This window comes from Natronincola ferrireducens (genome assembly GCF_900100845.1).
GTDB classification, from domain to species: Bacteria; Bacillota; Clostridia; order Peptostreptococcales; family Natronincolaceae; genus Natronincola_B; species Natronincola_B ferrireducens.
Window position 1 is genome coordinate 980,418 of record NZ_FNFP01000001.1, and the last position, 208,812, is coordinate 1,189,229.

Genomic DNA, 208,812 nt, shown 5'->3' on the forward strand with positions numbered 1-208,812 from the left:
ATTGAAAAAAATTGAAGAATTAGGTTCCTTAAGACAAGCGGCAATTTCAATGGAGATGTCCTATAGTAAAGCATGGAAAATTATTAAGAATATAGAAGAAGAACTACAAATCCCGATATTAGAACGGCACATTGGTGGTAAAAAAGGTGGGGGGTCCACCATAACTAAAGAAGCAAGAGATTTTATACATAAATATGAGGTACTTAAAAGCAAGATAGAAACAATGATACAAAAAGAAATACAATCTTTTTTAAAAGATTAATTTTTTTACCTTTCGTTATACTTTTTAAAACATAACGATTTTTCATTACATTAAGGACTAGGATAAGCCTAGAGATCACTTTACATCTACAAGGAGGCATACAGAATGAAAAAAAGAAACTTATTACAAATAATCATCATTTCATTGGTTTTATCTATTACAATTACTGCCTGTTCTTCACCCCAGAACAAGGGGAAGCAATTAACAGAAAAAAATGAATTGCATATAGCTGCAGCTGCCAGCCTAAGATTTGCTTTTGAAGAAATAGGTATGGTTTTTGAAGAGGAGACCAACACAAAGGTAATTTTTCAGTTTGGTTCTTCTGGAAACCTAGCCCAACAAATTATTAATGGTGCTCCTATAGACTTATTTGTAGCGGCTGACACTAAATTTGTTGAAGATTTAATAGAAAATGGGGATATCATAGAGGAAACTAAAAACGTATATGCTATTGGAAGAATTGTATTGGCAGTAAATAGGAACGCCAATATAGAGGCAACAACCTTAGAAGATTTATTATCTAGTGATATAAAACATATAGCTCTAGCAAATCCCAATCATGCTCCTTATGGATTAGCAGGAAAGGAAGCCTTAGAAAACAAGGGACTATGGGACTTGATGGAGGAAAAATTAGTTTATGGAGAAAATGCTTCTCAAACTATGCAATTTGTACAGATGGGTAATGCACCAGTAGGCATAATTCCACTGTCTATTGCTAATGTAGAAGAAATTGACTTTTTTTTAATTGATGAAGAACTCCATAACCCAATAGAACAAATGCTAGGGGTAGTCAGCCATTCTAACAATCAAGAGTTTGCAAAAGACTTTGCTAAATTTGTGAATAGTACTGAGGGAAGAATCATTATGAAAAAATATGGATTTGATTTACCCTAAATAAGGAGGAACAACTATTGAATTGGTCACCAGTATATTTATCTTTAAAAATAGCGTTTTATTCTACAGTTATAACTGCGTTTATTGGAATCCCAATGGGATGGTTATTGGCTAGAGGTAGGTTTATTGGCAAAGATATTCTTTCTTCCATAGTTACTTTACCAATGGTTTTACCACCAACTGTTCTAGGGTATTATCTATTAATATTAATCGGAAGACAAAGCATTATTGGCAGATGGCTGCAAAGTGCTTTCAACATCAACTTGGTTTTCACATGGCAAGGGGCTGTGTTGGCAGCCACGATTGTTTCCCTTCCTTTAATGATTCGAGGGGTACAGGCTAGTATAGAAAGTGTAGATACAAATCTTGAAGATGTTGCAAGAACTTTAGGAAAGTCAGAGTGGACAGTATTTTTCCGTATTACCCTACCATTAGCTTGGCAAGGGATCGTTGCAGGTACAGTACTTGCATTTGCTAGGGCAATGGGAGAGTTTGGTGCGACCTTAATGGTAGCAGGGAATATTCCAGGAAAAACCCAAACCCTATCTATCGCAATTTATGATGCAGTGCAAGGGGGTAATTATCAGCAGGCAAATTTTTTAGTTGTGTTGATTAGCGTTATTACCATCATAAGTCTATTATTACTCAATAAATTTACCTATATTAGAAAGTGGTGAGGATTTTGCTAAAAGTGAAAATACAAAAGAAGCTTGATGACTTTGTATTAGACAAGGAATGGGAAGTTAGAAAAGGAGAGGTCATTAGTCTTTTTGGACCATCAGGGTCAGGAAAAAGTCTAAGCCTTCAAGCTATCGCTGGGCTTGTTACTCCTGATGATGGATATATTGAGATTAATGAACAATTGATATTTCATAAAGAAAGGAAAATATGTGTTCCCTCGAGGGATAGGGGTATAGGTTATGTTCCCCAAAACTATGGGCTTTTTCCTCATATGAAGATTGATGAAAACATTATGTTTGGCATGGTGGAAAAAGATAAAAATATAAAAGAAGAAAAAATGATGAAATTATTAAGTTGTGTAGGGTTAGAAAACAAAAGAAACAAGTATCCTCAGCACCTATCAGGAGGAGAAAAACAAAGGGTGGCTATTGTTAGGGCTTTAGCTACTAATCCTAAAGTACTATTATTAGATGAGCCCTTCTCGGCTGTAGATATTCCTATACGAAAAATTTTGCGTAATGAAATAAAAGAGTTTTTAACACGATGGAATATGCCGGTGGTGTTGGTAACCCATGATCCAGAAGATGTGGAGGTACTAGCAACAGAGGTTGTAGATTACTGTTAAGTGATGTTGTATAGAAAAAGCATTTTAACAAATTATCGACCTAGATACTATAGGAAAAAACATGGAATTGAGGTTAGGTTATGGATTGTGTTATATTGAATTGAGAAGATTAAGTCTAGTATTTTTAAATATTAATATACTGTCCTATGGAGAGATGAACAAATGAGGAATAAAGTAGTATTAGTACATGGATTTAATAAAGATCATAATGATATGATAGTATTAAAGAAAAACCTAGAAAAAATGAATTATCATGGACTGTTAGTAAATTTGCCCTTGACATTTAAAACAATAGATGGCTGTAGGGCTATTTTTGAAAGTAAAATAAAAACTATATTAGATAGATCAAATCAAGATGAAAAGATTTACCTTGTTGGACATAGCACAGGGGGATTAATTATAAGAAACTTTTTATCTACTACAAAATATTTAAATAGAATATCTAGAGTTGTTTTAATAGCAACGCCTAATCAAGGAAGTGTACTTTCAGATTTATTTAACAAAGCTATTCCACGTAGGTTAAATGTATTTAAAACATTAGAATCTTTAAAAACTGACAACGTTAAGAAGCTGCATTTAAAAAATATAATTGACACTGTTGAAGTTGGAGGTATTGCAGGAAATAGAAACAATTTATTATTAGGACATCTAATAAATGAAGAGAATGATGGAAGAGTTGAAGTTAGCTCTGTAAAATATAGAGGTTTAAAAGATTTTATTATTCTTCCTTATGGCCATAAGGAAATACACTATCAATTTGAAACTGCAAAATTAGTAGATAGTTTTTTGCAAAATGGTAAGTTTTGCAGGTAAAATATATAACACTATTTATCCAATCATAAATACAATATAGTCATTGCTTTAACTACAGTTTATCTCTTTGGACATAAAAGATGGGTTAGGCGAAATAGACGGAAGGGATAAGAACTATTTATATAACACAATAGGAGAAGAGAATATAAATATTACTTAAACTCTTGCAATCAATGATTCTCTGCAATATTATGGCATTCAAAGCTTCAAAGGCATACAATAACAATAACCAAAGCGTTCACATTACAGCGTATAAATTCTTATATATCAGGAGGTATTATTATGAAGAGGTGGATAAACGAAATATTTGAGTCTACAAAGCAATATACTATGTGGGATTTTAGTCTTTTGAAAATTTGTCTTGTCTCTATGGGCATACTCTTTGGAGTCTATTTTTCACAATTCTTTTTGTCTTATATATCTATAGTGTGGATTATAGCTATAGTCTCATATGTTTTTATTATGTATAAAACATTTGTAAAATATTTCAGGAGAAAAAGTTCAAGGAAATAATATGGTCATGGCACGTTAGGCATCATACCTATAGAAGTAATAGAACAGATAATGACACAAAAGAAATTTTAGAATGTGATAAAAAAGTGTTGAATTAATGTATGGTAATTTCAAAATGTAAAAAGCAGCTGTATATCAATACTGACATAGAAAATATTATAATTTAGTAAGTTTGAATTTTAAGGGTAAATAGGCTATTAAAATAGATTTTAATAAGGGTTTAGGGGGAGACTATTTGAACAATGAAGAAAATTTCATACTTTTTAAAAAAATGTTTGAGGAAACATTTTATAATCCTAAATTTAAAACCAGAAAATTTCATGAACTGGATCAAGATCTAGAGGGGCTACAAGATACAATTGCAGGTCCATTTTATAGTATATATACAAATAAGAACTGTGATTATGTTTTTGAAGGAGATAGAGAGGTATTTAAAGGTATAAAAAGTTGTGAAGACTATCTAAATTGGTGCTTAGATATCATTAAAGATTATAAAAATATGGTGAATGAAATAAAGGCCTGTAGTGAGGATGAGAAAGAAGATAAAGAGGTATTATTATCTAAAGCAATAGTAATGGAGAAGATGTCTTATTTGGCTTTTAATATACAAAACGATATATTGAATGAGTAATATATCTTAAAATAGTACAATTTTCAAATATTAGGACTGAAATATATGGGATAGTGATAGTTAATAAATCGTCAAGGATCACATCGGACCACATTCACTCTTAGGGTAAAGATTTGGGGCATGGTGAGGGTTAGGAATGGCAAAACGGTATAAAAAACCGTCCGCTATTGAAAAGTATAGCTTATCTAAGACGAAAGATTTATGATGTGTTCAAAGACTGTAATATGCAGGCAGGGCTCCGTGGGGCATACGGATTCGTATAACGGAGGCTTAACAGACATCAGAAGGGGATTTTTAGAGAAAGTCTGACGCTGTTAAGCCCCAGGGCGTTATATGCCATCCCTGCTGCAAAATAGTGGTAATAGCTAAAAGGAAGATGTTAGAGATAATCATATCTGATGAAAAGGGTGAGATAAATGTGGTAGTTGATACAATTCAATACTATTAAAAGGGGGAAGGGCAGATGCCATTAAAAACAAATATGAAATATAAATTAGTTTTACTAGTCTTGTTACCGCTTATAGTAGGTTGTTACGTTGAGGGACTAATGAGATTAGGAATGACAAGAAATAATCAGGTGTATTTTCAACTAGCCAGTCTTTTGCATGTTCCTTGGATATATGGCGGTGGTATGGCAATTTGGTTTTTTGTGGGAAGAGCATTTGGTAATTTAAACATGAATGCAACAAAAAGTTTTATTTTAGGCAATATTGCATGGAGTATTTTAATTAGTCTATACATTTGGCAATTGTTATTAGACATTACTAGTAGAAACGCTTTTTTAGTAAACACAGCTCATTATTATGCTTTAGGCTTTTTAGGATCAGGGATTCGTATTATAACATTATTTACAAATGACATCCAAGTAAGTATAGCTTTGATAATCGCTTATTTTTTAATGCTTGTAGTATTTAGCTTAGGATTTTATTCGGCATTGAAATCTAAATCATCAGAATCTAATTTGTCAAGTTGATTAATAAAAGTAATAGTTGATAAGGCCACATCATCTATTAAATCTACCACACTTAGATACGTTGTTCAAGATACTTAGAATCGCTACTTAATTTTTGCACAACTGAAGAATATAAATAAAATTCAAGTAATAACAGCTATGGGAAATCCTGCCTATGGTGCTGACAGCAAAATTATTACTGATACAAAAGAAATAAGACTATTTGTTGATACTTTCAATAGTGCACTTATTGGTAACAAGATTGATAGTAAAGATATTGGTGTTGCTAGTGCAAGTTATTACTATTTCTATTTTAACGATGAATTATTAGCTGTATTTACCTTCAATTTCAATGGAAATGACACAAATATCATTTGGCATAACAACAATTATTATTGTGTTAATTACGATGAAAATCTAAAAACACCATTTGAATTATATCGAAACTCTAATGCAGAGGTTATTATAGTAGATGAAAGAGGTAATAAAATGGAAAGACCTCAAGAGTAAGTTCGTGAGAAGAATATGTGCTTGTATTCAACTCTTCTCATTTTGATATTGGAGGATGATATTATGTTTTTTAAAATTAGCGTTGTTTTACTAGGTTTACTAGCACTAAGCACAGTTTACCATCAGATACAAAAAAAAATTGAAGTTAACAAGAATCCGGCTCCTGGCGAAATGATCAGAGTTGGAGACGGAAGAATGCATATCTATGGCAAAGGAGAAGGGTCACCTGCAATATTATTTACATGTGGTAATGGTATGGGATTTACCCTAGGCAATTATTATCCTGTCTTTTCCGCATTAGCAAAAAAAACTAGGGTTGTGATTTATGACCGCTTTGGGTACGGGTGGAGTGATTCTACTTCAAGGCCAAGGACTATGAAACAAATTAATGAAGATCTTTATGAATTACTTGATAAATCACCAGAAACTGGTCCCTTTATTTTGGTGGGACATTCTTTAGGAGCCACTGAAGTAGTGGAATTTGCTCAGCGCTACCCAGAATTGGTAGTAGGTGTAGTTACACTGGATGGAACCTCTCCGACATTCTATAGAAATAGAAAAAGTCTTCATGCCCAGAACACTGTTGCGGCTGCTATAGCGAGGTTGTTAAGTGCAACTGGATTATTAAGGATATTAACTAACATTAATCTGTTGTCCACCGCAGGAGCTTCAAGTCCAAAAGAGATAGTAAAAATAACTAACATGATGACATATAACAGAGTCTACAGTCATGAAGCTGTAGAGGAAGTAAAAGCTCTGATAAATAATGACCAGGAGCAAAGCACTCTTGGGGATATCCCTGTTTTGATTTTGACAGCAGATAACCTAAAAATGAAGAAAAAACAGGCAGAAATATATCAGTACTTTGTAAATAGCCAAAAGGAACTGTTAACCTTGTCTTCGAAGAGTAGGCAAAAGATAATCGAAAATGCAGATCACTTCTTTCCAATTAAAAAGCCTGATATTGTTATTGAAGAGCTACTGAATTTTCTTGATACATTGTAGACCGGTGCATCATCTAAGGCTCAGTGATTCTGTATTTCTATCTGAGGACATTTACTCAACCCTCTCACTGGGTGTAAGCACCGCTAAGGGGTATTCCTATCGGGGCCAGTTGGAAGGGGTTGGGAATGGAAGAGACGTTATGTGTAATAGTCGCTATCGGGTATTCAATTTTGGTCTTTCATGATAGAGATTAACAAGTTTTACATAACATTAATAATATAGAGCTAAATAACATTTTTTAAACCATAAAAGCATTAGTGAAAATGAGGTGGTATTCTTGAAAAAAGTAAAAATATTACTATTATTTTTTATCATATTAATAATTACTGGCTGTAATAAATACATTGAAAATCAAAGTATAGAAAATGACGGAACAAAAGTCATAATAATAGGGCATTATACTAAACCTAAATCTATAAATAATGAAAACACAATTATAGTTGATAGACATGGAAGAGAATATTTAGAGTTTATAGTGGAAGGAGTCATATCAGACTTTGAGCTTGTTGGTTTAGAATGGGACGATGCTGAAAATGCTTTAAAAGAAAAGGATGTTTTAACTGAATTAGGCAAGTTAGAGAATAAGACAGTTATCATAAAGACATTCCTACCAGAGGGAATTCCCTTTGAAAAAATAAAATGGAAAAGCACAGCTGGTAATAGTTATGACTATATAATTGCAGAATATTCTTTAGTTGGTGAATGTGAAAATTATTTAGAACTTAATATTGAATAATTAGAGAATAGAGACTATTAAAGATAAATTATTTATGTTATTGAATAGGGTATTCTTTTGGGGCCCAGTTCGAAAGTGTCAGGAATGGCAGAAACGTTAGCTGACACCACAATGTCAGGGCAGGATGTTGGGGTTAATGGTTTGCCTGATGTTACTGAACATCAGATGAAAAATGTGGTGCGACAAGAAGTCGCTAGATGGTAGTGTTTCAATAAGAAGCTATGTTAGTTACTAAACATATCCCTGCTCGAAACTGCACTCCGAGTAATTGGTCTGTAGGTTGCATGAGAGTTAAATACCTAATGTATCTGTTTTACACAGGAGCAATACAGGGTTAAGGGAAGAATGGGAGAGTATAAGCGAAAGCTGAATCTTTGTAATCTTCGTTAACATCAATAAGTGTACTGTGGAGAAATAAGCTTACTATGGATAGGAAAGATTGTATCGCATTCCAATCGTGCAGTAACCCAAATATCCATCGGAGTAAAGAAGGATACTTACTCATTCGAATCTACTACTAGCGGAACTTGGTAAGCCCTTTGTGTTCCTCAATAAACAGAGGTAGGGTAATCGCAAGAAAACTACAATACCAGAGGGTAAAGGATTGTGGAGAAAGCAAATGCCAATAGGATGAAAGTCTAGGGGAATCCATAACCCGTTGGATAGGATTTCATAATCCACTCGAAAGAGGGCAGACTTCCACATGGTCATCAACATGAAAGAAAACGGAAAGAAGTATCTTTAAGGAGAGACATGTTTTGAAAACTATTAAAAAATTTAATACGTCGGCTGTTTCTCCACATATTGAGAGCTTTGAAATGATTAACTGGAAGAAAATAAACAAATATGTGAAGAAACTTCGCCAACGGATTTTTCGTGCCGAACAGTTGGGGCAAAAAAGGAAAGTAAGAAAGCTTCAAAGACTAATGATTAAAAGCAAAGCTAATCTACTACTGTCAATAAAAAAGGTTACACAAATTAATAAAGGTAAAAAGACTGCTGGGGTAGATGGGATTAATGCACTTACATCAAAGGATAGATTAGCACTATACAATCTACTCAAAGAGTATAACGTTAAATATATAAGACCTAGACCAGCAAAAAGGATATATATCCCAAAGAAGAATGGAAAAATGAGACCTCTTGGGATACCAATAATCAAGGACAGAATATTTCAGAATGTTGTAAAAAATGCCCTTGAACCCCAATGGGAAGCAAGGTTTGAATCATCATCCTATGGTTTTAGACCTAAGCGAAGTACCCGAGATGCCATTTGTAATTTATTCAGTAAGCTATCAGCAAGAAGTAGAAAACAATGGGTTTTTGAAGGGGACTTTAAAGGATGTTTTGATAATCTCAACCATCAATATATCATGGATTGCCTAGAAGGATTTCCTGCTAAAGATACCATATATAAATGGCTTAAGGCAGGATATGTTGATAATAACTCTTTTAATGATACAACTACAGGAACCCCTCAAGGCTCAATTGTGTCACCTTTACTAGCAAATATTGCTCTACATGGTATGGAGAAAGAACTCGGTGTTAAGTATTATCGGGATAGAGAATATTACAAAGTATCAAGAAACTCCGTGGGAATAGTAAGGTTTGCTGATGACTTTGTAATTGTTTGCAAAACAAAGGAAGAAGCTGCCACCATGTATGGAAAACTTGAACCATATCTTGAAAAAAGAGGATTAACTCTTGCAGAGGATAAAACAAAAATAACCCATATTAGCGAAGGTTTTGACTTTCTAGGATTCAACCTAAGAAAATATAAAACTAACAGCGGTATGAAGCTATTAATAAAACCATCAAAAGCAAGTGTGAAAAAAGCTAGAGAAACAATAAAGGGTTTATTTAAACAACTGAGGGGAAGACCAGTATCAGATTTAATCACAAAATTAAATCCTATTACAAGAGGAATAGGAAACTATTGGTCAAGTCAAGTGGCAAAGAAAATATATAGTAACATGGATAGATACATTTGGATTAAGGTGCGAAAGCATCTTAAGACTCTACATTCAAATAAATCCTTTAAATGGATTTACAAGAAATATTTCAAACCCGATTACACAGGTGTAAGTAAATCCCAATGGATACTAACAGACCCTCACAATCATAAAACACAACTATTCAAAATGAGCTATATACCAATAAGAAGGCATGTGATGGTGAGATACAAGAACAGTCCTGATGATGCAGGTCTAAAGGAATATTTTGAAGAAAGAGATAGGAAAGAATTTATAAGAGACAATGTTTTAAGTAGAAGGAAATTAGCGAAACGTAGCAATTATAAATGCAGGATATGTAGAGAGTCATTAGTTGGCGAGGAATCATTAAAAATTAATCAAATTGTTACCTTTAAATTGGGTGGAGATGAGCGATATGATAACCTAGAACTGCTACATAAAAGTTGTCATGAGCAACATCAGAAACTACTTGAGAACTATGGTGGAGGTAAGAATTTGCCAAAAGTCATGGAGTTCTTCAAGTGTAAACAAGTAGAACCCAATAGCCAAGAGGGATATAAGTTGATGAAGGAAGCTTTTAAGAAATTTAAATACCAACTAGTTTGAGGTAAAAAGATGGCTTGAGCCGTATGTTTTGAAAGAAACAAGTACGGTTCTTAGGGGGGAAAGGAGTTGAAAGACTCCCGACCTACTCGACCAATAAAAAATCGTAGGGAAGGGTCTTGACCCTTCCGTTATGAATGAATCTATTACAACAACGGAACGGTCAAGACCGTTCCCTACACATGTATCGGATATTGCAATGATGTCTTTTCTATTCAAGGTGCCATAAAATATATCCATTAATCTCCATAAGCGAAATGATATAAAGACAAATAAAGAACCACCTACTCTTATGAATAGGTAGTTCTTGAGGATATTTCTTTATTCAATACTTTCCATAGCTGCCTCTGCAAATTCTGTTACGACAATCTTGTCGTAATCTACCCTTTGGTTAAGCTCTCCAGCCTCTGTCATAACATCCTGCAATCTGTCTAACCCTTCCTCTGTTAATACTGGGTTTGGTGTCCAAGCCTCGATAGAACGATATCTTTCAACAACGTTGATAAGGATATCTAAATCGGCATCTGGAAAGTGGGGCTGTAGAGACTTAGCAACTGTCTCTGCATCATTTTCTGCAACCCATAGCATTCCCTTATAGATGGCATTTGTGAAGCTTTGAATAATTTCAGGGTTCTTTTCTATATAGCTTTTTTTAGCAGAATAAGCGGTATAAGGAATATAGCCACTTTCTGCTCCAACAGAGGCTACTACATAGCCTCTACCTTCTGCTTCAATCAAGGAAGCTGTAGGCTCAAATAATGTTGTATAGTCCCCTTCACCTCCAGCAAAAGCTCCTGCCATAACACCAAACTGTATATCCGTTCTTACATTAATGTCTTCTCCTGGAATAAGTCCATTATTTTTAAGAACGTATTCTAAGGTCATGTTTGGCATACCGCCTTTACGGCCTCCAAGTATTTCTTTTCCTCTAAGCTCTTCAAGGGTGAAATTTGGGCTAGGTTCTCTTGCTACAATGAAGGAACCATCCCTTTGGGTTAATTGAGCAAAGTTAACAGCATAGTCACTCATTCCTTGGTTATAAACGTAGATGGAGGCTTCTGGTCCCATAAAGCCAATCTGTATTTGATCGCTAAGGAGGGCTGCCATAACCTTGTCAGCACCTTTACCATCGATTAACTCAACCTCTAAGCCCTCTTCTTCAAAAAATCCCTGTGTAATGGCTACATATTGGGGTGCATAGAATACAGAATGGGTTACCTCCATTACAGAAATTTTTGTTAGTTCTGATTTTTGACTGCTACTACCACAGCCTGATAAAAGCAGGACACTAATCATAAGTAATACGATAAAAACACTAATAAGTTTTAAATGTTTCACTATAAATCCCTCCAATTTATATTGAGAAATAACCTCTATTTCATTATATTCTCAAGGACCAAATGTGTTCCTTCATCCTAAGGGAATTAGTCAAGTTAGTTAAATACTTAAAGTAAATGACAAAATAAGTATAGGATGGAAACAATAGACATAAAATTTATATATAGTGCAATGTAATGGAGGGGTGAGTATGTCTTTAAATATTAAGGTTTGTAGTAGTAAAAATAGATATGGCTATATTAGAGGGGAAATTGATAATTTTTATTGGTATGCTCTAGTCCATAAAGAAGAGGTAGAGTTTGGTCTTAATCCCAATAATTTATCGGCAGGACAGGGAAGGGTATCGAGATTATGTGTATATAAAGATGTACCTATGTATAACTACACCAAAAGATTGATTTATGCAAATTACAAAAGACAGTGGGAGGTATTTAATAGTGGTTATGAGGAGATGATTAGAAATTTAGTTGAATACTTAGATAGGAGATATTCTATACGGGTGGTGAAATAAATAGCAATATTGTCTGTTTGACATAAGAGGAAGGGATAAAAGAACACTTATAAAAATTTTGATATAATACGAAATTGTGTTATGATAAAAAGTAGAAAAACTTAAATAAACTCAGCAATGATGCTAGAAGAAATATATCGATGTTGAAAAGAGGTGTTTTATGAATCTACCAAATATCTTAACAATTATTCGGTTTTGTCTTATACCAATATTTATCCTAGTTTTCTTCTCTTCCTCAGAGCATAACCTTTTAATCTCATCCTATATTTTTATTTTAGCTGGGATAACCGATGTATTAGACGGTTATATTGCTAGAAAATATAATTTAGTTACAAAATGGGGACAAGCCATGGATCCTTTAGCTGATAAGTCTATGCAGTTGACAGTACTAATTTGTTTTACTATAAGAAGAATATTACCCCTATGGGCAATTGTTGTTGTAGCTGTAAAAGAACTATGTATGGTGATAGGAGGTATTTTCTTATACACCAAAAAGGAAAAAATCGTTATTCCTGCTAATAAATATGGTAAGTTTGCAACCATTATGTTTTATATAGCTATTTTAGCGGTGGCATTTGGATTTATCTATGGAAGAACTCTAGTTTACTTAGCAATTATAGTGACTATCTATGCATTCATTCGATATGTCATTGTAGGTCTAAAGACAGTCAAGGAATTTGATATGAAAAAATCCCTTGACAAATCCTATTAATTGGATATAATAAATATTAATTTTATATAGGAAAAGCTGTGAAAAAGAGGAGTAGACAATCAAACCTGTAGAGAGAAAAACCCATGGGCTGGAAGGTTTTTTAGGTCAATGATGATCGAAGGTAGCTTTAGAGCTTCTGCATTGAAGTCCTAGTAGGTGCAGACGGTTTATACCGTTACATAAATGAGCGTCTGTTATATAACTATAGCAGGAATTAAGGTGGTACCGCGAAATCAACCCTTCGTCCTTATCAATGATTAGGATGAAGGGTTTTTCTATTGAAAGTGTGGGATGATAAGGATGTTTTATATTGGTTTGCTTTTATTACTGATTGGTGCTTTGATGGTATATGGTACAGTACCTATTAGTAGAATATGCAACATAACTACTACAAAGGCTATGCTGTTCTTAAAGGGTAGTGGACTGGTGATAGCTATTGTAGGTGTAATATTTATATTTTTTAATGAAATTCCTAACTCATTAGAATTTTTAAAAATTATAAGATTTTAAAGGAGGCTAATAATATGATAAATAATTTGCCCAAAAACTATGATCCAAAGGAATTTGAAGGTCGTATTTATCAGCATTGGATGGAAAAGGATTATTTTAAAGCAGAACCAAACCCTGAAAAGGAACCCTATTGTATTGTGTTACCACCACCAAATATAACAGGTCAGCTGCATTTAGGTCATGCGTTAGATCATACCCTACAGGATGTTCTAATTCGTTTTAAAAGAATGCAGGGTTTTGAAGCCCTGTGGTTACCAGGAACAGACCATGCTAGTATCGCAACGGAAGTAAAGGTTGTAGAAAAAATAAAAAAAGAGGAAGGCTTGCTTAAACATGAGGTAGGTAGAGAAGGGTTTTTAAAGCGGGCATGGCAGTGGCGTGATGAATATGGTAGAGTAATCGTGGATCAAATGAAACAGCTAGGAAACTCCTGCGACTGGTCCAAGGAGAGATTTACCATGGACGAAGGCTGTAGTAAGGCTGTAGCGGAGGTTTTTATTCGACTTTATGAAAAGGGCTTAATTTATAGAGGAAATAGAATCATCAACTGGTGTCCAGATTGTAAGACTTCCTTATCAGATGCAGAGGTAGAGCATGAGGAAAAGGCAGGACATTTTTGGCATGTAAAATATCCTATCAAAGACAGTGATGAATTTATTGAAATCGCCACTACTAGACCAGAAACCATGTTGGGAGATACAGCTATTGCCGTACATCCTGAGGATGATCGATATAGGCATTTGATTGGGAAAATTGCTATTTTACCGTTGATGAATAGGGAAATCCCTATTATAGCAGATGATTATGTTGACCCTGAGTTTGGAACAGGAGCAGTTAAGATTACTCCCGCCCATGATCCTAATGACTTTGAAGTAGGTTTAAGACATAATCTACCACAAGTAGTTGTTATGAAGGATGACGCCAGCATTAATGCCAATGGAGGCAAGTATGAAGGCATGGCTAGATATGAAGCTAGAAAGCAGATTGTTAAGGATTTAGAAGAGCTAGGGTTATTAATCCATATTAAAGAAAGAACCCATAGTGTAGGACAATGCTATCGTTGTGATACGGTAGTTGAACCAATAACATCAGATCAATGGTTTGTAAAAATGGAGCCATTAGCAGCTCCTGCAATAGAAGCTGTTAGAAATGAGAAGATTAAGTTTGTACCACAGCGTTTTGACAAAATATATTATCACTGGTTAGAAAATATTAAGGACTGGTGTATTTCTAGACAGTTATGGTGGGGACACAGGATACCGGCCTACTATTGTCAAGATTGTGGTGAACTTGTAGTTGCTAAGGAAGCACCAACGAAGTGCGGCAAATGTGATAGTAGTGATTTCAAACAGGATGAAGATGTGTTGGATACTTGGTTTAGTTCAGCCCTGTGGCCTTTTTCTACACTTGGATGGCCTGAAACAACTAAGGAATTAGAGTATTTTTATCCAACGGATGTGCTAGTAACAGGCTATGATATTATCTTCTTCTGGGTTGTTCGTATGGCCTTTTCAGGGCTAGAGTTTATGGAGGAAATTCCTTTTAAACATGTATTTGTACATGGTTTAGTAAGAGATGCTCAGGGCAGAAAAATGAGTAAATCCCTTGGGAATGGTATAGATCCATTAGAGGTAATAGATCAGTACGGAGCAGATGCTTTAAGGTATACACTGGTTGCAGGGAATTCCCCGGGGAATGATATACGATTCCACATGGAAAGACTGGAAGCCAGTAGAAACTTTGCCAACAAGCTTTGGAATGCTACACGGTTTGTATTGATGAATTTAGATGAAGATGAAGTTTCCTATGGGGATGTGAAAAATTATTTAAATACAGCTGATAAGTGGATTTTATCTAGGTTAAATCATGTTTCTAGAGAAATAACAGAAAACATGGAGAAGTTCGAGCTAGGATTAGCCCTTCAAAAAACCTATGATTTCATTTGGAATGAGTACTGTGATTGGTATATTGAATTAACCAAAACCCGGTTATATGGTGAGGACATAGATAGAAAAAGAGCAGCCCAATACACACTAACCTATGTACTAGAAAATATACTGAAGCTATTACATCCATTTATGCCTTTTATTACTGAAGAGATATGGCAAAGCATACCTTCATTTAAGGAAAGTGTTATTATAGCCCCTTGGCCAGTCTATAGTGAAGAGAAGGAAAAAAAAGAGGCTGAGGAAAAAATGAACTTAATCATGGAGGCTATAAAAAACATTAGAAATGTAAGGGCTGAAATGAATGTAGCTCCTTCAAGAAAGGCCAAGATGATGGTATGGACAGGTAAAGAGGATATAAAAAATACCATTGATGAAGGCAAGCAATACTTTACCGCTTTGGCTGGCATATCAGAAATTGAATTTGTAGAAAATAAGGACACAATTCCTTCTGATGCTGTTTCTACAGTGATACAGGGTGGAGAGTTGTTCCTACCATTAGAGGATCTAATTGATCTAGAGAAGGAAATTGACCGATTAGAAAAGGAAAAGACGAAGCTAGAGGGGGAGATTAAGCGGGTAAAAGGAAAGCTATCTAATGAAGGTTTTACAAAAAAAGCTCCTACCCATCTAGTAGAGGAAGAACGCCAAAAAGGTGAAAAATATGAAGAAATGCTGGATACAGTATTGGAGAGACTTCAAACCTTAAAAAAGAAATAGTGATGGAGAATAAAGAGCTGAGATAGAATCTCAGCTCTTTATTTGTCTTATTACAACAGATGTAGTAGAGAGGATTTGTTATCTTGACACTGAAGGTTTTTCTGTTATGATGGGATTATAAGAATTTTAAAAGAAATAATACTTAAAGAATGGAGTGGACAGATGAACTATCAAGAGGCAATAGCATATATTCATGGCACTTATAAATTTGGTAGCAAATTAGGTTTGGAAAATATCAATTATTTATTAAATATGTTAAACAATCCTCATAAGGATTTAAAGGTGATTCATGTAGCGGGTACCAATGGTAAAGGATCCACATCATCCTTTATGCACAGTGTTTTAAAGACGGCAGGCTATAAGGTGGGTTTATATACCTCCCCCTATATAGAAGAATTCACAGAGCGAATACAAATTAATGGAGAAAAAATCCCTAAACAACGGCTTGCAGATATAATTGCTATCGTAAAGGAAAAGATAGAAATTATGGTGGCTGAAGGAAAAAATCATCCAACAGAGTTTGAGGTTGGAACTGCCTTAGCACTGGTATACTTTGCTGAAGAAAAAACGGATTTTGTTGTTTTAGAGGTAGGTATGGGGGGAAGATTAGATGCCACCAATGTTATAGAAAATCCTCTTTTATCAGTAATTACACCTATAGATTTTGATCATATGGAGCACCTAGGGGATACCCTTGAAAAGATAGCCTTTGAAAAGGCAGGTATCATTAAAGAAAATAACTTTGTTGTTTCTTACCCTCAACAAAAGGAAGCATTAGAGGTTATCAAAAGGGATGCCTATGATAAGAATAGTCACTTGCTTATCACCAATTATGATGAACTAAGGATTCATCATGCTACTATTGAAGAACAACAATTTTCTGTAGAAATATTAGGAAAGCAGTATACAGATATTAAAATTTCTTTAGCGGGTCAACATCAAGTCTACAATTGTTGTATGGCTTTGACGGCTCTAGAGGTTTTGAGAAGACATAGAGGCATTGATATCAATGATGAAGCTATTTATGAAGGACTTAAGGATACTAAGTGGATAGGTAGACTAGAGGTTTTGGACAAAAATCCTTTAGTAATTATAGATGGCGCCCATAATCTACAGGGGGCCACAGCATTAAAGCATAGTGTAGAAACACTATTAAAGAATTATAAGGTGACCCTTGTGGTGGCTATGCTGAAGGATAAGGATGTGAAAGGGGTATTGCAGCATTTGATTCCACTTGTTGACAAGGTTATCGCTACAAAGCCTAATAACCCTAGGGCTATGGAGGCAGATGATTTAGCTAAGGAGTTAGTCATTTTTGGCAAGGAAATCTATGTATGTAATAAAATAGAAGAAGCTGTAAAGAAGGCCTACGAAGTGACAACTTCTGATGATGCTATTGTCTTTGCAGGATCCCTCTATATGATTGGTGAGGTAAGAAGCCTATTAGTCAATTGTGAAAATATAATAAGCTACAAAGAACGATTTAAAATTTCACCTGTAAAGTAATCAAAAAAACAAGGCTGTGGATTTCACAACCTTGTTTTTTTATTTTTAATCTAATATAAGTAATTACATGAAACCAAAGATTAGAATCATCTACTTACAACATTTCCATTATCTTACCATAAATTCCAACGGCATCTTTTCTCCAATTTTCACAAATTTCTTTAGCCCTTTGTTGACTGCTGACATTGAGCTTTAAATTCACAATAGGTACATTGTTTTCTATAATCATCAGCTTGATAGCGAAGGTAGCATCCTTTAATTGGGTATAATCAGCTTTGATCTCGGTGCCACCTAAAAAAGATTCTTTTTTAAAGGCAATTAAATTGTTAATTTCAAGCTTTTGATGCTGAGGAATCCGATTAATAAAGTAATTTAATGTATTCCTACCCTTTTCTGTAATAGAAAAAAGTTGAATATGACCTCCTTCTCCTTCATGGACAAAGCCTGATTCCTTTAATTCTGCCAAAAACTGTTGCAGCATAAAATAATTCATCATATCATTTTCTAAAACAAACTGGGTAATTTGAGAATTAGTTAAAGCACCCTCTATTTCGTTGAGTATATATAGTAAAAGCAGCTTTTTTTCTGCCAATTGCTGCGGGGTATTGACAAACATAGTTTGACCTCCTTCATAATCTCTTAATACTATATTACTGCATTTCACCAAAAATTTAAAGGAGGAATAGAAAGGTTTAAAGGATTTTATTTTTATTGTAATAAATTCCAATGGATAAATACTTTTATAATGTATGAATATGAAGACTTTGGAAGAAAATAATTATATCAATCCACAAGAGGAGGTTGTTGCCTATGACAATAGCTTCACAAGTAAAGCAAACCTTAGCTACACTAAAGGGAGCACAAGGAACCTTAAGAACCTATTCATTACAGGCTAGAGCTGATGAAGAAAAATATATTTATGAAGAAGCATTACATACAACCAATGAAATTATAAGGGATTTAGAAAATCGATTGAAAACATTAGAATTGGAAGAACCTCAGTTTAAAGGCTATTGAGGAGGAATGTTAAATGAAGGATTGGATAGAGATTCTAATAAGATCTGTAGCACTATTTTTTTTGACCTTTTCCTTTATAAGAATTATGGGAAAAAAACCTGCTGCAAAAATGACTACCTTCCAGCTGGTTAATTACATAGTTATAGCTATATTAGCAGCCTTGATTTCAGTAAAGATGGTTACAAGTTTTAGATTAGGGTTAGTAGCCTTTGGGGTATGGGTTTTACTTCCGATTCTTTTAAACTTTTTAGGTGTAAAGAGCAAAATTGTCTATGATTTTATCCATGGTAGAGAAACAGTCTTGGTGAAAAAGGGTAAAGTAATGGAAGAAAATTTAAAAAAGACAAAATTAACTGGAGATGAGTTGATCAGAGAGCTAAGGTCTAAAAATGCTTTTAATTTAGGGGATGTAGAATTTGCAGTTTTAGAAGCAACTGGGGAAGTAAATGTTGTTTTTAAAACAGACAAAAGACCCATCACTCCCCATGATTTAGAGTGGAAGGTAGCACCCCAAACTCAGACCCAAACAATCATTTTAGATGGCAACATTTTACATGACTCCTTAAATGCTGTGGACTTAAATGAAGGCTGGGTTAAAACCCAATTAAAGGGCATGGGTGTAGACTTAACCAATGTGTTTATTGGGCAGGTTAATGGCAGTGGAGATTTGTATGTGGACTTATTTGATGACATGATTCAGTTGCCTCAACCTACTGTTAAAGAAATGCTTTACTCCAGTATAGAGAAAAGTCAAGGGGATTTTGTAAAATATGCTTTAGAGACCCAAAACCAAGAGGCAAAAAGGATGTATACCACCAATGCCCATAAATTAGAAGAATTAATGGAACAGTTAAGACCATATTTATTACGTTAGGGGATGATGAAAAATGTCAAGACAAAAATATAAGAAACTAACCCCAACACAACAGCAGTATCAAATTTTTGCTAAGGATAGGGAACCAAAACGTCCAGCCTTTAAAAATTCAATTAAGGCCTTTTTAGTAGGTGGAACGATATGTACTATAGGTCAAGCCCTGCAAATGATGTATATAAAATATTTTAACTTCACACAAGAAAATGCAGGAAATCCAACGGTAGCTACATTAATTATTATAGCGGTTCTATTAACAGGATTAGGGGTGTATGATCGTATTGCTCAATGGGCTGGTGCAGGAACGGCTGTGCCGGTTACAGGCTTTGCCAATACCGTATCCTCAGCTGCAATAGAGCATAGAAGTGAAGGTTTTGTGTTAGGGGTGGGAGGAAATATGTTTAAGATAGCTGGTCCAGTTATTACATATGGTGTATTCTCTGCCTTTATAGTAGCCCTCATAAAAATTATCATCAAGGAATTAGGTGGGATATAAATGTTTAAAGGACATCAATCATGGGTTTTTGAATCAAAACCCAGTATTATTGCTTCAGCAGCTGTGGGGGGCCCCTTTGAAGGACGAGGGGCACTATCGGAGGATTTTGATATCCTCCATAGTGATATATGGCTAGGTCAAGACAGCTTTGAGAAGGCAGAAAAAAAATTGCTAGAGGAAGCCTGTCAAAAGGCTATTGATAAAGCCGGGATGAAAAAGGAAGATATACATTTTTTAATTAGTGGTGATTTAATGAATCAAATTATTCCCAGTAGTTTTGCAGCCAGGACACTAGCAGTTCCGTATTTTGGTGTTTTTGGTGCCTGTTCCAGTTCCATGGAGGGCTTAGCCTTAGCCAGTATGATGGTGGATAGTGGTTTTGCAAAAAATGCTCTAGCGGCTACCTCTAGTCATAATGCGGCTGCAGAAAAACAATTTCGCTATCCTACTGAATATGGTGCTCAAAAACCTCCCACTGCTCAATGGACGGTTACTGGGGCAGGGGCAGCCCTTGTTGCATCAGGAGGTGAAGGCCCTCGGGTGACTAGAGCCACCATTGGTAGGGTTATTGACATGGGAATTTCTGATCCCTTCAATATGGGGGCAGCGATGGCTCCAGCTGCAGTAGATACAATAGAAGCCCATTTTAGAGACTTTAATATAGATCCCTCTTATTATGATATTATTGCTACTGGAGATTTAGGAGCGGTAGGCCATAGAATAGCAGGAGATTTGTTAATAGAACATGGCATGGAAATTCCTAAGGAAATTTTTACTGATTGTGGTTTGTTAATTTATCGACAGGAACAACCAGTACTGGCTGGGGCTAGTGGATGTGCTTGTTCTGCAACTGTTACCTATGGACATTTTATGAATCAAATGAAAAAGGGAGCGTTAAAAAGAATTTTAATTGTTGCTACAGGTGCTTTACTATCTCCCATGTCCTACCAACAAAAGGAAAGTATACCATGTATTGCCCATGCTGTAGCAATAGAAGCATAAAAGGAGGTAGGAAGACTTGGAAAAGTTTATTTGGGCTTTTATCGTAGGCGGAGGAATATGTGTAATTGGACAAATCATGATGGATGTATTCAGACTAACACCAGCCCATACCATGAGTGGATTAGTGGTAGCAGGGGCAATCCTTGGAGGTCTTGGTTTATATGAACCCTTAGCTAAATTTGCAGGAGCGGGAGCTACGGTGCCCATCAGCAGCTTTGGCAATGCTTTGCTACAGGGGGCCATGATGGAGTATGAAAGAAATGGCATAGTGGGGGTATTAACAGGAATTTTTGAAGTAACCAGTGCTGGGGTATCATCAGCAATTATTTTTGGATTTATTGCAGCATTACTATTTAAACCTAAAGGTTAGAGGTAGAAAAGATTTTATGAAGGGAGGTGACAACATGACAGTCGGTACCCAGATGCAACAGGCTATTGCAGGCATTCAGAGTGCAGCAGCCACCATGAAAACCTTCGCTTTAGAAACACAGGATCAAAATGCAAAAAAGGATTTTCAACAAATATCACAAAATCTTGAAAATGCCCTTCAAACTCTACAACAAAGACAAAAATATATTGAAACACAAGAACCTCAATTTAAACAACAATAAAAAAATAAACCTCACTAACATAAAATTGTCGTGGGGTTGTTTTAGTATAAAAAAGGAGATGCTAAAATCCTATCAGCATCTCCTTTTTTATACTTTGTATGAGTTATTGGTTATTTACCACTCATATTTCTTTCAGCTTGCTCAATTAATCTTTTTACCATATATCCACCAACATAACCATTTTCACGGGAAGTTAAATTGCCTTTATCAGTTGATTCATAATTAGTTAATCCTAATTCATTAGCAATTTCAGTTTTCATTTGATTTAGAGCTTGACGAGCTTCTGGTACAACAATTCTATTGTTTCTTGAAGCCATAAAATTCTCCTCCTCATCAGATAGATTTTACAACATCATCATTGATGTTGTATTTATAATTTAACCAAATTTCCTTTGAAATATGTTTAGTAGATTTTGAAAAGTCTTTATAATAATGGAAAGATATTTTTTGTTTTTTTAAAAGATACTTCTGCTATAATAAATAGTGGGAGGATTATAAATATGGATAAACAACAATTAACAAAAATGCTTTTAGATTTAGGTGCAGCTAAAGTGGGATACTGTAATTTAAAGGATTTACTGCCCCAGCAATTTCAACATATAAATAACGGTATTACAATAGCCATACGTTTATCAGATCAAGTAATTAGTGATATTCATCCACAAAATGGACCCACCCACACTTATTTTCATCATTATAGAACTGTTAATGCTTTTATTGATCAATTAACCTTCAAAGTCGTCACACAATTACAGCAATGGGGGTATCTAGCTATGGCAATTCCAGCCTCACAATCTATTAACAATGAAGGGTGGAATTATAGAGGACTGTTTCAGCATAGGACTGCTGCCACTAGAGGAGGCATTGGCTGGATTGGCAAAAGCTGTTGTCTTGTAACGGAGGAATTTGGCCCAAGGCTTCGGTTAGGAACAATTTTAACCAATATGGATTTTGATTATGATGAACCTATCAATGAGTCCCTATGTGGAGAATGTAGTGTATGTGTGGATTCATGTCCTGCAGGTGCCTTAAAGGGTGCTGTTTGGACTCCAGGCTTGGAAAGAGAAGAAATCATCAATCCAGAAGTATGTAGTAATCATATGAAAAGCCAATATAAACATATAGGAAGAGGTGCCGTTTGCGGTATATGTCTAAAGGTGTGTCCAAAGGGGAAGGAAGTATTAAAGAGATAGGGTAGTAAAGCTACTACCCTATGTTAATTTCCTTTTTATCGGTGTTTTTACATCCTTTCTAATGCCATGGTCATGGGTGCTTTCTAGCTGTGCTTTTTGAGATTTAGCTTCACGATGAAAGTGACGCTCTTCATATTTATAGGTTCTTGCACTGTATTCCTGCATATCACCTTTAATATTGGTCCATTGGCTTTTTCTTATAGACATAAAATCACCTCATAAATAGTTTTAGCATTTTTTTATAAATGATGTTGAACATAATTTGTTAATTAAGGAAATTTTCATAAATAAAAATTTATAAATTTTACTAGTTCTTAGCTGGTGTTTTATTACAAATTTCTGTAGGGTATAACAACCTCCTACAGCCTCCTTAGTCCCTCACCATTAGGGTAGAAAGTTTGACAAACAACGGAATAAAGGGTAGGAAGATAATCGTACTGAAAACATTAAAAATACTATGGGCATTGGCAATTTGTCGAGCAGGATTAATTGGAGATAAGGTTATTGAAAGTCTACATAAAATCTCTATAAAAGGAAACATTAACACTACTCCCCACAGATTAAAGAGGATATGAATAAGGGCCGCTCTTTTTCCTATGGAAGTGAGATGAATACTGGCTAAAAGAGTAGTAACGCAGGTGCCTATATTTTGACCTAGCAAAATAGCAATAGCAGCTGTTAAAGAAATCAAATGATTTGTGGCTAAAGATTGTAATATTGCTATTCCTGTACTGCTGCTTTGAATAATAGCAGTAGTGCAGAACCCCAGAATAACCCCTAATATAGGCTTTGTTCCAAACTCCAATAAAATCTCTTGAAATCTAACAAGGCTTGCTAAAGGAGACACCCCCTTGCTTAATAGGTCAATTCCTATGAAGAGGAGGGCAAAGCCCATAAATATCTCTCCAAAGAATCGAAGCCTTCTGTTGGTCTTATGTAGAGAAAGAAAAAGACCTATCATGAGGGGGATAAAAACGTATCTACTAGGTTGAAATGCAATAAGCTGGGCTGTAAGGGTGGTGCCGATATTAGCTCCCATAATAATAGCAGCAGCTTGATATAGATTCAGGAGATTGGCCTCCACTAAGCCTACAATAATGATAGTAGTACCACTACTGGACTGTAAAAGGGCAGTAGTAAGGATGCCAATAGCAATGCCTAGGATGGGATGGATTTTCAAGTTCCGGATAGCATAGCTTAAACGACTGGAAGTCACTTCCTTTAAACCATTGGTTAAAAACTTCATACCTAATAAAAATAAACCTAATCCCGTAGCCATATTTGATACTACAATCAGCAAATAAATCACCTCTTAATTAAATATACGCAGGGAAAAGAACAATACAACTTTTAAAAAATAAATTTGCAAAATTACACATTGACAAATAATTGACAAATTTCAAAACCCTATATATAATGGATTTATAGGATGTTAAACAATATAAAATTATAACAAAAATAATAGTCATGAAGACTTTGCAACCATGAAGGATGCAGTTTGTTTTCATGGCTATATTTTTTGGAGGAGATGAAAATATGGATAAAAAATTATGGGAAAAGTGTGTAGCGTTTCATGGACATGAGTGTCCTGGTTTAGCTATTGGATTTAAGGTCAGTGAAGCAGCTATGAAAAAGCTAGGGATTGATTTTTCAAAGGATGAAGACGTAGTTTGTGTTACAGAAAACGATGCCTGTGGTGTTGATGCTATTCAAGTATTGTTGGGCTGTAGCTTTGGAAAGGGGAACCTTATCTATAGAGGAACAGGAAAGCAGGCCTTCAGTTTTTTCCATAGACCCACCAATCAAAGTATTAGAATCGTAACAAAACCCTTTAAAGGAGAAATGGGTAGGGAGGAGAGACAAGCATATTTATTGAATGCACCGGTAGAGGACTTATTTGATTTTAAAGCCCCAACCTTTGAACTCCCTGAAAGAGCTAGACTATTTCAAACCATCACCTGTGAAGCCTGTGGAGAGGGGGCTCCTGAGCATAAGGTACGCTTGATGGAGGGACAAAAGGTTTGTTTAGATTGCTTTAAAGATTATTCGAGGGAGTTGTAAAAACTATATCCTTTATTTAGGTTATTAGCATAGTATTTCCTACATATGTATTAGTTGACAAAATATTAAAATTTATTATAATAAAAGTGAATTGTGATGTTTTTAAAATTCTATAAAAATAGAAGGTGCCCTTAAAAAGGGTTAAAAGGGAAAGTGGTGCAAGACCACTACAGCCCCCGCTACTGTAATTGGTGACGAAATCTGAGGAAGCCATTGGGAAACCGAGAAGGCCAGAAAGTAGGAGGAACCATAAGTCAGGAAACCTGCCTTGTATTTTAAAAAAGCAAGCCTTCGGAGGGGAGGAAAGAAAATGCGATATACATGTATTTTTTGACGTTAACCATGAAGGTAAAGAAAAGAACAAAAGGTTCTTATCTTATTTTCATGGTTTTTCATTTTATAAAAAAGGAGTTGTTGATATGATGGAACAAGATTTAAACTACTGGATAGAAAAATGGCAACCAAAGAAATTAAGTTCTTCTGCCACCTCAGAATTTTGGAATAAAAGGGCTAAAAGCTATAATAGAGATGTTTTTGAAAAACAAGAAGAATCCAATTATGTTATTGACTTATTAGAAAAATATAATTTGCTACAAAAAAATAACAGAGTACTAGACATTGGTTGTGGACCTGGAAAAAATACAATCCCTATGGCAAAAAAATGTGAAGAAGTAATTGCTTTGGATATATCCCAAGAGATGCTGGAATATGTGGGGGAACATGGGAAAGAACATGGTCTAGACAATATTGTATGTCATGAAAAAAATTGGGAGGATATTAGTTTAGATGAATATGGATGGGAAAAAAAGTTTGACCTTGTTGTAGCTTCTATGACACCGGGGGTATATAACTTCTCGACTTTAAAGAAAATGTTGGATGCCAGCAAAGGCTATTGTTATTTAAGTGGATTTATTAACCGTAGGGATGAAATTTGGAGTAGGTTAGAGAAAGAAATTTTAGGAGAACATAATGGGAATAAATCGAGAGAAGATAAAATTTATTATATCTTTAATATATTGTGGAATTTAGGCTATCATCCAGAGATCCATTACTTTGATAGAACCTGGGAGCATGTATGGTCTTTAGAAGAGACTATTGATTTGTACAAACAAAGGTTTAACATAAACCACACCCTTAAAGAAGAGGAAATAAAAAAGATAGAAGCTTTCCTTACAGCTCATCAGCAGGAGGGAAAGGTAATAGAGAAAACTGAAGCTAAAATAGCTGTATTAATCTGGAAGGTTGAATAACGAGGGGGGGTAATGATGTTGAAAATTAAAGGATTGAAAAAAATATTAGTAGTGGGTTTAATTGTTATGATGGTGTTTTCTTTAATAGGGTGTAGTTCTACCACTGAGGAGGGAAGTGCTGGAGAGACAGTAGCCAATGAAGTAGAGGAAGATAAGAATACAGAACCAGTAGTAATAAGACAAGAAGGAGGGGATTGGGGATATCCTTCACCCTATCTCCACTATTCTAGAGGACCTGGTGGATATAAGATGCAGTTGAGTTTTGATAGCCTTTTAGAAAGGGATGAAGATGGATTAATTCCTTGGTTGGCAAAGGAATGGGAAACAACAGAGGATGGTCTTGCCTACATATTTACCCTACAGGAAAATGTAAAGTGGCATGACGGGGAGATTGTTACACCAGAAGATGTAAAATTTTCCTTTGAATATTTTGAGAAACATTCACCAGTATGGAACCCGGTGTCAATGCAGGGTAAGCCCTTTGTTGAAGAAATTGAAATTTTAGAAGATAATCAAATAAAGTTTGTTCTATCCCAAAAAAATGCAACAATTTTAGAAAAAATAGGGGATGTAAGAATTATTCCTCAGCACATCTGGGAAGAAGTAGAGGAACCAGAAGCCTTTGATGATGAAAAAGCTGTCATAGGTTGTGGACCCTATAGACTAACGGGCTACAGCAAAGAGCATGGCACCTATGAATTTACAGCCTTTGAGGATTACTGGGGGCCAAAGCAAAGGGTAGAAAAAATTCAATTTCTTCCTGTAAGCGATGCTGTGCTGGCCTTTGAAAACAATCAAGTAGATATTATAGGGATAGGTAGCGACTTGGTGGATAGATATAAAGGAGATGGCCAATTTACAATATTAGAAAACCCTGGATTTTGGGGCTATCGCTTGATTTTCAATATGGAAAGAAATCCCTTGCTTAAAGAAAAGGAAATTCGTCAAGCCATTGCCTATGGTATAGACCAAGAGGAAATGGTGGAAAAGGTGGCAAGGGGTGCAGCTATTGTAGGAAGTGCAGGATATTTACCAGAGGATCATATATGGCATAACCCAAAGGTAAAGAAGTATACCTTTAATGAAGAAGAGGCAAAGTCTTTGCTGGGAGACAAGAAACTATCCCTTCAGCTCTTGGTGGGGGATAGCAATCCAGAGGTAAGAATTGCAGAGTTAATGAAGATTAGTTTAAATAAAGTAGGTATCGAAGTAAATATTAAAAGTGTAGATATGAAGGCAAGGGACAATGCTGTAACCACCGGAGATTATGAATTAGCTTTAATCGGCCATGGTGGTTGGGGTGGTGACGCCGATGGTCTAAGGGTAAGATATGCTTCTGATGTAAAGAGTGACGGTTCCTCTGCTACAAATGCTATTCCCGGGTATGATAATCAAGAAATAAGAAGATTAGCAGAAGAACAACTAAGGGAAATGAATGTTGAGAAACGTAAGGAGCTTATCTTTGCACTACAGGAATTGATTGCAGAGGAGATTCCAATGATTCCTATTTACAATACCACTGGATATACCCTGTATCGACCTGAAACCTATGATGGCTGGATGTATATGTTTGATCATCATAGTGTCAGTCACAGCAAATTATCTTATCTAGAAAGAAAGTAGCTGTTTGGTTATGTTTAAGAAGGCAGAAATGACAAAAGCAAAGCAATATATTATAACCTTTCTATGTATTATAACATTAAATTTCTTTATTCCCAGGCTGATGCCTGGGGACCCCTTTACTTTTTTATCGGCAGAAGAAGGGCAGGTCCACACAGCTTTCTCCCATGAGGACATAGAAAAATACAAAGCCTATTATGGTCTAGATAAACCCTTAGGTCATCAATACATAAACTATGTAAAAAATATTTTTAAAGGGGATTTAGGTTATAGTATTTTTTATAAGGAAAAGGTACTTACAATTGTTATAGGAAGGATTCCTTGGACATTATTTTTAGTAATTTTAGCAATCATCAGCAGTTCTATTATAGGTGTTTTTCTGGGAAGCTTATCTGCCTACTGGAGGGATTCACCTATAGATAAATTTTTATATTTTTTCTTTATTACTTTATCTGAGATTCCTTCTTTTTTAGTAGCCTTTGTGTTGTTGTTCTTTTTATCTGCCCAATTGAAGCTTTTTCCATTATCGGGAGGTATGAGTCATTTTGTAGAATTCTCTTCTATGGGGGATAAAATTTGGGATATGATATATCATGCAATACTACCTTTGATAGCCTTAACTGTTACGAGAATAGGGGAATTTTATTTATTAACCCGTAACAGTATGATCCACGTATTACAAAAGGATTATATTAGAACTGCTAAGGGAAAAGGGTTAAAAAAAGCAAGAATTCTATTTCTTCATGGCTTTAGAAATGCTATACCCCCTGTAATTACTAGAATTTTTTTAAGTCTTGGTGGTATTTTAGGGGGAGCAGTTTTAGTAGAAAATGTATTTCGCTATCCAGGCATTGGGGGGCTAATAAGGCAGGCGGTATTTTTTCGAGACTATCCTTTAATACAGGGGATATTTTTAGTAATGACTTTATTGGTTTTAACAATGAATTATGTAGCAGAAATTGTTTATAAAAAATTAGACCCTAGGGTGAATTAGATGAAAAGTATATTCAATCGTGTTAAATATTTTTCTTTAGTAGGAAAACTATCTTTGTTCATTTTTTTGTTTTTTATTATTTTAGCAATTTTTGGTGGTTTCCTGTCTCCACACCCCTACGACATCCCATCAGGAGCTGCCCTGCAGCCACCCTCTAAAGGCCACTGGATGGGGACGGATGATTTAGGAATTGATCTTTGGGCGCAAATTTGTCATGGTGCTAGAATTAGTCTAACGGTGGGATTAGTAACGGCTTTTGTTGGGGTTGTCGGTGGAGGGATGCTGGGAATATACGCTGGGTATTATGGGGGGAAAATAGATGGTTGGATTATGCGACTAATAGATTTGATCATCGTTATTCCTGAATTGCCTATGATGATTGTATTGGGTGCTTTTTTTGGACCTAGCTTAAGAAATATTATTATTGTACTGAGCTTATTTTCCTGGACAACACCTGCTAGAATTATACGATCTAAAATATTATCCATAAAAGAAGAAAAGTATATAAAGATAGCAGAGGGTTATGGGGCAGGATTTTTATATATTACCAGCAAACATTTTTTACCTCAAGTGTTTTCGTTAATGATGGTAAATTTTATTAAACTAATTAGCAAAGCAATTGTAGCAGAGGCTGGACTTTCATTTTTAGGTTTAGGAGACCCTACATCAAAAAGCTGGGGTCTTATGCTAAATCATGCTTTAGCCTTTCAAGGTATTTATTTTACAGAATTTTGGAAGTGGTGGGTACTATTTCCCCTTGGCTGTACCTTGATGGTTGTTTTATCAGTTTCTTTTGTAGGGAAAGAAATAGAAAGAAAAAGGGTGAGTACTTATGGAAAAGCAACTGTTAACAATTGAAGATTTGTCTGTTTGTTATAGACAAGGTGACCTTGCAGTAGAAGCGGTAAGAAAGGCTTCTTTTTCTGTTGAAAAGGGTAGTGTACTAGGTATTATTGGGGAGTCTGGCAGTGGCAAAACCACCATAGCTATGGCTATCATGGGTTTGTTGGAGAGAAGTACCACTGTTGCTGGGAAAATATATTATGGTGATGTAGATATGAATGGATTATCGGAGAAGGAAAAAAATAAATACCGGTGGAAAAACATTGCTATCGTCTATCAAAATCATCTTGATATATTAAATCCCGTGATGACCATATATCATCAAATTGCAGAAGGTCTTCAACAACATACAAGCTTATCTCAAAGAGAAATACAAAAAAGAGTAATAGAGCTGGCTTCCATGGTAGGACTAGAGGAGGAGTGGTTACTACATTACCCCCATCAGCTTTCTGGAGGTATGCGGCAAAAAGTTTTAATTGCTATGGCCCTATGCTGTAATCCGGATTTACTTATTGTAGATGAACCCACTACAGCATTGGATGCCATTACTAGAGAAGAAATAATAGATCTATTATATAAGTTACAAAAACAAAAAAAAATGACCATGATTGTCATATCCCATGATATGTATGTGGTAAAAAGATTAAGTCAAAAAAATTTAGTAATGTATAGAGGTGCGATACTAGAAGAGGGTTTTACAAAGGATGTATTAGAAAATCCTATGCATATCTATACGAGGGGATTGTTAAATGCTGCTCTGGATATGAATCCTTATCAGGATTTGTGGGGAATACCGGGGGAGGATAAGGATTATGGAGGAATGGGTTGTCTTTATTATGATAGATGCACTCAAAAATCTTCTGTTTGTCGATCTCAGGTACCGATACTACAATATATTTCATTAGAAAGAAAGGTAGCCTGCAATCGGGGAGGAATTGCCACCCTCCTAGAGGGAAAGGATATTAGTAAAAGCTATACCCATAAAAAACAGGTAATTAAGGCTTGTGACAGTTGTCATCTTCAAGTGAGATCAGGAGAAATTGTAGCCTTAATAGGACAATCTGGATCAGGAAAAACCACATTAGCTACTATATTAAGTGGATTACTAAAGAGGGATACAGGAGATGTTTTTTTTGAAGGCAAGACTGTAGTGGGTAATAATTTTACCAAGATAAAAAATGGAATACAAATTGTTTTCCAGGACCCCTTTTCAGCCACAAACGAAGATTTTACTATAGAGGAAACTGTTGGAGAGCCTTTAGATATTTTAAGGATAGGTAAAAAAGAAGAGAGAAAAGTAGCAATAAAAAAGGTGCTACAGGAAGTACAATTACCTACATCCCAGGAATTTTTACAAAGAAAATGCAACACTTTAAGTGGTGGACAACGACAGCGGCTAGCTATTGCCCGTAGTCTAGCGATGGAGCCTAAGCTACTGATTGCCGATGAAATCAGTTCTATGTTAGACCCATCTACCAAGGCCAATGTATTAAGGCTTCTAAAGGGGTTACAAAATAAAAAAGGATTTGCCATGCTTTATATTACCCATGATTTACTGCTGGCTAGAAAGATTGCTGATGAAGTATATATTATGAGGCAAGGGAAAATCATTGAAAAAGGAAATGTCCTTAAGGTTTTCAGCAATCCTGAGAGTAATTATGGAAAAATGTTGATACAGAGGGAGCTACATAAAACCATAGATAGCCTATAGTTATGATAGATTATTGACAAACCCACAAGTTTTTGCTTGTGGGTTTGTCAATAATCTGAGGTTAACTAATTAACCTGAAACATTTCAGCATAATTCTGTATAGGAGGAATAAACTTTAATAGAATACTTTCGTCATAGGGGGAATAATATGAAAATCTATATTTTTTCTAAAAGAGTCGTTGCTGTAATTATAGTGGCTATACTGGTGTTATTAGGATTTTTTACCTTCTTTACTAGCTTTACTAAAAGCTTTGCAGGAATAACAGCCGTTTTTTCACCCCAGAGAAAGCTGCCTATTTATAGTGTAGAAACTGAAGAAAAAAAGGTGGCCATTAGTTTTGATGCAGCATGGGGGGATGAATTCACAGATGATATTTTAAATACTTTAGATAAGTATAACGTAAAAACAACCTTTTTTTTGGTTGGATTTTGGGTAGACAAATATCCGGATATGGTGAAAAAAATCCATGATAGGGGCCACGAGATAGGAAACCATTCCTCTACCCATCCCCATATGTCCAAAATAACTCGAGAGCAAATCGTGAAAGAATTGAAAACAACTGAAGAAAAAATAGAGGCCATCACAGGTATAAGACCAACTGTTTTTAGACCTCCCTTTGGGGATTACAATAATCTATTAATAGATACAGCAAAGGAACTAGGCTACCATACAATTCAATGGGATGTTGATTCCTTAGATTGGAAAGAGATGGGGGTCCATGCTGTTGTTGATAGGGTTTCTAGAAATGCAAAAAAGGGATCTATTATACTATTTCATAATAATGCAAAGTATGTGGCAGAGTATTTACCATTAGTTTTGGAGAAGCTTCAGGAACAGGGCTATGAAATTGTACCGATATCCCAATTAATTCTACACGAAGATTACATTATAGATCATTCTGGTAGACAAAAAAGAGTTAATTAACACTTTTTGTGGGATACATAATTTCTTCATCACCTACAAAATATATTATTAACCCAAAGAACTGGATGTAGAGGAGATGAAGGAATGAGAATTGACAACATTGAAATAAAAGGTGTTACCTGTGACTCAAGAAAAGTAAAAAATGGGTATGCATTTGTGGCTCTAAAGGGGGAAAAGAGGGACGGTAATGATTTTATTGACGAGGCCATAGAAAAAGGAGCCTCTATTATTTTTACGGAAAAGGATATAAGCAAAAAGCAAGTTCCAATAAAAAAAGTAGAAAATAGCAGAAAGGTGTTGGCAGAGTTATGTAATACCTTTTACGATTATCCTTCGGAAAAGTTAAAGATTATAGGTGTCACAGGAACTAATGGTAAAACCACTACAACCCACCTCATTCATCATATATTAAAGGACTACGGAATATCCACTGGACTTATAGGAACCCTGAATGTAAAAATTAATGACAAAGAATATACAACAGAACTAACCACACCAGATGCAGAAATAATTTATGGCTACCTCCATAAAATGGTGGAAGAAAAGGTAGAGGTAGTGGTGATGGAGGTCTCCTCCCATGGCTTAAAAAACGAAAGGGTCCATGGTATTAAATTTGATATAGCAGTTCATACCAACATTGAAAGAGATCACTTAAATTTTCATAAAACAATTGAAGATTATATAGCATCTAAGAAAAAACTGTTTGATAATTTACCCCAAGGAAGGATTGCAGTAATTAACTTAGATGATAATAACGGACTAAAGCTATTAGATAATAATAAAGGTATTCTTGTCATAACCTACGGATTAAGCCCTAAGGCCACCATAACCGCCTCTAGTATAGATACTGATTTTTCTACTACTTTTAATTATTGTCTTCAAAGGGGGGTAACTACCTTATCAGGAGTAGAGTTAGATGTCTTTGAATATCCCCTCACCATTAATCTGTTAGGAAAACATAATATCTATAACATGTTGGCTGCTGTAACCTGTAGCTTATTATTGGATGTATCTATGGAACATATATCAAAATCCTTAAAGAAGTTTAAGGGTGTCCCTAGAAGAATGGAGATTATCTATAGGGGGGAGTATACAATTATAGATGATTTTTGTCATAATATAGCCAGCTATCAAGCGGTGTTTGAAGGTGTACAAAGTATGCAATACCGTAAGCTCTATATTGTAAATGCCATAAGGGGAGGACGGGGTATAGAAATCAACTATGAAATAGCTGAAATGATAAATCAGTGGAACAATATTTTAAAAATAGAAAATATTATCATCACCTCTAGTAGTGATTGTACAGGTCCTTTAGATAAGGTGGAAACCCAGGAAAGGGATACATTTATTCAGGTTTTAAGTAGATCTGGGGTGTCCTTTGAATTTGAAGACAAGCTTGCAACAAGTATAAAAAAAGCTTTAACTATGCTGGAAAAGGGAGACATCCTGCTACTGTTAGGTGCCCAAGGAATGAATGAAGGAGCTAACCTATGTCTTAACAGAATAAAAGCCGATAAAAATACACAAATCATAAGTATGCCGGATTTTTGGCAGGATATTGTTCCTAGACACTAGAAAAAAAATTCTATTTTATGGATAAAAGATAGTAGATTAAGACATAATCCCAATTGTTTTTGAATAGTAATGTTTATAGATTCGTCTAAAAATAAACATAAGAATAGAAGGGGGAGTTGGGTTACATGTCAGAGCATTCAATTAGTAGTAATGCTGTCACGCTAGTAGGCAAGATAATTGGAGAAAAAACTTTTAGTCATGAAATCTATGGAGAGGGCTTTTATATATACACCATAGAGATTCCAAGGCTTAGTGAATCTTGTGATTGTTTACCAGTAACAATTTCCGAGAGACTTTTGGTGGGTCTAGATCTAAAGGCTGGAGACATGGTAAGTGTAGAGGGACAATTAAGGTCTTACAACAAATTTGTTAATGGTAATAATAAACTGGTTTTAACAATATTTGCCCGGGATATTCTCAAGATGGGGGAGGAAGAGGTAAAAAACCCCAATCATATTTATTTGGATGGTTTTATATGCAAGCAACCAGTTTATAGAGAAACACCATTTGGCAGAGAGATAACAGATTTATTATTGGCGGTAAACAGAGCTTATAATAAATCTGATTACATACCCTGTATCGCCTGGGGAAGAAATGCTAGGTTTTCCTCGAAATTACAAGTAGGTGACCATGTCCGTACCTGGGGACGGATTCAAAGCAGGCAGTATCAAAAGAAATTCAATGATGGGACTGCCATCAATAAGGTAGCCTACGAAGTATCCATCTCTAAAATGGAGAAGGTGGAGGAGGAGTAAAGGGATAATACATATAGAAGCTAAATAAACGCCAACTAATATAAATGTAGGGGCATATTAGAGGGCGTTTTCTTTTTATAATATGGAGGACAAATCATCTAAAATATTTTTTGGACACTAGGTCCTTTATTTTTTTTTTTGGAAACTTTCCTCAAATTCCTTTGTTTTTCCACTAAAATATTTATATTCTCTTTAAAATAAAGTTAATTTTCTTTTTGTTATCAAAATATTATACTATAATTATATAAGAAGAATCGTATAGGAAACAAAATCCTTTAGAAAAACATATGGAGTATTTTAGATACTTATGATAAAAACCAAAATTTCTAAAAGGTATTTTAGTAACCCCCCAGGAGGATTAATGGATTGAAGATGAATAATGTTACAAAGCAAATTTTTTTGTTGGCTTGGCCAGCTATATTAGAGATGATGATGCATACCCTAGTATGGACAGCTGACACTGCCATGGTAGGGAGATTGACACCAGCAGCAATTACAGGGGTAAACCTTGGAGCCAATATTATGTTTGCGGTGGGACATATCTTTGGAGCCTTAGGGATAGGAGCAACGGCTATGGTGGCTAGATATATTGGTGCTAAGGAAAAGGAGAAAGCTGAATTTATAGGGGCTCAGGCCCTATCAATAGGTATGGTGATGAGTGTAGTATTAGGTATATTGGGAATTCTATTTGCTAAGCCTATCATTACTTCTATTGTAGATGATCCTGAGGTTATTGTGCTTGGAACAGATTATCTAAGGATTGTAATGGGGGGGCTTATATTCTATATACCTCTTGTTATCGGCAATGCCATATTACGTGGAGCAGGAAACACAGTTATACCTCTAATTTCTGCTATTCTAGCTAACACTTTTAATATTATAGGGGATTATGGGTTAATCTTTGGAAGATTGGGACTTCCAGAGCTAGGGGTAAGGGGGGCTGCTATTGCTACAGGTAGTGCCCAAGCCTTAGGAGCGATTGTTACCTTGTATTACGTCATTAGGGGTACAGCTGGTATTCAGGTGAAAATAAAGGATTTAATAAAATGGGATTTTAAGACGATAAGGAATGTAGTGGGATTAAGTACTCCAGCAGGACTGGAGATGTTGATGAACGAAGGAAGTAGATTACTTTCCTCCTTTTGGATTGCTCAATTGGGAACAGTAGCCTTTGCTGGTCATTCCCTTGCAATAGCAGCCGAATCAATATCCTTTATGCCGGGATATGGCATTGCTATTGCAGCCACCACTCTAGTAGGACAGAATTTAGGTGACAATAATGTTGTGGATGCCGATGAAAGTGCAAAAAAATCTGTCCTATATGCCTCTATATTAATGGGTTTAGTAGGTGTAGCCTTTTTCCTCATTCCCTATCCTATCATGAGGCTTTTTAGTACAGATCATGAGACAGTGGCCTTGGCGGCTGTATGTCTAAGGGTAGGAGCCCTTGAGCAGATTCCTATTGCCATTGCTATAGTTGTGTCTGGGGCATTAAAGGGAGCAGGAGATACAAAGGGACCCTTTAAAATTGCCCTCATAACCAATTTGACAGTAAGACTCCCTCTTATTTATTTCATTGTCTTTGTATGGAGACTCCATATAGGCTATGTGTGGGCAGCTACTGCCCTACAATTTATGGTAGAGGCCCTACTGATGGTGGTTCGTTATAAAAAAGGGCAGTGGAAAAGCACTGAAATTCAATGGGAGCAGTAAAATTTTAAAATTTACTATTGACTGAAAAAACATTGTATTGTAGGATAAATTTAGATGTATAAATGAATAAAAGCAGTAGGTGCCCCTTAGGGGGAGAATAGGGAATGAAGTGGAAATCTTCAGCGGTCCCACCACTGTAAAGGGAAGTTTCATTGATTATACCACTGGATGATGATCTGGGAAGGTCCAATGAAATGATGAACCTCAGCCAGGAGACCTGCCTATTAGCTTTGAGATGTGTGGATGATGGAAAAGTCTGCAGTTTATTTGATGTTTAAATAAACTGTGGGCTTTTATTTTTTTAAAATCTATTATAGAAAAGGAAGGCGAAAAACAAAATGAATTTATTACAACAAACGATTGAAAAAATTGAGAACTTAGATCAGGAGACAATGATAAAGGCTAGGGAGAGGGTGGATAATCTCATCAAGCCTCCTAAAAGCTTAGGACGCTTAGAGGATTTGGCAGTACAATTGGCAGGTATTACAAAAACTGTAAAACCTGTTGTAGACAACAAAGCTATTATCGTTATGGCGGCAGACCATGGTGTTTATGAGGAGGGGGTGGCTCCAAATCCTCAGGCAATAACAGCTATACAAACCTTAAATTTTCCTAAAGGCACAACTGGTGTATGTGCTTTAAGTAGGATGTCCGGGGCCAAAATTGTTACTGTGGATATTGGTATTAAAGAGGATATTCCTAATGATGCTGGTGTTATCATTAGGAAAATAAAATATGGAACTGATAATATGGCTAAAGGACCAGCCATGACAAGGGAAGAGGCCATTAAAGCTTTAGAAGTGGGGATAGAAATAGCTAATGAAGAAATAAAGAAGGGTGTCAATCTTTTAGGAACAGGAGAGATGGGTATAGGCAACACTACTGCTAGTACAGCTATTTTAGCAGTTTTAGGAAACTATCCTCCTGAAGACATCACGGGAAGGGGAGCAGGTCTATCTTCAGAGGGGATTCAACATAAGGCAAAGGTTATAGAAAAAGCTATTCATCTGAACAATCCAAATCCTACCGATGGGATTGATGTTCTTGCTAAGGTAGGTGGATTAGAAATAGGTGGTATGGCTGGTGTGATGCTGGGGGCGGCAGCCAATAGGGTTCCAGTTGTAGTGGATGGGTATATAGCAACAGCCGCTGCATTGATTGCTGCAACCATTGAGCCTAAAGCAAAGGAATATTTTATTGCTTCCCATGCTTCAGCTGAAATAGGTGGCAAAAAGGCTAGTGAATTACTGGGTATAAAGCCGATACTTTATATGGACATGTGTCTTGGAGAGGGGTCGGGAGCAGCCTTAACCTTTCCTATTGTGGAGGCAGCTTGTGATATGATGAAGTATATGATTACCTTTCAAGAAGCAAGTATGACAATTTAGAGGTTAAAGTAGCCCATCAAATGTTAGTGCCACCAGTATATATGGTGGCACTGTTTTGTGTAATTTGCTTTTTAATTGGATTAATAAAAGATATATATTATAATGGATATAGAAGGGCATTGAAATGGAGTTGGGGTTATGGGTGTAATAGAGTTTTGTAATGTTGAATATAGTTATAGAAAAAACAAGGTATTAAAAGATATAAGCTTTAGCATAGATAAGGGAGAAATTGTAGGTATCGTAGGGCCCAATGGAGCAGGAAAATCCACCCTTCTATCCATTGCTGCTACGCTTTTTAAGCCTTCGGAGGGCTATGTAAAATATTATGGAAAAAGGATAGAAAAGGATTATGGGGAGGTACGAAAAAAGATTGGCTATATCCCCCAGGAAATAGCCCTCTACAGCAATAGAAGGGTACAGGAAAATTTGATTTTTTTGGGGAAGTTATATGGATTAAAGGAAGGGGAATTGAAAAAAAGGGTAAACGAGGTATTGGAGATAGTAGAGATTTCTCCCAATGAAAATAAAAAAATTAAAGAATTGTCAGGGGGAATGCAGAGAAGAATCAATATTGCTGCCGCCCTAATGAATAGTCCTGAAATATTAATTATGGATGAGGCTACGGTAGGGATAGATCTACAATCAAGAAGATGTATTCTACACATGATGAAGGCTTTAGGTCAAGAAGGCAAAGCCATATTATATGCCACCCATCATACAGAAGAAATCCTAGCCATCTGTTCAAGGATGATTTTATTAAAGGAGGGTAGGATAATAGGGGATAGAGGAGTTAATGCCCTACATATTAATAGCACTCAAGAGATAAAGCACTTAGAAGAGGAATTAATCAAGGAGATTTATCGCCATTAGCAGTCTTATGGACAATGACATATGGAATATGTTAATATATGGTAAAACCTAACCAATAAAGGGGGATAAAAAGATGACAATGAAAAAAAGAGGCATGATATTTTTACTTATTAGTATCATGATTATAACGATGTTAACAGCCTGTAGTGCTAGTAAGCCACCAAAAGAAATGTTGTCAGAAGCAATATTAAAAGGTGAGGAAATTACTGGATCTCAGTTTAAAATGATCCTATCCTTAAATATAAATTCTGTAGATATTTATGATCCTGAATTTGCTGTTTTTACTACAATGCTTAACAATGGAAAAATCATTATCGAAGGCAAAACCGATTTAAACCAAGAGAAAACAGAAGCTACTATTAAACTGGACTTAGGGGGAATGTCCTTTAATGCCAATCTGTATCAATATGACAATAAACTAGTACTGAAAATCCCATTTTTAGCTCAATTTCTTGGAGATCCTAGTTTAGGGGAAAAATATATTGTGATGGATTTAGACTACCTTATGGAGGAATTTGCACCCTATCAACAAGAGGTACAGGTGTTACATGAAGAAGCCCTTATGGCATTGTATAGAAAGATAGTAGTTACTAGCTTAGAAGTACTAAGTGATGGTGCTGTGCTGGATAAAGGAGAACAAACCGTCACAGTAGGAAATCAAGATGTGAAGGCAAGGGAAATTGAAGTTTTAATAGATGAAGTAGAATTAAAGGCTATTATTAAAAACTTTTTCACTTTGTTGCAAGACGAAGAATTTAAGAATAATGTATTTGAGATTACTGCCACACTGGACCCTTATCTAACAAGAGAGGAATTTGATGAGCAAATTCAAGAGGCTCAAGCTGTTGCAGAAGAAGATGTTGATTCACTATTTGATGAGCTAAAGGAAAATATGTACTTTGAAAATTTTAAAATTCAAAGCAATATATTTATTGATAAGACTTCTCATATTATTAAAACTATTGTTGAAGCATCTTTGGGTATGAAGGAAGGAGATCAATCCTTTGGGGTAACCATGAAGGCAGAGTCTGAAAGCTGGGATATTAATAAACCCATTGATATTGAAATCCCAAATATCCATGATGAAAACAGTATAGATTTTTATGAATTATTATTTAGAGCAATGTATGCTCCATTCTTCTAGGCTATGTTAAAGATAGATGTTGATATTGTATAAATAAAATCATGAGAAGATACTGAGGGATTGTCCCTCTGAGGATAGGGAAGAGTTTTAGATCCTTGGGTGCCCTCTTGATGACAGAACCCCAGAATTCATAGAATGCTAAAATCAACAATAGTGTTTAACAGAGCCTTCTTCTAAAAAGGTTATAGGGCTGGTGAAAAACCAGCCCTTTTCCGTATTGATTATGGGATAGGGGGTGGTATAGTTGAGGGAAATATTTTTAATAGCCTTTAGTGATATAAAAGAGATGGTCATAGACTATAAAAGACTCCTACTTATGATGGTTTTGCCAATAGTCATCATCTTTTTTATGGCTATTGGCTTTAGCTTCTTATTTGATCAAGGTATTTACATAGATGGATTTGACATTGTCGTTATTAATCAAGACCAGCATCCCCTTTCAAAGTTTTTGATACAGCAAATAAAGGAGGATGAAAATTTAGAAAACCTGCTTAATATATGGATTTTAGAGGATGAAGCAGAAGGAGAACGACGGGTTCGGGAAAATGAAGTGGTGGCAGCTGTAATTCTACCAAATGGATTTATCCATAGTTTAGAAACCGGAACTAACCACTCTGTAAAACTAATTACTAATTTAAGACATCCCCTTAAGGGTCATTTGATTAGGGGAATTATGGACAGTTACATGAAGAGTGTTTCAGGGGGGCAAAGTGCTGTAAATGCTGTATGGGATTATTATACATCAGGGGGTATGACCTATGAAGAACGTAAAGACAAAATAGAATGGGTAATCAACGATATTACATTAGCCGCTTATTTTGCTAGAAGCAATGTATTTGAAAAGATCACCATTAAGGGGGTCAATAGTTTATCTCCTCTCCAGTTCTATTCTATATCTATCCCCATGATTTTTCTTATGTTTTCCTGTCTATCGGGGGGAAAGGATATGGCAGAAGAAGAAAGGACCAAGATTGTTTACAGAATAAGATTAACGGGGATTGGAGGGATTTCCTATATGCTGGGGAAATCTATGGCTGTTTTTATGATAAACCTTATAAAAACCCTACCTCTTTTTATACTAGGAGCCTATTTATTACTAGGAGGCTTTACTAAAGTCTATGGCTATGTCTTTATATTGTATATGGTCCTTTTGTTTTGTCTTTCTAGCTTAAGCTTATTGGGGGCAGTTGTTTTAAAATCTAGAGAAAAATTAGACTTAATCGGAAACAACCTCATACTAATTATGGCTTTGATAGGTGGCGGGATTATACCCTATGTCTACTTACCCCCATCTTTACAGTATTTTTCTCGATTTACCATCAACTATTGGGGTGTACAAGGAGTGTTAGGATTTCTAGACAACAGACCTTCAAAGGGGATAACATCTATTTTTCTTTTCATAGCCGTGGGGGTTTTTGTTTTTATAGTATGCTGCTATCTCCATCATAGGGAAGAAGGGTTGGGATACAAATGAAGATCTTCACCATTGCAGTATTCAAGATGAAGGAAATGCTTTTTTCTAAAAGTGCAGTTATTACTATGGTTATTCTTCCTATATTTTTTGTATATGTTATTGGGGGGATCTATAGCAAACAACAGTTAGAAGGTGGTATTCCCATAGCATTAGTAGATGAAGACAATAGTGGTTATTCTGTTTTTTTGATTGATCTGTTAAAAGAGGAGGATATTCTACGGGTTATAGAAGTTAATCTTCAGGAGGCCTATAGGATGGTGGAAGACAATAGGGTTGAAGGAGCTTATATAATAAAAGAAAATTTTCAAGATACTATTAAAGCCGGGGGTTATCCCCACATCCAGGTCCTTAAATCCTCTGCAGCCTATGGGGCAGATGCCATCATTGAAATGATAGGTAGTGGTGTAGTGCGATTACAGAGCAATACTAGGGCAGCCAATACCATTGTTACAGAATATGGAAGAAGAGGTTTGATAAAGGAACAGGACAAAGAAAACCTATGGACAGAGGTGTTTGATAGGGCAGAATCCTATTGGTATCCACAGCAATTGATGACTTTAGATTATACATCAGTTTACTATGATAGACAAACAGAGGCTGGGAGCCTTAAGATTGGCTTTACAGAAGGACCTAATGGTATTATCATTACCTTTATAGCTCTTTTTTTGGGCTTTGGATTATCCTCTTTATTAAGGGAGAGGCAGGAGGGAACTTTGAAGAGATTATACATTTTATTTTCTTCCTCTACACCAATTTTAGTAGGGAACCTTTTAGCCATGGGTTTATTAGCGATACTACAGACATTGATCCTACTGGGGAGCCTTTATGGTTTCTTTGACATAAATTTGTCTATATCCATAACATGGTTTTTTATTATTTTAGCAGCCTATATTGGATTGTTTTTAGGTATTATATTTTATTTGGCGTCCTTCTTGAATTATAGTAATAGCATACAAAATATTTATGCAGTGGGGGTAATGATGCTTTCTATGATAGGTGGATGTTTTTGGGCGTTAGATATCCTGCCTAAGCCTCTGCAAAATCTGGCCATGATAACCCCTCAAGGCATTGCGATGGCATCCTTTCGATTGGTAGGTATAGGAGAATTTTCAAAAGTTATTTTCTATTGTAGTAGTATGCTAGCCTTCTCTCTACTACTTATTTTCATGAGTAAAAAAAGATTAGAAAATTATAAATAAAATTTATATATTCACCATTTATTTCGTGCTATAATGTATATGCACAAGAATAATTATTGTATAGAATAATGAATTATAATTTATAAGGCAAGGCAGAAAGGATGGAGAAGAGTGTTTATAACCTCTATTAAAGATGGGACAAAAAAAGGTCTAGAGACCACATGGATGTTGGCAAAGGTAATAATACCTGTATATTTTGTTGTGACCTTTCTACAGCATACACCTGCCATTGATTGGATAGCCCACATATTTCAACCTGTAATGGCACTATTTAATCTACCGGGAGAGGCTGCTATTATTTTAGTAATGGGTAATTTTTTAAATTTGTATGCTGCTATAGGGGCTATTAAGGCTATTTCCATAACACCTATGGAAGTTACAATTATATCTGTGATGCTTTCCTTTTCTCATTCACTTTTAGTGGAAACAGCTGTTACAAAAAAACTGGGCATAAGTGTTCCAGTCATCATTTTCATTAGAGTAGGATTAGCGGTGGTATCTGGAATTATTTTAGGAAGGATTGGTGCATTAATATGATAGGGGTTATAAAAGAAGCATCCATAGGTAGCTTTAACTCTGTGTATTCCATTGCAATTATTGTTATTCCTATTATGATTGTGTTGGAGCTACTAGGAAATTATAAGATATTGGATAAAATCACACAGCTTTTTGAATTTTTCACAAAGATTTTTAATGTATCAAAGGAATCAGTATTGCCTTGGCTGGTGGGGTTAATCTTTGGTCTTTCCTATGGAGCAGGGGTAATTATTCAAACTACAAAAGAAGGAAATGTCTCTAAACGAGATACTTTCTTAATTACGGTATTTCTTGCTACCTGTCATGCTATCTTTGAAGATACTCTTATTTTTGTAGCAGTTGGAGCCAATGGATTTATTTTATTAGGGATTAGATTTTTTGTAGCCTTTATATTAACGTATCTTTTATCAAAGCAAATTTCCCTAAAGGACTTGGCAGGGGTAGAACAACCCACAGGTGAAAGGATATAGGTACAATCTATATATTTATATTTTTCCTATAGGACATAAAAAAGTCATCGGTGTATTATATGTTCAGATGGATTTAGGGGTCTATCACCTAAACTGTAAATGGAGTAGAAATACCAATGAACTACATCTGGAGGTTAGCGTTCATCACATATTATTATATATAATTTCATTTTGTGGATAAGTTATAGTTTTCGTTATTGGTTTCAAAGGAGCTATCCTTTAAATCTTTCAACAGAGGACTTGTTTATTAACCAATAGGCAACCCCCCATTTTTAAAAGCTAAAGGTGGGTTTTTCTTTTTTTGAGGATTAAGTGTAAATTGTCTGTAGAATTGTTATAGCTAATATTATGGTACTATCACGTATAAAGATGATATAATAGTGAGCATAATTTTAAAAAGCTGTTGAGAAACCATGCTGGAATCCAGCGAAATATAGTACAAAATGGGGTGAAGTATGTTTCAGATCGACCAAAATCTCTTAATAGATATTGTAGAGGAACCCAAAACCCTTCATAGAGGGGTGGAGTATTTTACAAATGATAGAGTAAAAAGCCTACGGTTTTATAAAGATACCATGACCTTTGTAGCAAATGTCAAGGGAGCTTATTTATATGAGGTAGAAGTAGATTTTGATTTTCAAGGAAAATTTATGGATGCCAATTGTACTTGCCCTGCCTATGGGGAGTATTGGGGGTATTGTAAGCATATTGTGGCTGTTCTTTTGAAAATAAAGGAAAAGGATAGATTAGGGAATTTTCAAGTGAAACATAGGGAAGAAAACCAAGCAAAAGTTATTTTAGAATACTTTAGAATTCAGCAGGATAAACATAGGGTACCTCTCCAGATGGAGGTTACCTATGAAGTAGAAGGAGCCTCTTATATTACCCTCCGAATTGGTGAAGATCGACTTTATGTGGTCAGAAGTATGAAGGAATTTATTGAAAAAATCCATCGTAATGAAAAGATAAGCTTTGGAAAGAATTTTATCTTTGATCCCTTAATCCATAGGTTTAGAAAAAGGGACGAAAAAATTATTGAACTGATAGAGGAACTCTATGAGCATGAAAAGACTTTAGAAAGAAATTTTTATTATAAGAAAAGGGAATCTTTGTTTAAGGGAAAAAGGGTAGAGCTTACCGATAAGGCCCTAAAAAGATTTTTAGGACTTCTTCAAAGTCAAGCCCCTACCTCAGAGGAAGGTATAAAAGTAAAAATTTTTAATAACGAGTATAATAATATAAAGATCTACGAAGGACAAATCCCCCTTAGCTTCCATCTGGATCAGCAGGAAGAAAATATGTTTTTTAAAATGGAATATGAGGGTCCTTTGATTCCCTTGGTGAAGGATGGAGAATATTTCTTTACTAAAGATGGAATCTGTAGGATCGGGGAGGAGATAAGAAGGGATTTATTACCTTTTTATCAAATGTTGGGAGATAACCCCTCCTCCAAAATACCCATTGACAAGGAGGAGCAGGAGGCTTTTTTATCAGAGGTTTATCCTGTAATAAAAGGGCTGGGAAGGGTAGAGACCAATAAAAAGCTGGATGAAAGAATCAATACAGCACCATTAAAAATAGAAGTTTACTTTGATAGAAGTGATAATAAAATTACAGCTGATGTTCGTTTTCTTTATGGAACCACCACCATTTATCCCTTTAATCCTAATGAAGGAGAAAAGGAAAAAAGCAATAGGGTTGTCCTGCGGGATATACAAGGAGAGAGAAGGGCTCTAAGTTTTTTTGAAAACAGAGATTTTAAAGTAAAGAACAACAAAATTTATTTAGATAATGAAGACAGTATCTATGCTTTAGTTTACGAAGATCTTGAAGAGTTACAGAAGCTAGGAGAAGTTTATTATTCTGAGGATTTTAAAGCTATAGAGATAAAAAGAGTCTCCAGCTTTCAAGGGGCTTTTCGATTGAATCTTGAAGAAAACCTATTGGAATTTCATTTTGATATAGAGGACGTGGAAGAGGATGAACTGAGGGAAGTATTTAAATCCCTTCGACAGAAGAAAAAATATTATCGGCTTAAAAATGGGTCCTTTATTCCCCTAGAGGAAAAGGCTTTGATGGATATAGGGGAATTGATGGATAGACTAGATATTGTAGAAAAGGACTTTCATAATAAAGCCATTAAAATACCCAAATCTAAAGCCCTATATATAGATGATATTATAAATGAAAAGGGTTTAGATTTTGTGAAACGACATAAAGATTTCAAACGATTTGTTGAAAATGTGAAGGAATACCAGGAGGTACAATATCCTCTACCAGAGACATTAAAGGGAATTTTAAGAAATTATCAGCTTCAAGGCTTTCAATGGTTAAAATCCTTAAGTCAATATGGTCTGGGAGGGATTTTAGCCGATGATATGGGCTTAGGAAAAACTTTGCAGGTACTGACCTATTTAGTATCTGAAGGGGAGGAAAAGGGTGGGGCTCCAAGTCTTGTTATAGCACCTACTTCTTTGGTATATAACTGGGTGGCGGAGATAGAGAAATTTACACCCCAACTGAAGGCTATAGCTATTGTAGGTAGTAAAAGTGAAAGAGTAGAAAAAATAGAAGCCCTTCATGGATATGATGTTGTGGTGACCTCTTACCCCTTAATGCGAAGGGATGGGGAACTCTATGAACAATATTCCTTTAGATGTTGTATTTTAGATGAAGCACAACATATCAAAAACCCTTTTTCACAAAATGCTAAGGCGGTAAAGGATATTAAGGCAGAATACTATTTTGCCCTTACTGGAACACCTATTGAAAATTCTCTCACAGAGCTATGGTCTATTTTTGATTTTGTGATGCCAGGATACTTGTCCTCCCACCATAGATTTAAAAATCGTTTTGAAAAGCCTATCGTAGGGGAAAATGATAAAGCTGCTTTAAGGGATTTGGGCAGGATGATTCGTCCTTTTATTTTGCGCAGAATGAAAAAAGATGTATTATTAGATCTACCTGAAAAGATCGAAAGTAAAATTATAGGAGACTTAACTACAGAACAAAAGAAGCTGTATGTAGCTTATTTAAAAAAGATAAAGGGAGAACTACAGGAAGAGATTAAGGAAAATGGATTTGAAAAAAGTCAAATCAAAATTTTGGCGGCATTAACTCGATTAAGACAAATTTGTTGTCATCCTGCTTTATTTATGGAGGATTATAGGGGTGGAAGTGGAAAGCTGGAGATCCTGCAGGAGATTATAGAGGATACCCTTAAAGGGGGGCATAGAATGCTACTCTTCTCTCAATTTACCAGTATGCTAAAGATAATCAGACCTGTTCTGGAGGAGCTAGGGATAGATTATCATTACCTTGATGGAGCAACTCCTATGGAGGAACGGGGATATTTAGTGAAAAGCTTTAATGAGGGAAAAGGAAAGATATTTTTAATCTCCCTTAAGGCTGGTGGAACGGGATTGAATCTAACTGGTGCTGATACCGTCATTCATTTTGATCCCTGGTGGAATCCTGCAATAGAAGACCAGGCAAGTGATAGGGCCTATCGTATGGGACAGAAAAACAAGGTCCATGTTATGAAGCTTATTACCAAGGGCACTATTGAGGAAAAAATCTTTAAGCTACAGGAAAAGAAAAAAGAAATGATCAATGCAGTTATTCAGCCAGGAGAAACCCTTCTGAATAAAATGAGTCAAAAAGAGCTAATGGAATTATTTGAGATTAGCGTTTAAAAACCATGTACTTCCTTCATAGCCCCTGTGGATAAATATCTAAAAATCTTAAGGTACAACTTATATTTTAACAATAGGGATCTATAAAATTATTTTTAGAAAAGAAGATAGAAGACAACAAAATGAGAATATGGCGACAGATTAGGATTAAAGGGGGACTAAAATACCTAATCAACATATTCTCATTAATTGTAGTATTGACAGATACTAGGATGTTATACACCAAAGTCAAATAATTTATAAAATAATTAATCATACCATAGTTCATAGTTTTTCAATGTTTTTAGTTCTTTTTCTTAAAAATCAATTTTGCTTTTCAAATTACATCTGGCCTATAGCCATTTGAACTAAAAATGCAACTATTACAACCAATAAAGAAATAATAAATCCGTGTAACATAGGGGCAAATCCTGATTTTGCCAATTTGTTAAAATTTGTTTTAAGGCCTATTGCTCCTAGAGACATAACCATTAAAAATTTGCTGACATTTGAAATAGAATAACTTATGACTGGTGAAATCATCCCTGTGCTTTTAATAGCCACCATTACAAGAAACATCACAATAAACCAAGGGAAAATTTTATTGATACTTACCTTTTTTGTTTCACCAATAACTAAAGTATCCTTTTGTGATAAAATGTTTTCCTGAGCTTTTATGTTAAGTCGTTGATTAATATAGGAAAACACAAGTACAACAGGAACAATTGATAGAGTTCTTGTAAGCTTAACGATTACAGAAAAGTTACCTGCAACATCGGAAAAAGCATAACCTGCCGCAACCACTGAGGAGGTATCATTTACTGCTGTTCCAGTCCAAAGTCCATAGCCTAAGTCAGACATTTGAAAATAAGCACCCATAATAGGAAAAAGAACCACCATCATTACGTCAAATATAAAGGTCGCCGATATAGCATAGGCAACATGACTCTCCTCTGCATCGATAACAGGTGCCACCGCCGCAATGGCAGAGCCACCACATATACCTGTTCCTGCAGAAATTAGTCCAGATAGCTTCCAATCCATTTTAAAAAGCTTTCCAAATAAATATCCTCCACCAAAAGCAGTGATTAAAGTAAATAACATAACAATAATAGAAAGCTTGCCTACTTCTAATACTTGGGAGAAGCTGAGGGAAATACCCATAAGAATAATGGCAAGACGCAATATTTTTTTTGAAGTGAATGAGAAACCTTTTTCAAATATATTATACTTTGAAATAATAGGATTTAATAGCATACCAATAAGTAATGCAAAAACACCAGGACCTATAAGATGGGATGGAAGGAGATCGCTTGCGATAGTGGATATAGCTGCAAGTACTGCAGCAAATGCTATTCCTCCCATATATTTTTTAAAACGTAACATAAAATCAACTCCTTAATTAAACTTCCTTTTGATTTTATCACTTTATAATTATAAAATCTAATTATAAATAATTATAAATACATAAAATATACTTATAGAGGTGTGGTGAAATGATAGATATAAGAGTTGAATCATTTTTGGCTGTATGGGAAAATAGAAGCTATACAAAAGCCTCTGAGAAACTGCGGATAACACAGCCTGCAGTTACCCAGCACATTAAGTCATTAGAAAAACAATATGGCTGTAAACTTATAGTATATGAGAATAGAGGGTTAAAGCTTACCAAAGCTGGAGAGATTTTTTTTCGCTATGCTCAAAATGCCAAGGTCAACGAAAAAAATATAATACAGAAGATCCGAGAAATAAATAAAGAAACCAAGACAATGAAATTTGCTGCAACTTTAACCATTGGGGAATTTACCATAGCATCAATTCTTGGAGATTTGGTAAAGACCTTTAACCAATACAATATAACTATGCATGTTGATAATACTGAAGTGGTATTGAAAATGCTACAAGAGGGTAAGATTAGCTTTGCTTTGGTTGAGGGGCTGTTCAATAAGGCTGACTATGAAGCAAGACTGCTGAAAAGTGCCAGCTTTATACTAATAGCTCCCCCAACACATCCATTGGTGACTAAAAAACCTATATTTTTACATGAACTTAAGAATGAGACCATAATAGTCCGTGAAAAAGGTTCAGGGTCCCGAGAGGTTTTGGAACGTGGAATCTACGAAAAAAATTATACCCTTGAATATTTTGAAAAAACCATTGAAATAGGGAATGTCAATGTCATAAAAGAAATGGTGAAAAGTGGAGTGGGTCTTAGCTTTATGTATGAAGATGCAGCTAGGGAAGATATCAACAAAGGTCATTTAGCTGAGGTTAAAATACAAGATTTTACTATTCAACGGGAGTTTAACTTTATTTATCTTAAAAATCAAATGATAGAAGCTGAAATAGATATGTTTTATTCTTTTTTTAAAAACAATATGATATGAAAAAGCTGTTTTTATTGGAGAGGCTTGTAAATTAATTTTAAACAGAAAAAAATTACAAATAAATTGATGTAACTATAAACCAGCAAAAATGAATAAATAAATTTCCATCTAAAAAATTACACAAACACAAAAAAACACTTATGACCTCCGCCACACCTGTGCCACTCTATTGACCCAGGCAGGAGAAAGCCCAAAAGCGGTAGCAGATCTGGTAGGACCCTCAGATACCAGCATGATTATGGATATATACACTCATATTCTCCCAGGCATGAAGGAGGTAGCATCTAACAAAATGAGAAAAATTATATACTAGTGGACACTAGAAACAATTGATGGTGAAGGATAATTCATAAGCGAAATGCACCACTAAATGTTATGAAAAAAACTAACATTTAGTGGTGCATATTTTCCCACGCTTTTTTTAAAACATAAAAAAATACAGCCCCCAGACACATTCTGAAAACCGCATTTTTTAATAAGTAAATGGAGCTGATGATGGGACTTGAACCCACGAACCTCTTCCTTACCAAGGAAGTGCTCTACCTGCTGAGCTACATCAGCATATATAGTTATTTTTAGGTGGTTGTAGAAAGGTTATTTCTTAAGACCACGAATTATATTATAAATCAAATTTTTCAAATTGTAAAGGGTTAATTAATAAATTTTTAATTTAATTTTTCCAGTAGATTTAATAAGCCAATAATACTTGCCTAATAACTTCAAAATAATGAAGATATTAATGACATCAAAATTATATATATACAATAAAAGGCATTAAAAGTAGCATTTAATGCCTTTTATTGGAATCATACTTTATTTATTCATTGTGGTTCATCCATTAAACTAAACAAACCTTCAAAACTAAGCAACATCAAAGTTCAATTCCTGAAACTGTGCCTTATACAGCCTTGCATAAGCACCATTTTTTTTCAATAGTTCTTCATGATTTCCCTCTTCGACTATTCCTTCATCTGTCAAAACCATAATCCTATTAGCATGCTTAATGGTAGCTAGACGGTGGGCAATAACTAAAGTTGTTCTATTTTCTGAAAGATGTTGGAGGGATTCTTGAATTACCTTTTCGGTTTCATTATCCAGGGCTGATGTAGCTTCATCAAGTATTAAAATAGGAGGATTCTTTAAGAAAATCCTTGCAATAGAAAGTCTTTGTTTTTGTCCTCCCGATAGCTTCACACCTCTTTGGCCTATATAGGTATCGTAACCATCTTCTAAGTTCATAATAAATTCATGGGCATTAGCTTTTTTAGCGGCAGCTTGTATTTCCTCATCTGTAGCATGGATGTTACCATAGGCAATATTTTCTCTAACAGTGCCAGAGAATAGAAATACATCCTGCTGTACAATACCAATATTTTGACGGAGGGATTTTTGTGTAATCTCTTTAATATCTTTGTTATCAATTTTAATCTCTCCACTATCTATCTCGTAAAATCTCGGGATAAGACTACAAAGGGTGGTTTTACCTCCACCAGATGGTCCTACAATTGCCACAGTTTCTCCTGGAGATATGGTGAAATTAATATTTGTTAAAACATTTTCTTTGTTGTTATAGCTAAAGGTTACATTATTAAAGGTGATTTGACCTTTTACATCATCAATATCTATTGCCCTAGGCTCATCGACGATTTCTGGCATCAACTGGAGGGTTTCATAAAAGCGGTGAAAGCCTGCCATACCTTTTTGATAATTCTCCACCAAAATAGTTAGCTTCCTCATTGGTTGTAAAAACATGGAAACATATAAGAGAAATCCTACTAAATCTCCTGTCTGCATGTTTCCTTGATAAATGAAGATTCCCCCAAATACTAATACCACCAAATGTATAATATTAGAAAAAAAGTTAACGCCGGCAAAGAATTCTGCCATTACCTTAAAGGTATTTTCTTTAGACAGTCTAAAGGTTTCATTTCCTATTTTAAACTTTTTTGCTTCATAGGATTCGTTGGTAAAGGACTTTACCACCCTAACCCCAGATATACTATCCTCCACTTGGGCATTAATTTCCCCTAGCTTTACCCGGAGGTTTCTAAAAGCCTGCTGCATTTTTTTGTTTTTAATTGTAGTAAAAATCAAAACAATTGGCAGGAGGGAAAAGGTGATTAAGGTCAAGGGCCAGTGAATCGTCATCATAATGATGAAGGCCCCTGTTAATGTTACAGTTGCAATAAAAAAATCCTCTGGACCATGATGGGCCAATTCTGTAATTTCATTTAAATCATTTACTAATCTAGACATGATTTGACCAGTTTTTGTATTGTCAAAATAATTGAAGGAAAGTCTATGTAAATGCTGAAATAAGTCCCTCCGCATATCGTATTCCATTCTTGCTCCTAAAACGTGGCCCCAGTAATCTACAATATATTGAAGGATACTTCTGACGATATATAATAAGAGCATCCCTACTCCTACCCATATAATTATTTGAAGGTTTCCCACATGAAATACATCATTAATCATTTTAAGTACAACAAAGGGAAAGACCAAATCCATACCGGCCATAATAAAGGCGCAACCAAAATCCAACATAAAGAGGGAAAGATGGGGTCGATAATAACTGATAAATTTTTTAAACATAGTGCATCACCTTTCTTTAAAATTTTCCAAACACATTTTATTATACCATATTTTGGGTATGAAGTTCCTTTTATTCTTTTCACAACCTCCACAGTAACGGGATATTTATCTTATTTCCCTTCAATAGCTGTAATAGCTTTTTCTTTAATCAATACAGGTATTATCAAGAGCTATTTAGCAAAGGATTGATATAAATTTTGCCTATAGAAGTAAAAAAAGAGGAACTATAATAGTAATGGTCGAAAAAGTATTAATAAATAATAAAAAGACTAGAACTATACCTTAGCAACAACTCTTTACTAGGTTTTTGGATAAGATAAAAAAACGATAAAAAGAATTGAGGGTTAGTACTATGAAGATTTATGAAAAAATAAAGGAAGTGATGGGATTGATTGTAGATAAACCCTATTTACCAATAGGGTTGCAGGAGGCTAAGGGGCCTTTCCTCCTCCATATCAGTGATACACCTCAGGAGATTTATCCTTATATCCTTCGACTGGTGAAGACTTTAAGGCCGGCTTATATTGTGCATACGGGAGATATGGTGGATGATATTAAGCTAGAGATCCTTCCAAATCAAATAGATAGATATAAAATAGCTTTGAATAAGTTCATCACAGGTTTAGAATCCTCTACCAGTGCCATGATCTATTATGTTATGGGAAACCATGATGCCTATGAAGTAGTAAAGGAAATCAGTATAAAGGGCATACCTCTAACCAAGGGTCATATAATGATAGAGGGAATTGATTTTTATGTAAATCATTATCATATAGAGGATTCTTCAAAAAAGGACTACTATTTATATGGTCATAGCTTTGAGCCTAAGGCCTATAAAACCGATGAATATGTGGGTTTGAATGGACTAAATGTCATCAATGTCTTAGATTTAACTACAAAAGTAATTTATGCTTTACCCTATCCCTTTGCCACCAATCAATTTAGAAAGATGAAGCAGAGGAGAATTGGACTATAGGGAGGATGAAAAAATGCTTTTTTTCAGGATGGGACCTCGGTTATTATTTATACGAACCGAGGCAATAGAAGAGGTAAAGGATTTTTTTATAAAAACAATGGAGGGAAAAGAAACGGAATTTATTAAGGGAATGGAGGAGGCTACAGAGGACAGCAGTCTTATCTTTTTAACGGATAGTTCTCCTGTAAAGACAGATATAGGGGATGCCAAGGCCATTGTAATTGTGGATGAACCTGCATCTATATGTCTTGCTACCCTAATTAATAGTCATATCTCTCAATTGTTAAAAAGGGTAGATATGGGACCATCCTCAATCATCATGAGGACAGTTGGAGATAAAAACAGAGTAGTACAGCAGATTTTAAGCCTCTATGGAGGGAAGACATTACCAATAGAAGAGGCCGTCAACGAAGGAGAGCAGGGAGACACCATTTTATTTCTAACCACCAAGCAACTGTTACGACGACTGCTAAGCAGTGATTTATTAGATACACCCCTATTATTACCTCATCCTGCCTCGCAAATTGTTAAAAAGCTTCAAAATGAGGGGATTTTATATATTACCCAAAGTCTAGAGGATAGGAAATGGTATGAGCTGCGAATTAATATTTATGATATTCATGGAAGGTATCAGGAACATTATGATAGGTTAAATTATGTATTGACCCAGCTGGAGGTTGGAATGGTGTTAGAAGAGGGATGGACAAAGGATCATGCCCTAACCTTATTTTTTGTATTGGCCTATCAGATTCGATTGTTTACCTTTTACAGACCAGAAGAGATTAAACAAATATTATTAGGTCTAGAATATAATGGAGAAGGAGACAGATGGGTGGATTTAGATCTATACTATAGAAATAAGAAAATTTCTTGGGTAGATATTGATAAAAAAAAGGGAAAGCGCAATAAGATACAAGAATGTCTGCAGCATAGGGAAGAGGTTATGCAGAGACTTTCAAAACAAGAAAGGGAAAAGCTTATGGAGTTGGAAGGAAAGCTTTATAAAAAATAAGTCCTAAAAAAACATGGATATTAAGGAACATTTTACCATGTTTTTCGTCTATATACATGAGGAAAATTTATATGATTTTCAAATGTGAGGAGGAGCAAAAAATGAAAAGACTGGTGTCCATGGTTTTAATTTTCACATTGCTATTTACCGTATTTAGTGGCATTACCCATGCTGTAGAAGTTTCATCTATTTATACAAAGACAGAAATAGAAGAGTTGGTTCGAACAAAGCTGAACATAGATAAAGAAATAAATCTAGACTATGCCAATTTGTTCACCAGAGATTTACAGGAAAAGAAGTTTTGGAGTTTACAATTCCAAGGAGAAAATGAAAGGATTCATGTGGCCATCAGTGCTGACACAGGAGAAATTACCAACTACCATAATTGGGACGCCACCAATTATGAAGGAGCAATTACAATTATGGCGGAGGATGCAAAGAAAACCGCTGTTAAGTTTATTCAAACTCTAGAGCCACAGAAATATAAAGAGACAGAGGAAGTAACAGCAAAGGCTCCCTCCTTTATCATCTACGATATGGCGAGAAGTGCTTATGAAGGAGATAACTATCACTTTTTATTTGTTCGTAAGCTAGGAGAAGAGTTTTTCCCTAACAACTATTTTCGTGTCCAGGTATCTGGTGTTAATGGTAAAGTTACAGGCTACGAAATGCGATGGGACGAAGCTACCTATGCTAATAAAAAATCCTTAATTACAGAGACAAAGGCTCGACAAGTCTTTGAGTCAGAGGAAAGGCTTGCTTTAAAATATGTGGCCCTCTATAAGAATAATAAGGGTGAGGTAACGAAACCTACTCTAACCCCAGTATATGTATATAATCCTAAAGAATCTGATAAAATCCATGCTGTAGAGGGAAGACTTTTAAAGCAAGAGGAGCTTTATACTGGAGGTCAGTTCTATGGTCCTAGATCTTATGGTGCTGATCAAATGGCTACGAAGGAGACGATGAACTATGACGGAGGTGAAGTAATTCCAGAAGAGGGGATTTTATCAAAGGAAAAAGTAGAGAAGGCTGTATTGGAGACATTAGCTAGGGAGTTGGATATAACTGGACTACAGGTGCAAAACAGTCACTATTCTAATTATTATCACCGTATGAAGGGTAAGTTTTGGAATATATACTGGTATGATGAAGAAAGTGGAAAATCCCTCAACACCACTGTTGATGGAGAAAAGGGCAACATCATCACCGCTAGCTATAGCAAAGAGCCTAGGGAAGTAAAACCCTATGAAAGAGATGGATTAGAGTTAAATTCACTGAAAAAAGATATGATGGATGGGAAAGTCCCCATGGAGGTTTATGAAGAGGAAGTAGGGAATGTTAAAAATACAGATAAAAGTCAGCTACCTCTATTGGATGAAGAAAAGGTCAGAAAAGAAGTAGAGGAAAGGATTAAAACCATGTTTCCCCATGTTAAAGGCGGAGAGGTGAAATTTAAAAGACAACCCCAAATGACAACAGAAGCTATTGTATATTTTACTTCCCCTAGATACATTGAAGGGATACCCTATGAGGAAAACTATATTAACGTCACCTATCAATATAATACTGGAGAAATATTGGAGTTAAATTATAGATGGAATGATGTGGAGATCCAAACCCCTACTAAAATTGTTGAAAAAAACATGATAGAAAAGAAGTTTTATGATACAGTAGGCTTTGAAAAATATTTGATTCAGCTAAGGAATCAAGAGGCCTTTAATAGTAGAAGACTAGATATTCCCATGAAAGAACTGATACCTGTCTATAGTATCAAGGATTTCTATTTCCACTATATTGATGCTGGAAATGGTAAGTTTTTAGATTACAACGGGGAGGAATATGTGGAGGAAAACCTATCTATCCATGAATTTAAAGATATACAAAGTAGTCCCTATAAGAAGGAAATTTTACTTATGGATAAAATGGGAATCCTTAAGGAAGATACCCTGTATTTCCAACCTGATGGAACCCTCCTGAGGAAGGATGCCTTAAAATGGATTGTGGAGATGGGCTGGAGGGGAAGATTCTATTATCTAAATAAAGGTTATGGATACAAGAATGATGAAAAGCAACCTTACTTTAAGGACCTAGATAAGGATGATCCCTACTATATTTATGTGGAGGCAGCAATAGAAAATAAAATCCTTGAAAAGGGTGACGGCTATTTTCAACCTGAAGAAACTATAACAAAAATCGAGAGTACCCAGTGGTTGTTAAATGCCATGGGACAAAAGGAATTGGCACAGTTTACAGAGATTTTCCAAGTACCCTATACAGATAAAGGGGATATCCCAAAAGAAGATAGAGGCTATGTGGCTTTGGCTAAGTATTATAATATCTTTGCTGATAAAAACAGTGAAGGAGCTTTTCAGCCCGACAAAGTATTTACTAGGGGAGAATTTGTCAGCATACTTTACCATTTATTAAAAAATTAATTGTAAGCAGATTCTCAATATCTTAAAGAGATCTTTAAGATATTCTACTAAACATTAGAAGGAGAATACCTTTTATCGGAGGTATTCTCCTTTAATATAAAGAAAAAAGGGGTGTTTTTTCTTTAATCCTCTGCATTCATGATGACTTTAACTATAGCATTATTATCCATAGCAAGCTGTATTAGATTAGCATCAATGATATTTCCTTTAGAAAAGGTACTATCAGCTATTAAAATATCTTCAATTAGTTCCTTACCTAGTAGATAGTTATATCTTGGGTCTATGGAGCTTTCAATTTGCACCTCTATACTGGAAGTAACCTCTTGTGAAATTTGCAATTCTTCTGTCACGGTAGTATCCTCCAACACTTCCTGTATAGTCTCTATACCTTCATGTTCTTCAGCAGGGATCTCTGTAGTATCCATAGGATCATTGTCTAGGGACAACTCTTGATTAAGAAGGTCTAGACTATTTTCCACGGGGTAGGCTCCAGGTGATGAAGAAGCAGAGGTGGGGCTGACTTTTTTAGAATTAATTATAATGATATGATCCATAGATAAAATATCATCCTTCTCTATACGGGTATCTGTTGTATGGATTGCAGCTACTTGAAAATCCTCATCAAATTCTACTCCACAAGCTTCACCTATTTTTTCTCCTTGCAGGGTATAGATTTCAGGTTTAGATGAGACAGATAGAAGGGATTCCCTATAGCTATTTTTTAACATAACTGCATCTGACCCCATAACAACTTGTTCTATAGGAATGTAGACATACTTCTCTTGAGCTTTACAGTAGACAAAAGCTAGCTTATTTTGATTAAAAATAAACCCCTTTAATGTACCGAAAAATTTCCCATTCTCTATGAAGATAACTGGTTTTTCTGAAACATTTATTAACAAATTTAACACCTACCTTTTAAAGGTTACTGGCTGCATCTTTATAGATTCTATAGTACATACTGCCAATGACATTGTGATATTCTCCAGTATCACTTTTAATACAAGTAAAATCATTACTAAGATAGTGGTCTAAATATGGAAAGAGAATTTCACTACCGCCACCACAAAAAATTGCTGTATCACAGTTTCCAATAAATTTTGTTTTGACAAATTCTCTAAAATCTTTGTTAAGTTCATAGGCAAAGGTGTCAAAAACATTTTCTACGATATTGGAGGTATTAATACCCTCACCCTTTTTGCCCTTAAGAATTTTATTATGATATCGAATCATATTGTCGATATCATAGGTATAGGGTTTTCTATCCAGCTTTTCTCGAAAATTGTTAAAAAGCATCATAGATATTTTTTCATAGCAATCCATCATGCCTTTTTCAAAGGTATTCACCCCTACAGTTTTGAGGCCATCGAAGGCAGCAATATTGATTTGACCTGAGCCTATATCAAAAACAACTGTCTTTTTATCCTTTGTATAAGCTTCCTTTAAAGTACCATTTTCATTGACTGCATGATGAAAAAAGGGGGCAATGCCTTCGGGACAGAGGGTGATATTCTCAATATCATAGGTTGCTTCCTTAATAACCTCTGAAGTGTTACTGGTGTTATAATATAGAACCTTTACATTTCCCTTCAATTTTTCACCATATAGGTTAGAGAGGTTCTTTTGATTAGCTACGTATTCTACTAAGGGCTGATTGATGGTAATATCGATGGGTTGTTGATCTTTTTCATATTTCACAAGATTAGAAGCAATTCCCGTTAATAGACAAAATAGAATCACTTCATCATTGGATTTCTTTTCATATCTATTTCTATCCCTTATTAAAACCCCTTTATTTTCTGCAGCTCTACCTACGAGTTTTTTTCCCAACGATTCACCATCTTTGATAATTTCCACCAACATATTGTTAAAATCTATATTTGTAGTAGTAGGGTGTAAGTCAAACAAATCAAAGCTTGTTCCATAACTTAACTCCATACCAGGTTCAGAGATAATAGTTGGAAAACTGAAGGGTTTTTTTGCCTCCTCCATTATCTTAGTTAATCTATTGCCTCCATCTACATACAGTCTTATTCTATTCTTCATGAGCAATCCTCCCTTGTATCCTATAAAAAATTATTATTTCATCTATTATGCTTATGTAAAATATATCTTATATAACCATAATTATCCTATAGGTCAAAAGTAACAATTTTTTACAATTTGTTGTGTTTTTCTTCAATAGGTGATATTTTCAAATATATAGGTTTGTTTATTGTAGAAGAAGGGGGGAAAATGATGAAGGTAGTTGATAATAAAAGCAAGGATGCTTCAAAGGGATGTATTATAACAACGGGGGTATCTTCACTAAACTATTATAATAATTATATGCAGCGGTTTAACGAAGATAATGATGCTTTATACAATCTTATGGGAATTAGTAACGTAGTGAATATAGATAAGGCAGACTATTATAGGATTATTATAGATCTTTCAGATAATAGCATTAAAGATATTGTTTTTGAACTTTTCAACCACCTTTTACCTTTAGGTGTAGATATAAATGTGAAATTAATAAAGGATGCTGCTTTAATTAGTCATGATACACAGCTATGCATAGAACTTTTACAGAGGCTTGATAACAATAAATTGATTAAATTGGAAATCATTAATAAGGAAGCCAAAAGGTTAAAGGAGGAAGAAGAGAGTTCTTTATTTAAAAAAATAAAAAACTTGTTTATTTTTATTGGACCTGGCAATACTGGCAAAACTTCAATCCTTTCCGCCTTGACAGAATCTTGTAATGATAAAGGAAAAAGGATAGGGTTAATAGATTTCACAGAGGACTGCAAGCTCATGACCTATTTCCCTAATATTTACTCCTTAAATCATTTTCACTCCAGGAAGAGGAATTACCAAGAAAAATCTCCAATGAAATCAAAGGACTTAGTAGATGTCTATAGATGTTCTAGTGAATATGTCAAGACCCCTGAAGGTTTAAAAAACTTATCAGCAGGATTAAGAGAATTTACAAAAACCTATGATTATGTTTTTGTAAATACAGATATGAAGACCCTAGACAGTGGTAGAGAGCTATTTAAAATGGCACAAAAGATATTTATTGTTCACGATTTTATTCCTACAAAAATAAATATTACCAAGCATATTCTCATAACCTTTGGAGAGATAGGAATCCATGACAATTCAACTATAGCATTGATTTACAATAAAATAATAAATTGTGCCTTTAACTTAAAAACCATAGAAGAAAAACTGATCTTTGAGAAACTAAGTAATAAAAAACTAATACCATTAGTGGACCTGAATAGTAAAACCTTTGAGATACCCTATAGTAAGAAGACCATGGGGGCCATCATAAACAATATCTCTACCAAAAGTAGTATTATCAATAATGTAGCCTATAGCTATAGAAGGAATATAGAGTATTTGTATAAATACATTAATGATATACCTTATGTGGAACTGGAGGAAATGAGTATTGGGGATTATCTAAAAGAATGCTTTCATAGAGTACTACAGCATCATTGTTTTAAAGATACCTATAAAGCTTTATATAAGTATGCTGGTAATTTTAGTATGTTTAGACAATCCAATAGAATAATGGGGACTTTAAGGTTTTTACAAAAATAATATAAAAGACAAACGGAATAAACCTCAGTCCAGTTTGTCTTTTTACGTTACTTATCCTTTAATTTCACTGCAGTACCATAGACCATAATCTCTGCAGCACCCTGCATGACAGCCGAAGTGGAAAAACGAATATTGACAATCCCATCGGCCCCCAGCCTTTGAGCTTCTTTTTCCATCAGTGTCATAGCTGTATCCCTAGCCTCATCCAGCATCTGTGTGTATTCCTTTAGTTCTCCACCAACAATTTGACGTAATCCCGACATAATATCCTTACCGATATGCTTTGCCTTGATGGTATTACCCTTTACTAAGCCCAATACTTCTGTAATTTCTTTGCCTGCAACCTCAGGGGTATTACAAATAATCATACTGTCACTCCTTTTTTTATCATTTATAGGTTACCCTAAATTTTTAAAGGATAAAGCTGTTATCTTATATTTAAAAGAAAGGTTCTGTTAAAGGCTATTGTTGATTTTTATATTCTATGAATTGTTGAATTCTGTCATCCTGAGGAAACCGAAGGATCTAAGACTCTTACCCATCCTCATAGGGACAATCCCCCAATATGTTGTCATAGTTTTATTTGTACAATACAAATATCTATCTTTAACACAGCCTAAGGAAAAGAATTATTTAACAGTAATATTAAAGTTCCCCACACCCATACTTACATCAAGATAAAGCTTTGATGAAGCCTCCTGATAGTTGGGGGAGTAGTAGTAATCTCCGTTTTTTTTCCATCCCAGTGCAGTTACATTACCTTTGCTGACTAATCCCTCTAATCTTATGGCCACCCCAGCATCCTTGGGAACGATGACATTAATATTTGAGGCACCGGCACTAATTTTTATATCGGATTTTTCATATTCTGTACCTAAAGTTAGCTTTATGTGTCCTGCACCAATATCTAGATCTAAAGCGGCAATTTTAAGATCAGATAAATCAAAATCCCCTGCCACGGCACCAACACTACCTGCAATAGTCCAAACTACATCCTCATGAAATTGAAGGCTATAGTGTTCTGAAGAAGAACCTATATGGTGGACTACATTTCCTGTAGCATCAAAGTCAACAATAACTTCCTTTTTATCATCTTTAAATCTAAAATCACTTCGAATTAGAGCAGGATTAATACAAGCATCCACTAAATGACGGTCATTACCGTTGATATCAACCTTAGCTCCACCAAATTTCAAGTTAATCTTTCCTTTAGTAGTTTCTTCATATTTTTCTATAATAACCTCTTCATAATTTCCAATATTTCTTATTTCATGTCTTTCTTGAAATACAAAGCCATAGGAAAGGAAGATGGCAAAAAATAAAATCCATGTAATAAGGGTGACGATGGGTCGATTTTTAAAAATAATATTGATACCAGCTACAACTAAAAATAAAGGCCAAATCCGAAAAAGAACACCAAAAATTGACCAGTTAATGATACCTAAGTTACTTAACAAAAACAGAAGGCCGATACCAATCAATAGAATACCGTCGGTTAATTTTTCGATATTAATGGTAATCACTTCCTTCCATTAATAATGGTAAAGATACCAAGGACAATCAAAATAGCAGGCCAGAAATTTTTGAATATAAATCTAAATTGAAACAAATACCAAGGAAACTGTGGAAAAAAGTTACGGGTAAAAAAGAAGGCCCCCAGTAAAATCAATAATACGCCAAGAACCCATCGGCTATTATCATTGGTTTCGTAATTTGATGTAGGATGATTTTTTTCTACATTCTCTTCAGATTCTTCTAGTCCCTCCTGAGAAACCCTGTGGTAATAGGGGTTTTTAGGGATGATGATAGCAGCAATAATATAGGCTATTATGCCAGCGCCACCAAAAATAGCAAAAAATACCCATGCCAAGCGAATTATGGTAGGATCTACATCGATGTACTCTGCGATTCCTCCACATACACCGGAAATTTTTTTGTCTCTTTCAGATAAATAAATTTTTTTGCCCATAGAACTTTTTCCTTCTCCCTTCTTAATATCAACTTTAAAAAAGTAAATAAATTAGTATCTGCGGGGCATGATGATGATGGCAATAATATAAGCCAATATACCAGAACCCCCCATTAAAGAAAAGACAACCCAGCCCAATCTTACTAGAGTAGAATCAATGTTAAAATACTCGGCGATCCCTCCGCATACACCAGCTATTTTCTGATCGGCTTCAGAACGATATAATCTTTTTGTCATAGTAAAGCTCCCTTCTAAATATATTCCTTTTATACTTTTATCATAACATAAAACAGGGGTGTTTTATATTGCAACAAACTAATTTTTCATTACAAAATATTACATGATAGTATATGCAAAAAACAATACCACAGTTCTCCTGTGGTAATTTATAAGCAATAGGAAATTATATATAATACTATCTTGTGGATAAATATAATTTCGCTTATTGGTTTCAAAATAAGCAGGTAACCAATTTAGCTTGCTAAATTGTGTTAATCCCTTAGTTGTTTCACCTAAAGTCCACCAATGAATTTTCCAAAGGAAGACTTTTTTATAAAATCAATTCCCCTTCTATGAAACCCTGTACTGTAGGATTTGTAGGATGATAGATAAGGGCCTTTGTTTCATCTCTTTCTAACACTTGGCCATAGTGCATAAAGGCCACTTCCTTACATATTCGTTTAGCCTGTTGGATATTATGGGTTACAATAATAATGGTAGGAGAACATTGTGCATAAAAATTCTTGATTGTTTTTTCCATCATCAAAATAGAAGCAGGGTCTATATTAGCCGTTGGTTCATCTAAAATCAGAAGGGAAGGGCGAAAAATGATGGCCCTAGCCAGCGCAACTTTTTGGGCTTCACCCCCTGAAAGGGTCCAGGCATTTTGATGGGCAATGGCTTTTAGTCCCATTTCTTGGATTAAAGCCTCTACCCGATGAGCTATTTCTTTAGGATGAACACCTCTGATTTTTAAGGGATAAGCAATGTTGTTAAAAACAGAAGTTCTAAGAAGATAGGGTTTTTGAAAGACCATGGTCATATTTCTTAAAATATCAGCACTAAAAGCCTCATCATTATATTTAATTTCTCCAGAAGAAGGGGTGTCTAGCCCTGCTAGTATCTTTACTAGCGTACTTTTTCCAGCTCCATTAGGACCAATGATACCCAGCAGGGCACCACTATCTATCGTAAAGTCATCTATATTTAAAATACATTTATTTTCATAGTATTTGGTTAAAGCAGAAATAGTAACATTCATAGTTAATCACCCTGTTGAAAATGATATAGTAGAGAATTGACAATAAAAGATAACAACAATAATACAATTCCTATGGCAATGGCGGTACCATAATCCCCTTGGTTTCTAAGCATAGCAATGGTTGTCGTCATAACTCTGGTATGACCCTTAATGTTGCCGCCAACAATCATAACAGCACCTACCTCCGAGATGGCTCTACCGTAGCCTGAGACAATACCAGTAAATATATTAATACGAAGCTCCTTCATCAGGAGAATTAAGGTTTGGGTTTTATTGGCACCTAGGGTTTTTGCTAGGTTTTTTATATCATAACCCCTTTCTTTTGTTCCGTTATAAACGATGCCAGTAATGATAGGAGCAATAAGACATATTTGAGCAATAATCATGGCGGTAGGGGTGAAAATTAGGTCTAGAAAACCTAAGGGCCCCCGGCGGGATAACATTAAAAAAACCACTAAGCCAACAATCACTGGTGGGAGACTCATGGCTGTATAAATGAAGCGAATCATCACTTTTTTGAAGGGAAAGGACTTTGTCCCCATAATGATGCCGAGAGGAGTACCAATAAGGGTGGAAATAAAGGTGGAGAGGAGGGAAACGTATAGAGATAAAAAGATAACATCATATACCTCTTTATCCATTGAAAACAACAATTCTATCGCTTGTTTAAATCCTATACTTATTTCCCTCACCTTATGTCCCCCTAACTATTTTGCATTTGGTACAAACAATGATTCTCCAAAGGTGTCTTTGCCGAATTCACCAATTAAACTTTGTGCTTTTTCTGAAAGAATCCATTCGACAAATAGTTGTGCTCCTTCATCATTGATTTTATCATTTTTATCAGGATTAACAGCAATGACCCCATATTGGTTAAAGAGTTTTGTATCTCCTTCAGTAACGACGATTAAATCTAAATCATTTTTCATGGATAAATAGGTTGCTCTATCTGTCAATGTATAGCCTTGAAGCTCATCCGTCATTTGAATAACAGCCCCCATGCCTTGCCCAGCTTCTACATACCAACTGCCAGAGGGCTCAAGGTTTAATTCCTTCCAAAGGTTTAACTCCATCTTATGGGTTCCTGAGTCATCTCCTCTAGAAACAAAGGTAGCTTTTTTTTCATGAATTAACTTAAAAGCCTCTAGTATATCCTGTGGAGCATTAGTAGAAATACCAGCAGGATCATCTGTAGGGCCTATAAGTACAAAATCATTGTACATGACATCAAAACGTTCTAAGCCATGACCTTCAGCAACAAATTCTTCCTCTGAAGCCTTAGCATGGACCAATAACACATCCGCATCTCCGTCCTTACCCATCTGTAGGGCTTGTCCTGTCCCTACTGCTATAACCTTTACTTCTATTCCAGTGGCTTCTGTGAAGGCAGGGAGGATATAATCTAACAAACCGCTGTTGTCTGTACTAGTTGTAGTAGATAACAGAAGGGTGGTATTAGCAGTGGTTGGCGTCTCGTTTTCCACACCATTTGTTTCTTCAGTATCGGTATCAGCAGCCGATGTATCCTGTGGATTTGTACATCCAACAAATATCATCATTAATACTATCATAAAAGTTAAAATGAAAAAAGCCCTACTTTTCTTAAAGTTCATAATTATCCCCCGTTTCTAATTTTTTATCCTTCAGTGAGAATAAAAACTCTCCCTGAATTAAGTTTCATTTTATGTACTAAGTTATGTTAAGCTTGTCTATCGGTTTTAAAGCTTTAACCTACTGCCACCTCCCTATACTATTTTATACATAAAAAACACTCCTATCATAGGGAAGGAGACTAAGGCAGAAAGCAATAAAAAAACGCCTTAGAAAAGGCATTTTCATTAGCAAACAGTAGAGTACTGCTTCCTATAAAACTCCTTTCCACTATGGGAGGCACCATTGTTTCCAATGATACCCTTCGGTCTATCCTCCATTAAGAAATATGCTTATTAGGAATAATAGACTCGGAGATATTTAATGTATAGTATATATTTTAATGAACTTTAAGGGGACTGTCAACAAATTAACACATATTATTTAAAATATTCTAAAAAGTTATCCATTTTAATCATGAAATTGATTTTGCTTATATTCTTTAAATCGTTCTTTAATATCAGGATTGGCAATGAAGAAATTATTTAGGGCATCAATATACTTAAGGACATTAAAATTGATACCATGCTCAATTGTTTCTGTGTTGGTCAAGATTTTTTCCTGAACCCCTAAAATCTTGAGGAACTGGGATACAATGTTATGACGATGGAATAGAGAACAGCCTAATTCTTTTCCTTTATCTGTCAAATGAATAATACCATATTTCTTATAATCTAAAAAACCCAGCTCTGTTAGCTTTTGAACCATTTTAGTGGCAGAGGAGACTTGGACATTCAAGTTTTGGGCCAAAACATTCATCCTTACATAACCATCCTTCATGGCATGACGATAAATCATCTCAAGATAATCCTCCATACTATGGCTTAGTTGTTTTTTTTCTCTTTTTAATAATTCATAGCCCCTGACTGTACGATATTTCTCTCCATTCTTCATGGAAAATCACACCCTTAATATTTTATTTAATATTATGTTTTTTTTTGCATTATATTCATAACACTTTTTAAAGTTTTCATAAGTTAGAGATAGGAAGACTTTAGATATCATAGACATCGTTCTTCATCTTAAATTATCATGGATATACCTCTCTTTTGCAGATAGGTGTTTCATTACTTAATCTATATATGAAAGAAGACCTCAGGAAACTACTTTTAATTAATTCTGTAAATTTGAAAAATAGAGATATATTATGTATAATCTTGATTAGAAAATAATAATAAAAAACTATTTTATAAGAAAGTAAGGAGAGAAGCTATGAGATATGAAGGAAGTGTATATCGACCACCTAGTGAGGCCTATAGTCTAATCATACAGGTAACCATTGGTTGCTCCCATAACCAATGTACTTTTTGCAGTATGTACAAGGATAAAAACTTTCGCATACGAAGCTTGGAAGAGATTATAGAGGACTTACATAGGGCAAGAAATCACTATGAAAAAGTAAAGAGAATTTTTTTAGCCGATGGTAATGCCTTAGTATTAAAAAACCAGGATTTAAAAGGAATCCTCTTAAAAATTCAAGAACTGTTCCCTGAATGTGAGCGGGTAGGAATTTATAGCAGTCCTAAGGATATTTTAAGAAAAAGTGGGGAAGAACTGAAGGAATTAAGGGATTGTGGCCTGGCTATTGCTTATCTAGGTGTGGAATCTGGTAGTGATAGAATCCTAAGGAATATTAAAAAAGGGGTTAATGCCAAGGAGATGGTGGAGGCAGGACAGAGGATTGTAGCATCGGGTATAAAATTATCCATTACCCTGATATCTGGATTAGGTGGGAAGGAAAACTGGAGGGAACATGCTATAGAATCTGCTAAGGTAATCAATGTCATCAATCCCGATTATTTAGGACTATTAACCCTATTGGTAGACCCCCATACCGAAATCCATAGGGAGATTCAAGAGGGCAGGTTTCAATTATTAAGTCCTCAGGAAGTGATGATGGAAACAGAAGAACTTTTAAAAAGCCTTAAGGTAGAAAATTGTATTTTTAGAAGCAACCATGCTTCTAATTATGTGGCATTGGCTGGGACCCTTCCCCAGGATAAGGAAAGACTACTACAGGAAATAAGGGCAGTGATAGATGGAGAAGATGAAGATTACAAGTATGAAGGACTTAGAAGACTATAGATAGGGTATCAACTTAATATTGACAGGAGAATGTGTCATATACAACTGTGGTAAAGATAAAAAGCATAGAAAGGACTGAATTCTTCCTATGCTTTTTATTTATTTAGCAGTATTTAATAGCTTAGCAAACCAATTATGTTTACTATCTTTTTGTATTTTATGGACCTGGTCAAGCTCAATGTGGTGGCTATTACAAATATTTAATACAGCCTCTTTTAATTCACAGGGAAATTCTGCAGCTATACCACAGCTGGAGCTGACTTTTCTTGGTACTGGCATTAGTTTTACAGCTACATTATTTTCTTTTAGTACTTTTTCTGTGTTTAAAGCATGATGGGTGGTATGAAAGGTCAGTACACAATAATAATCCTTCAAAATCATCACCTATTTCTTTATTAGTAAAGCATATCCATCACCTGATTCTTCTATATCCACATGAAGGCCTTGATTTAAAACAAAACGTCTAATGTTTTCTACTGCCACCATTGAGTCCACTAATACTTGGAGACCTTCTTCAACAAAATTTTCAATAGCTTGCTTTGTCATTACAACTGGCTCTGGACAGGATCTTCCTCTAGCATCAATAATTTTATACATTGGTACCAATACCTCCTTTAACAGTAGATCTCTCTTTGTTTACACTCTTTACAACACTATAACCGATGGTTAAAACAACAAGAAGTCCAATAATGACAGCAATTTTACCATTTAGGCCAACCCCTTGAGGACTTGCTGCCAAGGCAAAATTATGGGCAAAGGCAGCTCCCACCATTAACCCAAAGATAGTTATAGCTGCATCTGTGTCTCCCTCACCAGCCAATATTGTCTGTCTTAAGGGACATCCCCCTAAAAATACTGCTGCTATTCCAGCTAAAGTCATTCCTAGAAAGTTCCATACATGATCATTGTGGGCTATAGCCTGACCTTCAAACCCAATTTTAAAGGTTTCAAAGTTGAAAATAAGGTTTCCAATAAGTGTAAATAAAAATATTCCAATAAGTCCCCATAGATAATGAAAATCCTTGATTAAAATGATGTCACGAATACCCCCGGCTGTGCATAGTCTTGTTCTTTGTAAAACAGCCCCCACAGCTAATCCAGCCCCCAGTGCTAATATTATCGGTGCTGTCATAGATCCAGGACCACTTTCACTAAAGAAAATAAAGGCTGGAGCTGTTAACAATAAAACTAGGATAGCTATTGCAAAAGCAGGTGTGGTATACCCACCTACATCAGCTTGTTTAGAACTTTTACCCAGGGTAAAGCCCCTCTTTAAAAACTGAATACCTATCCAAATTCCTGCAACGTAGCCAAATAAACCAATAAAGGCATTTAAATCTCCATTGGCAAGACGAAGGATCATCCTTAAAGGACAGCCTAAAAATACTAGGGCACCAATCATTAAAAAGAAACCTAGAATAAATCGAAGTAGGGGAGCAGAACCACCTCTAGCCTTAAACTCTCCCTTGACCTTGGCCATTCCGAAGGCTCCTAAAATAAAGCCTGGAATTTCTGGTCTCAAATACTGAACAATGGCAGCCCTATGTAAACCTAAGCCTCCTGCTATGTCCCTAAAAAAACAGGCTACACAGATTCCCATGTTCACGGGATTGCCGAACTTTACTAAAATCGCTGCCAATAAACCTATCAAGCCTCCTGATGCAATAATTTTTCCTTTTTCTTGGTTCATTTTTGTTTCCCTCCATTTCATCTTTCCTTCACTGTCATTATATTAATTTTTTAACAAACTTAAAAATTAAAATTTACAATAAATGGTTATAAATAGATAGAGAATTTCTATAGGGTAATCAATGGTTAAATAAACTGGGGTTTAGAGACTTTATAAATAGAAGGCGTTAATAAAAGTTAATATGTTCTTTCACACCGAATATTTTAAAAGGGAAGGGGGAGATAGGATGGAGAGAAGAAAAAATTATGTGTGGAAGAAGAAGGGTTTTTTAGGTCATATTATTCTACATTCCAGCAAAAAACAGGAAAATTATAAAATACACTTTTTGGGAGCTGAGGAATTAGGAGAAAATAATTACAAAGTTCATCTAATGTATTGTTATAAAATAGGGTCCCCACAATCCGGGATAGGGTTGTGTAGCGTAAATATGAGTATTAATATTGAGATTGGAGAAAAGGTTAGATTTGAAGGTTTTTTCGGTATTATAGAAGAGTTGGTGGTAGAGTATAAGGAAGAAGACTGTAGATGTTATAATAAATTTTTCCCTATAAAACATATTAAATTTTTATCTATACAAAAGGATTACATTGAATATGAGGTTCATAGCTATTAAAGGTAAATTTCCATCTAAAAGCAGGTAATTGTTCTTTAAAAGAGAAGTAATACAGTAGAAAATATTGAATTTTAAGATGATGCACATATGGATAAAAGGCGGTGAAAAAATGCCTAGAAAAAAACTTACACTGATTACAGGCACAGAACAAACAAGACTAACCCTAACAAAACAGCTACAGGAATATCTCTCAGATATGGTAACGATCAAGAGCTATGCCATCGATGAGGGAATACCCAATAGGGTTACAGAGGGTTTGGTTGTTTTGTCTAGTTATCTTGTTCAGGAGGAATTAATGAATTTGGAGCTACTGGGGGATGGGTGCGACATCGTCGTTGCCCAAAGAACCATCAGCTATGATTGTATAGACGAAATTGTTCTGCTTCCTAAGGGAAGGGAGGTACTATTTGTTAACGACGCCCAAGCCTCTGCCCATGAAGGGATTTATATCCTCCAAAAGCTTGGGGTGGATTACTTAAAGTTTACACCCTATTTTCCCGGGATGGATGAAGTAAAGACGGATATAGATATTGCCATTACCCCTGGGGAGATAGACAAGGTTCCCAGCTTTATTAAAAAGATTGTGGATATAGGACCGAGGATTATGGATTTTACCACCATCACAAAAATCCTATATCAACTTAACCTTCTAGATTATAAGGCGGAGGATTTATCCGATAAATATTTAGAAAAAATTATTAATATGGCAAAGCGCTTAGCACAATTTACCAATGAAATAGCCCATCTCAATGAACATCTAAGCCTTGTACTAGATGGCTTAAATGATGGGCTGTTGGTCTATGATTTACAGGGCTCCATCAGTGTTTTAAATGAGAATTTGAAAAGGATGTTGAAGATTGCTAATAGCAATCCTACTGGGAAAAATACAAAAGAAGTTATCTATAACAAAGCCCTGTTGAGATTTCTAATGGATAAGTCTATAGAGGGGGACAAAATCTTTTCTCTAGACGGTCTAGAAATTCTTATCAGAAAGCTATATCTATCCAATAGCAATCATATTATAGCTACCTTTAAAAGCATTAAGGAAACAATGGAAACCAATGATAGAATCAAGCAGGAGCTGATGAAAAAGGGTCACTATGCCAAATACACCTTTGAAGATATTATAGGAGGTAGTAATAAAATCATCAAAGTAAAACAAATTGCTCAAAAGCTTTCCACTACAGATTTAACCATATTAATTGAAGGAGAAAGTGGGACGGGGAAGGAACTGTTTGCCAGCGCTATCCATCATGCGTCCAAAAGGAAAAAAGGACCTTTTTTAGCAGTAAACTTTAGTTCTCTTCCAGATGAACTGATAGAAAGTGAATTATTTGGCTATGAAGAAGGAGCCTTTACTGGTGCCAAAAAAGGTGGTAAGGCAGGGATATTTGAGGAGGCTGATGGAGGTACGATTTTTCTAGATGAAATTGGTGATATCTCCATGAAGGTACAGGCTAGACTTTTAAGGGTATTACAGGAAAAAGAAGTAATGCGGATTGGCGGTCACCATATTAAATCTGTGGATGTAAGAATAATTGCTGCCACCAATAGAGATTTATCCCAGATGGTTAAGGAGAAGTCCTTTAGAGAGGATTTATATTATCGCTTGAAAATGGGGTACATGAAGCTCCCACCACTACGGGAAAGAAAAGAAGATCTCCAGCTCCTCATTGATTATTTTATCAAGATTGAGTCGGGGGAAAGCATTGTTATCCAAGAAGATGCCTTAGGAAAGCTATTTAAGTATGATTGGTACGGTAATGTAAGGGAGTTGGAAAATATTTTAAGTTATATGCTGGCGGTAAGAGAAAATAATCACTTAACTATAGAGGATATTCCCGACAAGGGCTTTTTCATAACCACCTCCAATCATGGAAAGGAACTAGAAAAAGAGCCTCCACCGGTATTAAAAGAAGATATGGTATATTTATTAAAGAAAATATACGAATTGAATCAAAAAAAACTACTGGTGGGACGAGAAAAACTGGCGGAAGTCAGTAAAATCACCTCCTACCCCATGACCCCAGCCCAAATCCGAGGGAGACTAGATGAACTTGAAAGACTTGATTTTATCAAGAAAAAAAGAGGTAAGCATGGAACCATTGTAACTCAGAAGGGAGAAAAATATTTAATGGCACTATTTGGCGATGAATTGGCTTTGTAATGGTGACCGTTTAAACCTCAAATAGAATGAGGAACTAGGAAAACAAATAATATTCCCATGAATATATAAATAATAAATCTATTTTAAACCTATTAAATGATTATTGTTTTAACTGTTTGACACAAAGTAAACCTTTTGATAAATAAAGGGAAACTTTGTGTCAATTTATTGGCATGAAAAATGCATGTATATAGAAGAGCAAAGGCTTTATCTATTATTTTTAAAGAATAGGCTATGTTAAAGATAGATGTTGATATTGTATAAATAAAATCATGACAAGATACTGAGTAATTGTCACTCTGAGGATAACGAAGAGTCTTAGATCCTTCCACTGCCTCAGGATGCCAGAATCCAAGAATTCATACAATGCTAAAATCAACAATAGTGTTTAACAGAGCCAAAGAATAAAGGGGGGTTCCTTCATGTCAACAGAAGTAAAAGATGTAAAAGCAAAAAAAAGAAGTTGGGATATGCCAGATAGCTACGTTATCATTTTCTTTGTAGTTGTTTTGGCAGCATTATTAACTTATGTTATTCCTTTAGGGCAGTTTGATGTACTTTATAGGGCCTATGATCCTGAAGGCAATGTGGTGGCGGAGGTTATAGATGGAGAAGTAGTGGAATTTACAGTGAACAATGCAGCCTATAGGATTGATGCATCAGGAGATAGGACGGAGATTTATAAAGCAGGGGAAGAAGATTCTATCGGGAATATACGAAAAAATAGAGCAAGAGCTGTGGAAGTAACAGAGGGGGAAACAGTACAATTTACAGCCCTACAGGAGTATGGCGAATATATCTCTTCTGGAGAGAAGCAAGGTATTAAGCTTTTTGAAAAATGGGGTGGTGTAGGTTTCTTAAATTATGCCTTTGAAGGTATGGTAAAAGGAGATAAGTGGGGCTCAGCGGTGGGTGTTGTTGCCTTTATCTTGATTGTTGGTGGAGCCTTTGGTATTATTTTGAAAACTGGAGCAGTAGAAGCTGGTATTTTAAATATGATTAAGAGAACAAAGGGAACTGAAGTGCTGATTATACCAATTTTATTCTTCTTATTTGCCTTAGGCGGAGCTGTATTCGGGATGGGAGAAGAAGCTATACCCTTTGCCATGATTATTGTACCACTGGTGATAGCCATGGGCTATGATGCCATTGTAGGCATCATGATAACCTATGTGGCCACCCAAATAGGCTTTGCCACTTCCTGGATGAATCCCTTCAGTGTTGCTATTGCTCAAGGGGTGGCGGGTGTACCAGTATTATCTGGAGCAGGCTTCAGAATATTTATGTTTATTATATTTACTGCTGCAGGTATCGCCTTTACATGGATTTATGCCATGAAAATAAAAAAGGACCCTACAAAGTCTGTAGCCTATGAAAGTGATGCTTATTACAGAAATGATTTTAAGCAAAAGGATTTAGAAGAGGTTAAATTTACAACCGGTCATGGTTTAGTATTATTAACAATTTTATTAGGTATTATATGGGTTATTTGGGGTGTAAATCAATATGAGTACTATATTCCAGAGATTGCGGCTATCTTCTTCACTATGGGGTTGGTCTCAGGGATTATAGGGGTTCTTTTCAAGCTTAACAATATGGGGGTTAATGATATTGCAGATGGATTTAGAGATGGTGCCAAGGATTTAGTAGGAGCAGCTATGATCGTAGGTATGGCTCAAGGTATTGTATTGGTTTTAGGAGACTCTTCTCCAACTACAGATACAGTATTGAATACAATCTTACATGGTATGGCCAATGTATTAGGTGGGTTATCTACTGCTGTAACAGCTTGGCTAATGTTTATCTTCCAATCTGTTTTTAACTTCTTTGTTGTTTCAGGTTCCGGACAGGCGGCTATTACCATGCCATTAATGGCACCGTTGGCACAGATTTTAGGGGTTAGCAAGCAAATCGCTGTATTGGCCTTCCAACTAGGGGATGGGCTTACAAACCTAATTGTACCTACCTCTGGATGTTTGATGGGGGTACTGGGGGTTGCTAGATTGGATTGGGTAAAATGGGCTAAATTCCAAATCAAGTTTCAGGGCATGCTATTCCTATTAGCATCTATTTTCATGATTGCAGCTGTAGTTATGGGTTTAAACTAGAAATTTTTCATAGATGGGAGTAATATTCATGCTAAAAGTAATTAAAAATGGAGAAGTGTATGGACCACATTATCTAGGAAAAAAGGATATTTTCCTTGCCCACAACAAAATTGCATCGATTGCTGATGAAATTAACATTCCCGAGGGAATCATTGACATAGAGGTTATTGATGGGACTGGCAAACTGGTTATACCTGGATTAATAGATTCTCATGTTCATATAGCTGGTGGAGGTGGGGAAGGGAGTTTCAAAACAAGAACCCCAGAAATCCAACTGTCAGACATTACTAAGGGGGGTGTTACTACTGTTGTTGGATGCTTAGGAACTGATGGGACAACAAGAAATATGTTGAATCTTTTAGCAAAGGCTAGAGGGTTAGAGGAAGAAGGAATTACTACCTATATTTATACAGGCTCCTACCAAATTCCTATTAAGACAGTTACTGATAAAATAGAGGATGATATTGTTATTATAGATAAGATAATTGGTGTAGGAGAGATAGCCCTATCTGATCATCGTTCTTCTCAACCAACGGTACAGGAGCTAAAAAGGTTAGCTGCTGCTGCAAGAATGGGGGGGATTCTATCGGGAAAAGCAGGTATTGTAAATGTACATTTGGGGGATGGAGAAGAAGCCATTGAATTGATTGAAGAGGTGGCAAAGACTACAGAAATTCCTATAAAACAATTTTTACCTACCCATATGAATCGCAATGAATATTTGTTTCAGAAGGCTATATGCTATGGTCAAAGGGGAGGCTTGATTGACCTCACCACCAGTACTACACCAAAGTTTCTAGAAGAAGGAGAGATAAAGTCCAGTAGGGGGTTAAAAATACTATTAGAAAAAAAGGTTCCTATTGAAAATATTACCTTTAGTTCAGATGGTCAAGGAAGTCTGCCAGCCTTTGATGAAAATGGAGAATATGTGGGATTACAAGTAGGTAAGGTCACCTCTTTATATGCAGCAGTAAGGGAGACTGTTGTAGAGGAGAAGGTTCCTATGGAGGTAGCCCTACAGGTAGCCACATGTAATCCAGCCAATATCTTAAAGCTGTCTAAAAAGGGATATATTAAAGAAAATTATGATGCAGATATTGTCCTTCTGGATAAAGATTCCTTAGAAATTGATACGGTTATTGCTTTAGGTAAGGTAATGATTGAAAAGGGAGAAGTAAAGGTAAAGGGAACCTTTGAAGGATAAATAGTGTCTAGGGGAGGGTTTTGTTATTTTCAATTGCATAGTACAAACACCTCTGTTTTATACTATAATAATAGGAGGTGGTAAAGTGACGAAGGCGATTGGCAAAGGAAAAAGAGAGAAAAATAGATCTGGAAAAGTAGGTAAGACCATGGATCAAATTGATACTAAGGGAGCAACAACAGCGAAAAAGCCACCAAAGTAAAAAGCTAAGGAGATTACTAATGAAAAAACTAGGGAGAGAATTTTATAATAGACCTACTTTAGAGGTGGCAAAGGATTTGCTTGGAAAATATTTGGTTCACCATAGGGGAGGAAAGCAACTTATAGGTAAAATTGTAGAAACAGAGGCTTATATGGCGGATTTAGACAAGGCATGTCATGCCTACAATAATAAGCTGACCCCTAGGACTCAAGTATTGTTTGGCCTCCCTGGTACTGCCTATGTATATTTGATTTATGGGATGTACCATTGCTTTAATGTAGTTACAGAGGAAGAAGGTAAAGGAGCGGCAGTATTGATAAGGGCTATTGAACCTATAGAAGGACTAGAAACCATGGGAGTAAACAGATATAAAAAATCCTTTCATGATGTATCTAAGTCTCAGCTAAAAAATCTAACCAATGGTCCCGGCAAGCTTTGTATAGCCATGGAAATCACCAAAGCAAATAATGAAATGGATCTCTGTGGAGATAGGTTATACATAAGGGAGGCTGATGAAAAAGCATCTTTAGATATTGTAACAACAACTCGGATTAATATAGATTATGCAGAGGAAGCCATTGATTTTCCTTGGCGTTTTTATATAAAAGATAATCCCTATGTCTCAAAAAAATAAGCCATTGCCCTAGAGCAATGGCTTTGTAACTTTTATGGTGTTTTATAGAATTTTATGGCTTTGCTTATGGACATACATTCGATTATCGGCTATTTTGAAAAGTGCCTTCATGGTACATGCATCCGTTGGATAATGGGCTACACCATAACTAAATTCAATATAAATGCAAGCAGATTCTACTTGTAATGGATGGTGCTCGAAGTGTCTATTTATTTTTTCGATAATAATTTCTATAGTCTCTAAGTCCGTATAAAGAAAAGCTCCTAAAAATTCATCACCACCATAACGACCTAGAATATCACAATCACGGATATTATTTTTAATTCCAAGGGCAAACTGTTTAATGAGCAGATCTCCTACCTGATGACCAAAGGTGTCATTGGTCATTTTTAAATTATTTAAATCAAACACTACTAAAGAGAAGGTTTCCTTATACCTTTCGGCCTTCTTAAATAAAGCTTCAAATACCTCTTCAAAATAATAACGATTATAGATATCGGTTAAACGATCATATTTTAATAAATAAAGCATTTTGTCCAGTAATTCATGATTTCGAATAGCTGTGCTTATTTGTTTAGAGAAATAATCCATAAAGGCTACGTCCATATCTGTAAAGCCGTTGGGGTTTTTGCTATCAACATTAATAATACCGTATAATTTATTATCCACTTTAATAGGTGCACAAATAACTGCTTTAGTAGTAAAGGCATTAGCCTTTTGGAGTTTGGCATAAATATTTGGATCAAGGGTATTTTCATCAAATTCCTCAACATTTCTAATGATACAGGCTTTAGATGTATTTCTCTTATTATTTTTATACAAGAAAGAATCTTCTAATTTTATATAAAGGTTTTTAAACTTTTCATAATCAAAGCCCACTAAAGCTTCATATTGCAAATTATTATTATCATCTAAAATCAATAGACTTCCCATTTCTGCATCGTCAATGGATTCTACAGCTTTTTGAAGAATTAATTGAAACAGTTGATGGGTATTTTCAATGGTTAAGATAGAATCACTGATTTCTATAACACTTTCTAAAATTTTTTTGTTTTTTTCATGACTAGAGCCCTGTATATTTAATTGTGTAAGGATGAACCTGTATATAGTTAAGGAAATACCAATTGTTACAATAGAAATAACAAAAGTAATAAAAAAACCATATTTCACTTTAATATTGGTTGGTAGGATAAAAATATAAGAAAGTAATATAAAACTATACAAAGCAACAACTTTCAAGATAAAAGCAGAAGCAGATTTCTTCATTGCAACACCTCGTCAACTTGAGTTTTACTAGTGATGTAGTAGGTCTAAAGAATCTCCCTACAAATGATTTTTAATGGTTTCAAAGATTTTAACCGTCAAATCATTGGAGGTTTCTTTAGTAAATTCATCGGGATAAATAGCTGGGGATATGATTACTTCCACATTAGCAGGCTTTAAATCCCGATCATTATTGGCTTCTAATATTTTATAAGTATTTTTAATAGTAATAGGGACGATAGGAACATAGGCTTTTTGTGCTGCCTTTAAACTACCTGGTTTAAAGGGATTTAACTCACTGCTTTTGCTCCTGGTTCCTTCAGGGAAAATAACCATAGACTGTCCAGTTTTTAAGTTTTCAGTAGTTTCCTTAATAGCCAATAATGATTGTCGGATATCATTTCTATCTATAAATACCCCTTCCATACATTCCAACCATTTACTGATAATAGGCCATTTTTTCAATTCAATTTTTGCTAGAAAGCCCAAAGACTTTGGCAGGTATAACAATAGTATAGGAATGTCAAAATAGCCCTGATGGTTGCTTACAAATAATACTGATCCATCCTTTGGTATATGCTCCAATCCTGTTACCTTAACGGTGCTGCCGGTGGAACCTATCAATATAGTACACCATTTTTTACTGATCCCATCGGTGTAGCTTCTTTTTTCCTCTGTACGTCCTTCCTTATGTAGCTTTTTTACCTTTGGTATGGCAAAGACCTTCACATACAAACCATATAATAAAAAGTGAGCAATTCCAAAAAACTTTTTCATTTTTTGTTCCCTCCTAGCTAAGACAGCATAATGTTATGATGTTATTATATTATCATATAATTTGAGGGGTTTAAAGAAAACTTTTCATTTTAGGTTCTTTTTAGGGAAAACAGGAAATAGAAAATATATGAAGAATAATATATATAAATTTTGTGGATTAGAGGGAGGGTAAAATGATGGGTAAATTTAACGTAGCTGTTTGTCAAATGTTGGTTACAGACAATAAAAAGAAGAACCTAGAAAAAGCTGAGGCTATGATTCGTGAGGCTCAGTCCCAAGGAGCACAGCTGGTGGTTTTGCCAGAAATATTTAATTGTCTCTATAATAATGATTATATGAGGGAAATGGCAGAGGACTTTCCAGGGGTAACCACAACTATGTTGAGAAATCTAGCTAAGGAACTTGGTTTATATATTGTAGGAGGATCTATACCAGAAAAGTCAAAGGAGAAAATTTTCAACACTTCTTATACTTTTAACCCAGAAGGAGATTTGATTGCTACCTACAGAAAGATGCATCTGTTTGATATTGATGTTAAGGGAAAAATTACTTTTAAGGAATCTGATATTCTAGCCTCTGGAGAAGGGATAACGGTAGTGGATACTGAATTTTGTAAAATAGGCATTGCCATATGCTATGATATGAGATTTCCAGAACTGATGAGATTAATGGCTTTAAAGGGGGCAGAGGTTATTGTAGTGCCAGCTGCCTTTAACACCACTACAGGTCCAGCCCACTGGCATGATACCATCAAAATAAGAGCAGTAGATAATCAAGTATATTTTATTGCCGCATCTCCTGCCCGTAACCTTGAATCCAGTTACCATGCCTATGGTCATTCTACGATTATGAATCCATGGGGGGAGATTGTGGCTACCACCAATGAAGAAGAATCCATTATTTATGGTGAAATAGATTTAGATTATATAAAAAAAGTAAGGGAGGAACTGCCCTTATTAAAGCATCGTCGAACAGATTTATATAGATTAGAAATCCTAGAAAAATAATTTATAAAATTAAAGGGGAGGGAGAAACTGGGCAAAAAATCACACCCATAAATTAGATGAAAAGTTAAAATGAACCATGGCTATGGTAAAATATCATGAATTACAATATATTGGAAACAACCATGTAACCTATAGTTTCTAAGGGCACTCCCCTTTGGCAAATCTTACAACCCCTGAAAATGTATACACTACTTCTCCTTTATGCTAAAATTTTTTAGAGCAAAGCTAAAAAAGCTAGAGAGGTTGATGTATATGAAAATACCATCGAAAAAAATAATAATTGGCATATTAGCAGCAACACTATTGATTGGAGCTGTTGCTTCAGGACTGTTAGCAAATCCAGCTATTCTAAAAATGGAAGATGCTATCATGGGAACTGAAGGATACTTAGGAGGGGAGGATAACCTAGCCTATGAAACTTCGGAGGAAGATTTAGAAGAAGTTGAAGATAGAGAAGACGTTATAGATGACTTTAAAGATGAAGTGGTTAAAGAAATTAAAGAAATTAAAGAAAAGACCACTACAGAAGTTAAACAGCAAAATACAGTAGATAAGTCCCCTATTACTGGCGAAAGGTATACTGTAAAAAGTGGCGACACATTATCTTTAATTGCCCAAAGAGCTGGAGTCTCCTTAGGGCAATTAAGAAGTATCAATGGTTTAAACTCTGATACCATCTATATTGGACAAGTACTAAAAACTAAAGGAACATCACCAACTACAAATGTTGCCGCAGCTACAAATACCCAGTCCCCATCAAGGGGAGGATCTCAAAGGGATGAGGATATCTATTGGTTGAGTAGAATTATCCACGCAGAGGCTCAAGGAGAGCCTTACCAAGGTAAGGTAGCTGTAGGAAACGTTATTTTAAATAGGGTAAGAAGTGGGAAATTCCCCAACACCATCTATGGAGTAATCTTTGACCGACAGGACGGTTATACACAGTTTTCACCAGTTATAGATGGAACTATTTATAATACCCCCCATAAAGATAGTGTTAAAGCAGCAACTGAAGTTTTAAATGGTGTTAGACCTGTGGGAGAAGCACTATACTTCTTAAATCCAAGAAAGGCAACAAACTTTTGGATTGTAAATAACCGACAATATATGAAAACTATTGGAGACCATGATTTTTACTATTAAATAAAACTAAGAATTAAAAAATAAAACTAAGGGTGGAGTATTTCACCCTTAGTTTTATTTTTGACCCTCCATAAGCGACTGCCGTAGAATTGTAGACTTTAGCCATATTTAGCTTGCTTCTTTTTTATTGTGCATATAGTTTAATAAAATATTTTTCACATCTCCAATTAAGTAAAGGGATCCTGTAAAAATAGTAACTTCATCGAGAGCTGTATTTTTCAGACCGTATATTACTGCCTCCTCTAAAGAAGAGATAATAGCAGTTTCTTTACCAAAAAGAAGGGTTTTATCCATCAATTCCTCAGGTTCCATAGCTCGTGGGCTGTTAGGACGAGTAAAGACAACTTTATTACATAGAGGTACGAGATTCCCCAAAACCCCTTCTACATCCTTATCCCTCAACATACCAATAACCATATTGATTTTTTGCCCTTGAAAATATTGTTGAATAGCTTGCTTTAATACCTCAGAGCCCTGGAGGTTATGGGCCCCATCAATCAAAACTAAGGGGTTATGATGCAATATTTCCAATCTTCCTCCCCAAAAATTACTATATAAACCCTTAAATAGGCTGTCATTACTAATAGAAAGCATATTATTTTCTCTTAACACCATTAAAGTAAGTGTAGCCAAAGCAGCATTATAAACTTGATGTTTACCTATCATTTTAATCTTCAAGTCTTCATAATGGCCAAATGCTGTGGAGAGATTGAAAATCTGCTCTTTAATATTCATATCCAGCAGGTCTACATCCTTTTCCTGTAAGCTATAAATTTTAGCATTTTTATCTTTTGCAACCTTTTTAATAACCTCTTCAACCATAGGTTCTTGCCAATGGTAGGTTACCATACCCTGGGGCTTGATGATACCAGCCTTATGGAGGGCAATCTGCCTAAGATCAGATCCTAAAATATCAATATGATCTATACCTATAGGTGTAATCACAGAAATCAGTGAATTTTTGATAATGTTTGTAGCATCTGTTAATCCACCTAATCCTACCTCTAAAATAACATAATCTACTTTTTCTTTAACAAAATATAAAAAGGCCATTAATGTCATCATATCAAACATTGCAGGAGGGTCCATCCCCTCCTCTAGTAGAGGTAAAATTACTTTAGATAAATCATCAACTATAGCTGCAAAGTCCTCTTTTGAAGCATTAATACCGTTAATTTTAATTCTGTCGGTATAACATTGCAAATGTGGAGAGGTAAAAAGACCAACTTTATATCCTTCTGCCATCAACATGCTGTGGATAAAGGAACAAGTGGAACCTTTACCATTGGTTCCAGCTACATGAATAAATTTCAAGTGATCCTGAGGATTACCTAAAACATGTAATATTTTACCGATATTTTCTAAGCTTAATTTTGTTCCAAAACTATGATTTTTTTCAATAAATTGAATGGCCTCCCAAAAGTTCAACCAACACTCCTCCTAATCATGATAATAGATTTTTTTCTTTGCAATAGATTTATTATACAACCAAAAAATCTCCTATACAATAGGGAAAAATCAAGAAAAAACTTGTTTAGGAAAATATTTTTTCGACAGAAACAAACAAAGTAAAAAAATACCAAAAACTGCCTAGAAACAGGTTTTATATCCCTAAGCTGTATGATCCATTGGGTTATAGATGGGGTTTATAAAATACTAATAATTTTAAATTAAAGTTGACAGAATTATTAAAAGTATGTTAAACTACCTTAAATGTTAACAAAGATCAAGTATAAATTTAAAAATCTATAATATTGATAATATTTAAGACTATAATTAAATATATAATTAATAAATAGAGGTGCACTGAAGATGAGTATATAGTAGGTGACAAGAGGGAAACCCTCAATACTACTATAAAAAGGCTGACGTGCCGAAGCTGTTGAATAGTTATCGATTTAACGGCTGGGGGTTTAGTGAATAGCTAAATCACTGTCATGGGGATAATGTCCATGGGGCGCTATTTGTTAATTGCAAGGTTCATAGATGATTTAATAGATATTGCTATTATTTATTAACATGTCTTGTTTACTATTGCATTAACAAACTCCTAGGATTTAACCTAGGAGATTTTTATTAGTCTTAATATATGAAAAATATTACTAAATCAATTAATTTATGGGAGGAGAATATGAAATGGGTTTATCAATTGGTGTTGTAGGAGCAACAGGAGCTGTTGGTAGAAAGGTAATTGAAATTTTAAAGGAGAGAAAGGTGCCTATTGAGAAGTTAAGAGTGTTTGCATCAGCCAGATCTGCCGGAGAAAAGTTGGATTTCAATGGGCAAGAGGTTACAGTAGAGCTACTAACAGAAGAAGTTATGAAGGATAAATTTGATTACTTACTATTTTCAGCTGGTGGAGGTGTATCAGAAAAATATGCCCCCATTGCAGCCGAGGCAGGAAATATCGCTATAGATAACTCCTCACAATGGAGAATGACTGAAGGGATTCCATTGGTAGTACCTGAGGTAAATCCCCATGTGCTAAAGGATTATAGAGGTATTATAGCAAACCCCAACTGTTCTACTATACAAATGATGGTGGCTTTAGCACCATTGCATAAGCGATATGGTATTAAAAGAATAGTTGTATCCACCTACCAAGCTGTGTCAGGCAGCGGTCACAACGCTATTGTAGAGCTGGAAGGTCAAATGCGGGATGCTGAACATCCAAATCAAGTTTATCCTAAGAAAATTGCTGCCAACTGTATTCCTCATATAGATGTATTTAATGAAAATGGATTTACAAAAGAAGAATTAAAAATGGTGTACGAGACACAAAAGATATTAGAAGATAATACTATAGAAGTAAATGCGACTACTGTTAGAATTCCTGTGTTTTATGGACATAGTGAATCTATCTACCTAGAGTTTAAGGAGGAGCCGGATTTAAAAGAGGTAAGAGAAATTCTTGAAAATGCTCCAGGTGTAGTTGTATTAGATAATCCAGCAAATAACGAGTATCCAACACCTTTAGAAACAGCTAATACAGATGATACTTACGTAGGCCGTATACGAAGGGATTTATACAATCCTAAGGCACTATCTCTTTGGGTAGTTGCAGATAACCTAAGAAAAGGTGCTGCCACCAATGCTGTACAAATTATAGAGGTAATGGAGGCAATGAAGTAAGGTATAGGATTTTTAAAAAGTAGGGTTTAAAAATAAAATGAAAAGGAGGAAAAATTATGTTTAACGGTGCCGGCGTTGCTATTGTTACCCCTTTTAAAGGTGGAAAGGTTGATTTAGCAGGGTTTGAAAGGCTTATTGATTTTCAATTAGAAAATGATAATCAAGCGTTAATTGTTTTAGGGACTACTGGGGAGGCATCCACACAGAGCTATGAGGAAAGGGAAGCGGTTATAAAAACTGCTGTAGCAAGAGCCAACAAAAGAGTGCCTGTTATCATTGGAACGGGCTCCAACAGTACAGATGTATCGATTAAATATACAAAGCAGGCAGAAATGCTAGGTGCAGATGGCATCCTACTGGTTACTCCCTACTATAATAAATGCACCCAAAAAGGACTTATACAACATTATACAGAAATTGTAAAATCTACATCTCTTCCAGCTATTCTTTATAATGTTCCTGGAAGAACAGGAGTGAACATTGAACCTGCAACAGTAGCAGAGTTAGCAAAGGTAGATAATATTATTGGCATTAAAGAAGCCAGTGGTAATATGACACAAATTCTTGAAATAAAGAGATTAGCACCAGCAGATTTTAAAATTTGGTCGGGTAATGATGATAACATCCTACCGATTTATTCCTGTGGGGGTCATGGGGTGATTTCTGTATTAGCCAACATACTGCCGAAGGAAACCCAAGCTATGTGCAAAGCCTTCCAAGAAGGAGATGTTCAGGAAGCTATTAGACTACAGGTTTACTATAAGAAACTTATTAGCTTATTATTTATAGAAGTGAATCCAATTCCTGTAAAGGCAGCATTGGGTACTATGGGCTATATTGAAAATGAACTAAGACTTCCTTTAACACCCATGGAGGAGGAAACTAAACAAAAGCTAATTGAAGAAATGAAACGGCTACAAATCATATAGGAGGGAAGGGGCTTATGAATTTAGTTATTGCTGGTATTAGTGGGAAGATGGGACAAATGATTTATAAGCTTGCTGAAGAAAGTGGTTATTGGAATAAAGTAGAGGGAGTTGATCTTAAGAAGACCTTTGATGCTCTTGAGGAAGTGCCTGACGTTGTTATAGACTTCTCACATCCCACAGCAATGGAAGGAGTTCTGAAGTATTGTCTAGGAAACAATATCCCCTTAGTTATAGGTACCACTGGTTTTGAAGAAAAGGAGCAGCAGCTTATCCATGATGCTTCAAAAAACATTCCTATTCTCCAAGCCACCAATATGTCCTTAGGAATGAACCTAGTCTTTTCTCTAGTAGAACAGGTGGCTGCTATATTAAAGGATAATGTGGATATAGAGGTTATTGAATCCCATCACAATAGAAAAAAGGATGCACCTTCTGGAAGTGCTAAAACCATCGTAGAAGCAATTGAGAAGGGATTAGGTGGTGATAGGAAAAGGGTTTATGGTAGAGAAGGACAATGTCCTAGAGAAAAAGGAGAAATTGGTATTCATGCTATCCGTGGTGGTAATATTGTAGGTTTTCATGAAGCAAACTTTATTAATGATTTAGAAACCGTAAAAATCACCCATGAAGCCCATGATAGAGGTGTTTTTGCACAGGGAGCATTGGAAGCGGCTAAGTTTTTAATTGGAAAACCTAATGGTTTGTACAATATGAAGGATGTATTGAATTTAAATTAAGAGTTTTTTAAAACACCGGCTGCCTTTGTAAAAGGGCAGCTGGGTTGTATAGACTCATAAATCCCATGGTTTCATGGAAACATAAGAAAAGCCTATAAAAAAATACTAGGAGGAATAAAAGATGGATGCAAGAGAAATTATACAATACATTAAAGAAAGCGAAAAAAAGACACCCATAAAACTATATTTAAAGGGACAGGTGGGTGATATACCATGGGAAAAGTGGCAGATGAAAACCTTTATTACAGGAGACACAGGGATCATCTTTGGAGAATGGAAGGAAATTGCTCTGTTATTGGAGGAATTTAAAGACAAAATAGAGGATTTTGTTCTTGAAAATGACAGAAGAAACTCAGCTATACCCCTATTAGATATGAAAAATATCCATGCTAGAATTGAGCCAGGGGCCATCATTCGAGAAAAAGTAGAAATTGGTAACAATGCTGTTATTATGATGGGGGCTGTTATTAATATTGGGGCTGTTATTGGTGAAGGTACCATGATTGATATGAACGTAGTTGTAGGAGGTAGAGGTACAATAGGTAAAAACTGCCACATTGGAGCAGGGGCTGTTGTAGCTGGTGTGGTAGAACCACCATCAGCAACACCAGTTATTATAGAGGATGATGTAGTTGTAGGGGCAAATGCTGTAATTTTAGAAGGTGTAAGAGTGGGAAAAGGTTCTGTGATTGCTGCTGGAGCTGTGGTTACAGAGGACATTCCTGAAAACGTAGTAGTAGCAGGAACACCAGCTAAAATCATAAAAACAATTGACGATAAAACAAAATCTAAAACAGAAATAGTCCAAGAACTTAGGGATATAATGGGGGCGTAATAACCAATGAACATTGTGGTTCAAAAATATGGGGGCTCGTCTGTAGCCACAACAGAAAAAATAAAAAAAGTAGCAGAAAAGGTTATTAAGAAAAAAGAAGAGGGCTATCATGTTGTAGTCATTGTATCAGCTATGGGAAAAACCACTGATGAATTAATTTCCCTAGCTAAGGGAATTACTGATAATCCTGTGCCAAGGGAGATGGACATGCTTCTTACCACTGGAGAACAGGTTTCTATAGCCCTATTAGCTATGGCTTTGAATGCCAAAGGATATTCGGCTGTTTCTTTTACAGGACCTCAAATGAATATTCAAACAACAGGTATTCATCAAAAAGCCCGTATTAAAGATATAGAGGCATCTAAACTCCTAAAGGCCTTAGAGGAAAATAAGATTGTGGTGGTAGCAGGATTCCAAGGGGTTACAGAGGATAATGAGTATACAACACTAGGCCGTGGTGGTAGTGATACTTCTGCAGTAGCTTTAGCAGCAAAGCTAGGGGCCATATGTGAAATCTACACAGATGTAGATGGGATCTATACAATGGATCCTAGAAAATTACAAAAGGCTAAAAAAATAGAAAAGATTAATTATGAAGAAATGATGGAGATGGCCAGCTTAGGAGCGGGGGTAATTCATTATCGTGCTGTGGAGCTAGGACATAAATATCAAATTCCTATTTATGTAGCCTCTTCATTTTCCGATGAAAGAGGAACGCTGATAACAAATGGAGGTAGAGTTGGAATGGAAGAAACTTTGATTACTGGAATGGCCTCAAGTCTAGAGGATATACAAGTCACACTATTGAATTTACCTTCTTGTACCAGCAGTTTATATAGATTGTTTGGAGAGCTGGCAGAAGCAGAAGTAAATGTCGATATGATTTCTCAAATGCTTACTGAAGAGAATAAGATGAATGTTGGATGTACAATCCCTAAAACTGACCTCCATATAGCAGAAGAAATTGTGGAAAAATGGCGTCAAGAAAATAAGGATATCCAATGGGAAGTAAACACCGACATTGCCAAAATATCTGTAGTAGGTCTAGGAATGCGTTCCCACTCAGGGGTAGCTGCCAAAGTATTTGAATTAATGGCAGAAAATAATATTGAAATCAAAATGATAACAACCTCAGAGATAAAAATCACTTGGGTTGTAGATCAAAAGGATGAGTTGAGGACCATTGAATTAATAGGTAGTGGATTTGGATTGGAGATGGAAGCATGATAAAGGACTGGCAGCGGTTGGATGAAAAATATATCCTACCTACCTATGGCAGAATGTCTATCGTAGTAGATAGAGGAGAGGGTATGTATATTATAGATGAAAAGGGAAACCAATACTTAGATATGTTTTCTGGGTTAGCCGTCAATGCCCTAGGTCATTGTCACCCAGAGCTTTTAGAGACATTACAGCATCAAAGTAGTCGGTTTGGACATATTTCTAACTTCTTTTATAATAAACCAGCTATAGAATTGGCAGAAAAGTTGGTGGAGGCCACTTTTCCTGGGAAGATTTATTTTGCTAACTCTGGAGCAGAGAGTACAGAGGCAGCTATAAAGTACATTCATAAATATGGTAAGGATAAAAACCGTGAAGGTGTGGTAGTATTTAAAAATAGTTTCCATGGTCGAACCTTAGGGGCTTTAAAGTTAACAAGAATGGAAAAGGTTCAGCAGGATTTCCCAGCTCCAGATATACCTGTTTATGAGCTGGCTAAAGAGGATTTGGTGGAACTGGAAAGAATATTTCAACAGCATGAACCAGCAGCCCTATTATTTGAACCTGTTTTTGGTTCTGGTGGTGTACAGGTTATTTCAGTGGAATTTATTGAGGGTGCTAGAAAACTTTGTGATGAATATGGAATATTACTATGTATGGATGAAATTCAAACTGGAATAGGAAGAACAGGTGCATTATTTGCCTATCAGCATACATCTATTACTCCTGATATCCTCTTATTTGCTAAGGGGGTAGGTGGAGGATTACCCTTGGGTGGTATTTTAGTAGCCGATCAAATAGCCCATTACTTTAAAAATGGAGATCACGGCACCACTTTTGCTCCAAATCCCATTGCTGCTGCAGTAGGAAAGAGAACTATAGAGCTTTTGGAGGAGAATATCCTACAAGAATCTAAGGAGGTAGGCCAATACCTACGACAACAGCTACAGCAGCTACAAGAAGCCTATCCTGACATCATAGGAGAAATCCGTGGTAAGGGGTTGATGTTGGGTGTAGAAACATTAAAAAATTCAGATCAATTAACCCTTGAATTTCTTCATAAGGGAATATTGGTAAACGTCACCAATGGTAATATACTAAGACTTTTACCATCATTGATTATTGAGAAACAACATGTTGATATCTTTATAAAAGAATTCAGAGAAATTCTTCAACAATGGTAAAAGGGCCCCTAGGGTCCCTTTTACTACTCAAATCTAAGGAAGTTATAGGTTTCTTAGAAGTTGCTATAAACCAACATATTCCTAAAAAATCAATAAGGTTCCTATGATGAATTATGCAAATAAAATAAATAGTTGCCAAATCCATAAATTCTATGCTATAATTATTTCTACACGGGCAATTAACTCAGCTGGTAGAGTGTCTCCTTGACGTGGAGGAAGTCGGGGGTTCGAGTCCCTCATTGCCCACCAATAAAAATATGTGGTAATTTACACGAATGTGTGAGGTAAAGCATAAGTTTGTCGTATTGACAAGGGTATGCTTTGTTTGTATTTTGCCAAGACTATGCTTTAATCTAGAAGTAGAGTGTTAAAGGTTTAATTCAATGGCAAATATTTTTTAATAGGTAATATTAGAGGCAAAAGTTTATATTATATAAATGGGTATATTGCTTATATTTAAAGCAGATATACCCATTTTTTAGTTTATGGGTTGTTATTATTTTACAAGATTATATGAGTCAAATGAGGAAGTATATTAGCAATCGAAGAATTGATTATTCAGTTGACCTCGAGTGAACTACAATTAAATAAACGAAGTATATTCGTTAAATGAGTGCAATTTAGAGTTCAAGTAATATATGCTTTAATAAAATTTGTCATAGGCAAGCGACATAAACTTAGGGTGTCACTTAACATGCCCATTGCTGTAGCATACAAGAAGTACCATCAGCAAAATACCTTCTTAATGGTGCAAGTACCGTTTTGGAGGGAGAACTCCGGGGGTACAGTTCAAAGGCACTGGAGATACGGAGACGTTATATGCCGTCCCTACTAAAAAATAGTGGTAGTACGTAACATGCTGATGATAGAGATAATTACATAAGATGGAGAAAGTGAAATAAAGATGATTTATATAATTAAGGGAACTTTCATATATATTTGGCGTCTAACAATTAGAAGGAGTGATTATATGAGAAGGTATTTATGTTTACTAGTTTGTATGGCTGTAAGTTTGACACTCTTGTCAGGATGTGGAAGTTATGGCAATAGAAATTCAACCGAAGGAACAGTGAATACAGTATTGATAACTGATTCAATCCAATCTGATGAAACAACTGAATGGGAACCTACAACATATGAAACTGTCAACAACTTTCCTAGTGTCACTATGACTATAAAAAAAGCAAGCGTATCTTCTACAGGATTGACTATAGAATTTAAGAATAACTCTGGCAATCAGTGTATCTATGGTGAATACTTTTTATTGGAAAAGAAAATCAATGAAAGATGGTATCAGGTTCCTGTTTCTATAGATGATAATTACGCATTTCATGATATTGGTTATAATTTGGATTCTATGAACGATGGAGAATGGAAAATTGATTGGAACTGGCTCTATGGAAGTTTGGATACTGGTGAATATCGTATAGTGAAGGATATAGTGGATTTTAGAAATACAGGGAATTATGATAAGTACTATTTGACAGCGGAGTTTACAGTTCATTAATTAAACAAAACGGCACTCTTTAGCTTGTTATGAGGGCATAACAGATCAAAAATGTGACGTTGGAACAACACGGGGGTTGTTCCCTACAATAAATATATACATCCATTGAGGCGATCTTTGACCTCCCCATTAATAAAAATTCATTTATAAATTTAAATTGAGTAAATAAATTAAGTAAAGATGATTTTGTTTTGACTTAGCAACAGACAGAGTTGAAAACAAGAAAGAGAGATGTAGTATATTATATACACATAATATACTACATCTCTCTTTCTTGTTGTATTACCTTCTTAATAATTGAAATTTCTCTACAGAATGGAGAGAAATTTCATAGATAAATTAGAAAATTATATTAGCTATTAGTACAATAATAGGCAGAGTAACTAAAGTCCTTTGAATGAAAATGATTATTAAATCCTTTATAGACAAAGGAATTTTAGAGCCCAATAGTAACCCGCCTACTTCCGACATATAAATTAATTGGGTGACAGATACACAAGCTATGATAAACCGTGTTAGTTCACTTTCGATTCTACTGCCAATTACAGCAGGTAAAAACATATCAGCAAACCCAACCACAAGGGTTTGGGAAGCCTCTACTGCTTCAGGAACCTGTAATAAGTTAAGCAGAGGAATGAAGGGTAAGCCTAACCATTGGAAAACAGGGGTATATTCTGCTATAATCACGGCCAATGTTCCTAAAGCCATAACAATAGGAAGAACACCTAACCACATATCTACTACATTTTTTATACCACCCTTTAAAAAGTCCATTACATCAGTATTTTTTTTAGCCTTTATAATAGCTTGATTTAATCCCCATTGAAAAGGAGTAAAACCTTCTAGGATTTCTTCGCTGTTATTTTGACAAGTATTATTATAATAAATATGAGATTTTCTTGATAGTGGTGGAATACGAGGCACAATAATAGCAGCCACTACTCCTGATAGTGTTACAGTTAAATAAAATGGTATAAATAAATGGGATAAACCTATTTGTGAAATCACAACAAGACAGAAGGTAACAGAAACTGCAGAAAAGGTTGTTGCAATTACTGCTGCTTCTCGCTGTGTATAATAACCTTCTTCGTACTGTTTACTAGTCATTAGAACGCCTATGGTGCCATCTCCTAGCCAAGAGGTAATACAGTCTATGGAAGAACGTCCTGGCAAATTAAAGATAGGACGCATGATCCTAGTTAATAATGTCCCAAAGAATTCTAATAAACCAAAATTCAAAAGAAGAGGTAAGAATATGCCGGCAAATAGGAATGTAGCAAATAAAATAGGCAGCAAATCAAATAAAAGCAATCCACCGGTATCTTCAGACCACACCCAAATTGGACCTATCTCAAACAAGGTTAAAGTTGCAAAGAGGAGGCCTAAAACTCTACATATTAACCATAGAGGAGATATATCGAATAAGGTAATAAGAAAACTATGTTTTGTTATAAAAGTAGGTCTAAGGGTTTTTACAACAATACTACCCAGTACGGTTATACTCATTAATACAGTTATGATGGCAGGTAAAGTGTCGGATAGTATATCTAAAATTATCCCAGAAAAGACAGCTATGGGAATAGTAATTTCTCCATTATGAGAAATTGGAATCATAAAAATCAACACCCCTATTATTGAAGGAACAATAAAAGAGAGTAAATCTGCAGTTGAATAGTTGGGTTTAGTTATTTCATTTGTTTTAATCATGGAATAGCTCCTTTTCTATTTAGATTTTTAATTTTATACACAATAATTAATTTTAATACATTATGCATAAAAATTCAACAACTTGTATTTAAAAAACCAAAGTTTAAATATTCAAAAAATGTTTAATTAAATAATACCCAAAAACAATAAATAAAGTTGTACCAGCAATTGTTCTAATAAAAGGAAGTGTAACAAACATTAATTAGTATCTATATGGTACCTGTTGAAAATTGGTACTTTAGCCTTCAGATTTTTTTAGTTGTAATGTATACTACATATGCCATTGTATTAGGCAAGGTTTAAATTTGTAGAATAATAAGAAAGAGACATCCAATTATGGATGTCTCTTTCTCAAAACAAATGCTATATTGCTAGATAAAATAGAATTCCTAAATAATGGGTGATGCTTCCACCTAGCACAAACAAATGCCATATACCATGGTTAAAAGGAATTTTTTTACACGCATAAAATATTACTCCAAAGGTATAAAATAACCCTCCTGCCAAAAGCCAACCAAACAATCCTCTAGGAACTGTATGTAGCATTGGCTTGATAGCAATTACAATAAGCCATCCCATAAGAATATAAATTATAGTAGAGAGATGTTTAATTTTATCGATAGAAATAACCTTTAAAACGATGCCTACTATAGCTAAAGACCAAATGATTGTGAAAAGGGTCCAGCCCCAGCTACCCCTAAGAGCTACAAGGGTGATGGGAGTATAACTTCCTGCTATGAATAAGTAAATTGCAACATGATCTAAAACCCTAAAAATTCTTTTTGTTTTTTCATGAAAAATGCTATGATAGAGTGTAGAAGCTGTGTAAAGAAAAAATAAAGTAAACCCGTATATGCTAAAGCTTATGATCCCCCAAATATCACCTTTGATACTGGCAAAAGCAATTAGAATCGCTAAGGCAACTATACTAAGAAGTATACCAATACCATGGCTTATACTATTAAAAATTTCTTCTGCGAGAGTGTATCTACTAAGACGTTTATCGTTTTTGGAGTCTACTACTGGATTATAAGGCATGCTTTACTTTCACCTCCGTTTAATATTTGTTAGTTATTTTGCACATGCAACGATGTATTTAAACCTATGATAAAATACTTTTTACTAATATTATACATTAGTTGAGGGATAGATGACAGGAAAACTTTAATTTTATTTGATGATTATTGCAATATTGAGTTAATATGCAGGAGGTAATGCTATGAAAAAGACAAATGCAGCGAGGGTATTAGATAAACTAAAAATTTTTTATGATATTCGTGAATATGAAGTGGAAGAAACAGACTTAAGTGCTGAAAATGCAGCTGAAAAAGTAGGATTCCCTCTAGAACAAGTATTTAAAACATTAGTAGCCAAGGGGGACAAAACTGGGGTAATCATATGTTGTATATCAGGAGAAAGAGAACTAAATTTGAAAAAAATAGCTGCATTAAGTAAAAATAAAAAAGTAGACTTAGTCCCTTTAAAAGAAGTTCAGCAGTTGACAGGGTATATTCGAGGCGGTGTTTCACCAATTGCAATGAAAAAAAGCTACCCTACATATATTGATGAAAGAGCTATTGAATTTTCCATGATTATGATTAGTGCTGGTCTTCGAGGTTGTCAGCTTCTCCTCCATCCTCAAGATTTAGCCAAGGCTGTTAAAGGAACTTTTGGTGATATAACCAACTGAAGTATAGGTTTCTAAAATGCTATTAAAGAGTGGGGTTGTTATTAGCATTAGGATATTAAGTTTAGTAATAATGATATTAAAGTACTGATTTTTAAATTTACACATAAAAAATTGAAACTTTCTTTGGATATAAAACGTCTAAATAGATAAGACGAAAAAGCTGAAGGAGTAGAAAAAATGAAAAAAGTAATTTTATTAATTCTCATAAGTATTACTTTGTTATCAGCCTGTGCTCCCGTAAGTAATACCAATCAATCTACATATATACATATGCCTCATGAAATAATCTTTTATCATAATGGTGATGAAATTATAATAGGGGGAGAAAGTAAGGGCTATGAAACTCTTCTTTCTTTAATTGATAAAGTTATTGCTGATACAGAGAATGTAGGAATGATGAAATCTATTATTAGAAATCCTAATGAACAAAAGGTTAAGTCTTCAGAGTATGCATTAGAGCTTATTTATTGTGATGCAATAAAAACTTCTCTAATGATTAATGGAAGAAGGGAAACTATAGTGTTTAGTAAGGTTTTTATACCTCTAGATAGTAATACTATATTTATTGGAATTGATGAAGGGTACAGCAATAGAGGGATTTCAGTATCCTTTATACCTAAAGAACTTGTAGTAGCTCTATTAGATGTTGTATAATCAAAAAAACTTCTAAAAAATAAAATAGAAATCCAAAGATCTCCATAAAAGCGTTAGCACTCATAACATTTGTTTGAATGCTAACGCTTTTGAAAAGAGATTATAGACTAATAAAGAGGTTTTTTATGAGTTTTTTCATGAAATTTAAGCAAAAGATTTAATTAAAGAAATTAGGGGGCTTTATATATGTTAGGAAATATCGTTTTATTTACTATGGGTATATTTATAAAAATTTTCATTTTTCATTTTTTTATGGAGATACCAAGAAATTTATTATTAATAACTTTTAACAATTTATTAGTTATACTTGCTATTTATTGTTTAGCAGGCTTAGTAAAGGAAGGAAGAAGGTTAAAAGTTTTTCTCTTGGCCAATATTATCCTATCCCTCCTAATTTTTGTAGATGCCATGTACTATAGTCATTTTTTTACACTAATACCTATACATAGTATTTATCAAGTAGGTCAATTAGGACCCGTATCAAACAGCATTTTTACTTTATTGAAACCCGGATACTTATTGGTTTTTATAGATACTATTTTTTTATGGATTTATTATAAAAAGCAGCACCGAACAATACCTATACTTGAAAGAAAGCACAAACTAGTTTTAGCTGGGGCATTTTTTGTATTTGTTTTTTCAGTGGCGGGGGGCGTCTATAAAGTTGGAAGAGATACAGAAGGAAATTATACTCCTCACAATTTAGGAATAATTAATTATCATCTATATGATATAGGTAGGTTCTTTGTAAAAAGTTCTCTAGATATAGATCGTGTTGAGGCTGTCATGGATATAGTCAATTATGAAACCGACAATCCAAGAGGATTTGGCTTAGTTAAAAATAGAAATGTCATTGTTATTCAAGCAGAATCTACACAAAACTTTGTCATTAATCAAGAAATTGAAGGGCAGATGATTACACCTGTATTAAATCAGTTAATTAATAAAGATAGTATCTATTTTAGTCGATATTATGAACAGGTAGGTTGGGGAAATACCTCTGATGCAGAATTTGTATCCCATAACGGCTTCTATCCTTCTACCGGAACCTTTAGTTATAAAGCCTTTGAGGAAAATGATTTTATAAATCTACCGATCCTATTAAAAGAAAGGGGATATAGCACCATTGCTTTTCATGGGAATCATGGTTCCTTTTGGAACCGGGATAACATTTATAATGCTCAAGGATTTGATACCTTCATTAGCTTAGAAAAGCTAGAAGAGGATGAATTAATAGGTATAGGGTTAAGTGATGCATCACTTTTTAGACAGTCTATTAAACATTTAAAAAATCTGAAGCAACCCTTTTACTCCTTCTATGTTACACTAACTTCCCATCATCCCTTTACTATGGAGGATCATGATAAAGGGCTAACTATTGAGGGGGAATATAGTGGCACTCTTCTAGAGGATTATTTACAGACAGTACATTATTTAGACCAACAAATAGGAAACTTTATAGAGATGCTAAAGCAAGAAGGGTTATATGATAATAGTATCATTGTAATCTATGGGGACCATGAGGGTTTAGACATGAGAAATGAAGAAGCAAATGACTTATTATCTTCTTTTTTAGCAAAACCATATGAAGAAGATGAAATGTTTCGTGTTCCTATGATTGTGCACATTCCTAATAGTGGTGTGAAAGAAGAAGTGACCATTGCTGGCGGTCAAATAGATTTTTTTCCTACAATGGCAAATTTATTAGGACTAAGTATAAAGACGGATCAGGTATTAGGAAAGGATCTGTTAAATATTAAAGAAGGATTTGTAGCAAAGCAAGTTCATATAGCAAAAGGCTCCTTTATAGATAATGATAAAGTATTTATCATATCCAGTGACGGTGTTTTTGAAAACAGCAGAGCTTGGAACATCTATACCGGTGAAGCTGTTGACTTAGAAGAATGCAGAGAAGGCTATGAAAGAGCTTTAGGAGAGATTAACTTATCGGAATATATATTAGAAAATAATTTAGTATCAGTAGTTAAAGAAAAGGGGTTAGAGTATATTTTGAGCATCATCTATAAAAGATGATGCTCAAAACTTTTTAGAAATAGTATCAATGCTTATTTAAGCAAAAATCTAAGTCTAGAACAACTTAGATTAACCTTCTATTTTGGAGGTTTCTTCATCAACATTATTTTCTAACTCTAACGTGGATTTTAAATTGACAATACAATCTTTTTCGTTAGCATAGCCCAAAACAATATCTTCCGCTAAAGAGCGACATGATGGGGATCCACAAGCACCACAATCAATTTGAGGAAGACTTTTTAAAACATCTTCAATCTTCATCAGCTTTTCTATAGCTTTAGAAAGATTAGTATCTAGTTTAGTGGAGTAGAGGGGATTAATGGTTTCTGTAAACAAAAAACTTTCAAACCCTTTCAGGTCTACTTTAGAAGCATAGCTATAATGGGTCTCTGCTAAACGTCTAATGCGATTTCGAGCTACAAAGGAGTTTTCAACTGTCAGACTTCCACCAACACAACCATTTGTGCAGGCCTGACACTCTAGAAATACCAAGTCATTGATTTTACCATTCTCTATTTCTTCTAATACATCCATCACATTTTCAATGCCGTCTATGGCAAGGTATTCCTTGACACCTAATGCTTTGCTTTGACCTTCCACTCTAGCCCAATCTATACCTTTGCCAGAAACCTTAAAGACTTCTCCAGTTTTTGTACTATCTAAATTTTTGCTAATCATTAAAAATAAAGATTTTATTGAAATTGCCCCATCAACATAAGAGGTTTTTGTACCAATGGGTTTTTTGAAACTAAATATTCTTGCTGTACATGGGGAAATATAGAATATACCTATATCATCCTCTGATAATTGCAACTCTTTAACCAATTTAGTACGCATCATATAAGCAGTTATCTCAATGGGAGAATCAACAGGTAGAATATGATCAATGAGCTCATGAAACCGTAGTTGAATTAATCGAATAATGGCCGGACAAGATGAAGAAATAACAGGCAACTTTGGGTTAGATGCAATGTAATTTTTGGTATATTTGGTTATTAGATCTGCACTATGGGAAATATCGTATACATCATTAAAGCCATATTGTTTAATACTATTAATAATTTGTGATGGAGTAATATTTTCATTAAACTGACTATATAAAACAGGATCAATTAGTGCAACACGATAAGGGTAGCGAAAAATATATTGAAGATCATGGGTAATACCACTAAAGGCATTAAAAGGACATATATTGATACAAGTACCACAATTAATACATTTACTTTCGAGTATTTTAGCTTTTCTATTTTTCACCCTTATTGCTTCAGTGGGGCAACGCTTAATACAGTTAGTACAGCCTGTGCACTTAGACGGATCAAGGGCTATCGCATGGATTAGGGAACGCATAACAATCCCTCCTAAGGTTATAATAAATATTAGTTATTTATAAAAGTTTTTAGTTAGTTAATATTATATATAATATTATACAATGAAAAAATAAATTTTAAAAATATTTTTATGATTTTTAATATTTTATTGCTATAAGAGAAATTTTATTAATTAAATAATAAAAAGTTAGATCATTAATAAAAATAGAATTATTTTAAATTCATACTATTTTTTAATGTATTGCAAGTTTTTGAAATATGGGGTAATATAATTTAGTATGTAAAAGGAATAATAATATAATTATCAGAAGTATCAAGAAAAAATCACAAAAAATCTACAGAAAAGGAGTGTCATGATGAAAAATTTAGGTTTATTGCCAAAATTAATTATTGGTATTGTTCTAGGGATTGTTATTGGATCTACAAAAATTGAGTTTCTTACTAGACTTTTAGTAACCTTTAGTGGAATTTTTGGTAACTTTTTAGGTTACGTTATTCCTCTACTCATTATTGGTTTTGTTGCTCCAGGTATTGCAGAGTTAGGTGGTAAGGCCGGAAGATTACTGGGGATTACGGCTGGAATAGCTTACTTATCCACAGTACTGGCTGGTATATTAGCATTTTTAGCAGCTTCAATAATTTTGCCAGCAATTATAACTGCTGGTGGAGAAACAGCAGCTGAAGGATTAATAGCTAATCCTTATTTTGAAATTCAAATGCCTGCTATAATGGGTGTTATGACTGCTCTAGTAACAGCCTTCTTGTTAGGTTTAGGTATGGCAGCTATTAAAGGCGATACAATGTTGCGTTTCATGCAGGAATTCCAAAAAATTATACAAAAGGTTATTGAAGCCATTATTATTCCATTACTACCAATACATATAGCTGGAATATTTGCAAGAATGGCTTATTCAGGTGAGGTAATAGAAACCTTAGCTGTATTTGGAAGGGTATTTGTACTAGTTATTGCAGTTCACATTGTTTATATTATCATCCAGTATTTAGTTGCTGGATCTATTACAGGAATAAATCCTTTCAGAGGAATTAAAAATATGTTACCTGCTTATTTTACTGCTATTGGTACACAATCTTCAGCAGCAACGATTCCTGTTACTGTTAGAAGCACATTAAATAATAATGTATCTGATGAGGTGGCGGAGTTTGCAATACCTCTATGTGCAACTATTCATTTAGCAGGAAGTACAATTACCTTAACAACCTGTGCTATTGCTGTTATGGCATTAGAAGGATTAAATCTAGGATTTGGAGAAGTGTTTCCATTTATTCTAATGCTGGGAGTTACTATGGTAGCAGCACCAGGAGTACCTGGTGGAGCAATCATGGCAGCCCTAGGACTTTTAGAAACAATGTTAGGCTTTACTGATGGACAACTTGCTTTAATGATGGCATTATACATTGCTCAAGATAGCTTTGGAACTGCAGCTAATGTAACTGGTGATGGTGCTATTGCATTAATTGTAAATAAATTTGCTAGAAGCTAAGATGATTAAATTTAAAGAAATAAATAAAGGTTAAACAAGCTAAAAGAGAAGGGACACCTTCTCTTTTAGCTTGTTTTTGGTTATTATAAGAATTTTTGTATAACTTTACTCCAGAAATTAAAGTCCTTTAAACGGAGCATTTTTACTTTAAGCTCAGATAATTGTAAAGACACTTCTGTAATACCTGCATAGCGATGTTCAACACCATCGCTAACCAACACAATAGAATTTTCAAATCGATATTCTGGATTTACTTTGATAATGGTTTCAGTTGGGAAAATAACACTGGAGGTAAAAGAGCGATAGGCATTGGTATTGATCGGTGCTAAAGGTGTTACCTGAACAATATTAAGTTTTGGATCTACCAAACTTCCCCCAACAGAATAATTGTAAGCAGTGCTGCCGGTAGACGTAGCTACCAATATACCATCACCACTAAACTTTTGAATAAGGTGATTATTTACTGAGATTGTCATATGAATCGTACGAGATTTATCACCCTTTATAACAATTTCGTTAATACCTCTAGCTTCAATACAATTATTTCTAGTACAAATAGTAGCTTCAATAGGACTAAGTTCCTCTATAAAGTAATCTCCAGATACATATTTTTCTAAAAAACTATCGATTTCATCTGGATTCACCTCAGCAAAAAAGCCTAAATGGCCTGTGTTAATTCCTATAATTGGAATATCAGGAAAATTGTACTTGTGTAGCGCTCCTAAAAAAGAACCATCTCCACCAATACAAATAATTAGTTCAGCATCGTAACTAAAATCAACAGCTATTTCAAAGCCTAATTGTATGAGCTTAGTTTTTAAATAGGAGGCAGTATCTACAGAGGTTTTAGCATCGTTATATACAATATTGATTATTTTTCTTTCTACCATAAACATTCTCCTTTAAATTTAAAATAGATAATCTTAAGGTACTTCATTGAAAATTAAGAGAATAGAATTTTAAGACTGTAACCTAAAATCAAAGTCTTGCTAGATATATAAAAGGAAGCTAATATATTTAACAAGAAATAAAAATACATATATTGTATTATACTACACTTTTCCAGATATAATAGTAATATTTCTTAAAAAAATATAATTATTATAAATAGTTGACTGAATTTTTATCTATAAAAATATTCTTGAAAGTTATCATATAAAATCATATAATATGGGGGGCAAATCAATAAATTTAAGGCAGGTGATACTATGATTATAGAAGGACAACAAAGGGAAGATCGAATTGTGTATGAAGTTACTGAAATCCATAGGGATGAAACAATAAAGGAGTTTTTAAAGAAAAGATTAAATATCTCCAGTCGACTTTTAACAAAATTGAAGAAAAATCAATCAATTCTTTTGAATGATCATTATGTAAAATATCACGAATCAGTGAAAGAGGGGGACATTATAAAAATTGTCATGACAGAAGAACCTAGTCAATTTGAAGGTGAAGATATCCCTCAAGAAATTGTTTATCAAGACGTGGATCTTATTATCATTAATAAATATCCGGGGATTGTTACTCATCCTACCAAAAGTCACCAGCAGGGAACTATTGCTAATGCAGCTCAATATTACTTAAACAAAAAGGGACTAAACTGTAGGATACGATTTGTTAATCGATTGGATATGGATACATCTGGATTATTAATAATAGCTAAAAACCCCTATGCCCATCATATATTATCAGAACAAATGCAGGATAATCAAGTGGAAAAAAAATATACTGCATTTGTAGAAGGAGTAGTAGAAAAGGATTTTGATACGATTGATGCTCCTATATACCGCCCTGCTATTGAATCTATTAAAAGGGTGGTGGATGAGAAGGGACAGAAATCCACCACTAAATATAGGGTCATAGAAAGATATAAAGATGCTACAATGATAGAAGTTCAATTATTAACAGGAAGAACCCATCAGATTCGAGTACATATGACCCATATAGGCCACCCACTAATCGGGGATAGCTTATATGGAAAAGCTTCAAATCTAGTGAATCGTCAAGCCCTCCATGCCAGTTATTTAAAATTTTTTCAACCTAGGTATGGAAAACTTGTAGAAGTAAAAGGTGAGTTACCAGAGGACTTAAAGGAATTACAGCAAAAGTTAAGATGATAAATAATCATTAAAGGAAACAATTTTAAAAAACTTTCATTAATGCTTAATAAGCTTTTAAGGGTGTAGTAGGAATCTATATAGAAGCTTTACTTATAGCTGAATTGAAACTTTATGAGTTACAAAACGAGATAATGATGTTAGGTAATAAGAGTACAACCATAGAAAAAATTATTTTTCTAAATATATCCAATAAGATGATATAAAAATGCCAAAATTAATGAGGGTTTAAAATTCCCGAGGAAAATACCCCCAAGAACTTGAAAGATTTTTAGATATCATGAACTGTGCTTATGAAAAGTTGAATAATGCATGTTAGAAAAATGTTAGAAAATAGTATAACATAAAAAAAGGGTATCCATTCAAGGAACCCTTTTTCATTGAAATAGCAATATCCATTTTGGTGGAGATAAGGGGACTTGAACCCCTGACCTCTTGACTGCCAGTCAAGCGCGCTCCCAACTGCGCCATACCCCCTCGACAAGAATAAGTATACAATAAAAATTGAAACTTGTAAAGAATTTTATAGAATAAAATTTCAACAGAGTTAGAAGCCTTAAAGTCCTCTAACTTCCTTAGCATCTCCTTCGGTAAAGTAGAGAGTATCTTTACCCTTGCATTTTGGACAAATATTATCCTTCATTTGATATATAACAACAGATCCGCCATCCTCTGAAATTTGCTTGCTAATATCACGTTTTCTTGAATAATTTTCTGTTTTATAATCACATTTTTTACAAAAAGCAAACATTAAAATCACAGCCTTTCTTAAATTTTAAACTCCTTAGTATTTTACCCTTATTTTCATTTTAAAATAGTTTTATTCCTTTACTATTTTTTTACACATTTAATAAATTCCTATTTATATATAGTAAATCTAACTAACAACAACCTAAGAAACTTTAAAGAAATACAAAATGTTCACTAGTTTTGTTTTATAAATGGAAGGATTTTTTTTTGTTTTATAGAATATACAATTTAGCAAAACAATTAAAGCTCTAATTCAATAATTGATATTTAACAATAAGATCGATGAACTGTAGATAAGTAGTCATTTAAAAGAGAACCACATATCGATAGAGTAAATTATTAGAATATGGAGGGGAGATTGCAGTGGATAAAAAGATACAGTATAGAGAGAAGGATTTAAAAGATATTGAATTAGATCTAGAAGAACTATCTATTCAGCTAATTGACATATTAAAATATTATAAAATTAAAGGAGTAATCAATAACGAGGAATATGAGCAGCACATTAAAGTAAAGGAAAAATTTTTAACCTACCTACAAAACAAAAGAGAAAAGGATTTGTAGAAAAGGAACAATAATTTCAAAATAGCATAACATAGTAAATAAAAGGGCTAGGAGGATAAATATAATGCCAGAGGGGCTAGAACTCATTACTATGGACGTGTTAACTACCTTTACAGGTGCAGTGTTAGCCACTAATATCGTGACCCACTTTATTAAAGATTATACACCAGAATTTCTAGACAAAAAGATTGTCACATTAATCGTAGCAACCTTTATTATGTTTTCAAATCAATTGTTTTTGGGGACGATTAGCCTACAAACCTTATATTTAAGTTTTTTAAATTCCTTTTTAGTAGCCACAGCTGCTGTAGGCAACTACGAAATTCTTACAAGAAAGACAAAAAAAAGATTAATTAAGGAACTACAAGACGAGGTTGCCTTCAGAGAAAAAGAAGAATAAAGGAATCTATTGATACTTAGAGGATACTAGAACATTACTAGTATCTTTTATATTTATAAAACTTTATTATTTTCTTCACCTGTGTTATAATTTTATGTAAACCTCTCATTACATATAAATTTTTTACTATATAAATAGGAGGTTATGATAATGAAAAAGCTTAAAAATAAAAAATTAGCAATAGCAATTTGCATGGTGACTTTGATATTGTCTATTTTATCAGTAGGTATTTATAGACAATATTTTTCTGGTGAAATACCATTAGAAATACCTTATGGTGAATTTTTAGAGAAAGTAAAAGAAAATCAAGTACGAACTGTATATTTATCCGATAGCCCTAAGTTAAAGGGTGAATTGCAAGATGGAAAAGCTTTTATAACCGATCATCCTAGAACAGATGATTTGAAGGAATTTCTTTTAGTACAAAACATAATAGTTGAAGAAGTAGGGCAACAGCATTCTATGGGTCAAATTATTACCTTTGTTGTTTTGGTAGGGGTATTTGCAGCTATAGCTTTTATTCTGCCTAAACAAAGCTCTAAGCAAGCTTCAAAGGAATATGATAAAATGTCTTCTGTAGAATTTTCAACTCAAAAAGAATCAGCCATTACTTTTAGTAATATTGCTGGAAACGAAGAAGCCAAAGAAAATATGATGGAATTAGTGGATTTTTTAAAAAATCCTAAGAAGTATGAACGATATGGAGCTAGGATGCCCAAAGGGGTTATTTTATATGGCCCTCCAGGCACAGGAAAAACCTTAATGGCAAAGGCCTTAGCCAGTGAAGCAGGTGTAGATTTTTTAGCGGTTTCTGGTTCTGATTTCGTACAGGTATATGCAGGCTTAGGTGCTGGTAGAATTAGAAATCTGTTCAAAAAGGCCAGTGAAAAAGGAAAGTGTGTAATATTCATTGATGAGATAGATGCAATAGGGAAAAAACGGGATCGTGGAGGTCTAGGTGGTAGTGATGAGTCCGACAGAACTTTAAATGCATTACTAACAGAGATGTCAGGCTTTAAAGGTAGTGAAGGAATTATCGTTATGGCAGCCACCAATAGATTAGATATTTTGGATGAAGCTCTGTTGAGGCCGGGACGTTTTGATAGACAAATAGAGATAGGCTTACCCGACTTAAAGGCACGACAGGATATTTTAGCCCTATATACAAGAAACAGACCTATAGACAATACCATTAGCATTGAAAAAATAGCTCAACAAACTGTATATTTTAGTGGCGCTAAGCTAGAGAATTTAATGAATGAAGCAGCTATTTATGCAGCTAGGGAAAATGCATCCTTTATTGCAGAAAAGCATATTGATAGAGCATTTTATACAGTTATTGCTGGAGAAGAGAAAAAAAATAGAGGAAACATAAAAGAAATAGACAGAAAAATTACTGCATATCATGAAGCTGGACATACTGTAGCTACTAAGCTATTATGCCCTGAAAATAAGGTGACAAAGGTTACTATTATTCCCAGCACAAAAGGTGCTGGAGGTTTCAGTATGAATGTTCCTCCCGACAGTATGTATCATAGAAAAGTAGATATGTTTAATAATATTAAAATCGCTCTTGCTGGTAGAGTAGTGGAAGAATTTGTTTTTGGTGGAGATAATATAACCACTGGAGCAAGTAATGATATACAAAAAGCTACTGAAATAATTGTTTCTATGGTAAAGCAATTTGGTATGAGTGAAGAGGTAGGGATGATCAACTATGATATTTTGCTAGGAGGATCTGGAGGGATAGATCAGAGACTAGCAGAAATATGCAACAACGAAATGAAAAGACTATATAATGAGACAAAAGAACTAATAAAAGAAAATATCCAATTGGTTTCTGCTATTGCAAAAGGTCTGTTGGATAGGGAAACCCTAAAAGAAGATGAAATTGATATGATTATTAAGGAGGCAGCTTAGGCTGCCTTTTGCATGAAAAAAATTTTCAAAGTATATAATAACACCTATAGCCCAATAAAAATGATAAATGAGGTGTATTATAAAAAATGATAGTTAAAATACATTTTAAAAAATCTAATAAAACTATAGAAGTTTTTCCAGGGAATACACTACTAAGTGTTGCTAGAGACCATCATATTTTTATTCCATCCCCCTGTGGTGGCAATGCAAGATGTGGGGGATGTAGGATAAGGGTATTACAGGGTAAGGACTTAGAGGACATCAGTGCTGAAGAATATTTGAAGCTAAGTGATGAGCAGATAGAGAAGGGATTTAGACTAGCTTGCTCTTATGTTATAAAAGAAGATATTGAGGTGGATATATAGAAGAAAGAAAAATAGTAGAGAAGTCAAGTGACGTGGACAGTAAAAAAAGAAAGAAATTTAAAACGAATAGAGGGAAATTACGTAATAGTAATGGATAATGAAGAATTTTGGTAAAAAGTACATTTTAAATCCAACTTATTTTATTATATAATAACCTTAAAGACAGTCGAGGATGCCCGTGACGACTAGCAAAATTCAACCGACAAATAACATCCGGGAGAACATATTTTTATTCCTATGGAATGCCCCTAAGGGGACTTCAGAAGAATAAAATTTGTCACCCACCTTTAGTGCGTGGCGGGTGTGAATTTTGCTAGTTGACGACATCTTGGATCAAAGTTCCTCCTAAGATTTTCTTAGGGGGTTTTATTTTTTCTGCAAAAGAATAAAAACTATTTTTCAAAGCATAAATTTCTATTTTTTCTAAAAACTTGAACAATTAGTAAAAATATGTTAACATTAAAAAAATTACATAAAAATAGGTGTCAAATTTTCGAGTGAAATAATCTAAGGCTAGTAAAAGCTAAGATTTTTTACCCTTGGGTAAATAAAGAAATTTATTTGCCTCCCACTTTGGAAAGGAAATTTGTGTTAATAAATAAGCCGATCCTTGTGGATTGGCTATTGTTTTTTCATGAAAGAATATGAATTTCAAGTAAAGGGGAAGAGGCCATGGAACTATTAAATACAGTAACGATGGAAAAAGCACGGAATAGGCTTGAGGAAGTTTTTAAAGACTTAACATTAGCAGGGGAAGAAATTCCAATATTACAAGCTCTAGGTCGAATTGTTTACGAAGATATAAAAGCTCCAATAAATGTTCCAGACTTTAATAGATCCACCGTTGATGGCTATGCAGTTATTGCAAAGGACACCTTTGGTGCCAGTGAATCCCTACCAAGCTTTTTGCAAAAATCTGGAGAAGTAGAAATGGGAAAACCAACAGAAATTTCTATTCAATCTGGTGAATGTTGTTATGTTCCTACAGGGGGTATGCTCCCTAAAAATAGTGATGCCGTTGTCATGGTGGAATATACAGAGGAGATGGATGATGATACGATTTTTATCCAAACGGCGGTTGCCCCTAAGGACAATGTTTTAGAAGTGGGGGAGGATATTACCAAAGAACAAGTAATTCTAAAAAAAGGTCATAAACTGAGACCCCAGGATATCGGTGTATTAGCAGGCATGGGGTTTACAAAGATAAAGGTTTTTAGAAAGCTTAAAATAAGCATTCTATCAACTGGCGATGAAATTGTTTCACCAGAGGAAGAAACAAAACCCGGGCAAATTAAGGATATGAACACCTATAGTTTAGCGACAGCTGCTATCCAGAGTGGGTGTGAAGTAGTGGCCTTAGATGTAGTAAAAGACGACTTACAGGTCTTAGAGGATCAACTGAAGGCTTTTCTAGAGATTAGTGATATCATATTGGTATCTGGAGGAAGCTCCATGGGAACCAAGGATGTTACAAAGGATGCTATAAATGCTATAGGAGAACCGGGAGTATTTATTCATGGCATTGCTGTAAAACCTGGAAAACCAACTATTGTGGGGAAGATAAACAACAAAGCAGTTTTTGGTCTACCGGGACAACCGGTGTCGGCATTGGTGGTTTATCAAATCCTAGTAAACCATTTAGTTAAGGTGCTTTATAGTGATGAAAGTTCCATACCCTATCTTTTGGGAGAATTAACGGTAAATATAGCCTCAGCTCCCGGGAGAGAACACTATGTAATGGTGAAGATTGCCCAGGAAAAACAAAAGACAAAGGTTTATCCTATTCATGGAAAATCTGGGATGTTAACAATGATGACTAATTCGATAGGCTATGTGAAAATTGATACAAATCAAGAGGGACTAACAAAAGGACAAGAGGTGGAGGTTTATCTATTTTAAAAAAGCGGGGTGTTTATATGGGAAAAGACACAAGAAATATATATTTAACCAATATTCCTTTGCAGGAGGCACAAAATCAATATTTCTCAAGCTTTGACATAGAAGAATTTTTTAGAAAAACTGAAAAGGTAAAGGTCATAGATGCCTTAGATAGGATAACCTCAGCCCCAGTTTTTGCTGAAAAATCTTCCCCAAGCTATAATGCTGCTGCCATGGATGGTATTGCTGTTATAGCAGAAAAAACCTATGGTGCTACGGAAAGTAATCCTATTCAGTTAAAGTTAGATAAGGATTATATTTTTATTAATACAGGTGGATGTATTAAAGAGCCCTACGATGCTGTCATTATGATTGAAGATGTTGTAGAAATAGATGATGAAAAGGTTGAAATATATAGGGGTGCCAAGCCATGGCAACATGTAAGACCTATTGGGGAGGATATTGTAGAGGGAGAAATGATTATTTCCACTAACCATAAAATTAGACCCATGGATATCGGAGGACTTTTAGCGGGCAAAATTCAAGAGGTTGAAGTCTATCAACAGCCTAAGGTAGGAATTATACCAACAGGATCGGAAATCATTGAGGTCTCCCAACCTCTAGAGGTTGGAAAAATTGTAGAATCTAACTCTCGAATGTTTGCCGGAATGATTCAGCACTATGGAGGCTTGCCCAATAGATATCCCATTGTGAAGGATGATTACAATCTTATTAGAGAAGCCATCTGTAAAGCTGTGGAAGAAAATGATGTTATTATTATTAATGCTGGGTCTTCAGCTGGCTCAAAGGATTATACAGTAAACATACTAAGAGAAATTGGAGATGTAGTTATCCACGGGGTAGCTACTAAACCAGGAAAACCAGTTATTTTAGCTACTGTAAAAGGAAAGCCAGTAATAGGCATTCCAGGATATCCTGTATCTGCTTACTTTGTTTTTGAATTTTTCTTAAAGCCCCTCATCTTTCAATACAATCGACAAGTTCTTCCAGAGGGACAAAAAATAAAAGCTCATTTAACCAGAAGGGTTGTATCTTCTCTAAAACATGAAGAATATATTCGATTGAAGCTAGGTAAAGTTGGAGAGAAAATGACAGCTACACCATTAGAACGGGGTGCTGGAGTTACTATGTCTTTGGTAAAGGCGGATGGTATTTTGGTTATTCCTCAGCAAAGTGAAGGATATGAGGCAGGAAAAGAAATAGAAGTCACTTTATTGAAGTCCTCAGAAGAAATCCAAAATACAATTGTATCTATAGGAAGTCATGATATTGTTATGGATATAATAGGAAACCAGGTACATAAGGAAAATCCCCAGTTGTTTTTAGCCTCTGCCCATGTAGGTAGCATGGGGGGAATTATGGCTATGAAAAAAAAGGAATGCCATATAGCGCCTATTCATCTAATGGATGAAGTGACAGGGGAGTACAATGTATCCTATGTTAAACGTTATCTAAAGGATGAAAAAATGACTTTAATCAAATTTGCAAAAAGAAGTCAAGGCTTTATGATAGCAAAGGGAAACCCTAAAAATATTGAAGGGATACAGGATCTAATCCGGGATGATCTACAGTTTGTAAATAGACAACGGGGGGCTGGCACAAGAATTTTGTTGGATTATTCTTTAAAAGGAGCAGGGATAGAAGCATCTCAAGTCAATGGGTATGATAGGGAAATGACCACCCATATGGCGGTGGCGGCGGCAGTGGCCAGTGGTACCGCCGATTGGGGCTTAGGAGTGTATTCTGCTGCAAAATCTATGGGGTTAGACTTTATCCAAATTGGTTGGGAGGACTATGATCTATTAATTCGACAGGAGGATTTAATAAAGGAGGAAATAATTAAGCTTATTGAAACCATGAAAAGTAATAGTTTCATAAAATTAGTAGAAGGATTAGGTGGTTATGATATGAAAAATGTTGGAGAGGTACTATTTATTTAAGGAGGGGTTTGAATGGCAAAAGTAGTAGCAATAAATATTAGTACAAGAAAAGGTGAAAAAAAAGTTCCAGTTGAAAAGGCAGTTTTCTTAGAAAACTTTGGAATAGAGGGAGATGCCCATGGGGGAGACTGGCATCGACAGGTGAGTTTGTTGGCCCAAGAAAGTGCTGATAAAATTAGACAAGCAGGTCTTCCCCATATTAAAGAAGGGGATTTTGCTGAAAACATCACAACGGAAGGGATAAGCCTGAATCAATTACCTATTGGGACGAAATTGAAAATAGGAGAAACCCTTCAAGAAGTAACCCAAATTGGTAAGGAGTGTCATCAGCATTGTGCTATTTATCATCAAGTTGGGGATTGCGTTATGCCAAAGGAAGGGATTTTTACAAAAGTTATTAAGGGTGGCATTGTTTATCCTGGGGATACTATAGAAGTTGTAGAAGATTAATAAAGAGAAATTGGTTTTATAAATAAAGTCCTGTAGAATTTGTGTAGTATTAAGCAAAAACCTATGGGGCTTTAAACTTTCTGTAAAAGGGTATGATAATAGATAAAGAGAAGAGAAACAGGAGTGGTGTAATGGATAAAAAAGAGGTTAGCAAAATACTAGAGGATATTGGCATACTATTAGAAATCCAAGGGGAAAATCCCTTTAAAACTAGGGCTTATTTTAATGGTGCTAGGGTGATAGAACTTCTAAATGAAGATTTAAACGCCTTAGTAGAGGAAAATAGACTTCATGAAGTAAAGGGAATAGGAAAGGCCCTCCAAGAAAAGATTACTGAGCTTGTAAGCACTGGAAGGCTACAGTACTATGAGGAACTTAAAGCTACTATCCCTGAAGGAATTTTTGATATATTAAAAATTCCAGGCTTAGGACCTAAAAAGGTGAAGGTGTTGTATGATGTATTACATATTACCACCATAGGTGAATTAGAGTATGCTTGCTTGGAAAATAGATTAATTGATTTGAAGGGTTTCGGAGAAAAAACCCAAAATAAAATATTAGAGGGCATAGAACATCTTAAAAAGTATAGGGGACAGCACTTACTATCTACAGGAATGATTTTTGGTAGAGCTATTGTTGAAAAATTAAAGGAGCAAAAGGACATCCTTCGGGTGAGCTTAGCTGGTAGTATAAGAAGGCAAAAGGAGATCATTAAAGATATAGATATTATCGCCAGCTGCCTAGAGGAAAATCGAGAAGCTATCATGGAATACTTCACCTCTCTAGATGAGGTGGAAAAAATAATAGCAAAGGGTAATACAAAATCAAGTGTTTTGCTATGGTCTGGTATTAATGTAGACTTAAGACTGGTCAATGATGAAGAATATCCCTTTTTACTGCATCATTTTACAGGCAGTAAAGAGCATAATACTGCCATTCGTCATAGGGCAAAGACCTTGGGTCTTAAAATTAATGAATACGGTATTTTTAAAGGAACAGAAAGGATTGGGGTAACCAATGAAGAAGAATTTTTTTCTGTATTAAATCTACAGTATATTCCTCCTGAGCTACGGGAAAATCATGGAGAAATAGAGGCTGCTGAGGAGGGAAAAATTCCTGAGTTGATTCAGTTAAATGATATAAAGGGAGTTCTACATGTCCACAGTAACTATAGTGATGGTGTTAACACGATAGAAGAGCTGGTAAAGACAGCTATAGGCAAGGGGTTTCAATATATAGGCATTTCTGATCACAGTAAAAGTGCCTTTTACGCCAATGGTTTGAAGGAAAAGACAGTGAAAAAACAACATGAAGAAATAGATGAATTAAGAATAAAATATCCTGCAATAAAAATACTTAAGGGCATAGAGTCTGATATCCTTGTAGATGGTTCATTAGATTATGATGAAGAGATATTATCCACCTTCGATTATGTTATTGGCTCTGTCCATTCTAATTTTAACCTAGACAAGGAAACTATGACAAATCGTTTAAAAAGGGCGATAGAAAATAAATATTTAACCATATTAGGCCATCCTACTGGAAGACTGTTATTATCTAGAAAAGCCTATAATTTAGATTTAGAGGAAATTATTAAACATTGTAGTAAGTATGATGTGGCTATCGAAATCAATAGTAATCCCCATAGACTAGATTTAGATTGGAGAATGTGCAAGTATGCTAAGGAGAAGGGTGTAAAGCTAGTCATAGAACCAGATGCCCATAGAATCACTGGCATAGATGACATTGCCTATGGCATAGGAATAGGTAGAAAGGGAGGGCTACAACCCCAAGATGTTTTAAATGCCGGAGAATTTGAGAGTGTTTATCATTTATTAAAAAACAAGACAAAGGGCTGATCTGTTAGGTTGCATAGTACCTTCATAGATATTTAACAGTATAAAGCTATGGATATTTCTTTTGTAATACATCCATAGCTTTATTAATTGTAGAAATCTATTTAATATTTTCTATCAGATTCTTTAAATTAAAGGTTTTTGTAATAAGCAGTAGAAAAACATATACCCCCCCTCCTACAAGAGAAGAAATTATTGTACTCAAACCATTGCTACTAGAAATATTGAAAAAGATTCTATAAGTATATATCATTGTAATGATCATTAATAACGAAGCAAACAAGGGTTTTAAGAGGGCTTGGGTTAGAGGTACCGTAATTTTGATATATCTCATTAAAGTAATAAGGTTTAAAGCAAAGATAATAAAGGTAGATAATATAAAACCAATAAAAAAGCCATAGATACCGTATTTAGGGTTAGGTATTAAAAAATAGGTACAATACAGCTGTACAATCATTCCTAAAAGATAATTTACTGTAGTAATAATCTGTTTTCCCATACCATGGAGTATTCCCGATAATATGTGTTGCATACAGAGAAAAATGGTGCCATAGCTGATGAGAGCAAGGTACTTCCCCACGTCCTCCTGATCATAGATTAGTTCAGCCAAATGATTACCAAAAACAACATAGACAATGGTGGTGGGGATAGCCATCAATAAAGTTATTCTAAGAGCTAAATTTGATTTATACTCTATATCCTGCCAATTGTTAACTGCCAATTGCTCTGAAATATTAGGTATAATGTTAATAACTAAAGCAGTGGTGACGGTAAAGGGTAAGTATAGAAGGGGCATTGCCATACCAGAGATTTTTCCAAAGGTTTCAATTGCAGCAATGGAAGAATATCCTGCTACCTGTAGTCTTTGGGGAATCAAAATGGCATTTACCGTTTGCATTATTACAGAAATCAGACGGCTTAAAGTAATAGGTACAGAAATAAACAAAACATGATTTAGAATTTCTAATGTGGAGTTACTATGAACATTTAAATAATGGGTTTTCTCCATGATTTTTTTAAAATTAAATCTAAGAACTAGGTAGAGCAAACTGAAAACTTCTCCAATAGAAATTCCTATAATAGCAATAGTAGCAGCTGCTATAGGATTGGAAGGCGCCTTATAATATAAATAGGACAAAACAAATACAATCCTGAAAATCTGCTCCAATACTTGGGAAGTAGCAGCAGGAGCCATCTCTTTTAGGCCATAGAAAAATCCTCTTAAAATACTAGAGAAGCTTATGATGCTAATAGCGGGAATTGTCCACAGAACAGGATAATATAGATTAGGATTTTTCAGTAAATTATTGACAATAAAATTAATTCTTAAAGAGACAGCAACTGAAAGACCGAGAGAAATCGATCCCCCTAAGACTAAAGAAAGCAACAATACCTTGTAGATACCCTCTCGATTATGAACAGATTTTTCCTTAGCAACTAATTTGGATACGGCGATAGGAATACCTGCTGTTGGTATAGTAATAACTACCATTAAAAAAGGAAAAACCATCTGATATAGGCCAATAGCTGCAGCTCCAATTGTTCGTGAGAGAAGTATTCTATATATAAAGCCTAAGGATCGAACAACAACATTGACCAATGCTAGTAAAATTGTGCCAAAAATAAAAGAGGACTTTTTCAAATAAACCACCTCTGTGATGAGTATTGATACTCAATAAATATTCTTATGCAGCATCTATTATTACAATAATTCAAGAGGATGTTTATAAGAGGCAACAAAAAAGATTAAATAGTCTACCACAAGATGTGAATAATACACTAGTATGGGTATATATATGTATATATAATGATAGATAGTAAAAATTTGGGGGTGTAAAATTTGATTGAAAAAATAGATGGGATTATGACAAAGGAAGAATTTCATGAAGTTGTAGAGAAAAAAATAAAAACCTCGTCAGAGACCTTTACCCTTGCAATGATAGATATTGATAACTTTGAAACGGTGAATAGCTATTATGGAGAAGTGATCGGGGACAAGGTAATACAGAAGATAGCTTCTGTACTAAAGCAAAATCTAAGAACCACAGATCTGCTGGGAAGATACAATAAAGATGAATTCCATGTATTATTTGGCAATACCAATGCAGAAACAGGCTTTATTATGATAGAGGAGATTAGACGATATTTCGATGAAAACACCTTTCAATTAGGGGAAAAAAATTATGATATTTCGATTAAATTCAGTGGGGGTGCAGCAAATTTTCCTAGAGATGCGAAAAATGCTGTGGAACTTTTTAGAGCTGCTGGCAGCGCCCTATTTAGGGCGAAAAGAGAAGGGAGGAATAGGGTTTGCTTAGCTGAAAGTGAAAATATGATTCTTAAGTCCAATTATTATACAAAAACTCAACTAGAGAGATTATCAGAGCTATCAAAAAAAACAGATAAAACAGAGGCTTTTTTATTAAGGGAAGCTCTAGATGATTTGTTTGAAAAACATAGTAAATAATACAACAAAAATTAGCAAGGAGGGCATGGATTCCATCCTACTGGCAAATAATAAAGCTATATCAACTATAATAGAGGAGGTAAAAAATGGAGTTGGTTTGTCCTATTTGTAATAGTTTAGCCAGTTATATTGTAAAATGTCCTTTTTGTACCAGTAAGATGGAATCCCAGGGGGCAATACAGGATTATTTTGATGATTACAGTCCTTATCTAGACAAGGAAATTACAGAAAAGTTGGATGGTGTCGCTTCAGAACAATGTCTTCATATCTTTTTTTGTCCACAATGCCAAAAAGATAAAAGAATAGGGATAGATAAAATTCTAATGTAAATGTGAAAAGGAAGATTATAGGTAATAAAGAATAGATTGAAATTGTCTTGATGAAATACTATAATGAATTATAACTATAAAAATTTTAATTTGGAACATTATTAAAGTCGTTGTTAACCATCCTGCTAACGCTGTATAAACTATAGGCCAAGTATTATATGGAATAATTTGGTCTACAATTCAGAGGGATTAAAATTCCTCTAGATCAACAAATTAAGTGATATTTAATTATATTAGATTTAAAGTTTGTTAGATATAAACTATTATAGTAGTATATATAGTTTAATAGTGTGGGTTAAAAAAGGGGGGAGTGCAATGGAATCAAACGATAAAATCATAAAAAAACTAAAGTATGTTCCAGAGATTAAAGGTGTTTTAAGAAGTAATTATATTGAATTGCCTAGTTGTATAGCAGAGGCCAGTGGCATAAAAATATTTGGAAAGAGGATTAAATCAATTTTATTTAGTACTGATGTTGCTATTATTAAAAACACCAATGCTGATGCTGTTATTGCTGTCTATCCTTTCACACCTCAGCTAGTAATTACACAAGCTCTTATGCTAGCTTCAGATGTACCTGTGTTTTGTGGGGTAGGGGGTGGATTAACCACTGGAAAACGATCTATCAATATAGCCCTTCATGCAGAATTTCAAGGTGCTATTGGGGTTGTTATGAATAAGCCAACACCTAACGAGCTTATTACAGAGTTAAAAAGTACTATTGATATTCCTGTGGTTATTACTGTTGTAACAGAGGATGAAGACATTGAAGGTAGACTTGCAGCAGGAGCAGACATTTTAAATGTTTCAGGGGCATCAAAAACCACAAATATCATTAAAAAAATCCGGGAAATAAGTAAGACTGTCCCTATTATAGCAACTGGTGGAAATAGCAGGGATTCAATACTAAGAACCATTGAAGCAGGAGCCAATGCTATTACCTATACACCACCATCAACAGGAGAGATATTTACCGAAGCCATGAAGAAATATAGAGGAGAATAGAGAAACAGCTAAGGCTTGCCTTAGCTGTTTCTCTATAAAACAGATACTTAATAGCTGTTTAAAATTCTATCAATGCTGTGGAAGTTAGGCTGTAGCTTTTGAAAGGTTGTCACGTATTTAAATCCTATGTTTTTTAGATGCTTTAAAGCATTTGGAAAATCAAAAGCCAGATGTTGAGGTTGATGGGAATCGGATCCTAGAGTGATAATTTCTCCCCCTAAATCATGGTATAACTTGACAATATCAATAGAAGGATGATAATCTCCTAGTTTGTATCGAAGACCAGAGGTATTTAATTCAATACCCTTACCCTTTTCAATAACCTTTTTTAAAATATTAACTGTAAAATCCTTATATTCTTCTAAAGGAAGGGCCATATCAAATCCACCATAACGCTTTATTATATCTAAGTGACCCAACACACTGTAATCAGTATAATTATCTACAACATAGCTTAATTCTTGAAAATAGACGGCATAGGCTGTTTTTTGTTCTTTATTATCAAAGAAATTTCCAAAAAATAAATCTTTTTTTTCTACAGAATGAATGGAGCCAAGAATAAAATCAAAGGAATAAGCTTTGACATCTTCCTTATATCTATCTAATATATGGGGTTGTAGGCCAAATTCAACACCCTTATGAATCGTGATTTTACCCTCATAAATCTTCTGCAATTCTTCAATAGAAGAAAAATACTCATAAAAGTCAAACTGAAAATCATTGTTGTTACCATCATAATCATAGTCAGTGTGATCTGTGAAACACAATTCCTTTACACCCTGTTTAATAGCAGCCTCTATAGCTTCCTTCATCTTCATGGATGAATCGGGAGAAAAATTACTGTGAACATGAAAATCATACATAAAATTGCCTCCTAAACCAATATTTACGTCTTTATCATCCTCTATTTTATCCTTAGGCAGTGATGAAGTCAAAAGATATTTATAGCTTTTCTCTTCATATCCTCTGTACCTCCGCTACCTTCCCTTTTTAAAATATCAGCAAATTGACTATGGAATTTTTAGGTCTGTTTTAAATAAGGAAATTCATCATAAACAGATATTCCATTGAGATTTGTCATAGCTATTTCATCCTTTCCTATAATCATGCTATATTGTATCAATTACCACCTATAGTTTGGCGAAATTTCAGTATTATTATAAGGAATAGACTGTAAACTTAGGAGAAAAAAATCACTAAAAAAGAAAGAATTTGCAAGATTAAAACAGAAACAATCAAAAATGACTTTTAAATAAAATATATTGCATATAATAACAATACATATAAAAAATTTAAAAGGGGAAAAATTTATAAAAAAATGATGAATATACTGATTTTATCGGAATACAATAAGAAAAAGCTAGTAATTATAAAATTATAACAAATAAAAAAAGAAATAAAAACTGAAACACTAGACAATAATTTTTAACAAAAAGAAATTTAAAAAAATTAGAAATTCAATTGACAGAAAAAAGATGCAATGCTATAATGAAATAACAAAACAAAACACGGAAGGGAGAAGGATAATGTGAAAAAAAATAATGTGTGTAAAGAAACAACAAAGGAATATAATAAATGTGGGATATATACTTGCATCCACTGTGTTTTGGGGAATTGTATGCTAGAACAGTGCGAAATCTTCGAGGAACGACTTGTGCAAGAACACTAAAATAAATTTCATATATAAATTACCGTTACTTGGAATTAAATATAAGGTGAAGTATTTTTTACTTCACCTTTCATTATGTTTAAAATTCATAATTTTAAAATCATTACAAAGACTCCTTGATTTTTTGATGTTGAAGCTGATACAAATGATAATAAAGACCTTTTTTCTGTAAGAGTTGCTGATGATTACCATGCTCATAAATTCGTCCCTTATGTAGTACGATAATTTTATTACAGCTTTGAACAGTAGATAGTCTATGGGCAATGGCAATAGTAGTTTTATTCTTAATTATCTTTTCGATTGTAGCTTGGATAAGTTTTTCTGTTTCTGTATCGATGTTGGAGGTAGCTTCATCTAATATTAAAACCTTTGGATCATACATAAGGGCCCTAGCAAAGGATAACAGCTGACGTTGTCCAGTAGAAAGATTGTTGCCCTTTTCTACAATAGGTTCATTATACTTATTGGGAAGCTTTTCAATAAATCTATGGGCGTTAACATATTCTGCCGCTGATTTAATGGCTTCATCAGAAAAGTTATTGTTGTTCAATACAATATTTTCTTTAATTGTGCCAGCAAACAAGAATACATCCTGCATGAGAATGCCAATATTTTTCCGTAGATCCTTCAAGGGAATCAATTGAATATTGACACCATCCATTAATATTTCTCCTTTTTGGACATCATAAAATCTACCCATAAGATGAATAATTGATGATTTCCCCGCTCCTGTCGGACCCACAAAGGCAATAGATTCACCAGGGTTAATTTTAAAACTAATATCCTTTAAAACCCAATCCTCCTCTTTATAGGCAAACCAAACATTTTTAAATTCAATTTCTCCTTTAAAGCAATGATTTTCCATAGGATTTTCAGCATTTTGAATGCTAGGCTCCTCATCTAATAAAGCAAAAATTCTTTCGGAGGAGGCCATAGCAGATTGAAGAACATTATATTTTTCTGTCAAATCCTGAATAGGCTGAAAAAATTGTTTAATATAGTTAATAAAAGCAAAAAGGATACCGAACTCTATTTTACCCTGTAGAACCTTTCCCCCTCCATACCAAAGTATAACAGCGATGCCTAAGGAGCGAATAATTTCCATGGTAGGTCTAAAAACAGCATAAATAAGATTTTGTTTTTTATGGGCATACAAAAGCTCTTGATTATTTCTATCAAATTCTTCAAATTGTTGACTTTCTCTATTGAAGATGTGAATAGTTTTCATACCATTAAAGTTAGCATTTAAAAGGGCGTTGATTGTACCTAATTTTGCCCTCACTTCTCTATAAATAGCCCTTACTCTTGAACGAAAAAAAGTTGCTGTAAGGAGAACGATAGGAATCAAGGCAAAACATAAAAGGGCCAGCTGTAGATGCATTTTCACCATAATAATCATAATTCCCACCAATAGAAAAATATCTTTAAAGAGATTAACCAGAACACCTGTATACATTTCGTGGAGGGTTTCTGTATCGTTGGTAACTCTTGTCACTAATCTCCCTACTGGATTGTGGTCGAAAAAACCAAGAGACATTTTTTGCAAATGCTCAAACAATTGTTGACGAATTTCAAAAACAATTTTGTTACTGGTATAATTTAATAGATATATTTGAAGAAAATTTAAAAAGAAGCCTAAGAGAATCAAAAGAAAATAGAAAAAACTGAGGTTGCGAAGACCACTTATTGCTTCTCTACTATAAACCTCCATATAATCATCTATGGCCAGTTTAATGATATAGGGACGGGCTATATCGATACCAGCTATTAGGGTTAGTAAAAATATGGATAGGAGGATAAATAGCCAATAGGGTTTGGCATATTTCAAAAGTCTAGCCATTAGCTTTTTATCGTAGGATTTACCTACATTTTCTTCGTTAAAGCGATGAAAACCTCTCATCTTAAAATCACCTGTCCTTTAGTTCTTAAGAATTACTTCTTCCAAAAGCTGTTTTTGATAAAAATCATAATATAATCCTTTTTTCGTCAAGAGGGATTCATGATCACCTATCTCTATAATTTTTCCTTCCTCTAAAACAATAACTTTATCACAATGTTTTAAAGTAGAGACACGATGGGCAATTATGATAGTAGTTTTATTTTTCATTTCAGTCCTAAGGGCCTGCAGTATTCTTTCCTCGGTGTCGGTATCTACTGCTGAAAAGGAGTCATCAAAAATAAAAATTGATGGATTTTTTATTAAAGCTCTTGCAATAGCAAGTCTTTGTCGTTGACCTCCAGATAGGGTAATACCCTTTTCTCCCACCATTGTTTCATATTGTTTAGGAAATTCCATAATATCCTGGTGAAGACCTGCTACCTTAGCTACTCTTTGGAGGTTTTCTATGTCGTAGGAATCTGCACCAAACCCTATGTTTTCTGTAATGGTGGTGGAGAATAAAAAGCTATCTTGATCAATGAATCCAATGTTTTTTCTTAAAGATGCCAGTTTAATGTTAGTAATAGGATTGTTATCTATGGATATACTGCCTTCCTTCACATCATAAAGTCTAACCAAAAGATTAGCGATAGTTGTTTTTCCACTACCGGTTTTACCTATAATCCCCAGACTAGAGCCAGCAGGAATTTTTAAGGAAAACTCTTCTAAAATATTTTCAGAACTATTGGAATAACCAAAGGTGACCCTATCAAAAACAATAGAGCCCTTTACTTTTTCTAGGTTTTTAGCGTCATGGAAGTCTTGGATTTCTGAGGATTCCTTTAGAATACTATTAATTCTATCTATAGAAGCTCTGCCCCGCTGCATAATATTAATTACCCAACCGATAGAAGAAATAGAAGACACTAGTAATGCTAAATAAGTAGTGAAGGCAACAAAATCCCCTAAAGTAATTATTTCTTCAATCACCAATATTCCCCCGTACCAAATAGCAATAGTAAAGCTTAGAGATGATAAGAACTGTAAAAGAGGATGAAAAATCCCGAATGTTTTAGCTAAATCTAAATTTCTTTGCAGGAGAAGGAGATTTTTTTCTTTGAAGGCATTTATTTCAGCCTCCTCTTGAACAAAGGCCTTTATAACCCTTATACCCGACAGATTTTCCTGGGTTTTATCAGTAACAGCAGCAAAGGCCTCTTGAACAGCTTTAAACCTTTTATGTATAATTTTACCGAATTTTGTCATGAATACTACTAATAAAGGCATAGGGAGGAGGGCCAATACTGTTAGTCTATAATCTGTTGTTCGGAGCATCATAACCATCACCGCTATATTTAGGAAAATAGCATCTGTTAAGGCAACAATTCCTGGACCTAAGGCCATCCTTACAGCATGGATATCATTGGTAAGATGAGCCATCAAGTCCCCGGTTTTATGTCTCTGATAATAACTGGAAGATAAAGTAAGGAGATGAGAAAAAAGCTTGTTTCTTAGTTGGTATTCTAAATTTCTTGAAGCGCCAATAATAAACATACGCCATAAAAATCGAAAAAAACCAATGGTGACTCCTATTAACAGAACATACAAGGCATAAAGAGCCAGTTGACGTTGGGTCAATAGATTTGTCTCTAGACGATTGGTAATACCTCTTAAGATTTCTGGAATAAAAAGCTGTAAAATATCTACTAACAATAACCACAAAACACCTAAAATATAAAACCATTTATTTTTAAGAAAAAAAGGCTTTAGGATTTTAAAACTAATCATGGGGTTCACCTCTATTAACAATAGCCTGTATAAATTCATTTCATTTTATACTAAATTTTGACATTATTCAAGATAGAATAGGATGAGAATAATAATTATAAGGGAGGCAATAATGATTATAAAAGCCCTCGGGAGGTAAAGGATGGATAGAGAAATAGAGGAAAAGAAAAAGGTTTTAAAGGTAAAAAAATTAGGGGAGTGTATAGGCTGTTATAGCTGTATGCTAGTCTGTGCAACTATGGTACATAAAAATTTTTCTTTAGCCAAGAGCGCTATAGCTGTAAGAACCAGTGGGGGATATCAAGGGAGAATGGTAGTGAACATATGTAGAGGATGTAGTTCTCCTGAGTGTGTTGAGGCATGTGATTTTCAAGCTTTATTACCTAGAGATGGGGGAGGGGTAAAATACAAGAGAGAAAACTGCACAGGCTGTAAAGCGTGTATTAATACTTGTGTTGTCCAAGCTATTACCTTTGATCAGGAGGAGGAAAAAGTTATTATATGTCTACAGTGTGGACAGTGTGTGGCTAGTTGTCCCCATGATGTCATAGAGATGGGGGTGCTACAATGATAAAAAAATCCATGAGGATTTTAAGCATAGATTTAAGTAAAAAATATAGCAGGATAGAGGAAAGGGAGGACTTGACCTCTTATATTGGTGGTGTTGCCCTAGCTACTCAGCTTTTAAAGGAAAATATCTTGTACAATCAATCTCCTCTAGTAGAAATGCAGCCCATCATATTTACAAAAGGACCATTAAATACTATCTTTCCTGCAGTTACTAAAGTATGCAGTATGTTTAAATCTCCTTTAACGGGAGAATTAGGAGAAAGCTATGCTGGGTTAAGAATGGCATTAGCGATGGGGATGGCAGGTGTAGATGGGATTATCATTGTAGGGAAAGCTGAAGTGCCTGTATATATTCAAATAGAAGGGGAAAAGGTGAGAATTAGGGATGCAAAGCCTTTATGGCATCTGAACACCGATGAAACAACAAGACTTCTACATGATCAACAAGGCCATAGGGGACTTAGATCCATACTGACTATTGGAGAAGGGGGTATAAATCAAATTAAGTTTGCTAATGTTACAGTGGATACCTATAGACATTTTGGCCGATTAGGTCTGGGATGCTTAATGGGTAGTAAAAATCTAAAGGCTGTTGTTATAGAAGGAAAAAACAATCAACCTATCTCCTGCTTAAAGGAATATAAGAATATTTATAGAGAAATCTATAAAAAAGTAACAGAAACGGATATTATGGAGAAATATCACGGTCTAGGAACCTCCATTAATCTTCAAGCATTAAACGATATGAAGGCTTTACCTGCCTATAACTTTCGGAAAAGCTATGCTGAAGAAGCAGGAAATATCAGTGGAGAGAATTTTGCTGACAAACGGTTAATTAAAAAGCTGGCCTGTAGCGGTTGTCCTATAGGGTGTATTCATATCGCTCTTTTAAGAAAAAAATTTGATGATACCCATGAATATGAGGCTACTACTTTATCCTATGACCATGAACTTATTTATAGTTTAGGAGCTATGATAGGGGTTTGGTCCTTAGATGGTGTTTTAGAATTAATAGAAACAGTAGAGTTGTTGGGTTTAGATGCCATGTCTACAGGAGTCTTGCTGGCTTGGATAACAGAGGCCTTTGAAAAAGCCATTGTTTCCCCAGAAGAAACAATAGAAATTCCTAAATTCGGAGATGTAGAAAGCTACAAGAAAATTATTCGGCATATTGTTAAGAAATCTAATAGCTTTTACGAAAGCGTGGCGGAAGGGACTCATTTTGCCTCTTTAAAATATGGAGGTGGGGATTTTGCCATGGTGTTAGGGAAAAATGAAGTAGCAGGATACCATACCGGTTATGGTAATATTATTGGACAAGCGGTGGGAGCAAGACATTCCCATTTAGATAATGCAGGCTATGCTATAGATCAAGAAAACAAAGAAGTAACTCATAGAGATATGGTGAAGAAGTTAATTAAAGAAGAAATGGATAGAAATCTATTAAATAGCCTTGTAATTTGTTTGTTTGCTAGAAAAGTTTATGACGATAATACAGTTATAAGAGCATTAAAAAGCTTAGGCTATCATATGGATGAAACTATATTACAAAAAATCGGAAGGGAAACCTTCGTAGAAAAAATGAGGTTAAAAGAAAAGATGGGTTTTGATTTAAAAGAAATTTCTTTTCCCAACAGATTTTTTGAAACCCCCAGCTCTAATGTAAAGCTGGAAAGAAACGAAGCTGAAAGAATTTTAGATGTTTATATAGAAGAAGTGAAAAAATTACTTTCCCATACATAATTGGGTTTTTAATTTGTAAGACTATGAATATAAGGAGGTGTTACTAAATGAATTTAGAAACAAGAGACATGATTGTTAAGAAGCTATTAGATGCACAGGAGATGGTAAGGGACTATGAAATGTTTTCCAAGCACACTAATGACAAGGAAGTAGCTGAAGCCTTCAAAAATCTTGCAGAAGAAAGTGGGGTACAGGCCCAAGCCCTACAAAGATTGGCAGATAAATATAGAAGGGACTAAAAATAGGCACGAGTTACGTGCCTCATTTATTTTTTTGTATCCTTTTTACTTCTAAACTCCATATACCCTATTATGCTTTCCATAACTTCATCCTTGAATAAATTTTGTAGCAAATCTAAAACAATGGTATAATAAAATTGTATGGAAACATTTTAAGGATTGGTGATGAAGGAATGAAAAAATTTCAAGAAATAGTATTAAACAAAGAATCATCCACTCAACATTTATATATCCAACTTTATAAAGCTTTAAAGGACCTTATGGTTGAGGGAAGGTTAAGAAAAGGTGATAGATTACCACCTATTCGAAAGTTTGCCAATCTACTAGAGGTAAATAATGTTACGGTTGTTACTGCTTATAGAATATTAGAGGAAGAGGGATTAGTCTATAAAAAAATCGGAAGTGGAACCTATGTAGCTGTAGATCTGTGGAGTAATCGAAAATTCCAAAGATATTCCAATGAAGATAGGGAGGAAGGATTAACAGAAGCTCCTTTAATAGATCAAGGACATATACAAATTGAAGAAGATATGATTAATTTTGCCAGTGCCACACCCTCCACCGATTTATTTCCTGTAGATGATTTTAAACAAGTATTAAATGAAGTGCTAGATCGTGATAAGGGACTGGCTTTTGGTTATCAAGAAAGTCAAGGTTACTATCCTTTAAGATGTGCCCTTAATGAATATATAGACAACTATAATATACATGCTGAAGTAGATAACATTCAGATTATCTCCGGAGCACAGCAGGGAATTGATATTATTGCAAAGGGACTTTTAAACTATGGAGACTATGTTATGATAGAAAGTCCATCCTATACAGGGGCAATGGCAGTATTTCAATCTAGAGGAGCTAAAATTATCGATATTCCTTTGGAGGAAGATGGATTAAATCTACTGGATTTAGAAAAGAAAATAGCTACTTATCAGCCTAAATTTTTATATATTATGCCAAACTTTCAAAATCCAACAGGAATTTCTTATAGCTTAGCAAAAAAGAAAAAAATTATAGAAATTGCTGAAAAGCATAACCTATTAATTGTTGAAGATGATTATTTAAGTGATTTAAATTTTTATGCTAGTAATAATGCAACCCTTAAGAGCTTAGACCATAAAGATTTGGTAATTTATATAAAGAGTTTCTCAAAAATTTTCATGCCGGGATTAAGGTTAGGATTTTTAGTTGTTCCACAATCTCTTTACAGTGAATTATTATTAGCCAAGCATGCTACAGATATTTCCACCTCTGGTCTACTACAGAGGGCGTTGGAATTATATTTAAAAAAAGGAATTTGGCAGCAACATATTAAGTATATGGAGATGCAATACAGAGAGCGGTTTGAAAAAATGATACAATCCATCCAAGCATATATGCCAAGAGAGGTGGAATGTAATTTACCAAAAGGCGGTGTAAATTTTTGGCTTCGTCTTCCTAATGGATTATCCTCTAAAAAGCTCTATGAAGCTGCTGTAAAGGAAAATATTGTATTTGCTCCAGGACATCTATTTTTCTTAAATAATAGAGATACAGACTGTTTTCGACTCAGTATTGCTGCTGTAAATCCTAAAGAAATTCATAATGGAATAAAGAAATTGGGGGGCTTGATTGATTTCTTGATTCAGGATAAAGGTATCTATAGTAAAAAAGCCGATGAATATAAACCTATATTATAGATTCGTGACTAAAGATATCTTTTTATCAGGTATATCTATAGAAGGTGGTATTAGAGAGGGGATACTATGGAAAAAATTCAAATTATATGCAATCCTAATGCAGGAAGACAGATATTGCAGAAAAGTCTTCCTAAACTGATAAATACATTACAAAACCAGAAAAATATTAGGGTTGATATAAACTATACCACAAAAGCATTAGATGCAAAAAATATGGCAATAGAAGGTTGTCATCAAGAGTACGATCTTATTATTACTGTTGGTGGTGATGGAACCGTTAATGAAGTGGTAAATGGTATAATGGTCAGTGATAGAAAGCCTAAGCTTGCTATCTATCCAGCGGGAACAGTAAATGATTTTGGAAACTACTTAAAAATTCCTAAGTCAGTGGAGAATTTTAGCACAATGATTTTAAAGGGGAATACCACGAAGGTAGATGTAGGTTTAGCTAGAGAGAGATATTTTTTGAATGTAGCAGCTGCAGGATTATTGCCAGAGGTGGCCCATAGAGTTTCTTCTGAAGCCAAAACGGTATTAGGAAAATTTGCCTATTATATTGAAGGAATTAAAGAATTCTCTAAGCTTAGGTTTAAACCCATGAAAATAACTTTAAAACATAATGGTCGGGAGGAAGAAAAAGAAATATTATTTTTTATATTAGCCAACAGTCCTTCTGTAGGAGGCTTTAAATACGTTGCACCTCAAGCAAAAATAAATGATGGACATTTAGACCTACTGATTGTGGAGAACAATCAGTTAATGGATGTAGCAGGAATATTTCTTAAGGCCCTAATGGGGAATCATACAAATCATCCTGGACTGCAGTATATACAGGTTCAAGAATTTACGATTCATACAGAGGGTATTGTAGATCTAGACTTAGATGGAGAGCTGGGGGGCCGACTCCCTGCTAATTTTTCTGTAAAAAAACATGGTATTGAAGTGATCATTCCTTAATAACCCATAAGGATAGTACCATCATAATGGGATAAAAAAAAGGTTGAGGGTTCCTCAACCTTTAAGCTGTTTTGATTTATCCTTGTTAGGCCCATCGGTACTGGTGGGCTTCTGTTGAGTCATGGTACATTTGCCTTCAAAGAAGGCATCTTCATCAATAATAAAGGACTTTACCATAACGTCTCCTAAAATTTTACCAGTGGAAGAAATACGCAATTGTTCGGAGGCGGTGACGTTGCCTTCTATCCTTCCGGCGATAACAATATTTGTGGCATAGATATTTCCCATTATATTGCCACCCTCACCTATGTAAGCATCCCCTTGAACATTTACTTCCCCTTGAATACTACCGTCAATTCTTATGGCTCCTTCCACCTTTAATGTTCCTTCGAAGCATGTGTTTTTACCAATAAGGGTACTAAACCCATCTTGGCTTACATTTTCTACGGATTGTTTTTTATTAAACATAAATTCCCTCCTCAATAGCCTTGTATTTAATCCTCTAATAAATCTTTAGGGTCTATAGGATTTCCATGTAGGCGAATTTCAAAATGAACATGGGGTCCTGTGCTTCTTCCTGTACTCCCCATTTTTGCAATAACATCCCCCTTATTAACCCTCTGACCCACCTCCACTAAATTTTCCCGATTGTGGGCATAAACCGTTGTATAGCCATTACCATGGGCAATAATAATCATTCTTCCATAGCTACCGTTGTAGCCAGAATAGGTAACCACACCACTACCAGCAGCTACAATATTGGTATTGGTTTGATTGGCAATATCAATACCACGATGGAATTCCCGTCTTCTATTAATAGGAGAAATTCGATAACCAAAGGGAGATGTGATACGACCAGCAGCAGGTATTAAATTTGGTAGAGCATCTAGGTAATCCAGCTGTTTTTCAACATCTACGATTAATTTACTCATTGTTTCTTTTTGCTCTTCTATGAGGGCTTCTAAATAAGTCATGCTTGTCTCGTAATCATCCATTGATAAAGGCAAGGTTTGTAAGGAGCGGGTAGCCATAAAAAAAGATTCTTCATTATTTATAAGAGTTCCTTTGTTATCTAAACCCACCATATCCAACACATGGATTTTCAAATCATTTAATCCCAATAATTGATTCTCTATTTCTGCAGATCTAAGGGTAAGGGCTGTAATCTCCTCGGCTTGTCTTTTGTTTTCCCCTTGAAGTAAAGATAGACTGTCCTCAGCTGTATGGAGCTGAAGTGTTGTATGATGAAGAGTTCCTGAAGTCACAACTGTACTGACAATAGATAGGGTAAAGCTTATTAAAAGAAATATAGGAATCCAAGAAGGGATGGTAAACTCAACAATTTTGCCAGTTGAATTAGGAATAATCATGAAAGTTAATCTTTTTTTCTTGGGTTTAGCTAAATGTCTAAGTTTCTCCATAACTATCCTCCTTTATTAACCCGTAACAGTATTTGTTAAAGTATTCCATAAAACCATAACTAAATTACTATTCTACAATTTTTCTAAAAATCCTTTTTAAAAACAAAATATTAACTATTCAAAAAATTCATTTTATCATAGGTGCTTTTGTTGAAAAATAGCTTCAATAAAAGTAATGATATAATAATTGACTGGAGTATAAACAACCTTAAATCTCGTAGGCGTTAACTTAAACTAACTATTTCTAAAAACTCTCTCAATTTGTCATCAACTCAGCATAGGGAAGGATAAGTTTGCACCTAAACTAAACTGGGATAAAAATATTTAAGTGTATTGCCTTTGGGAATAATTCTTGGAATCTGTTTTGCTCCCCTCAGGATAATAGATTATAGAAACATATAGAAGTATTTAAAAAAGAAGAAATCTAGAAGAAGATTGAATTCACTACTATGGAAATAGAATAATATTACCTCCAAATTCAAATAATAACATTGATTCTATTTAATTACTTAGGAGGTATAGGAATGAAGAGAAAAATTGCCGTAGAAGACGGTTTAGCAGATGTAAAAAGCTATTTACAAGAAAAAGGTTATCAAGTAGAAGGATTAGATAACAGAAATTTAAATAATTACGATGCCATCATTATAACGGGACAGGACAGCAATGTTTTAGGAATGGAAAATGCAGTGACAAAATCCCCTATTATTTCCGCCCATGGACAATCAGCAGAAGAAGTCTATCAACAACTGCAAAACAGAATGAAATAGTAAAATAAAACCCTGTAGGCCATAGGAGCTACAGGGTTTTATTTGAATGTCATAATTAAATAAATACTATCATTTATAGAAGTGTCTACATCACAATTTAATCTAAATGAGCACCTACATTTACCTGTCCTTAAAGACGAAGAAAGTGTAATCAAAGATTTATTATCAATGTTAAATTCAGAGTTAAGTAAAGGTGGAATTATTAAATTTCATACAAACTTTAATTAATAAACACATAAAAATATCAAATGTTAAGAAGTAAATTATATATACTGACTATGTTTAAAATTAGTATCTAGTTCACAAATGGGATGTAAATCTAAAGATTCAGGATAAAGGTCTAGGATCTCTAATGCTAACTGAATATGAAGACGATCATAATAATCATTAAGATCATAATTTAAAAGCTGACAGATACGCTTTAAACGTTGGGTAAGGGTATTTCCATGAATAAAAAGTGTATCCTTTGTATAGGTCCAGTTTCCATTGCTTCTAATATAAATTCTGAGTGTATTAAGAAGGTCACGGTGACTTTTTTTACTACCCAGTAAGGGATCTAGGGTTTCAATTAAAAAAGATTTAAGTTCTTCCTCACTGCCATGTAGAAGTATTCGCTTGATTTTACTATCTTCATAAAATCCCCATTGATAGTGTTTATTAACCTCACACAATCGGTGTAGAACCCTCTGATTATTAGAATATATTGTTCCAAAACTGCTGCTACCTATAAAAGATTCGCTAACAATTGCTGCCATCCTTACGTCCAAAATTCTAGATGTTGTATTGATCTCTTTATGTTGAAACAATTCTTCTAATAGTACTTGAATATCATGACGGGTTAATGAATGTTCTGGAATAATCACAAAAATAGTCCTCAGCTTGTTTGTAACAAAGTAATTGTTGGACTTTTTAGCAATAGCTCTTGAAATGTATTGATTGCAATAAGAAACTATTTTATTAATTTTGTGGGGAAGCTTAGAATTATTTTGTATAGGAGACTTATCATAAAAATCAATCAATATGAGACGATGAGGCATAGAAAAATTAATACGATATTCATTGGAATATCTATCAATTGTTTCAGGACTCTGGTTGGTAATGAGAGTATCTATGAAGTCGCCTCTATATTTTTCTTCTAAAGCATATAATTGACGTTGCTTTAAGATTTCTAAAGCTAATATAGTTATTCCTCGATCAATGGTAATTTCATCTTCAACAGAATAACTTTCATTTTTTTGAATGATAACGAGCCAGCCTAAATTTTCTTTTTCAACCAAAACTGGCTGAACTCTAAATGCAAGAGTATCTATCATTACTTGGCGGATTGAAGTGTTGGCGAGATGCTTTTTTATGATTGTATAGACTTCGTGAATTTGATTCTCATCTAAAAATCTTTGGAGGGATTGTTCAATAATATTGCCATAACTGTCAATATAAATAATATCTGAAGATATCAAATCTGAAAGCTCAGAAATCAAGTCGTGAATTGATGCACCATTTAAGACCATTTTAGTAAATCTGTTGTGTAGCTGTGTTGTATAGCGATATTTATTGCGTTCTGCCTCGACAATCTTGCTATAAGCATTTAGAGATTTATTATTTTTTTCAGTTAGCTCAAAATTTCTAGCATTTTCAATAGACAAAGCAGCTTGAATAGATATTATTTCTAGTATCTCAACATCCATTTTTGTAAAATCAGTATTATTTGTAAAGTTATCAACCACAAGAACACCGATACACTCATCTTTTATGTTAATAGGACAAGCAATAGCTCCTTTAATAGTACTGAGTTTTTTTCCCAAAAACTCATCAGCTGTTTTGCCTAGCTGTTTGTAAAAGGAGATGGAACGCATTTGTTCCTTAACATTTTTCACCCCATTAACGGCTATAGTTTTGTTTTCTGAAAAAGCTTTTCCAGTAATAGATTCTCCAGGACGTATGACAATACTATAGGCAGTGGCATCAAATCCATAAGAACTTTTAACTTCTAAATATTTTGTTTCCTTATTATAGATAAAAATTAAGCCCGTATCTGCATTGTCGATAAGTTCAATAGACTTTACTAGTAAAGTCCTTAAGACTTCTTCAGATTTCATGGAAGAGTTAAGATATCTTACAGCGTCGACAAGAGCCTTATATTTTTCTGCTTTATCTCTAAAATTAGTCATTATAATAACCTCCAACAAAAATGGTTGTATAAAACAATTTATTTTTAAAAACTATGTTGTTAACAATATACCATATTGATTATTGATTGTATATAATAAATATTAAGACTATATACACATATGTCTTTAGATTTACAATGCTCTAGAGCTAATAGTAATAAGCTAAGAAAAATAATATTAGAATCTTACCATAAACCTAAAGATATGTGTTTATGGAGAGAAAGGATGACAACAATGTATGAACAAAAAATTTTAGAACTTTCAAAAAAATATTATGAAAAAACTGTAGCTTTGCGACACCAATTTCATAAATTTCCTGAGATAGGATTTGAAGAAGTAAAAACTTCCCAAACAGTAGCAGAGGAGCTTGAAAAACTAGGAATTACAGTTACAAGGAATATAGCAAAAACTGGTGTTGTAGGTTTAATCAAAGGAAAGTATCCTGGAAAAACAGTGCTTTTAAGAGCAGATATGGATGCTTTGAATATTCAAGAAGAGGCTGATGTACCCTATCGTTCACAAGTACCAGGCAAAATGCATGCTTGTGGTCACGATGGCCATACTGCAGGACTTCTTGGGGCTGCTATGGTTTTAAATGAATTAAAAGATGAGCTAAAAGGAAATGTAAAGCTGATATTTCAGCCAGCAGAAGAAAATCATGGTGGAGCAGAACCTATGATTACTGAAGGAGTTTTAGAAAATCCTAAAGTAGATGCTGCTTTTGGATGTCACTTGTGGGGAGGAATTCCCGAAGGGGAAATTCATGTAAAGCATGGTGCTGCTATGGCTGCTCCTGACACATTTGCTTTTAAGGTAATTGGTAAAGGTGGACATGGCGCTATGCCTCATTTGGCAATTGACCCTGTAATATTGACTGTTCAGGCTATAAACAATATGCAATCTATTATTAGTCGTCGGATTAATCCCCTTAGTCCTGCAGTTATTTCCTATGGCTCTATTAATGGTGGGGAAAATCATAATGTTATTCCTAATGAAGTTAAAGTTACGGGTACCATTAGAACATTTGATAAGAAATTAAGGTATTGGATTCCAAAAGCTATGGAAGAAACTTTAAAAGGTGTTACAGAGCTACAAGGAGCTAAATACACTTTTGATTTTACTGAGAAGTTTCCAATACTATTTAATGATGATAAAATGACAAATTTAGTTCAAAAAACTGTAGCAAAAGTAGTTGGTGAAGAAAATGTAAAAGAAGCTCCTGAGGCTAATATGGGAGGAGAGGATTTTGCTTACTTTGCCGAGAAAGTACCATCTTCCTTCTTTTTCGTAGGAATCTCTAAAGATATGGAAAAACCTGTTTTGCATCATCATCCAGAATTTCAGTGGGATGATAAAAATTTATTAACTGTAATGCAATCAATGGCACAGGTGGCAGTAGATTTTTTAAACAACAATGAGCAATGACAATAGAACTATTAAACAGATGCAACATGTTCAAATAGAATATTTTGGGGAAATAAGTTAATTTAAATTGTAGAAAGTACACAAACTCAGCATTACAAGAAAGACAACCCATCCTATTAGATTATTCAATATGGAATATGTAAATTAGGAAAACGTATTCAAATATATCCATAAGAAGAAAAAAATAAATATGAATAAACATAAGCTAAGGGTTTCAATGTCTACGGCATTTGAGAATAAGTTAGACTAAATACTAAAAGGAGTGATACTATGGCCAACTCTGTAAAAACAGCAAAAAAAGGAAAATTGTTTGAAAGGATTTTAAATTCAATTGAGAAAACTGGAAATAAATTACCAGATCCAGTAACCTTATTTGTTCTGCTTTCTACTGGAATTATTTTAATTTCTTGGATGGCTTCAACAGCAGGAGTATCGGTGATTCATCCATCAACTGGTGACACAGTAACTGTAGTTAACTTAATGAATCGAGAAGGATTGACAAGAATATTAACAGGATTTGTAAAAAACTTTCAATCCTTTCCCCCACTTGGATTGGTTCTAGTAGTAATGCTTGGAGCTGGTGTAGCTGAAAAATCTGGATTGATGCAAACGGCCATGAGAAATTCCATCAGCAAAGTACCTTCAAAATTAGTAACCGCAACTATTATTTTTGTAGGTATTATGGCAAATGCCGCCGGAGATGCTGGATTTATTGTTCTACCTCCTTTGGCAGCAATAGTATTTTTAGGTATTGGCCGCCATCCTATAATTGGTATATTTGCAGCTTACGCAGGGGTTTCTGGAGGATTTGCGGCAAATTTAATGATTAATATGGGAGATATATTGGTAGCCAGCTTTACCATACCAGCTGCACAAGTTATTGATTCAGCTTATCAAGGTACTCCAGCCATGAATATATATTTTACTATAGCTTCAACAGTGCTATTGGTAGTAGCAGGAGTATTTGTTACAGAGAAAATAATTGCACCTAGATTTCCTAAGTATGAAGGGATAACACATGAAGAAAATACTATTATAGATGAAAAGGAACAAAAAGGTTTAAGGTGGGCAGGCATATCTGTAATTTTACTTGTTTCTTTATTAGTTGCTTTATGTGTAGGAGAAAATGCATTTATGGCAGATTCTGCTACAGGGTCCATTCTTGCTTGGGAAGCTCCTTTAATGCAGGGTCTTGTGCCTATCATTACCTTATTCTTCTTAATTCCTGGACTAATCTATGGGAAAATTACCGGCAGCATTGAAAGTGATAAACAAGCTGTATCTTTAATGGGTGAGTCCATGAAGGATATGGGACCATATATTGTTTTAGCATTTGTGGCTTCTCAATTTTTAGCATATTTCAATTGGAGTAACATTGGTGTTGTTATATCCGTTAAGGGAGCTGAATTCCTTGAAAATGCAGGATTTACTGGAATGGGATTAATCATTGGGTTTATTATTCTTTCTTCCTTTATAAATATCTTTGTAGGTAGTGCTTCAGCTAAATGGGCTATTATGGCACCGATTTTTGTTCCGATGTTCCTATTATTAGGATATAATCCAGCTGTAACACAAATTGCTTATAGAATAGGTGATTCTTTGACTAATCCAGTGAGTCCGTTATTTCCATACTTCCCAATCCTATTAGCCTTCACTCGGAAATATGATAAAGAAGCTGGTATAGGGACCATGATTGCCAATATGCTGCCGTATTCCATCGTATTTGCTATTATGTGGACAATTTTACTTATTCTATTCATTTTATTCAACATTCCTCTCGGACCTAATGCAGGAATATATTATCGAATGTAATCATTTATAATTACTGATAAAAAAGCAAATTTCAATATAACCCTACAATTTAAACAATATACAACTGTATAACTTTAGTTAATTAAAAAGTTAATTTGCTAAATTTTTTGCAAGTGTTACAAAAAAATTGTAAAAAAAAGAAGGAATTTTAAAATAAATGTGGTATACTATAAACGTAAACAGTTAACAATCATTTTAATGTAAATAAAGGAGTGAATAAATTGAACAAAATTTTAATTGATGGAAACAGCTTGACACTTGAGGATGTTGTGAAAGTAGCTAGAAATTACTACGAGGTGGACTTAACACCTGAAGCAGTAGAAAAAGTTAATATAGCTCGAGAGCTAGTAGATCGTTATGTTGATGAAGAAAAGGTAGTTTATGGTATAACTACAGGCTTTGGAAAATTCAGTGATGTGGCTATTTCCAAAGGTGATGCAGAGGAATTACAGACAAATTTAATTATTAGTCATTCTTGCGGTGTAGGAAATCCTTTGCATGAAGAAATCGTAAGGGGTATTATGCTACTAAGAGCCAATGCATTAGCTAAAGGACATTCTGGAATTCGATTAAGCACTCTAAAAACGTTATTAACCATGTTAAACAAAGGTGTTCATCCAATAATCCCTGAAAAAGGTTCTTTAGGTGCCAGTGGGGATTTAGCTCCTCTATCCCATATGGTTTTAGTGATGCTTGGAGAAGGGGAAGCTATTTATAAAGGTAAGAGAATGCCTGGTAAAGAAGCTATGGAGGCAGCTGATATACCAACAATAAAATTAACCTCTAAGGAAGGGTTAGCTTTAATTAACGGTACTCAAGTAATGACTGCCGTAGGTGCTTTAACTCTTTATGATGCAAAACAATTATTAAAGCTTTCTGATATAGCAGCAGCTCTTACAGTAGAAGCCCAAAGAGGTATTGTAGATGCCTTTGACTGGAAGGTTCATCATGTAAGACCTCATCTTGGACAACAACAAACAGCAAAAAACCTTTTAGATTTATTAGAAAATAGTACTTATACCACAAGACAAGGGGAATTAAGGGTACAGGACGCCTATACATTAAGATGCACCCCTCAAATCCATGGAGCTAGTAGAGATGCCATTGGATATGTGGAGTCAAAAATAAATATTGAAATTAATGCAGCTACAGATAATCCATTGATTTTCCCAGAAGAGGAAGAGGTTATTTCAGGAGGGAACTTCCATGGACAACCTATGGCATTAGCCTTTGACTTCTTAGGTATAGCCATTGCAGAATTAGCTAATGTTTCTGAAAGAAGAATAGAAAGACTTGTAAATCCTCAATTAAGTGGACTTCCAGCATTTTTAACAGCTAGGGGTGGATTACATTCAGGATTTATGATAGCTCAATATGCTGCAGCTGCCCTAGTTTCTGAAAACAAAGTATTAGCACATCCGGCCAGTGTAGACTCTATTCCATCTTCAGCAAATCAAGAGGATCATGTTTCTATGGGAACCATTGCAGCTAGAAAGGCTAGAGAAATTTATCACAATGCTGCTAATGTTTTAGCTATTGAGTTAATGGCCGCAGCTCAAGCTATAGACTTCTATGAGGGATACCAATTAGGTAAAGGAACCAGTGAAGCCTATAAAGTGATAAGAGAAGCCATTCCTACTCTTCAAGAGGACAGAGTCATGTATCAAGACATCAACAAGAGTGAAGCTTTAGTTACTACCCATAAAGTTGTTGAAGCAGTAGAAAAGGTTGTTGCAATCGTATAAATAAGTAAAAGTAGATGACCAAAATCTTTGATTTGGCGTCACTCACTTTCTAAGAGTGTAAAAAGAGTGGAGGGATAGTAATTCCCCCCACTCTTTTTAATAATTATCTAGCATCTCTAATATTTTGTCGAGTTTAGCTTTTTGTTCTTCGTCTAAAAAAGGTATCATAGTATCGATAATTTGTTTTTGATTAGGTACAATGTTTTTTAGGCGACCTAATTCCTTTAATATTTCCTCTTCTGATTTATTGCTATACTCATTAAAAATAGCTAAAGCCTTCTGATAATCCTCTTCTGAAACCATATTTTTAACTTCTTCTAGTTTGGAGTAATCTCCTCGTTTAGCAGCCTCTAGTAATTCGTTCAATTCTCTTGGATCCATTATTCTCCCTCCTGATAATAATTTATATAGTATAGATGTAATTTTACTATCTATATAAAGTATGCATAGAATATTATTTTTGCCACAAAATTATAGAATTTCCTTAAAGAAATGGAAACCTTTAATAATTTTATAATGGTTGAATATACATTAATTATTAGAAGATATTAATGAAGGAGGTAAATGATGGATACAATAAATAAGAAGGGGAACATAAATATTTCTATTAATGAAGGACATATAAAACTTGTTGGGATAATGTTTTTATTGTTTTTATTAACTTCAAATAAGAAATCACCCAGTAGATTTAGTTTAAATTTAAAAGAAGTAGATGACATAGAAATTGAAAAAAAATGTAGGTTAATTAATAGAATTAAAGGTTATATGAATCCAGAAGAACAATATGTTCTCCATAGGGCAGAAACTATTTTGCAGATTATTGGAAAGGTAAAGCTTCTTTTGGAATCACCTGGACTACATAGTGCTGAAGTAAAATATCCCTCCTTGAGTTTAGAAGATAGAAAAAGAAATATGCTTCTAGACTTAAGCAAACATATGGAGGAGGAGCATAGGGATTTAATTCATACAGCCATTGATTTAGACATTAAAGCAAGAACTGTAGAGAAGAAGTTGAGGGAATTAAATGACCTAACAAAGGAAGGTATTAACCTAGAAAACATTGAAAAGCTTATTGATTTAGTAGAGCCTATTATAGAGGGGGAAATAAAGGATAAGGTAAAGGATTTAAAGAAGATTACCACCATGTTTAAGTTAATAAAATCTGTAGATGAAAAGGGCACCCTTAATGAAAATGACCTTATGGAAATCATAGCTTCCTATGTAGAGCCTCAGCAAAGAGAGTCTCTTATGAAGATGATGCAAATTGCTAAGGCTGTCAGTAGTACCATGAATAATGATGACACTAAAGTTGCCCCTACCCCTCAATCTAATCCTTTAGAAATAAAGAACGAAAAAGAGGATAAAGAAAAAAAAGGTGAAGAAGTCGACAAAAATGAAGCTACTAAAGACTTTATATAGAAAGAATTTTATGATATAGTACTAATTAGCAGAAGATTTTTAAGGAGTTGTTTAATTATGTTAACAAAGGAAAAAATGGAAAGAATTAATCAACTTGCTAAGTTGTCAAAAAGCAGGGAATTAACTTCCGATGAAAAATTAGAACAGCAAACTTTACGAAAAGAATATCTAGAGGTTTTTAGAAAATCCTTTAGAAAGCAATTAGATGCCATAGAAATTGTAGATTAACCTAAAGAAAGACCACTAGGGAGAAAACCACAATATGTTGTATATCTTTGTCATTAAAAAGAAAAATGACGCTATATGTTGAAAAGTTTTTATGTTTCAATACCAAAATAAACTAAATTTCTCAGCCCTCTTTTTTTATAATGATAGAAAACAAAAGAAAGAGGGTTAAATTATGAAAAAAATTCTAGCAACATTTTTTGTCCTTCTTCTATTAATAGGACATGAAAATATTATATTTGCTTCTTATAAAAATGAAGAAGTATTTGATGAGGAAATGGAACATTATCTACAAGAAATATTTGATACAAGAATAGATATATGGAATGGTTTTATGAGGGGAGAATATGTTTCTATAGAAGCTGTAATAGAAGACCTCCAAGAACACATTATGGAACCCTTATTAACAACTGATGTAGAAATCTATACTGATTTATTACAAAATCCTGCTTCATATGAAATGATAGAACAAGTAAAAATTATAACCTGTAAAGAGATAAAGAAGTATGGTAACAAACGTGAATACAACGTTAAGGTGCTTTGGACAATCCAAGATTATGAAGAAATTTTATATGAGGAGATAGAATATAGGATGGAATTGAGATGGGTAAAAAACAAATGGATGTTAAGCGACTACCAATTAAAGTAGATATTATAGGAAGAGGAATCTTCCTTATTTTTATGGAAAAATTATTTTATGCCAGCTATTAAAATGGGGACATTTTCCCATATAATATTTACAATAATCTTATAAAAAACAAAGGAAATTCATAGTTTAATGTAGAAATATGTGTAAAAGGTAAATGCTGAGGTGAAAAAATTTGGACATAACAAAATTGAATGAAGTTTTTTCTAAAATTCTAATCTCTATTGAGGAAAGTAAATCTGAAGTGTTGGATATTTGTGAAAATATCCGTAAAGAGTGTATAGATTTAAATATGCAGCTAGAAAGCATTAAGGATAACGTTCATCAATTGATTAAAAAAGTAGATGAATTAGAAATATTAGAAAAAAATAGTAGAAAAGAGCTTTTAAAAGTAAGTAGAGATTTTGTAAAATATAAAGAAGAGGATATTCGAGAAGCCTATGAAAAAGCTAATATGCTGCAAATACAATTAATTACGAAAAGACAACAAGAAAAAGAATTTATTAAAAGAAGAACAGAAATAGAGGTGAGATTAAAAAGTGCTGAAAAGACATTGGAGAAGGCAGAAAATCTTACATCTAAAATAGATATTGTTCAAGAATTTTTAGGAGGCAATCTACAGGATATTCATAATACATTAGAGGACATTAAACAGAGACATATTTTAGGTAGGAAAATTATTCATGCTCAGGAAGAGGAACGAAGAAGGGTGGCAAGAGATATTCATGATGGACCTGCCCAATCTTTAGCTAATTTAGTTATAAAAGCTGAGGTATGTGAAAAACTAATGGGTGTAGATATTGATAAAAGTAAGGAAGAGATTCAAGAATTAAAGAAATGCATTAGGGAAAGTATTAAAGATATTCGAAAAATCATCTACAATCTAAGACCAATGTCCTTAGATGATGTGGGCCTTGTTCCTACCCTTCAGCGATATATTGAAAAATTTCAGGCTGAAACCAGTATTTCTATTGACTTTATTATACTATCCCAGGTGGCTTTAGAAGACTCGGTAAAAAGTTTATCTATTTTCCGTATTATTCAAGAAGCATTAAATAATGTTAGAAAGCATGCTAGGGCTCATACTGTAAAAATCCGTATAGAGATGAACACAAAAAATATTTGTATTAATATTATAGATGATGGTATAGGGTTTGACGTGGAAAAGGCTAAGCTCCAACAAGGGGAATATGATAGTTTTGGATTGTTAAATATGAAGGAAAGAGTTGATTTGTTAAATGGAGATTTGCAAATTAAAAGTGAAATCAACGAAGGCACTAAAATTACAGTAAACATACCTAGAGAAGATTAATAAGATTTCATGAGGGGGATAAAAATGAAAAAAATAAAAATATTATTAGTAGATGATCACTCTTTAGTAAGACAGGGATTAAAGCAAATATTAGAATTAGAAGGGGATTTAGAGGTAATAGGTCAAGTAGGTGATGGAGAAGAAGCTATTGTTAAAGCCCAAACCTTAAAGCCGGATGTGATTCTTTTAGATATTAATATGCCTAAGCTCAATGGTATTCATACATTGCGGAGATTGAAGGATATAGATAGCACGATAAAGGTAATTATGCTAACCTTTTATGAAGACAAAGAATATCTTTTTGAAACCATTAATCTAGGTGCTAATGGTTATGTATTAAAGGATGCTGAAAGTGATAGTTTAATTAAGGCTGTAAGGGATGTTTACAGTGGAAATTCATATATTCACCCTAGTATAGCAACAGATTTAGTAAAGGAATTTAACAATAGGAGCACAAAAGAAGATGATGATATGAAGCTAACAAAAAGGGAATATGAGGTATTGACTTTAATAGCCGAAGGTCTAAACAACAAAGAGATAGGTTGTAGCCTTTATATCAGCGAAAAAACTGTTAAGAATCATGTCTCTAATATATTTAAAAAAATTAATGTTAATGATAGAACACAGGCTGCTATATATGCCTATAAACATAACATAAAAAAGATTTAAAATATAAATTAGCTTTACATATTTTAATAAAATGGAGGTTGTTTCAATGCAAATTATTACTGATAGTTCATGTGATTTACCACAAGATATCATTAAAAAATATGATATTCTAGTAGTGCCCTTGAGTATAGAAATTGATGGCATGAATTATGTAGATGGGGTTGACTTGACCCATCAAGAATTTTATCAGAAAATGACAGCCAGTGATATTATCCCCAAAACTTCTCAGCCTTCCCCCCAAAGCTTTATAGATGTCTTTCGTCAGGGGTTAGAAAAATACGGGGAAATTCTTAGTATTAATCTATCCTCTAAGCTAAGTGGCACCTGTGATAGTGCTATGATGGCGAAAAGTATGGTGGGTGGGGAAATTGAAATCTTTGACTCTTTAAATGGTTCCCTAGGTTTAGGACTACAGGTGTTAAAGGCTTGTCATTTATCAAAGGAAGGATGGAGTGTAGACAAAATTGTAAATAAACTAAAGGAATATAGAGAAGAAATGAAGGTAATTGTCTACCTAGAAACTCTAGAAAATTGTGTCAAGGGTGGCAGGGTAACAAAAACTAAGGAAGTAGTGGCCAATTTGTTTAACTTAAAGCCGATAGTTCATGTAGAAGAAGGCTATGTAAGAATTCTTAAAACTGTTCGGGGAAAGAAAAAGGCAATGAGAAATCTTCTGGAAATGATGGAGGAAAGAAATGTAAATTTCAAAGATCGTATTGTAGGTATAACCCACTGTGACTGTTTAGAGGAGGCTTTAAAATTAAAGGAAGAAATTATTAAAAAGTTTAGTCCAGCTGAAGTTATGGTGACGACTATGGGACCAGTTATTGGCACCCATGCTGGAATTGGTGGATTGTTAGTATGCTTCTAAGTAGATAACTTGAAGGTAGATGAGCCATAAGTAGACAACTGTAAGTTGATTTATAGCTTTGATGGTGGTCACTTATATGGAGTGCATCTTTGGTTTGGTGTCAGTAATTTATATAGAATATAAAAAGATTGCCTCCAGTTCAATAAACTGAAGGCAATCTTTTTACAAAAATATCAGCTGTTAGAGGAATCAATGGAGAAATATTCAAAAACCATTTTATGAAAAGCCATTTCCAATGGAGATGGGGAACGATATTTATGATAGACTAAGTAAAAGTTTCGATTCATTTCTAAGTCTTTGATTTTAAAGGTCTTCAGCAGACCATGATTAACTTCACCTTCAACAGCTCTATTTGATAAAAAGGATACACCTAGACCTTTTCGAATACATTGTTTAATGGCTTCGGTACTTTCTATGTAAGCAATAATATTTAAGTCCTTGATGCCTTTATCATACTTCTTTAAAGTGTTTTCTAGTAAGGATCTAGTGCCAGAGCCCTTTTCCCTCATGATAAACCTTTCTTCTAATATAGCTTTTATATCTACCTCGGGTTCAAGGGAGCTATAGGGTTCATGATGGGGAGTAACCAATACAATTTCATCTTGAGTTAACTCTATGTATTTCAGTTGACTATGGGGGAGTTCTACTCCCACTATACCAAAGTCTACTTCTCCGTGGAGGATTCCCTCAACTACTTGTTTTGAATCATAACGGGACATAGTAAAAGTAACATCAGGATAAAGGATATTAAACTGATAAATGATATCTGGAACAATATATTGTTCGGGAATACTACTACAGGCTAATTCAATATTGCCCATAATCTTTCCTTTAAATTCCCCTAGTTTAAACTTAGCACTTTCTTTCAGATTAATGATATTAATTGCATAGTCGTAAAGAATTTCCCCAGCCTTTGTAAGGGAAATTTTTTTGTTGATTCTATTAATAAGTGTTGTATTCAGTTGTTTTTCAAGATTGATAATATGACTACTGATGGTGGGTTGGGTAAGAAACAAATAATCTGCAGCCTTAGAAAAGCTTTTAAATCTAGCAATGGCTATAAAGGATTCTAATTGTTTAAAATCCATAATCACGCCCCCTTTTTTCCTTTATTTCATAATCCCATAGTAACACAGGAGAAGGGGAAGTTCAATCCTAAGGCCTATATCGTTTTTCACACTGTTGACAGCTCTTTTCCTCCGGTTTTTTACAAGGATTAACATGAATTAATACATCTTGAATATCAAAGTTAGTATCCATAATGTTCTCTTTTGCTCTTGCAGCAGCTCCATGACCTTCTGCAACAGTAATATTAGGATTAACACATACCTTCATATCTACAATAAACTTAGATCCATATTGTCTTACTTTAATGTCCTGCACTTCCTTAATACCCTCAGCTTCAAAGGCAGCCTCTTGAATCTGAAGTAGTACTTCCTTAGATGGAGCAGTATCCATTAAGGTAAGAATGGCTTGTTTATAAATAGATACTCCTGTTTTCAATATAAGGGCTGAAACAAATATGCCAGCCAGAGGGTCCATGATAGGATAGCCGTAAAGAGCTCCTCCTATGCCAATTAAGGCGGCAATGGAGGACATAGCATCTGTACGGTTATGCCATGCATCAGCAATCACAGCAGAACTATTAATTTTTTTACCAATACGAAAGGTATAACGAAATAAACCCTCCTTTAAAAAGATGGAAAGAAGAGCGATATAGATAGCTATAGAATCCGGTACAGCAATTGAAGCTTGCCTCAAAATTTTAATAGCTTCATAGCCAATGCCTAAAGCCGTAACAATTAATATAATTGCCAAAATTTTTGAAGTAATCGTTTCAGCACGATGATGACCGTAGGGATGGGATTCATCAGGGGGTTTGTGGGCAATCTTTAATCCCTGAAGTAGAATGATAGTGCCAAATAAATCAGAGGCAGAGTGAAAGGCATCAGCCACTAACGCAGTACTTCCAGCTATAAAGCCCACAACAGCTTTAATTATAGTCAAAAATATGTTGATCATAATACTAATGATAGATACCTTTTTTGCTTCTTTATATCGTAACTTATCCTCCATAAAACATCTTCCTTTCAGAGTTGTGATAGCCATTACAATACATATTATCTGAATACAATCCTAACTATATGCAAATACTTTTATATAAAAGAAGCTACTTTGTTTAACATTCATACTATAAGTCCTTATAAAAAAGTAGTAGGAGGCAAAGTAATGGCACAAATAATTAACTTAAATGACTATAAGGCTACGAAGCAAAGACAATTAATTATTAATATATACCAATTTTTTAATGAAAATTTAGATTATAAACTAGACAATATTTTAATAGATTTTGATGAAGCCTTCATTCAAATGTGCGAGGATTATAAAATAGATTCCACAAATGTAGATTATTTTAGGTTACCTATTATTACCTTTATCGTTACTAGTTTTATTAATAATAGTGAAATATCCGATTATTTTCCCCAGGGACTGGTATTAAGTAATAAAGAAAATAAGTATATGTTTAGGAATACCCTAATAAAAGTTCTTGAAACCTTTGATAAAAATTTTAAGGATAAAAAAAATAAATATTTAATAGAAGAAGAAATAAACCTAATCATTGAAGAAGGCTTGTACAAGCTATTAAAAGTCATTCCACAAAATATCTATTTAGTATAATAAAATCCAGCAGAGACAAACTTAAATAAATTGGTCTTTGCTGGATAATCTTTAATTATTCTATATTGTTATTGTTAATCTTTTTCAGCTTAATCCCAGTTCTTTTCGTTTCTTCTCAATGTGATCAACATAAATTTGTATGGTTTTTTCTGCATCCATTTCTACCACTACTTTACCAAGTCCTAAGGTTTCTGTAGTTTCAGTTAAGGTTTTCACAACAACATCACTACCGGTAATGGAAGGAACTGGTGCAACGTGAACTAGCCAGCCCAATGCCACCGCAGTACAAGCATCAGCCACCGCCTTTTGTTCTAGGTATTCGGGTGCCCCAATAACTAGAGGGAGCTTATTTGTATCAACATCTAAAGCATCGGCCAATTCCTTGGCTGTGTGGGTCATCTTACCAATATCTACACAAGCACCATAGGTTAAAACCGGTGGTATTCCCAGCTGTTGACATACTGCTTTTAGACCCTCCCCACATTCTTCGGCGGCCTTTGGATTAGTAAGTCCTGTATATTCCATAACAGAGGAAGTACAGCCTCCTGATAGAACGAGGATATTGTTTTCGATTAATCCCTTGGTAATCTTGAAGATATTGCTTCCACCCTGACCGTATCTTGCAGTGGTACAACCAACAATCGTTGCAATACCACGAATATTACCATTGGCTATTTGTTCAATTAAAGGTTTGAAGCTACCACCTAAGGCTTTTTTCACAGACTCAGTACTAAAGCCCACCATACAATCTGAAACATGAGGTGGTATATAGGTTTCTCTATTTTCAGCCTTACGGGTTTTGAAGGCATCTATTGCCATATCCAAGGCTTTTTCTGCCTGCTCCTTCATTTTTTCGGGAATAAAATCAAGGGTTTCAGTACCCTGTAGCTTAATAACAGGATGGGTACTTAATAGTTTTGTACCGAACTTCTTAGCGAAGATAGGCATAGTAGGTACTGTACAGTTATAGTCAAACATGAAGAGATCCACCACACCAGTAGCCAGTAGATACTCTTGAGAAAGCCATTCTCCCTCTTGGCCTCCATAGCCTTTTTGATTATGGGTACCTTCATAATTGATGAGCTGTTGTCCTTCACAAACATGACCAAGAATTTGTATCCCCTCAGCTCCAACTGCCTTAGCCTTCTGTTGCCACTGATCAGTTGAAGCTAAATCAATGGCTACATGGGCTAATAACGGCATATGACCATTGGTGATGATATTGATTTTGTTCTCCTTTAGCAGACCCATATTTTGCTGCTTCATAGCAATTTCTTGGGTTCCCATTAATATTTCTTGAATAATGTCCAGCATAAATAATCCTTGATATTCATTGGCAATACCTAGACGAACACCCCTTAGTAGAAATTCTACTGGATCAGAAGTAAAGTTTGTCATACATTGGGTTTGGGCATAGGCCACCTCACTATAGCCACCACCTGGGAATAATCCTAGTTGTCTCCAAAGTTCTTTTCTCTTGGTGGGGGCAAAGGCTTCTACGGTTTTAGATTCTACGTGATGGGGTGCGTGGATATCCTGCATAACCCAATCAGCAAATTCTACTGCTAAGTCTTCAATGGATTTATTAGCATCTAAGCCTGCCATATCTGCATATTTCTTTAGTTTTTCAGGATCTCGAATCTTTAGACCGCTTCCAGGATTTTGTCCTGCCGCCTTTAAGGTCCTTGCCGCCTGATGACAATGAAATATATTTGCAGAAGTACCGATAGTAACATGGCGATACATAAAGTTTCTTGCAACCATGGTATGGGCGTCAACCCCACAAACTCCTCTAGGAGCTTTTTTGCTGATTCTACAGGGGCCATTGGCACAAAGCTGACAGGATAGTCCTTCAATACAAAACTTACATTGGGTAGGCTGTTGTTGGCTAAAACGGTCAAACACATTGGTCATCCCGGCATTATGTACCACCTGGTACATCTCCCGCATGGTTGGATCAATAATAACATTTAAAGGATAGCCTTCCTTAGATTGATCATCTTTTTTGATGTGCTGTCTTTGCCATTTATGGACTTCCTCCATGGAAGGGGACTTTTCAATCCTGCCGTAGTCTACCTTCAGATCATGGAGATTTTCATGTAATGAGGGATCGTTAAAATCCTTGTCGGTTAAATCCGCCGCAAAGGTTTTTTCATCACCCCTCATTCTTTCTGCACTACCCTCATAGGACTTTTTTATATCCTTATCCGACACATTAAAACCTCCTTTTAAAATTATCTATTATCTGTAATATTGTCTCTTAAGAAAACCATAAATATACCAAATTGTTATTATCCTTTGACTGGAACAACAGTTAAAGAAATCTAGTGAAATAAACCCTTTAAATATACAACATAATAGAAAGGGGGAGGAAAGGGCTATGGTGACAAATACATAGAAAAGATTTATTTCCTCAAATGCTAATCAAAACAGGAAACAACAGAAGGTTATTTATGGTATAATTATAGGGTTGCTAAATAGACTAATTATATAATACAGCTAAGGAGGCAATCTTAATGTTCAAACAAAATAAGCTTTTATTTTTTGTAATAACGGTTATGTTAGTTACAGCATTATTAATGGGATGTTCTTCGGAAGATATTGGAGAAAATCTTCTGTACAATGGGGTAGAAGGTCAGGAAAATCAAGGAGTAGTTAAACCTTCATCATCTATTAAGGGAGAAATGAAAGTACATTTCATTGATGTAGGTCAAGGAGATGCAACCCTAATTCAGACACCTAATAACAAAACCATATTAATCGATGCGGGGGATAGAGACAAAGGAACTAGCGTGGTTGAATATATTAAAACCCAAAGTATCTATACTATTGATGTTTTAATAGCCACCCATCCCCATGCTGACCACATAGGAGGAATACCTCATGTAATCAATAGCTTTAATATTGGTGAGGTATATATGCCTAAGGTACCCCATACTACAAAAACATATGAGGATTTACTACTTGCCATACAAAACAAAGGCTTGAAGATTAAAACAGCAAAGGCGGGAGTTACTCTTGATATTGATTCATCTATAGAGGCAGTGATGATGGCACCAAATAGTGAAAAGTATGAAAGTCTTAATGATTATTCTACAGTACTAAAGGTTGTATATGAGGACAGTTCTTTTATCATTACTGGTGATGCTGAAGAATCCTCAGAAAAAGAAATGCTGGCAAAGGGCCATGATCTTAAAGCTGATGTATTAAGAGTAAGTCACCACGGCAGTAGGTCATCCACCATACAACCCTTTTTAAATGAAGTGAATCCCAAGTATGGAATAATATCAGTGGGCACTAACAATAGGTACGGCCACCCCCATGATGAAGCTGTGGCAAGGTTAAGTAGGGCTGGTGTAGATATTTATAGAACAGATATTCATGGACATATCCTTATAACTACAGATGGACAGTCCTATAATATCCATCTTGAGAAAAAAGGTTGGTCAAATCCAAACCCAAATCCTAATCCAACACCTAATACTAACCAAACTGACTCATCAGTTGCAGTTCCTAAGTCTATACCTACAGAGAAAATCGATATTAATACAGCGAGCTTAGAGGAATTACAACATATTATACATATTGGCCATGAATATGCAGAACAAATTATAAACTTAAGACCCTTTAAAACCATTGACGAACTAACAAAAGTAAAAGGAATTGGAGACAGTAGATTAAGAGACATTATTGAAGAAGGTAAAGCCTTTGTTGAGGAAGGAGGAGAAAAGTGAAAATAATTATTGACAGATTTGAAGGAGATTATGCAGTTGTAGAGCTTGAAGATAAAAGCATTGTAGATATGCCAATAGCACTGGTTCCCCAAAATGCAACAGAGGGAGACGTTATAGAAATTAAGGTTGATATGGAAGAGACAGAATCAAGGAAAAAAAGAATTGAACAACTTATGAAGGATTTATGGGAGGATGAGTAGACCTGAAGTGGGGGTCTATTTTTTTTTAGCAAAAAACCCCCTTAGGAAATTAAATCAATATAAAATTCATAATATTTAAAAATGATATTGCTAAGGTTAAAACAAAAAGCTATAATGGAGATATACTACATTTTAAAATTTAAAAATGAAAAATTACTCTAAAAAAGGGGGATTATGATGAAGGGTATTTTTACCGCACTTATTACACCATTTCATGGGGATGGCAAGATCAATGAAAAGGGTCTACGGCAGGTAGTTCGACATAATATTGATAAAATGGGGGTCCATGGATTATATGTTGGAGGTTCTACAGGGGAGAACTTTCTTTTATCAAAGGAAACTAAGAAAGAAATTTTTTCCATTGTAAAGGAAGAGGTTGGTACTCAAGTAAAGCTAATTGCTCAAATAGGCTCTTTGAACATAGAAGAGGCTATAGAACTTGGAAAATATGCAACAGACTTAGGATATGATGCTTTATCATCGGTAACACCCTATTACTATAAATTTTCTTTTAATGAAATAAAAAATTATTACTTACAGCTGATTGAAGCAACAGGAAATAAAATGATTATTTATTCTATTCCTGTTTTGACAGGGGTAAACTTCAGTTTAGGGGAGTTTGATCAAATACTAAACCTACCTAATGTCATCGGTGTTAAATTTACCGATTCGGATTTTGTAAAGTTGGAAAGACTTAAAAGACTTTATCCTGAAAAAACATTTTTATTTGGTTTTGACGAAATTATGCTGGCGGGATGTGTCTTTAATGCTGATGGTGCCATAGGGAGCACCTATAATGTAATGGGAGATAAGGCAGTAGCTATATATAATTTGGTTCAGGAAGAAAAAATTAAGGAAGCTATGGAAATTCAAAGTAACATGAACCAAGTTATCGAAGTGATGATTCAGCATGGTGTTTACCAAAGTATTAAAGAGATTCTAAAGCTTAAGGGAATTGATGGGGGACATATGAAGTTTCCTTTTTCTGAATTAAGTGGGGAAGGTAAAGAAGAAGTCAAAAAGATTATGGAGCTCATATAGATAGCATGGTTAAATATAGGATTAGATAGTAAGAAAGATAAGCATAGGAGAATAGTTATGGATAAATTAAGTAGTATAGAAGGAAAATTAATTGTTTCATGTCAAGCTTTAGAGGATGAGGCATTACATAGTTCATTTATTATGTCTAAGATGGCATTAGCTGCTTATATGGGAGGGGCTGCAGGAATAAGAGCAAATGGCGTTGAGGATATTAAAGCTATTAAGAAGGAAGTAAATTTACCGATTATTGGAATTATAAAAAAACAGTATCCCAATAGTGATATTAAAATTACCCCCACAATGAAGGAAGTTGAAATCCTCTATGGGGAGAATGTAGATATTATTGCCTTTGATGCCACCGATCGAGTAAGACCCAATGGAGAATCTGTGAAGGCCTTTATAGAAAAGGTAAAACAAACCTATCCAGATCAAGTCTTAATGGCGGATATATCAACAGTAGAGGAAGCTATCATGGCAGAAAAGTGTGGTGTAGACTTTGTTGGAACAACCTTGGTAGGTTATACCAATTACACAGTTGAGGATAATTCCCTTGAAGTTCTAGAGGAGATTATCAGAAGGATCAACATACCAGTCATAGCAGAGGGAAATTTTGATACACCTGAGAAGGCAAAAAAGGCTATAGAAATCGGTGCCTATGCTGTTGTTGTAGGAAGTGCAATTACAAGACCCACCTGTATTACCCAAAAATTTGTAGAACAACTAAAGTAGTTACAAATCCAAAATGTTTTTTGATTGTAGTCCACTACAATCAAGTAAATAGAAAATTAAAGGGAGGATAATGAAGATGAAAAAAAGGTTAGGGATTTTATTATTATGTTTAATGGTAGTATTATCATTGGTAGGCTGTGGTACGAATACTAGCCAAGAAGCAGTTGATGTAGATAGTGGTGAAGTGGAAGTAGGAGAGAGTTATGTATTGAAGTTTGGTATGGTTGCTGGGACTCAATCAAATGAGTATAAAGCTGTTCAAAAGCTAGTAGAAGAAGTGAAGGAAAAAAGTGATGGTAGATTAACAATTGAAATTTTTCCTGAGTCTCAGCTTGGTGATGATCGTGCTATGTTAGAGCAGCTTGAAGGTGGTGCTTTAGATTTAACATTAGCAGAAACAGGACGTTTTGGTATTTGGGTACCAAGAGCAGAAATATTAGGGGCATCCTATATCGTCGATAGCTTTGAACATTTACAAAGAGTTATTTATGAAACAGATTTTGGTAAGGAACTACATGAGGAATTAATCAATAAACATAATTGGAGAGTTATAGGAACTGGATACAATGGAACACGACAAACCAGTAGTAATAGAGCTATTAATAGTATAGATGATATGAAGGGATTAAAGATTAGGGTACCAAATCATCAACCGTTATTAGAATATGCTGAGTTTGTTGGGGCAACGCCTACACCAATGGCATTTACCGAAGTTTACCTTGCTTTACAGACAAATGCTGTTGATGCCCAAGAGAATCCATTGTCTACAATTAAAGCAGTTAAGTTCTATGAAGTACAGGACTATCTTGCTATAACCAACCATACAATTAATGATGTTAACTACATCGTAAGTGAGCATACATGGAATAAACTTCCTAATGATCTGCAAGCTATATTAAAGGATGCTACTGTAGAAGCCGCAGTTTACCATACTAGTTTGTTTGTAAATGAGGAAAAGGAATTAATTGAATACTTTGAAGGAGAAGGGGTAACTGTTACTAAGCCTGATTTAGCACCGTTTAAAGAGGCAGTTGCAAAATCCTATCAAAGATATATCGATGATATTGGAGATGAAGCACAAAAAGTGTTGGACGCTATTGAAAGTGTTCGATAATATGTAAAGCATGGATGTGAGAAGATGAGAAGATTTTTGAAAAATTTTGAAGAATACGTAGGTGGAACACTATTTATTGTTATGTTTATTGTATTGGTGGCACAAATAATAGCACGTCAAGTTTTTGACCAGCCCATCAAGTGGTCGGAAGAATTGGCAAGATTTCTATTTGTATATATAGGATTTTTAGGGGTGAGTGCTGGCATTAAGGATGGCCAGCACGTCGCCATCACATTCTTACTTGAAAAATTTCCTCCTAAAATACAAAGGGTGATGCAAATAGTATTTCAGCTGGCAATTTTAGGGATTTTAGTTGTTCTATTTATAATAGGTGTTAGAATGACAATTAGAAAAATACCCGTAACGATTGTATCCCTAAAGATATCCTATATGTATATGTATATTGCACTACCAATTACTACTTTATTAATGATATACCGTTTGCTTGAAAGAAATTTTAATGAATTCATTAGAAAATCATGAGGTGAGAAGCTGTGAACATATTATTCATATTTGCAGCGTGGTTTGTGTTACTATTGGTAGGGTTTCCAGTTGGGTTCTCATTGATTCTCTCGGGAATAATTTATTTTGCCAGCTTAGACTGGAATATCATATACTTTGCAGGGGCTAAACTAGTAGATGGAATTGATAGTTTTGCATTGCTAGCAGTCCCCTTCTTTACATTAACTGGTATTCTAATGAATTCATCGGGAATTACCGATCGAATTTTTAAGTTCGCAAAATCAATGGTGGGACACTATACTGGGGGCATGGGCCACGTTAATGTATTAGCCAGTCTACTGTTTTCGGGGATGTCTGGGTCAGCTTTAGCTGATGCAGGAGGACTTGGCCAGCTTGAAATAAAATCTATGAGGGATGAAGGATATGATGATGACTATAGTGGGGGATTGACAGCAGCATCCTGTATCATAGGACCACTGGTTCCCCCCAGTATTCCTTTAGTTATCTATGGGATTATCTCAAATCAATCGATAGCAAGGTTATTTTTAGCAGGTTTTATACCAGGAATTTTGACAGCAACGCTACTGATGGTAATGGCCTATATTATTGCAAAAAAACGAGGCTATAAAAAAGCACCTAAGGCCACCTTTAGGGAACGACTTCAAGCCTTTAAAGAAGCATTTTGGGCATTATTAACACCAATTATTATTATTGGTGGAATCTTTTCAGGGCTTTTTACACCAACAGAGGCCTCTGTTATTGCTACTTGCTATGCTATTATATTAGGATTTTTTGTATATAAAGAGTTAACCTTTAAAAAATTATTTGCTGATATCGTTGATGCCATGAAGATTGCAGGGGTTACTGTCTTAATGATTATGGGGGTTGAATTTTTTGGGCAAGTCATTGCTAGAGAACAAGTAGCCATCAAAATTGCTGGATTTTTCTTGTCGGTATCAAATAATAGAATTGTGCTATTACTTATGATTAATGCATTACTTTTATTTTTAGGCACATTTATCGAAGCTTTAGCTTTATTAATTTTAGTAGTACCTATTTTAGTGCCGGTAGTAATAAGTGCTGGTGTTGATCCTGTGTTCTTTGGAATTCTAGTTATTTTAAATCTTATGGTTGGTATTTTAACTCCCCCGATGGGGATGGCCCTCTTTGTAGTATCCCGTGTAGGAAAGATTCCAGTACACACTATTACAAAGGGTGTTGTTCCCTTCTTAATACCACTAATTATCACCATAATTATATTAACATTGTTTCCACAAATTGTATTATTTTTACCAAACTTATTGTAAAACCTATAGATTTTGTTATTTAAAATAGGATGATAAAGATCTTTTTTAAGATCTTTATCATCCTATTTAAGAATAGTAGCTATAAACAAGGCTATGTTAAATTTCATTGTTGCTTTTAGACTGAATTGTAATTTTAATATAAGTGGTAGAGGTTTGTTATCCTGAAGGCAGTGAAGGATGACTGGACCCTAGCGTTTCCATATTTTTTTAAAATATAAACATTTATCATTAACAGAGGTGTAAATAAAGGAGTTTTAAAACAATTTATAGAAGCATATAGAAATTTACTTTATATTTAAATAAAATTTTACTGGGTAGACTGGAGATGTTGAAATGATATTATGTACATTTGACATAGGAGGAACGACAATTAAGTATGGGATAGTTACTCAACTAGGGGAAGTTATTATAAAATCTCAGATGGATACAGAGGCCCGATATGGTGGGGGAGCTATTATCAATAAAATAATAGAGAAAACCAAGGAGTTAAAAAATCACTATGATATAGATGGTATTGCCATTAGTTCCGCTGGACAAATAGATAACAAAGAGGGAAAGGTGATTTTTGCAACTAATACAATACCCAACTATACAGGGACACCTATTAAAGAAATATTAGAACAGCAATTAGGATTACCAGTTACTGTTGAAAACGACGTAAACTGTACAGCCTTAGGGGAATATTGGCAGGGAGCTGGGAAAAATGCAGAAGAATTTATAGCACTAACCTTAGGAACAGGAATTGGGGGAGCTATTGTAATAGATGGAAAAATATATAGTGGTGCTTATTTTTCAGCAGGAGAGTTTGGCCACATGAATCTCTATCCCGATGGCCTCAGATGTCCCTGTGGCAATAAAGGATGTTATGAAATGTACGCTTCTAGTAAAGCACTAGCAAATAAAATCAAAAAGGTATATGGGGAAGAAGTGGACACTTTTGATGTTTTCCGATTAGCTAAGGAGGGCAATATAAGTGCCAACGAAATGATCGATGGTTGGGTGCAGGATATGGCATTAGGCTTGCAATCAATTGTTCATATATTTAATCCAGGCCTCATCATAATCGGTGGGGGAATTTCAGAACAAGGAAATTTCCTATTAGAAAAGATTCAGTGGCAGTTAAAAAAAATCATTATGCCTCCCTTTAAAGAAAAACTCTCGATAAAAATGGCTGTAAAGGGAAATGAAGCTAATTTATTGGGGGCAGCCTATTATTTCATAAATCAAATGAACTAGAGAAGATAAGATAAAGAAATTGTTTTTTAAAAAAATGTATAGATATCCATGAGAAAATCAGCAGAATTAGTGTGGTAGCTATAATAAAATTAACAAAAGAAAATTTAAAAGTGGTTTTAGGTTTAGTAACAGCTTATATACAGTAAAATTGATTATTTTATAAGTATATACTATATGGTATAACAAATCGATAAACCTTAAAATAATGATTATATATAGAAGAAAAACACGATAGTCAATTAGGAGTGATAAGATGAATACAACCAAACTTTCTTTACTTCTTGAACAATATAAAATAGATTATACTAAATCAGAAAAAAAGCTATATGAGTATGTGATAAATAATTTTGAAAAAGTAATGTATCATTCTCTGACTGAATTAGCTGAAATATGTCAAGTGGGGGAAGCTACTATACTTAGGTTTTGTAGAAAACTTGGTTATGAGGGGTATCAGGACTTTAAGTTAGCTGTGGCCCAGGATTTATCAACTGTTACCAAGAATAGTGGTGATGAAACCTATGTAGAGAAGATAAAGAACAATATGATAGAAGCAATAGCTGATACCTATAATATTATTGACTTAAACACACTGGAAGATGTCATTGATAAAATCAATTTATCAAATGATGTCGTTGTCTATGGAATAGGTCTATCTGGAATCGTAGCGCTAGATATGAAAAGTAGATTTTTACGAATAGGGAAAAATATCAGTGTAGTAACAGATCCTCATTTTCAAATGATGCGGTCCTGTTCAACCAATAAAGACACTGTAATTATTGCCATAAGCTTATCGGGAAGCACCAAGGACATAGTAGATGCGGTTAAGGTTGCCAAGAATAATGGAGCGTTTGTAATGGCTATTACCAGTCATATAAAATCTCCTTTAACAAAATACTCTGACCTAGTGCTTTTAACATCAGGAAAGGAAAATCCCCTTGATAGTGGGTCATTGGTGGCTAAAATTTCACAAATCTTTGTTATAGACTTAATATGTACTGGAGTTACCATGAAGAACTATGAAAACGCTAAAAAATTCAAGGCTATGACAGCTGAAGCTGTAAGTAATAAGCTATATTAAAATTTCTTGATTACTTGGAGTCCACTGAAAAACCTTGGGGAACCAGACTAATCAGGAAACCAAACAATAATCCATCAATTAAGCTGGTGGATTATTATTTATTGGGACCTTATTTTTAAGGATGTCAGACTTTGCCTTCAGTAAAGCTGATTATGGCTAAGTAGGATACATTGGCTTTTTAAGATGACTAATTTTGGAATCTACTCAGATGGGAGATCACTTTTAATTGTAAATCAATAAGGATATTTAAAATTTCCACGACTCAAGTTACTGAGTATTCCTCCAGAAGCAGGCTTGCATTAGGAATAATAAATAACAAGTAAGATACTAATATAATTTTTAAAATACTTTATTAAAAAAACAAAACTTTAGAAGGATTATGGCGAAATATGTAGAATATTATCTAACGCATAGGATGTAGTAGGGGATATGTATATTTGTTTAGAAGAACAAAAACAAGAAATATTCAAAATTAACTTGTACCTACAACCCGACAAGATGATAGGAGGTGATAGTTATTAATAAGGAATTGAACGAGAACAGTATAATACCCTTATATTATCAAATAAAAGAGATATTAAAAGAAAACATCAATAATGGTGTATGGCAGCCAGACCAAGAAATTCCTTCTGAAAATGAGATGTGTGAAATATTTGATGTAAGCCGCACTACTGTACGAAAAGCTATTCAAGAATTAGAAAAGGAAAATCTTATTTATAAAAAAAGAGGGAAGGGCACTTTTGTAAAATCCTCAAAAATTAATAAGGACCTTTTGGGAGAACTTAGTTTTTTTAAAGAAATGCAAAGCTTAGGATTTAGTGCTAGCTCCTCATTGATTAAAAAAGATATATTAAGACCATCTGAACAGATACAAAAATCCCTGAATTTAGATGATTTTAAAGAGGTTCTAGTAATTAATAGGTTGAGATTAGTTGATGATGAGCCTTTTGCTATTGAAACAACATATCTAGAATTTGAAAAGTACCAAGATATTTTAAAAAAAGATTTAAATACATTAGTTTTATATGAAGTTTTAAAAAGTGAATATAATGTAGAGGTTGACAAAGTAACGGTTTATATCGAACCAATAATTATAGCAGATTTTTTTACTGATTATCTAAATGTTCCCTCAGGCACACCTGCACTATCAATAAAAAGAACTGTTCTTTTTACTGACGGATCGGGGGTATTTTCTGAAATGATTGTAAGAGGAGATAAAGCTAAATTTTTTATTACAACTAAGTAATGATGCAATGGAGCAACAGCTATAAAAATCGGCTTAGAAATAAAGGCTAGTAGAAAAAATTATTAATGGTTATATTAATTAATCTTTCACTAATAATTGAGGTTAGTTAATGTTAATAAATAATATTACTTAAAAATAGGAGGATTAAAATGTTTAATAAGAAGAGAGTAAAGTTTTTTGTGATGTTAGTAGTTATTGGATCATTAATGTTTAGTTTAATAGGTTGTGGCAATCAAGAACAACAACCTGGACAGTCATCAGAAGAATCAGCACGTGTGGCTTTAGTGTTTACTACTGCTGGTCGTGGAGACAAGAATTTTAACGATATGGCCTACGACGGATTAGCAAAAGCAAAGGAAGAATTAGGAATAGAATTCCACTACGGGGAACCACAATCCCAAGGGGATTATGAAAGTCAACTTAGTAATTTTGCAGAAAGTGGTGAATATGATTTAATTATAGCTCTAGGGTTTGATCAGAAGGATGCCTTAGAAGTAGTGGCACAGGATTTTCCTGAACAAAACTTTTTAATCATTGATACTGATATGGGTGATATGCCTAATGTAAGTGCAATTTCAACTCGCTGGGAGGAACAGACCTTTTTATCTGGAGTTATTGCAGGATATTTAACTCAATCAGATGAGTCTTTATCCACTGAGGAAAACATTGTAGGTGTTGTACTTGGTGTGGATGCACCATTCCTCCGTGCTGGAGTAGCAGGATTTATGGCTGGCGCTAAGTATATCAATCCATCTGTTGAGATTCTACAAGGGGTAGTAGGTGCATTTAATGACCCAGGTACTGCACAAGAAATAGCATTATCTATGTATGGTCGAGGTGCAGATGTTATCCAACATATAGCAGGTGCTTCTGGACTTGGAGTTTTTGAGGCAGCAAGCAATGAAAATCGCTATGCCATAGGAGTTGGAGCAAATCAAAATTACATAAATCCAGATGTAGTAGTAGCCACTTCAATAAGAAATGTACATGAAATTATATATCAAGAAATAGAAAGTCTAATTAACGGAGACTGGACACCAGGAGATAAAAATTGGGGTATTGCAGAAAATGCAGTAGGGTATTCAGTAGAACAAAGTAATATTTCTTTACCACAGGATTTCTTAGAAATATTAGAAGCCATTAGAACCAATATTGTTTCAGGAGAACTAGTTTTACCAAATGCAATTGAAGATGTAGAAGAGTGGGCACAAAATAATAAATATATTCAATAAGAAATTACTATAGTGATAAACATAGGTTATATAGTATTTAAATCAATATAGCCTATGTTTATTATTAGGATTATTTAAGCGTTCTATTAGTATGGAGGATAAATACAGCTAGTTAAATAGACTATAAACTTTTATAATAGATGTTTTAATAGATAAAATCCTATAGAAGTTCAGTAAGGTATTATCATTAGTAAGGGGGCAATTTTAAATGTGTATCATAGAAATGTATGGAATTTCTAAAACCTACCCTGGTGTAAAAGCCCTTAGCAATGTAGACTTTACCTTAAAAAAGGGAGAAATCCATTCATTATTAGGGGAAAACGGTGCTGGAAAGACAACTTTAATGAAAATTTTATATGGTATAGAGAAGCCAGATAAAGGTGTAATTAAAATCAATGGCAATGAAGTGAAAATTAAAGGTCCAAATGATGCAATAAACCTAGGTATAGGAATGGTTCATCAGCATTTTATGCTAGTACCAGCTTTAACGATTACTGAAAATATAGTAGTTGGTGCAGAACCACATAAGGGTCCTTTTTTTGATATGGATAAAGCTGTTAAAGAAGTAGAAGGTATGATCAAAAGGTTAGGGTTTAGTATGGATCCTAGACAAAAGGTAGAGGAAATATCAGTTGGTCAACAACAGCGGGTAGAGATACTTAAAGCTTTGTATCGTGGTGCAGATATTTTAATATTAGATGAGCCTACAGCTGTATTGACACCTCAAGAAGTTGATGAACTTTTTGAAATGCTAAAAGAATTAAGAAATAAAGGTAAGAGTGTAATAATCATTACCCATAAATTAAAGGAAACTATGGTGCTGGCAGACAGAATATCTGTTCTCCGTGATGGTCATCTAATACAAACTGATATAAAGCCTGCAGAAACAAAAGTAGATGAACTTGCAACTTTCATGGTTGGCCGTGAAGTAGAATTAGGTGTAAAAAGACGTGCAGAAAAAGTAGGAGATATAGCTTTTGAAGTAAAAAATTTAACAATCAAAGATCAAAATATATATAAACTTAAAGATATCAACCTAAGCATACATAGTGGCGAAATTCTAGGGATTGCTGGTATAGAGGGGAATGGTCAAACTGAATTGATAGAGGCCCTTACAGGATTATGTGAAGTTGATAGTATGGAAATGTTCCTAGGAGATAAAAAGATAGAAGGACACGCTATAGATTTTATACAACAAGGGATTGGACATATTCCAGAAGATAGAGGTCTAAGAGGGGCTGTGCATGATATGACAATCAAAGATAACCTAATTCTTGGTTATCATAGATTGAAAAAGTTTGTTAATAAAGGAATTTTTAAAACTAAAGAAATAAATTCTTATGCTGATAAGCTTAAAGAGGAATTTAAAATAAAATCTCCAAACTGTGATGTTCACTTAGGGTCCTTGTCAGGTGGAAATCAACAGAAGGTAATAATAGCCCGTGTATTTAGTCAGAATCCCCAACTAGTTATTGCTGCTCAGCCTACCCGAGGTGTTGATGTAGGCGCTATAGAATATATTCATCATAGGTTATTAGACTTGAGGGATCAAGGAAAAGCAATACTTTTGATATCAGCTGATTTAGATGAGGTAAGAACTTTAAGTGATAAAATTGCTGTTATCTATGAAGGGAAGATTGTTGAGAAAAGGGCTAGTGATGATTTCACAGAAGCGGAATTAGGTTTACTAATGACGGGAGACACCCTTAATATACATGAGGAGGGTAAATATGTCAGTAATTAGTAAGATAAACAATAAAACAAAGAACATCTTGTCTAAAGTTCTTAATTCTAAAGACGTAACTATTTCCTTTATATCTTTTCTTTTGGCTTTAGGAATAAGTTCTATAATAATTTTTTTAAATGGCTATTCGCCGATTGTTGTCTTTAATGGTATATATCAAGGTAGTTTTGGTAATGCACGAGCTTTTTTCCAAACACTGGTACAAGCTACACCTATTATATTCACAGGTCTTGCCTTCACAGTGGCTTTCAAAGCTGGATTAATTAATATAGGAGCAGAAGGACAACTTTATATGGGTGCCATTAGTGCGGCCCTAGTGGGGGTTTATATAAGTGGTCTTCCAATGATTATCCATATTTCCTTAGCGTTATTAGCAGGAATCATAGCTGGAGGGTTATGGGGGGCATTAGTTGGGTTTCTTAAAGTTAGATTTGGGTCTAACGAAGTGATAACAACTATCATGTTAAACTTTATAGCTATAAGTTTTACTAGTTATCTAGTAAATTATCCATTAAAGGCAGAAGGAAGCCATGTAGCCCAAACAGAACGAATATTACCTTCAGCAACTTTAGTTAGATTATTTTCTGGATCCCAGATTACTATAGCCTTCATCATAGCAATTGTAACTGCTATTTCAATAGAGTATATGCTTAAAAAAACATTATTTGGTTATGAAGTAAGAGTAGTAGGACTTAATCCAAAAGCAGCTGAAACTGCTGGTATAAAGACAAAACGGATTCTTTTATATACAATGTTCTTAAGTGGTGCTATAGCAGGTCTTGCAGGCGCTACTCAAATATTAGGAGTACAAAGAAGATTTGTTGATCACTTTTCAGCAGGGTTTGGCTTTGATGGTATTGCAGTTGCAGCTTTAGCAGCAAACAATCCTCTTGGTGTTATTTTATCGGGTATTTTATTTGGTGCATTGAGGGCTGGATCTATGACTTTAAATCGTATTACAAATATACCAGCAGATATAGTAGGGATAATCCAATCCCTTGTAATTATATTTGTTGCAGCCCCATTACTGGTACGCCAAATAACAAACGTATCTTCAAAAGGTAAAAATAACATTAAACAAAAGGAGGAATAGATATGAATATCGATAATACAATAAGCGTTATTATAGCCTCCACAATTCGTATGAGTATCCCACTTATCCTTGCTGCAGTAGGTGGTTCCTTCTCAGCCAGGAGTGGTGTCATGGCTTTAGGGCTTGAAGGGATGCTTTTATCTGGTGCTTTTTTTGCTACAATAGGTTCTTATTATACTGGAAATCCATGGATAGGACTATTATGTGGCATGATTGGAGGAGGCGTAATTGCGTTTTTTCATGGAGTGCTTACAACTCGTTATCGAGTAAATCATGTTATTAGTGGAATAGGATTAAATTTATTAGTAATAGCATCAACAACATTATTTTTACAATTGGTTTGGGACAGTAGAGGAAATTCTCCATCAACTCCTAGATTACCTAGGATTACGATTCCAGGATTATCAGATTTACCATTAATAGGAGGCATCTTTATTAATCAGTCCATTTTGTTCTTCTTTACTATAGCTGTTGTTATAATTTCTTGGATCGTTATGTTCAAAACAACATTTGGTCTAAGACTAAGGATGGTGGGGGAAAATCCACAGGCAGCCAGTACAGTAGGTATTAACGTTAAGAAAGTAAGGTATATAGCAGTTATAGTTTGTGGACTTTTAGCAGGTGCTGGAGGAGCTTATCTTTCCATAGATCATTTAAGTTTATTTGTTAGAGAAATGACTGCTGGTAGAGGCTACATAGCTGTTGTTATAAATATTCTTGGGAGATTTAATCCCCTTGGAATTGTCGGTAGTGGTATTATTTTTGGGTTTGCAGATGCTCTACAAATGACATTGCAAGGAGGACATATACCAAATCAAATAATTCAAATGATTCCGTATGTAGTAACATTACTAGTATTGACTTTTGGCGTTCAGCATATTAAAGGACCTGCTGGAATGGGAAAAAACATAGATTAATAAAAATTGTTAATATTGTGAGGGGGATTTAAATGATTAAGATTGATAAAATAAGTGAAATAGCAACACTTACCGATATACACACATCTAGTTCACAGTATCCAGACATAGCTATAACATCCAATGATGATATATTTATTACATGGCAAAGTTATGAAGATGGGAAGGATGTTATAAGAGTAAGAAAAGATAATAGAAAAAACATACTGACAAGTGGTGTTGTGGAAGGAGATATAGTTTCAACAGAAGGACAACCCTTGAAACCTAGGATAACTATTTATAACAATACAGCATGGTTAACATGGGCAGAGTATATAGACAATAAATGGAATATCATGGTATCTAATTATAGCATGAATCAATGGACAGAAGCTATATCAATAAGTGACGGTGAAGGGGAATTATATCCTGTATTAGCAAAAGGGGCAGGAAATGATTTATGGTTATTTTGGACAAGTCAAGAAGGTTCTAAATCCTATATATTGGCTAAAAGATACGATGGATCAGAGTGGTCCCAAACAATAAAAGTATCTTGTAATGGTAAAGCATATCGACCAGAGGCGGTTGTTGGTGGAGATGGAAATTTATGGGTTGCATATGATGAATTTAATGGGAAAAATTATGATGTAAAATGTAAGTATTGGGATGGATATAAATTTAGTGAAGAAATTATTATAAGTGAAAGTGATGATTGGTCTACTGCCCCCTCATTAACCCCTTTTGGAGATGGAATAGTAATTAATTGGTATGATATGGGGGGATCTGCTACATTTTCCTATTGGACAGCAGAAGTATTTTTAAAGGATACTAGCATAGTGAAGGAAAATGTTTGTAAGTTATGTGGGGCAATGGATTGGTATACAACGTTGGATCTAGCAACTGATAAATATGGCAAAGTTGTATTTCCCTATACTTGGGGTCAACGAAGGATGCATATTAGAATAAAAGACAATAATAATAAATGGTCTGATCCAGTTTGTTTTACACCTACAGAGAGAAACTTTGAAATAAGACCGAAGTGTCAGGTTGACTCAGATAATAATTTATGGGTTGTATGGCAAAATTCAGAAGGTAATGGACATAATCAGCGAAATGCTAAAATTGTAGTAAGAGCCTTAGAAATTGATACAATACATGAATTAAGTGATAGAACTTCTGAAATGCATCAAGACCAGTTTGTTCTTCCTATATCCTCAGAGAAGTCATTAGATTGTCATTCAAAAAAGGAAGAGTTAAGCTGGAGAAGCAAAGAAGAAACATTTAGCAAATATAATATTTACTGGGGAGATATACATGGCCAAAGTAGCATGTCAGATGGTTTGGGAGAAATAGACCAATATTATCATATTGCTAAACATAAAGCCAATTTAGATTTTACAGCATTAACGGATCATGACTGCTTTCCTGATGTTATTTCAGCTTCCGAATGGGCTCTAATGAAGACTTATGCAAATATTTTTAATAAACCACAGGATATGGTGACTTTTGTAGCTTTAGAATGGACCCCAAATGAATACAAATACGATTTTGGCCACAAGAATATTTATTTTAGAGATGAAGATGGACCAGCAATTCGTTCAACTGAAGAAAATGGTTATAATCCCGATAGATTATTTAATTCACTAAAAGGTAAAAAGGCATTAGCTTTTCCACACCATCCATCGGCAGATTGGGGGATGGTTAGTGCTGCTACAGATTGGGCTTATTACAATGAAGAACATCAAAGATTGGTAGAGATATTTTCAAGGCATGCTGCATTTGAATATTTTAAATATGAATCCAAATACGCTAAAAATATTCCACAGATGCCAAACCACTCAGTAGTTGATGCACTAAACCGGGGGTACCGTCTTGGGTTTACTGCAGGTAGTGATTCACATCAAATGGAACATGGTATCGAAGGTGGAATAGTAGCAGTGTATTCGGAAGACTTAACAAGAGAATCAATATTTGATTCATTATATGATAGAAGAACATTTGCTACAACAGGAGCTAGAATACTTATGGAGTTCAGTATAAATGATAGTCCAATGGGTTCTGAATTAACTGTAGGTGAAGAAGATAAGGTTAAGATAAAGATACGTGTGCTTGGTACAAATAATATAGAGGAACTAAGAGTAGTTAAGAATGGCACTACATTCAAATCAGTAAGCCCAAATAATGAAAAGGTAGAATTGGAGTTAGAAGATGTAGTGGATAAGAAAACAGCATGGTATTATGTAGCTGTGAAACAAGTCGATGATCATAGAGCATGGGCTAGTCCTATTTGGGTTGATTATAAAGGTGAATAATTAGTGTAACACATTATGTAAATAAATTATTTAAGGCTTGAAAAAATTTACAAATCAAGATAAAATTCTAATTACAACAACAATGTAAGCACTATTATTAAATTCTCTAACCTAAATTTAGTTTTAATAGTAGGGTGTGCGTATTAAATTGCAAAGGAGGAAATATGATGATACCAACGCCACATATAGAATCAAAAAATAAGAATGAAATTGCAAAAACCGTTTTAATGCCGGGTGATCCCCTGCGGGCAAAGTTTATAGCAGATACATTTTTAACAGATGTAAAACAGTTTAATAGTGTTCGAAATGTTTTAGGGTATACGGGAACCTACAAAGGAAGAAGGATTTCCGTTATGGCCAGTGGTATGGGAATGCCTAGCATAGGAATTTATTCCTATGAGCTTTATAAGTTTTATGACGTAGAAAACATTATTCGAATTGGATCTTGTGGAGCCTATACTCCACATGTAAAGCTGTATGATGTAATCTTGGCAAAGGATGTCTGGAGTGAATCTAGCTATGCTAAAGTACAAGGTGGTTATGAATGTGATGTCATTGAAGGCTCTCCGGAATTAAACGAAAGCCTTATGAAATATGCAAATGATTTAGGAATACCGATGCATATAGAAAGAATACATTCTTCTGATGTGTTTTATAGAGAAAACTTTGAAGAATATAAGGAAATTTATGAAAAACATGGTTGTGTAGCTGTAGAAATGGAGGCTTTTGCCCTTTTCCATAATGCAAAGGTACTTAAGAAAAAGGCATCATGCTTACTTACTGTGTCTGACAATCTAGCAACTCAACAAGTAACAACTTCTGAAGAAAGACAAAATGCATTTACCAATATGATGAAGATTGCTTTAGAAATGGCAGAGTAGAAAAAAGGATTTTTATCAATAGTTGGTATGGGTAGTGTAAAACAATCTATAATTTAGTGAAAACAAAAGCTCCTTTCTAACAAAAATTAGCAAATAATTCTATGTTGGAAAGGAGCTTTTTATGAAGTACAGTACCAAAACAAAGCTGCTGCAGGATTTCTGAAAGCAGCTAATGGTCAGGCATGCAATTATGGCTGTAGAGAGTAGAGATGGCTCCTTTAGCTGGGGTGGGGCTAAAGACACTGCACAACCTGATGAAACACCTATGGAGGTGGATACACCATTTAAAATTATGCCTAAGCTTCTGGGGATACTGGAAAAATCCCTTAGTCAGAGACTGTAAATGCTTGTAGTTAAGTTGGAGATTTTCGAGAAGACATTATATAATCACCATATATTTTATATAAATACTTAAGGAAATTTAAGGCTATTGAGGCTTACCTCGATAGCTTTTTATCAATTGTAGAAGGTTTTTACCTATACTGCTGGAATGATGATACTAACAAGTTCATAAGAGGAGGACTCCCTATGAATGAAGTGTTAAAGCAATTAAAAAACAGAAAATCCGTAGGACAATTTCATAAGACCTATTATAATTTATAAATTTTTATTTAATTAATTGATGTAGTTGAATTAAATATCAACACTATGATATAATATCAAGTATTAGTACCAGGTAATAAAATATAAAATAAAATTAAGATTGCTTTTATAAATAAAGCAAGTAGTGATTTATAAATTAAAGGAGGCTTTTTAGATGGATGTAAAGGACATTAAAGATTTGATATTAACAATAGATAAAACAAGTATAGAGAGTGTAGAAATAGAAAAAAGTGATATTATATTAAGGATCAACAAAGGGTTGACAAATGCAAATAAATTAAACATAGAAAAACTTAGAGACGGTACAATATCTAAAGATTTGATGGAGACTGATGATTCAAATCCTAAAATGGATAAACAGGAAGATAGTAGTGCTGTCACTGATGATGAAAATATATATATAGTAAAATCTCCTATGGTAGGAACCTTTTATGCAGCACCAAGTCCAGAGTCACTACCTTTTGTCAAAGTAGGAGATAAGGTGGAAAAAGGTCAAACTTTATGTATCGTTGAGGCTATGAAAATGATGAATGAAATAAAATCCCAGTCAGCAGGCGAGATTATCGAAATATTATCGGAAGATGAAGAGATAATTGAATATGGACAACCTTTAATTAGGATCAGGAGGTAGGCCTTAGATGTTTAAAAAAATACTTGTTGCCAATAGAGGAGAGATAGCCCTCAGGATCATTAGAGCTTGCAAAGATATGGGAATACAGACGGTAGCAGTATACTCAGAAATGGATACAAATTCAGTACATGTACATCTGGCAGATGAAGCGATTTGTATTGGACCTGCACCATCTAAAAAAAGCTATTTAAATGTAGATAGCATAATTACTGCAGCTATGGTTACAAAATGTGAAGCTATACATCCAGGCTATGGATTTCTTTCTGAAAGCTCAAAGCTAGTAGATGCATGTAACTTAAATAACATCAAATTTATTGGGCCCTATAAAGAACATATAGAGAAAATGGGGAATAAATCTGAGGCTAGAAAAACAATGATAGAGGCTGGGGTACCTGTTGTACCTGGATCCCAAGGAAGTACTAATAAAGCTGAAGAAGCATTGGAGATTGCCAAGGGAATTGGTTTCCCTGTCATGATTAAGGCAGCCAGCGGTGGTGGTGGAAGAGGAATGAGAATAGTACACCTAGAAGACGAATTCATTGAAAAATTCAACATGGCAAAATCAGAATCTATTACGGCTTTTAATGATGACTCTATGTATATAGAAAAATTTATAGAAGAGCCTAGACATATAGAATTTCAAATATTGGCTGATAATTATGGAAATACAATTCACTTAGGGGAAAGAGATTGTTCTATACAAAGAAAAAATCAAAAAGTTATAGAAGAAGCTCCATGTGCCGCAATTAGTGAAGAATTGAGAAATAAAATGGGTGAGACAGCAATTCGTGCTGCTAAAGCAGTTAACTATATAAATGCAGGAACAATAGAGTTTTTATTAGATAAGTACAATAATTTTTACTTTATAGAAATGAATACAAGAATACAAGTGGAGCATCCAGTAACAGAGATGACTACCGGTATTGACCTTATAAAAGAACAAATAAAGATCAGCTATGGAGAAAAGTTAAATATTAGTCAAGACGAAATAAAACCTAATGGTCATGCCATTGAGTGTAGAATAAATGCTGAAGATCCTAGTGATAACTTTAGGCCTTCTCCAGGGCAAATAGAGGGATATTTTTCTCCAGGAGGATATGGTGTTCGGGTAGATAGCCATATCTACAGTGGTTATACTGTACCGCCTACCTATGATTCCATGATTGGAAAACTGATTGTATGGGGAAAGAATAGAAATGAAGCAATAGATACAATGAAAAGAGCTTTAAATGAGATAGTAATTACAGGAATAAGTACAAATGTTGAGTTTCAAAAGCGAATATTAGACAATGAAAGCTTTCTTGAGAATAAAATAGATACGTCATTTATTGAGAAAAAAATAGTAAGTGTGAAGTTATAGTAAAGGAAGTGGATATATGTTAAAGGACGTCTTTGGTAAAAAGAACTATGTAACAGTAAGTTTAACTGATAATAAGGAGAAAATAACTTCACTTAGGGAAAATATTAAACCTACTAAAAATAGTTATTTACAGACAGAAAAAATAGAAAGAATTAGTGCTAGAGATAGAATTAACGAATTAATAGATCCAAGTACTTTTATAGAATATGATGTAAGATTAACAGCGGCTAACCCTTTGAACTTTCCAGGTTATACCGATAAGGTGACTGAAGTTATTAAAAAATCCAATGAAAATGAGGCTGTGATTACAGGCGAAGGGAAAATTCACGGAGAAAGTTGTATTGTATGTGTGATGGATCCAAGCTTTATGATGGGGAGTATGGGATCTGTAGTTGGAGAAAAAATTACAAGAGCCATCGAAAAGGCTATTGAAAAGAGATTTCCCCTTATTATATTCACAGCATCTGGTGGTGCTAGGATGCAAGAAGGGATATTATCGTTAATGCAGATGGCGAAGGTATCTGCTGCCATAGCTAAATTATCTGAAGAAGGGTTATTATATATTTCTGTCCTAACAGATCCAACAACTGGTGGTGTTACTGCAAGCTTTGCTATGTTAGGAGATATAATCATTGCAGAACCAGGAGCACTAATTGGATTTGCAGGTCCGAGGGTGATTGAGCAAACCATTAAACAGAAACTTCCTGAGGGGTTCCAAAGGTCAGAATTTCTACAAGAAAAAGGATTTGTTGACAAAATCGTAAGCAGAAAGGATATGGGAGATGTCCTATCTAAAATTTTAAGAATCCACACGATCGGTGGTGAATTATATGAATAATATATTAGAATTTGAAAAACCAATTAATGAATTGGAAAATAAAATTATAGAGCTTAAAAGCTTCGCCAAGGAAAACAGCATAGATTTAACCTATGAAATAGATATCATAAGTAAAAAGTTGGAAATTATGAGGAAAGAAGTATATGAAAAGTTAAGTCCATGGCAAAAAGTAAAACTGGCACGACTTCAAGAAAGACCAAAGGCTTTAGATTATATTGAAAAATTAATAACTGATTTTACTGAGTTCCATGGCGACCGATTTTATGGGGATGATCAATCTATAGTGGCGGGGATTGGCATGTTTCAGGATATACCCGTTACCGTGATCGGTCATCAAAAAGGAAAAGAATTAGAAGAAAATCTTAAGAGAAATTTTGGGATGCCACACCCTGAAGGGTATAGAAAGGCTTTGAGATTAATGAGGCAAGCAGAAAAGTTTAAGCGACCTATCATAACCTTTATAGATACACCAGGAGCTTATTGTGGCTTAGGTGCAGAGGAAAGAGGTCAAGGAGAAGCAATAGCCATCAATCTTATGAATATGAGCAGACTAAAAACACCGACTATATCAATTGTTATTGGTGAGGGCGGAAGTGGTGGTGCATTAGCCCTTGGTGTTGCTGATAGAGTCTATATGCTAGAACATTCTATATACTCAGTAATATCCCCTGAAGGTCTTTCGAGTATATTATGGAAGGACTCCAACCTTGCTCAAAGGGCGGCTAATATTATGAAACTGACGGCCCAGGATCTATACGATTTAAAAGTTATAGATGGTGTCATAAAAGAACCTATAGGTGGAGCACATAAGGACATTAATTTGACAGTGGATAATTTAAGACAATGTCTATTGAATGAAGTAAAAAAACTAAAAAAGTTAAATGAAGTAGAATTATTGGACCAAAGATATGAAAAACTTAGAAAAATTGGAGTTTGGCAAGATAGTTAAACAATCTGGATAAGTGTTACATTCCCTCAAGCTAATGTTTTGAGGGATGTTTCTATCTAGGGGAGCTAGTGTTTATGAAAAATAAATACTGATATAGATTATTGATATACCGATTCAAATCTATATTGACATGAGGCAAAAGATTCTGTATAATTTTTAATGTTAAAAACTAAAAAAACGCCAATTTGGCCAAGTGTTGAACATCCACTTTAAAAACTCAAGGGGATGTTCTTTTTTTGCGAAAAATAAGGAGGTATCAATAAAAATGAATAAAAAATCATTTAATAGGTATTTGTTTTCATTAACCTTACCGATTGTCTTGCAAAATCTAATCACTACGGGATTGAATTTGTTGGATACATTTATGATTGGTCTTGTTGGAGAAACAGAGTTGGCTGCTGTGGGTATTGCCAATCAATTTTATTTTTTATTTTCACTGTTTATATTTGGTATAGCTGGAGGCACAGGTGTTTTAATTGCCCAGTTATGGGGGGGACAAGATAAACAGTCCATAAAAAAAGTTTTAGGACGGTCTTTAATTACAGCTACGCTTTTAACGGGGGTATTTATTTTACTTGGAAGCAGCTTCACTGAACAAATCATTAAGCTATTTAACAAGGATCTGGACATTGTAAGCAATGGGGTACAATATTTAAACATCACACTTTGGGGGTATTTTTTTACCAGTGTTTCTTTTGTTTTGGCGTCAGCTTTGCGAAGCATCAACAATACAAAAATACCAATGTATGGTAGTTTATTTGGTTTGGTTATCAATGGGGCTTTAAACTACATTTTAATTTTTGGCCGACTTGGCTTTAGTCCCATGTTTGTACAAGGGGCAGCATTGGCAACTTTAATTGCACGAATTTTGGAGTGTTTAATTTTAGTGTATTTTATATACCGATTTGTTCCAGAATTAGCACTAAGCTTTAACGACTTTACTGGAATGCAAAAAAATATGAAAAAGGCCTTAAAAAAAGTAACATATCCTGTTTTATTTAATGAAGCCTGTTGGGGAATAGGTATGGTTACTTATGTTGGTCTGTACGCTCGCTTGGGGACTCAAGCTGCTGCCTCCATGCAAATTTGTAGTACCATAATGAATTTGTTTATGGTGGTTGCTTTTGGTTTAGCTTATTCAGCTCTAGTTGTGGTAGGTAATGAAGTGGGGGCTGGTAATTTAGACCGAGCTATGGAAGTATCTAGAAAGATTAGGACGATGGCTGTAAAAGTCAGTGTGTTTTTATCGATACTTTTATTTGTTATTGCAGGTCCTGTGGCAATGATCTTCAATGTTTCCCTAACAGTTAAAAACATGGTAATATCCATATTAAAAATTTATAGTTTGATGCTTCCACTTCGAATGATGAATATGATAATGATTGTAGGTGTTCATCGAGGTGGTGGCGATGCACTCTACAGTACCGTACTGCAAGGGAGTGCCATGTGGGTTGTTGGTATTCCCCTTACTTTTCTAATGGGTTATGTCTTTAAAATGCCTTTTCCTCTCGTTGTAGGAACGGTTTTTGTTGAAGAAGTGGTTAAAGGGATTTTAATTCAAAAAAGATATCGTTCTAATAAATGGATGCGTGTAGTATTTGCATAGTGTAATAATAAGCAAGAAGCAAGGGTTAAGAGATATTGCTAAGGCAGGAGGGATCACAGCTGTAGTATATGAGGTGGAAGATGTAAAGAGGGAGATCCAGCAGTTAAACCCTAAGGAATTAAGGGGACTGGAGGCTATGGAGATGAAAAGGCTCTATAAGCAAAAGTCGACCTATCGACAGATGAAGAGGTTTAGGGGATAGGAAACAGAATATATTTAGGTAGAAGAAAAAAGTTTTAAGTTTAACGAGAGAAGTGTGAGAAATTTTATGGTTGCAATTTAAAACAAGAGACTTCAGAATTTGAAGTCTCTTGTTTTAAATTGATTTAGTTGAAATTGCAAATGAAATAAAAAATAGACCCTATGGTCTATTTTTTATCTATCCACACTCTTTGTGTGGATATGTATGGTGCCGTGGAAGGGAATCGAACCCCCACGATGTTGCCATCGGCAGATTTTGAGTCTGCTGCGTCTGCCAGTTCCGCCACCACGGCTTGTTAAGCTACAAAAATAATATTAACATACAAGTGTTATTCTGTCAATAAAAAAATTAATAGAAAAAAATACAACTATAATTGAAGAAAAACCTTTGCTATAATAAAAACAACGTGGCTTATGTAAACTTTGTTTTTCTAAACCATCATTCAGTAGAAACCTATTCAATACTGGGTATTACTCTATCATCTACCCTCATCACTCTAGCCCTAACTTTTTTCTATAGTACATTTTTCTTTTATGAGGTTTTCCTATGGACATTTTTAGGGGCAGCTCCCATACTTTGTTTCATTACCTTAAGTCCTATGGTGCAGCGTTATTATATCCGTTTAATCAGAAAAAATATTCTTTAAATTTATGATCCAGTGATCATGTTATTATCCTTTTATAGTATATTATTTAGACCCAAAACACCATTGCAATAGGGGGTATGATAATGGTGGCTATAGGCTATCTAACCTATAGATGATGGGATAGATAAAGATTAGCAAAAAGACTAAAAATCATTTATGAAAAGGAATACGATATTAAAGCTATCAATATTATGCCTTCTGATTACAATCTTTTAAAGTGGGACTATTCAGTGAAAAAACACTATAGAAGTATACTGTAAAAAATCAGTAGATACCCACTGATTTTTTTGTGATAAAATAGATATATAACCCTAAGGAACAAAAAAATATATATTCCGTCTAATCAATAGAAGGAAGGGGAAGGAAGTGAGTTTTTTGCATCAACAAGAGGATGTTTTAATAGATAAGGCGAGGCAGGGTGATATTGAAAGCTTTGAACTGTTGATTAAGGCCTATCAACAAAGAGCATTTAACATAGCCTATCGCATACTGGGAAACCTCGAAGATGCCAATGATGTGACACAGGAAGCCCTTTTAAAGGTATACCGTTCCATTCATAATTTTAAAGGAAACAGTAGTTTTTCTACATGGCTATACTCCATTGTTAACAATGTATGTATAGACTTCCTACGAAAAAACAAAAAAGCAAAAGTCCTGTATATAGACAACCAGTATCAGGAAGAAGGCTATCAAAGAGAAATACCTGATGAAATAAATACTCCGGAGTGTTTATTTGAAAAAAAAGAAGTAAAAAAGATGATCCACGATGCCATCAACCAATTAAACCATGAACAGAGGACGATTATTGTTTTAAGAGATATTCAAGGCTTTAGCTATCAGGAGATAGCTGAAATTTTAAATGTTTCTGTAGGTACGGTTAAGTCAAGAATTAATCGGGGAAGAAGCAATCTTAAGCTATTAATAAATGAAAGACTCAAAGTAACTACTTGAAGGGAGGGATATAATGGACTGCAAAGAATTTGATTTATATGTATCATCCTATGTAGACAACTATCTTGATGAAAAAGAAAAACAGAATTTTGAAAGACATCTTCAACAATGTGAAAGCTGTAGAATGGAATATGAAAATTTTAAAATGGTCATAGACACTGTTAATGAAATAGAAGAAATACCCTTACCTAAAAACTTTACAGTTGAGTTAGGTAAACGTCTGAGGGAAGAAAGCATACCTAAAAAGAAAGAAACTATAGCTAAAAAATGGAAGTGGGCAGGAGGCATTGCTGCAGGATTAGCACTTGTGGTAATGTCAGCCAGTATATTGACTAATGTATCCTTTAGGGGATCTAACTCCTTCATGATGAAATCAGCAGACATGGCACCTAGGGAATCTGCTGCAGAATATGGCATGACAGCCTATGATGGAGGAGAAACTAGGGAACTCTTTGATATTCAAGGGGATGTTATAACTGAAGAAGAAATGGATAAGGAAAACAAGGCTATTCCCACAGGAGGGACGGGTTTCACCGCATCCCCTCCAAATGAAATGGAAAACCTAAAAATTGAAACCGCTAGGAAAATCATCCAAAAAGGAAGGATTTCCTTAGAAGTAGAAAACTTTGATGAGGTCCATGGAAAGGTACTGGAGTTAGTGAAAGAGTCAGGAGGCTATATACAGCTTAATGAAGTATATTATTACTCCATAAATCGTGAAAATCCAGAGGAATCCTTAAAAAGTGGCAATATGGAGCTGAGGATACCAAGCACTGGTTTTATGGAAATATTTGAAGACTTAAAATCACTAGGTGTTCCAATAGAGGAAAATACCTCTGGCATAGATATTACTGAAACCTATCGAGATATTGATAATCAAGTAGAGAACCTTAAGATTCAAGAGGAAAGATTGCGGGATATTTTACGAAGAGCAGATAGGGTGGAGGATTTGCTACAGGTAGAAAACGAACTAAATCGAATTAGAACCCAAATTAACTCTTTGTCTAGCACCCTTAAAAGCTACGATAACCTTGTAGCCCTTTCCACCATAGAGCTTAACATACGGCAGGTAAAGGATAAAAATGTGGCGATACAGCCCTTACAGGAAGGATTATGGAGTAGGGCAAAAAACAATTTTGTAAATTCCATTAATGGCATAATTAAATTGTTTGAAGCAGCGGTTGTTACGTTCTTTGGGATATTACCTGTGTTAGCTGTACTGGCTGTAATAGGTGGGCCTATGGGCTACGTCTCCTACAAAAAATGGATAAAGAAAAAGTAAGATTGAATGAGCTTCTAAATAGGAGCTCATTTTTTTGTGTCGGTTGTTAATACTAGTAACAAGTTTAATTATAATTTTACTATGTTGGTAATACGTGTTAAAATATTGATAAATACTGATAGAAGGGAAGAAAAAGATGAAAAAAGATCGCATTATTATTATAGACGGTAACAGTTTGATTAATAGGGCTTTTTATGCACTACCTCCACTGATGACAAAAGAAGGACACCATACCAATGCTATCTATGGCTTTATCACCATGCTTTTCAAGGTTATAGAGGAATATCAGCCTCAATATATTGGCGTTGCCTTTGATAAAAAGGCACCAACCTTTAGGCATAAGGAATTTAAGGAGTATAAAGCAGGTAGGAAAAAGATGCCACCAGAGCTAGGGGAACAAATGGAGCCTTTAAAAGAGGTTTTAGATGCTCTGCGGATTTATAGAATAGAGATAGAGGGCTTTGAGGCCGATGATTTAATAGGGACATTAGCAAAATACTGTGAAGCCAAAGGCTTTGAGAGTTTGATTGTAACAGGAGATAAAGATGCCCTACAGCTAGCATCACAAGATACGAAGATTCTTATCACAAAAAAAGGTATATCCAACCTAGAGATTTATGATGATAAAAAGGTATTGGAGGACTTTGAAGTAACACCATTACAATTTATAGATTTGAAGGGATTAATGGGGGACAAATCCGACAATATCCCTGGAGTTCCAGGGGTGGGAGAAAAAACTGCTGTTAAATTGATTAAAGAGTTTGGGTCAGTGGAAAATCTTATACAAAATACCCAACAGATTTCTGCTGCTAAGCTAAGGGAGAAAATTGAAGATAATAGGGAGCAAGCTATTTTAAGTAAAAGGCTAGCAACCATTGTAACTAATGTTCCAGTAGCAATGGAGATAGAGGAGTTAAAGGTAGAGGAATTTGATAGGGATAGATTGTTGGAGCTATTCAAGAAGTATGAGTTCAATAGCTTAATTAATAAAATTATTGGCAATGAAAAACGAGAAAATCAAGGGGAAGGAAAAGAACAGGAACAAAATGCAAATCTATGTATAGTAACAATATCACATAAAGAAGCTTTTGAAGAAATGATGAAAGAGATAAAAAAAGAAAAAACTATGGTTTTAAAATCTATAACAGAAGAAAAAAATATTGTAAAAAATAAAGTAATAGGACTAGCTATTGCTGTTGGAGAAAAAAATCAATATTACATAGACTTTAGTGATTATAAAGATGAAAATGAATTAATAGGCCTAGTAAAAAAACTGCTAGAAGATGATACTATTGAGAAAGTCAGTCATGATATAAAAAAAGAGTTACTCCATTTTTATCCCTATGGTATAGAGATAAAAAATATTGTTTTTGACACTATGATAGGAGAATACTTAATAGATCCTTCAAAATCCAGCTACTCTATAAAGGAATTAGCTGTTCAATATTTAGGTGAAAACCTATTGGATGAGGAAGATCTAAGGGGAACGGGAAAAAACAAACTAGAGATTGAAGCCATACCTAGAGAAAAACTACAAACCTATTTATGTCAACAGGTAAGAATAATCAATAAATTGACAAAGACTCTTGATGAAAAAATAAAAGAACTACAGCTTCTAGAGCTATATTACGAAATAGAACTTCCTTTAGCAGAGGTATTGGCCTCCATGGAGTTTAAAGGAATTCAAGTAGATAAGCATATGTTAGAGGATTTAAAAATAGAATTTAAAGAAAAGATTGACAATCTAACGGAGGAAATTTATAGGTTAGCAGAATCAACCTTCAACATTAATTCTCCAAAGCAATTAGGGGAAATATTGTTTGATAAGCTACAGCTTCCTCCTATCAAGAAAACCAAAACCGGATATTCTACAAATGTTGAGGTTTTAGAGAAGCTTTATGATAAGCACGATATCATACCTAAAATATTGGAATATAGACAGGTAACAAAAATAAAAACCACCTATATAGATGGGTTGTTGAACATTATGAACCCTATTACTGGGAGAATTCATTCCAATTTCAATCAAACTGTCACCACTACAGGAAGGATTTCCAGTACAGAACCTAACCTACAAAATATCCCCATAAAGTTAGAACTGGGAAGACAGCTTAGAAAGGTTTTTGGAGCTCAGCAGGATTATCAATTGATTGATGCCGATTATTCCCAGATAGAATTAAGGGTGTTAGCCCACATATCAGAGGATAAAAACCTATTAGAATCCTTTGTAAAGGATCAAGATGTCCATACTAGAACAGCATCAGAAATCTTTCAAGTACCTATGGAAGAGGTAACCTCTGCTATGAGAAGCAGCGCTAAGGCTGTAAACTTTGGCATTGTCTATGGTATCAGTGATTTTGGATTGGCTGAAAACTTAAATATTTCTAGATATAAAGCAAAACAATATATAGAAAGTTACTTAGAAAAATATGCTTCAGTACAAAAATATATGGAAGAGACAGTAAAAATAGCGAAGGAAAAAGGTTATGTATTAACATTGTTAAATCGAAGAAGATATTTGCCTGAAATTACTTCTAGAAATTTTAATATCCGTTCCTTTGGAGAAAGGGTTGCCATGAATACACCAATTCAAGGAAGTGCAGCAGACATTATAAAAATAGCCATGGTGAAGGTTTATAAACGATTAAAGGAAGGTAATTTTCAAGCCAATTTAATCCTACAGGTACATGATGAGTTAATCGTAGAATGTCCAAACTATGAATTAGAAACGGTATCTACTATTGTGAAGGAATGTATGGAGCAGGCTATGGATTTAAAGGTACCCTTAAAGGTGGATTTAGCCTATGGGCCCACTTGGTATGATGCAAAGTAAGGAGTCGTTAAGGAAATGAAAATTATTGGATTAACAGGAGGAATTGCCAGTGGCAAAACTACTGTATCAAAGATACTACAAAATTTAGGAGCCATCATTATAGATGCTGATAAGGTGGCTAGAGAAGTGGTTGAAGCTGGGAAACCAGCACTTCTGGATATAGTAGATTATTTTGGAGAAGAGGTTCTATGGTCTAATGGGGATTTGAATAGAAAGAAGTTAGGAACTATTGTTTTTAATAACCCTTATGCACTGGAAAAGCTTAATAGCATTACACATCCCCGAATCTTTGAAGAAATAAAAAAGAGAATAAATTACCTTAAACAAAATGACGATAATCCTGTTATAATAATAGATGCTGCCTTATTAATAGAAACGGAACTAAAGGATATGGTTGAAGAAATTTGGTTAGTTACAATTCCTAAAGCTTTGCAAAAGCAGAGATTGATGGAACGGGATGATTTAACTATAGATGAAGCCAATAACCGCATAGCGACACAACTGTCTATGGAAGAAAAGCTTCAGTATGCTGATAAACTCATTAATAATTCAGGAAGTCTACAGGAACTAGAAAAACAAGTGAAGGAATTATGGGGGATGATTCATAAGCGTTAATTTTGGAGGGGTTGTTTTGCTAATTATTTTTTCTAAAAAAATTATACAAATTCTAGTAACTATCATTTTAATTATCACAGTAATCGTTGCTCTTCAAAATGGAAAATGGTTGGGGAAGGTTGTTTACCCTTTTCATTATAAAGATATTGTTGAAATCTATGCTACGGAATATGAGGTAGATCCTTATTTAGTAGCAGCTATTATCCGGAATGAAAGCAAGTTCAATCCCTATGCCCTATCCCGTAGGGATGCTAAAGGCTTGATGCAAATAGCACCTATAACGGGGAATTGGGCTGCTGAAAGAATGTCTATTGAAGATTATAGGGAAGAAATGCTTTATAATCCAGACTTGAATATAAAAATAGGTTGTTGGTATTTGAATATACTTCACAGAGAATTTAATAACAACTTACAGCTAATTATTGCAGCCTACAATGCAGGAAACGGAAATGTAAGTAGGTGGTTAGAAAATCCTGAATACAGTAGAGATGGAAAAACTTTAGATGAGATACCTTTTGGAGAAACGAGAATTTATCTTAAAAAGGTACAACGGGACTATAGGATTTATACATGGCTCTATGGAAACTAGAACTTCAAATGGAAGATTCTTTAGGTTCCACGATTAGGGTAAATATATTATAATAAACAATATATAATTAATGAAAAACAATTGCAATTGCTTGTAGTAAAGGAGGGCACTTGGTGAAAAAAAGAAGACAACTGGTTGTAATATTTCTAATAATTTTATCCATATTTTTAACTGCTTGTAGTACAGAAGAAGTAGACCCTATTGAAGAAGAAGAAACAAAAGAAAATATCGAAAACTATGAACCAGCAGACGGAGGAACCCTAAATCTATCTGTAACAAGATTTAACACCTTCAATCCCCTCTTTAACAATAATTATAGTTTATTTCAACTACATCACTTAATTTATGAGGGATTGGTTACCTTTGATCCCAATATGGATATAAAGCCTAAATTAGCAATAGACTGGACTATTGCCCAAGATGGACAAAGCATTCAATTTACCCTTCGTGACGGAGTAACTTGGCATGATGGAAAACCCTTAACCGCGGAGGATGTTATATTCACTGTAAATTTAATTAAAGGCAATATAAGAAATGCTAAAGGCACTTCTATTTTCAGGACAAGTCTGCAGCAAATCTCTGATATCCGAGAAATAAAAGATGGCGTAATCAATGTCACATTTTCTAGCCCCTTTAGCAATGCTCTAGAGGTGATGACCTTTCCCATCCTACCAAAACATTTGTTTGAAGGAAATAATATTGAAAAGCTAAATAGCCCAAATTTTCCAATGGTGGGTACAGGTCCTTATCAATTAGATCAATATGAAACAATGCGTAAGATAAAGCTGACAAAGAATAAAAACTATTGGGGGCAAGTCCCCTATATACAAGATATAGAAGTAACCATTGTTCCAGACTTAGAAGCACAATTGTCTGTTTTTGAAAATGGTGATATCGATGTGGCACAGCCAATCTCCATTGATTGGGCAAAATACATGGAAAATAGGAATGTAAAGGTCTATGAATATGTTTCCAATAATTATGAGTTTTTAGGATTGAACTTTAGAAATTCTATACTTAGGGATAAGAATATAAGAAAAGCCATAGCCTATGGGATTGACCGTCATAAGCTTATCAACAATATATATTTAGGACACGGTACAGTGGTGGATGGCCCTATATATCCCTTATCATTGCTATATGATGAAGGAAGTTTACAGTATGGTTATAATAGGGATCAGGCTGAAGCACTACTACAGGAAAGTGGATATGAGCTTGATAGGGAAAACAACACCAGAAGCAATGGGAATGGAGATACCCTAAACTTTACTTTGATTTCTAATAAAAACAATGTTTTAAGAGAAAAAACTGTCTTTTTTATTGAAGATGAGCTTGAGGCTATAGGAATAAAAATAGATGTAGAACTTTTAGATTGGGAAGAACTGAATGAGAGAATTGCTAGGGGTAACTTTGATATTGTATTAGGAGGATGGGAATTAGCCTACCTACCAGATCTATCCTTTGCCTTTCATTCACGACAGTTAGGGGGCAGTAATTTTATTGCCTATAATAACGAAGAAATGGATGAATTATTAGAAGAAGCTTTTAGTGCTGCTGGGTTAACAGCAAAACAGCAGGCCTATAGCCAGTTACAAATCCATATTGCAGAAGAGCTACCCTATGTTAGTCTATTCTTCAAAAACGGTGCTATCGTTGTAAGGGATAAAGTAAAAGGAGAATTTAAACCAAGTCATTATAACCTTTTCTATGGTATAGAAGAATGGTATATTAACACAAAATAATTTTATAATCAATAAGGAGCTGCAGGATAAAAGTGGCTCCTTATAAAACCTTGAAGATGTTGATACAGGGAAAGATGTGGGACTATTGATGGTTGACATGGGAATATAAACGTATTATAATGTTATAGTATCAAAAAACACATTTCTTGCGGATGTGGTGGAACGGCAGACACGCTATCTTGTGATGACGTTACTTTATTGTTAGTTTCATTCGCTAAGTTTATGGACAACTTTAAATGCGGTAGTGGTGGAATCGGCAGACACGTAGTCTTGAGGGGGCTATGTCAATAGACGTAAGGGTTCAAATCCCTTCTACCGCACCAAAAATAATTCAACTACCTATTTATAAGGTAGTTTTTTATGTGCAAAATAACGTTCATATTTAGCCTTGTGCATCCTTTAATAGTGTAGAGGGTATAGAAGGTTGTATATGATGAAAATAGTAGTAGGTCTATTAAGAGTGTCATGAACGGTACTTCTAATATTCAGAACCCCCAAAATGGGCGAGATGAAATTAATATCATACTAGCAAATCGTGGCGAGTGAATATAAAACAATCCAGTTAGTAGAAAGTTTTGCTGGAACATGTAAATGTGGTGGGAGTTATAAGTTTGATGCTCCGGCAAGATGCCCTGAATGCAAATCAACAGATTTATACGATACTGGAGAGATAGAGTGTTTATATGATTAAATATCAGGTGAAGTTAAAGGTCACTATGAGAAAAATAGGTTTATCGACAAAGGCTGCGACAATCCATTTTAAAGGATTGATTAGATTACTTGTAAATGCTATAATAAATGTAAACTAAAGAAAAAAATACTATCTTAGGAGGTACATATGCTAAAGAAAGAGGATTTTTTATTTGAAGAAGTAAAAGATTCAGAAATATTTGCGGAATACTCGGATGGGTGTTCTGGTTCTAGATCAGACTGTTGCACTAGAGTATGTACAAGAAACAATGCTGTAGCGAGTGAAGAAGAATGGGGAAAATTTTTAGAAATTAATGCAGGTGTTGTACAATATTAGAATGAATAAAATAATATCTTCTGAATAATTTCAGAAGATATTTTCTTATATATTATAAAGGAAATATCCAGTAGAATAGTAAAAGAGGAATGTGATTATGTCAGATATGAAGATACCAGTTGTCAGGTTGAAAATGGTAAAGGAATATGACTTGAGTGCAGATAGAAATAAAGTTTATGGTATAGAAGAAGCTGCACCAATTTTTGAATCATTAATTGGTGGGTCTACTTTGGAAAGGCTAGCATTGTTGTGTATGGATGCTAATAACCATCCAATAAATGTTGCAGTACTAAATATAGGAAATAATAGAAATGTCGAAGTAGTTCCAAGTGAAATATTTAGAATTGCAATACTATCAAATGCTACATCCATTATAATTTGTCATAATCATCCTTCAGGAATATTAAAACCAAGTAAGTATGATATGCAGATCACGAAGAAAATTGGGCAGATAGCAAGTTTACTAAGCATACAATTGATAGACTCTTTGATTTTAGGTGACTTTGGAAAATGTCTTTCAATTAGAAGTGAGATAGGGAAAAAAGAAGGTGAGATTAATGATAAATGTTAATGAAATATATAAAATAAGAAATGGTGTAGATATATATTTAACTAATGATGAATTAATTACTTTTTACTTTATGAGTACAAGATTAAGAAAACAGTTTAGAGTTTCTAATTTAATAGTAAGACTAATTGAATTAATCGATGGAGATAAAAATATAAAAGATATACATAAATTACTAGAAAAAGAATTCGGAAAAGAAATAAATATAGATGAGTTAGTCAGTATTATTGAGAAGCTTTATACTTTGAATATTCTTAATAAAGTTGATAAAAAATCAGAGGAAATTACTGATGTATCTTTAGAAAGGTATAGTAGACAAACTGATTTTTTTTCGGATTTTTTAGTTGGGTATAACTTAGATATAGAAGCACAGAAACAATTAAGGGATTCTACTATTTTGGTATTTGGATGTGGGGCAATTGGCGGTAATATTGCTATACAATTGGCAATGTGCGGAGTAGAAAACTTTATTATATATGACTATGATGTAGTTGAGGCTTCTGATATATGTCGCCATGTTTATTTTAAAGAAAAATATATTGGCATGAAGAAAACAGATGCTATAGAAGACTATTTATTAGATATAAATAAAAATATAAATGTACAAAAAATCGATAACGTATTAACACCAGAAAGTAAAATAGAGGATCTAATAGATAAAGCAACTTTTGTTATCAATACGGCTGATGAGCCTTATATAGGATATACTTCAATGAAAATATCTAGGTATTGTACAACAATGAAAAAGGTTCACTTTATTGCAGGTGGATTTGATGCACACTTAGCAAGTACGGGAGAATTAATAATACCAGGCATTACACCTTGTGTTGATTGTTATGCTAAACACTTTAAGGAAGTGTTAAAGGGTTGGAAGCCTAAGAAGCATCCTGTAAAGGAAAGGTATTTAGAAATCGGCGGTTTATCGAGTATGTCTTTGTTTTCATCAAGTTATGCGGTTATAGAAATTATAAAATATATATGTAATCTAATAGATATAAAAAAGTATAGGAATACAAGAGGCGAGTTTTTATTTCATAATATGGAGATAAGCTATCTAAATGTAAGTAGAGATAAGGATTGTAAATCCTGTGGGGAGATTGTCTATGAATAAACCAAAGTTGAGATCATCAGTTTCAGTAGTTAAGCTAGATAATGGGTTGGTAGAATTTTTCCTTACAAACACTAGACAGCAAATAAGGATAAAACTTAATAATGAAAACATCTTACAATTAATCTTAGAGCTAGATGGATCATTAACTATAGATGAGATAATAAAAAAATATAATATGGATGAAGAAATTAAAGAGTATTTTATTAGTTTTATAAGTTATTTGGAAAGTAAAAGTATTATAAAGAATAATACAAATGTTTTAGAAGAAGACTATATTAAATTTAGAAGAGCGGTTAACTTTTTAGAAGATTTTTCTTCAGATAGTCAAGATTTATCAAGTATGTGGAACAATATCAAAAGCTTGCATGTAGTTGTAATTGGGTTAGGAGCTGTAGGTACATGGGTAAGTGCTCTTTTAATACAAAACGGTGTTAAAAATATTACAATAATGGACAATGATAGAGTAGAATTAAGCAATCTTCATAGACAGTTTGGTTTTACTGAATCTGACATAGGTTTATTAAAAACTGAAGCTATGCAAAAAAGATTGAAGGAGTTTTCTTCTGATATAAAAGTTAATAGAATAGATGCTTTTTTGGAAGAAGGTATACTAGAAAAGGTAATAGATAATAATATTGATTTAATAATTAATTGTGCAGACAAACCAAATGTTGATACTACTTCTATATGGGTTGGTCAGTATTGCATGAAACACAATATTCCTCACATAATAGGCGGAGGGTATAATTTACATATCTCTTTAATGGGACAAACTATAATTCCTTTTAAAAGTGCTTGTGTAAAATGCTTTGAAAAAGGATTAGAAGAGTTAAATAATATTGATACCACGAATTTAAAAAAGCTACCTGTCAAAAACAGAAAAATTGGAAGCTTCGGTCCTATGTGCTCCATGATTGCTAGTATGACTGCTATGGAAGCGATTAAGGTGTTAACGAAAAAGATTATCCCATCTAACCTAAATAGGAGAGGAGAATTTAACATTTATAGTATGGATGTGAACTATCACAATGTAGAAGTAGATAAAAATTGTGATTGGTGCGGTAAAGAAGGTATCTATACTTAATTATAATTCGGAGGAACTAATTATGAAAAATATAGAAGTAATATCAGCGAGAGAAAATAATTTGAAAGATATTAGTGTTTATATTCCAGTAAATAAAATAACAGTAGTAACTGGAGTATCAGGCTCTGGGAAATCGTCATTAGTTTTTGACACTATATATGCGGAAAGCGAAAGAATGTTTCTGGAAAGTATTTCTACTAATATGCAAAATATTACATCTATGTTTTCTAAACCTAATGTGTATAGCATTAATAATTTACTACCATCAATAGCGATTTCTCAAAAGCATACTAATAGGAATCCAAGATCATCAGTGGGGACAATAACAGATATTTCAAGATTTATAAGGTTGCTGTTCGCTAGAGTTGGGAAGGGAACTTCTGATCAGTTATATAATGAAGGTGATTTTTCTTACAACAACCCTAAGGTCTGGTGTGATACGTGTAGAGGAACTGGAGAATCCTACTTGATTGATTATAGTAAAGTGATTGGTGATGAAAATGAAAGTTTAAAAGAAGGTGCTATACTATACTGGAAACAATCTTCAGATAATTATTATGAAATTTTATTAAAAGAGGCATGTGAGTATTACAATATTAATATGAATATACCTATTAAAGATTTAGAAAAAGATAAATTTAACTTTTTATTAAATGGGAAAAGTGATTGTAAATTTAAAATTAGATACAAGAATTATAAAAATAAGTATAGAACTAAAAGTGTTGAATTCAAGGGTGCACTATTAGAATTGAAAGAAAAGTTGCAAGATATTGATACCCCATCTACCTATAAAAGCATACAAAAATATCTCAAAAAGGATAAATGCTATAGATGCAATGGACTCAGATTGAAACAAGAAATATTAACTGTGAAAATATGCGATGAAAATATTTCTACATTGGAACAGAAACCTTTACTCGAACTAAAAAAGTGGATGTTGAAATTAAAAGAGAACATTGATACGTCTAAAAAACAAGTTGTATATGATATATCACAAGAGATTATAAAAAGAATAAATAATTTAGAACAATTAGGCTTAGGTTACTTATCATTAAGTAGAAGTGTACCTACACTTTCAGGAGGAGAGGCCCAAAGAGTTAGATTGGCAAATCAATTAGCATGCAATTTATCTGGTCTTCTTTATGTACTTGATGAACCAACAATGGGCCTACATAGTAGTGATATTGATGGTATCAATAGGATTCTCCATACACTAAAGGATAAAGGAAATACCATCTTATTAGTTGAACACAATTCAGATATAATGTTAAGTGCAGATAATATTATTGACATGGGAGTTGGAGGCGGAATATATGGTGGGACAATTGTAAGTGAAGGATCACCTAATAAAATAAAAAATGATGATAAGTCCTTAACAGGGAAATATTTATCAGGAAAAGAAAGGATAGACACCCCATCTATACGAAGAAAAAGCGACAGTTATTTATTTATACAAGGTGCTAACTATAATAATATTCAAGAAGAAGACTTTGCAATTCCTTTACACTCATTAGTATCAATAACAGGTGTATCAGGTGCAGGTAAAAGTACGTTTACTGATGAAATTTTAGAACCATCATTAAGTCAGAAAAAAAATATTAATTGTGGAAAAATAGAAGGTGCCGAAAGAATAAAGAAGGTAGTGAAAGTTGACCAGAACCCTATTGGAAGAAGTCCAAAATCTAATGTTGCAACCTTTACTGGAATTTTTGATTTGATTAGGGATTTATATTCTAAGGCAGATCTTGCTAAAAAGAAAGGGCTAACAAAATCTCACTTCAGCTTTAATTTATCTGGTGGAAGATGTGAAAAATGTCAAGGTAGTGGACAGATAAAAATTGATATGAGTTTTATGGCAGATACATATATTCTATGCGATGAGTGCAACGGTAAGAGATATACCAATGATGTTCTAGAGATAATGTATAACGAAAAAAATATTTCTGATGTGTTGGAGATGACAGTACTTGAAGCATATGAATTCTTTAATAGAACTAAAAAAGTAAGAAGCATATTAAAGTGTTTAATTGATGTTGGTTTAAATTATATAAAATTAGGGCAGTCAGCAGTCACTCTATCAGGTGGAGAAGCACAGAGGGTAAAATTAGCAAAATATTTGAGCGATGATTCAGCAACAGGTAATTTATATATTTTAGACGAACCTACAGTTGGCCTACACTTTCATGATATAAAAAAATTAATATCTTTAATGAATGAAATAGTTGACAGAGGAAATAGCATGATAGTTGTTGAGCATAATATAGAATTAATTAAATCCTCAGATTACATTATTGATATGGGACCTAAGGGTGGACCTGAGGGAGGACAAATAATAGATGTTGGCACCCCTGAAGAAATAGTAAAAAATAGAAAAGCATTAATTGCAGACAATTTAATTGAAAGTCTAGATAAAAAGGAGTAAATAATTATCACGTTGTTCTACTAGTAATTGACTAGTTAATAAAGTTATTTGAATTTGCATACGGTGATTCATAAGCAAGGATAAAAAAAGTTATTGAAATTGGGCATAGTATAAATTAATAGAGCAGGAGAACCTGAATCTCCTCCTGCTCCAGATTTTTAATTTTATATGTGTAGTTCTCTAACTACCGATTTGTCACTGGCCTGATAGTTTTATAAAAATATGCTAAGTTTTGAAAAAAATATATTACTGTCCTCAAATCTTTACTTTTTTAATGATAACAAAGATATTATGATAAACCTAAATATAGAAAAATATTACTCGGGAGCATTAAGCAATTCAGCTTCTAAATTATATCCTTATAGCAATAAAGAAGGACTGGTTACCTAATCCATAATTCTTTAAAGGATTGTTATTACAAACCTTAAATCAATATAACCCTTCTAACAAACTTCTAACATTTTTCTAACGAAAGTAATATAAAGCAATATTAAATGGCAACTTTTAAATTATGCTATTTATATACAAACGTTGAAAAATCAGACTTAATGAGATTAGTTAAAACTATATAACAAGGTGAATTATACCTTTTATCCAACTACGAATCAGAAGGTCATAATGATTAACATAGTAAATAAGTAATAGAAATATCTTTAGAAAATAAAAAACAGACCCAAATTAGTCTATTATATATATTCTTTGTGTGTATAGGGTTGGTGTCGTGGAATTAATACCAACTGCCATCCACTTGCCACCACTTTGCCACCCACCCAAAAGTTATAGGGAACTATAGAAAAGTATAGAAGGTTACTATACAATCTTTAGTTCCCTATATTTCAATGTTTTAAGAGTATTGAATAATATAATATGATATACATATTGATGATAAAATAAACTGATGTAATAAACGGCTCATGTTGAAACCGATACCTCCTTGATTTCTTGGGAAGAAGTAGATTTGTGAGGATGGTGACTAAACAAGAGGCTTTAGATTTAACGAGTAGTATGACATAAAAACTTCTAATGGTCTTCTAATGAAATTATCATTAAAACAAGCTAATCATTAAATTTTTAAAGTGTAATTATGTAGTATGAGTGTTGAAATTTTGAGGAAATTAACGGTTAATAAAATTAAATATAAATAAATAAAATAACCTTTAATAGACTTCGAATCTGAAGTGAAAAATACTAGAAGTTATTAAAATTTTATGACGAAAACTGCAAACATTTTGCAAACATTTTGCAAACGAAATAGTGATAAAAAGATAAAAATAGATATAAAACAAGTATAGATAAAGTCTACAGCATTAAGCATTTTCAATATCTAAACAAGATCTTTAAATCTAATCAAAATTAAATAATGGTTTGGAAATTACCTTGAGGGGGTAGTAAGCGAATGCTCGTGGGGGTTGAAATCCCCCCATCCGCACCAGTTGAACCAAAGGTCATAGGACTTTTGGTTTTTTTATTTTAGAGAATGAGATAATAAAATGTAATAAAAAAGCAAAACTATAAAAAATCAAGAGGATACGCTGCCAGCTGTTCTATCTACAATTAAATAGCAACATAAATTAAATTCTATAGATTATGAAACACTAATAGTAAAAAGGAAAGGAAGATCACATGATTACTAAAAGATTGTTGGCTATATTGATTGGAATTTACATTATCTACAGGGGAGTAGTGGATTATCTTCTCTATATATATGATGTATTTATAAGTCCTTTTACTATTAATGCAATCTTCTTTGTGGCAACAGTTGCCCTCATTATTGGCTATATGATGTATATACAGCAATATACAGAAAACATGAAGATTGTGGAAAGATATTTAAGAAACAATTCTAGAGCATTGTTCAAAACAGTTCAAGAACGATATAATTCTTTTTTGTGGCATTATACAAATGACGATTTAGAAAAAGCAGAGGAGGAGCTAAACCAGATAAAGGGCAAAAGACATGAATCAATTAGGGCAGTGGGGATGACTACGATTTATATTAATGAAAACAATTTGGAAGAAGCTCTAAAGGAAATAGAAAAGATTAAAAATCCAAATCTAGATCAAATAAAATATTATCAGCTTGCCCATGTAGCTATTCTGAAGGATGATTGGAATACCTTTGAAACAACTATGGGAGAAATAAAAGATGAAAAGAGAAAGTATGCCTTAAAAGCTGATGCTGCCTTTAGAAAAGGAAATTTTCCAAAGGCAAGGGAATTTGGAGATTTAGCTTTAAAACATACAAAGGGAGTACAAAAATATTTGTTACTGAAGGATTTAGAAAGGCAGAAGAACAATCCCAATAGAAAAACCTATTTCTAGTTTACTGATTTTTAGTTTCTAAACCATTAACAAAATATAATTATGTGATTATAAATTCTAATAACCTAAGGGCTACATTTTTAAGTTGTAGACTGTGGGTATTATAATTCAAGTCTATTATGACATAGCCTTAAAATAGATGGTATAATAACAGTAATATTAAAATTATGGGGGAGATATGATGCTAGAGCTATTGAAGACAAGAAGAAGTATTCGGAAATATAAAGCAACAAAAATTGAAAAAGAAAAGGTCGATTTATTAATGAAAGCCGCTTTGTTATCACCTTCTTCTAGAAGCATACGTCCTTGGGAATTTGTTATAGTGACCGATGAAGAACTAATTGGAAATCTAGCTAAGTCAAAGGAACACGGTTCTTTGTTCTTGAAGGAGGCACCATTAGCAATAGTCATATTGGGAGATGAAACTAAAAGTGATGTATGGATAGAAGATGCCTCTATTGCATCTATTATTATTCAACTGGCAGCAGAATCTATTGGATTAGGAAGTTGTTGGATTCAGATTAGAGAGAGGCGACATAATAAAGATGTGACTTCAGAGGAGTTTGTAAGAAGGGTATTAAATATACCTAAAAATCTAAGAGTAGAAGCTATTATAGCAATAGGTTATCCAGATGAAAAGAAATCTTTTTATGATGAGAAAAGTCTACTTCATGAAAAAGTCTATGTAAATCAGTACAAATAAAATATTATAAAACCCTATAGACATAGGCTTTTAAAACTTAATTTTAATATACATGATCTACAGTTTCCCCTAAACCCCGAGATAGATAACAACTATGTTAATTTAAATGCTTTTCAATTAGTACATTTTACACATAGAAAGAAGCTAGATTGCATGGGGATGGGGTGGAACGGCAGACACCCTATCTTGAGGGGACTGTTATCCTAGTTAATCCATGATTCTACAATGACTAATTGTTTAAAAATTATATGAAAATTTGTTGTAATAAAAGTAATTCTTAATTGGTCATTTGTAGAATACTAATTTTCAATAAGCTTAACACCTCCTCTTTTTTCATGGTGTTATCTACACCAACGGAGCTTGGTTATAGCTCTTACATGTATTGAAGTTTCTGGAAAATTCTATCCTCTAATTTTACTAATTAAGAGGCTCTTCTATATTGAATAAATTCTCAAAGTTATAAGTTTTTAAGAATTTCTATTTGATTTATGTGACATGCAAATAAATATTTAGGAAATAGTTGCGGAATCTGAACAACAGGAGAGACAATTAAGTTGAACACAAAAATAAAAAATGTTAAAATTAGACCGTTAATTTATTTTAGTGGAGCATAAAGAAAGAATAGATGAGGTAAATGCACATGATTAATCATTTGAAAAATAAAGAAATCTACAAAATTACCCTTTCAGTAATGTTAGGATTTATTGGTTTTGTTGGAGCGTTCTATTCTACTCGACTTAATTTTAATGAGTTTTATATTAATTTTCCATGGAGTATTATTTTACCCCTTTTAGTTAGTCTTGCTTGGGGTCCGTATTATGGGGTTATTAGCATTAGTTTGGGACTAACGATATTGTATCCTTTTGTTTTGGGATACTATAACGGTTGGGCATCACTGGTTCCCCTCTCTTCGTTATATATATGGATAATAATACATGGTTATGGGGGACAAAAAAGATTAGAAAAAGATAAGTTCTATTATAATGTTTATTTTGTACAACTTATTTATGTAATTATTAGAATGGTAATTTATGTTGTTTTTTTCCCGATATTAATTAAATTTAACCCACCTTTCTGGAACCCAGAAGCCTATACCCAAATAGAAATTAGCATAATTTTGTTGTTTGCCATAAAAGGAATCATTGTGGAATCAATATTAGTAGCTTTAGCAGATGCTATATTATTGCTTCCACCAGTTAAGAGGATGTTTGGGTTGGAGTATTCAGCGTCTGCCAAGTATAATACCAGAATAATGATGGCTTTAGTGATATTTGGATTAATGTTTACACTTGTTATTTTGATAGTTCAGAACTTCATTATTGATCAAAAAGGTTTGTTAGAATGGATTATAGAGTTAGATGAGAAAACTATGATTACCTTTGTACTTTCAACTATATTATTTTTTATAATGAGTGGTATCACTGTTCGATTTGTTGAGAAAGTACTTGAAGCACAAGAATCTCTGCGAATTCGAGAGGCCCAGTACCATACTATTTTTGAAGGTATTAATGATCTATACATTGAAACAGAGCTTAATGGCATCATTCTTATTGCATCTCCTTCAGCAAAAGAAATACTAAACTATGAGGCTGAAGAATTGGTTGGTGTAAATATTAAGGAGTTATATTATCACCCTAATGAAAATGACAATCTAATTGATATTGTTTTAGATAAGAAAGAAATAAATAACTATGAAATAATTGTTAAAGATAAGAATGGCAAAAAGCGTTGGTTGTGGTTCCATGCAAAAATCTCTAGCTACAAAGAAGGTGAGCACAAGATTATTTCAGTAGCAAGAGATGTTACCCAATATGTTGAAGCTATTAATGAAAAAATTAAAAGTGAAGGAAAATACAAAGTATTATATGAAAAAATGTTAAATGGTTTTATTATATTTAAACCGGTTCATACTGAATATAACGAGTTAATCGATATTCGATATATTGATGTTAATCCTGGATTTGAAGAACAGTCTAAGATGAATAAAGAGGACTTAATAGGAAAAACATGGAGTGAGATTTATGGTTATCAAAATCAACATCTAGATGTTTTTAGAAGAGTCCTAAAAACTGGTAATTCTGAGGGTTTTGAAGTTTATAGTGCTGAAAAAAATCTATATTTCTTATTTAATGCCTTTGTAATTGACAAGGATTATATTGGATTAGTCAGTGAAAATATTACGCCATATAAGAAGGCAATTAAAGAAATTCAAAGTCTTAACAATGAATTAGAACAAAGAGTGATTGATAGAACTGCAGAACTACAAAGTGTTGTATCAGAACTTGAAGGATTTTCATACACAATCTCCCATGATTTAAAATCTCCATTGCGAGCAATTGATGGATATAGCCAATTTATTATGGAAGACTATGGTAAAACGTTGGACAGTGAAGTGGTAGAAATGATAAAAAGCATACAAGATATTTGCAAGGATATGATTGGATTAATTAACGAGCTCTTGGAATATTCTATTACCTCAAAAGCAAATATTCATAATGAACCTGTTAATGTTAAACAAATTATTTTAACGGTTTTTCGTGAATTTGAAATAGGAAATCCAGAAAGAAAAATTCAATTATGTTTTGATAATGAACTGCCGATAATCAACGGAGACAGAGTACTTTTAAAACAGGCCATTACCAATATTATTGCTAATGCAATTAAATTCTCTAAAGATAGGGAAATAACAATAATTTCAGTAGGATCTAATAAAACAGATAATGAATACATGTTTTATGTTAAGGATAATGGGGTTGGATTTGATATGAAATATTCAAATAAGCTCTTTGGCATCTTTCAGAGATTGCATAGAAGAGATGATTTTGAAGGAGCAGGAATTGGTCTAGCTACCGTTAGAAAAGTTCTTGAAAAGCATGGTGGAAAGGTTTGGATAGAAGGTGTATTAAATGAAGGTACTACGGTTTATTTTACACTACCAGTAAAAGCTGAGATAGAAAATGAGGTGTAGTAATGTTTAAAGTTATGATTGTAGATGATATGGAAGTTATGCGAAGGCAAATAAAAAGGTTGGCACTATGGGGAGAAAATACTGGTTTTCATATTATTGATGAAGCAGAAGATGGACAAGAAGCCCTTATCAAGCTGAAAAGACAACCTGTAGATTTGCTTATTACTGATATAAAGATGCCGAGGGTAGATGGTATGGAGTTATTAAAAGAAACCTATGAGAATGATTTAGCTACTTGTGTTGTATTTTTAAGTGAATATGGTGAATTCAACTTTGCAAAGGAAGCTATTCAATATGATATATTTGATTATCTTGTCAAACCTGTTCAAGATAAAGAACTGAAAATGCTACTGGAGAAAGTAAAAAATCACATTAAAGAGAAGGAACAAACTGAAGTGCATTTGAAAAAGCTAGAAAGTAAATTGATGGATAAAATAGATGTTTATTATCCTACAAATAATTTGATAGCTATTATTAAATATATATCAATAGGAAATAAAAAGGCGATAGAAGCAACAGTATCTATGGTAGAAGAGACGGCAACTGCCTTGGAATATGATAAACTAAAGGTTGCAATCGTGCTAGAAAAAGCTTTTAATGAAATTTGGATGGAAGTTAGAAAAAATCATGATTGGCTAGAGCAATTTGTAGACACAACTACCTTTGCTACTATGGGCTTAACTCACTATAAGGATATTGATTCGATGACGGAAAAAGTAGTAGAGATGACTAAACTACTAATATCCATTATCAACACCTATATAATAGGAAATAGAAATAATCCTATAATAAATCAAATATGTATGTATGTCATTAATAATATAGAGAGAAAAATTAATATGAGTAGTATTTCTGAGGCTTTATTTCTTAGCAAAAATTATATTGGCGATGTTTTTAAAGAGGAAACAGGTATGACAGTAGGACAATATATTACAATGGTAAAGATACAAAGGGCAAAGCATCTAATTCTCAATGATATGTTAAAAAATTATGAGGTAGCCCAGCGGTTGGGTTATAATGATGTAGAGTACTTTGGAAAAACATTCAAAAAGATTACAGGCTTATCTCCTGCTGAGTTTAGAAAAACAACAACAAAAAAATAAGGTGCAAAACCTCAACCTAAATCCGGATTTTGTAAGGGTATAATCCTTGATTTTTACATTTTTTTTAATGGCATATTCTTATATGATAAATCTATAACAAACATACCATGTTATATAGGCACAAATGATTTTACAAAATTGGATGAAGGAGAGATTAATATGGTAATGAACAAGTCGAAGATTTTAAAGGCCTTATTGATTGCAGGTTTAGCAATGAGCATTGTAGGATGCACACAAACTGATGGCAATACCAGTTCTGAAGTTGCCCCAGAGCCTCAGGTGGAACAAGCAGATTCTGAAAAGACAGAGCTTTCATGGAGTGTTCAACCTACTCTTGGTTTAATAAAAGGTGATTATTACAGAACTGAAGAACGTTTTAGACAAGGACATACTGGAGTTTTAGAAATTGTCAAAAATGGTGATGAATTAGTCCATGTAGAGTTCAACGAGCTAACTCGACCAAACTACTATAATCGTTTCTATCAAAACGTGCCTAAGCGTATGTCAGAATATAATTTCGATATGGGAGAGAAAAAGGGCGCTGCATGGATACAAAGTGTTGTACAAGTAGAAAAGCAAATGCTTGAAGAGCAAAGGATTACTGGAGAATTTGATATGGTTTCAGGTGCTTCAAATAGTATTAATCAGTCCATGATTCCGTTAGCCGAAAAATTATTACCTTCTTTAGATAACCCATCTGGAGAGAAGTATTATGGAATTGCAGAAAAAATTGGAGGAGGCCTAACAGCCCGTTTACAGGTTGTGTTACGTGATAAGAAAATTATTTCTGTTAGATATGACGAGATTTTTGCAGATTCTCCTGAAGAAATTGAAGATCCTAACTTGAAAAAGTTTTATAGACAATCAAAGTATGAAAGTGTACTTTATGATGAGCCTTCACGTATTGGATTTAATGTTCAAATGGATGCTTTAAATGATAAAGTTGTAGAGACCCAAGACATGCTTGACCTATCAGAATTACCTGCAATTGATACAACAGGAAACTATGCTTCAAGTGGGTTTACTATACGTAACAATGCGTGGGATAACTACCTTCGTCTTGCTGAAAAGCTTTTAGAAGAAATGAAAGCTGATGGGAACTTATAATTAAATTTAGAGATTTATTTTATAAAAAATTTAGCAAATAAAATTTTAAAAAGGAATGGGATGCCGTTAAAATTCAGGCATAAATCCATTCCTTTTTTTAATGTATTATATTACTGATAAAACATAAGGATTCAAGAATAGAGCTACAATAATCAAATGTACTTTACCAAATCAATATGGTATAATTTTCTATTAGTAGAAGTATTTGTATTAACTTAATTCTATGTTCTGACATGTATTTCTACTAATATAAACTGGTTTCTGAGAGTTAAGGGGGAGGATTTATATTACATACGCAATTGAGATTGATAATGTTAGAAAAGTATTTAGAGTAGGGGATGAAAAAGTAGTTGCCCTGAATAATATCTCTATAAATATAGGGGTTGGGGAGGTATGTTGTTTATTAGGAACCTCTGGGTCAGGAAAATCAACTTTACTTAATCTAATGGCGGGCTTGGAAAAGCCAACTCGAGGAACCATTAAAATTCATGGAAAACATATAGAAAAGATGAACGAAAAGCAGTTGGCAAAGTTTAGACAAAAGAATATAGGATTTATTTTTCAATCCTATAACCTTATGCCAACACTAACAGCATTAGAAAATGTTAGTTTACCTCTAACCTTTAGGGGGGATAATAAAAAGTTTAGAGATAGGGCAGCTGCAAATATATTGCAAGCAGTAGGTTTAGAAAAATATATAAAGCATAAGCCTACCCAAATGAGTGGTGGACAACAACAGAGGGTGGGGATAGCAAGGGCCTTTGTCAGTAAGCCGCCTATAATTTTTGCTGATGAACCTACGGGAAACTTAGATTCTAGAACTACCCAGGAGGTACTGCAGTTAATGCTGACATTAGCTAAAGAAAATAATCAAACCCTAATCATAGTAACCCACGATAGAAGCATCGCATCATTTGCAGATAGAATATTTTATATGCTGGATGGAAATATAGAAAAAATTGAAGAAAACAAAGAAAAAAACAGGGGGATAAACAATGAAGCGTAATTATTTATGCACGATAATGATTATAATAATGCTGATAAGCATTATACACTTGACACCTATCTATGTTGAAGCAAATCCAGGAACAGAGGAAAACCTAAATCCTATTGAAGAGCCCATTAAAAGAGACGACCCTAATTTAGTTATAGGAAGAAACTATAAAATGCCTGTTTTTAAGGCGGGCACTGAGGCTAGGCTGGCTATTCCCATAGAAAACACTACCAATGGACAAGCCCTTAATGTTTTTGTTTCTCCTGTTATAGAAGATGCTAAAGATTTTCCCTTTGAAATAAACTCACTGGTTACAAGGAAAAGGATCTCTTCTATTACAGGTAGAAACACAGAAAATGCAGTTTTCTATTTGAATGTTAGAAAAAATGCAGAAGCTAAGATGTATCCAATTAGGCTTAATATAGAATACACCTCCTCCAATGGAGGTTCCTTAAGCTTATCGGAGACAATCTATATTAAGATTGACAATGATTACAAAACACCATCCATAAAGCTGACGGCTATAAATGTAGATGGTGGGAAATTGATTAGTGGTACTACGAAAACAGTAGGATTTACTATAAAAAATACTGGAGATTTAACAGCTAAGGATGTTAAAGCCAGGTTAGGGGGATTTTCTAATAATGAGTTGTTACTTGATTCTCCTATGGACACTATCGATGTTGAAACTTTAGCTGCCGGAGAAGAAAGAAAAATTTATTTTAATATAGTTTCTAGTGAAAATTTAGAGAATGGGAACTATAGCTTAAATTTGTTTTTAACCTATAAGGATGAATATGATGGTAACTATGAAACCGAAACAAAAGCATATCTACCTCTAGAGGGAAGGAGTTGGAGACAAACCACCTTTGACTTCAATAATCTGACCTATCCACAGGAACCAGTGGAACCTTATACTGATTTTAATGTTTCATTTGATTTGAAAAATGCTGGTGAAGAAGATGCAAATAATGTAAAGGTAAGTATAGATGCAGGAGAAGAAATATTATCAAAGTCTATATCTATAAAAAACCTTGGGAATCTTACAGCAGGTAAAAGTATTCCTGTTGAATTTATCATGTTTGCTAAGGATAACATTGAATCCAAAAATTATCCTATTAAAATAAGTGTAGAATATGAAACTGGAAGTGGTAGTAAAAGAGAAGCACAGACAATTCATCAATATGTTGGAGTGTATATCAATAGCAATAACAGAGATATGGGTACTCCAAAGGTTATGGTGGACTGGTATGACTATGGAACAGAATTTGTTAAGGCAGGAGAAGTGTTTCAGCTAAATATGTCCTTTTATAACACCAATAGAACTAGTGATGTTAGAAACATAAGGGTAAGCTTAACCTCCGACGGTGATGTTTTTTCACCAGTGGGAAGCAGCAATTCCTTTTTTATTCAAGAAATACCTGCTGGTGAAAGAGTAGAAAAAGTCGTAAACCTAAGGCCTAAAATAGATGCCACCTATAAAACCCACAATGTTTTTGCTGATATTGAATATGAGGATAATAAAGGAAAAGCTTATAATACAAAGGAATTGATAGGAATACCCGTTATACAGGAAGCAAATTTAGTTATGGGAGATATCACACTTGCTAATGAAAATTTTGTAGGGATGCCAATAGCTTTATCCTTAGAGTTCTATAATGCAGGTCGTGGACTAATGAGAAACATGCTTATTAGCATTGAAGGAAACTTCGATACAAATGAAGGAAGCTTATATATTGGAAATCTAGATGCAGGTAAGAACAACTATTATGATGCTACTATTATCCCTACATCTGCAGGAACCCTCAATGGAAAAATTATTTTTCGGTATGATGATGAAATTGACCAGCACTTTACCATTGAAAAGGAGTTTGCCCTAGAGGTTATGGAACAAATGATGGATTTTATGCCAGAACCATTTATTGAGCCGGAGAATACTAATAGCACCTTTAGTAAAATCAAACCCATTATCAGTGTTGTAGTTGTTATTTTATTAGCAGCTATAGGTTTTATTTATTATAAAAGACGGAAAAAGAAACTAGAGGAAGTGGATATGTATGAATAATTCAGATCTCCTGAAGATGGCATTAGGAAATCTATGGAGAAGAAAAACCAGAACTTTCCTAACGATACTAGGGGTAATTATTGGAACTAGCTCTATCGTTATTATGCTTTCTCTAGGAATTGCTATGGATAGAAGCTTTAAAGAGCAGCTTTCACAAATGGGAAACTTAAATACAATTGAAGTCTATAATCATGGTTATTACGATGATTCTATGGGTTCTAGGCAAAATAGGCAGACTAGTCTCGATGAACAGGCGGTAGCAGGGTTTAAACAGATACCAGGGGTAGAAGCAGTAATGCCCATTAAAAGTGCCCATTACAAAATGGGGGCAGGGAGAATGGTGGGATATGTATCGGTAATGGGGATAGATCCAAATGTAATGGAGGCTTTTGATTTTAAAGTTGATCAAGGAAGACTCCTGATGACCACCGACAAAGATGCTATAGTTTTCGGAAAAAATGTTGCTATGAATTTTTACAATCCACGACTAAGAAATTCTTATAGCTATGGTTGGGGTTCCAATGGGAATAATGTTGATTTAATAAGCAATAATCTGATTGTAACCTCTGATATGAGTTATGGAGAGACTAGAAACAAGCCTGTAGAAAGAGATAGCAATTATACCCCGCCAAAGCACCATAATATGAAGGGTGTAGGTATTCTAACGGAAAGCTTCAATGAAAAGGATTATTATGCTTATATGAATATTACTACACTGGAAAAAATAATCGAAGAAGATCGTCGAGCTAATAGACAAGATCCATCCTCCAGAAATAGGGGTGGAGATGCTAATAAATACGAAAGAATTAGTGTAAAGGTAAAAGAGATGAATGATGTAGAAAAGGTCCAGGAAACTATTAAAGCAATGGGCTTTCAAACCTATAGCTTAACGGATATGCTTAAATCTATGAAGGAAACCTCTGCCAAGATACAGGCAATTTTAGGAGGCATTGGTGCTGTTAGTTTATTTGTGGCAGCTATAGGAATTACCAATACCATGATTATGAGCATATATGAAAGAACAAGAGAGATAGGAGTAATGAAGGTTTTAGGAGCAAATTTACCAGATATAAGAAAACTATTTTTAGTTGAAGCTGCTATCATAGGATTTTGTGGAGGAATTGCAGGTTTAATATTAAGCTATACCATCTCCTTTGGACTAAATAAGATTGGCAGAGGATTCCTGGGACCTACAGGAGGAACTACTGGGATGTCGGTTATACCCTTAGAACTGGCACTAGTTGCAGTTGTTTTTGCAACCTTTATTGGTGTAGTATCCGGTTATTCGCCTGCAAGAAGAGCTATGAACCTTAGTGCACTAGAAGCCATTAAAACAGAGTAGTTATAATGAATTTACAAGGAATAGTCTTCACACTATTCCTAATAAATCTTTAATCCGCATCCTTTAGGATGTGGTTTTTTCTTGGGATAAGGGACGAGGGCTCGTTACCACTTTTGCTGATTTTATAATATGAGGCCTTAGCAAAAGTGTTAATTGCATTTTATATCATTACCTTGGAATAATAAAGTTATGATGAAAGGAAATTTCAAGGAGGTGTCTAACCCTATGGAATATTTGAATTTGACTTTTAGAATTTTTTCTATAATGACGTTACTATTAATTCTTATATTAGTGACTGGAAGAAGAAAAATTGGCGAACTTCCAGTATTTGATTTTTTAACCATTATTATATTAGGAAATGTGGTAGGGGCCGATATCGCTGACCCTAAAGTACCTCATTTGCCAACGGCATATGCTATAGTACTATTAATATCTATACAGTATCTTATAAGTCATTTTACAGTTAAAAGCCGAAGGTTTGGTAAGAAAGTTACCTTTGAACCTATTGTAATTATACAAAATGGACGATTTATTAAATCCAATATGGAAAAACTAAGATATTCTATTGAAAATGTACTAATGTTTTTAAGAGAAAAGGGAATTTTTGACATAAATCAAGTTGAATTTGCCATTGTAGAGGATAGTGGTAATATTAGTGTAATGAAAAAATCACAATTTCAGCCACTGACTCCTGATGATATGAAAGTAGATACAAAGTACAAAGGGCTAACAATGCCTCTAATTGTTGATGGAAAGGTTTATGAAGACAATTTACAGAAACTTAATTTAAATAAAGCATGGCTTAAGCAACAGCTGAAACTAAATAATATAAATAGCTTTGATGAAGCATTTTATGTAGACATAAATACAGAAGGAAAGCTATGTATATCAAAAGTAATTGAACCTGCTAGTTTTATGAATGATTTTATCATTTAAAGAAATGATAAAATTAATTTTTACAGCATACATGTAATTTTAAATCAAAACAGACAACTTTTATTTGATAAAAAATTATTGTTAGTGAATTTTTATATGATTCCTATAAAAAAGTTCAGTTTTGTTACTGAACTTTTTTACTGATCTTCTTCAATGGATTTAATTGATTTTCCAGCAGGAAGATTTAGCATTCTACTTTTAGGTTCATATATTTTTTGTGCAGCATAAATACCATGATGTCCTGAAAAAATGAAACTAATGAGACAGGCAATAAAAAAATAGCTCATACCTTGGCCATCGAAGATTTCAAGACTAAAAAGAAAGGCAGAAATGGGTACATTAGCTGCCCCTGAGAATACAGCAATCATACCCACAGCTGCAAGAAAAGAAGTTGGCAATCCTACTATGGTAGATAGAGTATTTCCTAAGGTGGCCCCCATAAAGAAAAGAGGGATTACCTCACCACCACGAAAACCAGTCCCCATTGTGATGGCAGTGAATACAATTTTACCTAAAAAAGCGAAGGTAGGAACATCTCCCTCAAAAGCTCTTTCAACCATTGGTAAACCACGACCAAGATAATCTCGAGAGCCTATTAGATAGGTCAATCCTATAAGGATAATTCCTCCCACAAAGGCTCTTAACATAAGATTTTTTAAATATTTATCAGATAAGGTTTTAATTTCATGTCTTAATTGACTGTATACAACACTAGTAAAGCCAAAAATAATGGATAACCCTACAACTTTTATAAGGTTAATTGTATTAATATCTGGAATGTTTTTTATAGTAAAGTGTTCATGCTGAATGCCCCATGCTGTTGCTACATAATGACCTACAAAGCTAGCAACAAAACAGGGAATTAAGGCTTCATATTTTGTTTTACCTATGGAGATGGCTTCCATACCAAAAATAGTACCTGCTATAGGGGCACCAAAAGCCGAGCCAAACCCACCACTTACTCCACTAATAATTAAAATTCTACGATCTATTTTATTAATTTTCAATAAGCGATTTACTCCTTCTGATATACTTGCCCCCATCTGTATGGCAGCACCTTCTCTACCTGTTGAACCACCAAATAGATGGGTAATAAATGTGCATATGAAGACGATAGGTCCCATCCTTAGGGGAACCTCTCCTTGACCATGGTGAATATGCTCTAGAATCAAATCATTTCCTTTACGGGAACCTTTACCATAATACATATAAATGTAGCCTATGACGATACCTCCCAAAGGGAGAAAGAATAATGTAAAATGATTTGCTTCCCGTACATCTGTGAGAAAATCATTTAAATTAATCAATAAAGCTGAGGTAGTACCTACAACTATACCAATAATGCTTCCCCATAAAATCCATTTTGAAAGGGTTAAAATAAATGTTACATGTCTAGCTTTTACGGTATGATTAAAAAATTTATCAGTTAAATAACCCACGGTACTAGTACTCCTTTGTTAGAAGATAATCTATCAATACTATGGTATATACAATAGTAGATTTTTCATCTTGTTTATCTAGATTTTTAGTAGTTAGTTCTTTTTGTTTAACTCATTATTTTGATTAAGATACTCTAATCGTCCATTAAGAAATTCCATATGATCATCAAGATCATTTTTCATGCTATTAAACATATCCTTTGCCTGTTGTTCTTCAGTGGCTTGTGCCATCATAGCATAGGTTCCTTTTACAGCTTCACAATATGCTATAACTTTTTCTAAATCTTTTTGAACTGTCATCTAAACCTCTCCCTTTTATGCAAATTAGTTTAACTTTAGTTTAACCAAAATATATTTTATAAATTCTATTATGAATAGCTCAAACACAGTAAAGGTTCAATAGGTTGTAGTGGCTTTGATATGACCTTGTTTTGATAAAAATTACATTTTTTTTCAAATGATCTACATTGTTTGCGACAGAAGGAAAAAATCCTGTATAATAAATTAAAGTACATATAGATATCCCAATGAAATAAAATCACGGTTTATATTATATATATTGTAAAGGAGATGAGGATTCCATGAAAATACTTCATACTGGAGATTGGCATATAGGCAAGATTGTTAACGAGTTCAGCATGATAGAAGATCAAGAATTTGCCCTAGAGCAACTGATAGAGGTGGTTAAGGAGGAAAAGCCCAATGTCATTGTTATCGCTGGAGACATATATGACAGAAGCATACCACCAGTGGAGGCTGTAGAGCTTTTAGATAGAATTTTCAGTACGATCCTACTGGATTTAAATACACCTATACTGGCTATAGCCGGCAACCATGATAGTGCTGAAAGATTATCCTTTGCCAGCAGAGTACTAACTCAAAATGGTTTACATATAGCAGGGGGTTTTAGTAAGGAGATTAAAAAAATTACCCTAGAGGGGGATAAGGGGCCAGTTAATTTTTATTTACTGCCCTATGCCGATCCAAAGGAAATAAGACATGTCCTAGAAGATCACGATATAACCAACCATGATAATGCCATGAAAAAAATAATAGATAGTATTAGGGAAGACATACAGGAAGGCACAAAAAATGTTTTAGTAGCCCACGGCTATATAACCAACATGAGGGAGAACAATGATGAAAATAAAGCTACGATAGAGATCCCCCTAGATGAGATTATGACCTCTGATTCTGAAAGACCATTAAGTATTGGGGGAACAGATATCATTAGGGGAGGGTATTTTGACTGTTTTCATTATACGGCCCTAGGTCATCTTCATGCTCCCCAAAGGGTGGGAAGCGATAGAATGAGGTACTCAGGCTCCCTATTAAAGTATTCTTTTTCAGAAACCAATCATAAGAAGGGTGTTACCATAGTAAATATTGATGAAACAGGAGAAATATCTGTACAGATAAAGCAACTTAAGCCTAAGAGGGATATGAGAATTATTAAAGGTCCTCTAAATGAACTTATAAACCCCAGTGTATATGAAGGCACAAATCTTGAGGATTACATATATGCTGTACTTACAGATGAAGAGGAACTGATAGATCCTATATCTAAGTTAAGGGCTGTTTACCCAAATATTATGGGCCTTAGTAGAGAGACAGCAGCTATACGAGAAGAAAGTAGAACCTCTGCAGCTGAGGGATATCAGCATAAATCAAAGCTAGAGCTTTTTCGGGAGTTCTATCATTCAATCACAGGTAGGGTTTTAGAAGAGAAAAGGCTTGATGTGGTACGGGAAGTTATTCAAGAAGTAGAGAAGGAGGGAAGATAGATGAGGCCATTAAAGTTGATAATCAGTGGCTTTGGGCCCTATGCAAACCTACAGACAGTAGATTTTGAGGAGCTAAAGAACAAGAATATATTCTTAATTACGGGTCCGACAGGAGCGGGAAAAACAACCATATTTGATGCCATAAGTTATGCTCTCTTTGGTGAAGCCTCTGGCAGTAGTAGAAGTAAGGATAGCCTGCGAAGTGACTTTGCTACCCAAGAAACCTTAACCTATGTAGAACTTGATTTTGAACTAAGGGGAAAGGTATATAAGGTTAAAAGGGTACCCCAACAGGAGAGAAAAAAACTTAAGGGAGAGGGGACAGTACAAAAGAACACAGAAGCAGAGCTAATCCTTCCCAGTGGGGAAATCATCACCAGGGTTACTGCTGTCGATGAAAAGATTAGTAGGGTTTTAGGTATCAATAAAAATCAATTTAGACAAATAGTTATGCTGCCTCAAGGGGAATTTAGAAAACTACTAGAGGCAGAAAGTATAGAAAGGGAGGCTATATTTAGAAAGATTTTTGGTACAGAAGCCTTTGAAACCATACAAAGAAAATTAGAAGACCAAAGGAAATCCATTAGCAAGAAAATAGGTGAAAAGCAAACTAGAAGGGATACCCATGCTAAAAATATTGAAACTGGTGGGGATGAGGCATTACATAGATTGATCTATGCAAAGGATATGAACATAGCGGAAATCATCAATAGAACAAAGCTCCTTATAGAAGAGGATGAGAAGAAAAATCAAGAAATTGCACAAGAGATTAAAGGAATCATAGGAGAGCAGGAAAAACTTCAGCAGCAATTTGTAGAAGGCCAAGAAACAAACAAGAAAATTAACGATAAAATAGAGCTGGAAAAAGAGTATACAGACCATGTTTTAAAGGAGAAGGAATACAAAGAAAAAAACCTGCGATTGGAAAGGGGTAGAAAAACCCTACCCATAATAGAATTGGAAAATACATATATACAGAGGGAAAAAGCCCTAGAGATGAGGCACAAAGAATATAGGGAAGCTACTGAAAGTCTAAACATTGCTAAGGACAACCTTCTTCAAACAGCACAGCAGATAAAGATAGAGGAGGCTAAGGAACCAGAGAGAAAGAAGATATCGGATGAAATAGCAACCCTGAAAAGCCGTCAAGAGAAGGTGAAGGAATATGAAGATAAAAAGTTAAATATAGAAAAACAAAAAAAAGAGCTGGAGAATAAAGAGAAGACATTGCAAGGTCTTAAGTTCAGTATTAAAGAGGAAAAAAACAAGCTTCAGCTTATTTATGAAGGACTAAAGGAGATCCAGAAGGCGGAAATAGATCTTGAAAAGCTAATCAACATAAGGGATCAAAAACAGGAAATTTTAGAGGATGCTAGAAATTTATATAAATATACGAAACAATATATTACTAAAGCTAACAAGTACAAAAAAGAGATTCAAGCCTATGAGGAACTAGATAACAAATTTAAAGAGATTAAATTAATTTATGAAACAATGGAGGATAGCTTTAGAAGAGGACAGGCAGGACTTTTAGCTAGGGATTTAAGGGATGGCATGGAGTGTCCAGTATGTGGTTCCAGTCATCATCCAAAGCCTGCTGAGGCGGTTGAAGATGTACCCACAGAAGAAGAGATAAAGAAGATGAAACTTAAGCTGGATAAAGCAGCTGAGGAAAGGGACAAGAAATATGGTGAGGTCTCTAGATTACATGGAGATATACAAAATAGTGAAGTGGAGGTTTTACAGCGAAAGAATAGCTTGCTTGAAGCACTAGGGCAGGAAATAAAGGATTTAAAGCTTGAGGCTATGCTCCCTTATCTAGAGAAGCAGGGTGAGATGTTAAGTAGTGAATTAAAATCTCTAGAGGAACAATTAAATAGTTTGGAGATGATTGTTAAAGAGAAAAACAAGTTAGAAACCGACTTAAACCAGTGTGAGGATAATATTAATAAAAATCAATACCAAGTAGAAGAATTAGAAAAGGTATATACCCAGGACTATGGAGTTGTGAAGGCAGGGGAGGAACTTCTTATCAGTATTGAAAAGGAAATACCTCTAGCAATTCGTTCCTATACTAAGTTAACCTCTAAGATTAATGAGATTCAAGGTATTTTAGATAAGCTACAACAAAGTCATAAAAAAGCTCAAGAAAATTATAGCAAGGCCAGTAATGACCATGCATTTGCTGAGGCAAACTGTCAAACTCTTTGGAAAAGCCTAGAGGAAGAAAAACAGGAGATAGAGGCATTAAAACTAGAACTAGAAAATAGGATTAAAGCTGCTGGTTTTAATGACTATACTGAATATCATGTTAAAAAGATGAAGGAAGAACAAATAAAAGAATTAGAAACAGATATACTTGAGTATTATCAAAATCTAAAATCTCTAAAGGATAGGGTTGAGAAAGCAATAAAGGATACGAAGGATTTGAAGGAAGTATCTTTAGAAAAGCTTATTGAAGATTTAAAACAGCTTAAGAATCGAAAAAATCTCTTAGAGCCTAAGGAAAAACAGTTATTTTCAAGAATAAACAATAATAAGAAGGCTCTCAGAGAAATAGAAAAAATAAATGAGGACATAAGAAAAGATGAAGAAGTCTTTGGTGTTGTTGGGGAGCTTTCTAAAGTTGCCAATGGTGATAATGAAGAAAGAATAACCTTTGAAAGATATGTATTGGCTGCCTACTTTGATGAAATAATAAATGCCTCCAACATAAGATTAAATAAGATGGCAGGAGGAAGATATATACTTAGAAGAAAGGAAGAAAGGGGTAAAGGGAGAAGACAGGAGGGGCTTGAACTGGAGGTCTTTGATAACTATACAGGTAAAGCTCGTCATGTTAAGACCCTATCAGGAGGAGAAAGCTTCAAAGCATCCCTAGCCCTAGCCCTTGGATTGGCTGATGTTGTTCAGTCCTATGCTGGAGGCATAAGTCTAGATACGATGTTTGTAGATGAAGGCTTTGGAACTCTAGATCCTGAATCTCTAGATCATGCTATTCAATGCTTAATTGATCTTCAGATGGGGGGAAGACTTGTAGGAATTATATCCCATGTCCCTGAACTAAAGGAAAGAATAGATGTAAGACTAGAAATTACCCCTGCTAAGGAAGGTAGTAGGGTGAAGTTTGCAGTGTAATTCAAGAAAATATTAGCGCTTGCGCTTGCAATTATGTATCAAATTTTGTGGTTTTGTAAATATTTTTGTGTATATTTATTTTATGCTACTGATAACTATTTTTTATAACACAGGATGAGAAATTTTTCACAGAAGATTAAACATAAAGAGGATAGTTTGGTTTGTTTACCAAATTATCCTCTTTTAAGTTTTTATTCCTCTACATTTTCTTCTTTTTTATCTTCTTTATTGAGGTTTACCTTAGAAACGATATCTGGCACCATATCTAATAGTTTCTCTAGGCCACCTCGTTGGTTAACTGGTAGAATTTCAACCTTTCCATCGATAATAACAATAACAGCAGTAGGGGAGGCCTTTGCTCCAACACCACCACCAGAGCCTACACCTTTATTACCTTTTTCATCAATGCCATCACCGCTACCTGTTCCTAGGCCAAAGGATATATCCACCATAGGGATTAAAGTGATATCACCAACAACAATGGTTTCACCTACAACGGTTTTAGATGTAAAGAATTTTTCTAGCTTTTCAAATAAGACACTTGAGTTTTCACTAAAATTAACTGACATATTTCTTTTCCTCCTTTTTGTTTTTTCTTATTGATTTTATTGTTTTAATCATGGGTTTAGATAGTATCAATCTTATTATAACAATTAGCAGGGTAACGATAACTATCCTCCCTTGAATTTTAAACTCACCTTCAAGGACAGCTTCTCCAAAGGAAGGCGTGAGGGATACAGGATAATCCTTAATAAGGGGGTATAGGGAACTTGTAATAACTAATCCCATTGCAGTATAATAGGGATCATCAAAGCCATATTTTCCTTTAACAACTAGTTTTTTAGGTTTGAGATACTTCCATATTCTTTTGATAAAATCAATCAAGATAGATATTGTTTCTTGATTAAAATCCTCTAGAATAGACCAGTCTTTTTTCTTAGGTTTAGAAGTTTTCTTTTTATCTTTAACTTTTTTCGATTTTTTTGACTTTTTTACAGAGATATCATCTTTAATATCTATTGGGATACTTATACCTAAAGGTTTTACGATAATCTTTGACATGTGAGAATCCATCATTGTAAAATTGACCTCGATAATCTTCCAAAAACAGCTAATTCTTCCTTGTAACATGGTTTTTTCGTGTTTGCAGGCTCCCACAGCATACTCTATAGGTAGGACTATGAAAAGAATCAATATAAAAATAATAAATAATAGTAGATAACCTAGAATGGCCCAAATAATCATATGCTATTCCTCGTTAACAGATTTTTTTTCTCCTTACAGCTTCCTGTGGTAAAGAAATGTTGGAAGCATACTCTAAATCCTAGAAAAGTAGTTTCAATTCAGTAAGATATCTTTGACATTTCTTACACCTCCCATAACCCTTCTTTGTTTAAGTTGATGCTTTAACAATTTTCTCCCCTCTGTACCATACATTTATATATACACAGAATATCATAAAAAGTTTCATAAAATAAAATATTTTTGAAAAAATCATTGTAAAATTGTATATCTATGAAATTATTCAAAGGTTAACTAGGGGATAAGAGTTTGAGGTTTATTACCTTTGTGACTGTACAATTTTTAAAAATAAATTCTTTAAAACATTGGAAAATCTTGAAGAACTGTTATTAAATTATTTTATGTAACTTAAATTCAGACCTGTTCATATCATATAACAAAACTACCTATTTAGATATTTATGCTTAAATATCTAAATAGGTAAAATGGAGGTATAATGATATGATTAGACAAATGCAGAGAATACCCATTGGTTGTCCAATAGGGTTTAGTGGACGATATATAGTTTTACCAGGAAATACAATGTTTATGATTGCTCAAATATTTAGAGTTACATTAGCTAGTCTTATTGCAGCAAATCCACATATTGAAAATCCTAACTTAATTTTTCCAGGAGATGTGTTATGTGTACCAGCATTAATGAGAATTCCTTGTTGTGTTATATTGACACCAAGGGGGACAGTGCCTTTTGGAACAGGTGGTGTAGCTTTTGTTAATTTTGGACCTAGAGGGGGGCAAGTAATTAATGTTATGGCAACCCTTCCGCCACCTTCATTTTTTGGCAATTATGATTCCTATATAGCTACAGCCTTCTTAAGGGATATTGGAGGGTTTGGGAATCAACTATTTCCTACTCTTGAGGACCCTCCAACATGGAGTACAAGAATAGAATTTCCCACAGCTATATCTTTAACAGCTGATGTGCAGGTGGTTGTGGAGCCTTTTAGTGCTATTACAGGAATAACTGGACCGATTATCCTCCAAAATAATCTAAGGGCTTGTGATGTTTAGTAATAATAAATATGGAGTAGAAAAGGATTCAGCTATAATTCAGAGGGGAGAAAACTCCCTCTGAATTAAGTTTTTATCTAAAACATTTATTGGAAAGGAATATTTTAATAAATGAAAAAATAGATATGATAAAAATTACTCACATCCTTTGAAGAACCCAAAATGAATGATTAATGATAATAAAATAGAGAGAGCGATCTCGATCCCTTCATTTTATTTATTAATAATTCATTACATGATACAATAAATTTAATGATAAAATAAGAACAATAGGTCATGATCATGAGCAGGAGAAAATAATAGAAAATTAGGTGATGACATTCCATGAAATACATAATATTTGATTTAGAATTCAATAGTCCATTTAAAATTAATAGGAAAACAAATCAGCTGATGAGGGGGGACACAAATCCCTTATGTCCCCAGGAAATAATTGAAATAGGTGCTGTGAAAACAAATAACGAGATTCAAATTGAAGATACCTTCAAGCTATTTGTTAGACCGCAGCTATACCCAAAGCTCCACCCTAAGGTAAAAAAGAAAACAAAAATCACTAAAGAAGATTTACAAGATGGTCTACCTTTTCAGGAGGCCATAAAAGCCTTTAAAGAATGGATAGAAGAAGATGATTTCATCATGGCCTCCTGGGGAATAGATGATATAAATGAGTTAAAAAGGAATTGTGACTTTTTTAATATAAAGACACCATGGATTACAAAAATTTGTGATGTGCAAAAAGAATGTATGAATTATTTAGATATCCCTACAGGAAGACAAATAGGATTGAAAAATGCAGTAGAAACTTTTCATATAGATATAAATTATAAATTTCATAAGGCCCTAAATGATGCCATTTATACTGCTGAAATATTTAAGAAACTAAAAAATAATAAGATAATATAAAAGTTAATTAATAAATCCTATCAACAAACAAATTGAGACAAACTTATTAGGATAGTATAGCTTTACAAAACTTCAAAACTAAATTTTTATAAGAAAACAGAAATTATCTTACTAAAAACTTATAAATACAATTAAATTGGAAAAAGGTGTATAGGATGATAAACAAAAAAATTATCGTTGTTGGAGCTGGACCTGCTGGAATGATGGCAGCTATTACTGCTGCCCAGCATAGCAATCATGTAATACTGATAGAAAAAAATGCTACTATAGGGAAAAAATTGAGTATAACTGGAGGAGGAAGGTGCAATATAACTAACAACTCTTCACCAGAAGAAATAATGAAAAATATTATTACAAATCATAAATTTTTATATAAGAGTTTACATAGTTTTACAAGCAAACAAGTAATGGAGCTTCTAGAGACAAATGGTTGTCCTATAAAAATTGAAGAAAAAGAAAAAGTGTTTCCTCTTAGCGAAAAATCTGCTGATGTTATTAAGGTTTTTGAAAAACTATTAGCAGAGCACAGGGTTAAAGTATATTTTGAATGCCAACTTAAGGATATATTTGTAGAGGATGATAGAATAGTAGGTATTGAAACAAATCATCATAACAAACTAGAATGTGATGCCCTCATTTTAGCCACCGGAGGTGTGTCCTATCCCATCACAGGAAGCACAGGTGAGGGACATAATATTTGTGAAAAACTAGGTCATAAAATCATTCCTTTAAAGCCAAGTTTAATATCTATGACCATTGAAGAAAAATGGTTAACAGAGATGACAGGAATAGCTTTAAGGGATATTGTTATTAAAACGAAGATTAATAAAAAGTCTTTAAACTTTTATGGTGACTTATTATTTACCCATTATGGTATATCTGGGCCGGCTGTTTTTGAGTTAAGTAGCTATCTTAATAAGGTTGATTTACCAAAGGAGGGTCATGAAATATTTGTAGATTTATTACCACAGATTGCCCAAGACAAATTAAAGGAACTATTTCTTTCGGCAGATATAAGTAATAAACAAGTTTCTACCCTATTAATAGAGTGTTTTCCTAAACGTTTTGTAGCAGATCTATTAAATGAGTTTAATCTATCTAATACTATAAAATTCAATCAACTCAATAAGAAAGATAGAAATAGACTTATGGAGACTATAAAGAACTTTAAAATTACTGTTTTAGGATTAAGAAATATACAGCATGCCATCGTAACATCTGGAGGGATCTCAGTAAAGGAAGTAAACCCTTCTACAATGGAATCCAAAATTATTAAGGACTTATATTTTGCTGGAGAGCTATTGGATGTTGATGCATTAACAGGAGGATACAATCTACAAATAGCCTTTTCTACAGGTTATATTGCTGGAAGCAATAGTGTAGGGGAAGACGAGTAGTAGTATAGTATATAATCCTATTACTTAGCAACGCTTGAAAAATAAATTTAGACTAATTTAAATTTAAAGATAGTAAAATAGAGGGATAGCTTAAGGTTAACCCTCTATTTATGTATTCACTATGATAAAGATAGATATTGATATTGTATAAATAAAATCATGACAAGATACTGAGGGATTGTTACTGTCAGCATAGGGAAGAGTCTTAGATCCTTGGTTTCCCTCAGGATGACAGGACCCAAGAATTCATAGAATGCTAAAATCAATAATAATGTTTAAAAGAGCCTATGTCTTAAAAAGAAAGTAATAAATCCTTCATATAGGCAACAACTTCTCTTGTATAATATTTGATTATTAAAAAAGGGTTAGGGTGAGACATTGCAGGCCCCCCAACAGCATCTATATTTAATCGATTAGCCAGCATGAGAGAACGATGTATATGAAAGGAGTTGGTAACGATAATGGCACTTTCAAATTCTTCATTTGACATAATTTCTCTACTGTAATAAAGATTTTGGTAAGTACTAAAGGAGTTTTCCTCTTTAAATATCATTTCTGGAGGTACACCTTTATCCACTAAGTAGTTCTTCATAGCTAAAGCTTCAGTAATCCATTCATCCTCACCTTGAGAACCACTGACAATGATAGATTCAGCATAGCCTTCATTATAGAGGGCTAAAGCTTTTTCAAGACGATAGGTTAGCATAGGACTTGGGCGATCTCCCCACAACCTACAGCCCAATACAATAATCACATCAGATTTTTTAGGGACCTGCTTATAGGGGGTTCTTATAATACTAACCTGAATGATAAGAAATAAAATCACCATGCCTATGATTGTTGATATAATAATTTTTTTCATTCTATCCTCCAAAAACACAACAGAATAATATTTTAAACTGCTACTATTATAACATAGGATGTAGAAACTTTCCTTGTAACAGTAAAAAATTAAAGCTTTAAAAGAAGCTTAATCAAAATAGCGAATTCAATATATAAAATTGTAGCTATTAAGGATAACTATTTTAAAAAAAATTTACTGATTTTATAGTCACAAAAAGTTGTGCAAAAGGATAATATAGTAATATGCTATGTATTTGTAAAAAGGTTAGGGAGGGGAAAATAT

The 208,812-nt window shown here is 34.2% G+C and carries 187 protein-coding genes, 5 tRNA genes, 1 other RNA gene, 5 riboswitches and 1 other annotated feature (1 of these 199 cut by a window edge); of the genes, 146 read left to right on the plus strand and 47 right to left on the minus strand.

Annotated features, from left to right (window positions below; genetic code table 11):
* The 12 genes from BLS22_RS04475 to ltrA all read left to right on the plus strand — a co-directional run.
* On the plus strand, positions 1-262 hold the 3' portion of the coding sequence (locus tag BLS22_RS04475; protein WP_090550910.1) for a winged helix-turn-helix domain-containing protein. The gene continues 71 nt to the left of window position 1, outside the view; the window shows 262 of its 333 coding nt (coding positions 72-333); its start codon lies beyond the left edge, outside the window; it ends in the stop codon at positions 260-262.
* A 105-nt stretch (positions 263-367) separates the two neighbouring features.
* On the plus strand, positions 368-1,156 hold the full coding sequence (gene modA, locus BLS22_RS04480) for a molybdate ABC transporter substrate-binding protein (RefSeq protein ID WP_090550914.1): 789 nt from the start codon (positions 368-370) through the stop codon (positions 1,154-1,156).
* Positions 1,157-1,173: 17 nt separating this feature from the next.
* Complete coding sequence (gene modB / locus BLS22_RS04485) at positions 1,174-1,833, plus strand: molybdate ABC transporter permease subunit (protein WP_090550917.1); 660 nt, start codon at positions 1,174-1,176, stop codon at positions 1,831-1,833.
* Positions 1,834-1,847: 14 nt separating this feature from the next.
* On the plus strand, positions 1,848-2,462 hold the full coding sequence (locus BLS22_RS04490) for an ATP-binding cassette domain-containing protein (RefSeq protein WP_244269473.1): 615 nt from the start codon (positions 1,848-1,850) through the stop codon (positions 2,460-2,462).
* Between the two features lie 162 nt (positions 2,463-2,624).
* Positions 2,625-3,275 carry an alpha/beta fold hydrolase gene (locus BLS22_RS04495; protein WP_090550923.1) on the plus strand — a complete coding sequence of 217 codons (651 nt, stop codon included), beginning with the start codon at positions 2,625-2,627 and terminating at the stop codon, positions 3,273-3,275.
* A gap of 748 nt (positions 3,276-4,023) precedes the next feature.
* Positions 4,024-4,419: a hypothetical protein gene (locus BLS22_RS04505; protein ID WP_090550929.1), complete on the plus strand. Its 396-nt coding sequence runs from the start codon at positions 4,024-4,026 to the stop codon at positions 4,417-4,419.
* 463 nt (positions 4,420-4,882) lie between these two features.
* Positions 4,883-5,392, plus strand: a complete 510-nt coding sequence (locus tag BLS22_RS04510) for a hypothetical protein (RefSeq protein WP_090550932.1) — start codon at positions 4,883-4,885, stop codon at positions 5,390-5,392.
* Between the two features lie 138 nt (positions 5,393-5,530).
* Positions 5,531-5,881 carry a hypothetical protein gene (locus BLS22_RS04515; RefSeq protein ID WP_090550935.1) on the plus strand — a complete coding sequence of 117 codons (351 nt, stop codon included), beginning with the start codon at positions 5,531-5,533 and terminating at the stop codon, positions 5,879-5,881.
* 63 nt (positions 5,882-5,944) lie between these two features.
* Positions 5,945-6,886 (plus strand): alpha/beta fold hydrolase, encoded by a 942-nt coding sequence (locus BLS22_RS04520; protein ID WP_176762054.1) that lies wholly within the window; start codon positions 5,945-5,947, stop codon positions 6,884-6,886.
* A 277-nt stretch (positions 6,887-7,163) separates the two neighbouring features.
* Positions 7,164-7,622, plus strand: a complete 459-nt coding sequence (locus BLS22_RS04525; RefSeq protein WP_090550941.1) for a hypothetical protein — start codon at positions 7,164-7,166, stop codon at positions 7,620-7,622.
* A gap of 57 nt (positions 7,623-7,679) precedes the next feature.
* A complete protein-coding gene (locus tag BLS22_RS15040; RefSeq protein WP_176762055.1) occupies positions 7,680-7,826 on the plus strand; it encodes a hypothetical protein in 147 nt (48 codons plus the stop codon).
* Between the two features lie 554 nt (positions 7,827-8,380).
* On the plus strand, positions 8,381-10,201 hold the full coding sequence (ltrA, locus tag BLS22_RS04530; protein ID WP_090550944.1) for a group II intron reverse transcriptase/maturase: 1,821 nt from the start codon (positions 8,381-8,383) through the stop codon (positions 10,199-10,201).
* Between the two features lie 318 nt (positions 10,202-10,519).
* On the opposite strand, the gene BLS22_RS04535 is transcribed toward ltrA, so the two are convergent.
* A complete protein-coding gene (locus BLS22_RS04535; protein ID WP_090550946.1) occupies positions 10,520-11,536 on the minus strand; it encodes an ABC transporter substrate-binding protein in 1,017 nt (338 codons plus the stop codon).
* A 190-nt stretch (positions 11,537-11,726) separates the two neighbouring features.
* Here BLS22_RS04535 and BLS22_RS04540 point away from each other — a divergent pair, with 190 nt between their 5' ends.
* The 5 genes from BLS22_RS04540 to BLS22_RS04560 all read left to right on the plus strand — a co-directional run bounded on the left by BLS22_RS04540 (position 11,727) and on the right by BLS22_RS04560 (position 17,441).
* Positions 11,727-12,047 (plus strand): hypothetical protein, encoded by a 321-nt coding sequence (locus BLS22_RS04540; protein WP_090550949.1) that lies wholly within the window; start codon positions 11,727-11,729, stop codon positions 12,045-12,047.
* Between the two features lie 160 nt (positions 12,048-12,207).
* Complete coding sequence (gene pgsA, locus BLS22_RS04545) at positions 12,208-12,759, plus strand: CDP-diacylglycerol--glycerol-3-phosphate 3-phosphatidyltransferase (RefSeq protein WP_090550952.1); 552 nt, start codon at positions 12,208-12,210, stop codon at positions 12,757-12,759.
* Positions 12,760-12,788: 29 nt separating this feature from the next.
* Positions 12,789-13,011, plus strand: a binding site (T-box leader).
* Positions 13,012-13,059: 48 nt separating this feature from the next.
* Positions 13,060-13,269: a hypothetical protein gene (locus tag BLS22_RS04550; RefSeq protein ID WP_090550955.1), complete on the plus strand. Its 210-nt coding sequence runs from the start codon at positions 13,060-13,062 to the stop codon at positions 13,267-13,269.
* Positions 13,270-13,283: 14 nt separating this feature from the next.
* Positions 13,284-15,935 carry a valine--tRNA ligase gene (locus tag BLS22_RS04555; RefSeq protein ID WP_090550958.1) on the plus strand — a complete coding sequence of 884 codons (2,652 nt, stop codon included), beginning with the start codon at positions 13,284-13,286 and terminating at the stop codon, positions 15,933-15,935.
* A 162-nt stretch (positions 15,936-16,097) separates the two neighbouring features.
* Positions 16,098-17,441, plus strand: coding sequence for a bifunctional folylpolyglutamate synthase/dihydrofolate synthase (locus tag BLS22_RS04560; protein ID WP_090550961.1), 1,344 nt, complete (start codon positions 16,098-16,100; stop codon positions 17,439-17,441).
* Positions 17,442-17,535: 94 nt separating this feature from the next.
* On the opposite strand, the gene BLS22_RS04565 is transcribed toward BLS22_RS04560, so the two are convergent.
* Complete coding sequence (locus BLS22_RS04565; protein WP_090550965.1) at positions 17,536-18,057, minus strand: DUF4364 family protein; 522 nt, start codon at positions 18,055-18,057, stop codon at positions 17,536-17,538.
* A gap of 194 nt (positions 18,058-18,251) precedes the next feature.
* Here BLS22_RS04565 and BLS22_RS04570 point away from each other — a divergent pair, with 194 nt between their 5' ends.
* The 6 genes from BLS22_RS04570 to BLS22_RS04595 are packed head-to-tail and all read left to right on the plus strand — an operon-like array spanning position 18,252 to position 21,438.
* On the plus strand, positions 18,252-18,458 hold the full coding sequence (locus tag BLS22_RS04570) for a DUF1657 domain-containing protein (protein ID WP_090550967.1): 207 nt from the start codon (positions 18,252-18,254) through the stop codon (positions 18,456-18,458).
* A gap of 13 nt (positions 18,459-18,471) precedes the next feature.
* Positions 18,472-19,332, plus strand: a complete 861-nt coding sequence (locus tag BLS22_RS04575) for a DUF421 domain-containing protein (RefSeq protein WP_090550970.1) — start codon at positions 18,472-18,474, stop codon at positions 19,330-19,332.
* 13 nt (positions 19,333-19,345) lie between these two features.
* A complete protein-coding gene (gene spoVAC, locus BLS22_RS04580) occupies positions 19,346-19,825 on the plus strand; it encodes a stage V sporulation protein AC (protein WP_090550973.1) in 480 nt (159 codons plus the stop codon).
* On the plus strand, positions 19,826-20,827 hold the full coding sequence (gene spoVAD / locus BLS22_RS04585; RefSeq protein WP_090550975.1) for a stage V sporulation protein AD: 1,002 nt from the start codon (positions 19,826-19,828) through the stop codon (positions 20,825-20,827).
* A gap of 16 nt (positions 20,828-20,843) precedes the next feature.
* Complete coding sequence (gene spoVAE / locus BLS22_RS04590; RefSeq protein ID WP_090550978.1) at positions 20,844-21,197, plus strand: stage V sporulation protein AE; 354 nt, start codon at positions 20,844-20,846, stop codon at positions 21,195-21,197.
* 34 nt (positions 21,198-21,231) lie between these two features.
* Entirely contained in the window at positions 21,232-21,438 is a 207-nt protein-coding gene (locus BLS22_RS04595; RefSeq protein ID WP_090550982.1) for a DUF1657 domain-containing protein, read from the plus strand.
* A gap of 110 nt (positions 21,439-21,548) precedes the next feature.
* Here the strand turns inward: BLS22_RS04595 and BLS22_RS04600 are convergent, their stop codons facing one another.
* The gene (locus BLS22_RS04600; protein WP_090550985.1) at positions 21,549-21,755 is read right to left on the minus strand and encodes an alpha/beta-type small acid-soluble spore protein; all 207 of its coding nucleotides are present in this window, start codon (positions 21,753-21,755) and stop codon (positions 21,549-21,551) included.
* Positions 21,756-21,938: 183 nt separating this feature from the next.
* Here BLS22_RS04600 and BLS22_RS04605 point away from each other — a divergent pair, with 183 nt between their 5' ends.
* Positions 21,939-22,631, plus strand: a complete 693-nt coding sequence (locus BLS22_RS04605) for a 4Fe-4S double cluster binding domain-containing protein (RefSeq protein WP_090550988.1) — start codon at positions 21,939-21,941, stop codon at positions 22,629-22,631.
* Positions 22,632-22,649: 18 nt separating this feature from the next.
* Here BLS22_RS04605 and BLS22_RS04610 read toward each other — a convergent pair whose 3' ends face one another.
* Both BLS22_RS04610 and BLS22_RS04615 read right to left on the minus strand, forming a co-directional pair.
* A complete protein-coding gene (locus tag BLS22_RS04610; protein ID WP_090550990.1) occupies positions 22,650-22,838 on the minus strand; it encodes a hypothetical protein in 189 nt (62 codons plus the stop codon).
* A gap of 163 nt (positions 22,839-23,001) precedes the next feature.
* The gene (locus tag BLS22_RS04615) at positions 23,002-23,940 is read right to left on the minus strand and encodes a Na/Pi cotransporter family protein (RefSeq protein ID WP_244269457.1); all 939 of its coding nucleotides are present in this window, start codon (positions 23,938-23,940) and stop codon (positions 23,002-23,004) included.
* A gap of 227 nt (positions 23,941-24,167) precedes the next feature.
* On the opposite strand from BLS22_RS04615, the gene BLS22_RS04620 reads away from it, so the two are divergent.
* The 18 genes from BLS22_RS04620 to BLS22_RS04705 all read left to right on the plus strand — a co-directional run bounded on the left by BLS22_RS04620 (position 24,168) and on the right by BLS22_RS04705 (position 46,855).
* Positions 24,168-24,692 (plus strand): FmdE family protein, encoded by a 525-nt coding sequence (locus BLS22_RS04620; RefSeq protein ID WP_090551624.1) that lies wholly within the window; start codon positions 24,168-24,170, stop codon positions 24,690-24,692.
* A gap of 106 nt (positions 24,693-24,798) precedes the next feature.
* Positions 24,799-24,977, plus strand: a riboswitch (cobalamin riboswitch).
* Positions 24,978-25,111: 134 nt separating this feature from the next.
* Entirely contained in the window at positions 25,112-25,942 is an 831-nt protein-coding gene (locus BLS22_RS04625; RefSeq protein ID WP_090550995.1) for a class I SAM-dependent methyltransferase, read from the plus strand.
* A 15-nt stretch (positions 25,943-25,957) separates the two neighbouring features.
* Complete coding sequence (locus BLS22_RS04630) at positions 25,958-27,565, plus strand: ABC transporter substrate-binding protein (RefSeq protein WP_090550998.1); 1,608 nt, start codon at positions 25,958-25,960, stop codon at positions 27,563-27,565.
* 28 nt (positions 27,566-27,593) lie between these two features.
* Entirely contained in the window at positions 27,594-28,556 is a 963-nt protein-coding gene (locus BLS22_RS04635; protein ID WP_244269458.1) for an ABC transporter permease, read from the plus strand.
* The gene (locus BLS22_RS04640; RefSeq protein WP_090551630.1) at positions 28,557-29,414 is read left to right on the plus strand and encodes an ABC transporter permease; all 858 of its coding nucleotides are present in this window, start codon (positions 28,557-28,559) and stop codon (positions 29,412-29,414) included.
* A complete protein-coding gene (locus tag BLS22_RS04645; protein ID WP_090551000.1) occupies positions 29,389-31,110 on the plus strand; it encodes an ABC transporter ATP-binding protein in 1,722 nt (573 codons plus the stop codon). The genes BLS22_RS04640 and BLS22_RS04645 overlap by 26 nt, the downstream gene beginning before the upstream one ends.
* Positions 31,111-31,258: 148 nt before the next feature.
* Complete coding sequence (gene pdaB, locus BLS22_RS04650; protein ID WP_090551004.1) at positions 31,259-32,035, plus strand: polysaccharide deacetylase family sporulation protein PdaB; 777 nt, start codon at positions 31,259-31,261, stop codon at positions 32,033-32,035.
* 84 nt (positions 32,036-32,119) lie between these two features.
* Complete coding sequence (locus BLS22_RS04655) at positions 32,120-33,610, plus strand: Mur ligase family protein (RefSeq protein ID WP_090551005.1); 1,491 nt, start codon at positions 32,120-32,122, stop codon at positions 33,608-33,610.
* A gap of 125 nt (positions 33,611-33,735) precedes the next feature.
* A complete protein-coding gene (locus tag BLS22_RS04660) occupies positions 33,736-34,365 on the plus strand; it encodes a single-stranded DNA-binding protein (protein ID WP_090551009.1) in 630 nt (209 codons plus the stop codon).
* 372 nt (positions 34,366-34,737) lie between these two features.
* Entirely contained in the window at positions 34,738-36,078 is a 1,341-nt protein-coding gene (locus BLS22_RS04665) for an MATE family efflux transporter (RefSeq protein ID WP_090551632.1), read from the plus strand.
* A 60-nt stretch (positions 36,079-36,138) separates the two neighbouring features.
* A riboswitch (cobalamin riboswitch) is annotated at positions 36,139-36,317 on the plus strand.
* A gap of 99 nt (positions 36,318-36,416) precedes the next feature.
* On the plus strand, positions 36,417-37,466 hold the full coding sequence (gene cobT / locus BLS22_RS04670; protein WP_090551013.1) for a nicotinate-nucleotide--dimethylbenzimidazole phosphoribosyltransferase: 1,050 nt from the start codon (positions 36,417-36,419) through the stop codon (positions 37,464-37,466).
* Between the two features lie 138 nt (positions 37,467-37,604).
* A complete protein-coding gene (locus BLS22_RS04675) occupies positions 37,605-38,336 on the plus strand; it encodes an ABC transporter ATP-binding protein (protein WP_090551015.1) in 732 nt (243 codons plus the stop codon).
* 73 nt (positions 38,337-38,409) lie between these two features.
* Positions 38,410-39,480, plus strand: a complete 1,071-nt coding sequence (locus BLS22_RS04680) for a hypothetical protein (protein ID WP_090551019.1) — start codon at positions 38,410-38,412, stop codon at positions 39,478-39,480.
* 244 nt (positions 39,481-39,724) lie between these two features.
* Complete coding sequence (locus BLS22_RS04685; protein ID WP_090551023.1) at positions 39,725-40,954, plus strand: ABC transporter permease; 1,230 nt, start codon at positions 39,725-39,727, stop codon at positions 40,952-40,954.
* A complete protein-coding gene (locus tag BLS22_RS04690) occupies positions 40,951-42,153 on the plus strand; it encodes an ABC transporter permease (RefSeq protein ID WP_090551026.1) in 1,203 nt (400 codons plus the stop codon). Before BLS22_RS04685 ends, BLS22_RS04690 begins: the two co-directional genes overlap by 4 nt.
* A gap of 111 nt (positions 42,154-42,264) precedes the next feature.
* Positions 42,265-42,690 carry a nucleoside recognition domain-containing protein gene (locus BLS22_RS04695; RefSeq protein WP_090551028.1) on the plus strand — a complete coding sequence of 142 codons (426 nt, stop codon included), beginning with the start codon at positions 42,265-42,267 and terminating at the stop codon, positions 42,688-42,690.
* Positions 42,687-43,160 carry a nucleoside recognition domain-containing protein gene (locus BLS22_RS04700; RefSeq protein ID WP_090551031.1) on the plus strand — a complete coding sequence of 158 codons (474 nt, stop codon included), beginning with the start codon at positions 42,687-42,689 and terminating at the stop codon, positions 43,158-43,160. The genes BLS22_RS04695 and BLS22_RS04700 overlap by 4 nt, the downstream gene beginning before the upstream one ends.
* Before the next feature lie 455 nt (positions 43,161-43,615).
* Entirely contained in the window at positions 43,616-46,855 is a 3,240-nt protein-coding gene (locus BLS22_RS04705) for a DEAD/DEAH box helicase (protein WP_090551034.1), read from the plus strand.
* Between the two features lie 321 nt (positions 46,856-47,176).
* On the opposite strand, the gene BLS22_RS04710 is transcribed toward BLS22_RS04705, so the two are convergent.
* Positions 47,177-48,220 (minus strand): YeiH family protein, encoded by a 1,044-nt coding sequence (locus tag BLS22_RS04710; protein ID WP_090551036.1) that lies wholly within the window; start codon positions 48,218-48,220, stop codon positions 47,177-47,179.
* Positions 48,221-48,330: 110 nt separating this feature from the next.
* Here BLS22_RS04710 and BLS22_RS04715 point away from each other — a divergent pair, with 110 nt between their 5' ends.
* Complete coding sequence (locus BLS22_RS04715) at positions 48,331-49,221, plus strand: LysR family transcriptional regulator (protein WP_090551039.1); 891 nt, start codon at positions 48,331-48,333, stop codon at positions 49,219-49,221.
* A 115-nt stretch (positions 49,222-49,336) separates the two neighbouring features.
* Positions 49,337-49,534 (plus strand): tyrosine-type recombinase/integrase, encoded by a 198-nt coding sequence (locus BLS22_RS15605; RefSeq protein ID WP_090551041.1) that lies wholly within the window; start codon positions 49,337-49,339, stop codon positions 49,532-49,534.
* Between the two features lie 171 nt (positions 49,535-49,705).
* On the opposite strand, the gene BLS22_RS04725 is transcribed toward BLS22_RS15605, so the two are convergent.
* A tRNA-Thr gene (locus BLS22_RS04725) sits at positions 49,706-49,782 on the minus strand.
* 300 nt (positions 49,783-50,082) lie between these two features.
* On the minus strand, positions 50,083-51,816 hold the full coding sequence (locus BLS22_RS04730) for an ABC transporter ATP-binding protein (RefSeq protein ID WP_090551043.1): 1,734 nt from the start codon (positions 51,814-51,816) through the stop codon (positions 50,083-50,085).
* A gap of 352 nt (positions 51,817-52,168) precedes the next feature.
* On the opposite strand from BLS22_RS04730, the gene BLS22_RS04740 reads away from it, so the two are divergent.
* The 3 genes from BLS22_RS04740 to BLS22_RS04750 all read left to right on the plus strand — a co-directional run bounded on the left by BLS22_RS04740 (position 52,169) and on the right by BLS22_RS04750 (position 56,242).
* Complete coding sequence (locus tag BLS22_RS04740) at positions 52,169-52,792, plus strand: metallophosphoesterase family protein (protein ID WP_090551050.1); 624 nt, start codon at positions 52,169-52,171, stop codon at positions 52,790-52,792.
* A 13-nt stretch (positions 52,793-52,805) separates the two neighbouring features.
* Positions 52,806-53,804, plus strand: a complete 999-nt coding sequence (locus BLS22_RS04745) for a hypothetical protein (protein WP_090551052.1) — start codon at positions 52,806-52,808, stop codon at positions 53,802-53,804.
* Positions 53,805-53,905: 101 nt separating this feature from the next.
* Positions 53,906-56,242, plus strand: a complete 2,337-nt coding sequence (locus BLS22_RS04750; RefSeq protein ID WP_176762057.1) for an S-layer homology domain-containing protein — start codon at positions 53,906-53,908, stop codon at positions 56,240-56,242.
* Between the two features lie 122 nt (positions 56,243-56,364).
* Here the strand turns inward: BLS22_RS04750 and BLS22_RS04755 are convergent, their stop codons facing one another.
* Together BLS22_RS04755 and BLS22_RS04760 are read right to left on the minus strand one after the other, a co-directional pair.
* Positions 56,365-57,144 carry a hypothetical protein gene (locus BLS22_RS04755; RefSeq protein ID WP_090551057.1) on the minus strand — a complete coding sequence of 260 codons (780 nt, stop codon included), beginning with the start codon at positions 57,142-57,144 and terminating at the stop codon, positions 56,365-56,367.
* Positions 57,145-57,160: 16 nt separating this feature from the next.
* A complete protein-coding gene (locus tag BLS22_RS04760; protein ID WP_090551060.1) occupies positions 57,161-58,288 on the minus strand; it encodes a ParM/StbA family protein in 1,128 nt (375 codons plus the stop codon).
* 192 nt (positions 58,289-58,480) lie between these two features.
* Between BLS22_RS04760 and BLS22_RS04765 the strand changes: the two genes are divergently transcribed.
* The gene (locus tag BLS22_RS04765) at positions 58,481-59,833 is read left to right on the plus strand and encodes a hypothetical protein (RefSeq protein ID WP_090551063.1); all 1,353 of its coding nucleotides are present in this window, start codon (positions 58,481-58,483) and stop codon (positions 59,831-59,833) included.
* Positions 59,834-59,880: 47 nt separating this feature from the next.
* Here the strand turns inward: BLS22_RS04765 and BLS22_RS04770 are convergent, their stop codons facing one another.
* The 8 genes from BLS22_RS04770 to BLS22_RS04805 form a co-directional block, all read right to left on the minus strand.
* On the minus strand, positions 59,881-60,201 hold the full coding sequence (locus BLS22_RS04770; protein ID WP_090551066.1) for a YbjQ family protein: 321 nt from the start codon (positions 60,199-60,201) through the stop codon (positions 59,881-59,883).
* Positions 60,202-60,462: 261 nt separating this feature from the next.
* A complete protein-coding gene (locus BLS22_RS04775) occupies positions 60,463-61,356 on the minus strand; it encodes a LiaI-LiaF-like domain-containing protein (RefSeq protein WP_090551068.1) in 894 nt (297 codons plus the stop codon).
* Positions 61,353-61,802, minus strand: a complete 450-nt coding sequence (locus BLS22_RS04780) for a PspC domain-containing protein (RefSeq protein WP_090551071.1) — start codon at positions 61,800-61,802, stop codon at positions 61,353-61,355. The genes BLS22_RS04775 and BLS22_RS04780 overlap by 4 nt, the downstream gene beginning before the upstream one ends.
* 51 nt (positions 61,803-61,853) lie before the next feature.
* Positions 61,854-62,039 (minus strand): PspC domain-containing protein, encoded by a 186-nt coding sequence (locus BLS22_RS04785; protein ID WP_090551075.1) that lies wholly within the window; start codon positions 62,037-62,039, stop codon positions 61,854-61,856.
* A 313-nt stretch (positions 62,040-62,352) separates the two neighbouring features.
* Positions 62,353-63,063 carry an ATP-binding cassette domain-containing protein gene (locus BLS22_RS04790; protein WP_090551078.1) on the minus strand — a complete coding sequence of 237 codons (711 nt, stop codon included), beginning with the start codon at positions 63,061-63,063 and terminating at the stop codon, positions 62,353-62,355.
* A gap of 2 nt (positions 63,064-63,065) precedes the next feature.
* The gene (locus BLS22_RS04795; RefSeq protein WP_330386463.1) at positions 63,066-63,755 is read right to left on the minus strand and encodes an ABC transporter permease; all 690 of its coding nucleotides are present in this window, start codon (positions 63,753-63,755) and stop codon (positions 63,066-63,068) included.
* A 15-nt stretch (positions 63,756-63,770) separates the two neighbouring features.
* Complete coding sequence (locus tag BLS22_RS04800; RefSeq protein ID WP_244269459.1) at positions 63,771-64,676, minus strand: ABC transporter substrate-binding protein; 906 nt, start codon at positions 64,674-64,676, stop codon at positions 63,771-63,773.
* 242 nt (positions 64,677-64,918) lie between these two features.
* Positions 64,919-65,042, minus strand: a riboswitch (molybdenum cofactor riboswitch).
* Positions 65,043-65,124: 82 nt separating this feature from the next.
* The gene (locus BLS22_RS04805; RefSeq protein WP_090551080.1) at positions 65,125-65,607 is read right to left on the minus strand and encodes an iron dependent repressor, metal binding and dimerization domain protein; all 483 of its coding nucleotides are present in this window, start codon (positions 65,605-65,607) and stop codon (positions 65,125-65,127) included.
* Between the two features lie 318 nt (positions 65,608-65,925).
* On the opposite strand from BLS22_RS04805, the gene BLS22_RS04810 reads away from it, so the two are divergent.
* Positions 65,926-66,798: a radical SAM protein gene (locus BLS22_RS04810; protein ID WP_090551083.1), complete on the plus strand. Its 873-nt coding sequence runs from the start codon at positions 65,926-65,928 to the stop codon at positions 66,796-66,798.
* A 99-nt stretch (positions 66,799-66,897) separates the two neighbouring features.
* Here the strand turns inward: BLS22_RS04810 and BLS22_RS04815 are convergent, their stop codons facing one another.
* The 3 genes from BLS22_RS04815 to yedE are packed head-to-tail and all read right to left on the minus strand — an operon-like array spanning position 66,898 to position 68,488.
* Positions 66,898-67,179 carry a putative Se/S carrier protein gene (locus BLS22_RS04815; protein WP_090551086.1) on the minus strand — a complete coding sequence of 94 codons (282 nt, stop codon included), beginning with the start codon at positions 67,177-67,179 and terminating at the stop codon, positions 66,898-66,900.
* Positions 67,180-67,182: 3 nt separating this feature from the next.
* A complete protein-coding gene (locus BLS22_RS04820) occupies positions 67,183-67,395 on the minus strand; it encodes a sulfurtransferase TusA family protein (protein ID WP_090551090.1) in 213 nt (70 codons plus the stop codon).
* Positions 67,388-68,488, minus strand: a complete 1,101-nt coding sequence (yedE, locus tag BLS22_RS04825; protein ID WP_090551093.1) for a YedE family putative selenium transporter — start codon at positions 68,486-68,488, stop codon at positions 67,388-67,390. The genes BLS22_RS04820 and yedE overlap by 8 nt, the downstream gene beginning before the upstream one ends.
* A 226-nt stretch (positions 68,489-68,714) precedes the next feature.
* Between yedE and BLS22_RS04830 the strand changes: the two genes are divergently transcribed.
* The 5 genes from BLS22_RS04830 to BLS22_RS04850 all read left to right on the plus strand — a co-directional run bounded on the left by BLS22_RS04830 (position 68,715) and on the right by BLS22_RS04850 (position 75,416).
* A complete protein-coding gene (locus BLS22_RS04830; protein ID WP_090551096.1) occupies positions 68,715-69,101 on the plus strand; it encodes a hypothetical protein in 387 nt (128 codons plus the stop codon).
* Between the two features lie 109 nt (positions 69,102-69,210).
* On the plus strand, positions 69,211-71,268 hold the full coding sequence (locus BLS22_RS04835) for a sigma-54 interaction domain-containing protein (protein WP_090551099.1): 2,058 nt from the start codon (positions 69,211-69,213) through the stop codon (positions 71,266-71,268).
* 422 nt (positions 71,269-71,690) lie between these two features.
* On the plus strand, positions 71,691-73,376 hold the full coding sequence (yfcC, locus tag BLS22_RS04840) for a putative basic amino acid antiporter YfcC (RefSeq protein WP_143011249.1): 1,686 nt from the start codon (positions 71,691-71,693) through the stop codon (positions 73,374-73,376).
* A 28-nt stretch (positions 73,377-73,404) separates the two neighbouring features.
* Positions 73,405-74,580: a beta-aspartyl-peptidase gene (iadA, locus tag BLS22_RS04845; RefSeq protein ID WP_090551102.1), complete on the plus strand. Its 1,176-nt coding sequence runs from the start codon at positions 73,405-73,407 to the stop codon at positions 74,578-74,580.
* Between the two features lie 221 nt (positions 74,581-74,801).
* Positions 74,802-75,416 carry a DNA-3-methyladenine glycosylase gene (locus BLS22_RS04850; RefSeq protein ID WP_090551104.1) on the plus strand — a complete coding sequence of 205 codons (615 nt, stop codon included), beginning with the start codon at positions 74,802-74,804 and terminating at the stop codon, positions 75,414-75,416.
* A gap of 42 nt (positions 75,417-75,458) precedes the next feature.
* Here BLS22_RS04850 and BLS22_RS04855 read toward each other — a convergent pair whose 3' ends face one another.
* Together BLS22_RS04855 and BLS22_RS04860 are read right to left on the minus strand one after the other, a co-directional pair.
* Entirely contained in the window at positions 75,459-76,682 is a 1,224-nt protein-coding gene (locus tag BLS22_RS04855; RefSeq protein WP_090551107.1) for a sensor domain-containing diguanylate cyclase, read from the minus strand.
* A gap of 57 nt (positions 76,683-76,739) precedes the next feature.
* Positions 76,740-77,456 (minus strand): lysophospholipid acyltransferase family protein, encoded by a 717-nt coding sequence (locus BLS22_RS04860; protein WP_090551109.1) that lies wholly within the window; start codon positions 77,454-77,456, stop codon positions 76,740-76,742.
* A 176-nt stretch (positions 77,457-77,632) separates the two neighbouring features.
* On the opposite strand from BLS22_RS04860, the gene BLS22_RS04865 reads away from it, so the two are divergent.
* Both BLS22_RS04865 and BLS22_RS15265 read left to right on the plus strand, forming a co-directional pair.
* On the plus strand, positions 77,633-78,463 hold the full coding sequence (locus tag BLS22_RS04865) for a carbon-nitrogen hydrolase family protein (protein ID WP_090551112.1): 831 nt from the start codon (positions 77,633-77,635) through the stop codon (positions 78,461-78,463).
* A gap of 252 nt (positions 78,464-78,715) precedes the next feature.
* Entirely contained in the window at positions 78,716-79,606 is an 891-nt protein-coding gene (locus tag BLS22_RS15265) for a cell wall hydrolase (protein WP_208974661.1), read from the plus strand.
* Positions 79,607-79,714: 108 nt separating this feature from the next.
* On the opposite strand, the gene BLS22_RS04875 is transcribed toward BLS22_RS15265, so the two are convergent.
* Complete coding sequence (locus tag BLS22_RS04875; RefSeq protein ID WP_090551118.1) at positions 79,715-81,034, minus strand: bifunctional folylpolyglutamate synthase/dihydrofolate synthase; 1,320 nt, start codon at positions 81,032-81,034, stop codon at positions 79,715-79,717.
* Positions 81,035-81,394: 360 nt separating this feature from the next.
* A riboswitch (Lysine riboswitch) is annotated at positions 81,395-81,577 on the plus strand.
* A 165-nt stretch (positions 81,578-81,742) separates the two neighbouring features.
* Between BLS22_RS04875 and BLS22_RS04880 the strand changes: the two genes are divergently transcribed.
* The 8 genes from BLS22_RS04880 (at position 81,743) to BLS22_RS04915 (ending at position 89,151) form a co-directional block, all read left to right on the plus strand.
* Positions 81,743-82,738 (plus strand): aspartate-semialdehyde dehydrogenase, encoded by a 996-nt coding sequence (locus BLS22_RS04880; protein ID WP_090551120.1) that lies wholly within the window; start codon positions 81,743-81,745, stop codon positions 82,736-82,738.
* Between the two features lie 56 nt (positions 82,739-82,794).
* Positions 82,795-83,667, plus strand: a complete 873-nt coding sequence (gene dapA / locus BLS22_RS04885) for a 4-hydroxy-tetrahydrodipicolinate synthase (protein WP_090551123.1) — start codon at positions 82,795-82,797, stop codon at positions 83,665-83,667.
* A gap of 14 nt (positions 83,668-83,681) precedes the next feature.
* Positions 83,682-84,404, plus strand: a complete 723-nt coding sequence (gene dapB / locus BLS22_RS04890) for a 4-hydroxy-tetrahydrodipicolinate reductase (protein WP_090551127.1) — start codon at positions 83,682-83,684, stop codon at positions 84,402-84,404.
* Positions 84,405-84,525: 121 nt separating this feature from the next.
* Positions 84,526-85,239: a 2,3,4,5-tetrahydropyridine-2,6-dicarboxylate N-acetyltransferase gene (gene dapD, locus BLS22_RS04895; protein ID WP_090551130.1), complete on the plus strand. Its 714-nt coding sequence runs from the start codon at positions 84,526-84,528 to the stop codon at positions 85,237-85,239.
* Between the two features lie 6 nt (positions 85,240-85,245).
* Positions 85,246-86,466, plus strand: coding sequence for an aspartate kinase (locus BLS22_RS04900; protein WP_090551134.1), 1,221 nt, complete (start codon positions 85,246-85,248; stop codon positions 86,464-86,466).
* Complete coding sequence (locus BLS22_RS04905) at positions 86,463-87,644, plus strand: aspartate aminotransferase family protein (RefSeq protein WP_090551137.1); 1,182 nt, start codon at positions 86,463-86,465, stop codon at positions 87,642-87,644. Before BLS22_RS04900 ends, BLS22_RS04905 begins: the two co-directional genes overlap by 4 nt.
* 173 nt (positions 87,645-87,817) lie before the next feature.
* Positions 87,818-87,893, plus strand: a tRNA-Val gene (locus tag BLS22_RS04910).
* A 721-nt stretch (positions 87,894-88,614) separates the two neighbouring features.
* Positions 88,615-89,151, plus strand: a complete 537-nt coding sequence (locus BLS22_RS04915; protein ID WP_090551139.1) for an immunoglobulin-like domain-containing protein — start codon at positions 88,615-88,617, stop codon at positions 89,149-89,151.
* A 339-nt stretch (positions 89,152-89,490) separates the two neighbouring features.
* Here BLS22_RS04915 and BLS22_RS04920 read toward each other — a convergent pair whose 3' ends face one another.
* Entirely contained in the window at positions 89,491-90,858 is a 1,368-nt protein-coding gene (locus tag BLS22_RS04920) for a YjiH family protein (protein ID WP_090551143.1), read from the minus strand.
* Between the two features lie 363 nt (positions 90,859-91,221).
* Positions 91,222-91,896 (minus strand): PAQR family membrane homeostasis protein TrhA, encoded by a 675-nt coding sequence (gene trhA / locus BLS22_RS04925; RefSeq protein ID WP_090551145.1) that lies wholly within the window; start codon positions 91,894-91,896, stop codon positions 91,222-91,224.
* A 181-nt stretch (positions 91,897-92,077) separates the two neighbouring features.
* On the opposite strand from trhA, the gene ybaK reads away from it, so the two are divergent.
* The 3 genes from ybaK to BLS22_RS04940 all read left to right on the plus strand — a co-directional run bounded on the left by ybaK (position 92,078) and on the right by BLS22_RS04940 (position 95,236).
* Positions 92,078-92,548: a Cys-tRNA(Pro) deacylase gene (gene ybaK / locus BLS22_RS04930; protein ID WP_090551149.1), complete on the plus strand. Its 471-nt coding sequence runs from the start codon at positions 92,078-92,080 to the stop codon at positions 92,546-92,548.
* Between the two features lie 177 nt (positions 92,549-92,725).
* Positions 92,726-93,202, plus strand: coding sequence for a hypothetical protein (locus BLS22_RS04935; RefSeq protein ID WP_090551152.1), 477 nt, complete (start codon positions 92,726-92,728; stop codon positions 93,200-93,202).
* A 186-nt stretch (positions 93,203-93,388) separates the two neighbouring features.
* A complete protein-coding gene (locus tag BLS22_RS04940; protein ID WP_090551154.1) occupies positions 93,389-95,236 on the plus strand; it encodes an LTA synthase family protein in 1,848 nt (615 codons plus the stop codon).
* A 69-nt stretch (positions 95,237-95,305) separates the two neighbouring features.
* Here BLS22_RS04940 and BLS22_RS04945 read toward each other — a convergent pair whose 3' ends face one another.
* Positions 95,306-96,583, minus strand: a complete 1,278-nt coding sequence (locus tag BLS22_RS04945) for a [Fe-Fe] hydrogenase large subunit C-terminal domain-containing protein (RefSeq protein ID WP_090551157.1) — start codon at positions 96,581-96,583, stop codon at positions 95,306-95,308.
* Positions 96,584-96,920: 337 nt separating this feature from the next.
* On the opposite strand from BLS22_RS04945, the gene BLS22_RS04950 reads away from it, so the two are divergent.
* Positions 96,921-98,066 carry a dicarboxylate/amino acid:cation symporter gene (locus BLS22_RS04950; protein ID WP_090551159.1) on the plus strand — a complete coding sequence of 382 codons (1,146 nt, stop codon included), beginning with the start codon at positions 96,921-96,923 and terminating at the stop codon, positions 98,064-98,066.
* An 83-nt stretch (positions 98,067-98,149) separates the two neighbouring features.
* On the opposite strand, the gene BLS22_RS04955 is transcribed toward BLS22_RS04950, so the two are convergent.
* The gene (locus BLS22_RS04955; RefSeq protein ID WP_090551162.1) at positions 98,150-98,956 is read right to left on the minus strand and encodes an NAD(+)/NADH kinase; all 807 of its coding nucleotides are present in this window, start codon (positions 98,954-98,956) and stop codon (positions 98,150-98,152) included.
* Positions 98,957-99,274: 318 nt separating this feature from the next.
* Here BLS22_RS04955 and BLS22_RS04960 point away from each other — a divergent pair, with 318 nt between their 5' ends.
* Positions 99,275-100,183 carry an RluA family pseudouridine synthase gene (locus BLS22_RS04960; RefSeq protein WP_090551165.1) on the plus strand — a complete coding sequence of 303 codons (909 nt, stop codon included), beginning with the start codon at positions 99,275-99,277 and terminating at the stop codon, positions 100,181-100,183.
* Positions 100,184-100,584: 401 nt separating this feature from the next.
* On the opposite strand, the gene BLS22_RS04965 is transcribed toward BLS22_RS04960, so the two are convergent.
* Together BLS22_RS04965 and BLS22_RS04970 are read right to left on the minus strand one after the other, a co-directional pair.
* Positions 100,585-100,660: transfer RNA gene (locus BLS22_RS04965), tRNA-Ala, on the minus strand.
* Positions 100,661-100,739: 79 nt separating this feature from the next.
* Positions 100,740-100,934, minus strand: a complete 195-nt coding sequence (locus BLS22_RS04970) for a hypothetical protein (protein ID WP_090551167.1) — start codon at positions 100,932-100,934, stop codon at positions 100,740-100,742.
* Between the two features lie 362 nt (positions 100,935-101,296).
* Between BLS22_RS04970 and BLS22_RS04975 the strand changes: the two genes are divergently transcribed.
* From BLS22_RS04975 to polX, 9 genes are all read left to right on the plus strand, one after another.
* Complete coding sequence (locus tag BLS22_RS04975; RefSeq protein ID WP_090551170.1) at positions 101,297-101,497, plus strand: hypothetical protein; 201 nt, start codon at positions 101,297-101,299, stop codon at positions 101,495-101,497.
* A 64-nt stretch (positions 101,498-101,561) separates the two neighbouring features.
* On the plus strand, positions 101,562-101,897 hold the full coding sequence (locus BLS22_RS04980) for a hypothetical protein (protein ID WP_090551173.1): 336 nt from the start codon (positions 101,562-101,564) through the stop codon (positions 101,895-101,897).
* 150 nt (positions 101,898-102,047) lie between these two features.
* Positions 102,048-103,817 carry an ATP-dependent metallopeptidase FtsH/Yme1/Tma family protein gene (locus tag BLS22_RS04985; RefSeq protein WP_090551177.1) on the plus strand — a complete coding sequence of 590 codons (1,770 nt, stop codon included), beginning with the start codon at positions 102,048-102,050 and terminating at the stop codon, positions 103,815-103,817.
* An 86-nt stretch (positions 103,818-103,903) separates the two neighbouring features.
* Positions 103,904-104,182, plus strand: coding sequence for a 2Fe-2S iron-sulfur cluster-binding protein (locus BLS22_RS04990; protein ID WP_090551180.1), 279 nt, complete (start codon positions 103,904-103,906; stop codon positions 104,180-104,182).
* 161 nt (positions 104,183-104,343) lie between these two features.
* A non-coding RNA gene (gene ssrS / locus BLS22_RS04995) (6S RNA) lies at positions 104,344-104,521 on the plus strand.
* Between the two features lie 140 nt (positions 104,522-104,661).
* Positions 104,662-104,782, plus strand: a riboswitch (molybdenum cofactor riboswitch).
* Positions 104,783-104,854: 72 nt separating this feature from the next.
* Complete coding sequence (locus BLS22_RS05000; protein WP_090551184.1) at positions 104,855-106,081, plus strand: molybdopterin molybdotransferase MoeA; 1,227 nt, start codon at positions 104,855-104,857, stop codon at positions 106,079-106,081.
* A gap of 17 nt (positions 106,082-106,098) precedes the next feature.
* On the plus strand, positions 106,099-108,021 hold the full coding sequence (locus BLS22_RS05005; RefSeq protein ID WP_090551186.1) for a molybdopterin biosynthesis protein: 1,923 nt from the start codon (positions 106,099-106,101) through the stop codon (positions 108,019-108,021).
* A 12-nt stretch (positions 108,022-108,033) separates the two neighbouring features.
* Positions 108,034-108,471 (plus strand): MOSC domain-containing protein, encoded by a 438-nt coding sequence (locus BLS22_RS05010; RefSeq protein ID WP_090551189.1) that lies wholly within the window; start codon positions 108,034-108,036, stop codon positions 108,469-108,471.
* Between the two features lie 131 nt (positions 108,472-108,602).
* Positions 108,603-110,330: a DNA polymerase/3'-5' exonuclease PolX gene (gene polX / locus BLS22_RS05015; RefSeq protein ID WP_090551191.1), complete on the plus strand. Its 1,728-nt coding sequence runs from the start codon at positions 108,603-108,605 to the stop codon at positions 110,328-110,330.
* 97 nt (positions 110,331-110,427) lie between these two features.
* On the opposite strand, the gene spoVB is transcribed toward polX, so the two are convergent.
* Positions 110,428-111,978, minus strand: a complete 1,551-nt coding sequence (gene spoVB / locus BLS22_RS05020; RefSeq protein ID WP_244269460.1) for a stage V sporulation protein B — start codon at positions 111,976-111,978, stop codon at positions 110,428-110,430.
* Between the two features lie 189 nt (positions 111,979-112,167).
* Between spoVB and BLS22_RS05025 the strand changes: the two genes are divergently transcribed.
* The 3 genes from BLS22_RS05025 (at position 112,168) to BLS22_RS05035 (ending at position 114,128) form a co-directional block, all read left to right on the plus strand.
* A complete protein-coding gene (locus tag BLS22_RS05025) occupies positions 112,168-112,794 on the plus strand; it encodes a diguanylate cyclase (protein ID WP_090551197.1) in 627 nt (208 codons plus the stop codon).
* An 86-nt stretch (positions 112,795-112,880) separates the two neighbouring features.
* Positions 112,881-113,123, plus strand: a complete 243-nt coding sequence (locus tag BLS22_RS05030; protein WP_090551199.1) for a hypothetical protein — start codon at positions 112,881-112,883, stop codon at positions 113,121-113,123.
* 315 nt (positions 113,124-113,438) lie between these two features.
* A complete protein-coding gene (locus BLS22_RS05035) occupies positions 113,439-114,128 on the plus strand; it encodes a hydrolase (protein ID WP_090551202.1) in 690 nt (229 codons plus the stop codon).
* Positions 114,129-114,175: 47 nt separating this feature from the next.
* Here the strand turns inward: BLS22_RS05035 and BLS22_RS05040 are convergent, their stop codons facing one another.
* From BLS22_RS05040 to BLS22_RS05050, 3 genes are all read right to left on the minus strand, one after another.
* The gene (locus BLS22_RS05040; RefSeq protein WP_090551206.1) at positions 114,176-114,991 is read right to left on the minus strand and encodes a histidinol-phosphatase HisJ family protein; all 816 of its coding nucleotides are present in this window, start codon (positions 114,989-114,991) and stop codon (positions 114,176-114,178) included.
* Between the two features lie 909 nt (positions 114,992-115,900).
* Positions 115,901-117,697 (minus strand): ABC transporter ATP-binding protein, encoded by a 1,797-nt coding sequence (locus BLS22_RS05045; RefSeq protein ID WP_090551210.1) that lies wholly within the window; start codon positions 117,695-117,697, stop codon positions 115,901-115,903.
* Positions 117,698-117,715: 18 nt separating this feature from the next.
* Complete coding sequence (locus BLS22_RS05050; protein WP_090551213.1) at positions 117,716-119,464, minus strand: ABC transporter ATP-binding protein; 1,749 nt, start codon at positions 119,462-119,464, stop codon at positions 117,716-117,718.
* A gap of 142 nt (positions 119,465-119,606) precedes the next feature.
* Here BLS22_RS05050 and BLS22_RS05055 point away from each other — a divergent pair, with 142 nt between their 5' ends.
* The 5 genes from BLS22_RS05055 (at position 119,607) to BLS22_RS05075 (ending at position 124,649) form a co-directional block, all read left to right on the plus strand.
* On the plus strand, positions 119,607-120,035 hold the full coding sequence (locus BLS22_RS05055; protein ID WP_090551217.1) for a 4Fe-4S dicluster domain-containing protein: 429 nt from the start codon (positions 119,607-119,609) through the stop codon (positions 120,033-120,035).
* Positions 120,032-121,777 carry an aldehyde ferredoxin oxidoreductase N-terminal domain-containing protein gene (locus tag BLS22_RS05060; protein ID WP_090551219.1) on the plus strand — a complete coding sequence of 582 codons (1,746 nt, stop codon included), beginning with the start codon at positions 120,032-120,034 and terminating at the stop codon, positions 121,775-121,777. The genes BLS22_RS05055 and BLS22_RS05060 overlap by 4 nt, the downstream gene beginning before the upstream one ends.
* A 47-nt stretch (positions 121,778-121,824) precedes the next feature.
* The gene (locus tag BLS22_RS05065; protein ID WP_090551222.1) at positions 121,825-122,016 is read left to right on the plus strand and encodes a hypothetical protein; all 192 of its coding nucleotides are present in this window, start codon (positions 121,825-121,827) and stop codon (positions 122,014-122,016) included.
* A gap of 173 nt (positions 122,017-122,189) precedes the next feature.
* Positions 122,190-123,692, plus strand: coding sequence for a MocR-like pyridoxine biosynthesis transcription factor PdxR (pdxR, locus tag BLS22_RS05070; protein WP_090551643.1), 1,503 nt, complete (start codon positions 122,190-122,192; stop codon positions 123,690-123,692).
* A 66-nt stretch (positions 123,693-123,758) separates the two neighbouring features.
* Positions 123,759-124,649, plus strand: coding sequence for a diacylglycerol/lipid kinase family protein (locus BLS22_RS05075; protein WP_090551224.1), 891 nt, complete (start codon positions 123,759-123,761; stop codon positions 124,647-124,649).
* Between the two features lie 54 nt (positions 124,650-124,703).
* Here BLS22_RS05075 and BLS22_RS05080 read toward each other — a convergent pair whose 3' ends face one another.
* On the minus strand, positions 124,704-125,117 hold the full coding sequence (locus BLS22_RS05080) for a bactofilin family protein (protein ID WP_090551227.1): 414 nt from the start codon (positions 125,115-125,117) through the stop codon (positions 124,704-124,706).
* Between the two features lie 26 nt (positions 125,118-125,143).
* Positions 125,144-126,070 (minus strand): M23 family metallopeptidase, encoded by a 927-nt coding sequence (locus tag BLS22_RS15485; RefSeq protein WP_090551230.1) that lies wholly within the window; start codon positions 126,068-126,070, stop codon positions 125,144-125,146.
* Positions 126,071-126,594: 524 nt separating this feature from the next.
* On the opposite strand from BLS22_RS15485, the gene BLS22_RS05090 reads away from it, so the two are divergent.
* Entirely contained in the window at positions 126,595-126,837 is a 243-nt protein-coding gene (locus tag BLS22_RS05090; protein WP_090551233.1) for a YkuS family protein, read from the plus strand.
* A 263-nt stretch (positions 126,838-127,100) separates the two neighbouring features.
* On the opposite strand, the gene BLS22_RS05095 is transcribed toward BLS22_RS05090, so the two are convergent.
* Positions 127,101-129,005 carry a helix-turn-helix domain-containing protein gene (locus BLS22_RS05095; protein WP_090551238.1) on the minus strand — a complete coding sequence of 635 codons (1,905 nt, stop codon included), beginning with the start codon at positions 129,003-129,005 and terminating at the stop codon, positions 127,101-127,103.
* Positions 129,006-129,230: 225 nt separating this feature from the next.
* Between BLS22_RS05095 and BLS22_RS05100 the strand changes: the two genes are divergently transcribed.
* From BLS22_RS05100 to hutH, 3 genes are all read left to right on the plus strand, one after another.
* On the plus strand, positions 129,231-130,430 hold the full coding sequence (locus BLS22_RS05100; RefSeq protein WP_208974662.1) for a M20 metallopeptidase family protein: 1,200 nt from the start codon (positions 129,231-129,233) through the stop codon (positions 130,428-130,430).
* A 270-nt stretch (positions 130,431-130,700) separates the two neighbouring features.
* Positions 130,701-132,242 (plus strand): AbgT family transporter, encoded by a 1,542-nt coding sequence (locus BLS22_RS05105; protein ID WP_090551243.1) that lies wholly within the window; start codon positions 130,701-130,703, stop codon positions 132,240-132,242.
* A gap of 221 nt (positions 132,243-132,463) precedes the next feature.
* Entirely contained in the window at positions 132,464-133,987 is a 1,524-nt protein-coding gene (gene hutH, locus BLS22_RS05110) for a histidine ammonia-lyase (protein WP_090551247.1), read from the plus strand.
* A gap of 96 nt (positions 133,988-134,083) precedes the next feature.
* On the opposite strand, the gene BLS22_RS05115 is transcribed toward hutH, so the two are convergent.
* A complete protein-coding gene (locus BLS22_RS05115) occupies positions 134,084-134,368 on the minus strand; it encodes a hypothetical protein (RefSeq protein ID WP_090551250.1) in 285 nt (94 codons plus the stop codon).
* Positions 134,369-134,554: 186 nt separating this feature from the next.
* On the opposite strand from BLS22_RS05115, the gene BLS22_RS05120 reads away from it, so the two are divergent.
* The 6 genes from BLS22_RS05120 (at position 134,555) to BLS22_RS05145 (ending at position 139,129) form a co-directional block, all read left to right on the plus strand.
* Positions 134,555-135,406: a hypothetical protein gene (locus BLS22_RS05120; protein ID WP_090551254.1), complete on the plus strand. Its 852-nt coding sequence runs from the start codon at positions 134,555-134,557 to the stop codon at positions 135,404-135,406.
* Positions 135,407-135,463: 57 nt separating this feature from the next.
* Positions 135,464-135,634, plus strand: coding sequence for a DUF896 domain-containing protein (locus BLS22_RS05125; RefSeq protein WP_090551257.1), 171 nt, complete (start codon positions 135,464-135,466; stop codon positions 135,632-135,634).
* A 172-nt stretch (positions 135,635-135,806) separates the two neighbouring features.
* Entirely contained in the window at positions 135,807-136,280 is a 474-nt protein-coding gene (locus BLS22_RS05130) for a hypothetical protein (RefSeq protein WP_090551261.1), read from the plus strand.
* Between the two features lie 172 nt (positions 136,281-136,452).
* Complete coding sequence (locus tag BLS22_RS05135; RefSeq protein WP_090551265.1) at positions 136,453-137,589, plus strand: sensor histidine kinase; 1,137 nt, start codon at positions 136,453-136,455, stop codon at positions 137,587-137,589.
* A 24-nt stretch (positions 137,590-137,613) separates the two neighbouring features.
* A complete protein-coding gene (locus BLS22_RS05140) occupies positions 137,614-138,258 on the plus strand; it encodes a response regulator (RefSeq protein ID WP_090551269.1) in 645 nt (214 codons plus the stop codon).
* 46 nt (positions 138,259-138,304) lie between these two features.
* Positions 138,305-139,129 (plus strand): DegV family protein, encoded by an 825-nt coding sequence (locus BLS22_RS05145; RefSeq protein WP_090551273.1) that lies wholly within the window; start codon positions 138,305-138,307, stop codon positions 139,127-139,129.
* A gap of 173 nt (positions 139,130-139,302) precedes the next feature.
* Here BLS22_RS05145 and BLS22_RS05150 read toward each other — a convergent pair whose 3' ends face one another.
* Together BLS22_RS05150 and BLS22_RS05155 are read right to left on the minus strand one after the other, a co-directional pair.
* On the minus strand, positions 139,303-140,217 hold the full coding sequence (locus BLS22_RS05150) for a selenium metabolism-associated LysR family transcriptional regulator (protein ID WP_090551277.1): 915 nt from the start codon (positions 140,215-140,217) through the stop codon (positions 139,303-139,305).
* A gap of 67 nt (positions 140,218-140,284) precedes the next feature.
* On the minus strand, positions 140,285-141,205 hold the full coding sequence (locus BLS22_RS05155; protein ID WP_090551280.1) for a cation diffusion facilitator family transporter: 921 nt from the start codon (positions 141,203-141,205) through the stop codon (positions 140,285-140,287).
* Between the two features lie 153 nt (positions 141,206-141,358).
* On the opposite strand from BLS22_RS05155, the gene BLS22_RS05160 reads away from it, so the two are divergent.
* Positions 141,359-141,808, plus strand: a complete 450-nt coding sequence (locus BLS22_RS05160) for a hypothetical protein (RefSeq protein ID WP_090551283.1) — start codon at positions 141,359-141,361, stop codon at positions 141,806-141,808.
* Between the two features lie 84 nt (positions 141,809-141,892).
* Here the strand turns inward: BLS22_RS05160 and cooS are convergent, their stop codons facing one another.
* Complete coding sequence (gene cooS / locus BLS22_RS05165; RefSeq protein ID WP_090551287.1) at positions 141,893-144,022, minus strand: anaerobic carbon-monoxide dehydrogenase catalytic subunit; 2,130 nt, start codon at positions 144,020-144,022, stop codon at positions 141,893-141,895.
* A 302-nt stretch (positions 144,023-144,324) separates the two neighbouring features.
* On the opposite strand from cooS, the gene BLS22_RS05170 reads away from it, so the two are divergent.
* The 23 genes from BLS22_RS05170 (at position 144,325) to BLS22_RS05275 (ending at position 168,302) form a co-directional block, all read left to right on the plus strand.
* Entirely contained in the window at positions 144,325-145,542 is a 1,218-nt protein-coding gene (locus tag BLS22_RS05170; protein WP_176762058.1) for an MBL fold metallo-hydrolase, read from the plus strand.
* The gene (locus BLS22_RS05175; protein ID WP_090551290.1) at positions 145,539-145,742 is read left to right on the plus strand and encodes a DUF3006 domain-containing protein; all 204 of its coding nucleotides are present in this window, start codon (positions 145,539-145,541) and stop codon (positions 145,740-145,742) included. Before BLS22_RS05170 ends, BLS22_RS05175 begins: the two co-directional genes overlap by 4 nt.
* A 177-nt stretch (positions 145,743-145,919) precedes the next feature.
* On the plus strand, positions 145,920-146,783 hold the full coding sequence (locus BLS22_RS05180) for an N-acetylneuraminate lyase (RefSeq protein ID WP_208974663.1): 864 nt from the start codon (positions 145,920-145,922) through the stop codon (positions 146,781-146,783).
* Between the two features lie 57 nt (positions 146,784-146,840).
* The gene (locus tag BLS22_RS05185; protein ID WP_090551295.1) at positions 146,841-147,512 is read left to right on the plus strand and encodes an N-acetylmannosamine-6-phosphate 2-epimerase; all 672 of its coding nucleotides are present in this window, start codon (positions 146,841-146,843) and stop codon (positions 147,510-147,512) included.
* A gap of 76 nt (positions 147,513-147,588) precedes the next feature.
* Positions 147,589-148,626, plus strand: a complete 1,038-nt coding sequence (locus tag BLS22_RS05190; RefSeq protein WP_090551299.1) for a sialic acid TRAP transporter substrate-binding protein SiaP — start codon at positions 147,589-147,591, stop codon at positions 148,624-148,626.
* Positions 148,627-148,650: 24 nt separating this feature from the next.
* Positions 148,651-149,109 (plus strand): TRAP transporter small permease, encoded by a 459-nt coding sequence (locus BLS22_RS05195; protein ID WP_090551305.1) that lies wholly within the window; start codon positions 148,651-148,653, stop codon positions 149,107-149,109.
* Between the two features lie 11 nt (positions 149,110-149,120).
* Complete coding sequence (locus tag BLS22_RS05200; RefSeq protein ID WP_090551308.1) at positions 149,121-150,395, plus strand: TRAP transporter large permease; 1,275 nt, start codon at positions 149,121-149,123, stop codon at positions 150,393-150,395.
* Positions 150,396-150,728: 333 nt separating this feature from the next.
* Positions 150,729-151,631 carry an ROK family protein gene (locus BLS22_RS05205; protein WP_090551311.1) on the plus strand — a complete coding sequence of 301 codons (903 nt, stop codon included), beginning with the start codon at positions 150,729-150,731 and terminating at the stop codon, positions 151,629-151,631.
* Positions 151,632-151,884: 253 nt separating this feature from the next.
* Entirely contained in the window at positions 151,885-152,709 is an 825-nt protein-coding gene (locus BLS22_RS05210; RefSeq protein WP_090551315.1) for a MurR/RpiR family transcriptional regulator, read from the plus strand.
* Positions 152,710-153,217: 508 nt separating this feature from the next.
* On the plus strand, positions 153,218-153,955 hold the full coding sequence (locus BLS22_RS05215; RefSeq protein WP_090551319.1) for a GntR family transcriptional regulator: 738 nt from the start codon (positions 153,218-153,220) through the stop codon (positions 153,953-153,955).
* A 149-nt stretch (positions 153,956-154,104) separates the two neighbouring features.
* Positions 154,105-155,187, plus strand: coding sequence for a BMP family lipoprotein (locus tag BLS22_RS05220; protein WP_090551322.1), 1,083 nt, complete (start codon positions 154,105-154,107; stop codon positions 155,185-155,187).
* 208 nt (positions 155,188-155,395) lie between these two features.
* Positions 155,396-156,931 carry an ABC transporter ATP-binding protein gene (locus tag BLS22_RS05225; protein WP_090551326.1) on the plus strand — a complete coding sequence of 512 codons (1,536 nt, stop codon included), beginning with the start codon at positions 155,396-155,398 and terminating at the stop codon, positions 156,929-156,931.
* Entirely contained in the window at positions 156,918-158,024 is a 1,107-nt protein-coding gene (locus tag BLS22_RS05230) for an ABC transporter permease (protein WP_090551328.1), read from the plus strand. The genes BLS22_RS05225 and BLS22_RS05230 overlap by 14 nt, the downstream gene beginning before the upstream one ends.
* 2 nt (positions 158,025-158,026) lie before the next feature.
* Positions 158,027-158,941, plus strand: coding sequence for an ABC transporter permease (locus BLS22_RS05235; protein WP_090551331.1), 915 nt, complete (start codon positions 158,027-158,029; stop codon positions 158,939-158,941).
* Between the two features lie 32 nt (positions 158,942-158,973).
* Complete coding sequence (locus BLS22_RS05240; protein ID WP_090551335.1) at positions 158,974-161,232, plus strand: CehA/McbA family metallohydrolase; 2,259 nt, start codon at positions 158,974-158,976, stop codon at positions 161,230-161,232.
* A 167-nt stretch (positions 161,233-161,399) separates the two neighbouring features.
* A complete protein-coding gene (deoD, locus tag BLS22_RS05245; protein ID WP_330386465.1) occupies positions 161,400-162,113 on the plus strand; it encodes a purine-nucleoside phosphorylase in 714 nt (237 codons plus the stop codon).
* Between the two features lie 172 nt (positions 162,114-162,285).
* Positions 162,286-162,456, plus strand: a complete 171-nt coding sequence (locus BLS22_RS15050) for a hypothetical protein (RefSeq protein ID WP_176762059.1) — start codon at positions 162,286-162,288, stop codon at positions 162,454-162,456.
* A gap of 414 nt (positions 162,457-162,870) precedes the next feature.
* On the plus strand, positions 162,871-163,347 hold the full coding sequence (accB, locus tag BLS22_RS05250; RefSeq protein WP_090551339.1) for an acetyl-CoA carboxylase biotin carboxyl carrier protein: 477 nt from the start codon (positions 162,871-162,873) through the stop codon (positions 163,345-163,347).
* Positions 163,348-163,354: 7 nt separating this feature from the next.
* On the plus strand, positions 163,355-164,707 hold the full coding sequence (locus BLS22_RS05255; protein WP_090551342.1) for an acetyl-CoA carboxylase biotin carboxylase subunit: 1,353 nt from the start codon (positions 163,355-163,357) through the stop codon (positions 164,705-164,707).
* A gap of 16 nt (positions 164,708-164,723) precedes the next feature.
* Positions 164,724-165,545, plus strand: coding sequence for an acetyl-CoA carboxylase, carboxyltransferase subunit beta (gene accD / locus BLS22_RS05260; protein ID WP_090551346.1), 822 nt, complete (start codon positions 164,724-164,726; stop codon positions 165,543-165,545).
* Positions 165,538-166,494, plus strand: coding sequence for an acetyl-CoA carboxylase carboxyltransferase subunit alpha (locus tag BLS22_RS05265; protein ID WP_090551351.1), 957 nt, complete (start codon positions 165,538-165,540; stop codon positions 166,492-166,494). The genes accD and BLS22_RS05265 overlap by 8 nt, the downstream gene beginning before the upstream one ends.
* A 265-nt stretch (positions 166,495-166,759) precedes the next feature.
* Complete coding sequence (locus BLS22_RS05270) at positions 166,760-168,100, plus strand: MATE family efflux transporter (RefSeq protein WP_090551355.1); 1,341 nt, start codon at positions 166,760-166,762, stop codon at positions 168,098-168,100.
* Positions 168,093-168,302, plus strand: a complete 210-nt coding sequence (locus BLS22_RS05275; protein ID WP_090551359.1) for a hypothetical protein — start codon at positions 168,093-168,095, stop codon at positions 168,300-168,302. Before BLS22_RS05270 ends, BLS22_RS05275 begins: the two co-directional genes overlap by 8 nt.
* A gap of 205 nt (positions 168,303-168,507) precedes the next feature.
* Here BLS22_RS05275 and BLS22_RS05280 read toward each other — a convergent pair.
* A tRNA-Leu gene (locus BLS22_RS05280) sits at positions 168,508-168,594 on the minus strand.
* 720 nt (positions 168,595-169,314) lie between these two features.
* Here BLS22_RS05280 and BLS22_RS05285 point away from each other — a divergent pair.
* The 21 genes from BLS22_RS05285 (at position 169,315) to BLS22_RS05385 (ending at position 196,712) form a co-directional block, all read left to right on the plus strand.
* Positions 169,315-169,899 carry an RNA polymerase sigma factor gene (locus tag BLS22_RS05285; protein ID WP_090551363.1) on the plus strand — a complete coding sequence of 195 codons (585 nt, stop codon included), beginning with the start codon at positions 169,315-169,317 and terminating at the stop codon, positions 169,897-169,899.
* A gap of 13 nt (positions 169,900-169,912) precedes the next feature.
* Entirely contained in the window at positions 169,913-171,181 is a 1,269-nt protein-coding gene (locus tag BLS22_RS05290; protein ID WP_090551650.1) for a DUF4349 domain-containing protein, read from the plus strand.
* Positions 171,182-171,317: 136 nt separating this feature from the next.
* Positions 171,318-174,014, plus strand: a complete 2,697-nt coding sequence (gene polA / locus BLS22_RS05295; protein ID WP_090551367.1) for a DNA polymerase I — start codon at positions 171,318-171,320, stop codon at positions 174,012-174,014.
* Between the two features lie 15 nt (positions 174,015-174,029).
* Positions 174,030-174,629 (plus strand): dephospho-CoA kinase, encoded by a 600-nt coding sequence (gene coaE / locus BLS22_RS05300; RefSeq protein ID WP_090551370.1) that lies wholly within the window; start codon positions 174,030-174,032, stop codon positions 174,627-174,629.
* A gap of 16 nt (positions 174,630-174,645) precedes the next feature.
* A complete protein-coding gene (locus tag BLS22_RS05305; RefSeq protein WP_090551373.1) occupies positions 174,646-175,218 on the plus strand; it encodes a lytic transglycosylase domain-containing protein in 573 nt (190 codons plus the stop codon).
* A gap of 113 nt (positions 175,219-175,331) precedes the next feature.
* Positions 175,332-176,960, plus strand: a complete 1,629-nt coding sequence (locus BLS22_RS05310; protein ID WP_090551376.1) for a peptide ABC transporter substrate-binding protein — start codon at positions 175,332-175,334, stop codon at positions 176,958-176,960.
* Between the two features lie 238 nt (positions 176,961-177,198).
* A tRNA-Leu gene (locus tag BLS22_RS05315) sits at positions 177,199-177,283 on the plus strand.
* Positions 177,284-177,798: 515 nt separating this feature from the next.
* Positions 177,799-177,987: a hypothetical protein gene (locus BLS22_RS05320; RefSeq protein WP_090551378.1), complete on the plus strand. Its 189-nt coding sequence runs from the start codon at positions 177,799-177,801 to the stop codon at positions 177,985-177,987.
* 97 nt (positions 177,988-178,084) lie between these two features.
* Positions 178,085-178,558, plus strand: coding sequence for a JAB domain-containing protein (locus BLS22_RS05325; RefSeq protein WP_090551381.1), 474 nt, complete (start codon positions 178,085-178,087; stop codon positions 178,556-178,558).
* On the plus strand, positions 178,545-179,666 hold the full coding sequence (locus tag BLS22_RS05330; protein WP_090551385.1) for a HesA/MoeB/ThiF family protein: 1,122 nt from the start codon (positions 178,545-178,547) through the stop codon (positions 179,664-179,666). Before BLS22_RS05325 ends, BLS22_RS05330 begins: the two co-directional genes overlap by 14 nt.
* Positions 179,659-180,750 (plus strand): HesA/MoeB/ThiF family protein, encoded by a 1,092-nt coding sequence (locus BLS22_RS05335; protein ID WP_090551389.1) that lies wholly within the window; start codon positions 179,659-179,661, stop codon positions 180,748-180,750. Before BLS22_RS05330 ends, BLS22_RS05335 begins: the two co-directional genes overlap by 8 nt.
* 22 nt (positions 180,751-180,772) lie before the next feature.
* The gene (uvrA, locus tag BLS22_RS05340) at positions 180,773-183,172 is read left to right on the plus strand and encodes an excinuclease ABC subunit UvrA (protein ID WP_090551392.1); all 2,400 of its coding nucleotides are present in this window, start codon (positions 180,773-180,775) and stop codon (positions 183,170-183,172) included.
* Between the two features lie 1,623 nt (positions 183,173-184,795).
* The gene (locus BLS22_RS05345; protein ID WP_090551395.1) at positions 184,796-185,494 is read left to right on the plus strand and encodes a tetratricopeptide repeat protein; all 699 of its coding nucleotides are present in this window, start codon (positions 184,796-184,798) and stop codon (positions 185,492-185,494) included.
* Between the two features lie 181 nt (positions 185,495-185,675).
* Entirely contained in the window at positions 185,676-186,197 is a 522-nt protein-coding gene (locus tag BLS22_RS05350; protein WP_090551398.1) for a nitroreductase family protein, read from the plus strand.
* 640 nt (positions 186,198-186,837) lie between these two features.
* Complete coding sequence (locus BLS22_RS05355) at positions 186,838-189,165, plus strand: ATP-binding protein (RefSeq protein ID WP_176762060.1); 2,328 nt, start codon at positions 186,838-186,840, stop codon at positions 189,163-189,165.
* 2 nt (positions 189,166-189,167) lie between these two features.
* A complete protein-coding gene (locus BLS22_RS05360) occupies positions 189,168-190,268 on the plus strand; it encodes a response regulator transcription factor (RefSeq protein ID WP_090551405.1) in 1,101 nt (366 codons plus the stop codon).
* 159 nt (positions 190,269-190,427) lie between these two features.
* Positions 190,428-191,375, plus strand: coding sequence for an FMN-binding protein (locus BLS22_RS05365; RefSeq protein WP_090551409.1), 948 nt, complete (start codon positions 190,428-190,430; stop codon positions 191,373-191,375).
* Between the two features lie 364 nt (positions 191,376-191,739).
* Complete coding sequence (locus tag BLS22_RS05370; RefSeq protein WP_330386470.1) at positions 191,740-192,381, plus strand: ABC transporter ATP-binding protein; 642 nt, start codon at positions 191,740-191,742, stop codon at positions 192,379-192,381.
* Positions 192,371-194,434: a COG1361 S-layer family protein gene (locus BLS22_RS05375; protein WP_090551414.1), complete on the plus strand. Its 2,064-nt coding sequence runs from the start codon at positions 192,371-192,373 to the stop codon at positions 194,432-194,434. The genes BLS22_RS05370 and BLS22_RS05375 overlap by 11 nt, the downstream gene beginning before the upstream one ends.
* On the plus strand, positions 194,427-195,776 hold the full coding sequence (locus tag BLS22_RS05380; protein ID WP_090551418.1) for an ABC transporter permease: 1,350 nt from the start codon (positions 194,427-194,429) through the stop codon (positions 195,774-195,776). Before BLS22_RS05375 ends, BLS22_RS05380 begins: the two co-directional genes overlap by 8 nt.
* Positions 195,777-196,001: 225 nt before the next feature.
* On the plus strand, positions 196,002-196,712 hold the full coding sequence (locus BLS22_RS05385) for a DUF421 domain-containing protein (RefSeq protein WP_090551422.1): 711 nt from the start codon (positions 196,002-196,004) through the stop codon (positions 196,710-196,712).
* Positions 196,713-196,849: 137 nt separating this feature from the next.
* On the opposite strand, the gene BLS22_RS05390 is transcribed toward BLS22_RS05385, so the two are convergent.
* Both BLS22_RS05390 and BLS22_RS05395 read right to left on the minus strand, forming a co-directional pair.
* Positions 196,850-198,151, minus strand: coding sequence for a voltage-gated chloride channel family protein (locus BLS22_RS05390; protein WP_090551425.1), 1,302 nt, complete (start codon positions 198,149-198,151; stop codon positions 196,850-196,852).
* A 93-nt stretch (positions 198,152-198,244) separates the two neighbouring features.
* On the minus strand, positions 198,245-198,451 hold the full coding sequence (locus BLS22_RS05395) for a DUF1657 domain-containing protein (RefSeq protein WP_090551428.1): 207 nt from the start codon (positions 198,449-198,451) through the stop codon (positions 198,245-198,247).
* A gap of 281 nt (positions 198,452-198,732) precedes the next feature.
* On the opposite strand from BLS22_RS05395, the gene BLS22_RS05400 reads away from it, so the two are divergent.
* Positions 198,733-199,935: an exonuclease SbcCD subunit D gene (locus BLS22_RS05400; RefSeq protein WP_090551431.1), complete on the plus strand. Its 1,203-nt coding sequence runs from the start codon at positions 198,733-198,735 to the stop codon at positions 199,933-199,935.
* The gene (locus tag BLS22_RS05405; protein WP_090551435.1) at positions 199,936-203,073 is read left to right on the plus strand and encodes an AAA family ATPase; all 3,138 of its coding nucleotides are present in this window, start codon (positions 199,936-199,938) and stop codon (positions 203,071-203,073) included. It begins immediately after the preceding gene.
* A 191-nt stretch (positions 203,074-203,264) separates the two neighbouring features.
* Here the strand turns inward: BLS22_RS05405 and BLS22_RS05410 are convergent, their stop codons facing one another.
* A complete protein-coding gene (locus BLS22_RS05410) occupies positions 203,265-203,642 on the minus strand; it encodes a GerW family sporulation protein (protein WP_090551439.1) in 378 nt (125 codons plus the stop codon).
* Positions 203,632-204,318 (minus strand): DUF2953 domain-containing protein, encoded by a 687-nt coding sequence (locus tag BLS22_RS05415; RefSeq protein ID WP_090551444.1) that lies wholly within the window; start codon positions 204,316-204,318, stop codon positions 203,632-203,634. Before BLS22_RS05415 ends, BLS22_RS05410 begins: the two co-directional genes overlap by 11 nt.
* A gap of 498 nt (positions 204,319-204,816) precedes the next feature.
* Here BLS22_RS05415 and BLS22_RS05420 point away from each other — a divergent pair, with 498 nt between their 5' ends.
* The 3 genes from BLS22_RS05420 (at position 204,817) to BLS22_RS05430 (ending at position 207,686) form a co-directional block, all read left to right on the plus strand.
* Positions 204,817-205,386, plus strand: coding sequence for a YoqH family protein (locus tag BLS22_RS05420; RefSeq protein ID WP_090551447.1), 570 nt, complete (start codon positions 204,817-204,819; stop codon positions 205,384-205,386).
* Between the two features lie 324 nt (positions 205,387-205,710).
* Entirely contained in the window at positions 205,711-206,289 is a 579-nt protein-coding gene (locus BLS22_RS05425; RefSeq protein WP_090551450.1) for a 3'-5' exonuclease, read from the plus strand.
* Between the two features lie 155 nt (positions 206,290-206,444).
* A complete protein-coding gene (locus BLS22_RS05430) occupies positions 206,445-207,686 on the plus strand; it encodes a BaiN/RdsA family NAD(P)/FAD-dependent oxidoreductase (RefSeq protein WP_090551453.1) in 1,242 nt (413 codons plus the stop codon).
* A 292-nt stretch (positions 207,687-207,978) separates the two neighbouring features.
* Here BLS22_RS05430 and BLS22_RS05435 read toward each other — a convergent pair whose 3' ends face one another.
* Complete coding sequence (locus BLS22_RS05435; protein ID WP_090551456.1) at positions 207,979-208,548, minus strand: YdcF family protein; 570 nt, start codon at positions 208,546-208,548, stop codon at positions 207,979-207,981.
* Positions 208,549-208,812: the final 264 nt, after the last annotated feature.

Coding starts and splice junctions, on each gene's coding strand:
- BLS22_RS05095 (WP_090551238.1), bottom strand. CDS start 129,005: ATGACTAATTTTAGAGATAAAGCAGAAAAATATAAGGCTCTTGTCGAC.
- BLS22_RS04750 (WP_176762057.1), top strand. CDS start 53,906: ATGAAAAGACTGGTGTCCATGGTTTTAATTTTCACATTGCTATTTACC.
- BLS22_RS04730 (WP_090551043.1), bottom strand. CDS start 51,816: ATGTTTAAAAAATTTATCAGTTATTATCGACCCCATCTTTCCCTCTTT.
- BLS22_RS05185 (WP_090551295.1), top strand. CDS start 146,841: ATGGATAAATTAAGTAGTATAGAAGGAAAATTAATTGTTTCATGTCAA.
- BLS22_RS05430 (WP_090551453.1), top strand. CDS start 206,445: ATGATAAACAAAAAAATTATCGTTGTTGGAGCTGGACCTGCTGGAATG.
- BLS22_RS05325 (WP_090551381.1), top strand. CDS start 178,085: ATGTCAGATATGAAGATACCAGTTGTCAGGTTGAAAATGGTAAAGGAA.
- BLS22_RS05055 (WP_090551217.1), top strand. CDS start 119,607: ATGGATAGAGAAATAGAGGAAAAGAAAAAGGTTTTAAAGGTAAAAAAA.
- BLS22_RS04610 (WP_090550990.1), bottom strand. CDS start 22,838: ATGTCTATAAGAAAAAGCCAATGGACCAATATTAAAGGTGATATGCAG.
- BLS22_RS05380 (WP_090551418.1), top strand. CDS start 194,427: ATGAATAATTCAGATCTCCTGAAGATGGCATTAGGAAATCTATGGAGA.
- BLS22_RS15265 (WP_208974661.1), top strand. CDS start 78,716: ATGAAAATACCATCGAAAAAAATAATAATTGGCATATTAGCAGCAACA.
- BLS22_RS04935 (WP_090551152.1), top strand. CDS start 92,726: ATGAAAAAAGTAATTTTATTAATTCTCATAAGTATTACTTTGTTATCA.
- BLS22_RS04625 (WP_090550995.1), top strand. CDS start 25,112: ATGATGGAACAAGATTTAAACTACTGGATAGAAAAATGGCAACCAAAG.
- BLS22_RS05410 (WP_090551439.1), bottom strand. CDS start 203,642: ATGTCAGTTAATTTTAGTGAAAACTCAAGTGTCTTATTTGAAAAGCTA.
- BLS22_RS04820 (WP_090551090.1), bottom strand. CDS start 67,395: ATGTATAAAATTATTGATGCTAGAGGAAGATCCTGTCCAGAGCCAGTT.
- BLS22_RS04810 (WP_090551083.1), top strand. CDS start 65,926: ATGAGATATGAAGGAAGTGTATATCGACCACCTAGTGAGGCCTATAGT.
- BLS22_RS04690 (WP_090551026.1), top strand. CDS start 40,951: ATGAAGATCTTCACCATTGCAGTATTCAAGATGAAGGAAATGCTTTTT.
- BLS22_RS05115 (WP_090551250.1), bottom strand. CDS start 134,368: ATGGATCCAAGAGAATTGAACGAATTACTAGAGGCTGCTAAACGAGGA.
- spoVAC (WP_090550973.1), top strand. CDS start 19,346: ATGTCAAGACAAAAATATAAGAAACTAACCCCAACACAACAGCAGTAT.
- BLS22_RS04855 (WP_090551107.1), bottom strand. CDS start 76,682: ATGAAGAAATCTGCTTCTGCTTTTATCTTGAAAGTTGTTGCTTTGTAT.
- BLS22_RS05060 (WP_090551219.1), top strand. CDS start 120,032: ATGATAAAAAAATCCATGAGGATTTTAAGCATAGATTTAAGTAAAAAA.
- BLS22_RS05050 (WP_090551213.1), bottom strand. CDS start 119,464: ATGATTAGTTTTAAAATCCTAAAGCCTTTTTTTCTTAAAAATAAATGG.
- BLS22_RS05225 (WP_090551326.1), top strand. CDS start 155,396: ATGTGTATCATAGAAATGTATGGAATTTCTAAAACCTACCCTGGTGTA.
- BLS22_RS05435 (WP_090551456.1), bottom strand. CDS start 208,548: ATGAAAAAAATTATTATATCAACAATCATAGGCATGGTGATTTTATTT.
- cobT (WP_090551013.1), top strand. CDS start 36,417: ATGAATTTATTACAACAAACGATTGAAAAAATTGAGAACTTAGATCAG.
- BLS22_RS05190 (WP_090551299.1), top strand. CDS start 147,589: ATGAAAAAAAGGTTAGGGATTTTATTATTATGTTTAATGGTAGTATTA.
- BLS22_RS05420 (WP_090551447.1), top strand. CDS start 204,817: ATGATTAGACAAATGCAGAGAATACCCATTGGTTGTCCAATAGGGTTT.
- pgsA (WP_090550952.1), top strand. CDS start 12,208: ATGAATCTACCAAATATCTTAACAATTATTCGGTTTTGTCTTATACCA.
- BLS22_RS04980 (WP_090551173.1), top strand. CDS start 101,562: ATGCCAGAGGGGCTAGAACTCATTACTATGGACGTGTTAACTACCTTT.
- BLS22_RS05150 (WP_090551277.1), bottom strand. CDS start 140,217: ATGGATTTTAAACAATTAGAATCCTTTATAGCCATTGCTAGATTTAAA.
- BLS22_RS04780 (WP_090551071.1), bottom strand. CDS start 61,802: ATGGGCAAAAAAATTTATTTATCTGAAAGAGACAAAAAAATTTCCGGT.
- BLS22_RS04800 (WP_244269459.1), bottom strand. CDS start 64,676: ATGAACTTTAAGAAAAGTAGGGCTTTTTTCATTTTAACTTTTATGATA.
- BLS22_RS05080 (WP_090551227.1), bottom strand. CDS start 125,117: ATGTTTAATAAAAAACAATCCGTAGAAAATGTAAGCCAAGATGGGTTT.
- BLS22_RS15050 (WP_176762059.1), top strand. CDS start 162,286: ATGGTCAGGCATGCAATTATGGCTGTAGAGAGTAGAGATGGCTCCTTT.
- BLS22_RS05090 (WP_090551233.1), top strand. CDS start 126,595: ATGAAGAGAAAAATTGCCGTAGAAGACGGTTTAGCAGATGTAAAAAGC.
- dapB (WP_090551127.1), top strand. CDS start 83,682: ATGAATTTAGTTATTGCTGGTATTAGTGGGAAGATGGGACAAATGATT.
- BLS22_RS05395 (WP_090551428.1), bottom strand. CDS start 198,451: ATGACAGTTCAAAAAGATTTAGAAAAAGTTATAGCATATTGTGAAGCT.
- BLS22_RS04605 (WP_090550988.1), top strand. CDS start 21,939: ATGGATAAACAACAATTAACAAAAATGCTTTTAGATTTAGGTGCAGCT.
- pdxR (WP_090551643.1), top strand. CDS start 122,190: ATGAAAAAATTTCAAGAAATAGTATTAAACAAAGAATCATCCACTCAA.
- BLS22_RS04865 (WP_090551112.1), top strand. CDS start 77,633: ATGGGTAAATTTAACGTAGCTGTTTGTCAAATGTTGGTTACAGACAAT.
- BLS22_RS04905 (WP_090551137.1), top strand. CDS start 86,463: ATGATAAAGGACTGGCAGCGGTTGGATGAAAAATATATCCTACCTACC.
- BLS22_RS04660 (WP_090551009.1), top strand. CDS start 33,736: ATGTCAGAGCATTCAATTAGTAGTAATGCTGTCACGCTAGTAGGCAAG.
- BLS22_RS04740 (WP_090551050.1), top strand. CDS start 52,169: ATGAAGATTTATGAAAAAATAAAGGAAGTGATGGGATTGATTGTAGAT.
- BLS22_RS05220 (WP_090551322.1), top strand. CDS start 154,105: ATGTTTAATAAGAAGAGAGTAAAGTTTTTTGTGATGTTAGTAGTTATT.
- BLS22_RS05255 (WP_090551342.1), top strand. CDS start 163,355: ATGTTTAAAAAAATACTTGTTGCCAATAGAGGAGAGATAGCCCTCAGG.
- BLS22_RS04955 (WP_090551162.1), bottom strand. CDS start 98,956: ATGGTAGAAAGAAAAATAATCAATATTGTATATAACGATGCTAAAACC.
- BLS22_RS04565 (WP_090550965.1), bottom strand. CDS start 18,057: ATGTTTGTCAATACCCCGCAGCAATTGGCAGAAAAAAAGCTGCTTTTA.
- BLS22_RS04785 (WP_090551075.1), bottom strand. CDS start 62,039: ATGACAAAAAGATTATATCGTTCTGAAGCCGATCAGAAAATAGCTGGT.
- BLS22_RS05425 (WP_090551450.1), top strand. CDS start 205,711: ATGAAATACATAATATTTGATTTAGAATTCAATAGTCCATTTAAAATT.
- BLS22_RS05375 (WP_090551414.1), top strand. CDS start 192,371: ATGAAGCGTAATTATTTATGCACGATAATGATTATAATAATGCTGATA.
- BLS22_RS04560 (WP_090550961.1), top strand. CDS start 16,098: ATGAACTATCAAGAGGCAATAGCATATATTCATGGCACTTATAAATTT.
- BLS22_RS04620 (WP_090551624.1), top strand. CDS start 24,168: ATGGATAAAAAATTATGGGAAAAGTGTGTAGCGTTTCATGGACATGAG.
- BLS22_RS05290 (WP_090551650.1), top strand. CDS start 169,913: ATGGACTGCAAAGAATTTGATTTATATGTATCATCCTATGTAGACAAC.
- BLS22_RS05205 (WP_090551311.1), top strand. CDS start 150,729: ATGATATTATGTACATTTGACATAGGAGGAACGACAATTAAGTATGGG.
- BLS22_RS05145 (WP_090551273.1), top strand. CDS start 138,305: ATGCAAATTATTACTGATAGTTCATGTGATTTACCACAAGATATCATT.
- coaE (WP_090551370.1), top strand. CDS start 174,030: ATGAAAATTATTGGATTAACAGGAGGAATTGCCAGTGGCAAAACTACT.
- BLS22_RS04940 (WP_090551154.1), top strand. CDS start 93,389: ATGTTAGGAAATATCGTTTTATTTACTATGGGTATATTTATAAAAATT.
- BLS22_RS04915 (WP_090551139.1), top strand. CDS start 88,615: ATGAGAAGGTATTTATGTTTACTAGTTTGTATGGCTGTAAGTTTGACA.
- BLS22_RS04880 (WP_090551120.1), top strand. CDS start 81,743: ATGGGTTTATCAATTGGTGTTGTAGGAGCAACAGGAGCTGTTGGTAGA.
- BLS22_RS05045 (WP_090551210.1), bottom strand. CDS start 117,697: ATGAGAGGTTTTCATCGCTTTAACGAAGAAAATGTAGGTAAATCCTAC.
- BLS22_RS05155 (WP_090551280.1), bottom strand. CDS start 141,205: ATGGAGGATAAGTTACGATATAAAGAAGCAAAAAAGGTATCTATCATT.
- BLS22_RS05130 (WP_090551261.1), top strand. CDS start 135,807: ATGAAAAAAATTCTAGCAACATTTTTTGTCCTTCTTCTATTAATAGGA.
- BLS22_RS05000 (WP_090551184.1), top strand. CDS start 104,855: ATGGAACTATTAAATACAGTAACGATGGAAAAAGCACGGAATAGGCTT.
- BLS22_RS05345 (WP_090551395.1), top strand. CDS start 184,796: ATGATTACTAAAAGATTGTTGGCTATATTGATTGGAATTTACATTATC.
- BLS22_RS04640 (WP_090551630.1), top strand. CDS start 28,557: ATGAAAAGTATATTCAATCGTGTTAAATATTTTTCTTTAGTAGGAAAA.
- pdaB (WP_090551004.1), top strand. CDS start 31,259: ATGAAAATCTATATTTTTTCTAAAAGAGTCGTTGCTGTAATTATAGTG.
- BLS22_RS04790 (WP_090551078.1), bottom strand. CDS start 63,063: ATGAATGTTACTATTTCTGCTTTAACCAAATACTATGAAAATAAATGT.
- BLS22_RS05125 (WP_090551257.1), top strand. CDS start 135,464: ATGTTAACAAAGGAAAAAATGGAAAGAATTAATCAACTTGCTAAGTTG.
- polA (WP_090551367.1), top strand. CDS start 171,318: ATGAAAAAAGATCGCATTATTATTATAGACGGTAACAGTTTGATTAAT.
- BLS22_RS04555 (WP_090550958.1), top strand. CDS start 13,284: ATGATAAATAATTTGCCCAAAAACTATGATCCAAAGGAATTTGAAGGT.
- BLS22_RS04900 (WP_090551134.1), top strand. CDS start 85,246: ATGAACATTGTGGTTCAAAAATATGGGGGCTCGTCTGTAGCCACAACA.
- BLS22_RS05180 (WP_208974663.1), top strand. CDS start 145,920: ATGAAGGGTATTTTTACCGCACTTATTACACCATTTCATGGGGATGGC.
- BLS22_RS05400 (WP_090551431.1), top strand. CDS start 198,733: ATGAAAATACTTCATACTGGAGATTGGCATATAGGCAAGATTGTTAAC.
- BLS22_RS05100 (WP_208974662.1), top strand. CDS start 129,231: ATGACAACAATGTATGAACAAAAAATTTTAGAACTTTCAAAAAAATAT.
- BLS22_RS04715 (WP_090551039.1), top strand. CDS start 48,331: ATGATAGATATAAGAGTTGAATCATTTTTGGCTGTATGGGAAAATAGA.
- deoD (WP_330386465.1), top strand. CDS start 161,400: ATGATACCAACGCCACATATAGAATCAAAAAATAAGAATGAAATTGCA.
- BLS22_RS04630 (WP_090550998.1), top strand. CDS start 25,958: ATGTTGAAAATTAAAGGATTGAAAAAAATATTAGTAGTGGGTTTAATT.
- iadA (WP_090551102.1), top strand. CDS start 73,405: ATGCTAAAAGTAATTAAAAATGGAGAAGTGTATGGACCACATTATCTA.
- BLS22_RS04945 (WP_090551157.1), bottom strand. CDS start 96,583: ATGCGTTCCCTAATCCATGCGATAGCCCTTGATCCGTCTAAGTGCACA.
- BLS22_RS04705 (WP_090551034.1), top strand. CDS start 43,616: ATGTTTCAGATCGACCAAAATCTCTTAATAGATATTGTAGAGGAACCC.
- BLS22_RS04575 (WP_090550970.1), top strand. CDS start 18,472: ATGAAGGATTGGATAGAGATTCTAATAAGATCTGTAGCACTATTTTTT.
- BLS22_RS05075 (WP_090551224.1), top strand. CDS start 123,759: ATGGAAAAAATTCAAATTATATGCAATCCTAATGCAGGAAGACAGATA.
- BLS22_RS04765 (WP_090551063.1), top strand. CDS start 58,481: ATGAAGGTAGTTGATAATAAAAGCAAGGATGCTTCAAAGGGATGTATT.
- BLS22_RS05330 (WP_090551385.1), top strand. CDS start 178,545: ATGATAAATGTTAATGAAATATATAAAATAAGAAATGGTGTAGATATA.
- trhA (WP_090551145.1), bottom strand. CDS start 91,896: ATGCCTTATAATCCAGTAGTAGACTCCAAAAACGATAAACGTCTTAGT.
- BLS22_RS05040 (WP_090551206.1), bottom strand. CDS start 114,991: ATGTATGATTTTCATGTTCACAGTAATTTTTCTCCCGATTCATCCATG.
- BLS22_RS04550 (WP_090550955.1), top strand. CDS start 13,060: ATGTTTTATATTGGTTTGCTTTTATTACTGATTGGTGCTTTGATGGTA.
- BLS22_RS04985 (WP_090551177.1), top strand. CDS start 102,048: ATGAAAAAGCTTAAAAATAAAAAATTAGCAATAGCAATTTGCATGGTG.
- BLS22_RS04805 (WP_090551080.1), bottom strand. CDS start 65,607: ATGAAGAATGGAGAGAAATATCGTACAGTCAGGGGCTATGAATTATTA.
- BLS22_RS05120 (WP_090551254.1), top strand. CDS start 134,555: ATGGATACAATAAATAAGAAGGGGAACATAAATATTTCTATTAATGAA.
- BLS22_RS05210 (WP_090551315.1), top strand. CDS start 151,885: ATGAATACAACCAAACTTTCTTTACTTCTTGAACAATATAAAATAGAT.
- BLS22_RS05320 (WP_090551378.1), top strand. CDS start 177,799: ATGCTAAAGAAAGAGGATTTTTTATTTGAAGAAGTAAAAGATTCAGAA.
- BLS22_RS04570 (WP_090550967.1), top strand. CDS start 18,252: ATGACAATAGCTTCACAAGTAAAGCAAACCTTAGCTACACTAAAGGGA.
- BLS22_RS04700 (WP_090551031.1), top strand. CDS start 42,687: ATGATAGGGGTTATAAAAGAAGCATCCATAGGTAGCTTTAACTCTGTG.
- yfcC (WP_143011249.1), top strand. CDS start 71,691: ATGTCAACAGAAGTAAAAGATGTAAAAGCAAAAAAAAGAAGTTGGGAT.
- BLS22_RS05140 (WP_090551269.1), top strand. CDS start 137,614: ATGAAAAAAATAAAAATATTATTAGTAGATGATCACTCTTTAGTAAGA.
- BLS22_RS05265 (WP_090551351.1), top strand. CDS start 165,538: ATGAATAATATATTAGAATTTGAAAAACCAATTAATGAATTGGAAAAT.
- BLS22_RS04675 (WP_090551015.1), top strand. CDS start 37,605: ATGGGTGTAATAGAGTTTTGTAATGTTGAATATAGTTATAGAAAAAAC.
- uvrA (WP_090551392.1), top strand. CDS start 180,773: ATGAAAAATATAGAAGTAATATCAGCGAGAGAAAATAATTTGAAAGAT.
- BLS22_RS05415 (WP_090551444.1), bottom strand. CDS start 204,318: ATGATTATTTGGGCCATTCTAGGTTATCTACTATTATTTATTATTTTT.
- BLS22_RS04960 (WP_090551165.1), top strand. CDS start 99,275: ATGATTATAGAAGGACAACAAAGGGAAGATCGAATTGTGTATGAAGTT.
- BLS22_RS04540 (WP_090550949.1), top strand. CDS start 11,727: ATGTCTTTAAATATTAAGGTTTGTAGTAGTAAAAATAGATATGGCTAT.
- BLS22_RS05355 (WP_176762060.1), top strand. CDS start 186,838: ATGATTAATCATTTGAAAAATAAAGAAATCTACAAAATTACCCTTTCA.
- BLS22_RS04760 (WP_090551060.1), bottom strand. CDS start 58,288: ATGAAGAATAGAATAAGACTGTATGTAGATGGAGGCAATAGATTAACT.
- BLS22_RS15485 (WP_090551230.1), bottom strand. CDS start 126,070: ATGGAGAAACTTAGACATTTAGCTAAACCCAAGAAAAAAAGATTAACT.
- BLS22_RS05235 (WP_090551331.1), top strand. CDS start 158,027: ATGAATATCGATAATACAATAAGCGTTATTATAGCCTCCACAATTCGT.
- BLS22_RS05385 (WP_090551422.1), top strand. CDS start 196,002: ATGGAATATTTGAATTTGACTTTTAGAATTTTTTCTATAATGACGTTA.
- BLS22_RS04645 (WP_090551000.1), top strand. CDS start 29,389: ATGGAAAAGCAACTGTTAACAATTGAAGATTTGTCTGTTTGTTATAGA.
- yedE (WP_090551093.1), bottom strand. CDS start 68,488: ATGAACCAAGAAAAAGGAAAAATTATTGCATCAGGAGGCTTGATAGGT.
- BLS22_RS04920 (WP_090551143.1), bottom strand. CDS start 90,858: ATGATTAAAACAAATGAAATAACTAAACCCAACTATTCAACTGCAGAT.
- BLS22_RS05170 (WP_176762058.1), top strand. CDS start 144,325: ATGTTCAAACAAAATAAGCTTTTATTTTTTGTAATAACGGTTATGTTA.
- BLS22_RS05360 (WP_090551405.1), top strand. CDS start 189,168: ATGTTTAAAGTTATGATTGTAGATGATATGGAAGTTATGCGAAGGCAA.
- BLS22_RS04655 (WP_090551005.1), top strand. CDS start 32,120: ATGAGAATTGACAACATTGAAATAAAAGGTGTTACCTGTGACTCAAGA.
- ybaK (WP_090551149.1), top strand. CDS start 92,078: ATGAAAAAGACAAATGCAGCGAGGGTATTAGATAAACTAAAAATTTTT.
- BLS22_RS05195 (WP_090551305.1), top strand. CDS start 148,651: ATGAGAAGATTTTTGAAAAATTTTGAAGAATACGTAGGTGGAACACTA.
- BLS22_RS04815 (WP_090551086.1), bottom strand. CDS start 67,179: ATGATTTTGAAGGATTATTATTGTGTACTGACCTTTCATACCACCCAT.
- BLS22_RS04515 (WP_090550935.1), top strand. CDS start 5,531: ATGGGAAATCCTGCCTATGGTGCTGACAGCAAAATTATTACTGATACA.
- BLS22_RS05005 (WP_090551186.1), top strand. CDS start 106,099: ATGGGAAAAGACACAAGAAATATATATTTAACCAATATTCCTTTGCAG.
- BLS22_RS04950 (WP_090551159.1), top strand. CDS start 96,921: ATGAAAAATTTAGGTTTATTGCCAAAATTAATTATTGGTATTGTTCTA.
- BLS22_RS05035 (WP_090551202.1), top strand. CDS start 113,439: ATGGAATCAAACGATAAAATCATAAAAAAACTAAAGTATGTTCCAGAG.
- BLS22_RS04520 (WP_176762054.1), top strand. CDS start 5,945: ATGTTTTTTAAAATTAGCGTTGTTTTACTAGGTTTACTAGCACTAAGC.
- BLS22_RS04745 (WP_090551052.1), top strand. CDS start 52,806: ATGCTTTTTTTCAGGATGGGACCTCGGTTATTATTTATACGAACCGAG.
- BLS22_RS05365 (WP_090551409.1), top strand. CDS start 190,428: ATGGTAATGAACAAGTCGAAGATTTTAAAGGCCTTATTGATTGCAGGT.
- BLS22_RS04710 (WP_090551036.1), bottom strand. CDS start 48,220: ATGTTACGTTTTAAAAAATATATGGGAGGAATAGCATTTGCTGCAGTA.
- BLS22_RS05160 (WP_090551283.1), top strand. CDS start 141,359: ATGGCACAAATAATTAACTTAAATGACTATAAGGCTACGAAGCAAAGA.
- BLS22_RS05240 (WP_090551335.1), top strand. CDS start 158,974: ATGATTAAGATTGATAAAATAAGTGAAATAGCAACACTTACCGATATA.
- BLS22_RS05010 (WP_090551189.1), top strand. CDS start 108,034: ATGGCAAAAGTAGTAGCAATAAATATTAGTACAAGAAAAGGTGAAAAA.
- BLS22_RS04850 (WP_090551104.1), top strand. CDS start 74,802: ATGAAAAAACTAGGGAGAGAATTTTATAATAGACCTACTTTAGAGGTG.
- BLS22_RS04495 (WP_090550923.1), top strand. CDS start 2,625: ATGAGGAATAAAGTAGTATTAGTACATGGATTTAATAAAGATCATAAT.
- BLS22_RS05335 (WP_090551389.1), top strand. CDS start 179,659: ATGAATAAACCAAAGTTGAGATCATCAGTTTCAGTAGTTAAGCTAGAT.
- dapD (WP_090551130.1), top strand. CDS start 84,526: ATGGATGCAAGAGAAATTATACAATACATTAAAGAAAGCGAAAAAAAG.
- modA (WP_090550914.1), top strand. CDS start 368: ATGAAAAAAAGAAACTTATTACAAATAATCATCATTTCATTGGTTTTA.
- BLS22_RS04635 (WP_244269458.1), top strand. CDS start 27,594: ATGACAAAAGCAAAGCAATATATTATAACCTTTCTATGTATTATAACA.
- BLS22_RS05405 (WP_090551435.1), top strand. CDS start 199,936: ATGAGGCCATTAAAGTTGATAATCAGTGGCTTTGGGCCCTATGCAAAC.
- BLS22_RS04595 (WP_090550982.1), top strand. CDS start 21,232: ATGACAGTCGGTACCCAGATGCAACAGGCTATTGCAGGCATTCAGAGT.
- polX (WP_090551191.1), top strand. CDS start 108,603: ATGGATAAAAAAGAGGTTAGCAAAATACTAGAGGATATTGGCATACTA.
- BLS22_RS05350 (WP_090551398.1), top strand. CDS start 185,676: ATGCTAGAGCTATTGAAGACAAGAAGAAGTATTCGGAAATATAAAGCA.
- spoVAD (WP_090550975.1), top strand. CDS start 19,826: ATGTTTAAAGGACATCAATCATGGGTTTTTGAATCAAAACCCAGTATT.
- BLS22_RS04835 (WP_090551099.1), top strand. CDS start 69,211: ATGCCTAGAAAAAAACTTACACTGATTACAGGCACAGAACAAACAAGA.
- BLS22_RS04665 (WP_090551632.1), top strand. CDS start 34,738: ATGAATAATGTTACAAAGCAAATTTTTTTGTTGGCTTGGCCAGCTATA.
- BLS22_RS04770 (WP_090551066.1), bottom strand. CDS start 60,201: ATGATTATTTGTAATACCCCTGAGGTTGCAGGCAAAGAAATTACAGAA.
- BLS22_RS05030 (WP_090551199.1), top strand. CDS start 112,881: ATGGAGTTGGTTTGTCCTATTTGTAATAGTTTAGCCAGTTATATTGTA.
- accB (WP_090551339.1), top strand. CDS start 162,871: ATGGATGTAAAGGACATTAAAGATTTGATATTAACAATAGATAAAACA.
- BLS22_RS05065 (WP_090551222.1), top strand. CDS start 121,825: ATGAATTTAGAAACAAGAGACATGATTGTTAAGAAGCTATTAGATGCA.
- BLS22_RS04830 (WP_090551096.1), top strand. CDS start 68,715: ATGGAGAGAAGAAAAAATTATGTGTGGAAGAAGAAGGGTTTTTTAGGT.
- BLS22_RS04600 (WP_090550985.1), bottom strand. CDS start 21,755: ATGGCTTCAAGAAACAATAGAATTGTTGTACCAGAAGCTCGTCAAGCT.
- BLS22_RS04510 (WP_090550932.1), top strand. CDS start 4,883: ATGCCATTAAAAACAAATATGAAATATAAATTAGTTTTACTAGTCTTG.
- BLS22_RS05230 (WP_090551328.1), top strand. CDS start 156,918: ATGTCAGTAATTAGTAAGATAAACAATAAAACAAAGAACATCTTGTCT.
- BLS22_RS04970 (WP_090551167.1), bottom strand. CDS start 100,934: ATGTTTGCTTTTTGTAAAAAATGTGATTATAAAACAGAAAATTATTCA.
- BLS22_RS04680 (WP_090551019.1), top strand. CDS start 38,410: ATGACAATGAAAAAAAGAGGCATGATATTTTTACTTATTAGTATCATG.
- accD (WP_090551346.1), top strand. CDS start 164,724: ATGTTAAAGGACGTCTTTGGTAAAAAGAACTATGTAACAGTAAGTTTA.
- BLS22_RS05270 (WP_090551355.1), top strand. CDS start 166,760: ATGAATAAAAAATCATTTAATAGGTATTTGTTTTCATTAACCTTACCG.
- BLS22_RS05105 (WP_090551243.1), top strand. CDS start 130,701: ATGGCCAACTCTGTAAAAACAGCAAAAAAAGGAAAATTGTTTGAAAGG.
- dapA (WP_090551123.1), top strand. CDS start 82,795: ATGTTTAACGGTGCCGGCGTTGCTATTGTTACCCCTTTTAAAGGTGGA.
- BLS22_RS04990 (WP_090551180.1), top strand. CDS start 103,904: ATGATAGTTAAAATACATTTTAAAAAATCTAATAAAACTATAGAAGTT.
- BLS22_RS04860 (WP_090551109.1), bottom strand. CDS start 77,456: ATGAAAAAGTTTTTTGGAATTGCTCACTTTTTATTATATGGTTTGTAT.